The organism is Nocardioides sp. AE5 (assembly GCF_031844485.1).
Taxonomy (GTDB): domain Bacteria; phylum Actinomycetota; class Actinomycetes; order Propionibacteriales; family Nocardioidaceae; genus Nocardioides.
In genome coordinates this window covers 1-225,892 of sequence record NZ_JAUZVI010000004.1, presented here as the reverse complement: position 1 = coordinate 225,892, position 225,892 = coordinate 1, and the positions used below count along the sequence as shown (strand labels likewise).

Genomic DNA, 225,892 nt, shown 5'->3' with positions numbered 1-225,892 from the left:
GCAGGGTGTCGAAGATCGGCTTGAAGGCGTTGAACATCGCGGTCAGGTCGAGCGCGTTCCGGGTGCGGGCCACCGGGATGATGTCGCCGTCGGCCAGTGGCGTCGCGTCCGGCGCACCGGCGCCGGCTTCCAGGGCGATGTAGCGCTGGCCCATCAGGTTGAGGAAGTCGACGCTGGCCAGGGTGGAGGTGGTCACCCGTTGCGTGGTCTCCACGTCGAAGGTGACCACGGCCAGGTTGTCCACCAGTTCGGTGCCGACCACCCGGCCGACCTTCACCCCGGCCATGCGTACGTCGTCCCCGACGGCGACCCCGGTGGCGTCGCTGAATTCGGCGCTGAGCCGGATTGTGTCGCCGCGGGTTGCGTTGGACAGGGTGCCGGCCACCATGCCGGTCAGGACCAGGGCGACCAGGACGAAGGCGGTCACGCCGATCACGGCGCCGGGGTGCCTGCGCAGTGTCTTCATCGGCAGTTCCTCCCCTCGAGCGAGCCATAGCGGGGGCAGTCCGCGGGCGTGTAGGGCTGGGCGAACTGGAGCCCGATCACTGCCTCCATCTGGATCGAGCCGCCCTTGATCGCGGCGGCACCGTTCTCCAGTACGCCGGGCAGCAGGGAGAGCGAGGCCTGGAACCGCCCGGAGGCGTCGGCCATCACCTCGAGGACGGCGGCCACGTTGCGCAGCAGGCCCGGCAGGGACATCTGCTGGCCGGCGACGAACCCGTCCAGGGAGCCGGCCAGCCGGGTGCCGGCGACGAGTGCCTGCTGGATCTGCTGCTCCTGCTCGGCGACCACGCGTGCCGCCGGGAGCGAGTCGATCACTGCGTCGACCAGTTGCGGTTCGATCTCCTGCAGCAGGCCGAGGTTGTCGTGGAGCAGTTCCAGGTCGCGATAGAAAAGGTCCTCGTGTGCGCTCCAGGAGGCCAGCAACTGGTTGGCGTCGTCGAAGAAGGTGGCCAGGTCGGCGCCGCGCCCATCGAGGGCATCGGCGAGTTGGGAGATGGCGGTGTCCAGCTTGGCCGGGTCGATGGCGACCAGCAGGCGTTGGGCCGCGGAGAGGGTGTCCATCAGGCGCAGCGTCTCGGTCGAGGTGTCGGCGGGGACGACGGCGTTCTCGGCGATCGGGTCGCTGGTGGTGCCAGGGCTGACCAGGTCGATGTATTCGTTGCCGAACAGGGTGCCGGGCAGCACCCGGGCGACCACGTCGGCGGGGACCATGTCGGCGTGTTCGGACATCAGCAGGATCCGGGCGCTGGGCTCGGTCCCGGTGCGCACCTCGATCACCCGGCCCACGCGCATCCCGCGGAACTTGACGTCCGAGTTGACCCCGAGCGAGTCACCGGTTGTGCGCAACTGGGCCTCGAGCCGGACGTCGGAGGTGAAGATGCCCAGATAGCTGCCGCCGAGGTAGCCCAGGACGACACCCAGGGCGAGCAGGGCAGCCACGCCGATCGCGGCGACACGCAAGCGGAGGCGGCGCAGGTCGCGCGCATGCGGGAAGAGGACGGAGGACACGTCACATCACCCGCTGATCTGGACCTGCTGGTCCGGACCCCACAGGGTCAGGGTCAGCGCGATGTCGAGGAGGGTGATGGAGATGATGCTGGTGCGGATCGCCATCCCGGTGGCCTTGCCGACGCCCTCGGGGCCGCCGGTGGCGGTGTAGCCGTAGTAGCAGTGGATCAGGGTGACGACGAGCGTCAGCACGATCACCTTGATGCCGGCGTACACCACGTCGATCGGGGCCACGAAGGTGGAGAAGTAGTGGTCATAGGTGCCCGATGACTGGCCGAAGAAGGTGGTCACCATGAAGTCGGTGGCCAGGTAGGTGCCGACCAGGCCGATCAGGAAGAGCGGCAGCATCACGATCAGGGAGGCGACCACCCGGGTGCTGACCAGGTAGGGGATCGGCCGGATCGCCATCGACTCGAGGGCGTCGACCTCCTCGGCGATCCGCATCGCACCGATCCGGGAGGTGAAGCCGCAACCGATCCGGGCGGCGAAGCCGAGCGAGGCGATGATCGGGGCCAGTTCGCGGGTGTTGGCATAGCCGGAGATGAAGCCGGTCAGCGGGGCGAGGCCGATCACGTCGAGGCCGTTGTAGCCCTCCAGGCCGACCTCGGTGCCGGTCAGGGTGGAGAGCAGCAGGACGACGCCGACCACGCCACCGCCGACGACGAAGATGCCCGAGCCCAGGGTGACCTCGGCCAGCACCCGGCCGACCTCGCCGCGATAGCGGGTGACGGCAAGCGGGATGCCGCGCAGGGCGCGCCAGGAGAGGACGACCAGTTCGCCCATCTGGACGGCGGGCTCCACGAGAGCCTTGTCGACGGCGCTTCCGACGTTGCGGGTCGTGGTGTTCATCCCAGTGGCCCCCCGGAGATCTGGGTGTGGACCTGCGAGATCACGAAGTTGGCGGCGAAGAGCAGGATGAAGTTGAGCACGACGGCGCTGGTCACGGCGTCACCGACGCCGGTCGGTCCGCTGGAGGTGTTGATCCCCTTCCAGGCCGCGACCACGGTGCACATCACCGCGAAGATGGCGGCCTTGGCCAGGGACAGCCACAGGTCTCCCATCGTGGCCAGGGTGGTGACCGAGGCGAGGTAGGCGCCCGGTGGCAGGTCCTGGAGCACCACGCTGACGCCCAGCGTGGTCATGATCGTGAAGAACATGACCACGCCATTGAGCAGCACCGAGACCACCACGGTGGCGAGCATCCGGGGGACCAGGAGCCGGTCGACGACGGAGATGCCCATGACCTCCAGGGCGTCGAGTTCCTCGCGGATCTTGCGGGCGCCGAGGTCGGCGCAGATCGCCGATCCGGCGACGCCGGCGAGCATCAGTGCGGTGATCATCGGGGAGGCCTGGCGGACCACGGCCAGGGTGTTGCCGGCCCCGGTGAAGGCGACGGCGCCGACCTCCTGGGCGAGGACGCCGACCTGGAGGGCGAGGATCACGCCGAATGGCATCGAGACGGCGAGGGCGGGCAGGGTGCAGACCCGGATCGTGTACCAGGTCTGCACCACGAACTCCTCGAAAGCGAAGTTCTTCGTGGCGATGGTGCGGACGGTGGCGGTGATCATCTGCACGCCGAGGCGGAGCAGGGAGACGAAGGCGGCCAGGGGGCGCCACTGGCTGCGGATCCGTGCGATGCCGGTGCCGAGGCCGTCGCGCAGGCCCTCGAGCAGGGTCTCGTCGGGGGAGTGGCGCGGCGCGCGGGGCGGTGCCACGGGACCCGACATTGCGCTCCGATCAACGATCACTCAAACGATGACAGTGAAACTGTTACAGAGATAGCGTCACATTAGTGCCGGCTGGCGTCAAGGCTCTGGCGCACGCCTTGTCAACGATCATTCGCGGATGGCGTCACGGATCCGTCGGCTGCGGCGGCGTCTTGTGCGAGGTCAGGTGACAGCAATACTGTTACAGTCATGAGTGCCGCTGAGGGATCTGACAACGAGGGCCTGCTGACCATCGACGAACTGGCCTCGGCGGTCGGGATGACGGTGCGCACCACGCGCTATTACGCGACGCTCGGGCTGATCCCGCAGCCGATCCGGCGCGGCCGGATCGCCTATTACGACGAGGGCCACAAGGCGCGCCTGGAGATGGTCCGTGCCCTGCAGGACCACGGGTTCACGCTGCAGGCGATCGAGGGCTACATGGGTGGCTTGCCCGCCGAGATCACCGTCGACGAACTGGTGCTGCGCCGCGCCATGTTGATCCCGTGGGCGCCGCAGGCCCGCGAGGAATTGAGCAAGGCAAAACTGGAGGCGCTGGCAGGGCGCAAGCTCACCGCATCCGATCTGGAGACGCTGGTGGCGATGCGGGCTATCGAGGCCTCCGGCCGTTCCTGGGTGCCGCAACCGGCCTTCCGGATCGGGATCGACCTGCTCGGCCTGGACATCCCGCTGGACAGCATCGTCTCCGCCGGCGAGGCGATCCACGAGCACATCAGCGTCCTGGCCAGGGAGTTGACCGCGATCATGAAGACCCAGGTCCTCGAGCCCTTCCGCAGCGGTCAGCACACGCCCGAGGAGGCCCGGGCCTTCGAGGAGACGGTGGCCCGGTTGCGCCAACTCACCGTGGAGGCCGTGGTCGTCGAGTTCCAGCGCACCGCCAACGACCTGATCACCGGCTCCCTGGTCCGACCAGCCGCCGGCGACGCCTGATCAGATCAGGTGCTTGTTGCCGTGGATGCGGCGCCGGGCATCGCGCAGCACCAGCCGCCCGTGCAGGGTGCGCAACCACCGCGGCGTACGTCGATAGACGGGGACCAGGACGGCGAAGAAGAGGTCATAGATCCGCTGGTCGCGTCGTGACCAGGGCAGCGCCAGCACTGCCCGGGCACGGGGATCGAGGTTGCCGCGGGTGAGCAGGTTCTGCAGCATCACCAGCGGCTTGACCAGCAGTGGCATGCCCTCGGCGCTGAGCAGCCGCTTCGCATAGGCCTGGACCAGCGGGTCCTGCTCGAGCCGGTTGTCGAGCACGTCCTCCCAGTACGCCTGGTAATCGGCGTACGTCCGGGGCCACATCTCCGGCCTCACTTGCAGTGCGGTGCCGAAGATCCAGCCGTCGCGGTAGACCTGCTCGCGGGTGGCGGGGTCGAACTCGCCGAACATCTTCTCGTGCAGCCACGTGTTCTGGGCCAGGGTGACCGCCACCCACAACTGCAGGTCGGGATCAAAGGCGTTGTAACGGCCCGTGGAGCGGATCGGGACATGTGCCTTGTTGACCAGCCGGGTGACCACCGCGCGCTCCTCGTCGGTGCCCAGGATCATCACGTAGACATAGGTGAGCGTGGTGCGCAGCCGGTCCATCGGACGGACCAATGCCGTGCTGTGCTCGGCCACGCCGAGACCGACACCCTTCATCGCCAACTGGTACATCACCGCAGAGCCGGCGCCCAGCATCAGCGAGGCCTCGGTGATGAAGTCGGCCAGGCGCTGTTGCGGCTCGCCGTCGATCGGCGCCAGGTCCGCGTCGTACGCTGTGGTGGTCTCGTCGATGCCGGGGGCCAGGCTCATCCGATGAGCTCCTTGACCTGGCGGATCAGGGCGGGTGCGTCGTCGGCGGCCGGGGTGATCTGCAGGTTGGTCACGCCGGACTCGCGGAACGCCTCGATCCGCTCCTTCACGTACGACGCCGGGCCGACCAGGTTGGCCATCTCCAGCAGTTCGAGCGGGATCGCGGCCTCGGCCTCCTTCTTCTTGCCGTCCAGGTAGAGGTCCTGGATCTCCCTGGCCTCGGCCTCATAGCCGTACTGCACGGCGAGGTCGTTGTAGAAGTTCTTTCCACGGGCGCCCATGCCACCGATGTAGAGGGCGAAGAGCGGCCGGGCGAAGTCGAGGAGGCCCTTGACGTCCTCGCCGATCGCGCACATGCCGCCGGCGACCACCTCGAGTGGAGCCAGGTCGGCCGAGCGCTTGGCGGCGCCAGCAGCCAGGGCGTCACCCCAGATGGAGGCGGCCTTCTCCGGGGCGTAGAGGAACGGCAGCCAGCCGTCGGCGATCTCGGCGGCCTGCTCCACGCTCTTCTGGCCAAGGCCAGCGATGTAGATCGGGACCGCGGGACGCTCGGGGTGGGTGAGGATCTTCAGCGCCTTGCCCAGGCCGGTGACCGCGCCGTCCTCCTTGGTCAGCGGCAGCTTGAAGATGCCGTCGGCCTCCAGTTTCTCGCGGCGGATCCCGGCGCGCATCAGTTCGATCACCTCACGGGTGCGCGCCAGCGGCTTGGCGTAGGGCAGGCCGTGCCACCCCTCGATCACCTGTGGGCCCGAGGCGCCGAGGCCGATGATCGCGCGGCCCCCGGAGACGTTGTCGAGGCCGGCCGCGGTCTGGATCAAGGTGCCGGGGGTGCGCGAATAGATGTTCAGGATCGCCGCACCGATCTCGATCCGTTCCGTCTTCGCGGCCAGGTAGCCCATCAGGGTGGGGGAGTCGAAGCCGTAGGCCTCCGCGATCCACACCGAGTCCAGTCCGGCTGCCTCCAGGGCGGTGACCTGGTCGGCCGCCTCGCGCGGGTTGCCGGCATACATCAGGGGCATGGAGAGCTTCATCGATCGTCCTCACGGTTGACGCGGATCAGGGCTGCGCCAACTGTGACACCATTACTGTCACGATCGCAAGGGGATGTCCGCCACATCCGAGGCGATGTCGTCGTATCACCGGGCGTCAGCCGCGAGGGTGGCGAGGACGTCACTGGCCGCCGGACTCGGATGCCAGTACATGTCGACGTCCAGGAAGAACTCACCGCAATGACCCGACAACAACTGTCGATCTCCCCACGGGGTCACCCCATAGATCGCATAGGAATCGAAGTCCGAGCAGCCGGCGAGGTCACGTCGGGGGGTGGTGGAGGTGTTGGCCTCGATGTCGGCGAGCAGGATGCTCAGTTCGTCGGCGCCGATCTCGATCTCCTCGGTGGTGCCGGTGGCATCGTCGGGCAGGCACAGCACTGCGGAGTCGAACTCGACCGGCGCCCGCAGTGGCATCGCCGAGACGGCACGGCTCTCGGACATGTAGGGGTCCCGACAACTGGTCTCGACGACGGGTGCCGGGGTCGGCGGCTCCAGTCCGGCGCGCTGGTCGTGCAGTGCTCCGGTGAACGCATCCACCAGGGTGGCGGTCGTGCCGCTGTCTCCCCGCACACCGTCGCCGACGAAGATCCCGCCGCAGCCGTGCCGCTCGGCACGGATGGTGCGGGTGCTGCCGTCCGCATAGCCGAAGACGAACTCCCAGGTCGGCCCCAGGTCCATGGTGCAGGCCATGTTCGGGTCATCGGCTCGCAGCGGTGCCGCATTGATCAGGTCCACCAGGGCATCGGGGTCCTGGGTGAGCGCATCGGGTGGCGCCTGGAAGCTGACCCCGCCCCCGGGGGAGCACATCAGGACGGCGACGGGCCCTTCCGGCAAGGTGTTCGCGCCGGTCAGTGGCGGCAGTGTTCCGTCCTCGACGAGTGAGGCACAGGTGACTGCGGCAGCGGCGCTCAGCGACTGGGACCCTGGGCCGTTCTCGTCATCGGCGACGATGCTCGGGGAGTCGTTGGAGGACGCTCCGAGCCCGCCCAATGCCAGCGGCACCGCGATCACGGCGAGTACGGCCACGACGGCTCCGGCGGTGAGGATCCGGGCCCGTCGGCTGCGGTGTCGCTGACGGGCCGCGCCCGCCCGATCGGGGACCTCTGGGGGCTCGGGGACCAGCGAGGACAGGGCCTCGCGCAGGCTGTCGTGTCGGTCGGGGCGTTGGTCGTTCATCGTTCCTCCTCCGGGAGACTCAGGTGTGAGGAGGAGCGGAGCGCAGCCAGTGCGCGGGCAGTCTGGCTCTTCACGGTGCCGACGCTGCAGCCGAGCACCTCGGCGGCCTGGCGCTCGGTGAGGTCCTCGAAATAGCGCAGCACGATCACCGCTCGCTGTCCCCGCGGCAGCGCGGCAAGCGCGGCAGCCAGGTCGCCTCGGGTGGTCGGGTCCACGTCGTACGTCGGATGCTCGGGCAGGTCCGCAAAGGGGAGCTCGCCGTTCCAGCGGCGCCGCCACCACGAGGCATAGGTGGTGAACAGGATCCGGCGCACGTATGCCTCGAAGACGTCGACCCGGCCCCACTTGGGCCAGGCCTTGGCCAGCGCGGTCTGGACCAGGTCCTCGGCCAGCTGGCTGTCACCGGTGAGCAGCCAGGCGCTGCGCCACAGCGCGTCACCGCGGCTGGCGACGAAGTCGGCGAAACCCGACCCCGCATCACCTGCGGTGTCCGCCACTGGTCTGGCCATCACTGCTTCACCCATCTGTCCTCCTCGACCGTTATGAGCGGTCGGGATGACAGAAAGGTTGTCACGCCCCGGCGAGTGAGGTGCTCGCCCGGCTGGGTTCAGTTGGCCAGGTCCTCGATCACCTCGGCGCCCGGGAGTTCGCCGAGCAGGCGCCCGGGCAGGAACAGCTTGGAACGACGTACGCCGCTGCCGATGACCGCCTCGTCGATCTCCAGCACCCGCGGATCGACCAGCAGGCGCCACCCGTCGGGGAGGCCGACGGGGGTGATCCCGCCGTACTCCATCCCGGTCTCCTCCACGGCCCGCTCCATCGGGTGGAAGGAGCACTTGCGTACGTCGAGGAGCCGCTTGACCACGTTGTTCACGTCTGCGCGGGTGTCGGCACGGACCAGGCAGGCCGCGAGCCGCTCCTCGCCGGCGCGCTTGCCGCTGACCACGACACAGTTCGCACTCTGCTCCATCGCGAACCCATAGGCCTCACTCATCGCGGCGGTGTCGGCCAGTTCCGGGTCGATCCCGGCCACGCGTACGTCGCCCGCGTGCGGCCAGGACTCCAGCGCCTTCGCCACTGGATCGGCAAGCAGGTCGGGGGCGTCCAGGGCGGAAACGTAACTGAGTGACATGCCGCCATGCTGCCAAACGGGGACAGGTGTGGCCGTGGGAGGTCGTGGCTGCTCGGCTGGGTCAGTGTTCGAGGAGTGGCCGGACTTGGTCGGCGAATCTCGGCGCCCCCGCAGCAGCAACCTTTCCGGCCAGTTCCAAGGGCGTCACGGGTGGGTTCTTCTTGTTCTTGCTCGCGCGGGTGAACGACGCAACGACGTCAGTTTGCCGGTCAGACAGCAGCGCGCAAAGGAACTCGTCCGCAGTGATGACCTCAACTCCAGCGGACAGCACCGCATCCGTGCGCAGGTGCTTCAGGTTCCGGGTGAGCAAGACGTCGACGTCACCGTGGATTGCGGCTGCGGCGTGGACGCGGTCAGCGGGGTCGGAGGAGAGGTCGTCGGTGATCTTGTCGCGGTAAAGGGCCGGGTCGATGCGGTAGCGACCGAAATGAGTCCGCACCGCCGTTGTCACCGAGGCGGCCGAGGCCGAGGTGCGACGGCCATCGCGGACGATCACCCTCTCCCACTCCTCGAGAATCTCGTCTGTCCACACCCACGTGAAGAGGAAGTCCTCCGACAGCGTGAGCATCACGTCCATGACCGTGAACGGAAACAGTTCGCTGGTGTCGATGAAAACCCGCTCGAGTCGAGGCACAGGGCTATTCCCCGAGCGCCGCGCGCAATGCCTCGCTGCCGGCCCGGCGATCCTCGCGTTCGGCCGCGAGGTCGACGACGTCCTGGACGCGGATGCGTCGATGGCGACTGCCGGGCAGGCGGCGGAAGGCCAGCACGCCGTCCTCGCAGAGGCGATCGACGAACTGGCGGGTCACGCCGAGGATCTCGGCCGCTTCGGCGGGAGTCACCTCGTCCTCGGCTCGCAGCACCACCACCCGTGATCCCTGGGCGATGTCCTTGAGCATGGCGCGCACGGCTGCCTCGACCGGGGTGTCATCGCTGAGCCGGTCGATCAGGTTCTTGGCGTCGGACCGGACCGTGGGGTCTTCCGGGTCGAGCGAGGTTGTGAATGCGTGGGCCACCATGCCTCCATGCTAACCCCAACTGCAATAACGGCAACCGAGTCCCGCATCCCAGGCTCCGGCGACCGTTGGCCATCCAGCATTCACCGCGCCTCCACCGATTGGACGCCCGGGTGTGCCTCACTGGAGTCGTGACCCAACTTGGCGTGTCGCGCACGAGCCACCGCGCTCCGGTCCGGAGCCTGGTGGTGACCCCGGCCGTGGTGGCCCACCGCGGCGCCAGCGGCTTGCGTCCCGAGCACACGCTCGAGGGATATCGCCTTGCGGTGCAGATGGGTGCCGACGCGATCGAACTCGACCTGGTCATCACCGCCGATGGAGTCCTGGTCGCACGCCATGAGGGCGAACTCTCCGAGACCACGGATGTCGCCTCGCGTCCGGAGTTCGCCGATCGCCGCACCACCAAGGTGCTGGACGGAGTCGAGCGGCACGGTTGGTTCGTCGAGGACTTCACCTTGGCCGAACTCAAGCGGCTGACGGCGCGGGAGCGGTGGCCCTCCATGCGGCCGGAGTCCGCGGCGTACGACGGCACCTGCGGCATCCCCTCGCTGAACGAGGTGCTCGCCATGCTGCGGGCGGAGTCGGTCCGGGCCAACCGGAGCGTTGGTCTGTTGCTGGAGTTGAAGCACGCGGCGTACTTCGCCTCGATCGGGCTGCCGCTGGACGACCCGCTGCTGTCCGACCTGGCTCGTCACGAGATGGCCCACCCCAGGTCGGGGGTCACCGTGATGTCCTTCGAGCCCACCGTGCTGCGGCAACTGGCCACCCGGACCGGGATCGAACTGGTGCAGTTGCTGGAGACCGCGGACCTGCGTCCGCCGGACCTGGCGGCGGTCGGTGACCCGCGGACTTATGGCGACCTGTGTACGCCGGCCGGGTTGGCCTGGATCGACGAGTACGCCGACGGCATCGGCGTGCACAAGTCCCTGGTCCTGCCCCGGGACGCGAGCGGTGCGATCTCGACGCCCTCCGCCCTGGTCCGTGACGCGCACCGGCACTGGCTCACCGTGCACGTATGGACGCTGCGGGCCGAGAACCGCTTCCTGCCAAGCAACCTGCACGGTGACGGCGGACCTGGGGCGTCGGGAGACCTGGTCGGTGAGGCGCGTGCCTTCCTCGATGCGGGTGTCGACGGCCTGATCACGGACCAGCCGGACCTGGTGCTGGCAGCATGCGAGGGATTTCGGGCCATGACCGCCCACATGCTCAGTGGTTCGGCATCAACACCCAGGCCGCCAGATAGGCGACCAGGGCCGTGCCGAAGCTGAACAGCGCGGCGATCACGGTCAGCACCCGCACCAGGTTGGTGTCGAGATGGAAGTAGTTCGCCAGACCGGCGCAGACGCCGCCGATCATCTGGTTGTCGCGGCTGCGGAGCAGTCGGCGCGGAGCTGAACTGTTCATCGTGCGTCCTCCTCGGTGGGGATGACCATGGTGGACTCGGTGGTGTCGTCGGCGACGGGTGCTGCAGGTGCGACTGGCGCGTGCTTCTTGCCCCGTACGCCGCTCCACGCGGCGACCGCCAGGCCGACCGCGCCGGCGACGACCCACGGCACCGGCATCAGCCAGCGGATGTCGCGCTCGGCGACCAGGTCGCTCGAGATCACGGCCCACACGGCGACCAGGCCGGCGAAGGCCAGCCCCATCACCAGGTGGCCGGTGTTGACCGGGTGGCGCCCGGAGTCCTCGTTCTCCATCAGTGCCTCCTGGGCATGGTTGCGGGTCGGGTTCTCTGCATCGAATGCCGGGTGGTTCATCGCGCACGCACCTGGATCTCGCCGAAGTCAACCTCAGCGCGGATGGTGAGCTCGGGTGCCCCGTCCGGGCCGGAGCGGGACCGGGACAACGAGTAGTCCCAGCCACTGTTGGCGCGCTCGCCGAAGAGGCGGGCCTCACCGCCGGCGTTGACCCGGGCATGGGCGTGGACGGTGATGTCGTCGGGGACGATCACCTCGATGCGGCCCAGATCCACGTCGATGTCGATCGTGGTGCCGTCGAGTTCCTCGACGTCCGCCACCTCGGTCAGGTCCAGGACCACCTCGCCGGCCCCGAAGTCATAGTGCGTGGTGACCGCCGCTGCGGTGACCGGGCGGTCCAGGTAGCGCTGGCCCTCCCAGCGGTCCACCACCGTGCCGATGGTCAAGCCCATCGCCGTGACCAGGCCGAGGGCGATCAGGCCACCAGCGCGGCCATAGAAGGCGCCGACGACGAGCATCACCGCGATGATGCCCAGGGCCAGGGCCGGGTACGCCGATCCGATGACGTTGGCGCCGGCCGCGTCCACGATGCCCAGCGTGCCCAGGCCGAGGGCGACCAGGCCGAGGGTGAACCAGAAGAGGATCGGTCCCCGCTTGCGCGGGTTGCGGGGCCGCGGCTGGCGGGGCGGCTGGCCGGCCCACCCTGCGGGTGCGGCGTACGGCTGGGTCGGATAGGACTGCGTCGGGTAGGGCTGGGTGGCGTACGGCTGCCCGGCCGGGGCGTACGTCGCCGTGCCCGGCGTCCCGGGAGGCGCCTGGCGGTCGCGCCGGGAGAGCAGCACCCACGCGATCACGCCGAGGATCAGCAGCGGCCACGGGAACCAGCCACCCCAACCGGGACCGAACGCGTCGCCCAGCAGCGAGAGGCCGGCCAGGACGCCGGCTCCGATCAGGGCCACGTTGCGCGAGCGCTGGTCGATGTTGACCACCGCAGCGCCGTGGTCGTCGGGAACGATCAGCCACATCGCGGCATAGACGATCAGGCCGGCGCCGCCGAAGAAGGTGAGCACCACGAACGCCACCCGGATGATCACCGGGTCGATGTCGAAGTGGCGCCCCAGCCCGCCGGCAACACCGGCGACGTGCTTGTCCCAGCTGCTGCGGCGCAGCCGGGACAGGTCGCGCATCTCCTCCCCGCTGACGCGGGGGCCCTGCGACTCGTGGGTGGGTGGGGCCTGGGTCTGGGTGTCGGCCCGGCCGGGGTCGTCCCCCGCGCCGGACGGGTTCTGTTCGCTCATGCCTCAACTCTCGCGCCCGGCCGGGGCCGGGACCATCGGGAACAACCCTGATTCAACCCCGCTCGGCGGCCGCCTGTCTCGGGGTCACCCCGGGGTCGGAATCAGGGTGCTGCCCCGTGGTCGCCACCGGGGCACTGTGTGACGATTGAACCGACATGACCACCACAGCAGGCGGGACCGGCGCAGCACCCGGGCCCCACGACGTACGACGGGCGACCCGCGACACCGCCGACTCCTGGCTCGGTGGCGTCGCCTCGGGACTGGCCCGCCACCTCGGCCTGCCCGTGATCTGGATCCGGCTCGCCTTCGTGGTCGGCACCGTCCTGGGCGGCATGGGGATCGCGATGTACGCCGGGCTGTGGATGGTGCTGCCCACCGACGAGAAGTTCAGCGACGACGCCCCCGGCCTCGCCGCCGCCACCCGGACCGGCAAGCGCCCGGGCACCAGTCGCACCCTGGGCGATGTCGGCCCGATGATCGCGCTGGGCGCCCTCGGCATCGGGATCGTGCTGATGGCCGAGGTCGCCTTCGGCCGCGGGGCGCTCTTCTGGCCGGTCGTCATCGGGCTGGTCGGGATCGCCCTGATCTGGCGCCAGGCCGACCAGGCACAGCGCGAGCGCTGGCTCGACACCACCGAACGGATCAACCCGATCCGGGCACTCTTCGGATCCGGCGGCTGGGCATCGTGGCTCCGCGTCCTCGCCGGCTGCTCCCTGATCCTCACCGCCCTCGGAGTCTTCGCCCTGACCAGCGGTGGCGTCGGGGTGGCCCGCGAGATCGTCATCGCCGGGCTGCTCGGGGTGGTCGGCATCGCGCTCACCCTGGGGCCGTGGATCTTCCGTCTCGCCTCCGACCTGGCCGACGAGCGGGCCGAGCGGGTCCGGTCCCAGGAGCGCGAGGACGTCGCCGCGCACCTGCACGACTCGGTGCTGCAGACCCTGGCACTGATCCAGAAGAACGCCGCCGACCCGGCGACGGTCGCCCGGCTCGCCCGGGCCCAGGAGCGCGACCTGCGGACCTGGCTCTTCACCGACCCGGCCGAGGCCGGGGAATCGATCGCGGCCGCCCTGCGCGAACTGGCAGCCGAGGTCGAGGATGCCTGGCACGCCGTCGTGGAGACCGTGACGGTGGGGGACACCCCGGTCACCGAGGACCTGGTGCCGATCGTGCACGCGACCCGCGAGGCGCTCACCAACGCCGCGAAGCACGCCGGCCCCGGCAAGATCGACGTCTATGCCGAGGTCTCGTCGTCGGCAGTGGAGATCTACGTCAAGGACCGTGGGGTCGGCTTCGACCCCACGGCCATCGCGCCGGACCGGCAAGGGGTCCGGGGCAGCATCGAGGCGCGGATGGAGCGCCACGGTGGGACCGCGAGAATCAGGAGTGCACCCGGCGAGGGCACCGAAGTGGTGCTGCGGATGCCGCTGCAGGAGGAGAAGTCGTGACCCGAGTCGTCATCGTCGATGACCATGCCATGTTCCGTGCCGGAGTGCGCGCCGAGCTCCAGGGGGCCGCCGCGCCCGGGACGCTGGACATCGTTGCCGATGCCGAGGACGTGCCCACTGCGGTGACCGCGATCCGCGAGCACCAACCCGATGTCGTACTCCTCGACGTACACCTGCCCGGGGGAGGCGGCGTCGAGGTGATGCGCCAGCTCGGCACCACCGAGACCCGGTTCCTCGCGCTCAGTGTCTCCGACGCCGCCGAGGACGTGATCGGCACCATCCGCGGCGGTGCCCGCGGCTATGTCACCAAGACCATCACCGGACCCGAGCTGGTCGATGCGATCAAGCGGGTCGCCGAGGGTGACGCGGTCTTCTCCCCGCGCCTGGCCGGCTTCGTCCTGGACGCGTTCGCCGGCTCCATCGAGGTGGCTGCCGTCGACGAGGACCTGGACCGGCTCACCGAGCGCGAGCGGGAGGTGATGCGGCTGATCGCCCGCGGCTATGCCTACAAGGAGGTCGCGAAGGAGCTCTTCATCTCGGTGAAGACGGTGGAGACCCACATGAGCTCGGTGCTGCGCAAGCTGCAACTCTCCTCGCGCCACGAACTCACCCGTTGGGCGAGTGATCGACGCCTGCTCTGATGCTCGCGCTGGGGGCCCGGCTGGTCTACCGTGGAGCGAAGGCCCGGCTTGAGGCGCATCTTGGGAGGCAAGCATGCACGTAGTCATCGCAACGGACGGTTCGCGGCAGTCCCTGACCGCGGCAAGGAAGTTCAAGGCCTTCGCCGACCCGAAGAAGGTCACCGAGATCTCGATCGTGGCGGTGATCCGCCCCCTGGCCGCGGTCGCCTTCGCCAACGACCTCTCGCCCTCCACGAAGCCGCAGAAGCGTGAGGACAATTCCTCGCGCAAGGCCGCAGCCGATGCGGTCGACGCCCTCGCCGCCGTCTTCGACGACTGGGAGGGGCCGGTGCACAAACGGATCCGGAGCGGGTCCGCGGCCAACGAGATCATCAAGGCCGCCAAGCAGTACGACGCCGGACTGGTCGTGATCGCCGCGGGTGGACGCGGACTGAGCGACACCGTGTTGATGGGGAGCACCGCCCAGAGGGTCCAGCACTATGCGCCGTGCCCGGTCCTGGTGGTGCGGCCCACCAAGACGAAGAAGGCGCCGGCGAAGAAGGCAGCCGCGAAGAAGGCTGCAACGAAGAAGACCGCCCAGAAGCCGGCTGCCAAGAAGGCCACGGCGAAGAAGCCGGTCGCCAAGAAGACTGCGACCAAGAAGGCAGCGGCCAGGAAGTAGGGCACGAGCGGCACACAGCCGCCGGGTTAGGGTCTCCTTGCTGTCGCTACTACGACAGCGCGTCGTAGCATCGGCGTCATGGATACCCTGCGCCTGGTTCTGCTCTTCCTCCACCTCCTCGGCTTCGCTGCCCTGATCGGTGGCCTGCTGGTCCAGATGGGCACGGCCGACAAGGTGGTCAACGCGGCGATGCGTGACGGCGCCGGCACTGCCTTCCTGGCCGGCCTCTTCCTGGTCGGGGTCCTCGAGGCCGGCGACGGCGACGTCAACCACGCCAAGATCGGCGTCAAGCTCCTGATCGGCCTGGTCGTGCTGGGCCTGGTGATGGCCAACCTGCGCAAGGAGAAGGTCGCCGACGGCCTCTACTACGCGCTGCTGGCACTCTCGGTAGCCAACGTCGCAGTGGCCGTCTTCTGGTCCTCCGCGCACGTCTGAGCCCACTGCCTCCGCTGCCTCTCCGTGCTGTAACGCGGTGTCCTGGTCGCTTGAGCAGTGCTGTGACGTGCATTTTCGTCAGCAACGCCGCACAAGTGCTGATGTGTGCCGTGACCCGGCGACCGGGTGTCGGTGGGTCCACGTAGGTTGGGGCACAGCATGAGCACCTCGTTCCCGATCCCTGGCCTGGAGTCCGTCGAACCTCGACGTACTCCCTCCTCCGATGCCCTCCTCGACGGGCTCAACGAGCCACAACGTGCCGCCGTCGTCCATGCCGGGAGACCGCTCCTGGTCGTCGCAGGCGCCGGGTCGGGCAAGACCCGGGTGCTGACCCGGCGGATCGCCTGGCTGATCACCGAGCGCAAGGCACACCCCGGCTCGATCCTGGCGATCACCTTCACCAACAAGGCCGCTGCCGAGATGAAGGAGCGGGTCGAGGAACTGGTCGGCAAGCGGGCCCGGATCATGTGGGTCTCCACGTTCCACTCCGCATGCGTGCGGATCCTGCGCAAGGAGATCACTGCCCTCGACTTCAACGGCACGGCGTTCAAGTCCTCGTTCTCCATCTATGACGCGGCCGACTCCAAGCGACTGATGACCCTGGTCTGCCAGGATCTCGACCTGGATCCGAAGAAGTTCCAGCCACGCGCCGTGCTCAACTGGGTCTCCAACAAGAAGAACGAGTTGCAGGATCCCGAGGACGCCGCCCGGGACGCGGGCAACGGCTTCGAGCGGCAGTACGCCGCGGCGTACGCGCTCTACCAGCGTCGCCTGCGCGAGGCGAACGCCGTCGACTTCGACGACATCATCATGCTCACCGTCCACCTCTTCCAGACGTTCCCCGACATCCGGGAGACCTATCGCCGCCGATTCCGTCACGTCCTGGTCGATGAATACCAGGACACCAACCACGCGCAATATGCGTTGATCCACCAGCTCTGCGCCGACTCGATGGAAGAGACCCCCTCAGGTGGCGAGCGGGTGGAGCCGGCCGAACTGATGGTGGTCGGTGACGCGGATCAGTCGATCTATGCCTTCCGGGGCGCCAACATCCGCAACATCCTCGACTTCGAGCAGGACTTCCCCGACGCGACCTCGATCCTGCTGGAGCAGAACTATCGCTCCACCCAGACCATCCTGAACGCCGCCAACGCGGTGATCACGAACAACTCCGGCCGCAAGCCGAAACGGCTCTGGAGCCAGGCTGGTGACGGGGCGAAGATCGTCGGCTACGTCGCCGACGACGAGCGCGACGAGGCTCGCTTCGTCTCCGACGAGATCGACAAGTTGACCGACTCCGACGGCGTACGACCCGGCGACGTCGCCGTCTTCTACCGGACCAACGCCCAGTCCCGGGTCTTCGAGGAAGTCTTCATTCGCACCGGTCAGCCCTACAAGGTGGTCGGGGGAGTCCGCTTCTACGAGCGCCGCGAGGTGCGCGACGCGCTGGCCTATCTGCGGATGCTGGCCAACCCCGCCGACGAGATCTCCCTGCGCCGGGTGCTGAACACCCCCAAGCGTGGCATCGGGGATCGCGCCGAGGCCATGGTCTCCGCGTTCGCCGAGCGCGAGGGGATCATCTTCTTCGAGGCGTTGCGCCGGGCCGCGGAGGCCGATGGGCTCGCCACCCGCTCCTTGAACGCGATCCGTGGGTTCGTCGACATGGTCGAGGAGCTCCAGTCCATGGTCGATGCGGGTGAACGACCCGACGTGGTCCTCGAGTCGGTGCTCGCCCGCTCGGGTTACCTCGAGTCGCTCGAGGCCTCCGACGACCCGCAGGACGAGACCCGGGTGGAGAACCTCGCCGAACTCGTTGCCGTGGCTCGCGAGTTCTCCGATGACCCGGTCGCGGGACCCTCGGTGGATCCCGCCGACCCCGACGCGACGGTGGCCGGTACCGAACGCCCGGGCCTGTCGGACTTCCTGGAGCGGGTGGCGCTGGTCTCCGACGCCGACCAGATCCCGCCGGCTCCGCCGGAGGAGGGCGGCGACGCCGGCGCCGATGATGGGGGAGTGGTCACCCTGATGACCCTGCACACCGCCAAGGGACTCGAGTTCCCGGTGGTCTTCCTCACCGGACTCGAGGACGGCGTCTTCCCGCACATGCGCTCGTTGGGCGACCGCCCGGAGCTCGAGGAGGAGCGACGCCTGGCTTACGTCGGCGTCACCCGGGCCCGTGAGCGACTCTTCCTTTCCCGTGCGGTGATGCGGTCCGCCTGGGGAGCCCCCGCCCACAACCCGGCATCGAGGTTCCTCGACGAGATCCCCACCGACCTGGTCGAGTGGCGGCGTACGGCGGCGATGCAGACCTCGTGGAACCGGCCCGCTGCCACCAGCCGCGTCGGGGTCGACTTCGGCGCCCCCACGGCGGCCGGTCGCCGCAACTTCGGCTCGGCTGCCGCCCGCCTGGACGCAGCGAAGAAGGCCAAGCCCGCCCGCGAGATCCCCTCGCTCTCGCCGGGGGACCGGGTCACCCACGGCACCTTCGGGGCCGGGACCGTGGTCAGCGTCGAGGGCGCCGCAGAGAAGTCCGTTGCCGCCGTCGACTTCGGTGACCAGGGCGTGAAGCGGCTGCTGCTGCGCTACGCGCCCGTCGAGAAGGTGTGAGTCCCGCCGGGTTCAGGGACGCAGGCCGTGCGCGATCAGGGCCTGGCGCGGGTCCACCGGGTCGCCGGCGCCGGGACGGACCTCGAGGTGCAGGTGCGGGCCGGTGCTGTTGCCGGTCGAGCCGACATAGCCGACGACCTCGCCGGGGCGCACCTGGTCGCCGACACTCACGGCGTACGCCGAGAGGTGGGCGTACCACAACTCCTCGCCCTTGTCGGTGGTGATGATGATGCGCTGGCCATAGGCGCCGGCCGAAGCGACCGAGGTGACAGTTCCGCTGGTGACCGACATCACCGGGGTGCCCTTGGGGGCGGCGAAGTCGAGCCCGGTGTGGGTGTTGGCCCACAGGCCACTGGACTGGCCGAAGCTGGCGGTGATGCGATAGCTCGTCAGCGGCAGGGTCCACCCGTTGAGGGCGAGCTCGGCGGAGTGCTTCTCTGCGCTCTCGGCGAGTTTCTTCAGCTCGGCGCTGCGCTCCTGCGCGATCGCGTCAGCGGCCTCCTTGAGCTGCTCCGACGAGGCGTCCTGCAGGGCGTCACGGCGGGAGTCCCGTGAGACGGCCTGTTCGCGCTGGCTCAGCGCGGAGGTGGAGGCGACCTGGCTGGTGCCGGTCATCGCGCCCGCGGCCTGGGTCAGGCGCAGCGGCTGGGCTGCGGCAGGCTCCACCGACGACTGGCCCAGGGTCACCGCGCCGGTGGCCGAGAGGGTCAACGCGACGACGCCGAGGGCGACCGGGGTGGAGGGCAGGGCGCGGAGGAACGAGCCACGGGCGGCGGTGGGCTTGACGGCCTTGCGCTTGCCGCCGGCGCGGGCGGCGACCGGGGCTCCCGGGGTCGCGGACTTCGCTCCACGACGGGGAGCTCGGTGGTTGCCCATGCAGAATTCCTCAAACCTCGGGTGCGAAGCGCTAAGAGACTGTAGCCGATTGCCCCGGAGCGTTGGCAATCACCACTTCGGGCCATTGTGGATGACCGGGTGGGCCATCCGCAGGGGAATCAACGAACTCGGCCAAGGTTTTGTTACCGGTCCGTTGGGCGACCCGACTTGGAGGCAGGTGCCGGGTCGGGTCTAGGGTGCCCTGAGGAATCCCCGGACTGTCGAACAGAAAAAGGACTGGGTGGATGTCAGACCTGATGGAATATCAGGCGAAGGAACTCTTCGCCAAGCACGGTGTCGCCACGACGCTCGGCAAGGTCGTCGAGACCGCTGAGGACGCCAGGAGCGCCGCAGAGGAACTGGGCGGCGTGACCGTCATCAAGGCCCAGGTCAAGGCCGGCGGCCGCGGCAAGGCCGGCGGTGTCAAGCTCGCCAAGACCGCTGACGAGGCCTTCGAGCACGCCTCGAACATCCTCGGCATGGAGATCAAGGGCCTCACGGTGAACCGTGTCCTGGTCACCCCGGCGACCCCGCCGGTGGAGGAGTACTACTTCTCCTTCCTGCTCGACCGCGCCAACCGCTCGCACCTGTGCATCGCCTCGGTCGAGGGCGGCGTGGAGATCGAGGAGGTCGCCAAGACCAATCCCGACGCCGTCAAGAAGATCCCGGTGAGCGCCCTGGAGGGGGTCACCGCGGAGAAGGCTGCCGCCATCGTCGACGAGGCGAAGTTCCCCGCCGAGCTGCGCGACCAGGCCATCGAGATGGTCCAGAAGCTGTGGCAGGTGTACGTCGAGGAGGACGCCACCCTGGTCGAGGTCAACCCGCTGGCCCGCCTCGAGGGCGACAAGCTGGAGGCCCTGGACGGCAAGGTGTCGCTCGACGACAACGCCTCCGAGGTGCGCCACCCCGAGCACGAGCAGTTCGAGATCCGCGAGGAGGCCGACCCGCTCGAGGCGAAGGCCAAGGACCTCGGCCTCAACTACGTCAAGCTCGACGGCCAGGTCGGCATCATCGGCAACGGCGCGGGCCTCGTGATGAGCACCCTCGACGTGGTCGCCTATGCCGGGGAGAACCACGGCGGCGTCAAGCCCGCCAACTTCCTCGACATCGGTGGCGGCGCCAACGCCGAGGTGATGGCCAACGGTCTCGACGTGATCCTCAACGACGACCAGGTCAAGAGCGTCTTCGTGAACGTGTTCGGTGGCATCACCGCCTGTGACGAGGTCGCCAACGGCATCAAGGGCGCCCTGGAACTGCTCGGCGACAAGGCCACCAAGCCGCTGGTCGTCCGCCTCGACGGCAACAACGTCGACGCGGGCCGCGCGATCCTGAACGAGCTGAACCACCCGCTCGTCACCCAGGTCGACACCATGGACGGCGCAGCCGACAAGGCTGCCGAGCTGGCGAACGCCTGAGACTAGGAGAACTTGAAATGACGATCTACCTGAACAAGGACTCCAAGATCATCGTCCAGGGCATCACCGGTGGCATGGGCTCCAAGCACACCGACCTGATGCTCCAGGCCGACGCCAACATCGTTGGTGGAGTCAACGCGCGCAAGGCCGGCACCACGGTCGAGCTCAACGGCAAGGAACTGCCCGTCTACGGCACGGTCGCCGAGGCGATGAAGGAGACCGGCGCCAACGTGTCCGTCGCCTTCGTCCCGCCGGCCTTCACCAAGGACGCCTGCATCGAGGCCATCGACGCCGAGATCCCCCTCCTGGTGGTCATCACCGAGGGTGTCCCGGTCCAGGACAGCGCCGAGGTGTTCGCCTACCTCGACGGCAAGAAGACCCGGATGATCGGCCCCAACTGCCCCGGCATCATCTCGCCGGAGGAGTCGCTGGCCGGCATCACCCCGCATACCATTGCGGGCAAGGGCCCCATCGGCCTGGTCTCCAAGTCGGGCACGCTGACCTACCAGATGATGTACGAGTTGCGTGACTACGGCTTCACCACCGCCATCGGGATCGGTGGTGACCCGATCATCGGCACCACCCACATCGACGCGCTCGAGGCGTTCGAGAACGACCCCGAGACCAAGGCGATCGTGATGATCGGCGAGATCGGTGGTGACGCCGAGGAGCGCGCCGCTGCCTACATCAAGGAGAACGTGACCAAGCCGGTCGTCGGCTACGTCGCGGGCTTCACCGCTCCCGAGGGCAAGACCATGGGCCACGCCGGCGCCATCGTCTCCGGCTCCTCGGGCACCGCGCAGGCGAAGAAGGAGGCCCTCGAGGCCGCCGGTGTCAAGGTCGGCAAGACGCCGTCCGAGACCGCCGAGCTGATGCGGGAGATCCTCAAGGGCCTCTGAGGCCCCTGCTCCACCCACCTGCCCCCGTACGCCGACGGCGTACGGGGGCAGGTGCATTTCCGGCATGACCGCGCCCGGCGCCGAGCCGGTCAGGAGTCGAGGTTCGAGAGCCGGGCCGCGGCACGGACGGTCAGCTCGACCAGTGCCGCATCCGAGATCCGGTGGTCGCCGTCGCGGACGAAGCCGAGCTGGACGACGTACGGCCCGCGCTGGACCAGGGCCATCTCCACGGCGAGGTCCTGGTCCTCGGAGACCTCGATGACGACCCGCCACACGCGTTGTTCACGGGAATTGGTCGTGGTCGAGTCGATCTCCTCCACCGTGGCGGCGGGGTCCTCGTCCTCGCACTCGGCCATCCGCTGCTCGATGGTCTCGAGGAAGCGCCTGGCCTGGGCCTCGGAGGTGAACTCGCCCATCGTCTCGGTGAGCCCGAACGAGCTGGACAGGTCGGCCTGGGGGATGACGAAGCTCCGGGTCACCGCTTCCTTGACCGCGTCGCCGGTGAACGAGGCGTTGTCGCACCGGGTGGCAGCGAGGTTGGTGGTCGCCTCGATCGCATCCGTGGCCACCCAGGGCTGGGCCACGCCGCTGACCGGGGGCAGGTCGATGACCTGGAGCAGGCCCGGCGAGTCGGGCGCCGGCAGCGGCGGGATCCGGGTCGCCTGCGCTCCGGGTCCGGGACAGGCGCCGCCGGCATCGGTGGCGCACAGGGCCTTGGTGGCCTCGACGGTCAACGCCATCCAGGGGGCGACCTCGGGCCGGTCCCGGGTGGTGTCGCTGCGGACCACGGTGGTGACCAGGGAACCGGTGCGCACCACGCTGACCAGCCAGGTGCGCACGGGGGGATCCCACGTGTGCAGCATGATCATCATGCCCTCGTCGCCGACGTCGTCCAGCCGGTGCGCCTGGATCAACTGGGCGCGCTCGTCCTGGCACTGGGCATACCACGACAAGGTGGTCTGGTACGCCGCCTTCGCGGCTGCCTCGTCCGCGGAGAGCTCCACGGTCTGCAGGGCACTGCTCTCCGGTTCGCCGCTGACCGGGAAGGTGCGCACCAGGGAGGCGAGTCCATCCTTGTCGGCGAACCGGGTCCGCTGGCATGCGGTGTTGATGCCCTCGCCGGAGGTGTTGTCCGAGGTCTGGGCGGCGCCGACGCTCCGCCCGGAGAACCCCTCGGAGACCTGGGGGCTGGTCAGCAGCGAGGCGACGTCGATGTGTGCTTCCGGTGCCTGGTCGTCGGCGCCGGGGGCCGCGCCCTGTCGGGCGGAGCCGTTCAGCAGCGGCGCAGTTCCACTGCCGTGGTGCACCACGGCACCACTGGTCAGCAGGGCGCCCACGCAGGCCGCGACCCCGAAGGTGGTGTGCATCCGGCGGCGGGCCTTGCCCCCGCGCCGGATCACCGATGCCCTCGGGAAGCGGGTGCCGGCCACGCGCTCGGCCAGCGCAGCCAACCGGCCGCCGATCTCGGCCTCGTCGACCCCGGTCGAGGCGCGGAAGGAAGTGGTGGCCAGGTCGAGTTCCCGCTCGGCCGCCTCGTCGGTCAGTCCGAGTTCCCGGGCGAACGTCTGCGGGGAGGCCTCGCTGAGGTGGGTCAGCACCAGCGCGCGCCGCTGGGTGCGGGGGAGCCCGGAGAGTGCGTCGAGGGTCGCCTTCGACTCCTCGCTCAGGGTCCGGTCGCGGTGCCACGGCCGACCGGTGTGGCGCCGCTGGGCCAGGTTCCAGGCATGCGGCCTGATCCAGGAGCCCATGTCGTCGATCCGGGAGACCTTGCGCCAGTGGTGCCACGCCGCCACATAGGCGTCCTTCACGGCGCTGCGCGACGCCGGCAGGTCGCCGGTCAGCGCGAACGCCTGCAGGAGCAGTCGTTCGCGGGTCGACGCATAGAAGGCGTCGAAGTCGGCTTGGCTGTGCATGGCGGGTCAACCGTACGGCTTCGCGGGCAACGGCGAAACCGCGGCCTGCGGCGTGTGCGGCCCGCGGAGGACCGCACTGCGGGTGAAGATGGCGGGGACATGACTGCGACTCTCGATGCATCCGGCACCGGCACTGCTGCGGCCCAGGGGCGCCCGGTGCCCCTGCTCGCGCTGGCCGCTGGTGCCTGCGCCGCCGGGGCCACCCTGGTCGCCTGCCTGGTCGTCGCCACGGTGGGCTGGTTCCTGGCCGATGGCGGTGCCCACGGCGCCCCCCGTGATGCGCTGCGCACCGGCGGGGCGGTGTGGTTGATGGCACATGGGTCCGGCGTCGAGGTCCGTGGCGTTGCCATCACCGCGATGCCGCTCGGCCTGAGCCTGCTCTGTGCCTTCAGCGCCTGGCGGTTCGGCCTGCGCCTCGGGGAGCAGGTCGCCGGGCACGGCCCGGACGCCCTGGACCTGGCCGACGGGGAACGCGACTGGACGGTGCCGCTGGCGCTGGGTCCGTTCGCTGCGGCGTACGTGCTCATCGGTGTGGTCACCTCGGTCCTGGTCGGGGTCGACGTGGCACTGCCGCGCGCCGGCGCGGTGCTGCTCTGGTGCGTCGCGCTCTCCGGGGGCCTCGGTGCCGTGGCCATCGCCGTCGGTTCGGGCCGGGCGGCGATCTGGTTGCCGACGGTGCCGCGGACCGTGCGCGAGGGCGCCGTGGCCGCCGTCCACGTGCTGAGGACCTTCCTGCTGCTCTCCCTGGCCACCTTCGCGGTCGCCCTGGTGCTGGACTTCGGCACGGCGATGAGCCTGATGTCCCAACTGCACCTGGGCACCGGCGACGCCATCATCGTGGTGCTGGTGATGGTGCTCCTGCTGCCCAACGCGGTCCTCTTCGCGGGCTCCTACCTGGCCGGCCCGGGATTCACCGTCGGCACCGGCACCCTGGTCTCGCCGTCCCTGGTCGCCATCGGCCCGCTGCCGATGTTCCCGATGCTGGCCGCGCTGCCGGACAACGGCCCTACCCCGGCCTGGGCACCGGCCCTGATGCTCCTGCCCGTCCTGGTCGCCGGGTACGCCGTGGCGCGCTCGCAGGCGCGCAACCCCGTGGTGCGCTGGGACGAGGGCGCGTTGCAGGGACTCGTCGCCGGCGTGCTCGCCGGCCTGGTCATCGGCGGACTCGCCGCCCTGGCCGGCGGGGCAGTCGGCCCGGGACGGATGGCCGAGGTCGGGCCACTGGCCGGCACGGTGGCCCTGCGCGCGATGATCGCGCTCGGGCTCGGCGCGATGCTCGGTGGGCTCTACGCCACCTGGCGCAACCGCCGGATGCTCCCGGTGGAGGACTCCGGGCCCGGCGACCCGGACACAGCACCGTCCACCTGACGCGCAGCACCCCGCGCAGGCAGAAAATGGGAGGCACGTCCCAGGCGGACAGGCGTAGCCTCGACAGGCCATGACCTTGACCCACGATCCCGCCGCAACGACCCAAGCCGCACCCCTGCCGGCGCCGCGGAACGACGACCCGTCACGGCGGGTCGACTGGCACCGGCTACGCAGCCCGATCGCGTTTCTTGCACTGGTCTGCTCGGCGATCGCGGCCCTGGGCACCACGCTCGGCACGGTGGTGGCCGGACAACTGGCCGAGGACCCGACCAGCGGCCTGCTGCTGCTCCTCGCCGGCTGCGTGATCGGTGCTGCCATCATCGACAGCGCCGGCAAGATCGTCTGGGTCGGCCACTCCGACCGGGCCGAGGGTCGGCTGCGCGAGGACCTGCTGGACGCTGCCATGGCCCAACCGCTGGCCACCCTGTGCGAGCAGGCCGTCGGCGAGATCCTCGACCGGGTCGACGACGACACCCACGAGGTGGGCAACCTGGTCCGCTGGCAACTGTGGATGTTCTCCCGGGTGCTGTTCGGCGTGCTCCCGATGTGGGTGGTGGCGGGCCTGACCTGGTGGCCGGCCTGGGCCCTTTTCCCGATCCTGGCGCTCGCCACAGGCATCGTGGTGCGGCCGCTGCTCGGCGAGATCTCGCGGCGCAAGGTGATCGAGGAGATGGCCTGGACCGACCACGCCGCCGCGCTCGAGGAAGGCATCGCCGGACGCGACGACATGCGGACCAGCCTCGGCCAGGCGCACGTGATCGCCCGGGTAGCCGGCCTCTCGGGGCGCGTGCACGACCGGTTCGCCGACGTGGTCCGCATCGAGAGCCGACTGGCGCGCCGCGCCGGCGTCCTCCTCTACGGGTTGCTGGCCGCGATCGCGGTCAGTGGCGTCGCGCTCACCGTGGACGGGAACCTCGGCGTGGCCAGGTTGGTCACCCTCTTCCTGGTCACCTCCACCTTCGTCGGCCAGATCTCGATGGTCGCCAACCACCTTCCCGACCTGCAGGCAGGCCTCGGCGCGGTGATGCGCCTGCGCCAGATGCTGGCCGTCGTCCCGGAACCGACCGGGGGAGCGTCGCTTGCCGTCGACGGGCCGGTGGACCTCGACATTCGCGGCCTGGACTTCAGCTACGCCGAGGGCAGCTTCGCCCTGCGCGGGGTCGATCTCCACGTCCCGGCCGGGGCGACACTCGCCCTGGTCGGCCGCACGGGGTCAGGCAAGTCCACCCTGGCCTCGTTGCTCTCCCGCGCCGTCGATCCCCCTGCCGACACCGTCTTCCTGGCCGGGGTCGACGTCCTCGACCTCGACCTCGACCAGTTGCGCTCGGCCGTCGGCGTGGTCACCCAGCGCACCGAGATCCTGGCCGGGACGGTGCTGGAGAACATCACGCTCTTCGGCGACACGCCCCGGGAGGCAGTCGAGGCAGCCGTCGCCGAACTGGGGCTCACCGACTGGGTGGCTGGCCTCGGCGACGGGCTGGACACCCTGCTCGGCCCCGGCGGCACCACCCTCTCGGCCGGCGAGCAGCAACTCGTCGCCTTCGCCCGCCTGCTGGTGCGCGACGTACGCGTCGTGGTCCTCGACGAGGCGACCGCCCGGATGGACCCACTCACCGAGATGCGGGTGGTGGCTGCCGCCGACCGGTTGCTGGCCGGCCGCACCGGCGTCCTGATCGCGCACCGGCTGACCACGATCGAGCGCGCGCCGCTGGTGGCAGTGCTCGACCACGGCCGGGTCGTCGAGCACGGCCCGCGGGCCGAACTCGCCACCGGCGAGGGGCCGTTCCGTGCGTTGCTGCGGGCCAGCGGCACCTCGGGCGGACCGGACGAGGCATCGACCGGGACCGAGCGGTCCATCGGCGGGCGGCGGCGTACCGGGCCCCCGCCGCCGCGCCCCGAGGTCGGCACCGGCCCGTCCCTGGCCCGCGGCACGTGGCGGGTGCTCCTGGTCCGCCCGGCGTGGGGCCTGCTCGGCGCCTTCGGGTTCCTGCTGGCCTCGCTGGTCAGCGCCCAGGGTGCGGTCACCGGCCTGCTGTGGGGACGGGTCGTGGAGGACATCGGCACCGGTGGCACCCCGACCTGGCTGACTGCAGCACTGGTGGCGGTGCTCCTGGCCGCGCCGCTGCTGCTCGCCGACGCCTTCTGGCGCTATCCGCGCTGGTGGATCGAGATCATGCTGCGCACCCGGATGAGCGTGCTGGCCGGGCAGGTGCGCCAGCACCGGCTGCCCCGTACGCCGCCGGGGGAGGTGGTGGCCAGGTCGATGGACGCCGACCGCTACGCCCGCTACGCCGACCGGTGGGTCGACTTCGTCAACGGCATCCTGATCGCCGCGCTCACCGCGTTGCTGGCCGGCACCTGGCTGGCCGGGCTGATCCTGGTCGTGGTGCTGGTCGCCTCGGCAGGTGCCTCCGCGCTGGGGCGGCCGATCGCCGGGCGCTCCGCGGCAGCCGCCTCCACCGCCCGCGCCGGGTTCGGCCGCGCCCTGGTCTCCGCGCTGGAGTCGGTGCGGACGGTCAAGCTCGCCGCCGCCACCCACGACGTACGCCGTCACCTGGGCGAGGTCGACTCGGGCCGGGTCGCGGCCGCGGTGCGCGAACACCGGGTGCAGGCATTCCTCGACGGGGTGCCGATGGTGATGGTCCAGTGCGGCGTGGTGGCCGCCTGGGCGGTCTACTTCGCCGACGGGTGGGGGCTGGGCGTGGCCCTGCTGGTCGCCAACGCGGTCAGCGGGTTCGACTGGTTCGGTCGCGTGGCCGGCATGGTGGTCACCGAGGCGCCCGGCACCCGGGCCTGGCAGGCCGAGACCAGCCGGTTCGCGGGAGGCGCGGACCTGATGGACCTGCCGCCCGGGGTCGACCTGGTCACCGGGACGGCCCCGTCGCCCCAGGTGCCCACCAGGGTCGGTTTGCGCCGGCTCGAGTTGCGCGGGGTGAGCGCGATCCACGACGACGGCACCATCGGCGCCCGCGACGTCGACCTGGTCGTCGAGCCGGGAGAACTGGTGCTCCTGGTCGGCCAGGTCGGCTCCGGCAAGTCCAGCCTGCTCGGCGCACTGGCCGGCCTGATCGAGCACCGCGGCACGATCCTGTGGAACGGCGAGCCGGTCACCGACCCCGAGGCGTTCCTGCGCCCCGGCCAGGTGGCCCACGTGGCACAGGTGCCGCGGGTGCTCTCGGGGACCTTCGCCGAGAACGTGCTGCTCGGCCACGACCGCGCGTTCGACGGCCCCGTCGCCGCAGCCCGCCTGGACTCCGACGTCGCCGAGGCCGGTGGCCCCGACGCGTTGGTCGGGCACCGCGGCGTACGGCTCTCCGGCGGGCAGGTGCAGCGCCTGGCGCTGGCCCGGGCACTGGCCACCGATGCCGAACTGCTGCTCGCCGACGACGTCTCCAGCGCCCTGGACGCCACCACCGAGGTGGAGTTGTGGCGGGCCCTGCGCGAGCGCGGGGCGAGCGTCATCGGCGCCACCTCGAAGCGGTCGGCGTTGGCCCAGGCCGACCAGGTCGTGGTGCTCCTCGACGGTGCCGTCGCAGCCACCGGCACCTGGGCAGAACTCGCGCCGCGATGGGGGCACCTGGCCGGCTGAGCCCCGGGCCAGAGGCGGTGCCGCGGCGGGCAGGTGGGGCCGATAAACTCACCGCCGTGGCCACCGCGAACCGACCTGCGCGCATCGTGGTGCTGGTCTCCGGGGCCGGCACCAACCTGCAGGCCCTGATCGATGCCTGCGCCGACCCGGCGTACGGCGCCGAGGTGGTCGCGGTCGGCGCCGACCGTGAGGCGATCGAGGGCCTGGCCCGCGCCGAACGCGCCGGGATCGAGACCTTCACCCGCCGGCTGCCCGAGTTCGCCACGCGCGAGGAGTGGGACCGGTCCCTGGCCGAGGTGGTCGCCTCCCACGAGCCCGACCTGGTCGTGCTGGCCGGCTTCATGAAGCTGGTCGGTGAGGGCTTCCTGGCCGCCCTGGCGCCGCGGGTGGTCAACACCCACCCGGCGCTGTGCCCCTCGTTCCCCGGGACGACCGGACCCGCGGACGCCCTCGCCCACGGCGTCAAGGTCACCGGCGCCACCCTCTTCGTGGTCGACGGCGGCGTCGACACCGGCCCGATCGTGGCCCAGGTCGCGGTCCCGGTCGAGGACGACGACGATGTCGAGGCCCTGCACGAACGGATCAAGGTCGCCGAGCGCGGAATGCTCGTCGACGCCGTGGGCCGCATCGCCCGCGAAGGAATCACCATCACCAACAGGAAGGTCCGGTTCGGATCATGAGCCCCGCCACCAGCGACAAGATCGAGATCAAGCGGGCACTGGTGTCCGTCTACGACAAGTCCGGACTCGAGGACCTGGTCCGCGGGCTGCACGCCGCCGGCGTCACCCTGGTCTCCACCGGTGGGTCCGCGGCGCTGATCGCCGACCTCGGCATCCCCGTGGTCAAGGTCGAGGACCTGACCGGCTTCCCCGAGTGCCTCGACGGCCGGGTCAAGACGCTGCACCCCAAGGTGCACGCCGGCATCCTGGCCGACCGCCGCCTGGACTCCCACGTCGACCAGCTCGCCGAGCTCGAGGTGGAGCCGTTCGACCTGGTCATCTCCAACCTCTACCCGTTCACCCAGACCGTCGCCTCCGGCGCCACCCCCGACGAGTGCGTCGAGCAGATCGACATCGGTGGCCCGTCGATGGTCCGCGCCGCCGCCAAGAACCACCCGTCGGTGGCGATCGTGACCTCGCCGGACGCCTATGGCGCGGTCCTGGAAGCGGTTGCCGCAGGCGGCTTCACCCTGGAGCAGCGCAAGCGCCTGGCCGCGGCCGCCTTCGTGCACACCGCGGCGTACGACGTGGCGGTGGCCAGCTGGATGGGCTCGGTGCTGACCGACACCACCGACGGCACCGGCTTCCCCGGCTGGATGGCCGCCACCTTCACCCAGTCCGACGTGTTGCGCTATGGCGAGAACCCGCACCAGAAGGCCGCCCTCTACGTCAGCGGCCGCCAGCCCGAGGGCGGGGTCGCCCAGGGCGTGCAGCTGCACGGCAAGGAGATGTCCTACAACAACTACGTCGACGCGGATGCGGCCTACCGGGCCGCCTACGACCACGGCGACGTGCCGACCGTGGCGATCATCAAGCACGCCAACCCGTGCGGCATCGCCGTGGGCGAGACGATCGCCGAGGCGCACCGCAAGGCGCACGAGTGCGACCCGGTCTCGGCGTACGGCGGGATCATCGCCACCAACCGCCCGGTGACCGCCGAGATGGCCGAGACTGTCAAGGACATCTTCACCGAGGTCGTCGTCGCCCCCGGCTTCGACGGCGCCGCGCTGGACATCCTCACCGCGAAGAAGAACCTCCGCCTGCTCGTGGCCAACCCGCCCCAGCCAGGCGGTGTCGAGTTCCGTCCCATCTCCGGTGGACTGCTGATGCAGGAGAAGGACGCCATCGACGCCGCGGGCGAGGACAAGGACGGCAACCCGATCGGCGACGACGCCTCGCGCTGGCGCCTGGTGGCCGGACAGGCCGCGGACGAGGCGACCCTGGCCGACCTGCAGTTCGCCTGGCGCTCGGTGCGGGCAGTGAAGTCGAACGCGATCCTGCTCGCCGCCGACCGCGCTTCGGTGGGTGTCGGCATGGGCCAGGTGAACCGGGTCGACTCCTGCAACCTGGCCGTCTCCCGGGCCGGGGAGCGGGCGAAGGGTGCGGTGGCGGCCTCGGATGCGTTCTTCCCGTTCGCCGACGGACTCCAGGTGCTCATCGACGGTGGCGTGAAGGCCGTGGTCGCTCCCGGCGGATCGATCCGCGACGAAGAGGTCATCGCCGCCGCCGAGGCAGCCGGGGTCAGCCTCTACTTCACCGGCACCCGGCACTTCGCCCACTGAGCGGGCGAGTCTCTAGGATGACGGGCGTGACTGCACAGAAGCTCGACGGATCCGCCACCGCCGCCGCGATCAAGGACGAACTCCGCGTCCGGGTCGCGGCCCTCAAGGAGCAGGGGATCACGCCGGGCCTCGGCACCATCCTGGTCGGTGACGACCCCGGCAGCCGCTGGTATGTCAACGGCAAGCACAAGGACTGCGCCGAGGTCGGCATCGAGTCGATCAGGATCGACCTCCCCGAGACGGCCTCCCAGGCCGAGATCGAGGACGCGGTCCGCACCCTCAACGAGGATCCGGCGTGCACCGGATACATCGTCCAGTTGCCGCTGCCGCGTGGCCGCGACGAGAACCGGGTGCTCGGCCTGATCGATCCGGCCAAGGACGCTGACGGGCTGCACCCGACGAACCTGGGCTGGCTGGTCCTGGGCAACGAGGCACCCCTGCCCTGTACGCCGTACGGCATCGTGGAGTTGCTCCGGCGCCACGACGTGCCGATCCAGGGGGCCGAGGTCGTGGTGGTCGGGCGCGGCGTGACCGTGGGCCGGCCGCTGGGGCTGCTGCTCACCCGCCGCTCGGAGAACGCGACCGTGACCCTGTGCCACACCGGGACCGTCGACCTGGCCGCCCACGTGGCCAGCGCCGACATCGTGGTCGCCGCGGCAGGTGTGCCCGGCATCATCACCGGCGACATGGTCAAGCCCGGTGCCGCCGTGCTCGACGTGGGGGTCTCCCGCGTCGACGGCAAGATCGCCGGGGACGTGGCCGAAGACGTGTGGGACGTGGCCGGCTGGGTCTCGCCCAACCCCGGCGGTGTCGGCCCGATGACCCGGGCGATGCTGCTGGCCAACGTGGTCGCGATCGCCGAGAGCCGCGCAGGCTGATGGCCAGGCCCACCGAGGTCACCCGGCCCCGCACCCTCGGGGGGATGGTCTATCTCGGTGTGCTCACCGGTGCCCTGGCCGGCGTCGTGGTGGCGGCGCTGGGGCCGTGGCGCTTCGGCGTGGTCGTGCTGGCCCTGTCGATGCTGCTCGGTGCCGCGGCGCGGTTGATGATCACCGACGCCTCGGCCGGGATGCTCAAGGTGCGCAATCGCTATCTGGACGCGGCAGTCCTGGCGATCCTTGCCGTGGTGATGATCTTCCTCGCGGCCACCATCCCAGACCAGCCGCGCTGAGCCGCGAACGACGACGCCCGCCCCTCCCGGAGGAGGAGCGGGCGCCGGAGGCTTGGCCAGCGTGGCTCAGATCAGGCCGAGCTCGGTGACAGCCGCGCGCTCCTCGGCCAGTTCGGCGTTGGTGGCGTCGATCTTGGCGCGGGAGAAGTCGTCGATCTCCAGGCCCTGGACGATCTCCCAGTCGCCGTCCTTGGTGGTGACGGGGAACGAGGTGATCAGGCCCTCGGGGGTGCCGTAGGAACCGTCGGAGACGACGGCCATCGAGACCCAGTCGCCCTCGGGGGTGCCGTTAAGCCAGTCGCGGGCGGCGTCGCAGGTCGCCGAGGCGGCCGAGGCTGCCGAGGAGGCCCCGCGGGCATCGATGATGGCGGCACCGCGCTTGGCGACGGTCGGGATGAAGTCGTTCTCGACCCAGGCCTGGTCGTTGATGACCTCGGCCGCGTTCTTCCCGGCGATCTCGGCGTGGAAGACGTCCGGGTACTGGGTGGCGGAGTGGTTGCCCCAGATCGTCATCTTCTTGATGTCGGTCACCTTGGCGCCGGTCTTGGCAGCGACCTGGGAGATGGCCCGGTTGTGGTCCAGGCGGGTCAGCGCGGAGAAGCGCTCCTTGGGGATGTCCGGGGCGTTGGTCATCGCGATCAGGGCGTTGGTGTTGGCCGGGTTGCCGGTGACACCGATGCGTACGTCGTCAGCGGCGACCTTGTTCAGGGCCTTGCCCTGGCCGGTGAAGATCGCGCCGTTGGCCTCGAGCAGGTCACTGCGCTCCATGCCGGGGCCACGGGGGCGGGCACCGACCAGCAGGGCCAGGTTGACGCCGTCGAAGATCTTCTCGGGGTCATCGCCGATCTCGATGCCGGCGAGGCCGGGGAAGGCGCAGTCGTCGAGCTCCATGACGACGCCCTCGAGCGCCTTCAGCGCCGGCGTGATCTCGAGCAGGCGCAACTCGATCGGGCGGTCGCCCAGGGCGCCGCTGGCGAGACGGAAGAGCAGGCTGTAGCCGATCTGGCCGGCTGCGCCGGTCACGGCCACCTTGAGCGGGGTGCTCACAAGGGGTCTCCTTCGAAGAATCGGGTGATCGCTCCTGACGCTAGCAGCGGATCCGGTCCGCGGTCAGCCCGGGTTGCGCAGATGGGATGCTGGCCCCATGCCGGTGACCTCCCCGCCCCGACCACGACTCCGCTCGGCCCGCCCCCGCGCCGGTGGCGTCCGGGTGGTGCTCGCGGCGGCGGCCCTGGCGCTCAGCGGCTGCGGATCGGCGCCGGTGACCATCGACACCGGGGGTGTCGACGGACTCGTGGTGCCGACACCGGGCATCGCACCCGGCGACTTCGAGGGCGACGTCGTGAACCCATGGTTCCCGCTCACGCCCGGCACGGCCCACTATCGCGTCGACGGACCGGGGAATGCCACCGCCGTCGAGGTCCGGACCACTGCCGAGTCCACTCCGACGGCAGGTGTCGATGCGGTCAAGGTCCACCGGGTGGTCCGGTCGGGCGAGGACGTCGTGGCCGAGGACACGGCATGGTTCGCGACCGACCGTGCTGGCAACGTCTGGCTGGTGGGCGAGACCGGTGCCTCGACCTGGGTTGCCGGGGCGGACGGCGCCGAAGCGGGCCTGGTGATGCCAGCGCGGCCCCGGCGCGGCGACGGATTCGCGACCGCTCGCGTCGACGGCGAGTTCCCGGTCCGCCTCGAGGTGATCGCGACCGACATGGCGACGACCGTCGCAACAGGCGAGGCCGATCACCTCGTGGTGGTGCAGGCCAGGACCGCCGCGCGGCCCGGCGTGGAGGAGAAGTGGTACTTCGCCCCGGACACCGGACTGGTGCTGGTCGAGCGGGGGAGCGGTGCCGACCGGGTCCGCATCGAACTGGTCGACTTCGCCGCGACGCCATGACCGGGCGGGAATGACAAGGGGCCGGGCACCCCGTGGAAGCCCACGGTGTGCCCGGCCCCGATCTCCCGTGCGGGAGGTGTCAGCGATGTGCTGCGTCACTCGCTGGGACGGATCTGCGTCCGCGACGAGTCGCCCTGGCCCTCCGGGCCGCCCCACTGCTGCTGGGCGTTGGGGTCCGGCTGGGCGCCCCACTGCTGCTGGGCGTTCGGGTCGGGCTGGCCCCACTGCTGCTGCGCGTTCGGGTCCGGCTGGGCGCCCCACTGCTGCTGCGCGTTCGGGTCGGGCTGGCCCCACTGCTGCTGCGCGTTGGGGTCTGGCTGGGCGCCCCACTGCTGCTGCGCGTTGGGATCGGGCTGGCCCCACTGCTGCTGGGCGTTCGGGTCCCAGCCCTGCTGCGGCTGCCCGCCCCACTGCTGCTGGGGCTGGCCACCCCACTGCTGCTGCGCGTTCGGGTCCCAACCGCCGGCGAAGGCCGATGCCGGGGCGTTGCCGCCGCCGAAGTTGAGCCCGGAACCGGGGACCGGTTCGCCGTCGGAGCCGAAGATCAGTGCATAGGTGATGCCCGCGATGGCGGCACCGATCAGCGGAGCCACGATGAAGAGCCACACCTGGATGATTGCGTCGCTGCCCGCGAAGAGCGCCGGACCGATGGAACGTGCCGGGTTGACCGACGTACCGGTCAGCGGGATCAGGACCAGGTGGATGCCGGTCAGCGCCAGGCCGATCGCGGCGGGCGCCGCAGCGGCGCTCGGGTTCCGCTTGTCGGTGGCGGCGAGGATCACGTACAGGAAGATCGCGGTGGCCACGATCTCGACGATCAGCGCGGCCCAGAGGGCGAACTCGTGGTTGGTGTTCTCGTCACCGAAGAAGTTCTGGCCCATGGCGCCCTTGGCTTCCCAGCCGTCGAAGCCCTTGAAGACCAGGAAGAGGACGGCCGCGGCGACGATCGCCGAGACGACCTGGACGGCGGCGTAGATGCCGGCCTGGATCCAGGAGAGGCGGCCCGCGATCGCGGCGCCGACCGAGACGGCCGGGTTGAAGTGTCCGCCGGAGATGTGGCCGACGGCGTAGGACATCACCATCACCGAGATGCCGAAGGCGAGCGCGATCGCGACGATGTTGCCGCTGCCCATCGCGGCGCCGACGCCGAAGAAGACCAGCACGAATGTGCCCAGGGCCTCCGCCCCGATCTTCTGCGCCAAGGTCGGCGGTGCAGTTTCTGTGTCGGTCATCCGAGAACCCCTTGAAGAACAAGTTGGAAGGAACCCCTGAGGTCCAGGGGACACCGAGCACTCTAGACCGCAGGGGGGTCTGGTGCGAGGGTGGGACCTGACGTCGAGTCAGGTATCTTGATGTCAAGAAAGATGACAGCGTCCGACCGCGCCGTCCGACCGCACTGTCCGACGGGCACAGACCGATCAGGAGTCGCCGCAAACATGGCCAAGATCCTCTACACCTATACCGACGAGGCGCCGATGCTGGCGACTCACTCCTTCCTCCCGATCATCTCGGCGTACGCCTCCACCGCTGGCGTCGACGTCGAGACCCGCGACATCTCCCTCGCGGCCCGGATCCTGGCCCAGTTCAGCGACCGGCTCCCGGCCGACCAGCAGGTCCCCGACTCCCTGGCCGAGCTCGGCGACCTGGCCCGGACCCCCGAGGCGAACATCATCAAGCTGCCCAACATCAGCGCCTCGATCCCGCAGCTCAAGGCCGCGATCAAGGAGCTCCAGGGCCGTGGCTACGACCTGCCGAACTACCCCGACGAGGTTGCCACGGAGGAGGACAAGGACGTCCGCGCCCGCTACGACAAGGTGAAGGGGTCCGCGGTCAACCCGGTGCTGCGCGAGGGCAACTCGGACCGGCGCGCCCCTGCCTCGGTCAAGGCCTACGCCCGCAAGAACCCGCACTCGATGGGTGCCTGGTCCAGTGACTCCAGCACCAACGTCGCGACCATGGACGGCGGCGACTTCCGGGCCAACGAGCAGTCGGTGATCCTCGAGGCCGACGACGACCTCACCATCCAGCACGTCGCCGCTGACGGCACCGTCACCGCACTCCGCGACTCGATCCCGGTCCTGGCCGGCGAGGTGGTCGACGGCACCGTCATGCATGTCGCCCAGCTGCGGGAGTTCCTCGCCGCGCAGGTCGCCCGCGCCAAGGCCGACGACGTGCTCTTCTCGGTGCACCTCAAGGCCACGATGATGAAGGTCTCCGACCCGATCATCTTCGGCCACGTGGTGAAGGTCTTCTTCGCCGACGTCTTCGCCGAGTACGGCGACCAGCTCGCCGCGGCCGGGCTCAGCGCCAACGATGGACTCGGCGCCATCCTGGCCGGCCTGGACGCCCTGGAGAACGGCGCGGAGATCAAGGCTGCCTTCGAGAAGGGCATCGCCGAGGGTCCCCGCCTGGCCATGGTCGACTCCGACAAGGGGATCACCAACCTGCACGTGCCCAGCGACGTCATCGTCGATGCCTCGATGCCGGCGATGATCCGCACCTCGGGCCACATGTGGGGCCCCGACGGCAACGAGGCGGACACCCTGGCCGTCCTCCCGGACAGCAGCTATGCCGGCGTCTACCAGGCCGTCATCGACGACTGCCGCGCGAACGGTGCCTATGACCCGACCACGATGGGCACGGTCCCCAACGTCGGCCTGATGGCGCAGAAGGCCGAGGAATACGGATCCCACGACAAGACCTTCGAGGTCGAGTCCGCGGGCAAGGTCCAGGTGGTGAACCGGGCCGGCGACGTGCTCATCGAGCACGACGTCGAGGCCGGCGATATCTGGCGCGCCTGCCAGACCAAGGACATCCCGATCCGCGACTGGGTCAAGCTTGCCGTCACCCGGGCCCGGGCCTCGCAGACCCCGGCGGTCTTCTGGCTCGACGAGTCTCGCGCGCACGACCGGAACCTGATCTCGCTGGTGGAGAAGTACCTCCCCGAGCACGACACCGACGGCCTGGACATCCGGATCCTCTCCCCGATCGAGGCGACCAAGCTCTCCGTCGAGCGGATCCGCAAGGGCGAGGACACCATCTCGGTGACCGGCAACGTGCTCCGTGACTACAACACCGACCTGTTCCCGATCCTCGAGCTCGGCACCAGCGCCAAGATGCTCTCGGTGGTCCCGCTGATCAACGGCGGTGGCCTCTTCGAGACCGGTGCCGGTGGTTCCGCCCCCAAGCACGTGCAGCAGCTCGTCAAGGAGAACTACCTGCGCTGGGACAGCCTCGGTGAGTTCCTCGCCCTGGCGGTCAGCTTCGAGCACTTCGCACAGTCCAACGACAACGCCCGGGCCCAGATCCTGGCCGACACGCTGGACCGTGCCACGGGCACCTTCCTGCTGGAGAACAAGTCCCCGGCACGCAAGGTCGGCTCGATCGACAACCGCGGATCGCACTTCTACCTCGCGCTCTTCTGGGCCGAGGAGCTGGCCAGGCAGACCGACGACGCGGAGCTGGCTGCCGCCTTCGCCGAGCTGGCTGGTGCGCTGCGCAGCAACGAGGAGCAGATCAATTCGGAGCTGATCGGGGTCCAGGGCGACCCTGCCGACATCGGCGGCTACTACAAGGTCGACCAGGCCAAGGCGGACGACGTGATGCGTCCGTCGGCCACCCTCAACGGCCTCATCGACGGCCTCAGCGTCTGACGCCTGGGCTGACCACACCCGTGCCCTCCCGGCCTGACCGGGAGGGCACGGGTCGTTTCGTTGTGGGCGACGCCACGGAATAGGTACCGCGGGGGCGATGGTTGGAGACTGCGACCACAATGACGACTTCCGCTCCCGCCACCACGCCTGACGCAGCGCCCCGCGCCGCGCACTTCGGCCTTGCCGTCCTGGCGCTGGCCATGGGCGGGTTCGCCATCGGCACCACCGAGTTCGTCACGATGGGCCTGCTGCCGCAGATCGCCGACGGGGTCTCCGTCTCCATTCCGACCAGCGGCCACGTGATCTCGGCGTACGCCGTGGGCGTGGTCGTGGGCGCGCCGGTCCTCGCCTTCCTCGGGGCGCGGTTGCCGCGCCGCGGGCTCCTGGTCGCCCTGATGGTGGCGTTCGCCCTCGGGAATGCGCTGACCGCCCTGGCGCCCGGCTATGGCGTACTGGTGCTGGCCCGCTTCCTCTCCGGGTTGCCGCACGGCGCGTACTTCGGGGTTGCCTCCCTGGTCGCGGCGCAGATGGCGGCGCCCGGTCGCAAGGGACGTGCCGTCGCCCTGGTCATGCTGGGCCTCTCGGTGGCCAACGTGATCGGGGTCCCCGCCGCCACCTGGCTGGGCCAGCACCTCGGCTGGCGATCGGCGTACGTCGCCGTGGCCGCACTCGGGTTGCTCACCGTCGCCCTGGTGCTCACCCACGTGCCCCGGTTCGAGGCTGATGCAGGGGCGACGGGGCGCCGCGAACTGTCGGCCTTCGCCCGGCCCCAGGTATGGCTGACCCTGCTGGCCGGCGCGGTCGGCTTCGGGGGGATGTTCGCGGTCTACTCCTACATCGCGCCGACCCTGACCGACGTCGGCGGATTGCGCGAGGCAGCGATCCCGTTCTTCCTTCTCGCCTTCGGGTTGGGGATGACGTTCGGCACCTGGCTGGCCGGCGAACTGGCGGACTGGTCGGTCTTCGGATCCCTGTTCGGCTCCGCGCTGGGGATGGGGCTGGTGCTTGGCCTCTTCGCGTTCGTGGTCCCGCACGGGTGGTGGGCGATCCCGGTCGTCTTCGCGATCTCCACGCTCGGGTCCGTGCTCGTGGTGAACCTGCAGTTGCGGCTGATGGAGGTTGCCGGTGACGCGCAGACCCTCGGCGCGGCGATGAACCACGCCTCGCTCAACGCGGCCAATGCACTCGGTGCCTGGCTCGGCGGGCTGGTCATCGCTGCTGGGTGGGGCTATCGGGCACCGGCGGTGGTCGGGGTGGGCCTGTCGACGGCAGGACTGGCCGTGCTGCTGGTCTCGTTCTGGCTCCACCTGCGCGTCCGGGAGGGCGAGGTCCAGCGCCAGAGCCGGTGAACTGGACGGGCCTGCGGTTTGCGAGAATCGATGTCATGTCACAACCCGCTGCCCGTCCCCGCGTGCTCTCCGGCATCCAGCCGACTGCCGACTCGTTCCACTTCGGAAACTACCTGGGGGCCACGCGCCAGTGGGTGGCGCTGCAGGAGGAGTACGAGCCGTTCTTCTTCATCGCCGACCAGCACGCGATCACCGTCGAGCAGGACCCGAAGGTGTTGCGCGAGCGGACCTACCGGGCGGCCGCGCAGTTGATCGCGATGGGCATCGACCCGGAGCGGGCAGCGATCTTCGTCCAGAGCCAGGTGCCCGAGCACGCCCAGCTCTCCTGGGTGTTGCAGTGCCTGACCGGATTCGGCGAGGCGCGCCGGATGACCCAGTTCAAGGACAAGTCTGCCAAGGGCGGCGAGGGGGCGGCCAGCGTCGGGCTGTTCACCTACCCGATCCTGCAGGCCGCGGACATCCTGCTCTACCGCCCCGTCTACGTCCCCGTCGGCGAGGACCAGCGCCAGCACCTGGAACTGACCCGGGACCTCGCCCAGCGGTTCAACTCCCGGTTCAAGAAGACCTTCCGGTTGCCCGAGCCGTACATCCTCAAGGAGACCGCGAAGATCTACGACCTGCAGGACCCGACCGCGAAGATGTCCAAGTCAGCCTCGTCGCCCGGGGGCATCATCGACCTGCTCGATGAGCCGGCGGTGAGTGCGAAGAAGATCCGCTCCGCGGTCACCGACTCCGGGGCCGAGGTGCGCTTCGACGTCGAGGAGAAGCCGGGCGTCTCCAACCTGCTCACCATCTACACCGCGATCACCGGGACCCCGATCGCCACGCTCGAGGAGCGCTATGCGGGGAAGGGATACGGGGACTTCAAGAAGGACCTGGCCGAGGTGGTGGTCGACTTCGTGACCCCGTTCCGTGACCGGACCATCGAATTGCTCGACGACCGCACCACCCTTGACGGTGTCCTCGCAGCGGGTGCGGAGAAGGCCGCCGCGGTGGCTGCCAGGACGCTGGCAGACGTCTACGAAAGGGTGGGGTTCGTTCCGCGGGCCACCCGCTAGGCGTTAGGGTCTTCGGCGTGCCCACCATTGGCGTAGCGATCGCGATCCCGGAGCCGTGGGCAACCCGGCTGCAGGACTATCGGGCCTCGATCGGTGACGAGTCGGCCGCCCGGATCCCGGCGCACATCACGCTCGTCCCGCCGACCGAGAGCGACGACCTCGCCACGGTGGAGACGCATCTGGAGGGTGTTGCCGCAGCCGGAGTGCCCTTCGGGATTCACCTGCGTGGCACGGGTACCTTCCGGCCGGTCTCCCCGGTCGTCTTCGTCGGTGTCGTGCAGGGAATCTCCGAGTGCGAGCAGCTCGCCGGTGAGGTGCGCCAGGGGCCGCTCGAGAGTGACCTCGAGTTCCCCTACCACCCGCATGTCACAGTGGCCCACCACCTCGCTGACGACGCACTTGACCGCGCCTTCGACGAGCTGGCGGGGTTCGAGTGCCACTTCGACGTGGCAGAGTTCCACCTCTACGTCCATGACGAGGGCGTGGGCTGGCAGATCCACCGATCATTCGGGCTCGGGCAGGTTCCGGGACCCGGTCAGGAGCAATGAGCTGATTCCGTGGCTTCCCTCAAGGAACGACTGACCGGGAAGGTGAGCGAGCTGCGCGCTCGTCGTCCCTTCTTCGACCACCTGGTGCGGATGCAGGAGCACTTCGGGCAGGTCAAGGGCAACCTGCAGGCCGGTGCGGTCACCTACTTCGCCTTCCTCTCCTTCTTCCCGATCCTGGCGCTGGGGTTCTTCTCCGTCGGCTACGTCTCGCGCGTCTGGCCGGAGGCGGAGGAGAACCTGACCGAGGCGCTCGACTCGGTGCTGCCCGGCATGATCGGGGAGGCCGAGGGTCAGATCTCGCTGGAATCGATCCAGAGCGCTGCCGGCGCCATCGGGTTGATCGGTCTCCTCGGTGTCATCTATGCGGGCCTCGGCTGGTTGTCCGGGATGCGTGAGGCCCTGCTGGTGGTCTTCGAGACACCTGCCCGGGCCCAGCCGAACTTCGTCGTCGGCAAGCTCCGCGACCTGGTCTCGCTGGGGCTGATCGGCGTGGTGATGGTGCTCAGTGTCGCCGTCTCCGGGGTGATCTCGCGGTTCTCGCGCGAACTGCTGGAACTGGTCGGCCTCGGAGTCGGACTGTCGCCGCTGCTGACCGGGCTGTCTGTAGTGGTCGGGCTCGGTGCGAGTGCGGTGCTCTTTTATGCGCTGTTCCGGCTGCTGGCCAACCCGGACCTGCCGCGGAAGCCGCTGTGGTCCGGCGCGTTGCTGGGGGCGATCGGGTTCGAGGTGCTCAAGCAGCTCTCCACGCTGCTGATGGCGTCGACGAAGAACCAGCCGGCGTTCCAGGCGTTCGGGATCGCACTGATCCTGGTGGTCTGGATCAACTACTTCTCCCGGGTGGTCATGTACGCCGCATCGTGGGCCCACACCGCACCCGCGGCACGGCTCCACCGCGACGAACTGGAGCGCCGCAGGCGCCACCGTGCGTGGTCGGAGGAGCGCAATGAGCGGGCGCGCCGGCGCAAGGCAGGGGAGGCCCCGGCCGTGGCCCCACAGAATGCCTCGGAGACCGCAGTGGCGTTCGTCGCTGGTGGCGGTGCCATGCTCGGGTTCGTGGCCCTGGTACGGCGCCTTACCCGGCGCTGACGTCCGGGCGCACCGCTCGTCAGGCAGCTCGGGACGCCTTGCGCGCCCATAGGATGGTCCAGGGACGTCCTGGTGGGGTACGCAGGACGCGGTGGTGCAGGTCGGCGTACCACGGGCCGGGCGGTCCCAGGGTCAGGGCCGCGGAACCATGCCCCGACTCGGCGTGGGCCCCCAGGATGGTTGCGCCGGCGACGATGAAGCCGCCGCAGGTGGCCAGCATCGGCATGGGTTTCTCCTTGCGTGCCAACAGTTCGAGGGTGACACACGTCAGCCAGCCCATCTGCCAGCCCGGCGAGACGCTGCTGCGGCGGTCGTCCTCGGGGAGCCCGTCGGGGAACCGCACGTCGTCGGCGAGGCCGAAGCGGAGGCGGGCCACGAAGGTGCCGTAGTTGGCCGGTTCGGGCAGGTCGTCGAGAGTGAGCGGTGGCTGTGCCAGCGCCACGACGTCCTGGCGGGCGTAGAGCAGCGCGCCTCGGGTCCGCACGGGATGCCCGGCGACGCCGGCCGTCAGCGCGCGCCGGATCGACGTACGGGGAAGGTCGGTGATCGCCAGCAACTCAGCCGCTTCCCGAGCGCTGACGACAGGGGAGTGGGACGGATCCATGCCATGGCCTCCTGCATCGTTGGGTCTGGAGGGGCACAACGCTAAGCACAGGTTGGCGGCCGTGTGGGCACAGTCGGCGCCACCTGTGGACAGGAGCGTGGAAAGCACGTTCGTTGTTGCATGGAGCCCCCATGGACTGGCTCCGCCCCGATGCCGCCAGGACTGATTCGATGAGCACTACACGGTGGGGCGCGATCGGGCCGAGACACGGGGAGGCTCGGTCCCATCGGACCGAGAAGATCGGGGGCTCGGCCCGATCGGACCGAGTAGACGGCGAGTTGGCCCACCTGGGCCACGCGCGTAGTGGTGGCCCGGGAGCCACGGTGGGGGAGCGGTAGCGCCGGCTGGATGCAAAATGCCTGAGGGCGCCCGGCCTGGCCGGGCGCCCCTCAGGGAAGGTGGTTCTCAGTGACCGTGCAGCATCGCGGTGCGCAGGTCCTTGTTCAGCTGGGAGATCACGTCGAGCGGGATCTCCTTGGGGCATGCCGCGGTGCACTCGCCGATGTTGGTGCAGCCACCGAAGCCCTCGTGGTCGTGCTGGGCGACCATGTCCACCACGCGGGTGTAACGCTCCGGCTGGCCCTGGGGGAGTTCGCCGAGGTGGGTGATCTTCGCGCCCAGGAAGAGCGAGGCCGAGCCATTCGGGCAGGCGGCGACGCAGGCGCCGCAACCGATGCAGGTGGCGACGTCGAACGCGCGGTCCGCCTTGGCCTTCTCGACCGGCAGGTTGTTGGCCTCGGGGGCCGAGCCGGTGTTGACCGAGATGTAGCCACCCGACTGGATGATCCGGTCGAACGCCGACCGGTCGACGATCAGGTCCTTCAGGACCGGGAACGGCTCTGCCCGCCACGGCTCGACGGTGATCGTGTCGCCGTCCTTGAACGAGCGCATGTGGAGCTGGCAGGTCGTGGTGACCTCGGGGCCGTGCGCCTGACCGTTGATCATCAGGGAGCACATGCCGCAGATGCCCTCGCGACAGTCGGAGTCGAACGCGACCGGGTCCTCGCCCTGCTCGTTCAGGTTCTCGTTGAGCAGGTCGAGCATCTCCAGGAACGACATGTCCTCGGAGACGTCGTCCAACTCGTACTTCTGCATCGAGCCCTGGGCAGTCGGGTTGGCCTGGCGCCAGATGTTCAGGGTGATCTTCACTTGTAGCTCCGTGCCTTCATCTCGATGGCTTCGTAGGAGAGGGATTCCTTGTGCAGGACGGGCATGTGGCCGTCCTCGCCGCCCCACTCCCAGGCGGCGACGTAGGCGAACTCCTCGTCGATGCGCTCGGCCTCGCCGTCCGGGGTCTGCGACTCCGCGCGGAAGTGGCCACCGCACGACTCGCGCCGGTTCAGCGCGTCGATGCACATCAGTTCGCCGAGCTCGAGGAAGTCGGCCACGCGGCCGGCCCGCTCCAGGCTCTGGTTCAGGCTGTCCGCGGTGCCGAGGACCTTGACGTTCGCCCAGAAGTCCGCCTTCAGTTCGCGGATCATCCCGATCGCCTTGGTCAGGCCCTCCTTGGTGCGCTCCATCCCGCAGTACTCCCACATGATGTGGCCGAGTTCCTTGTGATAGCTGTCCACCGAGCGGGTGCCGTTGGTGGTGAGGAAGTGGTTGATCCGCTCCTCGACATCCTTGCGGGCCTCGACCACGGCCGGGTGCGACTCGTCGATCCGCTCGCCCGGGTCGGCCAGGTAGTTGGCGATCGTGTACGGCAGCACGAAGTATCCATCGGCCAGGCCCTGCATCAGCGCCGAGGCACCGAGGCGGTTCGCGCCCTGGTCGGAGAAGTTCGCCTCGCCGGCCACGAAGAGGCCCTTGACGTTGCTCTCCAGGTCGTAGTCGACCCACAGGCCACCCATCACGTAGTGGACGGCCGGGTAGACACGCATCGGGACCTCGTACGGGTTCTCCGCCGTGATCTGCTGGTACATGTCGAACAGGTTGCCGTACTTGGCCTCGACGGCGTCACGCCCGAGGCGCTTGATCGCGTCGGCGAAGTCCAGGTAGACACCACGACGTACGCCGTCCACCTCGGGGCCCACGCCGCGGCCGTCGTCACACATGTACTTGGCCTGGCGGGACGCGATGTCACGGGGGACCAGGTTCCCGAACGCCGGGTAGATCCGCTCCAAGTAGTAGTCGCGGTCCTCCTCGGGGATCTCGCGCGGGTCCTTGCCGCAGTCTTCCTTCTTCTTCGGCACCCAGATCCGGCCGTCGTTGCGCAGCGACTCCGACATCAGGGTCAGCTTCGACTGGTTCTCACCGGAGACCGGGATGCAGGTCGGGTGGATCTGCGTGTAGCAGGGGTTGCCCATGTAGGCACCCTTGCGGTGGGCGCGCCACGCGGCGGTGACGTTGGAGCCCATCGCGTTGGTGGAGAGGAAGTAGACGTTGCCGTAACCACCGGTGGCCAGGACCACGGCGTCGCCGAGGTGGGTCTCGATCTCACCGGTCACCATGTCGCGCACCACAATGCCCTTGGCGACGTTGTCCACCACGATCAGTTCGAGCATCTCGTGGCGGGTGTGGGTGGTGACCGTGCCGGCAGCTACCTGGCGCTCCAGCGCCTGGTAGGCACCGATCAGCAACTGCTGCCCCGTCTGGCCACGCGCATAGAAGGTGCGGGAGACCTGGACGCCACCGAAGGAACGGTTGTCGAGCAGGCCGCCGTACTCGCGGGCGAACGGAACACCTTGGGCGACGCACTGGTCGATGATGTTCGCCGAGACCTCGGCCAGGCGCCACGAGTTCGACTCGCGCGAGCGGAAGTCGCCACCCTTGACCGTGTCGTAGAAGAGCCGGTAGACGGAGTCACCGTCGTTGCGGTAGTTCTTCGCCGCGTTGATGCCGCCCTGGGCAGCGATCGAGTGGGCCCGGCGGGGAGAGTCCTGGTAGCAGAAGCTCTCCACCTGGTAGCCGGCCTCGCCGAGGGTGGCAGCAGCAGCGCCACCGGCCAAGCCGGTGCCGACGATGATCACCTTGATCTTGCGGCGGTTGGCGGGGTTCACCAGCTTGGCGTGGGACTTCCGCTCCTCCCACCGCTGGGGCACCGGGACCTCGGCCGGGGCCTTGGTGTCGGCGATGTCGTCACCGACGGTGAAGAAGCCGGCGGCGTCGCTCGTGTTGGTCAGCGTTTCAGTCATGTTCGGATATCAGCCTTCAGTCGACGATGCCGGTGAGGATCGAGAGCGGGACCAGGGCGAAGCCGCCGGCAATCACCACGGCCAGGAAGACGCCGGCGAAGTTGGCCCGGGCGCGACTCTTGGCGGAGTTGGTCAGGCCCATCGTCTGGCAGGCGCTCCACACGCCGTGGCGCAGGTGCATCGCCAGGGCGCACATGGCGAGCAGGTAGATCACCGCGACCCACCACTGCTCGGGCTGGAACGAGCTCACCACGCGCTCGTACGGCGACTCCGGGTCACCGTTGACGTTGATCGTGTGGGTGGTCAGGTGCAGCAGGTGGAAGACCACGAAGAGGAGCAGCGCCACGCCGCCCCAGCGCATCATCCGCGAGCTCAGCGTCGCGGCGACCGCCTTCTTGACGGCGTACTTCTGGGTCCGCGCCTTGCTGGCACGTGCCCAGAGCGTGAACGCGGCGTACGCGTGGCCGATGATCGAGAGGAGCAGGACGACCCGGACGATCCACAGCAGCCCCTCGTGCGGGAGCATCGGCTCACCGAAGGTGCGCAGGTGGTGCGCGTAGGTGTCGAAGGCTTCCTGGCCGGCGAAGACCTTCAGGTTGCCGTACATATGGAGCAGCACGTAGCCGATGAAGACCAGGCCGGTGACGGCCATCAGGAGCTTCAGCGCGATCGTGGATCGCGTCGACCGGCTGCCTTTCACAAGAGTCGGAGTTGCCACGAAGGGCAACTTACCCCTCCTTGAGCGCTCTGGTCAGCGAAGGTGAGCCTTAGGTGGTGTGAGATTCGTCCGGTTACTCATCGGTCACAACATCGGGGTCCGTCGCTCCGGGCACGGTGAGTGCCGCGATCGCCGTGGTCGCCGGCACGGCCAGCACCAGCCCGATCGCCGAGGCGAGGGTGCGCATCACCTCGGCCGCGATCGACTCGTCAGTGAGGGTGTCGAGGAGGGGGCGTTCATAGAGGGCGAGGAGCAACAGGACGGCGAGTGCGGTCCCGGCATAGGCGAAGACGATGGTGTAGATCGTCGAGGCGATGTGGTCGCGTCCGATCCGCATCCCGCTGGTGAACAGCTTCAGGCGCGACATCGCCGGGGCGGCCGCGCGCAGTTCCCAGATCGCGGAGGACTGGGTGATCGTCACGTCGTTGAGCACGCCGAGCCCGGCGATGATGACCGCTGAGGTGAGCAGCCCCTGGTAATTGAGGTCCGGCGCGTGCAGCATCAGGAACTCGCTGTCGTCGCTGACCCCGCTCAACCTGGCCGCGTGGACGCCCCACATGCCGATCGCCGTGATCAGGGCGATCCCGATCAGGGTGCCGGCCAGCGCCGTACTGGTCCGGATCGACAGTCCGTGGGTCAGGTACAGCACCACGAACATGATCGCGCTGGAGCCAACCAGGGCGACCCCGATGCCGGAACTTCCTGCCAGGAGCGCGGGCAGCATGAACTTCGCGACGACGAATCCGGCGAAGACCAGGCCGAGCAGCGCCATGAACCCACGCAGGCGGGCGACCACCAGGGTCACCACCACGAAGACCACCAGGAGTGCCCCGAGCGGGAAGTCGCGCTGTGCCCCGACCCAGCCATAGATCACTGATCCCTCGGGAGTCGGGGTCCGGGCCAGCTTCACGGTGTCACCCGGCCGGAGGCCGGACTTGGCCACCGACGGTGGCACCTGGAGGAGGACCTCCTCACCGTCGACCGAGGCGGTCAGTTCGTTGCAGTGCTCGGGCCACTCCTCGCCGCTGCCGGCGGGAGCGGTCGGGTCGGCAATGATGACCGGGCAGGGCTCGGAGACGGAGACCACTTCTGCTTCGGGGAACGTGGTGCCTTCCGCGGCGTACTGGGCAGCTGCCGGGCGGTCGTCCCCACTGGGCCAGAGCACGAAGAGCCCGACCAGGGTGGCCAGGGCAAGGACCCCGAGCCCGCCGACCAGTGCGAGGCGGGGGAAGGTGCCGACCTCGACGTGGGGAACCGATGAGTGAGAGTGTGCGCCGCCCATGCGGACATCCTGTCCTACATGCTCCAGGTGCTGCGGATGACGTTCTTGACCGGGATCTCACCGCGGCCCAACGCGTCACCGATCGCTGCGATGGGCTGGCGGCTCTCGCGGAACCTGCCGGCCGGCATCTCGAACCAGGGTTGGAACCCCTTGCGGACCTCGACGATCCAGGGACGGCCGAAGAAGACTCGACCCAGCAACCAGAACGGCATCACGATCGTGCGCGCCACCCACTCCACCACGCACGCGGTGAGTAAGAGCAGGAACGGGATCAGGAAGAGGACGACCATGATCAGGGCAAGCGCGAAAACGATGGGGTTCTCGTCGACGAGATGGAGCCGGGCGGGCCACAGGTCCCAGAACCCCCTGAAGTGTCGACGCCAGGGCACCCAGCGCCGGCTGACTCGCCATGCCTGTCCCTGCGGGTCCCTGACCTTCACGGCGCGCCATCCTGCCCCGGTGCCCGGCAGTTGCAAACTTGCCGGGCAGGTGTCCACCAGATGGGAGATCTCACATCGAGTGGCCGAGACGGCCCGGTTTCCCTATTGTGCGAACCATGACTTCTGGCCCAGACACGGACCACACCCAGGACTCGTTGAGCCTGGCCGGATCCGAGGACCAGCACTCCGCCGCGGATTGGGAGAAGGCCACCGCGGCCGTGCTGCGCAAGACTCGACAGCTGGCTGACGACGCCCCCGACTCGGCGGTCTGGGAGAAGTTGACCCGCACCACCCTGGACGGGATCGAGGTGGCGCCGATCGGCACCCTCGACGCCGTTGCCGACCTGCCGGCGACCGGGGCACCCGGCGAGGCCCCCTTCACCCGTGGTCGCCTGGCCACCAAGCCCGAGATCGGTTGGGACATCCGGCCGCGGATCTACGGCCTGGCCGGCAAGGACCTCAACGAGGCGCTCCTGACCGACCTGGAGAACGGCGCCACCTCGCTGTGGCTCGAGGTCGGCACCGACCTGCCCGCTGATGGCATCGCCGGCGCGCTCGAGGGGGTCCTGCTCGACCTCGCCCCGGTCATCATGGACGCGCCGGAGGACCCGGTCGCCGCCGCCGAGGCGCTCGCTGCGGTGATTTCCGCGAGCGGCGTACGACCCCACGAGGCCACCAACCTGGGAGCCGACCCGATCGGTGCCCGGGTGCGCGGTGAGGGCGCGGTCTCCCTGGACCTGCTCGACGTGCTCGTGGAGAAGGCCCGCGCACTGGGCGTGCTCGGTGTCGTGGTCGACGGGACCGCGCTGCACGACCTTGGTGCATCGGACGCCCAGGAGCTCGGCTACACGCTGGCCGTCGGTGCGGCGTACCTGCGCCACCTGGTGGCCGGTGGCCTCTCCGTGGACGACGCCCTGGCCCAGTTCGAGTTCCGGATCGCGGCCACCGACGAACAGTTCCCGACCATCGCCAAGTTCCGCGCCGCCCGCCGCCTGTGGGCCCGTGTCGCCGAGCTCTCCGGCGCCGCGCCCGAGGCCGGTGGCCAGCGGCAGCACGCGGTCACCTCGCGGCCGATGATGGGCAAGTACGACCCCTGGGTGAACATGCTGCGCACCACCGTGGCTGCCTTCGCCGCCGGTGTCGGTGGTGCGGACGCGGTCACCGTGCTGCCCTTCGACGCGGCCCTGGGCGTCCCGGACGCGTTCGCGCGACGCATCGCCCGCAACACCAGTTCGCTGCTGATCTCCGAATCGCACGTGGCCAAGGTGGTCGACCCGGCCGGCGGTTCGTATGCCACCGAGAAGCTGACCAATGACCTGGCCCGGGCAGCCTGGGCCGAGTTCGGCCGGATCGAAGAGGCCGGTGGCATCGAGGCCGCCCTCGAGGACGGTTCGCTGCTGGCGCGGGTCGAGGCCGTGGTCGCCGAGCGCGATGCGCAGGTCGCCACCCGCAAGCGGCCGCTGACCGGGATCAGCGAGTTCCCCAACCTGGCCGAGCAGTTGCCCGAGCGGGCGCCGCACCCGAGCACGGACGTACGCCGCTACGGCGCCGCCTTCGAGGCGCTGCGCGATGAGCCCGCCACCACGCCGGTCTTCCTGGCCACCCTGGGGCCGATCGCCGCGCACACCGCGCGGGCCACCTTCGCCAGCAACCTCTTCGCCGCCGGCGGGGTCGCGGTGGAGCAGGCCGGCGCCACGGCCGACGCCGACGAACTGGTCGCGGCGTACGGCGGTCAACCGGTGGTCTGCCTGGCCGGTGCGGACAAGACGTACGCCGCATGGGGTGCCGAGGCGGTCGAGAAGCTCCGCGCCGCTGGCGCACGCCACGTCATCCTGGCCGGCAAGCCGGGGGAGAAGACCATCGCCGCCGACCTGGTCGACGACTCCGCTGCTGTCGGCGTCGACGCCCTCACCTTCCTCAACACCACCCGGGAGCACCTCGCATGAGCATCCCTGACTCCTTCGCCGGCCTGCCGCTCGACGGCGGCGCCCCGTCCGGCTCCCTGCCGACCGGCGGTGCACCCTGGGCCAGCCCCGAGGGCATCGACGTACTCCCGGTCTACGGCCCCGAGCACCTGGCCGGCCTCGACGCGCTCGACACCTGGCCGGGCTTGAGCCCGTTCCTGCGCGGCCCCTACCCGACGATGTACACCACGCAGCCGTGGACGATCCGCCAGTACGCCGGATTCTCCACCGCCGAGGAATCCAACGCCTTCTACCGCCGCAACCTGGCTGCTGGCCAGAAGGGCCTCTCGGTCGCCTTCGACCTGGCCACCCACCGTGGCTACGACTCCGACCACCCGCGGGTGCGCGGCGACGTCGGGATGGCGGGCGTGGCGATCGACTCGATCTATGACACCCGGGTCCTCTTCGACGGCATCCCGCTCGACGAGATGTCGGTCTCGATGACCATGAACGGCGCCGTGTTGCCGGTGCTCGCGCTCTACATCGCCGCTGCCGAGGAGCAGGGGGTGAAGCCGGAGCAGCTCGCGGGGACCATCCAGAACGACATCCTCAAGGAGTTCATGGTCCGCAACACCTACATCTACCCGCCGGCGCCGTCGATGCGGATCATCTCCGACATCTTCAGCTACACGGCAGCGAAGATGCCGCGGTTCAACTCGATCTCCATCTCCGGCTACCACATCCAGGAGGCCGGGGCGACCAACGACCTCGAACTGGCCTACACGCTGGCCGACGGGGTGGAGTACATCCGCGCCGGGCTGGACGCCGGGCTCGACATCGACGCCTTCGCGCCGCGGCTCAGCTTCTTCTGGGCGATCGGGATGAACTTCTTCATGGAGGTCGCCAAGATGCGCGCCGCCCGTGCCCTGTGGGCACGCCTGGTGCGCGAGTTCGAACCGAAGAACCCCAAGTCGCTCTCGCTGCGGACCCACTCGCAGACCTCCGGCTGGTCGCTGACCGCGCAGGACGTCTTCAACAACGTCGGCCGGACCGCGATCGAGGCGATGGCCGCCACCCAGGGGCACACCCAGTCGCTGCACACGAACGCCCTCGACGAGGCGATCGCGCTGCCGACCGACTTCTCCGCCCGGATCGCACGCAACACCCAGTTGCTGCTGCAGCAGGAGAGCCGCACCACTGAGGTGATCGACCCGTGGGCCGGCTCCTACTACGTGGAGAGGTTGACCCACGACCTCGCCGCCCGCGCCTGGCAGCACATCCAGGAGGCGGAGAAGGCCGGCGGGATGGCCGCCGCGATCGAGCAGGGCATCCCCAAGATGCGCATCGAGGAGGCCGCCGCCCGCACCCAGGCACGGATCGACTCCGGTGCCCAGCAGGTGATCGGGGTCAACACCTACCGCCTGGCCGCCGAGGACCCGCTGGACGTGCTCAAGGTCGACAACGACAACGTCTATCGCCAGCAGATCGCCAAACTGGAACGGCTGCGCGCCGAGCGCAACCAGGCGGATGTCGACGCCGCCCTGGAGGCCCTGACCAACTCCGCCGAGCGCGGCGCGGCCAAGGGATCCCTGGACGGCAACCTGCTCGCCCTGGCCGTGGACGCGGCCCGGGCCAAGGCCACCGTCGGTGAGATCTCCGAGGCACTGGAGAAGGTCTACGGCCGCCACCAGGCCGTGATCCGTACCATCAGCGGTGTGTACCGATCCGAAGCAGCCGAGGGCGGCAACGCCGCCGTCGATGCCGTCATCGCCGCCACCGAGGAGTTCGAGGAGGCGGAGGGACGCCGTCCCCGCATCCTGGTCGCCAAGATGGGCCAGGACGGGCATGACCGCGGCCAGAAGGTGGTCGTCACCGCCTTCGCCGACATGGGATTCGACGTCGACGTCGGCCCGCTCTTCTCCACGCCCGAGGAGGTCGCGCAGCAGGCGGTCGACGCCGACGTACACATCGTCGGGGTCTCCTCGCTCGCCGCGGGCCACCTCACCCTGCTGCCCGCGCTGAAGCAGGCGCTGGCAGACCTGGGCCGTGACGACATCATGATCGTCATCGGGGGCGTGATCCCGCCGGACGACGTACCCACCCTGCGGGAGATGGGGGCGGCCGCGGTCTTCCTGCCCGGCACCGTCATCGCCGAATCGGCGCTGGACCTGCTGGAGAAGCTGTCGTCCTGATGTCGGCAGCAAGGACGCGTCGCCAGGTGGACGTCGACGCCCTCGTCGAGGGTGTCCTCGCTGGCCGGCGCGCGGCCGTCTCCCGGTCGATCACCCTGGTGGAGTCATCGCGTCCGGACCACCGCACTGCGGCGCGCGACCTCCTGGCCCGACTGACCCCGCACGCCGGCGGATCGGTCCGGGTCGGCATCTCCGGCGTCCCGGGGGTCGGCAAGTCCACCTTCATCGAGTCGCTCGGGATGATGCTGGTCGAGCAGGGCAAGCAGGTCGGGGTGCTGGCCGTCGACCCGTCCTCGGTGCGCACCGGCGGTTCGGTGCTCGGGGACAAGACCCGGATGCCGCGCCTGTCGGCGAGCCCGGGCGCCTACATCCGTCCCTCGCCCTCGGCCGGGACCCTGGGCGGCGTCGCCCGGGCCACCACCCAGGCGATGCTGATCCTGGAGGCGGCCGGCTATGACGTGGTGCTGGTCGAGACCGTCGGCGTCGGCCAGTCCGAGGTCACCGTCTCGGGCATGGTCGACTCGTTCCTCTTCCTCACCCTGGCCCGCACCGGCGACCAGTTGCAGGGCATCAAGAAGGGCATCCTGGAGATCGTCGACGTGGTCGCGGTCAACAAGGCCGACGACCAGGGCGGCCACGCCACCGGTGAGGCCGATGCCCGGGTCGCGGCCCGCGAACTGGCCGGTGCGATGCGGATGGTCCAGGGCCATGGTGAGTGGGCACCGCCGGTGGTCACCGCCTCCGGCCTGACCAATGTCGGTGTCGACGACGTCTGGCAACGGATCATCGACCACCGCGACCACCTCGGCGAGGCAGGCCTGGCCCGCAAGCGTGCCGACCAGCAACTCGACTTCACCTGGGCCCTGGTCCGCGACGAACTCGCCGAGCGGTTGCGCCGTTCACCGGGCGTGGCTGCGATCCGCGACCAGGTGCGCAACGACGTACTGGCCGGCGAGATCGCCGCGCCCGAGGCCGCGGACCGGATCCTCGCGGCGTACGACGAGCGCCGAGACGGCACGGCTTGACGTGATTTCGCGTCGAGGCGGCGTCAATTGACGCCGCCTCGACGTCGTACGGCGTCAACACGTGCCGCCTCGGCGATAAGGTGGAGGAACCATGTCGGATGCGCGTGAGCTGGTCGCCAGCCTGATCGAGAAGTACACCCCGGAACTCATCGAGACCCGCCGGGACCTGCACGCGCACCCCGAGCTCTCCTGGTCCGAGGCACGCACCACCGAGCTGATCGCGAACCGGCTGGAACAGGCCGGGCTGCGGGTACGCCGGCTGCCGCGCAGTGGCCTGCTCGCCGAGGTCGGCGAGTCCGGCACCTGCATCGCGCTGCGTGGCGACCTGGACGCGCTCCCGGTCGAGGACCGCACCGACGACCCGTGGCGCTCCACCGTCGCCGGCGTCGCCCACGCCTGCGGCCACGACGTCCATGCCACCGCGCTGCTCGGCGCCGGGCTGGTGCTCGGCGAACTCCACGCCCACGGCCTGCTCCCCGGACGGGTCCGGCTGCTCTTCCAGCCGGCCGAGGAAGTGATGCCCGGGGGAGCACTGGAACTGGTGGCACGCGACGCACTGGTCGGCGTGGAGAAGATCTTCGGACTGCACTGCGACCCCACCCTGGACGTCGGCCAGGTCGGGTTGCGCGAGGGGGCGCTGACCGGCGCCGCGGACTCGCTCGACGTCCACCTGGTCGGCAAGGGCGGCCACACCTCGCGCCCGCACCTGACCGAGGACCTCACCTTCGCGCTCGGCAAGTTGATCACCGAACTGCCCGCGATCCTCTCGCGCCGACTCGATCCCCGCGCCGGGGTCAGCGTGGTCTGGGGCATGATCCGCTCCGGAGCCACCCACAACGTCATCCCGGCCACCGGCCATGTCGCCGGCACGGTGCGGATGCTCGACGCGGTGGCGTGGGCAGGGGCCGAGGACCTGGTCCGCGAGTGCGTCCACCAGATCGTCGCGCCGTACGGCGTCGAGGCCGAGGTGGTCTACGTGCGCGGGGTACCCCCCGTGGTCAACGACCACCAGGCGACGATGCTCTTCACCCGGGCCACCCAGCGGGTCCTGGGCGAACAGGGCGTTGCGCCCACCCTGCAGAGCCTGGGCGGCGAGGACTTCGGGTGGTACCTCGAGCACGTGCCCGGGGCGATGGCCCGGCTCGGCACCCGGAGCCCGGGCGGACCGACGTACGACCTGCACCAGGGCGACCTGCGCGTGGACGAGGGAGCCCTCCCGATCGCCGCAGCCCTGCTCGCCGAGGTCGCCCTGGCTGCCCTGGATGACGGCCGGGAGACCCCGCTCAGGTAACCGCCCGGTAACGGTTGCGCGCGGTTGGTGGCCGCGGTCCGCGACGCGGTCTAGTGTGCTGCTGAAGATCGTGCGCCAGGCCCGGCGCCCAGACATGAGGAGGCGCCTTGCGTCAACTGGCGAAGATTGCAGCCCTCGCGCTCGTCGCGACACTCTCGCTGACCAGCTGCGGCAGCGATGACAACAAGTCCGATTCCGAGGCGTGCGCAGGAGGGAACGGTCCCAAGGTCGGCCTGGCGTACGACGTCGGCGGTCGCGGCGACCAGTCCTTCAACGACTCCGCCTGGGCGGGCATGCAGAAGGCGCTCGACGAGCTGGACGCGTCCTGCATCGAGGCCAAGGCCGGTGAGAACGAGAACGACACGGTCCGTGCAGAGCGCCTGCGCACCCTGGCCGAGCAGGGCTACAACCCGGTCATCGCGGTCGGCTTCATCTACAGCCCTGCCGCTCGTGAGGTGGCCAAGGAGTTCCCCGACACCGACTTCGCGGTGATCGACGGCTACAGCCTCTTCTGCTGCGCCGACGACGAGATCGGCCAGGAACTGCCGAACCTGGTCGACCTGACCTTCGCCGAGCACGAGGGCTCCTACCTCGTCGGCGTGGTGGCGGCGCTGAAGACCGAAGCGGACCACATCGGCTTCGTCGGTGGCACGCACAGTGACCTGATCAAGAAGTTCGAGGCCGGCTACGTCCAGGGTGCCCGCTCGGTCAACCCGGACATCAAGATCGAGATCCAGTACCTCACCGAGGACCCCAACGACGGCGCCACCGGCTTCGAGAACCCCAGCGGTGGCAAGACCGCCGCCGAGGGCCAGCTCGACAAGGGTGCCGACGTGATCTACCACGCGGCCGGCAAGTCCGGACTGGGTGTCTTCCAGGCCGTCGAGGCCAAGGGCGAGGGCAACTGGGCGATCGGGGTCGACTCCGACCAGTACCTCTCGGCCAGCGAGGGCCAGAAGAAGATCATCCTGACCTCGATGCTCAAGCGCATCGACACGGCCGTCTTCGACTACATCAAGGCCTTCGCCGACGGCGAGGCGCCGGCCGGTGCGATCACCCTGACCCTGGCCGACGACGGTGTCGGATACTCCACCTCCGGTGGCTACATCGATGACATCACCGCCCAGGTCGACGAGGCCGCAGCCGGGATCAAGGACGGATCGATCACCGTCTCCCCGACGCCGTAGGGGCCTCACCACACGGTGAGCAACGACCAATGATGGACGGGTCCGGGACCGCATGATGGAATGTGGTCCCGGACCCTTCCCCCTGTTCCGAGCCTGAGGGAGGACTCATGGACGCGGTGCGAGTGGAGGGGATCGGCAAGCGATTCCCGGGCGTGATCGCCAACCACGACATTTCGTTCACGATCGAATCCGGCACCATCCACGCCATCGTGGGCGAGAACGGTGCCGGCAAGTCGACACTGATGAAGATCCTCTACGGCGTGCAGAAGCCGGACGAGGGCAGCATCTGGATCGACGAGGCACCGGTCGTGCTGAACACGCCCTCCGACGCGATCGCACGCGGCGTCGGCATGGTCTTCCAGCACTTCCAATTGGCCGACAACCTGACGGTCCTCGAGAACGTCGTCCTCGGCGCCGAGAACGTGGCCGGGATCGGCGCCGCCGCCCGACGCCGGGTGCAGGAGATCTCCGACCAGTACGGCTTCGGCCTGGACCCCGATGCCCTGGTGGCCAGCCTCGGCGTGGGACAGCGCCAGCGGATCGAGATCCTCAAGGTCCTCTACCGCGGCGCGAAGATCATCATCCTCGACGAACCGACCGCGGTGCTGGTGCCCCAGGAAGTCGAATCCCTGTTCCGCAACCTGGCCACCCTCAAGGAGCAGGGCCACACCCTGATCTTCATCTCCCACAAGCTCGACGAGGTGCTCGCGGTGGCCGACCGGATCACGGTGGTCCGCCGCGGCACATGCGTGGACACGGTCTCGCCGGAGGGGGTCACCTCGCGCCAGTTGGCCGAGCTGATGGTGGGCAGCGAACTCCCCTCGCCCGAGGCGGGCGAATCCACGGTCCGCGACGAGGTGGTCCTCGACGTACGCGACGTCGGCCTGGACGACGCCCAGGGCCGGGCGGTGCTGGCCGACATCGACCTGCACATCCGGGCCGGGGAGGTGCTGGGCATCGCCGGGGTCGAGGGCAACGGCCAGACCGAACTGGTCGAGGTGATCGTCGGGATGCTGGAGGCCAGCCGCGGCTCGATGGTGCTGGCCGGTGAGGACATCAGCAAGTGGTCGACGCGCAAGCGCCGTGCCTCCGGGATCGGCTTCGTCCCTGAGGACCGCCACCGGCACGGCCTGCTGCTGCCCGCGCCACTGTGGGAGAACCGCATCCTCGGCCACCAGACCCGTCCGCCGAGTGCCCGGCGTGGCCTGATCAACCGCCGGGGCGCGAAGCGTGATGCGCAGCGGATCATCGAGGAGTACGACGTCCGCACTCCCGGCATCGACACGGCGGCCGGCGCCCTGTCTGGGGGCAACCAGCAGAAGTTCATCGTGGGTCGTGAGATGAGCGGCCAACCCCGCCTGTTGATCGCCTCGCACCCGACCCGCGGGGTCGACGTCGGGGCCCAGGCGCAGATCTGGGGCCACATCCGCCAGGCCCGCCGCGAGGGCCTGGCGGTGCTGCTGGTCTCGGCCGACCTGGACGAGTTGATCGGCCTCTCCGACACCATCCAGGTGATGCTGCGTGGCCGCCTGGTCGGCACCTTCGACCCCCGCGACGTCACCCCGCAGGACCTTGGCTCGGCGATGACCGGAGCGGAGGGAGCCGCATGAACGCGGTCAGGACAATGCTCGCCAGGTTGGGGTGGTCCCTGGTCGCCCCGGTGCTCGCGCTGGTGATCGCGGGCATCATCACGTCCCTGATCCTGGCCGTGACGGGCAACAACGTGTCCGGCTTCTGGGACACCATCCTCACCGTGCCCAGCGAGCGGCAACTGGCCAACATCCTCAACTATGCGGGGATCCTCTACCTGGCCGGCATCGCCTGTGCGATCGGCTTCCGGATGAACCTGTTCAACATCGGCGTGGAGGGGCAATACCGGGTCGGGTCCTTCGCCGCGGCCGTGGTGGCCGGGGAAGCGTGGCTGCCCGGCCGCTGGAACATCGCCTTCGCCATCCTGGTCGCGATGCTCGCCGGGGCCGTCTGGGCCGGCATCGCCGGCATCCTGCGGGTGACCCGTGGCGTCTCGGAGGTGATCTCCACGATCATGCTCAACGCCATTGCCGGCCTGCTGGTGGGCTTCCTGATCGCCAAGGTGGGCGTCTCGACGGGCAACTCGACGAACACCAAGCGGATCCCCGGCGAGTCCACCTCCGAGGGCACCTCACTGTTCGGCCTCTTCTCGGGACCGTCGATCTACACCCTGCTCTTCCTCTCGGTGCTCAGCGGACTGGTCTTCTGGTGGGTGCTCAACCGCACCACCTTCGGCTTCAACCTCCGCGCCACCGGTACGTCGGAGACCGCTGCGGTCGCCTCCGGTGTGAGCGTGAAGAAGATGGTCGTGGTCTCGATGCTGATGTCCGGCGCCGTGGCCGGACTGGTCGGTATGCCGGTGCTCTTCGGACAGGCTCACAACTACGGCTCCTCGTTCGAGGCCGGCCTCGGGTTTGCCGGCATCGCGGTGGCCCTGCTGGGCCGCAACCACCCGATCGGGGTCGCCTTCGGTGCCCTGATCTTCGCCTTCCTGCAGGAACGGGCCGCCGTGCTCAACATCCTGGCCGGGGTCTCCCCGGACATCGTCGCGGTCAGCCAGGGCATCATCGTGCTGGCCGTGGTGATCGCCTATGAGGTGGTCCGCCGCTACCGGATCAAGCGGGAGCAGGCGGCGGTGGGCCGTGCCCTGGCCCGCACCGACACCGTGGAGGTAGCCCCATGAGTGCCGTCGTACCCGCCGTCGAGGTCCCCGAGGTGGCCCCGCGCAAGCAGGGCGGCAACGCGCTGCGCTGGCTGCTGTGGTTCGCCATCGGCTTCGTCGCCCTGGCCCTGCTCCGGGTGAGCACCGGCGCCAACGACATCAACTCCACCGGGGCGCTCCGCGCTGCACTGGTGGCCAGCATCCCGATCGCCCTGGCCGGTCTCGGCGGGCTGTGGTCCGAGCGCGCCGGTGTGGTCAACATCGGCCTCGAGGGGATGATGATCGTCGGCACCCTCGGCGCCGGCTACATGGGCTACCAGCACGGCGTCATTGCCGGCGTGCTGGGCGCCCTGGTCTTCGGTGCCATCGGCGGCGTGCTGCACGCCGTGGCCACCGTGATCTTCGGGGTCGACCACATCGTCTCCGGTGTCGCCATCAACATCATGGCCGTCGGCATCGCCGGCTTCCTGGCCGAGCAGTTCTTCGCTGACCTGCCCGGCGGTGGGCCGACCCAGTCCCCGCCGCTGCCGCACGCATGGTCGCTGAACATCGGCCCACTCGACGACCTGTGCCGCGAGATGGCCGGCAAGGGCATCTTCCTGGTCTCGGACGCCTTCTCCCTGCTCGGGGTCCTGGTCGGCGGATTCAACGCATTGACCATGCTCGCGCTGCTGCTGGCCGTGGCCACCTGGTGGATCCTGTGGCACACCGCGTTCGGGTTGCGGATCCGCTCGGTCGGCGAGTCCCCGTCGGCGGCGGAGAGCCTCGGTGTCAACGTCTACTTCTACAAGTTCGTCGCGGTCACCGTCTCCGGCGCACTGGCCGGCCTCGGCGGTGCCTACCTGGCGATGGTCTCCTTCTCCGGTTACCAGAACGGCCAGACCGGTGGGCTGGGCTACATCGGCCTGGCCGCACTGATCTTCGGCAACTGGCGCCCGGGCGGGCTGATGATCGGCGCCGGCATCTTCGGCTACACCCAGGCGATCCAGTTGCGTGGCGGCACCGAGTCGCTGCACGCCCTGCTGCTCGGCATCGCCGTGGCACTCGTCTGCGTGGCGGTGTGGCAGGCGCGACGCAGGCTCTGGTCCAAGGTGATCGGTGCCGGTCTCGGCGCCCTGGTCTTCTTCGTCTGGTTCTTCGCCACCGACGAGGTGCCCCGGCACTTCACCGGGATGGCGCCGTACGTGACGACGCTGCTGGTGCTCGCCCTGTTCGCCCAGCAACTGCGGATGCCGGCCGCGGACGGCCAGACCTACCGCAAGGGATCGGCAGGCTGACGTGGCCGGGACGGAGATCGACTGGGCAGCGTTGACCAAGCAGGCGGTGGCCGCGATGCGCCGCGCCTACGCGCCGTACTCGGACTACCAGGTCGGGGCGGCGGCGCTGGTCGACGACGGCCGCGTCGTGGCCGGTTGCAACGTGGAGAACGCGGCGTACGGCGTGGCGCTGTGCGCCGAGTGCGGCCTGGTCTCGCAACTGCACATGAGCGGGGGCGGCCGGCTCACCCACCTGGTCTGTGTCAACAAGGCAGGCGAGGTGATCATGCCGTGTGGCCGGTGCCGGCAACTGCTGATGGAGAGCGGTGGCCCGGACATGCAACTGATGACCAGTGCCGGCGTACGCACCATGGAGGAGATCCTCCCCGACTCGTTTGGACCCCATGCGCTCGACAACGTTTGACTTCACCTCCCCGGCCGTGATCGCCGACCCCTACCCCCACTTCGCCGCCGAGCGGGAACTGGGGGAGGTGGCCTGGCACGAGCCGTCCCGGATGTTCCTCACCTTCAGCCACGCCGCCGCCAGCGCGGTGCTGCGCAACCGCAACCTGGGCCGGCTGTGGACCGACCGGGAGCCGGTCGCCGAGCTCGAACCGTTCAACATGCTGCACCGCAACCAGATGATGGAGAACGAGCCGCCGGTCCACACCCGGCTGCGACGACTGGTCACCAAGGCCTTCGCCCGCGGCCACGTGGAGCGGCTCCGCCCCCGGGTCCGTGAGCTTGCCGCGGGCCTGTTGGCCGAGGTCGACCGTGACGACTTCGACGTGATCGGCCAGTACGCCGAACCCCTCCCGGTGCTGGTGATCGCCGAACTGCTCGGCGTACCGACCTCGCTGGTGCCCGAATTGCGCGACTGGTCGCAGGCGATCGTGCGGATGTATGAGGTGGACCCCGACCAAGCGGTCGTCGACGCCGCAGTCTCGGCCGCCGTCGACTTCACGGCCGCGGTCCGGGAGATCGCCAAGGCCCGCGAGACCGACCCGCAGCCCGACCTGATCACCGACCTGGTGGCCGCCCGCGACGGCGCAGCCCGGCTGAGCGAGGACGAAGTGGTCGCCTCGGCAGTGCTGTTGCTCAACGCCGGCCACGAGGCCACCGTGAACGTCTTCGGCAATGGCCTAGTCGCGATGCTGGAGCGCGACATCCGCCCCACCGCCGACCAGGTCGAGACCTGCGTGGAGGAGATGGTCCGCTTCGACGCCTCGGCACAGCTCTTCGTCCGCACAGCGATCACCGACGTCGAGGTGGCGGGACAACCGATCGCTGCGGGCCAGCGGATCGCGGCGTTGCTCGGCGCCGCCAACCGGGACCCGGCCGTCTTCGAACGACCCGACGAGTTCCTGGTCGACCGGGACGACAACCCACACATCGGATTCGGTGCCGGGCTGCACTTCTGCCTGGGCGCGCCGCTGGCCCGGATGGAACTCGTCGAGTCGGTGGGCTTCCTCTTCGACCAGATGCCGGGGCTGGCGTTCACCGCCGACCCAGTCTCACGGGGGACCTTCGTGCTGCGTGGGTATGAGTCCGTGCGGGTGGGCCAGGGGGCCGGGGAAGGGATGAGGCTGTGAGCGAGCACGATGCGGTCGAGGTGATCGCCGCCAAGCGTGACGGTGCGGCGTTGAGCGACAGCCAGATCGACTGGGTGATCGCCAACTACACCAACGGCGAGGTGGCCGACGAGCAGATGTCGGCGCTGGCGATGGCGATCCTGCTCAACGGCATGGACCGCCGCGAGATCGCCCGCTGGACACAGGCGATGATCGCCTCCGGCGAACGGATGGACTTCTCCTCACTGTCACGCCCGACCGCCGACAAGCACTCCACCGGTGGCGTGGGGGACAAGATCACCCTGCCACTGGCGCCGCTGGTGGCCGCCTGCGGTGTCGCGGTGCCGCAGCTCTCCGGGCGCGGGCTGGGCCACACCGGTGGCACCCTGGACAAACTGGAGGCGATCCCTGGTTGGCGGGCGGCATTGTCGAACGCCGACATGCTCGCCCAACTGCAGGAGATCGGGGCGGTGATCTGCGCTGCTGGTTCCGGCCTGGCCCCGGCGGACAAGAAGCTCTACGCGCTGCGCGATGTGACCGGCACCGTCGAGGCGATCCCGCTGATCGCCTCCTCGATCATGAGCAAGAAGATCGCCGAGGGCACCGGTTCACTGGTCCTCGACGTCAAGGTCGGCACCGGCGCCTTCATGAAGGACTTGCCCCGGGCCCGCGAGCTCGCCGAGACCATGGTCGCGCTCGGCACCGGTGCCGGCGTGCACACGGTTGCGCTGCTCACCGACATGTCCACCCCGCTCGGCCTCACCGCCGGCAACGCGATCGAGGTCGCCGAGTCGGTCGAGGTGCTCGCCGGGGGCGGACCTGCCGACGTGGTCGAGCTGACCGTGGCGCTGGCCCGCGAGATGCTCGCCGGGGCCGGCATCAGCGACGTTGACCCGGCGGAGAAGTTGGCGGACGGGTCCGCGATGGACGTCTGGAAGGCGATGATCCGTGCCCAGGACGGTGACCCCGACGCACCCCTGCCGACGGCGCGGGAGGAGCACGTTGTGACGGCACCGACCACCGGCAGGCTGGTCCGCCTGGATGCGATGGCGGTCGGGATGGCCGCGTGGCGACTCGGTGCCGGGCGGGCCCGACAGGGCGCCGAGGTCCAGGCCGGTGCCGGGGTCGTGTGGCATGCGCGCCCGGGCGACGAGGTGCGCCAGGGCACGCCGCTCTTCACCTTGCTCACCGATGAGCCTGAGCGGTTCGACCGCGCGCTGGCCTCGCTCGAGGGCGGCTTCGACATCGCTCCTGCAGGCAGCGCTGAGGTGACGGCGTACGCCGCGGAGCCGTTGGTGATCGACCGGGTGGTCGCCGACTGACGGAGCTCAGGGCAACAGCAGGACCACGGTCTCCGCGACGCAGGCCGGCTTCTCCTCGCCCTCGATCTCGATGGTGTGGCCCACCACGAGCTGCTTGCCGGCGGGGATGTCGGTGACCTCCTTGAAGGAGACGTGCGAGCGGATCCGCTTGCCGACCAGCAGGGGAGTGGGGAAGCGGACCTTGTTCACGCCGTAGTTGAGCTTGGCGCCGGGCGTCTGCAGCTTGAAGATCTGGCTGCCCAGCCACGGGATCAGCGACAGGGTGAGATAGCCGTGGGCGATGGTGCCGCCGAAGGGACCATCCTTTGCCCGCTCCAGGTCGACGTGGATCCACTGGTGGTCGCCGGTGGCGTCGGCAAAGGCGTTGACCCGGCGCTGGTCGATGGTGACCCAGTCGCTGGTGCCCAGCTCGGTCCCGGCCGCCTCGGACAGTTCGTCAAAAGTGCTGAAGACTCGCATGGCCTGACGATAGCCGGAATCGGGTGGTCTGGGGATGGGGTGCGGCACGGATTCCGCGGACAGTTCTTGCTGCCATGATGGACACATGGTGCTCACCACCGACGACGTACGCCGACTGCCCAAGGTGCTCCTGCACGACCACCTCGACGGTGGGTTGCGCCCCGGCACGGTGGCCGAACTGGCAGCCGAGGTCGGGCACCCCTTGCCGGTCGAGGATCCGGCGCAGCTCGGTGCCTGGTTCGCCGAGGCGGCGAACTCGGGGTCGTTGGTGCGGTACCTGGAGACGTTCGACCACACGGTCGCGGTGATGCAGACGGCGTCGGCGTTGCGGCGGGTGGCGCGTGAGTGCGTGGAGGACCTGGTCGACGACGGAGTCGTCTATGCCGAGATCCGCTATGCCCCCGAGCAGCATCTTGAGGGTGGACTCACCCTGGACGAGGTGGTCGCTGCGGTGCAGGCCGGGTTCGACGAGGCGGTCGCCGCCAGCAGCGGGGCGATCCTGGTGCGCCAGTTGCTCACCGCGATGCGCCACCAGGCCCGCTCGATGGAGATCGCCGAGCTGTCGGTTGCGTGGCGCGATCGTGGCGTGGCCGGCTTCGACATCGCCGGCGCCGAGGACGGGTTCCCGCCGACCCGGCACCTGGATGCGTTCGAGTTCCTGCAGCGTGAGAACGCGCACTTCACCATCCATGCCGGGGAGGCGTTCGGGCTTCCGTCGATCTGGCAGGCGATCCAGTGGTGCGGCGCGGACCGGCTCGGTCACGGCGTACGGATCGTCGACGACATCACCGTGGCCGAGGACGGCACCGCTGAGCTGGGTCGGTTGGCGGCGTACGTGCGCGACATGCGGATCCCGCTGGAGATGTGCCCGGCGTCCAACGTGCAGACCGGCGCCGCGGCTTCGATCGCCGAGCACCCGATCGGACTGCTCACCAGGCTCCGGTTCCGGGTCACCGTCAACACCGACAACCGGCTGATGAGCGGCACCTCGATGACGGCCGAGATGACCTCGCTGGTCGAGGCGTTCGGGTTCGACCTGGCCGACCTGCAGTGGTTCACGATCAACGCGATGAAGTCGGCGTTCCTGCCCTTCGACGAGCGGTTGGCGATCATCAACGAGGTGATCAAGCCGGGGTACGCCGCGGCAGCACGCTGAACCACGGCACCTGCCACCCCGCCAGACCGACCGCACCGGCGACGAACCGCTCCGCCTCAAGACGTAGGTACCGCCCACTGGCCGGCTCATAAGTGGTCAACTCCGCGTCCAGGACGAGCACCACGTGCCGGGGCAACCACCGGTTGCCGACGTAGAGCGGCACCGGGAGGCCGGGGCGCACTGCGGCGCGAATCTCCGCCAGAGCCTGCGCGCGGCGATGCGGCCAGATGGCGCCCAACCGGTACGGCGTACCGGTGGTGCCCTGCAGTTGTCGCGCGATCGCCCACGGGGGAGTGCCCAACGTCCGCGGCCACGGCGCCTGCAACCGACCGGCCACATCCGCGCTCGAGGTGACCCGACGGTGCATGGCGAGCACCTCTGCCCGCCACAGGTCAGGCCCGGCCAGGCGTGCGGCGTATGCCGGGTTGCGCAGCATCTGGGCCATCACCAGCACGGACGCCCCGCAACTGCGGGCATCAGGCTGCGCGAAGCGCCGCGACGACGGATCCATCAGCGGCCCACCACCAGCCGGGTGATCTCGGCATACGCCTGCTCGGGACGCGCCACCCGACACCCCTTGGCGACGGCATCGGCGACCACGCGTCGCTGCGCCCGGGCCAACACGAAACCACGGCGAAGCAACACCAGCGGCGGCTTGCGATGCTCGCGCAGGTCCCGGGTCAGGCGGCGCCAGAAGGTGAGGACCGGATGCTGGGTGATGCAGTACGCCGCAGCGATCCGGCCCTGCTGTCGCAAGGGGGCAACCACGTCCTGGGCGAAGATGCCCTCGGCCACGAAGAACGGGGCGTCTCCGAGGTCGAGCACCCGTGACCCGCAACGACCGTTGCGAGCGATCTCATAGACCGGCACCTCGGTCCGCCCGGTCCGGCAGAGTTCGGTCATGGCAGCGACCGCATCGTCCGGCAGCCAGGAGTCCGGATGGTCCCAATCCACAAGTCCGGTGTTTGCGCCACCGGTGATCACGGGCAGAGTGGGATCGTCGCCGTCCTTGTAGAAGTCGTCCAGGCGCAGCACCGGCAGTCCCAGGCGCTGGGCCAGCCGGGACTTCCCGGCCCCGGAGGGACCAGCAAGGACGATGGCGAGGGAGGGCACCGCGACATTGTGCCCGATCAAGCGCGGCTGTCGACCAGGCGAGGCAGGGACGACCGACGAGACGAGCAGGAAGGAGGCGACGAGGATGACCGTGAGGGACCAGGACCAGGTGCGTGCCAGGATCGTGACCTGGCTGCGCAGCGTGTTGGTGCTCTGCGGAGTCTTCGCGCTGATCCGCTGGATCTCGGACGAGGAACCCACCTGGGCCCTCCTCGGGGCACTGCTGGCGACCACCGTCGGTCTCGTGGTGTGGCAGGTGGCCGCGCGCACCGTCACGCTCAAGGTCGGCCGTGACGGCATCCGGGTCACCGGACGCCGACTCACCTGGTCCGAGGTGCGCTCCATTACCGTGCTGCCGGGGCAGGTCCGCCTCCACGTCGAGGGCGAGCGGTCCCTCCCCGCCGGGAGCAAGGGACGCATCATCGATCCCGACGCCGACAACTCCGAGCAGATCGTGATCGCCGTTCCGGACGAGCGCGGGGACGACGTCGCGCGGGCGATCCGCGAGCACGCGCCGGACTCGGTGCGCCTGAGCGGCATCGGAGCCTGAGGCGTGTTCACCCTCGTCTGCCTGGTGGCCGCAGCTGGCTGCTTCGGATGCGGTGGCTGGTTTGTTTTCCGCGGGCGCCGGGGCCGCGCAGCAGCTGACGACTTCCTGCGCCACGGGATCGTCATCCCGGCCAGGGTGGTCGAGATGCGCAGTCGCTTCGTCGAGCCGAGCTTCCACCGCGAGACCTCCACCCGGCTCTCGTACTTCCCGGTCGTCGAGTTCGCCCTCGGCGACGGACGCATCGTCCAGGCCGAGTCGATGAGCGGCGCGACGCCGGCCCCGGCGAAGGTGGGGGAGACCGTGGACGTGGTCTTCCACCGGGACGACCCGACCCGGGTCTCACTGCTCACGTCGATGGCCCGCCCCGGCGCTGTCAGCTGGGCGCACCAGGTGCTCGGGGTGGTGATCTGTTGCTTCGGTGGCGTGGTGATCGCCTTCTGGGCGCTGCTCAAGCTGGTGCTCGGGGTGCCGATCTGATCCAGTCCGGTTTCTCCCTTTCGCGTCCGGTGCACTAACCTGCCTTGCGTTTCCAGTCCCAGGCGTAGGGAGGCGTCATGAGTACTGGACATCACGCTCGGGAGCGCGACACGACCCTGCGGGGCCGCATCGTCATCGGCTTGATCGTCCTGGCCCTGCTGCTCGCTGCCCTCTTCGTGTGGCGTGCCCGGACCTCACCAGCAGCAGATGGATGTGCCTCGCCGCCCACCGCGACCGTGGTCAGCGCGCCGGACCTCGCGCCCGCGCTCACCGCCACCGTCGCCGCGATGCGCGCAGAAGGCTGGTGCGCCGCGATCACCGTGGAGGCGCGGCAGAGCAGCGAGGTCTTCGCCGACCTCGCCACCGGTGCCGGGCAGGGGAGTGGTGACCTGTGGGTCCCTGACTCCGACGTGTGGCTGGACCAGCTCGCCGCTGACGGCGTACGGCCCCAGGTGTTGATCCCGTCCCTGGCCAGCACTCCGGTGGTGCTCGCGGGTGGTCCGTCGGCCAAGGCGCCGGAGTCGTGGTCTGCTGCGCTGGCCGCGGCCAGCCTGGTCCTGCGCGACCCGCAGCAGGAAGCGGCCTCGGCGCTGGCCCTGGCCGCACCCCGCGCAGAACAGGAGACCTCCGGCGTCTCGAGCGAGGAGATCAGCGCCCGACTGGTGCCCGTCGCCCAGCGGTACGGCGCCCGCAGCGACTCCGAACCGACCCCGATCGAGGAACTGCTCGCCTCGGTCACTACGACCACCAAGGTGCTGGTCCCGGTCACCGAGCAGGCCTACCTCGCTGCCCGCCCGGGCAACCGGCGCCTGGTCGCGGTCGTGCCCGACACCGGGACCCTCACCCTGACCTATCCGCTGGTCGCCCTGGACCCGGCTGCGCAGGAGAACCGCGCCGTCCAGGCGTTGCTGGACTACCTGGGTCGACCGCAGGGCTCCGCCGCCCTCGCCGACCACGGCTTCCGCGCGGCAGGCGGCGCGCCACTGGACGGCATCGGGGTGGGCGAGGTGGAGGTCCTCACCAGGCCCGAGCCGGCCGAGATGGCCGCCGACCTGCGGATGTGGGACGTGCTGACCGTCCCCTCCAGCATCCTGGCCGTGATCGACGCGTCCGGCTCGATGGACTTCCGGGTCCCGGGCGCCGGCACCCGGATGGAGCTAGCCACCAGCGCCGCGGCGACCGCACTGGAAACCTTCCCCGACCAGGCACGGGTGGGCCTGTGGCTCTTCTCCATCGACCAGGGTGGCCCCGGCATCGACCACCGCGAACTGGTGCCGCTGCGCCGCCTCGACGACGAGGTCGAGGGCAGCACCCAGCGCGAGGTGCTGGCACCGTGGCTGGTCGAGGCGCTCGACCTGACCAACGGCGGCACCGGCCTCTATGACACCGCGCTCGCGGCGTACCGCAGTGCCCAGGAGTCGTACGACCCGGCGTACTTCAACGCCGTCGTGCTGCTCACCGACGGTGCCAACGAGGACCCCGGCTCCATCGAGCTCGACAAGCTGCTCGCCACCCTGCGGGCCGAGCGGGACCCGGAGCGGCCGGTGCGGATCATCGCGATCGGGATCTCCGAGGACGCCGACATGGACGCGCTGACCCAGATCGCCGAGGCCACCGGCGGCAGTGCCTACGCCGCCCTCGACCCGCGCGACATCCTCGACGTGATCAGCAAGGCGCTGCTGGCCCGTTGACACCCGGCGCCGGGCCGTCAGGTGCCGGGCGTCAGGTGCCGATCGGGTGCCAGACGGTCTTCGTCTCCAGCACGCCGGTCATCCGGTCGATGCCCGGGTCCTCGGACCAGTCCGGCTCGGTGGCCGGGGCGCGGCGTACCCGCTTCAGGTTCTCCGCAGCCGCCACCTCCAGCTCGCGCGCCAGGTCCGCCTCGCCCGCGACCCCGGTGAGGTCGATCGCGTTGACGTCCATGTGCGCAGCCAGCCACGGACCGATCGTCGCCGCGGACCCGGTCAGGATGTTGACCACGCCGCCGGGCACGTCCGAGGTGGCCAGCACCTCGGCGAAGGTGACCGCTGGCAGCGGCCGCTCGTGCGAGGAGACCACCACCACCGTGTTGCCGACCGTGATCGCCGGGGCGATCACCGAGACCAGGCCGAGCAGGCTGGATCCCTGCGGGGCCAGCACCGCCACCACGCCGGTCGGCTCGGGGGTGGACAGGTTGAAGAACGGCCCGGCCACCGGGTTGGCGCCGCCGGTGACCTGGGTGATCTTGTCGGCCCACCCGGCGTACCAGACCAGCCGGTCGATCGCCTCGTCGACGACCTTGTTCGCCCGCGCCGCGGTCAACCCCTCCGACTTCTGCACCGCATCGACGAACTGCGGGCGGCGATCCTCCATCACCTCGGCGATCCGGTAGACGATCTGCGCCCGGTTGTACGCCGTCCGGCCGGACCAGCCGCCGAACGCCTTCCGGGCCGCCACGGCGGCGTCCCGGGCGTCCTTGCGGGAGGCGAGCGAGGCGTTGGCCATGAACTTCCCCTTCGCGTCGTTGACCACGTAGGAGTGGCCCGACTCCGAGCGCGGGAACGCGCCACCGATGTAGAGCTTGTAGGTCTTGCGGACGTCGATGCGGCTCATCGTGCCCCCTCCTCGGACTGCAGATAGCCCTCGAGCCCGTGCCGGCCGCCCTCGCGGCCATAGCCAGACTCCTTGTAGCCACCGAACGGGCTGGTCGGGTCGAACTTGTTGAACGTGTTGGCCCACACCACGCCGGCGCGGAGCTGGTCGGCCATCCACAGGATCCGCGACCCCTTGTCGGTCCAGATCCCCGCGGAGAGCCCGTACGGCGTGTTGTTGGCCTTCTCGACCGCCTCGGCGGGCGTGCGGAACGTCAGCACCGAGAGCACCGGGCCGAAGATCTCCTCACGGGCGATCCGGTGCGCCTGGGTGACCCCGGTGAAGAGGGTGGGGGCGAACCAGAAGCCCCGCTCCGGCAGGTCGCAGGCCGGCGACCAGCGGCCGGCCCCCTCGTCCTCGCCGACCCTGGTGAGCTCGGTGATCCGGGCCAGTTGTTCGGCGGAGTTGATCGCGCCGACGTCGGTGTTCTTGTCCAGCGGGTCGCCGACCCGCAGCGTGGACATCCGCCGCTTGAGCCGCTCCAGCACCTCGTCGGCGACGCTCTCCTGGACCAGCAACCGGCTGCCGGCACAGCAGACGTGGCCCTGGTTGAAGAAGATCCCGTTGACGATGCCCTCCACGGCCTGGTCGATCGGGGCGTCGTCGAAGACGATGTTGGCGGCCTTGCCGCCGAGTTCGAGGGTGACCCGCTTGTCGGTGCCGGCCACCGCCTTGGCGATCGCCCGGCCGACGTCGGTGGAGCCGGTGAAGGCGACCTTGTCGACGTCCTTGTGGGAGACCAGGTGGCGCCCGGTCTCCCCGGCGCCGGTGACGATGTTGACCACGCCGGGCGGGAGGTCGGCCTGCTGGCAGATCTCGGCGAAGAGCAGCGCGGTCAGGGGAGTGGTCTCGGCTGGCTTGAGGACCACGGTGTTGCCGGCCGCCAGGGCCGGTGCGATCTTCCAGGCCAGCATCAGCAACGGGAAGTTCCACGGGATCACCTGCGCGGCGACCCCGAGGCTGCGGGTGCCATAGCCGCTGTACTCCAGTTTGTCGGCCCAGCCGGCGTAGTAGAAGAAGTGCGCTGACGCGATGGGTACGTCGACGTCGCGGGACTCCTTGATCGGCTTGCCGTTGTCGATCGACTCGAGCACGGCGAGTTCACGGCCGCGTTCGGCGATGATCCGGGCGATCCGGTAGAGGTACTTGGCGCGCTCCTTGCCGGGCATCTTGCCCCAGGCCCGGGAATGCGCCCGACGGGCCGCCTTGACCGCAGCGTCGACGTCGGCCTCGCTGGCCTCGGCGACCTCGGCCAGGACCTCCTCGGTGGCGGGGTTGACCGTCTTGAAGCTGGTGCCGGTGCCGTCGACGAACTCGCCGTTGACGAAGAGGCCGTAGGACGCCTTGATGTCGACGATGCTGCGTGACTCGGGGGCCGGTGCGTAGTCGAAGTCAGCCATCTCTGCCTCAGTCCAGGGTGAAGTAGTCGGGGCCGGAGTAGCGGCCGGTGGTCATCTTCGTGCGCTGCATCAGCAACTCGTTGAGCAGCGAGGAGGCTCCGAAGCGGAACCAGTCCGGATCCAGCCAGTCGGGTCCGGCGACCTCGTTGACCATGACCAGGTATTTGATCGCGTCCTTGGCGGTCCGGATCCCGCCGGCGGGCTTCACGCCGACCATCTGCCCGGTCGCCTCACGGAAGTCGCGCACGGCCTCCAGCATCACCAGGGTGACTGGCAGCGTGGCGGCTGGCTGCACCTTGCCGGTGGAGGTCTTGATGAAGTGGCCGCCGGCCATCATCGCCAGCCAGGAGGCACGGCGTACGTTGTCGTAGGTCTGCAGTTCGCCGGTCTCGAAGATCACCTTCAGGTGGGCGCCCGGGTTGGTCGCGTCGCAGGCCTCCCGGATCGCGACGATCTCGTCGTACACGTCGAGGTAGCGGCCGGCCAGGAAGGCGCCGCGGTCGATCACCATGTCGATCTCGTCGGCGCCCGCCTCGATCGCGTCGCGGGTGTCGGCCAGCTTGATGTCCAGCGCCGCGCGGCCGCTGGGGAAGGCCGTGGCCACCGCGGCGACGTGTACGCCGCTGTCGCCCAGGGTCTCCTTTGCCACCCCGACCATGTCGGGATAGACGCAGACGGCGGCGGTCTGCGGGCAGGACGGATCGGCCGGGTCGGGGCGCATCGCCTTGTTGGCCAGGGCGCGCACCTTGCCGGGGGTGTCGGCGCCCTCCAGGGTGGTCAGGTCGACCATCCGGATGGCCAGGTCGAGGGCGTAGGCCTTGGCCGTGGTCTTGATCGACCGGGTGCCCAGTGATGCGGCGCGGGCCTCGGCGCCGACCTGGTCGACGCCGGGCAGGCCATGGAGGAATCGGCGCAGTGATTCGTTCGACGAGGTGACGTCGGCGAAACTGTGCGCGGCGGGAGCGGCGGAGGTGTTCGTCACCGGTCCAGCATAGGGTTGATCGTGGCCCCGGCAAGGGAGCCGGGATCACAACCGGGCAACAGTGCCGGTGGGCACGCGATGGCAGAGTGGCGGACCAGCCAAGGAGGGGCCGTGGGGCACCAGCACGACTTCGGGTCGGACAACGGCCGTTTCATCGGCGCCTTCGGGCTCGCGCTGGTCGCTGCCGTGGTGGTCGCCCTGCTCGCCGACGGCCTGGCCGGTCGTGGGCCAGCAGTGCTCGCTGCCTGTGGTGCCGCTGCGGTCGGGTTGTGGTGCCTCTTCCTGCGTCCGAAGGTGACCATCGACGGTCCGGCGCTGCGCTTGCGCAACAGTTTCTCGGACACGGTGATCCCGTTGGCGGAGGTCACCGACGTCACGGTCGAGCTCTACCTGAAGGTGACCGCGGCGGGCCGGTTGCACCGCTCGAATGCCTTCTCGCGCACCCGCCGCGAGATCAACTCTGCGGCCCGCGTGCCGGACCCGATGAAGAACATGGCCGACCTGGTGGAGGTGCGGGTGGCGCACCTGGCCGACGAGGCCCGGACCGCTCGTGAACCCGGCGGTGCTGCCGTGACCACCCCGGCCTGGCCCGAGATCGGCGTGCTGGTGGCCTGCCTGGTGGCCAGCGCAGTGCTCTTTCTGGTCTGACTACCGCGTCGGCCCTGGGAGGGCAGCGCGTCAGCGGGTGATCCCGCGGTGGGGAACCTGCCAGTTGTCAGTCGCGAAGGGACTGCTACGTAGCGGCGATGGCATGCCTGTGTCCCCGGGGTGCGGTTCGCTGTGGGCGGTTGGCGCCGTTCCCGGGGGTCAGGGGCGGGGTAGTCAGGGGTCGGTGAGGCTGGTGGTGCCGTCGCGGGTGACGAGCCATGCGTGGGTGTGGTTGGTCCAGGTGTAGGTGCCGTCGCGGTTGCGGACGTAGCGCCACGTCCCGTGAGTCTTCGCCAGATGATGTCGCCGACAGAGCGGCGCGAGGTTCTCGGGCCTGGTCTGGTCGGGTGGGCCGTGTTCGTCGTAGGGCTCGATGTGGTCGAGGTCGCAGTTGCGGGCATCGACTGTGCACCACGGGAAGACGCAGTGCTGATCGCGGAGAATCACTTGTTCGCGCATGGTTTCGGGTGGATCGTGGTGGTCGACCGCCCAGTCACGGTTGGTGTCGATGACGGGCGTGACGCGAGCGTTGGTGCCGAGGTCGCGTAGCCAGGTCGTGAGGGTGTCGAGGTGGACGGTCCCGAAGAGGTTCGTCGCGGCGACGTGACCACCCGCGGCCGCGGCGTCGGTGGTCGCGCCGGCCATCGTGGCGAGGTCCGCCAGCGTCATGTGTACGTACAGGCGGGTCTTGAGGTAGGAGCGGCGCCGGGTGACGGGCTTGCCGGTGACCGGGTGGACCAGACCACCAGCCTGGTTGTCCCCGTCCGTGCTGCTCCCACCGTTGTCGGTGTCGTCATTGAGCAGGCCGAGCAGGTCCGCAGTCGCCTGCCGGTCCGCGAGCGCGCCGAGGGCTTTGGCCTTCCGCTGCCCCAACGTGTCGGTGTCGCCGAGGCGGCCCATCGTGGCGGCCTCGTCGGCGAGGAGGGAGTGGAACTTCTCCAGGTCCACGCTGTCGCCGATCGCGTCCAGGCGGCTGGTCCCATCCACACCAGCCGTGTGGTCGATAGTGACGTCCCAGTCATCACGCCCCGGTAGGCCGTTGTTCTTGACCAGGTCGGGGTGGAACATCGCGATCGCGGTCTTGATGGTCTTCTCGATCGTCGGCAACCCCCACGTCCCCCGCCGTGCCAGTTCCTCATCCACCCAGGTCGCGGCCTCAAGCGAGAGGCGGTTGGTGTCCTCGGCGACCCGGCAAGCCTTCCAACCAGGGATACGGAGGTCTTCCACCGCGGCCCAGGTGTGCGGGAGGCGGTGGTGCAGGTCCAGTGCCGCAGCGAGAGTTCGTTTCGCTGACCATGTGGAGACACCGGCTGCGGTGGCCCACAACTCGACAGTGAACGCCGCCACCTCCGGCGTCCCCTCCCCGCCGAGGGTGTCGGTGTAACCAGCCAGGTCGAGGATCCCGTCCGCCCACGACGCCGGATCCGCCTCCACAGCCGGGTGCGTCACGCACAGCTGATACGCCAACCGCAGCCGGCGACGCTCAGCGCGCCATTCCTGGTCGGTGTTGTCGGAGATCAGATCGAGCAGCACGTCACCGTCGAGGTCATCCACCTCGAACGGGGCCAGAGCTGCATCGGTATCGATCATGCGAACAGTCCATCAGAGGGGCCCGACACAACCCCTGCGGACTCAGGATCAGATCCCGGCGGCTTCCTTGATCCCGTGGCGCAGTGCGTCGAGGCGCCCGGCCGCCACGATCCGCGCGGCCGCCACCCGCTCGCCGGCGGTGCCGTCGGGGCCGTCCTCCACGGGGACGACGAGCTCGAGGTAGCACTTGATCTTCGGCTCGGTGCCGCTGGGGCGCACGATCACCCGCGCGCCCTCGGCGAGGCGATAGCGGAGCCCGTCGGTTGGCGGCAGCAGGTCCGAGCCCAGGGAGAGGTCATCGCACGACTCGACCGCCAGGTCACCGAGCACGGTCGGCGGGTTCGATCGGAGCCGCGCCATCGCCGCATCGATCGCGGCCAGGTCACTGACCCGGGCCGAGAGCTGGTCGGTGGCATGGAGCCCATGGCGCACCGCGATGTCGTCGAGCAGGTCGACCAAGGTCCGCCCGGCTGCCTTCGCCTCAGCAGCGACCTCGCAGAGCAGCAGCAGGGCCGAGACCCCGTCCTTGTCCTTGACGTGGTCGGGGTCGACGCAATAGCCGAGCGCCTCCTCATAACCGAATGCCAGCCCGTCCAGGCGCCCGATCCACTTGAACCCGGTCAGCGTCTCGACGTACGGCTGGCCGGCCGCAGCAGCCAGGCGCCCCACGAGGGAGGAGGAGACGATCGAGGCGGCGTACGTGCCCTGCTTGCCACGGCGCAGCAGGTGGTCGGCGAGCAACGCGCCCACCTCGTCGCCGCGCAGCATCCGCCACCCCTGCGGGCCGGGGACCGCGGCGGCGCACCGGTCCGCGTCCGGGTCGTTCGCGACGACCAGGTCTGCGTCGACCTCCTCGGCCAACGCCATGGCCAGGTCCATCGCCCCGGGCTCCTCCGGGTTCGGGAAGGCGACGGTGGAGAACTCCGGATCGGGCTGCTGCTGCTCGGCGACCACGGCTGGCGCCGGGAACCCTGCCTCGGCCAGGACCCGCAGCACGGTGTCGTTCCCGACCCCGTGCAGGGGGGTGTAGACCAGGCGCAGGTCGCGCGGGCCATCGCCGACCACGGCGCCGACATCCGCCACGTAGTCGTCCACGACCGCCGCGTCGAGCTGCTCGCCCGGGGCACCGCGGCGTACGTCGGACAACGCACCGACAGCCGCGATCTGCGCCGCGATCTCCGTGTCGGCCGGGGGGACGATCTGGCTGCCGTCGCCGAGATAGACCTTGTAGCCGTTGTCCTGCGGCGGATTGTGGCTCGCGGTCACCATCACGCCGGCCACGCAGCCGAGGTTGCGGATCGCATGGGCGAGCACCGGCGTCGGCAACTGCCCGGGCAGCAGCAGTGCCCGCAGGCCGGCGCCGGTGACCACCTCGGCGGTGTCGCGGGCGAAGACGTCGGAGTTGTGCCGCGCGTCGTACCCGATCACCACGGCGTCCTCATCGGTGGCGCCGTTCGCCCGCAGGTACGCCGCCAGGCCAGCCGCGGCGCGGATTACCACCACCCGGTTCATCCGGTTGGGCCCGGCGCCCAGCGCCCCGCGGAGACCTGCAGTGCCGAACTCGAGGGTGCCGGCGAAGCGGTTGGCCAGGTCCACGGCAGCGTCGCCGTCGCCCGCCTCGACGGCAGCGATCAACTGTTCCAGTTCCGCACGCGTGGTGTCGTCGGGGTCATCGAGCGCCCAGGCGCGGGCAGTGGCCAGCAGGGAAGCATCCATGGGAGGACCCTACTCATCGTGGCATCCCGGGTCAGCGGGGTTCGGCGAGGTCCTCAGGCGCCCAGTGTGGCTTCCCCGTGCTCCGGCGGCGTCGTGACTGGCCGCCGACCTCGACCAGGAACCAGGCGATCGCCACGATCCCGATGGTGCGGAAACAGGTGCGCATCACCATCCAGGTCAGCGCATCCCAGTCGCGGGCGGTCTGCGGGCCGCTGAGCAGGTGGCTGACGGTGACGGTGGCCGCAGTCAGCGCCACCGCGACTGCGAGGACGATGCCGAAGGTCCTCGGGCGGACCACCAGGTGGCGCCCGCCGGAGCGGGGAAGGCGCTCGGCGGGATCACCGTGTGCGACGAGCGCGGCGTACTCGGCCTGGTCCGCGTCCAGCGTGGCATCCGCAGCGCGCAGCGCGTGGGTCTTCGCGGCGATCGAGCGGTGCAGCCCCTCGGCGACACCGGCCCGGCGCCCGGGTGGCAGGGCACGGGTCGCTGCGGCGACGTACGTGTCGGTCAACTGGCCCATGCACCCCTCCACATGCTCGGCGATGAGTGGAGGTTACGCCATCGCCGGGTCGGGCCGGCGCGTCTTGCGGACGGAGTCGACGATGCCCCACAGGGCGACCGCGGCGACGACCATGATGATGACCAGGTTGTGGTGCGTCTCGTCGGCCCAGCCCGGATCCAGCTCGGCAAGGAAGGCGGGGTTCACCAACCGATCGGTGGCGGCCAGCCAGATCACGGGAGCCGCGAACGCCACCTCGAGTACGCCATTGCCCAGAGTCAGCGCAGGAGTCCAGCGCCCGGTGCGGAACTTGACCACCTCAAGCGCGGCCATGGCGACCAGGACGGCGATCAGGGCGGGCAGCCAGCCGGACCACAGGCCCGGGTCCAGCATCGGTATGGCGTCGCCCGCCGGGTCATCGAACCAGGAGAGGAAGTGTTGCCCGATCAGGAAGGCGATGGTGGCGCCGAGGAAGGCGATGCCGAGAACGGTCTCCGAGGTCATGAAGTCGGTCTCGCGTGGCGGGTCGGGCAGGTCGTCGGGCGACCAGGAGATGGCAAGGTTGTCGGCGGCCTCGGCGGGTGCGGACTTGCGCTCGACGAGCACCCAGATCAGGGTCACCCAGAAGAACATGTGCACGGCCACGTTGAACGTGGCCCACGTGGCAGCACCGATGATCCCGCCCACCGAGCGGTCGGCGAAGATGCCGACCACGACGGTGACGGCGGCGATCACCGGGAGTACGGCGAAGCCCAGGGTCCGGAGCAGGCGCACGTACGCCGGGAAGACGGCTGGCCCGATCAGGTGCAGCGGCTTGCCGGTGTAGCCAGCAGCCATCCGGACCGGATCGTCGAGCTCGACGATGGCGGCGTACTCCGCGGCCTCGCGGTCCTCGGCCAGACCTGATTCCAAGAGGGAGTCGATGCGGTCGGCGACCGTGGCGCGGAGCTCGTGGGCCAGGTCGGTGCGCTGGTCCTCGGGCAGGGACCGGGTCACGGCGTGCACGTACTTGTCGGTCAGGGTGGCCATGGGTCTACCTCAGCTTCTCGATGGAGATGTGCAGCGTGCGCCATTCGTCCAGCAACGCCTTGAGCAGCGCCTCGCCCTCGGGGCTGACCCGATAGAACTTGCGCGGTCGTGACTCCTCGGTGTTCCACTCGCTGACCAACAGCCCCTGCTTCTCCAGGCGGCGCAGCAGGGGATAGAGGGTGTTGCCGTCGACGCTGAAGCCGGCCTGCTCCAGGGACTCCAGGAGGGCATAGCCGTAGGTCGGTCGGCTCAGGGTGGCCAGTGCGGCCATCACCACGGTGCCGCGTCGCAGCTCCTGGAGGTGGCCGGCAAGAACATCGGAATCAGTCACGAGAAACACGATAGTGTGTGTCGCACACTATCGTCAACTGCACAGTGCTGTGCCCGGTCAGTGCCTGGCGCGGGGACCGAAGGCCGGAGCCGCCTTCTTGAACGCCGCGGTCCGTGCGGCACGGGTGTTGGCGCTGATCAGCAGGAAGAGCTGCTCGGCCCGCTCCCGGGCGAAGGTACGCCGCGTGCTGTCGGTGTAGGAGGCGTTGAAGAGTCGCTTTGCCGCGGCCAGCGCATCGGGGGAGCGAGCGGCCAGCTCGCGGGCCAGGTCGTCCGCGGCGGCGACCGGGTCTGAGGCCACCTCCGTGGCCAGGCCGAGGTCGAGGGCCTCCTTGCCCGAGAGTGTGCGCGCGGTCATGGTGAGCAGCTTCGCGGTGTCGATGCCGACCACTTCGGAGAGCGAACGGACTCCGGACATGTCCGGGATCAGGCCCCAACGTCCCTCGAGCACGGACCACTGGGAGTCCGGGGTGGTGATCCGGAAGTCGGCCGCCAGGGCAATCTGCAGGCCGCCCCCGTAGCAGTGGCCGTGCACCGCGGCGATCACCGGCACGGGCAGCCGTCGCCACGCCCAGCAGGCCTCCTGGAACGTATTTGTGCCCCGCAGCGGGTTTGGCGCGAAGGCGCCGATGATGCCGGTGGGCCTCTTGAGCACCGAGGCGAAGTCGAGGCCGGCGCAGAAGGAATCGCCCTCGCCGGAGATCACCACGGCGCGCAGGGTCCGGTCGCGACGCAGTTCGCGTGCGGTCTCGACCAGTTCGTCGAGGGTCTGCAGGGTCAGCGCGTTGAGCTTTTCCGGGCGGTCCAGGCGGACGTGGGCGATGCCCTCGGAGACGGAGCTGGTGACCAGTGCGGTCGAGGAGTCAGGCATGGGCCCAGCCTAGGACCGTGATTGCCCGGGACGGGCATGATGGTCGACGTGATCCGTGCCCCATCGACGCTGTATCGCTTCGCGGGCCGCTGGCGCATCGACGTTCCGGTGGACCGGCTCCACGAGCGCTTGGTCGACCTGGAGCACTATCCCCAGTGGTGGCCCGAGGTGCGTGCCGTGGCCAAGGTCGGACCGGATGACGCCAGGGTCCTGGTGCGCTCGAGGTTGCCCTACACGCTCGACCTGTACCTGCATGCGGTGCATCGTCTCCCGGACCTGCTGCAGACCAGCATCTCCGGGGACCTGGTCGGATGGGTGCGCTGGCGCCTGGTGCCGGACGGGGCAGGCGCCCTGCTCTCCTTCGAGCAGGAAGTGGAGGTGGGCTCACGCTGGCTGGGCCTCGCGTCGTACGTGGCGCGCCCCCTGCTGGTGTGGAACCACGAACAGATGCTGCGCTCCGCGATCTGCCAGTTGTCTGCCTGACGCCCGGCGCTCATTCCCCGGTGCGGTCGAGCGCGGAGCGGTGGAACGCGGGCAGGGCGAAGGGCCCACCGACGTACGCCGCCTCGTCGGCATCGGCGGGGGCGGGGGCGACCCGGCCAGCGAACTCCTCCGCATCGTCCCTCGGGTGATAGCCGAGTTCCCGCCCGGGCGTCAGGTCCCACCAGGCCCGGGTGTTCGCCGAGATGCCGTAGATCATGGCGAAGCCTGGCGCCGGCGCGGTGAGGGCGGCGTCGACCATGCGCACGCAGTCGTCGTGGGAGAGCCACGTCGACAGGTGGCGGACGCTGGCTGGCTCGGGGAGGAAGGAACCGATACGGCAGGCGATCGCGTCGATGCCGTGCCGGTCGGCGTACAGGCTGAGCAGTGCCTCGGCAGCGACCTTGCCTACGCCATAGAAGGTGTCCGGGCGCGGGCGGGCGTCGATGCCGAGCAGGTGGGTGCGCGGCGTACGTCCCACGGCATGATTGGAGGAGGCATACACGATGCGGTCCACCTGGTGCTCCACCATGGCGTCGAGCAGGGCTGCCGTGGTGATGACGTGGGAGGCCAGGGTGGCGGGCAGGCTGGCCTCGTCCGGGTGCGAGGCCAGGTGTACGACGGCATCGAGGGGTTGGGCGCCGACCGCATCGGCGACCGCGTCGGGATCGACGCAGTCGACCGTGTGCCAGGTCCCGTCGAAGCCGTCAGGGGTGCGGGCCAGGTCAAGCCCCACCACCTCGTGTCCGCGGTCGACGAGCCCCAGGGAGACGACCTGGCCGATGCTGCCGGCCGCGCCGGTGAGGAGGACCTTCATGGCGCCAGCCTGTCAGGTCGGGCAACCGCTCGCGGGGCAGAAAACACCACGACACGCCGTACACACGGCGTGTCGTGGTCCCCGGCCTCGGCCGAGGGGCTGTCTGGGGGGCAGCTGCTCAGCGGCGATAAGTGTCCAGGTTCGCGCCGAGCTCGGCGAAGAGCGCCTGGTTGAGGTTGAAGGCGACCTTCACCTCGTCGACGATGCGGGCCTTCTGGTCCTCGTCGAGGTCGGCGCCGAGGGTGTCCAGCGCGGCGCGGTAGTTGTCCTTGTAGGGCTTCACCTTCTCGATCGCGGTGAAGGCGTAGAAGGCGATGCCCTTGCCGTCGAGCTCGAAGGTGCGGTCCAGGATCCGGCCGATGGCCTGGCCGCCGGAGAGGTCGCCGAGGTAGCGGGTGTAATGGTGGGCGACGAAGAGCGGCGCCCAGTTGGCGGTGGCCTTGATGCGGGCCACGTAGGCGTCCACGGCGGGGGAGTCGACGGTGCGGTCCGCGTCGCCGACCCAGTGGTCGAGGTCGGCGTCGATGGTGGCCAGGCGGACCAGGGCCTCGTCGAGTACGGCGTCCACGGCAGGGTCGCCGGCCAGCTTGCTGCCGACCTCCTCCAGGGCGGCATAGATCGGCCGCAGGCGCAGCAGGTAGTCGGCGTAGCCGAGTTCGTTGAGGCGGCCGTTGAGCAGGTCGTCCATGTAGCCGGACGTCTCTGCGGCGGTGTGCTCGGCCTGGGATCCCTCGCGCATCGCGACGGAGAGTGGCTGGGTGGTGACGGCCTCGTCGAGGATGGTCATGCGTGGCTCCTGGTGTGCCTTGGCGGTGGCTGACAAACTGTCAGGATCATTCTGACAAACTGTCAGGCGAAACGCAAGGCCGCTAGTTAGGTTTACCTAACTCTAAGTCCGGGTGGAGAGGCCGCGCAAGAGGAAATCCTCGACCTGGGTCGGGTCCACCTGCCGGGCGGACAGGCCGGCATGGACCATCGCCATGGCGGCCGCCTCGTCGTCGTACGCGAAGACCCCCGCGGCGAGTCCCTGCTGCAGGATGGAGCGCAGCACGTCCTCGATGGCCACCACGTGCTCACGGATCGCCTGCCGCGACTCGGGCGCGAGCAACCCATAGAGCTTGGGGCCGAGGCCCACGTGGAACTGCTCGCCGGAGTCCAGGTTGTGCCGGATGTAGACGCGCAACGCCTCCGCCGGTCCTGCGGTGTCGGCGAGGACCGCCTCCAGGCGCTCGATGTAGCGCGCGGTCTCGTCCGAGGCGAACGCGACCACGACCGCGTCCTTGTCGGGGAAGTGGTGATAGATCGCGGTGCGTCCGATGCCTGCACCGGCGGCGATCTGGGCCATCGTGATCGCGTCGAAGCTGCGCTCGTTCATCAACGAGGCAAGGGACTGGAAGATGGCGTGATGGACCTGGTTGCGGTGCTCGTCGACGCTGTTCGCGGTGATCTTGGGCATGTCAGATCAGCGGCACGATCCGGCCCAGGAGGTCGCCCATCCGGGTGGCGGCCGCGCGGCCAGCCTCGAGGACCTCTTCATGGTTGAGGGGAGCCGGGCTGATCCCGGCAGCGAGGTTGGTGACCAGGCTGATCCCGAGCACCTCCAGTCCCGCTTCCCGGGCGGCGATCGCCTCCAGGGTGGTGCTCATCCCGACCAGGTCGCCGCCGATGGCGCGGACCATCCGGACCTCGGCCGGTGTCTCGTAGTGGGGGCCGGGGAACTGCACGTAGACGCCCTCGTCCAGTTCCGGCTCCACCTCGCTGCACAGTGCACGCAGGCGCGGGCTGTAGAGATCGGTCAGGTCGACGAAGTTGGCGCCCTCGATCGGGCTGGTCGCAGTCAGGTTGATGTGGTCACTGATCAGGACGGGCGTGCCCGGCTGCCAGGTCTCGCGCAGGCCGCCGCAGCCGTTGGTGAGCACGATCGCCCGGCACCCGGCAGCAGCCGCGGTCCGTACGCCGTGCACCACCGCAGCCACGCCACGTCCCTCGTAGAAGTGGGTCCGGCCGAGGAAGACGAGCAGGTTGCGATTGCCTGCGCGGACCGACCTGACCTTGCCCGAGTGGCCGGCCACGCCGGGCGGAGCGAAGCCGGGCAGGTCGGCAGCGTCGACCTCGCTGGTCACCTCGCCCAGCGCGTCGACGGCAGGTAGCCAGCCCGAACCCAGCACCAGGGCGACGTCATGGTGCTCGACGCCGGTGCGGCGGGCGAGTTCGGTTGCCGCCTCATGGGCGAGTCCGGTGCTGGAGGGTTCAGTGCTCACGACAGCACTCTATCCAGAGCCCGGACGTCTGGCGGAAGCCTCAACGCCGCGGGGTGACGTGCACCCGGCCGTCGCGCTCGAAGACCTCGATCGGCGTCTCGTAGACGTCGGACAGGGTCTCGGCGCGGCACACGTCGCCGACCGTGCCCGCGACGTGGACCTGGCCGTGGTGCATCAGCACCACCTGGTCCGCGAAGGCGGCTGCCGAGTCGATGTCGTGCAGCACGATTCCGATCGCCGCACCACGACGGGCCAAGTCCCGGGCCAGCGAGAGGGTCGCCTCGGCATGCCCGATGTCCATCGCCGAGGTCGGCTCGTCGAGCAGGATCACCGACTCCGTGTCCACCGGGGTGGCCTGGGTGATCACCCGGGCAAGGGCAGCCCGTTGCCGCTCGCCGCCGGACAGTGTGGTGATCTCCCGGTCAGCCATGGCAGTCATCTGGGTCAGTTCAAGCGCCTCGTCGCAGATGTCGCGGTCCGCGGGACTGCTGCCGGACCACGGCGTACGGCCCATCTCGACGACCTCGCGGACCGTGAAGGGGAAGGCGACATGGCTGTCTTGCGGCATCACGGCCCGACGCCGTGCCGCCTGGCGGGCGGGCAGGTGGCGCAGGTCGTCGTCGCCGAGCCGGGCAACGCCGGCGTGGGGCTTGATGCTGCCGGCAGCGACAGCCAGCATGGTCGACTTGCCCGCGCCGTTCGGCCCGATCACGACGGTGACCTTGCCGGCGGGGAACTCCACCGTGACGTCGTCGAGGATCTTGCGTTGCCCGATCCGCACCTCGATGCCGGACAGGGTCATCCCGCCCATCAGCGCAACCCTCCCTGGCCGTGCAGGGTGCGCCTGAGCAGGAGCAGGAAGAGGGGACCACCGACGATGGCGGTGAAGATGCCGATCGGCAGGTCGGAGAAGGCGATCAGGTTGCGTGTCGCGATGTCGGCCGCTGCCAGCAGGACCGCGCCGCCCAGCGCGGAGAGCGGCACCAGGTAGCGGTGCGAGGGGCCGACCATCAACCTGATCGTGTGCGGCACGATCAGGCCGACGAAGGCAATGATGCCGCCGAACGCGACGGCGACGCCGGTGAGCAGGCAGGCGAGCAGGATGGCGACCAGGCGCAAGCGCTCGACGTGGATGCCTGACGCAGATGCCGATGCATCGCCCAGGGAGAGGACATCGATCGGGCGGCGGATCACCATGCAACCGATGAACCCGGCAGTGAAGATCACCAGGGTGATCCCGACCGCTTCCCAGGTGGCATTGGAGAGTGTCCCCAGTTGCCAGAAGATGACCTGTTCGCGCGCCGTGGTGTCGCCCAGGAAGATCAGGAAGCTGGTGCCGGCGGAGGCGATCGCGTTGATCGCGATGCCGGTGAGCACCAGGGTCAGCACGGCGGCCTTGCCCCCGGTGCGGGCGAAGGCCCACACCACGACGGTGACCACGATCGCGCCGAGGAACGCCGCGCCCGGCAGCAACCACGGCGAGGTGACGGCGGCACCCAGCACCAGCACCAGTGTTGCCCCGACCGAGGCGCCGGCGTTGACCCCGATGATGCTCGGCTCGGCGAGGGGGTTGGCGAAGACGCCCTGCATCACGGCGCCTGCCACCGCCAGGGCGGCGCCAGCGAGCAGGCCCAGCGCGATGCGCGGGAAGCGGATGTTCCACAGGACCGCGTCCACCTGGTTGTCGAGCGGGTCGGCCCCGTTGAAGACCACGCGCCGGATCGAGGCGAACACGTCGCCCGGCGCGGTGGCGAACTGGCCCAAGCCGATGGAGAGCATGACCACCCCGAGGACGGCAGCGACCAGGATCAGGGTCACCACGGCGACGCGCACCCGCTTGGGCCCACCCGGTGCCGGTGTGCGTCCCCTGCCCTGGCCGGTCGTGGGCGGAGCAGTGGTGGAGGGGGCTGAGGTCGTCGAGCTCACTTGTCGTCCGTGTAGATGGCCTTGGCCAGGGCGAGGAGACTCGCGGGGGTCCGCGGTCCATAGGCGAGCAACTGGTTGTCTGCGGCACTGATCACGCGACGATTCTGCCCTGCCGTGGTTGCTGACATGCCAGGACGCTTGAGGAAGCCGTCCACGCCGCCGGCCGATTCGATGCCGTGTGACATGGCGAGCACGATCTCCGGGTTCAGACTGACCAATGCCTCGGCGTTCGCAGGCTTGAGGTCCGTGATGCCATTGGCGGCAGCAACATCGGCCAGGCCGAGCGCTTCGAGGACGTCGCTCGCGCCGTAGTCACGACCGAGGATGAAGAAGATCCCGGCCGTGCCGCGCACATAGAGCACCACGGCCTTGGGGGTGCGGGGAGTGGCGGCCCGCATTGCCTCGATCTCGGTGCGGGCTGCGATCATCTCGGCGTCAACGGCGGTGATGAGTTCCGCGGCATGTTCGGAGGCGCCCATGCTCTGGGCGACGAGGTCGATGGTGCCGTCGATGGCCTCGAAGCTGGGCACGAGCTCGAAGCGGACGACAGTGACGCCGGCCGACTCGAGTTGCCGATAGTTGGCCTCGCTGCCGATCGTGGTGTTGGTGAGCACCAGGTCCGGGCGCAGCGAGAGGATCGCCTCGATGCTCAGGTCGTGCCCGCCCGAGGTGATCACGGGCAGGTCGGCCATCAGGGGGTTGAGGTCGGAGTTCGCCCGCCCGACGAGCCGGTCCACCAGGCCGAGCCCGATGATCGTGTCGGTGAGGGTCCCGTAGAGGTCGAGGGCCAGCACCCGGTCGGCGCTGGTGATGGTGACCGCCTTGCCGGTGGCGTCGGTGACCGTCGCGGGGAAGGACGTCTGCGGATCCGTGACCACGGGGGCCATGTCGGGGATCGTGGCCGCCTTTGCGGGCCCGGTCAGTTCCAGTGCGTTCGAGGCATCCGGTGCCGGCGCTGCGGTGGAGGTGTTCTCCTCGGTGCCTTCGAGTCCCGTGCCACGGTCGGTCGTCGCGCAGCCGCCGAGGAGGATCAGGACGGCGGTGATGCCCGCTGCGAGGCGGTGGTGGTTCTTCATCTCAGGTCTCCTGCGGTGGGTGCCGCGCTGGAACGGGTGCCGGGGTGGGGCGCCAACTCATGAGTCGGCACCCCACCCCGAGGGATCAATCAGGTGGTGCGGTGATCAGAGAGTGCTGAACCGACGGCGCACCATCAGCAGCACCGCCATCAGGAGCCCCGCACCGATCAGCTCGAGGCCACCGGCCGACGTACCCTGGCCCAGGGCATGGCCGCCGAGGTTGGCGTTGAGTGCGCCCTCCCCGGTGAACTCCGAACCGTCGGGGTTGACCCGGTTGCCGTCCGCGTCATAGCAGACCTCCTGCGTCGAGGCGGCCTTCGCGCCCGAGAAGGACACGGTCAGGGCGTCCAACGGGTCACCGGCGTTGTAGAAGTTGGAGAACGCGCGGGCACCGGCTGCAGTGAGTGTGGCCGAGGCCTTCGCGCCGCTGCTGGAGGCGTTGGAGAACTTCAGGTCCGCGATGGTGATGTTGTTGCCACCGGTGTTGTTGCCGTCCATGTCCTGCGACACGACGTCGGCGACCATGGTGCCGTTGCCGCCGCCGCTGCTGACCACACGCAGGTTCGACAGCCGGGTTTTCAGTGCTCCCGCGTGGCCGGTGAAGTGGACGGTGCCCGGGAAGCTGACGGTGCCCCGGCCGGACGAGCTCAGCGAACCCGAGCCGGCGCCCCAGGTGAAGGCGTTGCCGCTGCGAGCCGCGCCGTTGGAGACGCTGATGGAACCCTTGGCGACGCCACCTTCCATGTAGGTGACGAACGAGGACTTCACGCCCCAGGTGAGGTGTGGCGTACCGGCGGTGGCAGGGACCGTCTCCATCCGGCAGGTCACGGTCGGGGCCGCGGCGGCGACGGTGAAGTTGAGCGTCGCGGTGCCACTGGCGGCGACGAGTTCGACACGGTGCCTGCCCACCTCGAAGTCGGTCGGCACCTTCCAGGTGAAGACCACGTTGCCGGCCGAGTTGGCCGCCTTCGTGCCGAGGGAGACCGGCTCGGAATGGACGGTGGCGGCCACCTTCTCGCCGGGCTTGAAGCCCGAACCCCGGATGGTCAGGGTGGCGCCGGCCGTGATCTGCGAGGAGCTCACGGTGACCTTGGGTCCCGAGGTGCCAGGTGTGTCTCCGTCCTCGTCCCCATCGCCGTCCTCGGTCCCGAAGAGGGCGTCCTTCTGGGCATCGGTGAGGGTGATCGCGACGGTGGCCAGGTGGGTGTCGGCGGTGAGGTTGCCGTGGGCTGCCCAGACGACGATCTCGTAATCGGCATCCTTGTCGAGCTTGTCGACGGTGGCGATGACGTCCGTGGAGAAGGTGCCGTTGGTGATTGCCATCCGGCCGAAGAGGAAGTTCACCTTGGCGGCCAGCTCGGTGTCGGCGTTGAGCTCTTCGTCGCTGATCGAGGTGTCGCGCAGGGCGACGTAGATGCCCACGGCATCCTTGCCGGAGGAGGCCTTGGGCAGGTCCGAGTAGCCGGTGCCGTCGACCTTGACGGTGAGGCCGTCGGTGGCGTCGGCCCCGGTGACGGTTGCGGTCGTGTCGAGTTCGTCGGTCTCCTCCGCGGAGCCCGGGAAGAGCACGGCGCGTTGTGCGTCGGTGAGGGTGATCGCGACGGTGGCCAGGTGGGTTGCGTCGGTGAGGTTGCCGTGGGCGACCCAGGTGATGACCTCGTAGGACGTGTTCGGGTCGAGCTGGTCGGGGGTCGCGTTGAGGGTTGCGGTGAAGCCGCCGTCGGGGAGGCTACGGATGGCTGCGACGTCGAGGATGGCGCTGCGGTTGCTGATGTCGGCCTGGCTGGCTCCGGCAGGGACCAGTGCGGCGTAGATTCCACCGGCCATGCCCGAGGTGGAGGGGGGCAGGTCGGTGTAGCCGGTGCCGTCGACCTTGACGGTGAGGCCGTCGGCCTCGGAGGCACCGGTCACGGTGGCCGTGGTGGTGAGCTCCTTGGCAGGCGCCGGGAAGAGGGCCTCGACCTGATCGTCGGTTAGCGTGACCGGGACCTCGTCGATGAAGGTGTCCTCGGTGATGTTGCCGTGTGCCGACCAGGTGACGATCTTGTAGGCGACGTCGTCGGAGGAGAGCTTGGCCGCGGCCGCGTTGACGGTGGCCGTGAAGACTCCGTCGGTGATCGTGGAGACGGCGGCGACGGCGAGGTAGGCCCGGTCGTTGAGGTCCTGGAAGGTCCCGTCGGCGGGGATCAGCGCGGCGTAGATGCCACCGGCGCGGTCTGAGGTCGGCGTCGGCAGGTCGAGGTAGCCGGTGCCCTTCACCTCGATGCTCAGCCCGTCTGCCTGGCTCGCGCCGGTCACCCGAGCGGTGGTCTCGAGGTCGGGAGCGGTCGAGCCCGGGAAGAGTGCTTCCTTCTGCTCGTCGGTGAGGTTGACTGGTGCCTCGTCGATGAAGGTGCCCTCGGTGAGGTCGCCGTGGGCGCGCCAGACGACGACCTTGTAGTCCTTGTCCGCGGAGAGCGAGCTGGTGGGGGCGGTGAGGCTCTTGGTGAAGGCGTCGCCGGGCAGGGACATCACCCAGTCGCTGGCCGGGGGAGTGGCCGGCGGATTGATGTCGGCGTACGTCGCGGTGGTGGGCACCAGGGCGACGTAGACGCCCATGGACGGGCCTGCGCTCGTGGATTCGGGCAGGTTGGTGTAGTTGGTGCCGTTGATCTCCACGGTGAGGCCGTCGGCCTCGGAGGCACCGGTCACGGTGGCCGTGGTCTCCCAGCCGCCAGCGGCGTGGGCAGGGGCCATGAGGGCCAGGCCAGCAAGGGTGAGTGCCACGGCCGAGAGGGCGGCAGCAAACCTCCTCCACCAGGCGGGGGATGCGTGCGAATCCACGAGCGTGCTCCTTGATGAATGACGAGACGGGATCCCGAGATGAGTACAACCTAACTTAGGGTATCTTTACCTATGTCGTCGGGGGAAGTTTCCGCACAGTGAGATCGTGAGCACATGAGTCGCAGCCGGATGGAACGGATCGCCACCATCGCCGTCGCGGCGGTAGCGGCGCTGCTGGTCGTGATCGGTGCCTGGCGTCTCCTCGCCCCCGACGACGACGTGACCACGCGGGACCTGAACGGCGATCCGGTGGCGCTCGAGCCGGGGACCGTGCCCACCGATGACCAGCTTGAGCGGATGCGCGCCGTCGATGACGAGGGGGAGCGGTTCCGCGTCCCCGAGGCCGACCTCGACGTCCCGCTCGGTGGGCTCGACGTGGTCGACAACACGATCAACCCGCCCGGCTTCACCTCCGCATACCTGGTCCGCAACCTCGGTGTGCCCCTTGACGAAGCTGCCGAGGGGACGGTCTATGTGGTGATGCACTCCCTGCGTGGGGGGGTGGGCCCGGGCAATCACCTGATCGACGTCGAGTCCCAGTCCTCGCGCCTCGAGCAGGGGGCAGAGATCGTCATCGGCGATCACACCTGGCTGGTGACCGGGGACCTGACGGTGGCGAAGTTCGACCTCGGCGCCCAGGGGCACCTCTTCGATGAGAGTTCGGGGCGTCTCGTGGTGATCACCTGTCAGCAGCGCCCCGATGGCTCCGCGGCCGTGGACAACCTGGTGATCACGGCTCAGTTGGTCGCCTGAGCAGTCGCCGCTCAGACGATCTTGCCGATCCGGGTCCGACTGACCAGCAACCAGCCCAGCGCGAAGGAAGCGACCAGGCCGGTGACCAGCAGGGTCGCCGCTTTGACCTCGGCGATCAGGGGCAGGGGACGGAAGGCCACGGCCAGCCCGATCAGCACCGGTCCCTGGAGGATGAAGGCGGCGAACGAGCTGCGTTGCAGGCGCCGCCAGATCGGGCCCGTGCCGTCCAGATGGCGTTGCGCGAAGCGGAGCAGGAACAAGGACCCGAAGACGACGAGCATGCCCTCATAGAGGGCCAGCAGCGCGGACTCCAGGTGCCAGCCGCCGAGGAAGGGGCCGGCATCGGCATCGAGGTCGTCGACGCCCAGGAGCAAGGCGACCGCGGGACCGGTCACCAGGCAGGCCAAGGTGATCCAGCCGCTGGCACGGCCCAACGGCTCCGGGACGTGTTCGGCAAGGCCTTGGCGCGCTCCTGCCACCCCGATCGCGAACATGCCGGCCAGTTGCGGCCACTGCCATACGTGCAGGTCGAGGACCTGGTGGCCGCGTGCGGAGAAGACCAGGCGGACCACGAAGGTGGTCACGGCGATGGTCAGTGCCCACCGGGTTGTCGCGGCCAGGCTCAGGGGGCGGGGCAGGGAGGTCGGTGCCGGACCCCACCTGTGCCAGGCCAGGTAGCCAAGCGTGAAGATGAGCAGCACCTCGACGAACCAGAGGCCGCCCGAGTCCACGAACCTGTCCCGCCCGGTGAGCAGGAACGCATAGCCGACCCTCTCGCCGGCCGAGCGATAGGCCACCCACATGCAGATCGGCCAGACGGCCAGGGCGAAGACGATGAAGGGGAGCCCGAGGCGCAGCAGCCGATCGGTCGCGAACCGCCGGGATCCCTTCCGCGCTGCCGAGGCCGGGGTGAAGAGGCCCGCGATCAGGAAGAAGGTGCCCATCAGGAAGAGAGCGCTGGGACCGATCACTGCGGCCAGGGCCAGTTCGACCTTCGGGTGCAGGGTGGTCTCCTGCACCTCGTCCCAGGCCCAGCCGCCGACGGCCGAATACCCCAGGACGGCATGGCCGCCGATGATCCACGCAACCAGGAGGGTGCGCACCGCATCGAGCCCCGAGGAGCGGCGCGGGCCGTCGGTGCGGGTCTCGGTGGGCAGGACGGGAGCATTCATGCCGACCGCCCCTCGGGGGCGAGGAAGACGAAGGCACGGAAGGCCCACCACCTGGCCAGATTGCCCAGGCCGAGCCCGATCACGTTGGCGGAGAGATTGTCCGAGAGCGGGTCGTCCAGGCGCAGGAGGTAGCGGCTGATGGCCAAGCAGATCACCGGGATCACCATCGTCGCCGCGCCGATCGAGAAGAACGCCACTGGTCCGCTGACCGCACCACGCACCTGGCGCTCACGGAATGCCCAGGCCCGCAGGCCGGCGTACGCCACCAGGCCACCCAGCAGGTTGGCCAGGATGTAGGCCTCGATCGGTCGCTCGTGCAGGCGTCCCGAGCCGGGCCCCAGCCCGTGCACCAGGTGGTTGAACCCGACCAGGGCGACGATGGTCGCCCCGGCGCCGACGGTGAGGAACTTCAGTACCTCGACCAATGCCGGGCGCCGTGGGAAGAATCGTGTGGACATCTGCAGCTCGTCAGGTCCCCGTGGTCCGACATGGCCGCGCACGCAGGCCCGCGACGTAGTCGTCGGGGGCGCCCGCGGCCTCCGCGGCGTCCGCCAGCACTCCGATGTTGTACGCCGAGGGAAGGCCGCCCTCGAAGGCGTCCAGGACGTAGGCCCAGGCCACCGATTCGCCGAGCAGCGTCGAGACCCGCACCCGGGTCTTGCGGTAGAGACCGGAATCGGCCATCTCCCAGCCGTCCAGGACCGATTCGTCACGTGGGGTCACGTCGTACACGGCGACGAAGACCTGCTCGAACGGGTCCTGCACGATCGTGGTCAGGGCGCCATCCCAGCCGTGCTCCTCCCCGCCGAAGGTGAGGCGCCAGCCGGTCAGCCAGCCGGTGGTCTGCAGGGGGGAGTGGGGACAGCGCTCGCCCATCCGGAGGGGATCGAGGTTGGTCCCGTAGGCGGCGTACAAGGTCACCCGACGAGGTTAGGCCATCGCCACCGGCCGGGCGGAACGCCTCGCCCTCCCGCCGTCGTGTGCGGATGGTTAGTCTGGTCCCGTGACCCACTTCAATGTCCTCGTCCTTGGTGCCGGTCCCGGTGGTTATGTCGCGGGGATCCGCGCGGCCCAACTCGGCCTGTCCGTCGCAGTCGTCGAAGAGAAGTACTGGGGCGGTGTCTGCCTCAACGTCGGCTGCATCCCGTCCAAGGCGCTGCTCAAGAACGCCGAACTCGCGCACACGCTCACCCACGACAAGGCGAAGTTCGGCATCGAGGGTGACGCCACCATGTCCTATGGCCCCACGCACAAGCGGTCCCGCCAGGTCAGCGCCGGCATCGTCAAGGGCGTCCACTTCCTGATGAAGAAGAACAAGATCACCGAGATCAACGGCCGGGGCACCCTGACCGGCGCCAAGAGCATCGACGTGGTCGACGACGAAGGCAGCACCACGTCGTACACGTTCGACAACCTGATCATCGCCACCGGAGCGCACTCCCGGCTGCTGCCCGGCATCGAGACCAGCAAGAACGTGGTCACCTATGAGGAGCAGATCCTCGACGAGGAGCTGCCCGGCTCGATCGTGATTGGTGGCTCCGGCGCGATCGGCGTCGAGTTCGCCTATGTGCTGGCCAACTTCGGCGTGGACGTCACCATCGTCGAGTTCGCCGACCGGATGGTGCCCACCGAGGACGCGGACATCTCCAAGGAGCTGCTCAAGCACTACAAGAAGCTCGGCATCAAGGTGCTGCTCTCCACCAAGGTGGAGGGCGTCGAGGACACCGGCTCGGGCGTGAAGGTCACCGTCAGCCCAGCCGCCGGTGGTGACGCCGAGGTGATCGAGGCCGACCGGATGCTGTCCGCCTTCGGGTTCGCGCCGAACGTCGAGGGATACGGTCTGGACGCCGCTGGCGTCGAGCTCACCGACCGGGGCGCGATCGCCGTCGACGGTCGCGGGCGCACCAACGTCGAGGGCATCTATGCGATCGGCGACGTGACCGCGAAGTTCATGCTCGCCCACGCCGCAGAGGCGATGGGCATCGTCGCTGCCGAGACGATCGCCGGGGCCGAGACCCAGGAGATCGACTTCGACATGATCCCGCGGGCCACCTACTGCCAGCCGCAGATCGGCTCCTTCGGCTATTCCGAGGCCCAGGCGAAGGAGAAGGGGTACGACGTCAAGACGGCGACCTTCCCCTTCTCGGCCAACGGCAAGGCCCAGGGCCTCGGCGAGGCGGTCGGCTTCGTCAAGGTGGTCGCCGACGCCGAGCACAACGAGTTCCTTGGTGCGCACATGATCGGCCCCGACGTCACCGAGCAACTGCCGGTGCTGACCCTGGCCCAGCAGTGGGACCTCACCGCCGACGAGGTCGCCCGCAACGTCTTCGCCCACCCGACCCTCTCGGAGGCGGTCAAGGAAGCAGTGCACGGCATCACCGGCCACATGATCAACTTCTGAGGTCGCGGCGGTGACCACGGACCACGTCGTCGTCATCGGAGGCGGCCCGGGCGGCTATGAGGCAGCCCTGGTCGCCGCCCAGCTCGGTGCCGCGGTCACCGTGGTCGACAGTGACGGCCTCGGTGGCTCCGCCGTGCTCACCGACTGTGTCCCCAGCAAGACCCTGATCGCCACGGCCGAGGTGATGACCGAGGTCGCCGGCGCGAGCGAGCTCGGCGTCGCCCTCACCAGCAGTGGCGGTGACCCGGCGACCAGCCTGCGGGTCGACCTGGCCCGGGTCAACGACCGGGTACGCCGCCTCGCGGCCGAGCAGTCCGCCGACATCGCCCGGCGCCTGGAGCGGGACGGGGTCCGGGTGATCCGGGGACGCGGCCGGTTGGTCGCGCCGGACCGGATCGAGGTCACCGATGCCGACGGGGCACGCCAGGTCCTCGAGGCGGACGCCGTACTACTCGCCACCGGTGCGTCACCCCGGACCCTGCCCACGGCGCAACCGGACGGGGAACGGATCCTCACCTGGGAGCAGGTCTATGACTTGTCCGAGGCCCCCGAGCACCTGATCGTGGTCGGCTCCGGCGTCACCGGCGCCGAATTCGCCTCCGCCTACCTGGCGCTCGGCATCGAGGTCACCTTGGTCTCCTCGCGCGACCGGGTGTTGCCCGGGGAGGACGCCGACGCCTCCGCCGTCCTGGAGGACGTCGCGGTGCGCAAGGGGATGAACGTGCTGTCGCGGTCCCGGATGGAGTCCGTGGTCCGCGATGGCGACACGGTCACGGTCACCCTGACCGATGGCCGCACCGTGACCGGGTCGCACTGCATCCTGGCCCTCGGCTCCGTGCCGAACACCTCGGACCTGGGGCTGGAGGAGGCCGGTGTCGAGGTGGACGAGGGCGGCTTCATCGCCGTGGACAAGGTCTCGCGGACCTCTGCCCGTGGGGTGTACGCCGCGGGTGACTGCACCGGCGTACTCATGCTTGCCTCGGTGGCCGGGATGCAGGGCCGGATCGCGATGTGGCACTTCCTCGGCGATGCGGTCACCCCGCTGGACCTGAAGAAGGTCTCCTCCAACGTCTTCACCGCGCCCGAGATCGCCACGGTCGGCTGGTCGCAGCAGGCGGTCGACGCCGGGGAGATCGAGGCCGAGAGCGTGCTCCTGCCGCTGGCTGGCAATCCCCGGGCGAAGATGCAGGGCGTCAGTGATGGCTTCGTGAAGCTCTTCTGCCGCCCGAGCACCGGGATCGTCGTTGGCGGAGTCGTGGTCGGCCCTCGCGCCTCGGAGCTGATCCATCCCGTGGCGATCGCCGTCGGCGAGTCGCTCTCGGTCGACCAGCTCGCCCAGGTCTTCACCGTCTATCCCTCCGTCTCCGGCTCGGTCGCCGAAGCGGCGCGGAGATTGCACCGCGTCTGATCCTGCTACGCTCCGCAACCTTTGCGGCGCCGCTGCACTGATCTCGATGCACTTGTGCGGTGGTGTTGACGAAGGAGCGTGTCGCACCACTACTCAAGCGACGATGACCCCGCGTTACAAGGGGAGTTGGTGGGGTCGGGGGAGGGGGACCGGGGCCCGCGGATCGCGCGCCAGGTAGCGTCCAGCACCCCGGCCATGTCCAGGTCCGGATCGAGCAACCACTGCACCTGGAGCCCGTCGGCCAGCGCGAGCAGCGCAGCGGCGGTGGCCGCGGGATCGACGTACGCCGGGAGTTCGCCCTGCTCACGCAGGTCCTCGAGGAGGCCCCCCAACAGACCCCGCGCCTCGGCGTACCGCTCGGTGAAGAAGCCGTGTGCGGCGTGGTCCGGGTCAGTGGCCTCGGCAGAGAGGCGCGTGTAGAGCTCGACCAGTCCCGGGACCCGGGCGTTGTCGGCGACCGTGCGCAGGAAGAACCCGACCAGGTCCTCACCCGGTCGCAGCCCGGTCGCGGTCACCTCGTCCCGGCGGCGCACCAGCTCGGTGAACAGTTCCTCCTTGCAGCCGAAGTGGTGGAGTAGACCGGGTTGGCTCAAGCCGCTGGCCTCGGCCAGGTCGGCCACCGAGGTCCGACCGAAACCGCGCTCGGCGATCACGGAGAGCGCTGCGTCGAGGATCTGCTCGCGCCGGGCTATGCCTTTGGCGTACGGGCCGCGGCGAGCCATCGGGACCCCCTCGGAGACGAACCTTGTCAGGAGTGCGTGACCTGTGTCACCCTCAATCCCGAACGATACTCGGTTTTCAAGGCGGGAGTCCATGGCCACACCACAGCTGGTCGACGGCTCGACCGAGGGCCCGGTGGAGATCACCGGACCCCTGCGCCGGCTGATGTTCTGGACCACCCCGGCCAACATCGCCATGTTCGCGGTCTGGGGCGCGGTGCTGGCCGTGCTGTTGCCGATCCAGGTGGAGGCGTTCGACCCGGACCGCAAGGAGATCAACCTCGCGATCGTCACCTCCATCGGTGCCGTCTTCGCGATGCTCGCGCAACCGGTCGCCGGCGCCATCTCGGACCGGACCCGCTCGCGCTTCGGCCTCCGTACGCCGTGGATCGGCGGCGCCGCCGTGCTGGGGTTCTTCGCCTTCGTCGGCCTGGCCCTGGCCGACACCCTGGTCTGGGCCACGGTTGCCTGGTGCGCGGTCCAGACGGTCTACAACTTCGCCCAGGGGCCACTCAGCGCGATCCTGCCGGACCGGGTGCCGCGCGCCGTCCGCGGCCGCTTCGCCGCGCTGATCGGACTGGGCATGATGGTCGGCACGGTGCTCGGCCAGGGCTCGGCCACCCTCTTCGCGGACTCCGTGGGCCTGGGCTATGTCGTGCTGGCCGCACTGGTGGCCGTGGTCCTGGTCGCCTTCGTGGTGGCCAACCCGGAGCCGTCGACCGCTGCCGCGCCGGGGGCGCCGTTCGTGGTGGTCGACTTCCTGCGCACCTTCTGGGTCAACCCGCGGCGCCACCCGGACTTCGGCTGGGCGTTCCTCAGCCGGCTCTGCCTCTACACCGGGTTCAACATCGTGATGACCTACCAGCTCTACCTGCTCCAGGACTACATCGGCCTGACCCGCTCCGAGGCGGTCGGCCTGGTCCCCGTGGTCGGGCTGGTCAGCGTCGCCGGGATCCTGATCGGCACGCTGACCACCGGACCCGCCTCGGACCGGATCGGGCGGCGCAAGGCCTTCGTCGTTGCCGGTGCGTTCGTGGTGGCCGTCGCGATGGTGATCCCCTGGTTGTGGGCCACCGTCGGCGGCATCATCGGCTTCGGCTTCGTGGTCGGCCTCGGCTACGGCGTCTTCCAGGCCGTGGACACCGCCCTGATGAGTGAGGTGTTGCCCTCCTCGGACTCGTTCGCCAAGGACCTGGGCGTGGTCAACATCGCCCAGGTGCTGCCCCAGACGATCGCCCCGGCCGTGGCCGGCGCCGTGGTCGTCGGCTTCAGCTATGCCGCGCTCTTCCCGGTCGCGATCGCCTTCGCGCTGGCCGGCGGGATCACGGTGCTGCCCATCCGTTCCGTCCGCTGATCCCCGTCCAGATGAACCCGACCCAGGAGTGCCGTCGTGTCCCGTCCCACCCCGTCCGCCGCCGAAGTGGTGGCCTCGCTCAGCCTTGCCGAGAAGGCTTCCCTGCTCTCCGGGGCCGATTTCTGGAACACCCAGGGCATCGAGCGCGACGGGGAGCCGCAGGTGTCCTCGATCCTGCTCACCGACGGCCCGCACGGGCTGCGCAAGCAGACCGGTGGCGTCGACCACCTCGGGCTCGGTGACTCGGTCCCGGCCACCTGCTTCCCGCCTGCGGTGGCGATGGGCTCCTCCTTCGACGCGGACCTGGTCGCCCGGGTGGCCACCGCCATTGCCGCGGAGGCCCACCAGGAGGGCGTGGCCGTCGTCCTCGGCCCGGGGATCAACCTGAAGCGCTCACCCCTGTGCGGGCGCAACTTCGAGTACTTCTCCGAGGATCCGCTGCTCTCTGGCCTGCTCGGCACGGCGTACGTCGAGGCGCTGCAGGCAGCCGGGGTCGGCGCCTCGCTGAAGCACTTCGCGGTCAACAACCAGGAGCACGAACGGCTCCGGGTCTCGGCCGAGGTCGACGAGCGGACGCTGCGCGAGCTCTACCTGCGCTCCTTCGAACGCGTCGTACGGCGGGCGAAGCCGTGGACGGTGATGTGCTCCTACAACCGGATCAACGGAGTGCACGCCTCCCAGGACCCGTGGTTGCTGACCGAGGTGCTGCGCGGGGAGTGGGGCTTCGACGGACTGGTCGTCTCGGACTGGGGTGCCGTGGTGGATCGGGTTGCCGGTGTCGCGGCCGGACTCGATCTGGAGATGCCGGCCTGTGGCGGCATCACCGATGCCGAGGTGGTGGCCGCGGTGGAGCAAGGGCGCCTGGACGAGCAGTTCGTGGACCGGGCCGCCGAGCGGGTGGTGGCCCTGGTACAGCGCGCCGCTGCCGCGCGCGATGCCTCCCCGGCAACGTCTGAGGACTGGGTCGAGCGCCACCACGCGCTGGCCCGCGAGGCCGCGGCACGCTGCGTCGTACTGCTCCGCAACGAGCCCGCCGACGGTGCACCGCTGCTGCCGCTGCAGCCCGGTGCACGGGTCGCGGTGATCGGCGACATGGCGGTCGATCCGCGCTACCAGGGAGCCGGGAGTTCGCGGATCAATCCCACTCGGATCGACAACGCCCGCGACGCCCTGGTCGCCGCGCTGGGATCGGAGCAGGTCACCTCCGCTGGCAACGACCGGGTCGGGGCAGCCCGGGTGGCGGCTGCGGCAGACGTGGCCGTGGTCTTCCTCGGACTGCCACCCGAGGCAGAGTCCGAGGGGTTCGACCGCAGCCACATCGACCTGCCGCCCGAGCACCTGGCGCTGCTCGATGCCGTGCTCGACGTCCAGCCGCGCACCGTGGTGGTGCTCTCCAACGGTGGGGTGGTGGCACTGCCGTTCGCCGAGCGGGTCCCGGCCATCGTCGAGGGATGGGTGCTCGGCCAGGCCGGTGGCTCCGCGCTGGCCGACGTGCTCACCGGCGCGGTGAACCCCTCGGGCAGGCTGGCCGAGACGATCCCGCTCCGGCTGGCCGACACCCCCGCCTTCCTGGACTTCGGCGGCGAGCGCCTGAGGGTGCGCCACGGCGAGGGCGTCTTCGTCGGCTACCGCTGGTACGACGCCCGCGACATGCCGGTCCGCTACCCGTTCGGCCACGGCCTCTCCTACACCACCTTCGACTACGCCGGCCTGCGGATCGACGTCGAGGGCGACGAGGTAGTGGTCCGCGCCGAGGTGACCAACACCGGGCCCGTCGATGGTCGCGAGGTGGTCCAGGCCTATGTCGGCCTCGCCGACTCACACCTGGCCCGGCCACCACGCGAGTTCGCCGGCGTCGCCGTGGTCGAGGTGCCGGCGGGAGGCACGGTGCCGGTCGAGATCCGGATCGCCCGCGACGACCTGGCCCGGTGGTTCGCCGGGCTGGGCTGGCGCATCGAGGCGGGGGAGTACGACGTCCACCTGGGCGCCTCGAGCCGTGACCTGCGCCTGCACGGCTCCATGGCGATCCAGGCCGAGCCGATCGCCGAGCCACTCCACCTGGAGTCCACCGTGGCCGAGGTGCTCGCCAATCCGGTGGCCGGTCCGCTGGTCGCGGCAGGTCTGGCGGAGTTCGAGGGTGCCAGTGGCGAGGTCGAGGACGTGGAGGGGATGGCGCAGATGATGCTCCAGTTCCCGATCGGGCGGGTGGTGAAGATGTCCGGCGGCATGGTCGCTGCCGAGGACGTGATGGCCCTGCTGGAGGCAGCGAACGCCGAGACCGGTCCCTGAGCCGGGTCGGGTCAGGAATCCCCGGGCCGGGCCGCTGGCTGGTGTCGGGACGGCCGCGACGGTGCGGCCAGCACGGCGGCTTCCCACAGGCCGTCCATCATCGAGGCGAGCAGGAAGCCGGGGAAGGCCCGGTTCGCGGCGTACGTGCCGTAATAGCCGTCGACGTAGTTGCGGTACGTCGGGCCGCCGGCATACCAGGGCACCATCCGGTTGCCTCGGCGGACCTGGAGGGTGTCCGGTTCGGCGCCGGCGGTGAGCCGTTCGGCATCGGCGGGGCAGGCCGGAACCGGCACCCGCCGGCCTTCCCGGTTTGCCCAGGTGACCGTCGTCGACGACGGTCCGTGCATCGGGTTGAAGAAGCAGGGGGACCGACGCTCAGGTGGCTCCTGGTCGCCCATCCGGCAGACCACGCTGGTCATGGCGAAGCGGCCGTCCTCGAGCGCCCGGGCGACTTCGGCGAAATCCTCCGAGGCGGTGGTGTTCCCGAGCAGGTCGCTGGCGCGGCGGGAAGCGTCCAGGGCCTGCTGGTAGTCCTGCTGCGTCGGGGTGTCCAGCTCGGTGGAAAGGGTCTCGATGTGGAGCCGGTCCAGTTCCTCGGTGAACCGGGTGACGTCCGCCTCCACCACCCGGCGTTCTTGGGCGAATTCGGCGGCGCGCCGGTTGCGCTGGACCACGCGGCTGTTGACCAGGTGGACCGCGAGGGAGACGAGGACCACCAGGGCGATCAGGTTGAGGAAACCGAGCATGGGGCAGACGCTAGCAAGTCCGGTTCGCAATTACATCGTTGTAGTTTCAACCGATCCATTTACCCCGGTGCCGTGGCGTGATGGAATCAATTCACACCAGTCACATCCGCCACAGAAACACCTGGGATTCACATGCGTCGCACTTCCCTTGCCCTCGGCACGGCCTTCAGCGCCCTCCTCCTCGGCATCACCGGCGCCCTCACCGCTGCTTCCGGGGCCCCGGTGGCAGGGGTCGTCGGACTGGCAGCGAGCGCGGTCGCGGCGGACGTCACGGTGAACAAGACCTACAACATGCCCGCCACCGGCGCCGTGACCCTGAACGGTCACGGCTTCGGGCACGGCCACGGCATGTCCCAGTACGGCGCCGAGGGAGCAGCACGGCAGGGGAGGACCTGGCAGCAGATCCTCGCCTTCTACTACCCCGGGACCACCCTCTCCACGGCCACCGGATCGATCCGGGTCTGGCTGACTGCCGACACCGACCGCTTCGTCGAGGTGGCACCGCGCAGCGGATTGAAGGTCAACAACATCGACACCGGGGTGACCCTGACCCTCCCGACCAACATCGGGGCGAAGCGCTGGCGGCTCTCATCGGCCAGCAACGGCGTGAGCCGGATCGAGTTCCTGAACAGCAGCAACCACTGGCAGGTGTGGCGCAACAGCCCCGGGACCAATGAGTTCACCGCGGCCAACTCGATGGAGCTCTACATCGGGGGCAAGCCGGTCCGCTATCGCGGGGCGCTGCGCTCCGCGATCACCAACCCGGGAACCACGGCACGGCGTACGGTCAATGTCCTGCCCCTTGACCACTACCTGCAGGGCGTGGTGGCCAGCGAGATGCCAGCGACCTGGCACGCAAACGCGGTCCGCTCGCAGGCAGTCGCGGCACGTACCTACGCAGCCCGTCAGCGCCAATCCCCGCTCACGGCGCACTACGACATCTGCGACACCACCTCGTGCCAGGTGTACGGGGGCGTCGCGAAAGAACACGCCAACACCACTGCAGCGATCCGGGCCACCGCCGGTCAGGTCCTGACCCACGACGGCAAGCCCGCCTTCACCCAGTACAGCTCCAGCAACGGTGGCTGGACCTCAGCGAGCCCGAATGTCCCCTACATGCCCGCCAAGTCGGATCCCTATGACGGGTGGAGCGGCAACCCGAACCACGACTGGAGCATCCAGCTGGACGTGTCGCGCATCGAGAAGGCCTGGCCGGCGCTGGGCGATCTCAAGGCGATCCAGATCAAGACCCGCGACGGCAACGGCGAATGGGACGGGCGCGTCATGACGATGACGTTGCAGGGCTCCAAGGGCAACGTGAACGTCACCGGCAACACCTTCCGGATGACCCTGGGCCTGAAGTCGACCTGGTTCACCTTCGAACTCGCCAGCACGGGCTGCTGAACGGACCAGGCAGCGTCAGATCTCGAGCAGCAAGTCCCCGCCCTGGACTGAGCTCCCCGCGACCACTGCCACTCGGCGGACCGTGCCAGCGCACGGCGCGGTGACGGCGGCCTCCATCTTCATCGCCTCGATGCTGGCCAGCACGTCCCCGGCCAGCACGCGGTCACCGACCGTGACCAGCGGGGTCACCACGCCCAGGAACGGGGCGGTGACTGGTGTGGAGTGGCCCATCAGCGTCCACCTTGCAGTCGGCGGACCAGATCGGTCTCCAGCGCGCCATAGCCGGTCGAGGCCCACGGTTCGGCCGAGCTCTCGAAGTAGTGGACCGGCTTGCCGTCCTCCAGTACGTCGAGGACCTCGGGGGTGCTTCCCCGCTCGAGCGCCTTCTGGCAGGCGCGGCACAGCGGTGCGGTGATCGTGGCTGATCCCGAGGTGACCGCGTGGTTGCCGCTCGCGGCGCCGTGCAGCGGGTTGAGGAAGCAGGGCTTGGAGGGGACGTGCGGCTTGCCCGACCGAGCTGCGGCGAGTGCGTCGTGGCCCCGCCCGGCGAGCACGATCACCCCGACCACGTCGAGGATGCCGGGGTCTGCGGAGAGGATCTTGTCGGCCGCCTCGTAGTGGTCCAGTGCGGACTGCCAGGCGCTCCGGTCGTCGCCCTCGGCGATCTCCTCCGCATCGATCGCCTCGCCCAGGGCGAGCAGGTCCGCGCGGGCGCGCTGCTGCAGGGAGCGATCGCGCGCATCGCGGATCCGGTCCACGGCCGAGGCCGGCAGCACGAAGGCCCCCTGCTGCACCGTGCGTCGGGCGAATGCCTTGCGGACCAGCACCCAGAGCACGACCAGGAGCAGCAGTCCGCCCCCGACCGTGACCACCGGACTGAGGCCGGAATCCTCCGCCTCCCGCTCCGCTCGCATCTCCGCAGACCGGGCACTGACCTGGGCTGACCACTCCTCGTAGCGCTCCGCCAGGGTCCCCTCGGCCAGGATCCCGGTCAGGTCCACGAGCGTGGCCCCCACGTCCGACGTGTCGTTGTCCACGATCCAAGCGAGCCGCTCGGTCCGGTCACCAGTCGGGACGTCGTACTCACGATGGGTGAGCCGGAAGTGTTCATCGAAGACGTGCGAGGCGACGAAGTAGTGTCCCTCATCGCCGTACGCATCGTGGAGTCGGGTGACCAGTTCCTCGGGAGAGCCAGCCCAGACGTCCTTGGGCTCCAGGGTCACCGCGATCACGTGGACCGGTGCATCCACCTCGGCCAGGTTCGCCTCGATCTGCGCGATCTCCTCGTCGGAGACATGCTTGCGCATTCCCTCGTCGACGTAGAGACCGGTCTCGGTCAACGCCTGGTGGATGGCCTCGAGTTCATCCTCCATCGCGGATCCTCCTGACCTGGCGAGCAGCAACACTGGTGCCCCAGGCGGCCACCCCGGCCGCGGGCAGGCCGATCACGATGCCGAGGAAGACTCCCCAGCCCAGCCCGCCGTCGGGCTTCCGGTCCCACGGCTCGGATCCGTTTTCCTCCAGCTCTGCCAGCATGGCGAGCACGTGGGTGGTCACGTCCCCGGTGAACGACGGCGTGTCCAGGTCCTCGCGCAGTCCGTGGCCCCAGACCAGCCCGGAGTCCGGGCCCTGCCAAATGATGTAGATCGCCCGCTCCTCGCGCTCCCAGCCCAGGGTGCTCGCGGTGAGGTGCAGGGAGGGCAGCCCGGCGTCATAGCTGAACTGGCCGACGATGACGTACGTCGGCCAGGTGGCCTTGGCGGCTGCCTCCTCCAGTTGTGCCTGTTGCTCCTCGGAGACCATCGATCGTCCGTCGTCGAGCACGTGCACGTGACGGGTCTCGAAGGCGTCGATCACCTCGTGCATCCGGTCGCTGTCGGGAAGCGCCGGGGGATGGGGAGGACCGACCGGGCTGGCCAGGGCGTGGCCGACCCAGACCGCCAGTGCCGTCGGAAGCGCAGCGAGCAGCAGCGTGACGCCGAAGACCTGCCAGGCCCTCATCGTCGACCACCGTTCCGGCGTTGGGCCGCCACCTGGTCGGCGAAGTCATCGGCGAGTGCGCCGTATCCGGTGCGCGACCAGACCGAGGCCTGCTTCCAGTACGACGTGCCGGCACCGCGCTGGCCGCGGGGCACCAGGAGTCCTTCCGGCTCCTTGCCCTCCGAGACCTGGCCGGCGCACCGGGAACAGGCCGGCACGGTGAGGTTGGCAATCATTGCCTTCGTGTTCGCCCGGCCATGCCGGGGGTCGAAGAAGCACGGCCGCCAGTCGGTGCGACCGGCGAGGTGCCTGGTGGCAGTCGTGGCCAGCATGTCTGCCCCGATCACTTCGAGCAGGTCATCGCTGTCGCCCAGCTCCTCGGCCAGGTCGCGAGAGAGCGTGGCCCGGGCGAGCAGTTCGGTCTCGGCATCCGCCGCAGTGCGCAGGGCCTTGGAGAGGCGGCGCGTGGCGGTCCGGGCCTCGGACTGTGCCTCCTGGAGCGCCGTTGCCTCTGCTTGCCGTGCGTCGGTGCGGGCCGCGTCGCGGCGACGGGCGGGGCCAAGGCCGGGGACGATCCGGTCGGCCACGGGACGCAGCAGCACCATGGCGACGGCCCAGACGACCAGGCCAGCGATGATCGGGGTCGCGCTCAGCGGCCACGGGTCCGGGGGCTGCCAGAGGAAGTCGACGTCCCGGTCCTGGCGGACCAGGGCCATCCCGGGTTCCTGGCGGAGTGCGGCGTGGTCGCCCGGGCCGATCGTGTCCGGTGCGGCGGCCCGGACCAGCAGTGCTGCCTCGCCGGTCGGGGCCAGGCCGGAGTGCCGGTCGGCCTCCATCGCCTCGTTCTTGGCCCGGGAGGCCTCCATCTTGACGTCGAGGGCCTCCAGTTCGACGTCATAGGTGACCACGGTGGGCAGGCCGCCGGCGGAGACGACGTACACGCCGGGTTCATCCAGCCGGGCGTGCAGCAGGCGCGCCAGTTCGTCGCTGGCGCCCGACTCGGGCAGGTCCTTGAGGTCACCCGTGAGCGCGACGTACACCGTGAAGTCGAGGTCCTCGGTGTGCTCGCGGAGCCACGCGATGACCTCGTCGGTGTGGCCGTTGCCGGCGATCTGCTGGACCAGGATCGGGTCCTGCTCCAGCGCAGCGACGACTTCATCGACGGTGTCGATGTACCCGTCGTCGGGCATGGCTCAGTCCTTGAGTTCGCAGATCACGGCACCCTGGTTGACCGTGCCGCCGACCTCGGCGTCGAGACCGGTGACCGTGCCCGCCTTGTGTGCCTTGATCGGCTGCTCCATCTTCATCGCCTCGAGCACGACGATCACGTCGCCCTCGGCAACGCTCGCGCCCTCCTCGACGGCGACCTTGACGATGGTGCCCTGCATCGGGGAGGTGACAGCGTCACCGGAAGCAGCGGCACCGGACTTCTTGGCAGCCCGCTTCGGCTTCTTCGCGCCCGCGCCGCCGCCGGCGACGGCCAGGCCGCCCAGGCCACCGGGAAGCACGACCTCGAGTCGCCGGCCGCCGACCTCGACGGTGACCTTCTGCCGCTCGCCCTGCTCCTCGGCCTCGCCGGCCTCGCCAGCGAACGGCTCGATGTCGTTGACGAACTCGTTCTCGATCCAGGTGGTGTAGACGTCGAACGATCCCTCGCCCGATGCGTTGGAGGCACCGACGTACGCCGGCTCGTCGAGGACCTTGGTGAAGAACGGGATGATCGTCGGCATGCCGTCGACCCGGAACTCGGCCAGTGCGCGCTTGGAGCGGGCGATCGCCTGGGTCCGGTCGACGCCCTTGACGATCAGCTTCGCGACCAGGGAGTCGAAGGCGCCGGGGACGGTCTCGCCCTTCTCGTAGCCGGAGTCGAGGCGGATGCCCGGGCCGCTCGGGGGTGCCCACTCGGTCAGGGTGCCCGGTGCCGGCATGAAGTTGCGGCCTGCGTCCTCGGCGTTGATCCGGAACTCGATGGCGTGGCCGATGATCTCCGGGTCGTCGTAGCCGAGCTCCTCGCCCGCGGCGATCCGGAACATCTCCTGGACCAGGTCGATGCCGGTGACCTCCTCGGAGACGCAGTGCTCGACCTGGAGCCGGGTGTTGACCTCGAGGAAGGAGATGGTGCCGTCGGCGGCGACCAGGAACTCGCACGTGCCGGCGCCGACGTAGCCAGCCTCGCGCAGGATCGCCTTGGACGACTCGTAGAGGCGCTCGACCTGCTCGTCGGTCAGGAACGGCGCGGGGGCCTCCTCGACCACCTTCTGGTGGCGGCGCTGCAGCGAGCAGTCGCGGGTGGAGACCACGACCACGTTGCCGTGCTGGTCGGCCAGGCACTGGGTCTCGACGTGGCGGGGGCGGTCCAAGAACTTCTCCACCAGGCACTCACCGCGACCGAACGCACCGACCGCCTCACGGGTCGCCGACTCGAAGAGCTCGGGGATCTCCTCCATGGTGCGGGCCACCTTGAGGCCGCGGCCACCGCCGCCGTAGACGGCCTTGATCGCGACCGGCAGGCCGAACTCCTCGGCCAGGGCGACGACCTCGTCGGCGTCCTTGACCGGGTCCTTGGTGCCGGGGGCCAGTGGTGCGTTGGCGCGCTCGGCGATGTGCTTCGCCTTGGCCTTGTCGCCCAGGGCGTCGATCGCCTCGGGGGAGGGGCCGATCCAGATCAGCCCGGCGTCGAGCACGGCCTGGGCGAACTCGGCGTTCTCGGCCAGGAAGCCATAGCCGGGGTGGACAGAGTCGGCACCGGAGGCCTTCGCGACGTCGATGATCTTGGTGATGTCGAGGTAGGTGTCGGCGGGGGTGGCGCCGCCCAGTGAGTGCGCCTCGTCGGCGAGGCGGACGAAGAGGGCGTCCCGGTCGGCGTCGGCGTACACGGCGACCGACCCGATGCCGGCGTCCTTGCATGCGCGGATCACGCGGACCGCGATCTCGCCGCGGTTGGCGATGAGGACCTTCTGCAAGGGCTTGATCTCGGGCACGAACACTCCTCGGCTGCTGCGATGGGGACGGCGCGCGCGGCGCGCGCCACCCACGGAGTCTAGGGGCAGCCCCGGACCCGGCGTTGACCGGTTCCGGTCCATGGATCCTTACTGGACGGTAATCGAAGGTGCCTCACGCATCGGGTCGCCCGATGGCGGCTCAGAGCACCCAGTGCCAGAACCGCGACCCGCCCCCGGGGCGCCCGGGCGGCCCGAGCACGGTGGCGACCAGGACCAGGGCGAGTTCGTCGCGGTGGTCGTGTGCGTTGCCGGCGAAGCGGATCCGGTAGGTGGGACCGGCGTCGGCGGCGAAGGAGCGCATCGCGACGCCCGTACGCCGCAGGGTGGCCAGGGCGGTGTCCTCGCGCCGGACCGTGGTCCGCCGACGACTCTCGTGGCGGACCTCGTAGGACCGGTCGGTGAAGTGGATGCTCCCGGTGCGGAAGCGACGCCGCATGCCCTTCTCCCGGCCGTTGTCGATGACCGCAGTGGTGCCGTCGGCCAGGATGGCCAGGATCGGCTCGCCGCCCTGGCGCAACACGCCCCGCCCGGAGCGCCAGGCGGCGGTGTCGACTCCCTCGTCGACGGCGGAGACCAGGTCCCCGAGGAGGCCGGGGGCCGGTCTCCGGGTGGCGGCATCGGGATGGGGCTGCAGGCGCGCCTGCTCGAATCCGCTGGGATCGTGCAGGACGAGGGTGAGGGTGTCCGACTCGAAGGTGGCCCGCCAGGGCAGGGGCTCGGTCCAGGACATGGCCCCCACACTAGGGGTCGCTCAGGCCGGGATCGGGCCGACTCCGTGTCGGGAGGCTCCCTCCTCGCCGAAGATCCGCCGGCACTCGCGGGCAATGGAGGTGTTGCCGCGACGCACGGTCAGCCCGTCCGTACCCGGGATCCGGCCCAGCACCTGGCTCAGCGGCAGGTTGACCGCGCAGCGCCACAGGGTGAACCAGGGTGGCCGGGCGGGCAGCCCGAGGTCGCGCATCGCGCCGGGGCCCAGGAGTCCGGTGGCGATGCTCAGGGTCCGTTCCCGCTCGAACCACTTGGCGGCCGGGCTGCCCGGTCCGGTGTCGACGGCGTCGATCAGGGACCGGGCCAGGAGCCGGGTGTTCTGGTCCGGCCCCGGGTCGCCGGCCAGGAACTGGTAGAGCAGGCGGCGCCCGATCCGCTCGGTGCGCGGCAGCCACTGCTCGTCCACGCCCATCAGCCAGCCGACGTAGGACCACAGGTGCATGATCGCCTCGCTGTCGCGGCGGCTGACCCGCAGGCCGAAGAGCCGGGCATGCAACAGGAAGCTGGTGCTGAAGACACCCAGGGTGCTGGCCTGGTCGTACTGGTTGATCGGGACGCCGCGCAGGTCCCAGTCCCAGGTGGGGTCCTGCTCGAGTTGGTCGTTGACGAAGGCGTGCATGATCCGCACGTGGACCGACAGGCGCCATCCTTCCGCGCCTGGCGCCAGGCCGCCCGGGGCAGTCACGGCGATCCACCAGGCGGTGGTCTCGTTGAGCCGGCGCTGTCCCTCTTCGCCGGTCAACCTGCCGGTGCGCACCAGCGGTTCGAGCGCAGCGGCCGTGCGATAGCCGCCGAGCAGCGAGCCGAGGCCGAGCACGCGCAGCCCGTCGACGCCGAGGCGCCGGCAGGCGCGGGCGCCGCGCTCGAGCAGGTCGTCGCGGACCCAGGCGGGGCGCGGTGCCAGGTGGTCGAAGAAGTCGCGCAGGGCGGCCGGGGAGTCGTCGGTGACGCCGGCGTCGAGGGCGGCGCGGATCTGCTTCATGGTGACGGTGCGGTCTTCACGTACGGCGCGGACCAGCGCGGCTGCCGGCTCGTCACGGCGGAGCAGGCCAGCCTTGAGTTGCTCGACCTCCTCCGGGCTCGGCCGGGCTCCCGGCCCTGCCACGAGCCGGAGCGGGGCTGCGGCCCGCTCGGACCACGCCGGGTCGGCGCGGTAGCGGCTCGGCACGGGACGGTCGATCGGTGGGTGGAGTTCTGCGGCCTGGGTCATGGAGACAGAGTAAAGTGAGTAATTGCTCGTTTTCTACTCGCATCCAGGAGGCGACCAGATGGCGCAACGCACCCGCAATGCTCCGGTCCAGAGCAGGTCGAAGGAGACCGTGGAGCGGATCCTCGATGCGACTGCTCGGATTCTCGAGCAGCGGGGGTACGGCGGCCTGACCACCAATCATGTCGCTGCCGAGGCGGGGGTGAGCGTGGGTTCGCTCTATCGCTGGTTCGCCGACAAGCAGTCCCTGGTGGAGGCGTTGCGGCAACGCACCAACGACCGGATCCTGGCCGAGCTCTCGGCCGCGATGGTGGCCACCGCCCCGCTCCCCAGCCGGGAGGCGGTCGGGGCCGTGGTCAATGCGCTGGTCGAGCAGTTGCGCGAGCATGCGGCGGTCGTCGGCGCCCTGCTTCGCGAGTCGCCGATGGGCACGCACCAGAACGTGCTGCCCGACGTCGAGCAGCGCCTTGCCGGCTATGTGCGGGTCTTCGTCCTCCAGCACGCACCGGAGCTGGGTGATTCCGAGCGGGAGACCAGGATCCACCTCGCCATGGGGATCACCCTGGCTGCCTGCATGCGCGCGGTCTTCGACTGCCCCGACGGGGTGGATCCGGAGCGACTCGTCACGATGACCGCAGACCTGCTCGCGCTCGGCCTCACCGTTCCCGGCCCGTCCTGATCGCCCGCAACTCCTCGCGGCAGCGCGCGGCGATCTGGTCCAGGTCGGCCAGGGTGGTGTCGATGTCGCGCCGTTGTTGCTCGAGTGCTTCCCGGCGGAGCCGGCTCTGCTCGATGAGGAACTCCAGTTGCCCGGCCTCGCCCGGCGGCTCGTCGTACATGTTGACGATGGTCGCGATCTCGTCGAGCGAGAAGCCGACCCGCTTGCCCCGCAGGATCAACTCCAGCCGGATCCGGTCGCGCTGGTGGTACTCGCGCACCTGTCCGCGCCGGACGGGGCGCAACAGGCCCAGTTCCTCGTAATGGCGCAACGTGCGCAGGGTGACGGCGTACTCGTCGGCGAGCTCGCGGATCGACCAGGTGGCCATGCTGCGCTCCTTGCCTTACGTTGACGTAAGCGTAGGACCATGGCCTGCGTACGCCGAACCCGAGCCCGACCCGAAGGGGTGTCATGTCTTTCGAGCTGTCCCGTGAGCACGAGGAATTCCGCGCATCGGTCCGCGACTTCGCCGAGGCCGAGGTCGCGCCGCACGTGGCCCAGTGGGACCGCGACCACCACTTCCCGGTCGACGTGGTGCACCGGATGGGCGCGCTCGGGTTCTTCGGGCTGACCTCGCCCGAGGAGTACGGCGGCGCCGGCCTGGCCCCCGAGGACGGCCCGTTCACCTCGCTCTGCCTGGCCATCGAGGAGCTCGGCCGGGTCGACCAGTCGATCGGGATCACCCTCGAGGCCGGGGTCGGCCTGGGCATCAACCCGATCCTCACCTACGGCACCACGGAGCAGAAGGAGCAGTGGCTGCCCGATCTGGTCGCCGGCCAGCGGCTGGCGGGCTTCGGGCTGACCGAGCCCGGTGCCGGATCGGACGCCGGCGCGACCAGGACCAAGGCCGAACTGGTCGGTGGTGAATGGGTGGTCAACGGCGCCAAGCAGTTCATCACCAACTCCGGCTCCGCGATCACCTCACTGGTCACCGTGACCGCCCGCACCGGCACCCGCGAGAACGGAAGTCCGGAGATCAGCACGATCATCGTGCCGGCCGGCACGCCCGGCTTCACCGCCGAGAAGGGCTACGACAAGCTCGGCTGGCACATCTCCGACACCCACCCGCTCACCTTCGTCGATGCCAAGGTCCCCGAGGCCAACCTGCTCGGCGAGCGGGGCCGTGGATATGCCCAGTTCCTGGCCACGCTCGACGACGGCCGGGTCGCCATCGCGGCACTGGCCGTGGGCCTGGTCCAGGCATGCCGCGACCTGTGCGTCGAGTACGCACTGGACCGCCAGACGATGGGCGGGCCGATCGGGCGCAAGCAGGGCGTCGCCTTCCAGATCGCCGACCTCGACGTGATGCTCCAGGCGGGCCGGCTGCTCACCTACAAGGCAGCCGCGATGCGCGATGCGATGGTCGACGGCGCCGGGCCGTCGGCGAAGGAGTTCAAGCAGGCCGCCTCCATCGCCAAGCTCTACACCTCCGAGTCGGCCGTCACCGCCACCCGGATCGCCACCCAGGTCTTCGGCGGCTACGGCTTCATGGAGGAGTACCCGGTGGCCCGCTTCTATCGCGACGCCAAGATCCTGGAGATCGGGGAGGGCACTTCCGAGGTCCAGCGGATGCTGATCGCCCGCGGCCTCGGCCTGCCGGTCGAATGATGGCGCGGACCATTGGTTGGGTTGCCCCACCGTCGTGGCCGAGGCAGTGAAGTAGCCTTGTCGACCATGGGTCCGCGCGCCAGACGTCTCATCGACGAGACACTGCGCTTCCTCGCCGTCGGCGGGGTGGCGACGCTGGTGGCATTTGTCATCTTCAACGTGCTCTCCCACGGCTTCTACGTCTTCGACGACCCGCCCCTGCACGGGCACCCGACGCTCTCCTACGTGATCGCCAACTCGATCGGCATGGTGATCAGTTATCGCGGCACCAAGATGTGGGCGTTCAAGCACCGCGAGACCGCACTGGCCGATGGTGGCCTGACGGCGTACGTCGCGATCAACCTGGCCACCATGACGCTGCCCATCGGGTGCCTGTGGATCAGCCGGAACATCCTCGACCTGGACTCGGCCTACTCGGACAACATCGCGGCCAACGTGGTCGGCCTGGGGCTGGGCACGATCGCCCGCTTCTACCTCTTCCGCCAGGTCATCTTCAGCCAGAAGAACTACGCTCCAGCCGCGCTCGTCGGCACCAGCACGCTGCCGCTGCCCGGCAACCAGGTGATCACCCACCGGGTCCGCGGTGAGGGGGACGAAGCGCCTGCGGGCGAACCCCGTGGCGAGGAGTCAGCCTCCCCAGAGCCCGACCCACGACAACCCTAGGTCCAGCACCAGTTGGCGTAGCAGCGGCAGGCTCACCCCGATCACGTTGTGGTGGTCGCCCTCGATGGCACGGACGAAGGCACCGCCGAACCCGTCGATGGTGAAGGCGCCGGCAACCTGCAGCGGTTCACCGGTGGCGACGTACGCCGTGATCTCGTCGTCGGAGACGTCGGCAAAATGGATCGTCGTCGACCCGGTCGCCGCCACCACTCGGCCACTCGGCACGTGGTGCAGCGCATGGCCGGAGTGGAGCACGCCGCTGCGACCGCGCATCGCCCGCCAGCGGGCCGCAGCCACCTCGGGGGTGCCGGGCTTGCCCAGCGCCTCGCCGTCCAGTTCCAGCACCGAGTCGCACCCGAGCACGAGCACGTCGCGCCCGGCGACCCGCTCGGCCACCGCGGCGGCCTTCAGGCCGGCGAGTTCCTGGGCCAGTGAGGCTGGGGCCAGGTCGCCCACGCCGTCCTCGTCGACGCCGGAGACGATCACCTCCGGCTCGATCCCGGCCCGCCGCAGGGTGGTCAGCCGGGCCGGGGAGGCACTGGCCAGGATCAGCGTCGTCATGGCGCCTCAGATCCGGGCCAGCGCGGCGCGCAGCGGGTCGAGGCCCAGGGAGCCCAGGTCGAGGGCCTGGCGGTGGAAGGCGATCAAGTCGAAGTCGGTGCCCTTGCGGGCCCGGGCCTCCTCGCGTGCCTGGAGCCAGATCCGTTCCCCGACCTTGTAGGACGGCGCCTGGCCCGGCCAGCCGAGGTAGCGGTTCACCTCGAAGACGATCGTCGGGTCGTCCATCCGGCAGTGCAGGCGCATGAACTCCAGGCCCAGCGCGGGGGTCCACCGTTCACCCGGGTGGAAGGCGGCGCCGCCGGCGCCGAGGCGGTTGTCGCGCGGGATCTCCAGTTCGAGGTGCATGCCGATGTCCACGATCACCCGGGCCGCGCGCATGCACTGCCCGTCGAGCATGCCGAGCCGGTCGGCCGGGTCCTCGAGGTAGCCGAGGTCGGCCATCAGGCGTTCGGCGTACAGCGCCCACCCCTCGCCGTGGCCGCTGACCCAGCACATCAGCCGCTGCCAGCGGTTGAGCAGGTCGCTGCGGAAGGCGGTCTGGCCGATCTGCAGGTGGTGGCCGGGCACGCCCTCGTGGAAGACGGTGGTCACCTCGCGCCACGGCGAGAACGTCTCGATGCCGTCCGGCACCGACCACCACATCCGGCCCGGTCGGCTGAAGTCCTCCGAGGGGCCGGTGTAGTAGATCCCGCCGTCGTTGGTCGGGGCGAGCATGCACTCGATGCGGCGTACTGGTTCGGGGATGTCGAAGTGGACGCCGGTCATCTCGGAGATGGTCCGGTCGGCGAGTTCTTGCATCCAGGTGCGGAACTCCTCACGTCCATGGATCTGCCGGGCCGGATCCGCATCCAGGGTCGCCACGGCCTCGTCGATGCCGGCGCCGGGGAGGATGTGGTCAGCGACGGTGCGCATCTCGTCCACGATCCGTTGCAGTTCGTCCCATCCCCAGGCATAGGTCTGGTCGAGATCGACCGTGGCGCCGAGGAAGCGCCGTGACGCCAGGGCGTAGTGGTCGCGACCGACCGCCTCGTTGCTCCGTCCGCGTGGCTCCATCTCGTCGGTGAGGAACATCGCGAAGTCGGCCATCGCCCGGGTCGCTGCGCGGGCGTTCGCCTGGAGTTCGCCCACCAGTGCACCGTCGACGTCGCAGCCGGCCACCAGTCGGGCGAAGACGTCACCGCCGGTGCCGCTCGCGCCGGTCCATGCCTCGACCTGGGTGGCGACCTCGGCGTACTGCCGGGCCGCGGCGACGCGCCCCTTGTTCGCCTCCTCGGCCAGGGTGATCCGGTAGTCCTGCAGTGCCCGGGGTACGCCGGCCAGGCGGGCGTTGATGTTGCTCCATGCTTCCTCGCCCTCCGTCGGCATCAGGTCGAAGACCTGGCGCAATTCGTGCAGGCCACTGCTGATCACTGAGAAGTCGCTGCGCACCAGGCCCGCCTCGGCGCATTCCACGTCCAGGCCCAGGCGCTCGAGGAAGGCATCGCGGGCGACGGCTTCCCGCTCGTCGACCGGCGTCGCGTCCTTGGCCGCAGCCAGCGCGGTGCGGGTCAACTCCTCCCGTGCGGCGTAGCCGTCGGGGGAGAGGTCGGTGAGTTGGTGGTCATGCCCCGCGATGCCCAGATAGGTGGCAGTGAGCGGATCGAGCGCCGCATGATCGGCGACGTACTGATCGGAAATGGCATCGACGGGGCGCTGGGTCACCGCGCCAGTCTAGGGCCCGGACCGCGGGAGACCGGGGCATGCAACCTTCTCCGTCTCCTACCGGCGCCTGGACGCCGTTCAGTCCAGCGATCGCAAGTGCCGCAGCACCGCACGACCCCGTGGGGAGAGGCGATATCCGGGGCGCAGGCTCTCGGTGAGCCCGAGCTCCTTGAGCCGTCGGATGTCGGCCTTGAACGGGAGCTTGGTGCGGCCGACGTCCGCGGCGATGGTCTCGGCCAGCTCGCCCGGGCGGGCATCGATGAGCTCCAGATGGGATCGGGTCCACGGGCCGTGCTTGCTCCGGGAGTCCATCGCTGCCAACGTCTCCACGATCTCGGCACGTTGCCTGGGACCGAGTCGGGAGCGCTCCCGCAACGCCACGCGTTCGTCGACGCCGGCCCAGACGAGCCGGCCCCGATAGACGTCGCCTTCCTTGTGTTCCAGGCGGGCAAGGAGTTCATCGAGGGGGAGACCGGAGCGGAGGGCGTCCTCGTGGGTGATCGTGGCCGGGTCGACCACGTCCACTTCGTCGAACCTGACCACACCGACGGCGGTCCGTTGCGATCCGCCGACGCGGTGCATGGGTCGGGTCCAGCGCCGGAAGGCCAGGTCCAGCTTCCCGGCGACGACGCCGTCGAGGACGGAACGAGGGATCATCATGGCGCAAGCGCGGAGCCGAACGCGTCCCGGAAGCTGCGCATGCCCCCGGCGCTCTCGGCCGCGAGGACGGCGCGCCCCACGGCGCGGGTCACGCAGTCCGCGGCGGCGCCGAGCAGGTCCTGGAAGCCGAGCAGGTCCATTGGGTCGCGGGCGCAGGTGGCCAGGGTGAAGAGGGTGTCGCCGTCCAGCATGGTGTGCACCGGGTTGATCGCCCGGGCCAGTCCGTCGTGGCCGATCCCGGCGACCTTGGCGCACTGGGCCTTGGTCAGGGTGGCGTCGGTGGCGATCACCCCGATCGTGGTGGCCAGCGGAGGCTTGAGCAGCGCCGGGTCGTTGGCAGCCCGTTCCCTGGCCGCGGCGAGCTCATCGGGGTCGGGCAGGTCGAGCAGCGGCAGGTCCCCGGGCAGGCAGTGCCGGGCGGCGTACAGTTCCCCGGTCTCGGGGTCGACCGTGGAGCCCACCGCGTTGACGGCAACCAGGGCGCCCACCGTGGTGCCGTCCGGAAGCACGGCGGAAGCCGACCCGATGCCGCCCTTGAGCCCGCCGGCCCGGGCTCCGGTGCCGGCTCCGTGGTTACCGAGCTCGACCGGTGCCGCACTGGCCGCGTCGTACGCCGCCGTCCCGAGGGTGGCGTCGGGGTGGTTGGCGAACGTTCCACCGCGGCCCAGGTCATAGAGCACAGCAGCCGGCACGATCGGGACGACCTCGCCGGGCCCGCCCATCGGGAAGCCGATCCCGGCGGCGAAGAGGCGTTGCACCACCCCGTCGACGGCGGCCAGGCCGAGCGCCGAGCCACCCGTCAGCACGACTGCGTGGACGCGCTCGACGAGGTTGCGTGGGTCGAGCAGGTCCGTCTCCCGCGTGCCGGGACCACCACCGCGCACGTCGACCCCGGCCACCGCTCCCTCGGACGGGGTCAGCACCACCGTGGAGCCGCTGAGCCACCCGTCCTGGACGCGCTCCGCCTGGCCGACCCGGATCCCGGGAACGTCAGTGATGCAGTTCTTCGCCATGGGCCCCAGTATGGCGGTCGACTGGGGCGGGGCGACCCTGGCCGGAGGCGTTATCGGGTGGACTTCCAGTCATGTGGTGACTGCAAGTCCACCCGATGATGCGTTCGAGACCTCAGCGCTGGGGCAGGCCGCTCGAGCGCCAGCCGCCGGGACCGTGCGAGTAGTTGGCCCTCACCCGGCGGTGCTTGGCCGACCACTCGGAGGTGGGCCGGCGCGGGGGCTTGCCGGAGCCCGAGCCGAGGGCCGAGAAGACCGCCACCAGGGCAGCGATCTCCTCCGGCGTGGCGTCCGGGTTGACCACCTTCAGCAGTGGCCGCTGGGCAGCGGGGGTGGTGTCTTCGTTCTCAGTCACAGGGGAATGTTCCCGTGCTTCTTGGCGGGCAGGATCTCCCGCTTGGAGCGGAGCAGGCGCAGCCCACGGACGATCTCGGTGCGGGTCTCGTGCGGCATGATCACGGTGTCGACGTACCCGCGCTCGGCCGCGATGTACGGGTTGGCCAGCGTGGTCTCGTACTCGTCGATCAACTCGGCCCGCTTGGCCTCGACGTCGCCGCCGTCAGCCTCGATGGCGGCCAGCGTCTTGCGGTGCACGATGTTCGCGGCGCCCTGGGCACCCATCACCGCGATCTGTGCGGTCGGCCAGGCGACGTTGAGGTCGGCGCCGAGGTGCTTGGAACCCATCACGTCGTAGGCGCCGCCGTACGCCTTGCGGGTGATCACCGTGATCAGCGGCACGGTTGCCTCGGCGTAGGCATAGATCAGCTTGGCGCCGCGGCGGATGATGCCGTTCCACTCCTGGTCGGTGCCGGGCAGGAAGCCGGGCACGTCGACGAAGGTGAGCACCGGGATGTTGAACGCGTCGCAGAAGCGCACGAACCGGGCCGCCTTCTCGCTGGCGTCGATGTCCAGGGTGCCGGCGAACTGCATCGGCTGGTTGGCCACGATGCCGACCGGGTGCCCCTCGACCCGGCCGTAGCCGACGATGATGTTCGGCGCGAAGAGTTCCTGGACCTCCAGGAACTCCTCGTCGTCGAGCACCGCAGTGACCACGTCGCGGATGTCGTAGGGCTGGTTGGGCGAGTCCGGGATCAGGGTGTCGAGGGAGCGGTCGAGATCGGTGATCTCGAGGACCGCGTCCTCGTCGAAGACCGGCGGCTCGTCGAGGTTGTTCTGCGGGAGGTAGCTGAGCAGCGCCTTGACGTACTCGAGCGCGTCCTCCTCATCGGCGGCCATGTAGTGCGCGTTGCCCGACTTGGTGTTGTGGGCCCGGGCGCCGCCGAGGTCCTCCATTGAGACGTCCTCGCCGGTGACCGTCTTGATCACGTCCGGACCGGTGATGAACATCGCCGAGGTCTGGTCGACCATGATCGTGAAGTCGGTGACGGCGGGGGAGTAGACGTGGCCACCTGCGCAGTTGCCCATGATCAGGCTGATCTGCGGGATGACGCCCGAGGCGTGCACGTTGCGCTTGAAGATCTCGCCGTAGAGGCCGAGGGAGACCACGCCCTCCTGGATCCGGGCGCCGGCGCCCTCGTTGATCCCGATGATCGGGCAGCCGGTCTTGATGGCGAGGTCCATCACCTTGGTGATCTTCTCGCCGTACACCTCGCCGAGCGATCCGCCGAAGACGGTGAAGTCCTGGGAGAAGACGCAGACCTGGCGGCCGTCGATGGTGCCGTAGCCGGTGATCACGCCGTCGCCGTACGGGCGGTTCGCCTCGAGCCCGAAGGCGGTGGAGCGGTGGCGGGCGAGTTCGTCGAGTTCGACGAAGGATCCTTCGTCGAAGAGCATCTCGATCCGCTCGCGGGCGGTCTGGCGTCCCTTGGCGTGCTGCTTCTCCACGGCCTTCGCGGAGCCGGCGTTCACCGCCTCATCGAGGCGTCGCTCCAGGTCCGCCAACTTGCCGGCGGTGGTGTGGATGTCAATCTCGGCGGTTGCTTCTGCCGGGTTCTCGGCTGTGGTCATGGTCTGGCTGGCCTCCTCGGTTTCCGTGGGCCAATGTAGTGCCCATGACCCCAGCACCCGACGCTCGCCCACCCCTTGGCCGGGATCCGCTCGACCCTGCCCGCCTCCCGTCCCGGGTGGAGATCCTGGCCGAGGCCGGATCGACGAATGCCGTACTCGCGAGTAGGGCGAAGGAGGGTGCGGCGACCGGCACCGTGTTGGTCACCGAGCACCAGACCAGCGGTCGCGGCCGGCTCGACCGGGTGTGGACCACGCCGCCCCGATCGGCGCTCACCTTCTCGGTCCTGGCCCGACCCGAACTGGCCCCCGCGCGGTGGCCGTGGATCCCGCTGGCCACCGGGTACGCCGTGCACACGGCGCTGGTCGACCAGGTGCCGGGGATCGGACTGAAGTGGCCCAACGACGTCCTCGTCTCCACCGACGGGGTCACCCGGAAACTGGCCGGCATCCTGGTGGAGCGGATCGAGACCCCGCAGGGACCCGCGGCGGTGATCGGCATCGGCCTCAACGCCAGCCTCACCGAGGACGAACGGCCGGTCGACACCGCCACCTCCCTGCTGATCGAACTCGGCCAGGAACCCGACCGGACAGCGCTCCTCGGCGACCTCCTCGCCCGCCTGGACGAGGCACTGGACCTGCTGGTGGATGACCCCACTGCGTTGTCCCGCGCGTACGCCGATGCCTGCATCACCCTGGGCCGCCAGGTCCGGGTGCAGTTGCCGTCGGGGGAGTCGATGCCCGGCCTGGCCGTCGGGCTGGACGAGTCCGGACGGCTGGGCGTGGAGACCGCGAATGGCACCCAGTGGGTCGGCGCAGGGGACGTCATCCACGTGCGTTGAGGAATCATTTGACATGATCAGGGGGTGGCCATCTCAAAGAAGTACCTCAACGAGGGTGAAGCCGTCATCGTCTCCACCCGGACGCATGCCAAGGCGCTTTTCGTGCCGATCCTCGTCCTGCTGGTGATGCTCGCTGGCGCGGGCTACCTCACCACCGTGGGCGAGGGCACCACGGGCAAGGCCCTGACCATCGGTGGCTGGGCCGTCGCAGCCGTGGTCATCATCTGGTTCGTGCTCCGGCCCTTCCTGGTCTGGTGGTCCACGACGTACACCTTCACCAACCGCCGCTTCATGGAGCGGACCGGCATCATCGCCCAGAGCGGGCGCACGATCCCGCTGAACCGGATCAGCGGCGTCGACTTCGAGATCGACCTGACCGACCGCCTCTTCGGGTGCGGCACCCTGGTGGTGACCGACGCCAGTGAGGCCGGCCGGGTCGAGTTGCACGACATCCCGCGCGTGGAGAAGGTCCAGTTGAAGGTGGCTGACGAACTGCACCGGCTGTACGGCAAGAGCGATGACGGGACCTGAGCAACCGACGGGGAGCCCCCTGGGCCGGGAGGACCTGGTCCGCGGCATCCTCGGTGAGGACGCCACCTTCACCGCCGCCGAGATCGCCGAGAACGCAGCAGTCGACCTCGACACCACCAAGCGACTCTGGCGGGCGCTGGGCTTCCCCGAGTACGGCGATGACGAGGTGGCCTTCACCCGCGCCGACGCGGAAGCCCTGACCCTGCTCCAGGAGACGGTCGACAAGGGCACCATCGACATCGACACGGCGATGAACCTGACCCGGGCCCTGGGCAGCACCATGTCCCGGCTGGCCGACTGGGAGATCAGTGCCCTGGGGCCGATGCTCGGACCGGTCGAGGGCGACCGGGTCGCGGCAGCGAGCGCCATGCTGGAGGAGACCCGGCAGTCGTTCGAGCACCTGATGGTCTATGCCTGGCGGCGCCACCTGGCGGCGGCCGCGGCGAGGTCCGAGGAGTTCGGCCCCGACGACGAGGTGAAGACCAGCGAGGTGACCGTCGGCTTCGCCGACATCGTCGCGTTCAGTGCCCTCTCCAACGATATCGGCGAGGAGCGCGTCGGCGACCTCGTCGAGGTCTTCGAGTCGCGGTGCCACGACGTGGTCGCGGCGCACCGGGGGCGCGTCATCAAGAGCCTGGGGGATTCGGTCCTCTTCGTCTCCGACGACGCCGTCCGGGCGCTGGACATCGCCGACGGGATCATCCAGGTGATCGGGCGCGACGCCCGGATGCCCGACGTACGGGTGGGCCTGGCCAGTGGCGGCGTGGTGATGCGGATGGGCGACGTCTTCGGACCCTCGGTCAACCTCGCGGCCCGCCTGACCGCCGTCGCACGGCGCAACCGAGTGATCATCGACGAGGCCACCGCCCACCTCCTGCCTGAGGACGAGTTCAACACCCGGAAGTTGCCGGCCCGTCCGCTGCGCGGGTTCGGCCTGGTCGAGCCGATCACGGTACGTCGAGCCTGAGCCGCTCGTCCGCTGGTGCGACCCGACTCGATAGGGTTCGCCACGTGCCTGCCGACAGCGTTCCCGCCCTGGCCCCGACCCTTGCCGTGATCGGCGGGGGGCAACTGGCCCGGATGATGGCCCAGCCCGCGATCGCGCTCGGGCTCCCGCTGCGCCTGCTCGCCGAGGCCGAGGGCGTCTCGGCGGCCCAGGTCATCGTCGACCACGCGGTGGGCGACTACCGCGACCTGGCCACCCTGCGCGAGGTGACGGAGGGCTGCGCCGTGGTCACCTTCGACCATGAGCACGTGCCGACCGGGCATCTGCATGCGCTGGCCGACGCCGGCATCGCGGTGCGGCCCGGCCCCGACGCGCTGGTCCACGCCCAGGACAAGGGCGTGATGCGTGAGCGGCTCGCGGCACTGGGCGTCCCGTGTCCCCGCAATGCCCTGGTCCAAGACGTGGCGGACGTGGCGGCGTTCGGCTTCCCGGCCGTCCTCAAGACCACGCGCGGAGGGTACGACGGCAAGGGCGTGTGGGTGGTCCGCCGCGCCGCCGACTGCAGTGAGGCCTTCGAGGCCGCCGCTGCCGCCGGGGTGCAGATCCTGGCCGAGGAACTCGTCGACTTCACCCGTGAACTCTCCGCGCTGGTGGCCCGCTCCCCGAGCGGCCAGGCCGCGGCGTACCCGGTGGTGGCCTCCACGCAGAAGGACGGCATCTGCCACGAGGTGATCGCACCCGCGCCCGACCTGGCGCCGGAGTTGTCCGCGCAGGCCCAGCAGATCGCGTTGCAGGTGGCCGGTGAACTCGATGTCACCGGCATCCTGGCCGTGGAGCTCTTCGAGACCACGGACGGACGGATCCTGGTCAACGAACTGGCGATGCGACCGCACAACACCGGGCACTGGACCCAGGACGGTGCGGTGACCAGCCAGTTCGAGAACCACCTGCGGGCGGTGATGGACCTGCCGCTCGGCTCGCCCGCTCCCCGGGCCCGGTGGACCGTGATGGTCAACATTCTCGGGGGCGACACCGAGCCCGGCCGGCTCTATGACGGATTGCCGCATGCGATGGCCCGTGACCCGCAGTTGCGGGTGCACTTCTATGGCAAGCAGTGGCGCCCGGGCCGCAAGGTCGGCCACGTGAACACCTTCGGTGATGACCTCGAGGACTGCCTCGAGCGCGCCCGCCACGCAGCCGACTGGTTCCGCGGCGACCTTGGTGACGAGAGCGAATAGGGAGACCTGATGACCAACTCCACACCTGCCGGGTCCGGACCGGCGCCCCGTGTCGGGATCGTGATGGGCTCGGACTCGGACTGGCCGGTGATGGCCGCCGCTGCCGAGGCACTGGACGAGTTCTCGATCGGCTATGAAGCAGACGTGGTCTCGGCGCACCGGATGCCCGAGGAGATGCTCGCCTACGGTCGCGACGCGGCCGGCCGCGGACTGTCGGTGATCATTGCCGGCGCCGGTGGCGCGGCCCACCTGCCGGGGATGCTGGCTGCCCTCACCCCGCTGCCGGTGATCGGGGTCCCGGTGCCGCTCAAGCACCTCGACGGGATGGACTCCCTGCTCTCGATCGTCCAGATGCCGGCGGGTGTCCCGGTCGCGACCGTGTCGATCGGCAACGCCCGCAATGCCGGGCTGCTGGCTGCCCGGATCCTGGCCGCGTCCGACCCCGGGTTGCAGCAGCAGATGGTCGAGTTCCAGGAGTCACTGCGCGCCGCGGCACAGGCCAAGGGCAAGGTGGTCCGGGACAGCGTGGCCGGGACGCGACGAGCCGGGTTCTGAGACCCGGCGCAGGATCACTCCTGCTGGCCCCGGGCATCCGGTCGTCGTCGCAACTGCTTGATCCGGCCGCGCTGCACCTTTGCCTCGACCCGTCGGCGTTGCGCCCCGCGACTGGGACGGGTCGGACGTCGTGGTGCCGGTGGGGGAGCCAGCGCGCTGCGGAGCAGGTCTGCCAACCGCTCGCGTGCGGCGTTGCGGTTGCGCAACTGGCTGCGATGCTCGTGGGCGACCACCACCAGGCGCCCGTCGGTGAGGCGCGCCGCCAGTGCGGCCAGTGCCCGGTCGCGTTGGGCCGGGGTAAGGACTGCCGAGGGCACCACGTCGTACTCCAGTTCCACCCGGGTGTCGCTGGTGTTCACCGACTGGCCGCCGGGGCCGGGGGAGCGGGAGAAGCGCTCGACCAGTTCGGCGCCGGGCACCACGAGTCCGGTGGGCAGGCCCGGGCCGGGTGGGACCCGCAGGTCCCGGCCGGTCATTCGCCCCGCTTGCCCCACTCGATGGCCGGGCAGGTGTCCATCACCATGTGGAGGCCGGCGTCGAGGGTGCGGGCGAAGGCCTCCTCGTCGATGACGCGGAGCTGGAACCAGACGCCCTTGGCGCCGATCTTCACCGCTTCGTCGGCGAACTCCCCGGCCGCCTCGGAGCGCCGGAAGACGTCCACCACGTCGATCGGGAACGGGACCTCCGAGAGGCTGGCGTACCCCTGCTCGCCGAGCACGACGGGGGCGTCAGGGTGGATCGGAACGATCTTCTTGCCGTGCGCCTGGAGCACTCCGGCAATCTCGTACGCCGTGCGGCTCGGGTCGCCGGAGAGTCCGACCACCGCCCAGGTCTCGCACTCGTCGAGCATGAAGTTCACGGAGTCGGGCTTCTGCCAGTCGTTCATGCCTCCACCGTAACCGCCACCGGATGTGTCCAGCCCATGGCGTCGGTTAGCGGTCGCTTACTAGGACTTCCTAGAATGTGGTCCATGTCTGACTTCCCTCTCTATGCCCTGTCCGAGGAGCACCTGGCCGTGCGCGAGGCCGTGCGGGCCATCTGCGACGCCAAGGTCGCGCCGTACGCCGCTGAGGTGGACGAGGAGGCCCGCTTCCCGCACGAGGCGGCCGAGGCGCTCCGCGCTGCGGACTTCCATGCCGCGCACGTGCCCGAGGAATACGGCGGTGCCGGCGCGGACGCACTGGCGACGGTGATCATCATCGAGGAGGTCGCCCGTGCCTGCGTCTCCTCCTCCCTGATCCCCGCGGTGAACAAGCTCGGCTCGCTCCCGGTCCAGATCGGTGGCAGCGAGGAGCTCAAGGCGAAGTACCTCGGCAAGCTGGCCGCGGGTGAGGGCGGCTTCTCCTACTGCCTCTCCGAGCCGGATGCCGGATCGGACGCCGCCAACCAGAAGACCCGCGCCGTCAAGGACGGTGACCACTGGGTGCTCAACGGCGTCAAGCGCTGGATCACCAACGCCGGCGAGTCGGAGTACTACACCGTGCTGGCGATGACCGACCCGGAGAAGCGCTCGCGGGGGATCACCGCCTTCGTGGTGGAGAAGTCGGACGAAGGTGTCTCCTTCGGCGCGCCGGAGAAGAAGCTCGGGATCAAGGGTTCGCCGACCCGCGAGGTCTACTTCGACAACGTGCGGATCCCCACCGACCGGATCATCGGCGAGGAGGGTCAGGGATTCGAGATCGCGATGAAGACGCTGGACCACACCCGGATCACCATCGCCGCGCAGGCCGTCGGTGTCGCCCAGGGTGCGCTGGACTACGCGCTGGAGTACGCCAAGGAGCGCCAGCAGTTCGGCAAGTCGATCGCTGAGTTCCAGGGCCTGCAGTTCCTGCTCGCCGAGATGGGGATGAAGGTCGAGGCGGCCCGCCAGATGACGTACGCCGCCGCCGGCCGCTCCGAGCGCAACGACCCCGACCTCACCTTCTTCGGTGCCGCCGCCAAGTGCTTCGCCTCCGACGTGGCGATGGAGGTCACCACGAATGCGGTCCAGGTGCTCGGCGGTTACGGCTACACCCGGGACTACCCGGTCGAGCGGATGATGCGCGACGCGAAGATCACCCAGATCTACGAGGGCACCAACCAGGTGCAGCGGATCGTGATGGCCCGCCAGTTGCTGGCCGGGGTGCAGTCCAGCCTCTGAGCAGCCACCCGAACGCCGCAGGAAATCGCCGCGACACGCCGTACGTACAGCGTGTCGCGGCGATCTGTTTCAGCGCTGCGGTTGGGCGATCCACTGCAGCAGCGTCGCCTTGACGTAGTCGGCGCGATGCATCACCTGGTGCCAGGTGAACCGGAGCACCGTCCAGCCATGGGCGGTGAGCGCGTTGTAGCGCACCACGTCGCGCTCGAAGGCGGTGGGCCTGCCATGGAAGGTGAAGGAGTCTGCCTCGATGACGAGCCCGAGCAGCGGGTTGACCAGGTCGGGGTGGAAGGTGAGTTCGCCACAGGTGATCTCGTACTGCGGGACCACCTCGAGACCGACCTCGATGCACAATGCGCGCAGGGTCGATTCGAACGGGTTGGCGGCGCGTGCATCGGCGTACGTCGCGACCTGGAGGTGCCGGGGCCCGGCAGCCGCGCGGAACTCCGTGCTGGACAGGGTTCCCGAGCGCAGTGCCGAGTCGGCCACCGAGAGCGCGTCGGCCAGTGGAAGGTCGGCACTGCAGTCCAGGACGGTGCGCAGGGGCGAGGTGGCCCACCCGGACTTCTCTCCGGCGCGCAACTCCCGGTGATGAACGTCGGCCAGGAAGCCGACCGTGCCATCGGGAACCCGGGCCCCAGGGGGCATCACGATCTGGGGAACCTCGGGCATCTCCCGCACCTTCCAGCCATGGTGCAGCGCGGCGCTGAGATGGCTCAGGTGACCGCCGGCCAGTTGCACTGAGCGCAGCGAGGACGCCACCAGCCGCAGCGCAAGCCGGCCGCGGCTCACCCTGACCACCTCGCCGCGGGCCAACGCAGAACGGAGCCGGGCACGCGTGGTCAGGGCGAGCAGGTCACCCGTGGTCGCGATGCCGCCGAGACGGCTCAGGGCCTCGACGGCCGTGGTTGGCTCCATGCGACCAGTCTGCTCAGGACGCTCGCCTGGCGCATCCCGTCATCCACAGCCACCCGAACGCCGCAGGAAATCGCCGCGACACGCCGTACGCACGGCGTGTCGCGGCGATCTGCTTCGGTGCTGCGGTCGTTACTCCCGCAAGCCGGTCGCGGTGCAGAGGTCGTCGGGGATGCCGGCGGTGTCGTCATTGATGATGTGGGTGAACATCTGGCCGGACCGCTCGGAGTCCCAGTGCACCTCGAGGTCGGCGATGGGGACGCCGCAGGTCAGGTCGGGGCTGGTGATCGCGCGGGCGAACCGGGCCAGGTCCAGGACGCCGGTGCCCTCGCTCACCCGGACTGCCTGCGCGGCTGCCATGTTCACCTCCCAGTAGCGGAACGGGTTGATCACGGTCATCGGGCTCACCATCTCCTTGCCGATCGCCCCGATCACCGCGCGCTGGTTGCGTGCCCGGGTCAGGTCGTTGGAGGAAGCGCTGCTCTTGCGAGAGCGCGCGAACCCGAGCGCGGTCAGGCCGTCGGCCTCCTGGCAGCCGGCCTTGATGTCCAGGTGGGCGTCCTTGTCCTTCATGTCCTCCTCCGGGCAGATCTCGATCCCGCCGACTGCGTCGACGAGGTCCACGAAGCTGCCGAAGCCGATCTCCACGTAGTGGTCGATCCGGATCCCGGTGTTGAGTTCGATGGTCTCGATGAGCAGCTTGGTCCCACCGCCGTCGTACGCATCGGGGTTGGTGGTGCCGTTGATCTTCGCGCTACGGTCGCGGCCGGGGATCTCCACGATCGAGTCGCGCGGGATGGACATGAGCAGGTCCGGTCCGTCGCCCACGTGCAGCAGCATCATCGTGTCGGTCCGCTCGCCGACCTCGCTGCCGGTGCCCAGGCGACGCTGGTCCTCCTTGCTGAGGCCGGCGCGGGAGTCGCTGCCGACGATCAGGTACGTCGTACCGGGTTGGTCGGCGGGTCGGCTCCCGTCCGGGAAAGCATCCACCCGGCTCATCTTGCCCAGGGCCATGAAGGGAACCGCGAGGAGGAAGGCCAGCCAGAGCACCAGCAGAAGGAAGAGCCACCGGAACGGGTGGAGCCGGCGCCGCGTCCTGCGCCCACCACCGCCCTTGCCGCGGTACTGGCTGGGCGGGCCGTAGCCGGGCGGGGGGCCGGGGGGCGGCTGAGGCGGTCCGGGTGCGGGCGGCACCCCGGTGGGAAGTGCCCGGGTGCGCTCCGGGGTCCCCGGCGGGGGCATCTGCTGGTACGCCGGCTGCCCGAGGACCCGGGTCGCGTCGTCGGAGTCGGAGCCCTTGCCGTAGAGCCATTCATACTCGGGGGTGCCCGGTGCGGGGCCCTGGGGACGGTCAGCCATGGGGGAACGGTACCCGGGGAGCATTAGTCTCTGGGCATGGAAGCCGCATCCCGCCCCGCGCATCCCCCGGTCTACTCGCGTGTCTCGCTCGCCCAGTTGATGCATGCCACGTCGGCGAACCTCCTGGGCAACATCCACGGTGGCGACATCATGAAGCTGGCCGACTCCACGGCCGGCGCCGCGGCCCAACGGCACTCGGGTGGACCGGCGGTCACGGCGGCACTGGACGAGATGGCCTTCCTGGCCCCGGTGCACGTGGGCGACATCGTGCGGACCACCGCACAGGTCAACTGGGCCGGCCGGTCCTCGATGGAGGTCGGCGTACGGATCGAGGCCGAGCCGTGGACGGATGCCACGGCCCAGCCGCTGCACGTGGCATCGGCCTACTTCGTCTTCGTCGCGATCGACGGCGAGGGCAAGGCCCGCCAGGTCCCGCGACTCGTCCCGGAGACGTCGGAGGAACTGCGGCGCTGGCGCGAGGCGGAGATCCGCCGGGCACACCGCCTGGCCGGCAAACAGGAGATCGAGTCGGGCCGCAACGGGGATTGACCGGGAAACGAACCCGGAGTTTTTCGGCGCGTCATGCACGGATGGGGCGCGTGTGGCTGGTGATATGGCTGTGAACAACTTTCCACACTTCCCCATGGAGAGAGGCAACCTCGATGCCGCCCGCAACTTCCCCCGGGTCGCACGAAGCCAGGTACGTCACCCGGCGGCGTACCCCTGACCGTGCTGCACGGATCCGGTTCCGCCGTGCGATCACCCTGATGTTGATGACCCTGGTGGTCCCCGGCTCGGCGCAACTGGTCGCGGGACGGCGTGAGGTGGGTCGCCTCGCGATCCGGATCTGGATGGGCCTGGTCGTGGCCGTGGCGCTGGTAGCGCTGCTGGCTTGGTCCTCGACCTCCTTCGCCCTGTGGGCGGGGACGAACACGTCGGTGCTGAACCTGGTCCGCTTCGTGATCATGCTCGTCGCGATCGGGTGGGCGGCGCTCTTCATCGATGCGTGGCGCCTCGGCGAGCCGCTCACCCTGGTCCGCAACCAGCGGTTGGCCATGGTCGGCATCAACGGCGTCCTCTGCTTCTCCGTAGCCGGAACGCTGCTCTTCGCGGCCCACCTGATCACCGTCCAGCGTGACTTCATCGACACGGTCTTCACCGCGACCGAGGTCAGCGAGGCGACGCATGGGCGCTACAACGTGCTGCTCATCGGCGGGGACTCCGCGGACGGCCGATTCGGCCTGCGCCCGGACTCGCTGAACGTGGCCAGCATCGACCAGGAGACCGGCGAGACCGTGCTGATCGGGCTGCCGCGCAACCTGCAGAACTTCACCTTCGGAGAAGGCTCGGTGATGGCCGAGCAGTTCCCCGACGGCTGGACCTGCGACGACTGCTACCTCAACTCCGTGGCCACCTGGGCCGGCGACAACACCGAACTCTTCGACGACGCCGAGCATGCCGGGACCCAGGCCACGATCGAGGCCGTCGAGGGCATCACCGGTCTGAAGATCAACTACTGGGTGATGGTCAACCTCAAGGGCTTCGAGCAGTTGGTCGACGCCGTCGGAGGCGTGACGATCAACGTGATGGACCCGATCCCGATCGGCGGGTTCTCGACCCCGGTCAAGGGCTACATCGAGCCCGGTCTGCAGGAGCTGGACGGCTACCACGCCTTGTGGTTCGCCCGCTCCCGGCACGGCTCGGACGACTACTCGCGGATGGCCCGGCAGAAGTGCGTGATGAACGCGATCGCCACCCAGGTCAGCCCGCAGACCGTGTTGATGAACTTCAAGGAGATCACCGAGGCGGGTTCGTCGATGATGGAGACCAGCATCCCTGCCTCCGAACTGGACAACTTCATCGACCTGGCGCTGAAGGCCCGCAAGCACGAGATCGGCACGGTCTCGATCGTGCCGCCGCAGATCAACACGGCGCACCCCGACCTGGAACTGATCCGGGAGATGGTTGCGCAGGGGATCAACCCGGACTCCGCGCCGGAGAAGGCTCCCGAGCCTGCCGGTGGGGCCGACCGGCCGGAGCAGGCCAGCCCGGCTTCTCCCGTCACCAACGGTGGCTCGGTGGGCAGCAAGAAGGACGGGTACGCCGCCAACCAGTCCGAGGACCTCGCCTCCGTCTGCTGAAGGCCATTTCTCCCGGGAGAAGCGGACAAATCCATCAATCTGAGCCTTGAGCGGCGTGTCGAGTGGCAATTACACGATTGTAGTTACTCAGTTCCTCTTGCGGTGACCCCTGTTACTGGTGTGAAACTTGGTACTCGTGTGATCCTTCCCCCGCACTGGAGTCCGAGAAATGCGCCCGTTCAAGAGTCGTTACATCACCGCCTGCCAGCAGATGCTGGTGCTCGGTGCCGTCATTGCCGTCCTCGCTCCAGCCGCGAACGTGGTCTCGCTGGACGTGATCACCGGCGCGCCGCCGAGTCAGGTCCCGAGTTCCGCTGAGCCGGAAGGCGACGAGGCGCCGGTCGAGACTGCGCCCGTGGACCCGGTCGTCGACGAGTACGTGATGGACGCCGCTACCACGGCCGATGCCCTGGTCGCGGCTCCGGAACTGGCCACTGACCTGACCGCCGAGGTGGTCGAGGAACTGGCCACCAAGGCGGAGGAGACCACCAAGGCGCTGCAGGGCGCCGTAGCAGCCGACTCCGGCGAGGGCGTGGCCGAGGGCCTTGAGGTGATCAGCAGCGCAGAGGGCGCCGAGGGCTACGCCGCGGTCGGCGTCACCTGGTCCCCGGAGGTCCACATCGCGGAGGAGGACCTCACCGTCCTGGTCCGCACCCGTTCGGGGGAAGAGTGGAGCGAGTGGACTCCGGTCGAATACCACGACGAGCATGCCCCGGACGAGGGGTCCAGTGAGGGAGAGGGGCGTCCCGGCACCGAGCCGCTCCTGGTCGGGGAGGTCGACGAGGTCCAGGCGCGTGCAGTGGTCGCCGAGGGAACCGAACTGCCGACCGACCTCAAGTTGGCAGTGATCGGCTCGGGCGAGTCGAAGGGCACCACGCTCGCAGCGCCGGAGATCGACACGAGCGACGCTGAGTACGCCGGCAACGAGGAGTCCGCAGGGGGCACCCAGCTGGAGTCCAGCGACGGGGCCATCTCCTTGCAGGCCGCGACGATGACCGCGCCGAAGCCGATGATCTATTCCAGGGCCCAGTGGGGGGCGAACGAGAAGCTGCGGGAGCAGTCGAACCCGGACTACGGCGTGATCCAGGCCGGGTTCGTGCACCACACGGTGAACGCGAACAACTACACCGCAGAGCAGGTGCCGGCGATCCTGCGGAGCATCTACGCCTACCACACGCAGAGCCGGGGCTGGCGCGACATCGGCTACAACTTCCTGGTCGACCGCTTCGGACGGATCTGGGAAGGCCGCTGGGGCGGCGTGGACCGCCCTGTCGTCGGTGCGCACACGTCGGGATACAACTACCAGGCGTTTGCGATGTCGGCGATCGGCAACTTCGAACAGGTCGCGCCCACCACCGCCATGCTGAATGCCTACGGGGACCTCTTCGCCTGGAAACTGGCGCTGGGCAACGTCAAGGCCGACGGCATGTCGGTGAAGGTCGGCAGCAAGACGATGCCGGCCATCCAGGGCCACCGTGACGTCGGATCCACCGCCTGCCCGGGCAAGTACCTCTACGCGAAGATCAGCACGATCAGGTCCCGGGCGGCAGCCGCCCAGCGAACCAGCATCAACGAATTCGGGCCGGCGTTCAGCCAGGCCTATGACACGAATGTAGGCTGGTGGCGCTATGACACCGTGCTGATGACGCCCGACGTCACGGGCGACGGGATCGACGACGTCATCATCCGCTCCGCGAGCTCCGGCGTCGTCGCCGTACGACCCGGGGACGGCAAGGGGCGCTTCGGCAACCACGTCGGCAACACGAATGCCTTCGTCGGAATGGATCAGATCGCCGCGGTGGGCAACTTCGACGGCTCCGGCAATGCCGACCTCGTCGCGCGCGACCCCAAGACAGGACGCCTCTACCTCTATCCGGCGGCATCTGCCCCGGGCACTTTCGCTCCCCGGGTCCAGCTGAGCGCGGCGTGGAGTGACTATGACTTGACCGTAGGCATCGGGGACGGCAACGGCGACGGCAGGCCCGACCTGTGGAGCCGGGACCGCAGCGGGGTGCTGTGGTTCCACGCCAATGCGGGCAACAACAAGCTGAAGGCCCCGGTCAAGGCACTGACCAACACCGCGCGCTTCGACGTGATCACTGGTCGCGGCGACCTGGACGGCGACGGCACAGCAGACCTGGTGGTCCGCAACGCGGCCTCCACCCGGGTCTCGGTCTACAAGGGAGCAGGGAACGGGACGTTCGGCTCCTACATCGGTCCGGTCCTCGAAGTGCCCGAGCACGCGCTGCCGTTCACGATGGGCAACATCGATGCGGACAAGGTGCCCGACCTGGTCGTGGTCAACGGCAACCAGATGACAGGCTTCCTCAACTCCAAGGCGATCGGCACGCCCAAGCCCGGCCCCGAGCCGGAGCCTGATCCGCAACCGGAGCCCGATCCCGGCCCGGAGACGCGTCCGGACAACCCCGACTGGTGGTTCGGACCGAGCGCTGACCAGGGCTACTCCACCAGTGCCGGCTGGAGCCGCTACGACACCGTGCTCGGCACGCCCGACATGACGGGCGACGGGATCGATGACGTGGTGATCCGGTCCGGTGTCAGCGGCGCCGTGGCGGTGCGTGCCGGTGACGGGAAGGGCCGGTACGGAAACCACATCGGCACCACCAACGCCTTCGTGGGCATGGACCAGTTGGCCAGCGTCGGCAACTTCGACGGCTCCGGCCGTGCCGACCTGGTGGCGCGGGACCCGAAGACCGGCCGGCTCTACCTCTACCCGGCTGCCTCGACGCCGGGCACCTTCGGCAGCCGGATCCTGTTGAGTTCGAACTGGGGCTCCTATGACCTCACGGTCGGCATCGGTGACGGTGACGGCGACGGACGCCCAGACATCTACTCGCGTGACGCGAGCGGCAACCTGTGGTTCCACGCCAACGCCGGCAACAACAAGCTCAAGGCGCCGGTCAAGGCGCTCGGCAACACCAGCCGATTCGACGTGATCACCGGCCGCGGCGACCTGACCGGGGACGGCAAGACCGATCTGGTCGTCCGCAACGCCGACTCAGGGAAGGTCTCGATCTACCAGGGCCAGGGTGACGGCAGGTTCGGTTCCTACGTCGGCCCGGTCCTGGAGACCTCCGGACTGACCCTTCCGTTCACGATGGCCGACCTCGACATGGACACCCGGATCGACGTGCTGGGGATCCAGGGCAACACCATGGTGAACCTGCCCAACCGGTCGCCGTATTTCACCAAGCCGATGGAGATCAAGTTCGACAAGGCCCTGACCAAGACCTACACGGTCACCGGCGGCTGGCAACGCTACGACACGGTCGTGGCCACGGGAGACGTCAGCGGGGACAAGTTCGACGACGTGGTGATCCGCTCTGGTGTCACGGGCGACATGGCCGTGCGTGCGGGCGACGGGAACGGACGCTTCGGCAACCACATCAAGGTGACCGCCCAACTCAGGGGGATGGACCAGATCACTGCTGTCGGCGACTTCGACCAGGCGGCGGGTGCAGACCTGGTCGCACGTGATCCGAGGACGGGTTATCTCTACATCTTCCAGGGCGGTTGCGTGCCGGGCCAGTACGAGGAGAAGGTGCTGCTCAGCAAGAACTGGAGCGGTTACAACCTGACGGTGGGGATCGGCGACGGAAACGGGGACGGGCTGCCCGACATCTGGAGCCGGGACCGGAACGGTGACCTGTGGTTCCACGCCAACGGCGGGAACTACAACCTGCGTGCGCCGGTGAAGGTGATGACGAACACGGCGCGCTTCAACGTGATCACCGGCGCTGGCGACCTCGATGGCGACGGCCGGGCAGACCTGGTGGTCCGCAACGCGAGTTCGTCCAGGGTCTCGATCTATCCGGGCCGGGGGGACGGTTCGTTCGCGCCCTATGTGACCACCGACCTGGTGCTGACGGGGCACAACCTGCCGTTCACGTTGGGTGACGTCAACAAGGACGGGAAGCCCGACATCATCGCGATCAAGGGGAACAGCATGATCCTGCACCTGAACCGAAGCTCACGCTAGGGAGCATGGTCAGTGGAGTTGGCCCGTCGCCTGCTCGGCGGCGTACTTCCGCTCCAGTGAGTCTGGGTCGGCGTGGGCGACCCAGACCGTGGACCCACCGCTGACCAGTGGGGCCACGAAAGTGGCCAACCCCGTCGGGGAAGCGGGGTTGGCCGTGGTCAGCAGGCGCCCGCCGCCGGCAACGAGGTCCCAGGCCTCGCCGGTGGCGGGCGTCACCAGTTCCGCCTGGGTTGTCGCGGCCGGGCCGTCCGGACCGGCGAGCAGTGCGAGGTCGTCGGCCTGGGGCGGGTCCCAGGGCAGGAACGAATCCGGCTGGCCCCAGACCTCCACGCCGAAGTCGTGCACGCCGGCCGGCAGCGGGTCGGCGAAGCGGACACCGAGGGGGAGCAGGGCGGTGGCGAGCACGGGGGCGGACCCGCCACGATCGGCGTACGTCACCACGGTGGCCGGTCCGCAGATGACGGCGTCCGCCGCCGCGTCGCTGCCGTCGAAGGTGACTGCCAGGCCAGCGTTCCACGCCGCGCCGAGGAAGACCGGGCCCAGCCAGTGCGTGGGCAGGTCGATGAGGACGCGGTCCCCGCGCTCCAGGTCGAACTCCTCCACCAGCAGGCTCGAGGTCTTGGCCACCCAGTTGGCCCAGGTTGCCACGGAGAGCTCGACCCGCTCGCCGGTGGCATCGTCATAGAACGTGACCAGCGGCCGTCCCGGATCGGCAGCGAGGAGGGAGGAGAGCAGGTCGGGGAACGTGGCAGCCATGCCCCCAGCCTAGGATCGGCCCCATGACGCAGACGCCACAGGCAACCGGTCCGGCCCCCCAGGCACTGGCAGCACCCGAGGCGGTGATCGTCGCCGGCGGCTTCGGCAGCCGACTGCTCCCGCTGACCGAACGGCGCCCCAAGCACCTGCTCGACGTCGGGGGAGTGCCGTTCCTCGAGCACCAGATCGCCCGCCTGGCCGCGGCCGGGGTGGAGCACATCGTGCTGGCGACCTCCTACCACGCGGACATGTTCGCCCCGGTCCTCGGCGATGGCAGCCGGTGGGGAGTGCGCCTCGACTACGTGCTGGAGGAGGAACCGCTCGGCACCGGTGGCGCGATCCGCAACGTCGCCACGGCGCTGGGTGACGATCCCGACGGTGCCGTCATCATCCTGAACGGCGACATCCTCTCCGGCCATGACCTGGCCGCCCAGCTCGCTGACTTCCGGGCCGGGCGCCGGGGCCGGCGCGTCGACGTCTCGTTGCACCTGCTGGAGGTCGAGGACGCGCGCGCCTTCGGTTGCGTGCCCACCGACGACGAGGGACGGGTGCTGGACTTCGTCGAGAAGTCGGACAACCCGGTCACGAACCAGATCAATGCGGGTTGCTACATCTTCCGCCGCGACGTGATCGACCGGATCCCGGCCGGCCAGGTGGTCTCGGTGGAGCGGGAGACCTTCCCCGGCCTGGTCGCCGACGGTTCACTGGTGGTCGGCTTCGTCGACTCGGCCTACTGGCGCGACGTCGGTACGCCGCAAGCCCTGGTCGCCGCGTCGCGTGACGTGGTCCTCGGGGTGGCGCCGACGCCGGCGGTCGAGGCGGGTGACGGCAGGGCCCGGATCCACCCGGACGCCTCCGTCGACCCGGCTGCCACCGTGGACGGGGGCAGCCTCGTGATGGCCGCCGCCGCGATCGCACCGGGCGCCCAGGTCAGCGGCAGCATCGTGATGACTGGCGCCAGCGTTGCGGCTGGCGCGCGCGTGGTCGACTCGGTGCTCGGCCCCGGCGCCAGGGTCGGCGAGAACGCGCGCCTGGACGGGGCCACGCTGGGTGACGACGCAACCGTCGGTGATGGCGTCGAGCTTGCCGAGGGCGAGCGGGTCGGCTGCGGGGAGCAACGCTGAGCCTGGCGGGCCAGGCCCGGCGTCACATCCCGTTCGGCTCGGGTGAGTCGAAGTAGTCGTACTCCTGCATGAAGTCGTAGAGAGCCTCGCCGGAGACGGAACTGCAGTGCTGCCAGACGCCGACCTGCTTCTCGACCTCGCTCACGTCGACCTCCTTGCCGCCGCGTGACCAGTGGTTGATCACGATGTGCGTGCCCTCGGGGAAGGCGTCGCCGTCCTCGGAGGTCCACGGCACGGCCTTGAACTTCAGCCGCGGGTTGCTGGTGCCCTTGAGCTTGGTCGCGATGGCACGCAACTGGGTCATCTGCTCGTCATCGTTGGCGATGGTCTCGTCGTACCAGATGAACGTGTATCCGTGCTCCAGGTTGTGCACCAGGCGCTCCAGCGGCGGACGGTCGGTGCTGGTGTAGAGCTTGCGGTCCATCGTGTCCGGGGTGCCCCAGTGCGGACCGTAGGCCGGCGGGACCTCGTCGTACTCGATCGGAGTGCCCTCGGGCCGGTGCTCCTGGTTGCCGGTGGCCGGCTTGGTGAAGACGTCCTCGCAGGCCTCGGCAGCAGGGGCGCCGATGCCCGCCAGGTCGATGTCGTTGAACGCTCGCAGGTCCCACCACTCCTTGACCGGCTTCCACGCGGCGAAGCCGATGATGGCGATGGCGATCACGATGCAGACACCGACGATCACCGCGCCCTGGCGTTGGTCGGCGCGCTTCTGCTGGTTGCGGAGCTGGTCAGCGACGTCGCGCCGGCTGACCTTCTTGTTGGGCTTCTTGGCCACGGAACGGGCTTCTCTCTGCGATGTCGAGGCGTACGGGGGCAGAGTCTACGGAGTCGGGGGAAGGAAACTCACGTCGACGGTCCCTGCCACCGCGGCCGTGGTCACGCGTACGTGCCAGCCGAAGGCGTGGGCCAGGGCCCGTGCGGCGTACGCCGATGGCTCGCTGACGCCCCGGACCACCACCCGCGCCGCCCCGCCCGGACCGTCGATCACCTCGGCCGGGCCGAAGACATCCACGGCGGCGGCATGCAGGTCGGCCGCCACGGCCGGGGCACCGAAGATGGCCCCGTCCGTGCCGGCCAGGGCGCGGACCACGGCCTCGCGGGAGCCGAGGCCGAACATGTCCGCCCCGTCCTCGCGGACCAGGGCGCCGGCGCCGCTGCCGTGCTCCCCGGGCGGGAGGACCAGGTCGGCGCGCCCGCTGATCACGGTGAACGGGCGACCGCCGAGCTTGCCCGAGGCGAGTTCGGAGAGCCCGGCCAGTTCGTCGGCCACGGCAGGTGCGGTGACGGCGAGCGGGTTGCCGTAGTCGTCGATGCGGCCGGCGAACTCCTCGAGGACGACCAGGCCGGCAGCACCGATGGCGATGTCGGTCTGGCCGTTGCGCCACGGGCGCCCGGCGGTGTCGGTGACCAGGACCGCGACGTTGCGCCCCGTCCCGGCGAGCACGTCCTGGCGGACCCGCCGGGCGGTGGCATCAGGATCGAGCGGCAGCAGCAGGAACTGGCCGGCGGCCACGTTCGATGCATCGATCCCGGCGGCGGCCATGGTCAACCCGAGGTGGTTGCGCACGATCGTGGTCGGACCGCGGCGCGCGACCACGCGGACCGACTCCCCGGCGATCGCCGACTCGCGGTCGCCGGTGCGCTGGCGGCCCTCGGCCTTGCTGACCACCTTGCTGGTGATGGTGACCACGTCCCCGTCGGCAAGCTCGACCCCTGCATCCCGGCAGGCGGCCAGCAGCACCTGGCCCAGGTCGTCACCCTCGGAGATCTCGCCGACGCCGTCGGGGGCCACCACACGCAGGCTGGTCACTGCGCCAGCGCCATCGCGGCAGCCGCCATCCGGGCAGTGGCCGGATGGTCCGTCATCATCAGCGGCACGGCCGCGGCGCGCAGGCCGGCCTGCTCGATGCGGGCAACCTGGTCCGCGTCGCGCTCGTCGACGAGCCACCCATCCAGCACGCCACCGCGGGACCGGGCGCCGTAGTGGCCGGCCACCCCTGCGGCGGAGACCTCGACGCCGATCGAGGTCAGCATCTGCTCGGCCATGCCGCGCACGTGGGACTCGCCGACGATCGGGGAGAGGCCGACCACCGGTGCGGTGGTCTCCAGGAGTGCCTCCCTGATCCCGGGGACGCCCAGGATGGTGCCGACCGAGACGACCGGGTTCGACGGCGGCACGATGACCAGGTCGGCGCCCGTGATCGCCTCCACCACACCGGGCGCGGGACTGGAGTCGTCGAGTCCGACGAAGGCCAGCGCCTCGGCGGGGACCTCGGCCCGCAGACGCACCCAGTATTCCTGGAAGTGGATCACCCGCCTGCCCGAGGGAGCCTCGGCGTCGGCGATCGCCACGTGGGTCTCCACCCGGTCGTCGGTCATCGGCAGCAGGCGCAGCGAGTCGCCGTACGCCGGGGTGAGCCACCGCTGGCACAGCGCAGTGGTCACCGCCGAGAGCGGATAGCCGGCCTCCAGCATCTGGGTCCGGACCAGGTGCGTGGCGATGTCACGGTCGCCGAGGCCGAACCAGGTGGGCTCGACGCCGTACGTCGCGAGCTCGTCCTTGACGCTCCAGGTCTCCTCGCGCCGGCCCCAGCCCCGCTCGGGGTCGATGCCGTCGCCCAGGGTGTACATCACGGTGTCCAGGTCGGGGCAGACCTTGAGGCCGTGGATCCACAGGTCGTCCGCGGTGTTGGCGACTACGGTGACCACGGCATCATCGGATGCGGGCACCGTGCCGGTCCGGATCCCGTGGAGCAGGCCCTGGAGGAACTTCGCGCCGCCCATGCCTCCGGAGAGGACGGTGATCGCGCGGGGGAGGGGGTTTGCCATGGTCCAAGCGTGCCTGATCGGCAGAAAAGCGTGCCGAGAGGGTGGTTATATCAGATCCGGGCTTGACTTCCGTGGCACGACAGGCATGTAATTCCCATAGTGTTGTTCACACCGGCCGGGCCGGAAGATCTCGGGGTTTCATCGCCGGGGCAGGTGCTTTGGTCAGTGGACAGCCACCGGAATCAGGGTCGAAAGGGGAGTGCTGTGAGAGAACTGTTCCTCCTCGACGGGGACGACGCGGAAGAGTTCGGTTGGCAGGAGAGGGCGCTGTGCGCCCAGACCGATCCGGAGGCGTTCTTCCCGGAGAAGGGTGGCTCCACCCGGGAGGCCAAGAAGGTCTGCCTGACATGCGATGTTCGTGACGACTGTCTCGAGTATGCATTGATGAATGACGAGCGCTTCGGCATCTGGGGCGGTCTCTCCGAGAGGGAGCGCCGCAAACTGAAGAAGCGTGCTGTCTGAACTGGACCAGCCGCTGACGCGGTTGGCCACCAGGGCAGATGATGGCACTCCACCGGTCTCCGTCTAGGGTTGGCCGGCGTGACAGTCACTGCCCTGCTGGTCAACCACGACGGCGCTCGATGGTTGCCGGCGGTGCTCGCCGGCCTGGCTGAGCAGCAACATCCGCCCGAGCGGATCGTCGCGGTCGACACCGGGAGCACCGACGGCTCGGTCGACCTGCTCGTCGAAGCATTCGGGGCCGATCGCGTGCTCACCCATCCGGGGTCCTTCCCGGAAGCGGTCGCTCATGCCCTGGCCGGCATCGAGACCGAGTGGGTCTGGCTGCTTCACGACGACTCCCGCCCGGCGCCCGGTGCACTCGGGGCGCTGCTGGACGCAGCACGGCGGCACGACGCGGACGTGGCCGGACCCAAGCTGCGTGAATGGCCGTCCCTGCGTCGCCTCCTCGAGGTCGGTGTCACCGTCTCCGGACAGGGATTGCGCGAGACCGGCCTGGAGCGAGGCGAGTACGACCAGGGCCAGCACGACAAGGTCCGTGAGGTGCTGGCGGTCAACACGGCCGGGATGCTGGTCCGCACTGACCTCTTGGTCGAACTGGATGGGTTCGACCCGCAACTCCCGGTCTTCAGCACTGACGTCGACTTCGGGTGGCGGGTCGCTCGTGCCGGCCGACGCACCATCGTCGCGCCCGATGCAATCGTCTTCCATGCCGAGGCCGCGACCCGTGGGCTGCGGCGCACTGCTGCCACGGGCAAGCACCATCACCTCGCCGAGCGGCGCGCTGGCATCTACACCATGCTCGTCAACACCTCCGGGCGCAATCTGCCCTGGCAGTGGCTCCGGCTCGTGGTCGGTTCACTGTTCCGGATGCTGGGCATGCTGCTGGCCCGCTCGCCCCGCGCGGCCTGGCACGAACTCGTCGCGCTGCTCGGCGTCCACGCCCATCCCGGCCGGATCGTGGCGGCTCGACGTGCCCGCCGTGACCTGGGTGACCCGCGGGGAGAGCGCGTCCGCTCCCTGCTTGCGCCATGGTGGCTGCCGATCCGCCATGCCATCGACTTCGTCACCGACGTCGGCACTGCGGTGGTCAACCAGGGCCGCGACGCCGCCGAACGCCGCCGGGCCGCCCGGCTGGCGGAGTCGGGGGTCGTGGTCCATGAGACCAACCCGGACGAGTCGGAGGAACTCGCCCCGGACACCTCCTTCCTGGCCCGACTGGTGACCAACCCACGGGCACTCGCCGGCATCGCCGTCTTCCTGTTCAGCTTGTGGGCGGCCCGCGAGGCACTCGGCCCGCTCATGGGTGGGGCGCTCTCCCCTGCGCCCGACTCCGCCGGGGAACTGTGGCGACTGGCGACCGAGGGCTGGCACGAGGTCGGTCAGGGCACCGACGCCCCGGCCCCGACGTACCTGCTCCCCATCGCCTTCCTGGGCACGCTGCTCCTGAACAGCGCCACGGCAGCGGTCTCGCTGGTCTTCCTGGTCGCCGTCCCGGTGGCCGGATGGGGCGCCTGGCGCTTCACCCGCGTCGTCGCGGAACTCGGCTCGGGACAACCCGCCTCCCCGTGGATCCTGGCCTGGGCAACGGCCGCCTACGCCGCCGTGCCCGCAGCGAGTGGCGCCTGGGGGCAGGGCCGCCTCGGCTTCATCGCCTCTGCGGCGCTCCTGCCCTGGTTGGCGCACGCCGCGCTGGGCCTCTTCGAGCCGTACGCCGACCGGCGCTGGCGGGCCGGATGGCGCACCGGCTTCCTGCTGGCCCTGCTGACTGCCTTCACCCCTGGGGCCTGGCCCTTCATTCTCTGCCTGGTCCTGATCGTGATGGCAGCGCTGTGGTCCATGGCCCGGGACGTGGCGCAGCGGCGCAGCGTCTGGGGTCCGATCGTGGTCACCGTGCTGGTGCCGCCGTTGTTGCTGCTCCCCGGCGCGATCGGGATGCTGGGCCACGACATCGCCGGACTCTTCCTGGAGGCTGGCCGGGTGCTGGCCAAGCCCGGTCCGGTCGACCTGCTCGCCGGTCGGTTCCCCGAGCCCTCGGCGCCGCACTGGACCGGACTGCTCCTGCTGGTCCCCGCGGTGCTGGCACTCGCCCGGGACCGGACCCGGATGGCGGTGGTCGGCTGCTGGCTGGTGGTCGCACTCGCATCCGTGCTGACCCTCGTGCTGAGCCGGATCACGGTCGACCTGCCCGCTGGCAGCACCCGTCCCGGCCTCGGCTTCATGCTCCTGGTGATCAGCGGGGCACTCATCGCTGCGGTTGCCATCGCTGCCCACGGATTGCTGGCCAGCTTCTCCGGTGCCAGCTTCTCGTGGCGCCAGCCGGTCGCCGGCGTGGCTGCCGCGGCGGCCCTGGTCGTGCCGGTCGGGGGGCTCGGCTGGTGGGTCTTCGATGGCGACAACCTCCTCGAGCGACCGACGGATTCTGCGGTGCCGGCCTACATGGCGCAGGGGGCCGACGCCTCACCGGGCCACGGAGTCCTGATGCTCGAGGGCGACGTCGAGACCGGCTTCACCTGGCAGGTCTACCGCGGAGACGGGATCACCCTGGGCGAGGACGAGGTGCTGGCGCTGACCGGGCCTGACCCTGTTCTGAACGCGGATGTGGCAGAACTCCTCTCCGACCCGACACCCGAGTTGATCGCCTCACTGCCGGACCGGGGCATCGACTACGTGGTCCTGGCCGCACCCGCCGATGGCCAGGTCGCGGCCACCCTGGACGCCGCTCCGGGTCTCGTCCAGGCCAGCAGCACCGACCGCGCGACCCGTGCCTGGCAGTTCGACCGGGCAGCACCTGACGACGCCATCTCCGGCTCCGGACCGGCCTGGCACCCGTGGCTGGTCGCCATCCAGATGATCGCCTTCGTCGTGGTCGCCGTGCTCTGCGGCCCGGCGCGCAAGGAGGAGGCAGAGTCATGAGCGGTGTGCAGGGCGGTCGCCGGATGGCGGGACGGGTGCTGGAGTCGCGCCCACGGATCAGCAAGACCCTGGCCGTGGGCATCGCGGCAGTCGTGGTCACCGCCGCCTCGGTCGCCGGGATGCGGGGGTCGGACCAGGGCGCACCCGAGGCGGTGCGGGAGGCGCAGTACAGCCCGGTCACCAGCCAGGCGTTGTCGTGCCCGGCCAGCTTCGGCGCGGATGCCGTGCTCCTGGTGGGCTCCCTGACTGAACCCGGGGAGGGGAGCCTGTCGACCCGGCCCGCGACGGGGGGAGAGGGCACGACGGTGACCATCGAGGCAGGCACCGTCGCCACGGTCGGCGTCGGTGACGTGCCCACCATCCTTGCCGGGCAGGGGAGCGCAGCCCGGGCCCTGCTCGGGGCCCGGGTGCGGACCCAGGGGCCCAAGGCTGCCGCCGAGTGCACCCTCCCCGCCCCGGAGACTTGGTTCACCGGTGCGGGGGCAGGCGGCCTCCACACCTCCCAACTGGTCCTGGTCAACCCTGACGACGGCCCTGCGGTGGCCGATGTGACCGCTTGGTCGAGCACGGGCGAGGTGGAAGCCTCCGACCTGCGCGGAGTCACGGTGAAGGGCAACTCCCGGGTCGTCCTGGACCTGGCCGAGCTGGTGCCGACACGGGAGGAGCTCGCGGTGCGTGTCAGCGTGGGCCGTGGGCGACTGGCCGCCACCGTGCGAGATGCCTACACCCCGCGTGGAGGCAGTGGGCGTGTCGATGCGTTGCAGGCCAGTGCGGCGCCTGCCACCGACCTGCTCATTCCTGCCTTCCCCCGCCAGAGCAGTGAGGCCACCCTCGTGCTGGCCAATCCCGGCGAGAACGCGTCGCGCGTCTCGTTGTCGGTGGTCGGCGTCGAGGCGGAGTTCACTCCCGAGGGGTTCGAGGAGATCCAGGTGCCAGCGGGCCAGGCCGTGGTGACCGAACTGCCCGACGCAGTGACCCGACTGGTCAAGGACGAGGACACCGTGATGCGGCTGGTTGCCAGCGAGCCCGTGGTCGCCGGGGTCCGCGTCGTCGTGGCCGGCGACTTCGCACACCTGGGCGCCATTGCGCCGCTCCAGGGCGAAGCTGGAGCGGTCGTTCCGCACCAGGGCAATCGCCGACTCGTGCTGACCACCACCGGCGAGGCCACCGTTGCCGACCTTGAGTTCGTCGGGGCAAGTGATCCTGCGAAGGCCACCGGCAGGCTGCGCTTGCGTCCAGGCTCGGCCTCTGCCGCGACCCTTCCTGCGGGGACCCGCGCCGTCGTGGTCCGCTCCAGTGAGCCGATCGTCGGGGCCGTGCGCACCGAGGAGGGTGGGATCGCGTGGTCCCCGTTGCGCGCGCTGGTCTCGGAGAAGATCGTTCCGGACGTCCGCCCGGCCTGGTGAGGACGGGCCGGCTCAGGCCCTGCCTGAGGGATCGGCCAACTCTGCCTCGTTCTCCGCGAACGGGTGCTTTTCCACGAAATCGCGGGCTTCGGCGTACATCCGCTCGATGTAGGCCTCGAGCTGGTCGCCCTCGACGCGCCACTGCCCGCGCCCGCCGATCTTGATCGCCGGCAGGTCGCCGCGCCGCACCAGCGCATACACCTGGGCCTGGGAGGTGTTGAGCACGGTGGCCACGTCCGCGAGGGTGAGGAATCGGGGGGTGCCTGCCATGGGGTCCACTCTGCCATCAACGGGTCGACCGTGTGCGCATCGGCGGGGCGCCTGTGGACAACGGATATGCGAAATGCCGTTTTTGCGGTGATGATGGTCCGCGTGAGCACCAATCTCGGGAAGACAGGTGTGCCGGCCGCCCAGCGGGCCCGGGCACACGGATGGCGTGATCCGCGGCTGTGGATCGGACTGGCGCTGGTGGCTGGCTCCGTGCTGGTCGGGGCACGCCTGCTGGGCGCGGCAGATGACACCACCCAGGTGTGGGCGGTCCGCACGGACCTGGCGGCCGGTCAGGCGGTCACCGCGGATGACCTGGTCGCGGCCAGGGTCCGCTTCAGCGACGACGACGAGGACCGTTACCTGAGCACCAGCCAGGCGCTGCCGGACGATGCCGTGCTGGTGCGTGCAGTGGGGGCCGGGGAACTGCTCCCGGCTGGCGCGCTGGCCACGGGTGCCGCTCAGTTCGTCGAGGTTCCGCTCTCGGCGCCGGCCCAGGACATCCCGACCACCCTGGCACGAGGATCACGGATCGATGTCTACGTGGTGCCGGCCCCGGGCGGCGCCCCTGGGGACGACTCCGATGCCTCTGCGCGCAAGGTGCTCGATGACGTGCTGGTGGTCGCGGCGCCGGAAGCCGACGACGTGCTGGGCAACGTGGGGAACCGGCAGGTCCTGGTCGCCGTGCCCGCGGAGGAGGAGAACGCGATCGGGATCGTCCTGGCCGCAGCCCGGGAGGGACGGATCCAGATAGCAAGGCGGGGTTGACCATGCATGGTCCACGACGCAGTTGCGTGCTGGTGCTCGGCGCAGGGGACGCCTGGGAGCCTGCGGCGCTGCCGATCCTGGCGGCTGACCGGAACATCGTCGTCCTCAAGAGGTGTGTCGACGTCACCGACCTGCTCGCGGCCGCCACCACGGGGCAGGCGCACGTGGCCGTCCTCGGTGTGGACGTGCCGGGCCTCGACGCGACGGCAGTCGCCCACCTGCGCAGTCACCAGGTGGAGCCGCTCGCCGTGGTGCCCGACGAGTCGGGCGAACCCGCTTCGATGCATCTGCGTCGCCTCGGGATCAACCACGTGGTCGTCCGCAGTCAGCTCAACGACCTGCCGGCACTGGTGCAACGCGCGGCGCTCGATCCGGGCCTCCACGGAGCTCCCACCCAGGCACCGTCCGGCAGCCCCCACCCGAATGCTGCGAGTGGTGGCGATCCCGGGGAGCGTCAGGGCCCCCATGGCCCAGCAGTCCCGCTGCCCGCGGACGCTCCACCGCAGGGCGAGGCGCCCGGAGGTCGCGCCGTGGTGGTGTGGGGGCCAGCAGGCGCCCCGGGCCGTACGACGCTCGCCCTCGGGCTGGCCGGGGAGCTGGGCCGGCGCGGACGGGACCCGCTGGTCCTTGACGTCGACCCCTGGGGTGGCGCAGTGGGCCAGCACCTGGGCATCCTGGAAGAGGTCTCCGGCCTCCTGGCCAGTGCCCGCGCGTCGGCCAACGGTGACTTGCCCGGCCACTTCCTGAGGCTGCAGCGACGGGCCGCCGGGATCCGCGTGCTGACCGGCCTGCCACGTGCTGACCGCTGGACCGAGATCCGGAGCGGCACGGTGCCCGAGCTCGTCGAGCTCGGCAGGGAGCAGGGCGACGTCATCCTCGACGTCGGCTTCAGCCTCGAGGGCGATCCGGCTGCCGAGCACCTGGGGCGCACCGGGCGCAACGCAATGACCCTGGAGGCCATCGAGGTGGCCGACGAACTCGTCGTGGTGGGCAATGCCGACCCGGTGGGACTGGCCCGGCTGGCCCGCGGGCTGGTCGAGCTCGCCGAGCTGACCCAGGGCCGCCCGGTGCGGGTGGTGGTCAACCGGATGCGGGCCTCGCTCGGCTGGACCGAGCGGGAGGTGGCCGCGATGGTCTCCGGGTTCGGCGCAGTCGCCACCCTCCACTTCCTGCCCGATGACCGCCCGGCCACCGACCGGGCGCTGGTGTCCGGCCGAACCCTCACCGAGACGGGGGACTCGCCCCTGGTCCGCGGCATCAGCCAGGTGGTCGATGCACTCGATCCGGCCTCGGCCAGGGTGTCCCGCGGGCTCAGGAGGAGAAGAGGAGCAACAGCCCGCCGACGGTGAAGCCCACCATCACCACCAGCATCGAGAGTTGTCCGGTCAACTGGTGGCGCCGGGGCAGCAGGGCAATGGCCCGGTCATGGGCGGCGACCACTGCGACCACGTGCCCGATCACCACGCCCAGCACCTTGGTGGTGGCCAGGAAGGTGGGGTGGTAACTGAGCCAGTAGTTGATCTCCCAGTTCGCCGTGCCGAGCAGGTTGGCCCCGGTGCTGAACGGGTCACTGAGCAGGATCAGCGCCTGCTGGCCGCCCTCGACGAAATAGCTCAGGTAATGGGCCACCGTGTAGCCGACCAGGATCGGCACCAGGGAGTGGGCGAAGTCCCCGGGGAGCGCCGTACGGCGATAGCCATCGGCGACCCCGGTCAGCATCGCGGCCACCGCGAAGAGGAGGCCCACCGCGACGATGAAGCCGATCAGGGCGAGCAGGTTGACGGTGTTGATGCCCGAGTCCAGGCCCTGGGTGAACCGCAGCCAGGTGTTGGCCTCCTTGAACGAGTCGAAGGCCGTGCTGCCCAGCAGGACCGCGCAGACCGCCAGCAGGCCCGGGCGGGTGGGCATCCGGTCGAGGTTGACCAGCGGGTTGCGCACCACCAGGTCGCCAGCCGCGTTCCGTCCCCACACGGAGAGCCTCCCGACCAGGGTCGAGAAGACCTCGAACGGGTCGGCATGCTCGTGGAACGTGCTGCCGAAGAGTGCACCGCCGACCAGCATCGCGGCGACGTACACGGCGCACCACAGGCGCAGGGGCCCCAGTTCGGCGTTGAACGGATAGATCAGTTCGAACCAGACGAAGGCAAAGAGGGTCAGCGCCGCGGGCCAGTAGCCGAGCCGGGCCGGATAGGTGAACAGGCCCCGGTCCGGGTCGGTCCCGGCCAGCCTGGCGATGCCCAGGTTGATGGTGCGCACCGGGCTGACGGCCTTGTAGAACGGGCCGAACAGGAGCGAGGCCGGCACGATGCCGACCCAGAGCACCACGTAGAAGACATAGAAGACCGGGTTGATCAGCAGGTCCTTGCCGAAGACCGCTGCGGCTGCGACATAGACGAAGAAGGCGAAGCCCAGGGCCCGGACCACCCCCCGGAACCAGGTGGAGTCGACCAGGGCACCGATCCGGGGGACCGGGGTGCCGTCGTACTCGGGCTTGCGGAAGCGTGGCGTGCGCCAGGCGAGGGCCAGGACGATGAAGGAGATGGCCAGTGCAGCGCTGGCCCCGGCAACGGCGTACTCGGCGGGGAGCGGCAGGTCCTTGGCGCCGCCCACGCCGTGGGCGAGGTAGTCCATCGCTCAGCGGACCTCGAACTGGAGCGCGACCTTGTTGTGCGCGTGCGACTCGGCGGGGAAGATCCCCGGCGCGTCGAAGGTGATCGTGTGCTCGCTCTGCCCGGCCTCGAACGCGACCGTCATCTCCTGCGGCTTGGCATGGATGTGGAGTTCGCCGGCGACGTCGGAATCAATCTTGAGCAGGAACGGTGCTCCCCGCTCGACGGCGATCCGCTTGCCGTTGGGCTCGATGTCGTCCCCGGAGATGGTCACCGTGATCGTGTCGACCACTTCGGAGGTGCCGCCGGGGGAGTCTCCGCCCGAGCCGCAGGCAGCCAGGCAGAGCAGGGCAACCAGGGCAAGGACGAGGCCGACGGACGACCGATGCGAGCGGGACATGATTCTCCTGACACCTCCACACGATGGAACCGGACCGGATGTGCTGGGTTCCTCTGCAAGAATCCCATGTGAGGCAAGTGTCGCGGGGAACAGGGGTGATGATGTGGTGACGCGGTTGAAGCGACGGGACCTGCTCTTCCTGGCGGACCGGTCGCGTACGACGCCGATGCACAACGCAACCTTGGAGATCTTCGACCCGGCCGAATCCGGTTTCGACTACACCCGGCTGGTCGAGTTGATCGACGACCGGATCGCGTTCGTGCCGCGCTACCGCCAGCGGATCCAGGAAGTCCCGGGTCGGCTGGCCAACCCGATCTGGGTCGACGACGACCGCTTCGACCTCGCCTTCCACGTACGCCGCTCCGGCCTGCCCCGTCCCGGCACCATGGAGCAGTTGCGGGAACTGACCGCGCGGATCATGTCCCGTCCGCTGGACACCGCCCGTCCGCTGTGGGAGATCTACTTCATCGAGGGCCTGGCCGAGGGCCGGGTCGCGGTGCTCTCCAAGTCGCACCAGATCCTCGTCGACGGGGTGCGCACGGTGGACATCGGCCAGGTGCTGCTGGACACCAAGCCGGAGCCGAAGCAGCTCGAGCACGACGACTGGCAACCGCGGCGGGCCCCGTCCCCGTTGCGGATGACGGCCGGTGCGGTGCGCGACAACCTGCTCTCGCCGACGACGCTCTTCGCGACCGGACAGAGTGCCTTCGACGGTGCCGTACGCCGTGCAGCCGGGGCGCAGCGTCGCGCCGGTGCGGTCGCCAATGCGCTGGCCAACCGGCGTCCGACTCCCGAGTCGCCGATCTCCGCCGAGCTCTCCGAGCAGCGGCGCCTGGTCACGGTGCGCACCGACCTGGAGGACTACCGCAGGATCCGTGACGAGCACGGCACCTCGGTCAATGACGTCATCCTGGCCACGCTCACCGGGGCACTGCGCAACTGGCTGATGGCCCGCGGCACCTCCTCGACCGCGATGCGCAGCCTGCGGGCGATGGTGCCGATGTCGGTGATCGACGAAGGACTCGAGGCCACCTCGCTGGGCACCCAGATCGCCGGCCACCTGGTCACCCTCCCGGTCGGCGAGCCGAGCCCGGTGATCCGGTTGCACCAGGTGGCCTATGCGTTCAAGTCGCACAAGGAGACCGGCACCGCGGTGGCCGCGAACCGGCTCGCCGGCATCGCCGGGTTTGCCCCGACCACCTTCCACGCGCTCGGCTCCCGGGTGGCTGCCGAGCACCAGCGCAAGGGATTCCACCTCACCATCACCAACGTGCCCGGACCGCAGTTCCCGCTCTATGCAGCGGGCGCGCCGATGGTGGAGACCTACCCGGTCCAGCCGCTGCTGCCCGGGCAGGCGCTGGCGATCGGGGTCACCTCCTATGACGGCAAGGTCTTCTACGGGATCACCGCGGACCGCGATGCACTGCCGGACGTGACCGTCCTGGGGCAGTGCGTCACCGAGTCCCTCGATGAGTTGCTGGACACCGCGAGCGGTGCCCGGCCGAAGGCTCCGCGGGGTCGGCGCGGCACCGGGAGGAAGAAGTGAGCGCGGTCCCCGTGCGGATCTACCTCCCGCTGACGTCGGCCGGACTGCAGGAACTCGTCGCCGAGGCCCGGGTCGCGGCGCCGCTGGCGGCGCACGCCGTCACCGATGCACTCCGCCAGGCGTGGCCCGAGGGCGATGACGAGGAACTCGAGTACGCCGCCCTGGCCGCAGCCGCTGACGCCTCCTGGCACCTGCGCGGTGTCGGCGACGCCCCACGCCGCCACGTGCTCGCTGCCGACGTGGCCGCGGACGCCGTACGGCCCGATGGCCCGGGGGAGGACCCGACCCTGGTCCGGGTGGAGCACGACGTGGTTTGGAAGAACCTCGCTGCGCTCCACGTCGACACGAGTGACCACGCACCCGATGACGACCAGGAACTCGCCTGGTTCGCCGTCCAGGAGATCCGCGACCTCCTCTGAAGCCAGCGTTGGACCGGACCTGCCCCGGGACACGCGGGGCGTTGAGACCGGCGTCACCGTCTGACACCATCGCGGAATGGACGCAATCACCTTTCCCCCGGCTCCCACGAACGAGCCGAACCTGTCCTATGCACCCGGCAGCCCCGAACGGGCCGAGCTGGTCACCGAGCTGGACAGGATCAAGCGCAAGCAACACTCCCTGCGTGCCGTGATCGACGGCCGCCGTCGCCAGGGCGGGGGTGAGGAGATCAAGGTGGTCCAGCCGCACGACCACCAGCATGTGCTCGGCGTACTGAAGAACTCGACCGCGAAGGACGCCGAGGCGGCCATCAAGGCAGCGGCGAAGGCCGCCCCGGCATGGCGCGCGATGTCCCTCGACGACCGGGCAGCGATCCTGCTGAAGGCCGCCGACCTGCTCGCCGGCCCCTGGCGGCAGCGGATCAACGCCGCCACCATGCTCGGCCAGTCCAAGACGGCTTGGCAGGCCGAGATCGACGCCGCCTGCGAACTGCTCGACTTCTGGCGCTTCAACGTCCACTACGCCCGGCAGATTGCTGCCGAGCAGCCGATCGCGAACAGCCCCGGTGTCTGGAACCGCTCGGACCACCGGCCCCTGGAGGGGTTCGTCTACGCGATCACCCCGTTCAACTTCACCGCGATCGCCGGCAACCTGCCCACCGCCCCGGCACTGATGGGCAACACGGTGCTGTGGAAGCCGTCGACGACCCAGCAACTGGCCGCGTCACTGACGATGGAACTCCTCGAGGAAGCCGGCATGCCGCCCGGGGTGATCAACATGCTTCCCGGCCACGGCGCCGACGTCTCCTCGGTGGCGCTGGCCCACCCTGACCTCGCCGGGATCCACTTCACCGGCTCCACGCCCGTCTTCCAGCACCTGTGGAGCACGGTCGGCGCCAACATCGCGACCTACCGCTCCTATCCCCGGGTGGTGGGGGAGACCGGTGGCAAGGACTTCATCATCGCCCACCCCTCGGCCGATCCCGACGTGACGCGGGTGGCGATGCTGCGCGGCGCCTTCGAATTCCAGGGCCAGAAGTGCTCGGCCGCGTCCCGCGCCTACATCGCCCGATCGGTGTGGGAGAAGCTCAAGGACCAGTTCCTGGCAGACGTCGACGCACTGCCGATGGGCGACGTCAGCGACCTGTCCAACTTCATGGGCGCGGTGATCGACGACCGCGCGTTCGCCAAGCACAAGGCGGCGATCACCCGGGCGAAGCGGACCAAGGGCCTCGACGTCGTCGCCGGCGGCACGTACGACGACTCCGTGGGCTGGTTCGTCCGGCCCACCGTGGTGCTCGGCAGCGACCCGGGCGATGCCATCTTCTCCACCGAATACTTCGGCCCGATCCTGGCCGTCCACGTCTATCCGGACGGTGACTTCGAGAAGGTCGTCCGCAAGGCGGAGTCGGTCTCCCCCTATGCCCTGACCGGCGCCATCATCGCCCAGGACCGGGCCGCGATCGCCTGGGCGAGTGAGGAACTCCGCTTCGCCGCGGGCAACTTCTACATCAACGACAAGCCGACCGGGGCCGTGGTCGGCCAGCAGCCGTTCGGCGGCGGGCGGGCCTCGGGGACCAACGACAAGGCGGGCGCCGCCTCCAACCTGCTCCGCTGGACCTCGCCCCGCTCGATCAAGGAGACGTTCGTGCCGCCGGTGGACCACCGTTACCCGCACATGGCACCCGAGGCCGAGTGACAGCGATGGCGCCCCCAGTGGGAGACTGGGGGCGCCATGAACCTCGACCTGGACGTCCTCGCGATCGCCGGTGTGCTGGCCCAGCACATGGGCCAGCTCCACGCCTATGAGCACCTGATCGTCTACGCGCTCGCCTTCGGCCCGTTCATCGTGCTCGGCATCGTGGTCTGGTTCGTCCGCCGGCGCGACCTGGCCGAGGAAGCGGCCGAGGCTGCCGCCGCGGAACCCGACGACTCCGTCAGTTCCACTCACCCGCGAGCCACTTGAGGCCCACCTTGTTCTCGGCCTTGAAGGCCTTGACCAGCAGCCCGGCGATCAGGTCCTCGATCTTGCCGCCGACCAGGGGGATCTTCACCCGGACCTCCAGTTCCATGGTCTCCACGACGTCGTCGCCGGAGGTGGTGAGGGTTGCCGAGCCGACCATCTCGCCGGGCTTGCCAGGGATGGTCACCTCGACGTCGGCCGCGGTGTCGCTGGTCCAGGTCTCCACCTGGACGATCGGGATCTCGTCACCGACGAACTTCTTCGCAAACGAGGGCACCCGCTCCGTGCCGTGGACCAGTTCCACCTCGATCCGCTTCGCCGGCACTTCGCCGGTCACCGACACCGATCGGCGTACTACGCCCTGGTAGTCGGCAACGGCCTCACGGAACGCGGGGTCGGAGACCATCGCGACGACCTGGTCGAGGCTTGCCCCCGGATAGACCAGCGTGTGGTTGATCTTCTTCACCGCTCGCCCCCCAACCACGCAGCGCCCAGGCCGTGCTCGATGTCCCAGCCATCCTTCAGTTTCTGTGCGATCAGCGATTCGATCTTGCCGCCGATCAGCGGCACCTTGGCCTTGGCCTCGCCCTCGAACTGGTCCAGGGTGCCCGACCCGTCCGCCACCAGTCGGCGGGTGCCGGTGATGCCGGCCGGCTTGCCCGGGGTGGTCACCGAGAACTCCGCCTGGCGCCCGGCGGCATCCCATGCCTCGGCCTGGATGGCGTGGGTGGAGGCGCCGGCGAAGGTGCGCAGCGCCTTGGGAATGTCGGTGTTGGGCTGGACCATGTCGATGCGGACCGAGGCGCCCTCGACGCTGACCTCGACCGATTCCACGGACTGCGCCCAGGACGCCTTCTCCCGGAAGGAAGGGTCGGTGAGCATCGCGTAGACCTCGTCGGGGGAGGCGTCATATCTGACCGAGTGGGTGATCTTCATGGTGGTCATCATGGCCGATGTCCGTCCGCGCATGCCATTGTTTCGCCCAGAAGCACGCACTTTCCGCCCGAGACGCCAGTGAGGTTCCCATGTTCCGCCCGGTCCTGATCGCCGCCCTCCTGGTCGGCGCGGTCCTGGTCTCCGGGTGTGCGGACCGGGCCCCGACCTTGCCGGACAAGAAGCAGATGGCTGCGCCGACCCCGACCGAGACGGTCGGGCCGGGACCGTGGCAGGACGACTTCGCCGAGGCCGAACTCGACGAGTACGCCGCCGCGCTGGCCCGGTGGGAGGACTACCAGGAGAAGGCGGCCCCGATCTATCGCGAGGGCAAGGCCACGGCCGACTCGCTGGCCCTCTTCGAGGAGTTCTTCATGACTCCCGACGCGATGCAGACGGCGCTGGAGGGATACGAGGAGCGTGGCGTCAAGGTGGTCGGTGAGGTCCAGATCCTCTGGTCGCGGGCGGGCAGCGTCACCAGCGACGAGCGCGGCACTGCCGTGGTGGTGGAACAGTGCATCAACGTCGCCCGGACCAGCATCGTCGAGGGTGGTCGGACCATCGCCAGCCCGCATCGCCTGCCGATCCTGCGCTCGATCAGCCTGGCCAGCATCGAGGGGGCGCCGTACCAGGTCTTCTCCTATGCGGGCCCGGAGAACGGGAAGGTCACCGACTGCGAGCAGTGACGCCGTGCGTCCTAACGTTTCGGTGACGTTCGCGCCGCGTTGCGCGCGCTTGTTGTCCTGATCACACGCCACCCCTATCGTCGAAGGCGTGTCGAACACCCTCGATGACGAGAAGACAGCCCTGCTCGCGAAGGCCACGGACCTGGCCGCCGCCGGCCGGGGGAACAGCGGAGTCCCCTCCGGACAGGCCGGCGCGCTGCTGACCACCTATTACCGCCACATGGCACCCGAGGACGTCCTCGAGCGTAGTGACGTCGACCTGCACGGCGCCTTGGCCAGCCACTGGCAACTGGCCCAGTCCCGGCCGCAGGGCACCGAGCGGGTCCGGGTCTTCACGCCCACCGTCGCCGAGCACGGCTGGTCGGCCCACGCGCACACCGTGGTGGAGGTGGTCACCGACGACATGCCCTTCCTGGTCGACTCGGTGGCGATGGCGCTTGCCGAGGAGCAGCGCAACCTGCACGTGATCGTGCACCCGCACTTCGACGTACGCCGTGACATCACGGGCACGCTGCTGGGTGTCGCCGTCGCGGACGAGGCAGGTGAGCCGGACCGGGACGATGCGGTCCGGGAGTCGTGGATGCACGTCGAACTGGACCGGATCACCGACGCCGGGGAACTGGCAGCGATCGAGCAACGCCTCACCACGGTGCTGCGCGACGTGCGTGAGGCCGTCGAGGACTGGCCCCGGATGCATGCCAAGGTGACCGAGGTGGTCTCGGGACTGGAAGCAGACCCGCCACCGGTCGATGCCCGCGAACTCGAGCAGGGCAGGGACCTGCTGCGCTGGCTGGCCGAGGACCACTTCACCTTCCTCGGCTATCGCGAATACCGACTGGACGAGGTGGATGGCGACGACGTGCTCCGTGCCGTGCCCGGGACCGGGCTCGGCATCCTGCGCGCCGACCCGGACCTCTCCCGCTCCTTCGACCGGCTGCCCGACCTGGTCAAGGCAAAGGCACGGGAGAAGGTGCTCCTGGTGCTGGCCAAGGCGAACTCGCGCGCCACCGTTCACCGGCCGTCCTACCTGGACTATGTCGGGGTGAAGGTCTTCTCCGGCGGCGAGGTGGTGGGGGAGCGGCGCTTCCTCGGGCTCTTCTCCTCCACGGCATACACCGAGTCGCTGACCCGGATCCCGCTGCTGCGCGACAAGGCCGCCGAGGTGCTGGCCCGGGTCGGGCTCGACCCGCGCAGCCATGCCGGGAAGGCGCTGCTCGACACTCTCGAGAACTATCCGCGCGATGAGCTCTTCCAGACCCCGGTCGACCAGCTCAGCGAGATCGCCGAGGCGGTGATGTACACCCGCGAACGGCGCCAGCTGCGGCTCTTCATGCGCCGCGACGCCTACGGGCGCTACCTCTCCTGCCTGGTCTACCTCCCGCGGGATCGCTACAACACCACGATCCGCAAGCGGATCGCCGCGATCCTGGAGGAGTGGCTGGCCGGCGAATCGGTCGAGTTCACCGTGCGGATCAGCGAGTCCAGCATGGCCCGGGCCCACTTCGTGGTGCGCCCGGCGAAGGGGGCGAGCATCCCGGAGGTGGACCAGGCCGCCCTGGAGCGGCGGTTGGTCGAGGCGACACGTTCGTGGGAGGACGACCTCACCTCGGCGGTGCTGGCCGAGTACGGCGAGTCCGACGGCGCACACCTGCTACGTCGCTATGCCGACGCGTTCCCGGAGGGCTACAAGGAGGACTTCACCCCTGCCGTCGCGGCCGTCGACCTGGGCCGCCTGGACGCGATCCAGGGGGATGCCGGGATGGACCTCAGCCTGCACACCCTCCCCGACGCAGCCGGTGACGAGTCGCGGTTGAAGGTCTATCGAATCGGCGAGCCGCTGTCGTTGAGCAAGGTGTTGCCGATGCTCAGTTCGATGGGGGTCGAGGTCGTCGACGAGCGACCCTACGAACTGGAGGGCCTGGGCCGGCGTACGTTCATCTACGAGTTCAGCCTGCGCCACGGTGCCATGCCGGACGCCGCCCGCGAGCCGGTCCAGGAGGCGATCCGCGCGATCTGGGACGGGCGCAACGAGGTCGACGGCTTCAACTCCCTGGTCCTGGCCGCAGGGTTGTCCTGGCGCCAGGCCACCTTACTGCGGGCGCTGGCCCGCTACCTGCGCCAGGGCGGCTCGCCGTTCGCGCAGGACTACATCGAGGAAGCCCTGCGCGCCAACGTCGAGATCACCCGCGGGCTGGTCGACCTCTTCGAGACCCGCTTCGACCCGGCCCGCTTCGCCGGGCTCGCGGGCGACGACCGGACCGCGGCCACCGATGCCATCGGTGCCCGGATCTCGTCAGCCCTGGACCAGGTGGCGAGCCTGGACCAGGACCGCATCCTGCGCGCCTACCGCACGATCATCAACGCGACACTGCGCACCAACTACTTCCAGGAGGGCGGCACCCGCGACTACATCGCCTTCAAGATCGAACCGTCGGCGATCCCGGACCTGCCCGAGCCGCGTCCCAGTTATGAGATCTTCGTCTGCTCGCCGCGCCTGGAGGGCGTCCACCTGCGCTTCGGTGCGGTGGCCCGCGGCGGCCTGCGCTGGTCGGACCGGCGCGACGACTTCCGCACCGAGGTGCTGGGCCTGGTCAAGGCGCAGATGGTGAAGAACACGGTGATCGTGCCGGTCGGGGCCAAGGGCGGCTTCGTCTGCAAGCAGTTGCCGGACCCGGGCGACCGCGAGGCGTGGATGGCCGAGGGCATCTCCTGCTATCGCACCTTCATCTCCGGGCTCCTGGACGTGACGGACAACCTCGTCGACGCAGACGGGGGCCGGGTGGTGCGCCCGCCGGACGACGTGGTCCGCCACGACGGGGACGACTCCTACCTGGTGGTCGCCGCAGACAAGGGCACGGCCAGTTTCTCCGACATCGCCAACCAGGTCGCCGCCGACTACGACTTCTGGCTCGGCGACGCCTTCGCCTCCGGCGGCTCGGTCGGCTATGACCACAAGGGGATGGGGATCACCGCTCGTGGGGCGTGGGTCTCGGTGCAGCGCCACTTCCGGGAGATGGGCATCGACACCCAGACGGAGGACTTCACCTGCGTCGGCATCGGGGACATGTCGGGCGACGTCTTCGGCAACGGGATGCTCCGCTCCGAGCACACCAGGCTGGTGGCCGCCTTCGACCACCGCGACATCTTCCTGGACCCGGATCCCGATGCCGCCACGTCGTACGCCGAACGCAAACGACTCTTCGACCTGCCCCGTTCCACCTGGCGCGACTATGACCCGGCACTGATCTCCGCTGGTGGCGGGGTCCACTCACGGGCGGCGAAGTCGATCCCGATCACGCCCCAGGTCGCCGAGGTGCTCGGCATCGACGCCTCCGTCGAGTCGATGGCACCCGCGGAACTGATGCAGGCGATCCTGCGGGCCCCGGTGGACCTGCTCTGGAACGGCGGCATCGGCACCTATGTGAAGGCCTCCTCGGAGTCGCATGCGGACGCCGGTGACAAGGGCAACGACGCGATCCGGGTCGACGGTGCCGACCTGCGGGTGCGGTGCGTCGGCGAGGGCGGCAACCTGGGCTTCACCCAGCGCGGACGGATCGAGTACGTCGCGACCGGAGGTCGGATGAACACTGACTTCATCGACAACTCCGCCGGCGTGGACACCTCCGACCACGAGGTCAACATCAAGGTGCTGCTGGACCGGGTGGTGACCGACGGTGACCTGACCACCAAGCAGCGCAACACCTTGCTGGCCTCGATGACCGACGAGGTGGCCGACCTGGTGCTGCGCGACAACTACGAGCAGAACCTCGCCCTGGCCAATGCCGTGGCCCATGCGGCGCCGCTGCTGCACGTGCACGAGGACTGGATGAAGGCGCTCGAGGAGCGCGGCGTGCTCAACCGTGACCTGGAGGCACTCCCGTCCAGCCAGGAGGTACGCCGTCGACTCGCGGCAGGTGAGGCGCTGCACTTGCCGGAACTCTCGGTGCTGATGGCCTGGACCAAGATCGTGCTGGCCGACGAACTGCTCGACTCCGACCTGCCCGACGACCCCTACCTGCGCAGTGACCTGTTCAGCTATTTCCCGCGGGCGATGCGCCAGGACTACCGGGCACAGATGGAGCAGCACCCGTTGCGCCGGGAGATCATCGTGACCCAGGTCGTCAACGACCTGGTCAACGGTGCCGGGATGACCTACTGGCCACGGCTGGCACGCGAGACCGGGGCATCGGCCGCCGAGCTGACCCGGGCCAATTTCGTGGCCCGGGAGATCTTCGGCTCCCTGGCCCTGCGCGACGAGGTGGCGGCGTGGGACAACCGGTTGCCTGCCGAGGTGCAGACCCGGATGCGGGTCGAGATGCGCACGCTCGTCGAGCGGGCGTCGCGGTGGCTGGTCACCGAGCGCCGCACCTCGGAGGATTCCGAGGCGACGGTGGACTTCTTCTCGGTGCCGGTGCAGAAGGTGATGGCGGAACTGCCGGGCCTGATGACCGGACGCGATCTCGACGCGTTCACCGAGCGCCGTGACGCGCTCCTCGAGGCGGGTGTCAGCGAGGACCTGGCGACCAGGGTTGCGGTGTTGCCGCCGGCGTACGGGCTGCTCTCGGTGGTCGACACCGCCGACCGGCTGGGACTGGACCCGGTCGAGGTGGCGCGTCTCCACTTTGCCCTGGGTGAGCGGCTCGGGGTGCCGTTGCTGGTGGCCCGGATCGTCCAGTTGCCTCGCGAGGACCGGTGGCAGACCATGGCGCGGGCGGCGCTGCGCGACGACCTGCATGCCGTCCATGCCCAGCTCACCGCCCAGGTGCTGGCCAGCACCCCGGATGATGTGCCGGCGCCGGTGCGGGTGGCCACCTGGGAGGACAGCGACCAGGAGGCGATCGCCCGGGCAGCGGCCACCCTGGAGCAGATCTGCTCCGACGACGAAGCGGACCTGGCCCGGGTCTCGGTCGGCGTCCGCGTCGTCCGTGGCCTGTTGGGCGGTGCCTGATGGGAGCCATCGATGTCGTCGACATTGCCCTCGCCTACGGCGACCTGCGTGCCGTCGACGGGGTCTCGTTCACGGTCGGGGAAGGTGAGTTCTTCGGCATCCTGGGGCCCAACGGGGCCGGCAAGACGACAACCCTGGAGATGATCGAGGGGTTGCGCAAGCCGGACTCGGGGTCGATCACGGTGCTCGGCCAGGCGCCGTACCCACGCAATGCGGGCCTGCTGCCCCGGATCGGTGTCCAACTCCAGGCATCGGCCTTCTTCGAGGCGCTGACCGCCCGGGAGCAGATCCACACGTTCGCCGCGATGTACGGCGTACCGCGGGCGCGTGGCGACGAGTGGCTGGAACGGGTCGGCCTGGTCGAGAAGGCCGGGATCCGCGCCGACAAGCTCTCCGGCGGCCAGGCCCAGCGGCTGGCGATCGCCTGCGCCCTGGTCCACGACCCGGAGATCGTCTTCCTCGACGAACCGACGGCGGCACTGGATCCCCAGGCGCGGCGCAACCTGTGGGACCTGCTCTCCGGGCTCAACGACTCGGGCCGCACCGTGGTGCTGACCACGCACTACATGGACGAGGCCGAGGTCCTCTGCGACCGGGTGGCGATCATGGACCACGGCAAGGTCCTCGAACTGGGCTCCCCGGCATCGCTGATCCGCGGCCTGGACGCACCGGTGCGGATCTCCATCGCCGCCGGTGGGCTGGACACCGAGGCCGCCGCCGCACTGGACGGGGTGGACGAGGTGGAGGAGGGCCCGGACGGACTGGTGCTGACCACCAGGGCCCCGGCCGAGGTGTTGACCCGCCTGGCCGCCGACGACCTGCTGGACGGGCTGCAGGTCCGGGCGGCGACGCTCGAGGACGTCTTCCTCGAGGTGACCGGACGGGAGTACCGCGCATGAGGGCGAGGAGCAGAAACGGAGGTACGCCGAGGAACGAGGTGTGCCGCAGTGAGGCACCGCAGGCATCGCGCAGGGAGAGCACGGCATGAGGGCGTTCCAGGCGGTGGCGCTCGCCATCCTGAAGGGCTTCATGCGGGACAAGGCCTCGGTCTTCTTCTCGATCCTGTTCCCGCTCATGTTCCTGGTCCTCTTCGGCGGGATCCTCACCAACACCGACGCCTCCGAGATCGAGACCCGGGTGATCGGTGAGGTGGCCCTGATCGACTCGATGCCCGAGGACGCCCGGGGTGCCTTCGACCAGGCCTTCGACGTGACCGAGGTGGAGGACCGCCAGGCAGCGATCGAGGCGGTCCGCAAGGGCGACATCGACCTGGCGCTGGAGCAGCAGGGCGACACGGTGATCGCGCACTACACCCAGACCGACCAGGTGAAGGCCGCCATGGTCAACGGGATGCTGCGCGCCTTCGTGGACAACGCGAACCTGGCCGCGTCGGGGCAGCCGCCGGCGTTCCAGCTCGAGGCGCAACAGGTCGAGGACGATTCGATGCAGATGATCGACTTCGTCACCCCTGGCCTGCTCGGGTGGGCGATCGCGATGAGCGCGGCCTTCGGGGCGGCGGCGACGCTGAACGGGTGGCGCCAGAGCCGGCTGCTGCGCCGGATCCAGCTCTCCCCGGTGCCGAATGCCACCGTGGTCAGCGCCCGGGTCGCCACCACGATGCTCATCGCGCTGGTGCAGACGGCGATCTTCCTGGGGCTGGGCACGCTGGCCTTCGGGTTGTCGCTGACCGGGTCGTGGTGGATGGCGATCCCGCTGGTGCTCTGCGGCACGCTGGCCTTCATGGCGATCGGGCTGCTCTCCGGGGCGGTGGCCAAGACGACGGAGGGGGCAGTCAACATGGCCAACTTCATCGTGTTGCCGATGGCCTTCCTCAGCGGCTCGTTCTTCCCGCTCGACGGCACGCCGAAGTGGTTGCAGGCGATCTCGCAGGCGCTGCCGTTGCGCCACCTCAACGACGCGATGCTCGACGTGATGGTGCGGGGCGAGGGTCCGGCCACGGCAGTGGTGCCGATGCTGATCCTGCTCGCGTTCGCGGCGGTGCTGACCGCGATCGCCGCGAAGCTCTTCCGCTGGGATGCCTAGGCTGTCCGGGTGACCTCCCTGCTGCTCACCCCGATCGCCCTGGTCCGCCGCCACCTGCTGGGACCCCTGCGCTCCGACCGCAGCCCGCTCGAGGGACGACGGGTGGTGATCACCGGGGCATCGTCGGGGATCGGCGAGGCCAGCGCGTACGCCGTGGCCCGCCGCGGCGCCCGGGTCGAGCTGGTTGCCCGGCGGGACGAGGAACTCCAGCGCGTCGTGGCAGCGATCCGGGCCGACGGCGGACAGGCGAGCGCGCACGCCGTCGACCTGACCGATGCCGGCGCAGTGGAGGGGCTCGTCGAGGAACTGCTCGCCGAGGGGCCGGTGGACTACCTGGTCAACAACGCCGGCCGCTCGATCCGCCGGTCCCTGGAACTCTCTGCCGACCGGATGCACGACTTCGAGCGGACCATGGCGATCAACTACTTCGCACCGGTCCGGCTCACCATGGGCCTGCTCCCGGCGATGCGCGAGCAGCGGTTCGGCCACGTGGTCAACGTGGTCACCTGGGGTGTGCAGATGAAGGCACCGAAGTTCGCGGCGTACATCGCCTCCAAGGCTGCCCTGGATACCTTCGCCCGGATCGCGGGCCGTGAGGCGTGGGAGGACAACGTCACCTTCACCAACATCCGCTTCGGGCTGGTCCGGACGCCGATGGTGGCGCCGACCGAGGCCTATGCGAAGGCGCCGGCGGAGACCCCGGAGCAGGCGGCGGCCAAGGTGGTCCGTGCGCTGGAGGACAGGCCGCTGACGATCAACACCGTTGCCGGATCGCTCGGCGAGGTGTTCAACCTGGTCGCGCCGCGGCTCAGTGACCGGCTGTTCGCGGCCTTCGACAAGCGCTTCCCGGACTCGGCCGCCGCGCGGCGCTGACCCGGACTCACAGGTCGTTCACAGCAAGCGCACAGGCCATCGCCGGGAGGATGGGTCAGACTGCTCGGGTGAGCAGCCGACCAGAGCACCCTGACCCGCCCCGACGGCTCCCCGTTGCGGGTGCTGGTGGTCGACGACGAACCCAACCTTGCCGAACTGGTGGCGATGGCGGTCCGCTATGAGGGGTGGACGGCCGAGGTCGCCCATACCGGCAACCGGGCGATCAGCCAGGCCCGGTCCTTCGCCCCGGACGTCATCGTCCTCGACGTGATGCTTCCTGACCTCGACGGGCTCGAGGTGTTGCGCCGGCTGCGCCGCTCCGGTGACGACGTACCGGTGCTCTTCCTCACCGCCCGTGACGCGGTCGAGGACCGGATCGCGGGCCTCACTGCCGGCGGTGACGACTACGTCACCAAGCCGTTCAGCCTGGAGGAGGTGATCGCCCGGCTCCGGGCGCTGGTCCGCCGGGCCGGCGCCGCGGCGGCGCGGACCGACTCGCTGGTGGTGGTCGGTGACCTGGAACTGGACGAGGACAGCCACGAGGTACGCCGGGGTGGCGAGGAGATCGCGCTGACGGCGACCGAGTTCGAACTGCTCCGCTACCTGATGCGCAACCCCCGGCGGGTGCTCTCCAAGGCACAGATCCTGGACCGGGTGTGGAACTACGACTTCGGGGGCCAGGCCAACGTGGTTGAGCTCTACATCTCCTACCTGCGCAAGAAGATCGACCACGGCCGTGACCCGATGATCCACACCATGCGCGGTGCCGGCTACGTCCTGAAGCCGGCCTGATGCCCACCACGCGCGGGTCCCGGTTCCGTTGGCGCAGCCTGACCTGGCGGCTGGTCGCGATCACCGTCGCGCTGGTCGCGGTGACCGGCATCCTGATCGCCGCCGCGACCTCGGTGGTGATGCGCTCCACGCTGACCGCCGAGCTCGCCCGCGAGGTGCAGGCCACCCTGATGCGGGCCCAGGGGCCGGGGCCGCACACCGACGACCGGGCGCCACGACCGCCGGAGGGCATGGACGGCGTGCTCGGCCAGGGCGTCGGCACGGTGATGGCCCGGGGGAGCGGGTCGGCGCAGGCCCTGGCCGAGGGGACGGTGCTCTCCGAGAGCGACGACGGCTGGGCCGCGGCCACCCCGCTGACCCGGGCGCAGCTGGACGTCCTGGCCCGAGCGGGCGATCAGCCGATCACGCTCGACCTGCCCGGGCTGGGCAGTTATCGGGTGCTTGCGGCGACCACCGCAGACGGTGAGCGCGTCGCGGTCGGCGTACCGACGGAGGAGATGGACCGAACCCTGGCCGGGCTGGTGCGCCTGGAGGTCCTGGCCACGCTGCTCGGTGTCGCGCTCAGCGGTGTTGCCGGCGCCTGGGTGGTACGCCGCCAGATGGCGCCGCTGCGCGAGGTCGCCGACACGGCACACCGGGTCAGCAGCCTGTCGCTGGCCGAGGGGGAGATCGGCGACCTGCCGCGGGTGCCTGCCCACCTCACCCGCGCCGACACCGAGGTCGGCCAGGTTGGCGACTCGCTGAACAGGCTGCTCGACCACGTCGAGTCCTCCCTGGACGCGCGGCATCGCAGTGAAGTGCAGGTGCGCCAGTTCGTTGCCGACGCCTCGCACGAACTGCGCACCCCGCTGGCCACGATCAAGGGATATGCGGAGCTGGCGCGGCGGCGTCCCGAGGATGCCGCCTCGATGCTGCATGCGCTGGGCAAGGTGGAGTCCGAGGCGGCCCGGATGGGCACCCTTGTCGATGACCTGCTGCTGCTGGCCCGCCTGGATGCCGGTCGGCCGTTGGCCTCCGACCCGGTGGACCTGACCCGGATGCTCCTGGAGGCGGTGGCCGATGCACGCGTGCTCGGCCCTGGGCACCACTGGCAACTGGACCTGCCCGACGAGGTGGTCGAGGTGCGCGGTGACGAGCGCCGCCTGCATCAGGTGGTGACCAACCTGCTCGGCAACGCGCGCCGCCACACGGCCCCCGGTACGACGGTCCGGACCGCGGTGCGCGAGCGCGGCCAGGAGGTGGTGGTCACTGTCGCCGACGACGGCGCCGGGTTCGACGCCGACCTGGTCGGGCGCGCCTTCGAGCGGTTCGCCCGCGGCGACACCGCCCGCACCCGCGACGCGCACCCCGGGGGAGCGGGACTGGGACTCTCCCTGGTCCAGGGGATCGTGGCCGCGCACGGCGGCACCGTGGACCTGGCCAGCCGACCGGGAGAGACCGTCTTCACCGTCTCCCTGCCTAAGGGTTGAGGTCAGCTGGCCTTCTTGGTCGCCTTCTTCGCTGCTGACTTCTTTGCCGCGGTCTTCTTGGCGGTCGTCTTCTTTGCAGGGGCCTTCTTGGCAGCATTCTTCTTCGCCGGTGACTTTCGGTCCTGCTTCGGCTCCGCCTTGGGCGCCGGGTCCTCCCCGCGGGCCTCCTTGGCGGCGGCGACCGACTTCTGCAGGGCAGCGAGCAGGTCGACCACCTCGCCCGAGGACTTGGTCGTGGTCGGGGTCAGCTTCACCTCGCCGCCCTCGACCTTGGACTTCACCAGGGCCTCGACCGCGCCGGCGTAGTCGTCCTCGAACTCGGTCGGGTCGAAGTCGCCGGCCAGGGTCTCCACCAGCATGTGGGCCATCGTGACCTCGGAGTCCTTGACCTCGCCGGCCTCGACGGAGAAGTCGGGGGTGCGGATCTCGTCGGGCCACATCATCGTCTGCAGCACGATCACGTCGCCGGCCTCGGTGGACCTGACCCGGAGCACCGCCACCGTGGTCCGCTGGCGCAGCGCGACCGTGACCACGGCCATCCGATCGGCGTCCTGCAGGGCCTGGCGGAGCAGGGCGTAGGGCTTCGCCCCGGACTTCTCCGGCTCGAGGTAGTAGGACTTCTCGAAGAGCATCGGGTCGATCTGGTCACTGGGCACGAACTTCTCCACGGCGATCTCGCGCGAGGAGGCCGAGGGCAGTTCGGCCATGTCGTCGTCGGTGAGGATGACCATCTCGCCGTCCTCGGTCTCATATCCCTTGGCGATGTCGGCGTAGGCGACCTCCTCGCCGTCCAGGGAACAGATCCGCTGGTACTTGATCCGGCCCCCGTCCTTGGCGTGGACCTGCCGGAACGACACGTCGTGGCTCTCCGTGGCGGCATAGAGTTTCACCGGGACGCTCACCAGGCCGAAGGAGACGGCACCCTTCCAGATCGCACGCATGCGACCAGTATTGCCGTCCCCGGCCAAGGACGCACGCGTCCGGGGTCAGCCGTGGCTGGCGCCCAGTTCGAGGCAGGCGATGCCAGCGATGACCAGGACCAGCCCGAAGAGCTGCACCGGGGTCATCTGCTCGCCGAAGACCACGATGCCGAGCAGTGCGATCAGTGAGATGCCCAGCCCCGACCAGACGGCGTACGCCTGGCCCAGTTGCATGCCTCGGACCAGGGCCTGGGAGAGGGCGTAGAAGGCGAACGCATAGCCGACCACCACCACGACCGATGGCAGCAACCGGGTGAATCCTTCGGAGGCGCGCAGGGACAAGGTGGCGGCGACCTCGCAGGCGATGGCGACCACCAACCAGATCCACATGCGGGAATCTCACCACAGATTCCGACAAGATGTGTCCATGCGACCGATGCTGGCCACCCGCGGCGACCACGTCCCCGACGGTGCTGGCTGGACGCACGAGGTCAAGTGGGACGGGATGCGGATCCTGGCCGATGCCGGTCCGGGCCGGTTGCGGTTGACCAGCCGCAACGAGAACGATGTCACGGCCAGCTTTCCCGAGTTGCAGTCCCTGGCCGGGCGTGACCTGCTGCTGGACGGGGAGGTGGTCGCCCTGGACGAGGGGGCGCCGAGCTTCTCCGCACTGGGCCGGCGGATGCACGTGCGCGACGCCCGCAAGGCCGCGCGACTGGTGGAGGTGCAGCCGGTGACGTTCCTGGTCTTCGACCTGCTCCGCCTCGACGGGCGCGACCTGGCCGAGGCTCCGCTGGAGGCCAGACGTGCCGCGCTGGCGGACCTGGGCCTGGCGGACGTGCGCGTCCAGGTCCCTCCGGCGTACGACGACGGGGCGATGCTGTTGCGCGCCACCGGGGAGCAGGGACTGGAGGGGATCGTCAGCAAGCGGCTCTCCTCGCGCTATGCGTTTGGCACCCGCAGCCCGCACTGGCGCAAGTTCGTCCATCGACGGCGTACGTCGTGGGTGGTGGGAGGCTGGCGCCCCGAAGTCGATGCAGAACACCGGCTGGGAGCGCTGCTGATCGGTGAGCCGACCCCGGACGGCCTGGTCTTCCGGGGCCGGGTCGGCAGTGGCGTCGCCGGCAAGGCGACCCCGGTGCTGGCCGGATTGCTGGGGCCGCTGGCGCGGGCGGAGAGCCCGTTCGACGCCGTACCCCCGGTGGACGCGGCGGGTGCCCGGTGGGTGGAGCCGTTGCTGGTGATCGACGTGGAGTCACTCGGCCTCAGCCCACAGGGGCGCCTGCGCCAGCCGTCGTACCGCGGCCTCCGCACCGACCTGGACCCCGACGACCTGGTCGGAAGGGACCAGCGATGAGCGAGATCTGGACCGAGGTGGAGGGCCGCCGGCTCAAGCTGTCCAACCTGGACAAGGTGCTCTATCCGCAGACCGGCACGACGAAGGGGGAGGTGCTCGACTACTACGTGCGGATCGCGCCGGTGCTGCTGGAGCACCTGGCCGACCGGGCGGTGACCCGGATCCGCTGGCCGCACGGCGTCGCAGACGCGTCGTTCTTCGAGAAGAACGTGCCGGCCGGTGCCCCGTCGTGGCTGCGCACCGTGCGGGTGCCGACCACCGGCTCGCGCGGCGCGTCGCGCCACGGCGACGAACTGGTCTTCCCGGTCATCGACGGCCTCGCGGCGTTGACCTACCTGGTCAACCTGGCCAGCCTGGAGGTGCACGTGCACCAGTGGCAGGTGGACGCGTCCGGGCGGCCCCGCAACCCGGACCGGTTGGTGATCGACCTGGACCCGGGGGAGCCTGCCGGCCTGCCGGAGTGTGCCCAGGTGGCGCTGATGGTGCGCGACAAGCTTGCCGAACGGGACCTGGCCGCGCTCCCGGTGACCAGCGGCAGCAAGGGCCTCCACCTCTATGCGCCGCTGGACGCCTCGCTGGACAGCACCGAGGTGACCGCGATCGCCCGGGAGGTAGGCGAGGAACTCCAGGCCGCGCACCCCCGGCTGGTCACCGCGGTGATGACCAAGGCGAGGCGCGCCGGGAAGGTCTTCCTGGACTGGTCGCAGAACGCCGGATCGAAGACCACGGTCTCGCCGTACTCACTGCGCGGCAGGTCCCGTCCGTACGTCGCCACGCCACGGACCTGGGCCGAGGTCGAGGCCGGCGCCGACGACCCGTTGGCGCTGGAGCAGTGCCGCTTCGAGGAGGTGCTGGAGCGGGTCGAGGAGCAGGGGGACCTCTTCGTGTCCTGAGCCGGGCTCAGCTGGACAGCGGTTGCCAGCCGGCCGCGCCGACCACGATCATCCGGCCCTGGTTGCGCAGTGTCTCGATGACCTCGCGTCGGCGACCGGGTTGTTCGGCGCGAGGGCCGACGAGTTCACCGGAGGCGGAGACCATCAGGTCGACGAAGAGCGAGGCGAGCACGTGCAGGTCGGCGGCGCCCCAGTGGGCGATCTCCGGCATCCGGGCCAGGTCGGTGACCAGTTCACGCTCGAAGAGGCCCAGTTCGTGGCGGATCGCGTCGCGAATCACGGCCGAGCCGCCGTAGCGCTCGCGGGCGATGAAGCGGTAGTGCGCGGTGTGGGCGTCGAGTTGTTCTGCCAGGACCTCCACGGAGCGGTCGATGAGCAGGTCCGGCACCAGGTCGCTGCGGCGCACCTCGCGGATCAGTTCGCGCAGCGTGCCGAACGATTCCTCGACCAGGGCCAGTCCGAGTTCCTCCAGGGTGGCGAAGTGGCGGTAGAAGCCGGTCGGGACGATCCCCACGGCCTTGGCCAGCTGGCGCAGGGAGAGCGAGTCGAAGCTGGTCTCGGCGAGTTGGTCCAGTGCGGCGTCGAGGATCGCGCGACGGGTGCGCTCCTTGCGCTCGGCACGGCTCTCCCCGGCGACTCCCTCGATGCTCACCCCTGCAGTCTAGGGGAGTTTCGACGACAATTCAGTGAACAGGTGGTTTCCATGACAGTGCACGAGTGTTGCCGGGGTGGGCACCGTCACAGGCGGAGACGTTGACGCGATACGGGGAAACGGCGTTACAGTTTCGGTGTACGGATGTTCACTGAAAGGAACCCAGTCATGAGCATCGTCCAGACCCTTCTCGGCTCCCGGGCGCTCGAGGCCCTGACCTCGCCCCACGGAGTCGACCGCTACCTGGAACTGGTCAACCCGATGTGGGCGGCCAGGGAGGTCCGCGCCCGGATCATCGAGATCGACCGCGAGGTCGACGTGCCCGGCCACCCGCCGGTGACCACGCTGACCCTGCAGCCCACCAGCACCTGGGCGGGCCACCGGGCCGGCCAGCACGTCCAGCTCGGCGTCGAGATCAACGGGGCGCGGCGCACCACCCGCGTCTTCTCGGTCTCCTCCCACGAGGCCGGCCCGGGGGAGCCGTTCACGATCACCCTGCGCGCCAACCCCGACGGCGTGGTCTCCCGCTTCCTGGCCACCGAGGCCACCCGCGGGCAGATGGTCCACCTCTCCCAGGCCGAAGGTGACTTCGTCCTCCCCGAGCACGTGCCCGAGCACATCATCTTCATCTCCGGCGGCTCCGGGATCACCCCGGTGATGTCGATGCTGCGCACGCTGCAGCGCCGCACCCACCGTGGCCGGATCACCTTCCTGCACTACGCACAGTCTCCGGAGCACCAGATCTTCGCCGACGAGCTGGCCGAGGTGGCCCGTTCCGGCTACGGCGTCGACGTACACCTGCTCCACCCCGAGCTCGGTGACCCCGCCCTCAGCCCCGCCTGGCTGGAGCGGCTGGTGCCCGGCTATCGCGACATCCCCACCTGGGCGTGCGGCCCCGCCGGCCTGATCAACGCCGTCAAGGGCGCGTACGGCGACTCCGAGGCGCTCCAGGTGGAGTTCTTCCAGCCGCCGGCCCGCAGCACCGGTGACGCCGAGGGCGAGATCAGCTTCTCCCGCTCCGGCGCGGTCGGGGAGAACACCGGCGCCACGCTCCTGGAGCAGGCCGAGGCGCTCGGCCTCAAGCCGGAGTTCGGCTGCCGGATGGGAATCTGCTTCTCCTGCACCGCGACCAAGAAGGAGGGCACGGTCACCAATGTGCTGACCGGCGAGACCTCCTCCCTGCCCGACGAAGACATCCGCATCTGCGTGTCAGCCGCCGAGGGCGACTGCACCATCGACCTCTGAGAGGACCTGCACCATGAGCGACAAGATCACCCTCACCCCTGAGCAGCTGAAGGCGTTCGGCGAGGAGATGGACGCCATCCGCCAGCGCATCATCGCCGACCTCGGCGAGGACGACGCCAACTACATCCGCAAGGTCGTCAAGGCCCAGCGCGGCTTCGAGGTCGCCGGCCGGGCGCTCTTCTACCTGCCGCCGGCCTGGCCGCTGGCCGTGGCCAGCCTGAGCATCTCCAAGATCCTCGACAACATGGAGATCGGCCACAACGTGATGCACGGGCAGTACGACTGGATGGGCGACCCCGGCCTCAACTCGCGGATGTACGAGTGGGACAACGTCTGCCCCTCGGACCAGTGGAAGTACTCCCATAACTACATCCACCACACGTTCACCAACGTGCTCGGCAAGGACCGCGACATCGGCTACGGCATCCTGCGGATGGACGAGGACCAGGAGTGGCACCCCTACTACCTGGGCAACCCGATCTACGCGTTCCTGCTGATGGTGGCCTTCGAGTGGGGCGTTGCGCTGCACGACCTCGAGGTGGAGAACATCGTCAACGGCACCCGCAAGATGGAGGAGAACAAGGCGCTCCATGCCGGGATCATGCGCAAGGTGAAGCGGCAGGCGCTCAAGGACTACCTGCTCTTCCCGGCGCTGACCGGCCCGCTGTTCCCGCTCACCTTCGCCGGCAACGCGACCGCTAACCTGGTCCGCAACATCTGGGCCTTCAACATCATCTTCTGCGGCCACTTCCCGGCCGGGGTGGCCACCTTCACCCAGGACGAGATCGCTGACGAGGACGGCCAGGAGTCCCGCGGCATGTGGTACTACCGCCAGCTGCTGGGCTCGGCCAACCTGACCGGCGGCCCGCTCTTCCACCTGATGAGCGGCAACCTGTCCCACCAGATCGAGCACCACCTCTTCCCGGACATCCCGGCCCGGCGCTACCCGGAGATCGCGGTCGAGGTCCGCGAGATCTGCGAGCGCTACGGCCTGCCCTACAACACCGGTCCGCTGCACAAGCAGCTCGGCAGCGTCTTCGCCAAGATCTGCCGGATGGCGCTGCCCCCGAAGAAGGAGAAGCCGACCCGTCCCCAGGCCGCCAAGGCCCCGGCTGGTGAGTACGCCGCCTCCGCGGCGTGACACGCCCCGAACGAAGGAACCGAGCCAGATGAGCCACATCGCTGATCGACTCACCCGCGCCGAGCTCGAGCAGGTCCACGCCCAGGGGACACGGGTCACCGTGCCCCAGGGCTGGTCCCTGATCTGGGAGCGGACCCCTGCCGACAAGGCCTACCTGATCGTCTCCGGCGAGGTCTCCATCCAGCGCAACCACGTCGAGGTGGCCCGCCTGGGCCCCGGCGACGTGGTCGGCGAGATGGCGATCGTCAACAACAGGTTGCGGACCGCCACGGTCGTGGCGGCCACCCCGCTGGAGGTCGTCCACTTCACCTCCGAGGCGGTGACCGAGCTGTGCGCCCGGATCCCGGCGCTGCGCGACGTACTGGCGGAGACCTCCGGGGACAGGCTCGCCGACGCGTGAGGATGCGTGACAGACTGGGACCATCATGAGCCAGGACAGCAGGGAGCCCGTTGCCCGCGACCAGGTCGCCGGTCGGGACCAGATCAGCCACGCCGAGATCCGCAAGGACGCCCTCCAGGACTCGGTCGAGGCCGGGGTGAACGCGGTCGGCCAGGTCGGCGGCATCATCACCGGTGCCGTCCGCGACGTGGCCCGCACCCTGGGTGGCCTGGCCACCGAGCTCTTCGAGATCCGTGACGCGGCCCGCCGGGCGCAGGACGAGAACCGGGACTGATCCGCAACATGTCGCTGTGGGTGGTGGTCCCAGCCCTGGACGAGGCAGAGAACCTGGCCGTCCTGGTGCCCAGGATCCTCGAGCAAGTGATCGCGCTGGAGCCCGAGGGCCGCGTCCTGGTCGTCGATGACGGCTCCACCGACGACACCGCTGGCGTGATGGCCGCGTTGATGGCGGTGCACCCGCAGGTGCGCCTGGAGACGATGCGCCGCAACGTCGGCAAGGCGGCAGCCCTCAAGCACGGCTTCGCCCGGGCCCTGGACGAGGGCGCAGAGACCATCGTGATGATGGACGCGGACGGCCAGGACGACCCCACCGAACTGCCCCGGCTGCTGGAGCGGCTGCAGGCAGGGGCGGACCTGGTCACCGGTGCCCGGCTGCAGCGCAACGACCGCTTCATCAAGCGGAACACCTCCAAGGTCTACAACAAGGTCACCGCGACCATGTCGGGCACGCCCGGCAAGGACTTCAACTCCGGATTCAAGATGATGACCGCCGAGGTCGCCGCCGACATCTCGCCGATGCTCTATGGGGAGATGCACCGCTACCTGACCGTGATCGCCCACGGGATGGGGCATGCGACGGCCGAGGTCCCGGTCCAGCACCACGCCCGGATGGCCGGTCGCAGCAAGTACGGCATCGCCCGCTTCTGGCGCGGGTTCGCCGACCTGGTCACCGTGCGCTTCCTGCTCTCCTACGAGAACCGTCCCTCGCACCTCTTCGGCGGCGTCGGGATCGTCACGTTCCTGCTCGGCCTGGCGATGCTGGTCTACCTGACCATCGACAAGCTGGCCCTGGGCAACGACATCGGCAACCGGCCGCTGCTCCTTGCCGGGGTCCTCTTCGTCCTGGTGGGGCTCCAGTTGACCCTCTTCGGCCTGCTCGCCGAACTCGTCGTCCACGCCCGCAACACCAACGGCGACCGGCAATCGACCCGGTCCGGGCACCAGCACGCACCGAGCGCGAACGGCGCCTGATGAAGCGGGTGTACGTCGCGGGGTTGCGCGCACTCCGCTCGGTGCTGGCCACCCTCGGCCTGCTCGGCCTGCTCGACCGGTGGGCGGCCCGCTCGCGCACCGGAATGTGGGTGCGCTCCTGGTTCTCCATCTATGACCTGGCCGACCTGTTGCCCCACGACACCCCGTGGTGGACCTTTGCCTCCGCCGACCAGGTCGAGTGGTTCCTCGCCACCCGCCCCGGTGCCAGGGTCTTCGAGTGGGGTTCGGGCGCGTCCACGGTCTGGCTCGGCAAGCGTGCCGGCCAGGTCCACTCGGTCGAGCACGATGCGGCCTGGGCCGCGACCATGCGCGAGGTGCTGCCCGACAACGCCACCCTGACCGTGGTCGAGCCCGTCCGCCGCCCCGGCGGACTGCGTGCCGGCGACCAGGCCTCGGCGAAGCCGGGCTTCGAGGGGCTGGACTTCACCGACTACGTCGCCGCGATCGACGACGTCCCAGGTGACTTCGACCTGGTCGTGATCGACGGGCGGGCCCGCGAGGCGTGCCTGGCCAGGGCCGTGGAGCGGCTGGCCCCCGGCGGCCTGATCGTCTTCGACAACGTGGACCGCGAGCGCTACCGCGACGCGATCGCCGCGTTGGGGGACCGGGTGGCGACCACCTGGACCCGCGGCCGGACCCCGTCGCTGCCCTACCCCACGCGCACCGCACTGCTCTCCGTGCCCGAGCCGGCCGAGCGATGACCAGGGCCACCTGGCTGAACCTGGGGCGCGTCGCCTTCGTGGCCGTGACCGGCTTCTTCGCCTGGTGGAGCCTGCGGGGAAGGTGGGGAGAGGTCGGCGACGCGCTGGCCGCGACCTCGGTCGGCGGCGTACTGGCGGGGTTGGCGCTCGTCCTGGCCGGCTTGGTGGCGACAGGTTTCGTCTGGCTGCGCCTGCTCGCCGCGCACGGGCACCGGGTGCCGGTGCGCGGCGGCCTCTCGGTCTTCTTCACCGGCCAGTTGGGCAAGTACGTGCCCGGCTCGGTCTGGTCGATCGGTGTCCAGGCGAAGCTGGCCCGCCGGTACGACGTACCGCTGCGGGCGACGGTCGGCACCGGGTTGGTCTTCCTCGGCTTCCATGTCGCCACCGCGATCGTGCTCGGTGGCGCGATCGCTGTGGGCGGGGGAGTCGACACCCGGTTGGCCACCTGGCTGCTGGTGGCCGGGATCGCGGTCGCGCTGGTCGGGATGGCGCCGCCGGTGGTGAACCGGATCGCGGCTCCGATCACGCCCGGCGTGCGCCTCACCTGGGCCGATCTGGGCGTGGTGCTCGTGCTGATGGCGCTGGCCTGGGCGGCGTACTCGCTGGCGCTGCTGGCACTGGCTCCGGACCCGTCGCCGGCCGACCTGGCCGCGATGACGGCCGCCTTCGCGCTGGCGTACGCCGCGGGGGTGGTGATCGTGCTGGCTCCGGCCGGGTTGGGTGCTCGCGAGGCCACCTTCGTTCTCCTGCTCGCCCCGACGACCGGCCTGGTGGCCGCGAGCAGCCTGGCCGTGCTGGCCCGGCTGCTGCACAGCGTTGCCGACTTCGCGCTGGCCGTTGTGGCGTGGGACACCGCGCGACAGGAGGCTCGGGGCTCCGCCTGACACCGTGGCAGGATTGGGCGTATATCCGTGCTTTCGATTGAGCCGCCGACATTGCGTGGGCACACACCGGCCAAACGGAGGGAAACCATGCAGTAGGTTGGCTGCGTTCTCGTCTATGTCCGGCCGCCCGACCGAGAGCCCTGGCGTCGGTTCCATCGGCACGAAGAGAACGGCCAGTTGCGAGGCTTGAGCACACTTCTCACAGGGTGGGTTACCGCCAGCCAGGCACCGGATAGAGTGCCTATAAGGGCCATTCTCCGGATTGGTCAAGGCAACCCGATTCGAAAGCCGTTCCAACACGCACGACGACCTTCCGCATGACGTTTCCGCTTGATGGAGTCGACTGACCAGATGTGCAACGTGAACAAAAGGTGTCGGATCTGCGGCATCTCTCGAATGTCTGCGCGAAGGGGGAAGAAAGGCTGAACCCTACGGTGCGACCCGCGGCGAGGAGAAGGCTGGCCAGCCCAAGTCAGTGGTCCTTGCCGACCTCGACGGCGACCACCTGTGCGCCGGTGCTGCTGATCCAGTCAAAAAGTTCGGCTCTCCTGACATACCTGTGGGTCAGTTTCGGCCGGGGGAGGGCTGGGCGGTAGCCGCCGAGGTTGAGCATGGCGAGGGCGATGAGGGCGTCGGCGGAGTGGAATCTGTAGGCGATGCGGGTGATGAGACGGATCTTGGTGTTGGTCGACTCGATGAGCCCGTTGGACAGGCCGTGCTCGATCGCTGCGAGGATCCGGGCTCGGTGCTTGACGATGCTCTTCTGCAGTTTCACGAACGCGGGGATCCGGCAGCGTCGTGCCCAACTGATCCACCGGTCGAGTGCTGTGATGGCGGCCTTGTAGGGCATCCGAAACACCATCCGGAGCCCTTCCTTGAGCAGGTAGGCCCGATACAGCCTCGGGTTGGTCGCTGCGATCCAGGCGAGCATGACCTGCTGGTTCTCGGTGAGGTCTTCGGGTTCTTCCACAACGAGTACCGGGCACCCTTCAGCGACTTGGCCCGCTCGCTGCCGGGCCGTGGTGGCGCGTCAGCCGGTGGCCGTCCACGGCCACGCTTGGGTTCGTTCCTGGCTTTGCGGCGGGCGTCATTCCACGCCTCGCGACGGACCTCGTCGAGGGCGTCGGTGGCCCACTTCACGATGTGGAACGGGTCAGCGGCCCGGACCGCGCCGGGACACATCTCGGCGACGATCGAATCGATGAAGTCAGCTCCATCCGCACTGACGTGGGTGAGTTGGGCGCAGCGTTCGGCGCCGAGGAGGTCGAAGAACTCCCTGACGGTCGCACTGTTGCGGCCCGGTGCGGCCCAGACCAGCCGTCGGGTGTCGTGGTCGACCACGACCATCAGGTACTTGTGGCCCTTCTTGTAGGAGATCTCGTCGATCCCGATCCGCCGCAGCCCGGCCAGACGGTCGTGTTGAGCGTCGATGTCGGCCCAGACGCGGGTGATGATCGCCCCGACGGTGCGCCACGCGATCCGCATCAGCTCTGTCGCGGTGGTCTTCGATGCCCGCGTCGCGAGCCAGGCGACCTGGTCGTCGAAGGCCAGGGTGTGCCCGGCGTCGTGTCGAGCCCACGGCACATGCGCGACTACGACCCCGTGGTCACGGCACTTCACCCGAGGTGTGTCGGCCTCGAGCATCGCGATCGTCGTACCGAGGTCGAGCGACCGCCAGCGACGCCGTCCCGGCCCAGCGTCATAGCCGGGGCACCGACGCCGACAGATCCCGCACCGGCCCCGCTGCCTGCTGGTGGGCCGGACGTGAGCGACCAACACCCGCGCTTCCTCGTCGTACTCGACTCTCTCGATCACCGTCTTCTCGACCCCGAGCAGACCCCGCCATAGGCTGACATCACGCACGCCGCTCTCCTTGTGCACCTGGTTCCTGTTCCTTGACAGCTCAGAAACCTAGACAGGAGGCGGCGTGCGGCCCGTTCAGGCGCGCTCAGACACCCACAGATGTGTCAGGAGAGCCAAAAGTTCGGCCAGTTGACGGGCGCTGCACCGGCTTCGTACTTGGCGACGCATCGTATGTGTTGGTCGCCTGCTGCCACGACGTGGATGCGGCTGTGGAGATCGAACTCGATCACGTAGGGAGCCATGGTGAACCTTCCGGCCTAGGGTCGAGATCGGGTGGCTTTGGTCACTCCTGTCGATCACACCGATAGTCGGTCACGCAGCCACCCACGAGGTGCCGAGAAGACTGGCCCTAACGGGGTTCAGACCCATGCAGCGGATCGAAGGAATGACTCCGGGTCACCCATGGCACCTCGACGAGCCTCACAGCGGGTCCACAAGGCGCTAGGGAAGTGGGCTTCGGCCTCGAGGTGCGCGACCGAAGTGATTGCCCATCGCCCTTGACAACCTGCCAAGCACCAGTGACTATATTCATCAATAGATGAACGTTGACGTCCGATAAATGGATCAACTGCGTCAAGGTTCTCCGTATGACCCAGTTCTCGGTGGGCTGGCCTGGTTCCTGACGGCGAAACACGAGGCGAGGTATTTATGCTGAGGGTCGACAACTTGAGCAAGGCGTATGCCGAGAGTCAAGCGCCTGTGTTTCAAGGACTATCGCTCACGCTGAAGAATCAGGAGTTCCTCTGCATCGTTGGACCATCCGGATGTGGCAAAACGACGTTGCTCAGGTGTATCTCTGGGCTGATACCGGCGACAAGTGGATCTATCGCACTCAATGAGAAAGTGCTGAATGGCCCCATCCCCAGCTTGGCGATCGTGTTTCAAGAATACGGACGGTCCTTACTGCCTTGGTTCAACGTCTGGGACAATGTCGCACTTCCCCTCCGCGCCAAAGGGCTCAGCAGAGGTGAGGTCGAATTTCGCGTTCGATCCAGTTTGGAAGAGGTTCAACTGGCAGGCGCAGCTGAAAAGTTCCCTCGTCAGTTGTCTGGTGGGATGCAGCAAAGAGTTTCGATCGCGCGTGCCTTGGCTTTTCAGCCAAGTATTCTTCTCATGGACGAACCATTCGCTTCCGTCGACGCACAAACACGAGAGGATCTCGAGGATTTGATCCTCAGGGTGCGAGCGCACCACAGTATGACAATTCTCTTCATAACACATGACATTGACGAGGCGATTTATCTCGGCGACCGCGTGATGGTGTTAAGTCAGAATCCGACTACCATTCGTGCTGAATACGAAGTGCAACTTCCGGATCAACGCGATCAGATTGCGACCAAGTCGATGCAACGATTCTCAGAACTCAGATCACGAATTCGTGCGGATCTCGCATAAACGAACGAGATCCTCGTCTGTCAGCCGCAAAGATATGGAGTACGATGAGTCACTTTGAGGTCGCCCTCGGCCCAACTGTTCAGTTTGAGCCAGGTCTCTACGCAATTGACGCCCCCTTTGAGGATGCGCCACTGACCGCCTACGTGATCACAGGCCGGAGATTGACGGTCATTGATGCAGGCGTTGTAGATACACCGAAGGCACACATAGCTCCCGCGCTCGCCAAACTCGGTCGCTCGTTGTCGGACATTGAGCTTGCCGTGGTGACGCATGCGCACCACGATCACATCGGAGGGCTCACAGAACTGCGTTCCGCGAACCCTCGCCTAGAGATCGCAGCGGCGCAAGCGGAGGCTCGATGGATCGAAAACACTTCCGTATTCCTTGAAGAAAACTATTGTGGATACCGGCCACTCTACAACCCAGATGAAGCGTTCTTGGAACGTGCGCGACGACTCAAGGGGGGGGACCAGAGTGTAGATCGGCATCTTCTTGACGGAGATGTAATCGATATCGGAGACGGGCATACTCTAAGGATTTATTCAGTGCCGTCGCACAGTGCGGGACACATTGCAGTCCTTCATGTCGAAGCCGACGTTCTCTTCACAGGCGACTCGCTCATCGCGCGTGGCCACCCATTCTCTCGGCGACAGGACTCCTTTCCTCTGTACGCTGACGTGGCGCGATATTCTGCACTTCTTGATCTCTACGAGGAGTTGAATCCAAAATGGACCGCAACTGCGCACCACGGATTATGTAACAGAGATCAGTTGCGTTTCCTCATCCGTGAATCTCGAAACTTGATTGGGGAGATTGATGACTTTCTTCTTTCTCTGGCCCGAGAAAAGAAGGACGGCCTGTCACTCGAGTTCGTTGTCGGTGCCATGGCGAAACACTGGCCTCGATATGCGCGTCGCGTCAGTTCCTACACCACTGCCCACGCGCATATGACGGAACTGGTCCGTCGTGGACACTTGAGAGTGACCGAGTCCAACCCATGGGAATGGAGGCAAGTCAACTGAGTCGTGGTTCTGTTTTTGCCTACCCCTGGAGTTTCGTTAGAATTAGTGATTGGAATCTTCAAGAATGCGTAAAATGAATTGGAAACTGGCTCTCGCGCTGGCCTTCGCGTTGTCACTGATGACCACGGCGTGTGGGGGGAGTGGTTCCCAGAAACTCGAAGAAGTCGACGGGGTGACCAAGATCAGGGTCGGGACAACCGGACTGACTGTTCACGCACCCTTGTATATCGCAGAGCAAAAGGGTTGGTTTGAGGAGGCCGGTCTCGATGTGACACTTGAGGTGCTCTCCGGGGGAGCTGCCATTATTCCCGCTATGCTAAATGGGGAGTTGCATTTTGGTGCAAGTAATATTCCATCCGCTCTACTTGCCGCCCAGAATGGAATCGACTTGCGTGCGGTGGCGGCCAACAATGTCAGTGCTGATTCAGTCGATGACGTTGAGTTTCTCACATCGGCTGTTGTCGCTCCTCAAGACGGCCCCATCGACACCCCGGCAGATCTACAAGGTGCAACGATCGCCGTAAACGGGTTGCACAGCGTCGGTGACTTGACAATAAGCCTTGCAATGAGGGAGCTGGGACTCGACCCGAATGACGTCAAGTTTATTGAACTGGGTCTTCCGGAGATGATCGGCGCGCTTGAGGCCGGTCGAGTGGATGCTGCGTGGGTGGTCGAACCCTTCCTTGGAGCTGCAAAAGCTGCGGGGATGAGTCCGGTGCTCTACAACTGGGTGGAAGCCAGGCCGGGCCTGCCAATCGGCGCCTACTATGCAACAGCAGATTTTGCGACTGAGAACGCTGCCGTTGTCGACAAGTTCCGTGAAGTTGTCGACCGCGCGACGGTCTACGCGGCTGAGCATCCTGAAGAGGTCCGGTCGATAGTGGGCATGTACACGAAGGTGCCTGAAGCCGCTGCCAATGCGATGGCGCTTCCAGTGTTGGTCACATCCATTTCGCGGAGTGGCGTGGTGGCGATTGCAGACGAAATGCTTGAACGAGGAAGTTTGAACTCTGCTCCGGATTATGACTCGATCTTTGCTTTGATATATGACGAATAGGTCAGGCCTGTCACGGACCATCGAGATTGATACCGCTGGTCTTCTGAGAATCCCTGGATGTGCAGCATTGAGCGATTGGAGTTGGTATGCAGGGCACTGGCGGCGAGATTCTGGGTGCACAGTTGGTTCGCGAGGGGGTCACGGACGTTTTCGGTGTTCCCGGACTCCAACTGGATCATGCATTGGATGGTTTGGCCAAGCAAGATCGTGGATTGCGGTTCCTTACAACGCGACACGAGCAAGGCGCTGCGTATATGGCAGACGGTTACGCGAGGACGTCAGGTCGCGCGGGCACATTCATGGTCGTTCCTGGCCCGGGTGCCCTCAACGTGGGGGCTGCCTTGGCGACGGCCTATGCATGCTCGTCTCCTGTGGTGGGCATAGTTGGACAGTTGCCTCGTCACGCGTTGGGTCGCGGCCTTGGCTTGCTCCATGAGATCCCGGATCAAACAGGATTCCTAAGGGGCCTTACCAAGTGGCACGCCTTGGCTCGGACCGTCGAAGAGATTCCGACCCTGGTGAACGAGGCCTATTCGGTAGCACTGTCGGGGCGCCCGAGGCCGGTGGCCATCGAGGTTCCGATGGATGTGTTGGCAGCGTCTGGCGAGGCTGATCTTTGTGAGCCCAAGCGCACCAAAGCCGGATTGCGCCCCGCGCCAGAAGAAGTGGTGGGGGTCGCAGCACGAATTCGGGCCTCGCGAAAGCCCTTGATCTACGTCGGACGGGGTGTCCAAGCGAGTGAGGCAACCGGTGATCTTCAGCGAGTTGCCGAAACACTCAACGCACCTGTTGTGATGAGCAGGAATGGCCGAGGAAGTCTATCGGATCGACACCGCTTGGCATTCCCCGCGTTTGCAGCAGACGCGCTCTTGGAGGAGGCAGATCTTGTTCTTTGCGTTGGTACAAGATTTCTAACCGCTTCTGGCGCTCCGAGAGCGGCTGCGCCAGGCCACTCAGTGATCCTGGTCAATATCGACTCCGCAGACCTTGGGCCGCCGCGAAAGGCAGATATGACAGTGTGCGCCGACGCGAAGGAGTTCTTGAAGGCGTTGGCAGGCGAGCTGAGTGGCGCGGGGACTAGGTACTGGGAGTCCTCAACTCTTGACTCAGTGCGTGACTGGTGTCGGCGCCAGATCGAAGCAGTAACGCCGCAAGCCGAATGGGTGAAGGCCCTGAGAGCTGGTATTCCCGACAACGGAGTGCTAATCAACGACCTCACCCAAGTCGGCTATCTAGCGGCGGCCGGGTATCCGGTGTATGAGCCTGACACCTTCGTGACGGCGGGATACCAGGGCACGCTGGGGTACGCGTTCCCAACTGGCTTGGGTGCGCGGCTTAGCCGTCCGGAAAGGATGCACGTCGCGGTTCTTGGCGACGGCGGGTTCGGATGGGCGCTGCAAGAACTTGCGACGGCTAAACGGTATGGTATCGGACTTACGACAGTTGTTTTCAACGATGACTGCTTCGGGAATGTAAAACGTATTCAGGAAACAGAGTTCGGCAACATAATCGGTGCAGACCTAACGAATCCGGATTTTGTTGCCTTGGGTGAAGCGTTTGGAATCTCCTCTTTGAGAATAGGAGATCCCGGATCCCTAGCCGGTGCGTTGAATGAGCTAAGCGGGGAAACCGCCCCAACGCTGATAGAAGTTCCGGTTGGCGCTATGCCGAGTCCATGGCACCTTCTTGTCGACCAGCTTCGCCCGACAAGGGGTGTTGAAGGATGTTGATGAGATCATACTGGCGCGACTCAGACCGCGTTGGCTGTCGCTTCGTCGAGGTGGATTTGTGAGGCCTGTTCACGAGTACCGTCAACTCTATATAGGTGGACGATGGCGTGATGCTGACGGGGGTGAGTCCATCCTGGTGCGGAGTCCGATTGACGAATCGGTGATCGGCAGCGTCCCTTCCGCGACCACCCAAGACGTTGACGACGCCGCGATCGCGGCTCAGGCGAGCCAAGAATCATGGTCGAGGTCCCGTGCTCTTGAGCGGGCAGAGTACCTTCGCCTCGTCGCCCGTTCCATACGCGCGGATGAGGAGTTGTTGGCAGATCAACTAGTTTCTGAAATTGGGGTTCCCTCGCGTGCGGTAAACCCAATGCAAGTGGCGATGGCTGCCTCTGCGTTTGAGGACTCAGCCGAGTTCATCGCTCATGAATCAGCCAATTACACCGTAGGAAATTCGCAAGTCGAGGAGCGCCCAATCGGGCCTGTGGCGTGCATCGTTCCGTGGAATGCGCCGCTCTATCAGGCGTCATTGAAGGTTGCCGCCGCGCTCGCCGCCGGTTGCACAGTTGTTCTCAAACCAAGCGAACTCTCCAGTTTCACTGCGTTTGCGTTGGCTAGGTACATCGATGAAGCCGGTTTTCCCCCTGGGACGTTCAATCTCGTAACTGGGCGCGGCACCCCAGTCGGAGAGGCGCTGGTCCGACATCCATCCATGCGGATGGTGTCATTCACTGGTTCCAAGGCGACGGGTGAGACGATCGCGAGACTGGCTTCTGTGGGTGTGAAGAAGTGTGCTCTTGAACTCGGGGGGAAGGGCGCTGCCCTACTTGCCGACGGATGTGATCTGGCCCGAGCCGTGCAGGACACGTTCTGGAGATGCATGGCATTCTCCGGTCAAACCTGCGCTGCGACGACGCGGATGATTATCCCGAGAGCGAGTGCCGGGGATGTTCAACGGATGCTGAAGCGTCTCCTAGAGGAGGCCATTGTCGGTGACCCGCGGCACCCGGGAACGCATCTTGGCCCGTTGATTTCGTCTGAACAAAAGGCAAGCGTCGAGGAGTTCTTGGGCCTTGCCGCTTGTCAAGGGGCGCGGCCGTTGACGTACGCGGCACGGAGCGCTTTGCCGGCCCATGGCTACTTCGTGCTTCCAACTGTCTTTTGGGATGTTGAGCCAACGATGCGAATCGCGCAGGAGGAGATCTTCGGACCCGTGCTCAGCGTGATGATCGCTGATACACAGGAACAAGCTATTGAAATCGCAAACTCGACGCCATACGGGCTCTCGAATTCAGTCTGGGCAGCTACATCTGAGAAGGCAATGTCGATTGGCCGCCAAGTCATCTCGGGAAGCGTGTACATCAATGGTGGCGATTTTAATCCGCGAGCACCATTCGGCGGGTTTGGACTTTCTGGTTATGGACGGGAGCGGGGAGGCGCTGGGGTTCGAGAGTTTCGGCAGTCCGTCGCGTACCATTTGTAGCCTGAGGTTAAGCGGTCTAAAGGAGGATGTATGAAAGAGTCCGATCAGGTATTGTTTGAGCTCCGATTTTATGAGATTTCGGCGGGGCAAGGTGATCGCATGATCAAACGATTCAAGACGGTGTCAGCGCCGCTCTTCGAGAGATATGGAGGTGAGGTTGTCGGTGCGTGGACATCTGCCGAATCAGACAGGATTTTCGCCTTCATGCTCCGATTTGATGACTCGTCTTCTCGCGACGAAATATGGGAAAAGTACCACAATGACCCTTTGTTCATTGAAGCCCGTGCAGAACAAAAGCAAATCATTGAGAGCGGCACTTCAACGCTGTTGAGAGCCGTTGAACTTTAAGGATCAACACCGACTCTCCCGCCATTTATGATTGGTCAGGTCATGCAAACCCTTAACTTCAAACTCCTGTGGTCTGCGACAGGTCTTTACTTGACCGTTTTCGTAGCTTGGGAAATGGGCCCCCGGGTTGGGGTAGTGAACAGTTCATATATTCCACCACTCTCGTCTGTTGTCGGGGCTTGCGTGAAGCTTTCCGGCTCTGGAATGTTTTGGAGAGATGTTCTGGACACGCTTGGTATCTGGTTTGTGGCACTCTCAATCGGGACGCTCCTTGGTGTCATTGTCGGTCTGGCGATGGGAGCCAGCCAATGGGTAAGTGCCGGCCTAGGCGGCCTCGTGGAATTCTTGCGGCCCATCCCTACAGTCGCGCTAATTCCCGTCGTGGTGGTTCTGTATGGAACGGGATTCACCAGCGCGTACATCCTTTCCGCGCTCGGCGCGGTCTGGCCGGTATTGATCCATAGCGTCTATGGAGCTCACGCGGTTGATCCGGTTACGAGGGACATGGCCAAGGTGTTCGGGCTATCTCGATCGCGGCAGTTTGCAGTGATTACGCTGCCGTCAGCTGCGCCGTTCATTGCCATGGGAATTAGGCTATCGATGGCTATCGCTCTAATTTTGACCATTACGGCGGGAATCGTGATCGGCTCTCCCGGACTGGGGAACAGTATCACTCACTCGGCGAATGCGGGGGCGTTCCCGGAGATGTATGGCTTGATAATATCGACGGGCGTGATCGGAGTGCTATTGAACCTTGCCTCTCTGTGGCTATTTGACCGATGGCTACCGTGGTCCGACGAGTTTGGGGGGGCGACGAAATGATTACGCAACCTTCACGGCGCATGCACGTTATTATAGGTGGTGTGGCGGTAGTCGCAGCCTTGGCAGCGTGGGAGTTGATGGCGCAAACTAGACCAAGTCCATTTTTCCCAGACCTGTCGGCCGTTGGAACAAGTTTCCGCGGAAATTGGCTGTCTGCTGGCTGGGAGAACCATATCGTTCCCAGCCTGGCTCGGATGTTTTCGGGATACTTCATCGCACTCGCTATCGGCATCGTAGCTGGAGTGGCACTTGGGTCATTCAGTCTCCTCCGGCGCCCGTCCGCGCCGCTCATTGAGTTCCTCCGGTCAATCCCGCCAACCGCGCTGATCCCGATCACCGTAGTCGCGTTGGGAATCGGCGCAAGTGCAAAGATCGCGTTGATCGCATTCACCTGCGTCTGGCCGGTTCTGTTGAATACCATTGGCGCGATCAGAGGGATAGATCCCGTTCTTCTTGATTCCATGAGGATATTCGGTATCCGCGGACGGGCCAAGGTGATTTGGGTCTTGTTGCCCGGAGCAATGCCGAGGATCTTCGCTGGGGCTCGAACGAGCTTGAGCCTCAGCCTAATTATGGTCGTGGTCAGCGAACTGGTGGCGAGCACGGAGGGGATCGGATATTTTATCATCCAAGCTCAGCGCACGTTTTCCTTCGCTGACATGTGGTCCGGCGTGGTCCTTATCGGCATGCTGGGGTATGTTCTAAACGCTGCATTTATGGCATTGGAGCGGTTGATCCTTACACGACGAGGATTTGACCTCTCAGGACCGGGACACTTCTAGCCCGGATCGTTCACGAGTTCGCGGCGTGATCGGCGCGTAGAAGCACAGAAGTGCCTGGCCAGCAGGGGAAACTTGGGTTTGCGACGACTCAAGATCTCCAACCGGAAGGCACTCTGCAGGTGAAGCGTACTTCGTGGTCTACGGGCTTGTCCGTTTCCGCTGATGGTGTCGGCGTGGTTGCCCACGCGGGCAGCGTCGGACTCCGCCTCCTGGCCGACCGGACCGGCCTCACGGCTGAACTGTGGAAGGCAATGACGCGGCGTTCGTTCTCCCCGGTCCATGACCGGGGCCGGGTGTTGGTCGATGTCGCGGTGATGCTCGCCGATGGTGGTGAGGCGATCGCCGACATCGACGTGCTGCGCCATCAGTCCGGGGTGCTGGGTCCGGTCGCATCGCCGCCAACGGTGTGGCGCACCTTGGACGAAGTCACGCCCGGTCGGTTGAAGAAGATCGCCATCGCGCGGGCACGGACTCGGCGACACGTGTGGGCACAGCTGCCGGGCGGGCTGCCGGCCAGCAAGGTCGCCGGGACCGATCTCGGCTCGACGGTGGTGCTCGATGTCGATGCCACGATCGTGATCGCACACAGCGAGAAGGAACAGGCTGCGCCGACGTTCAAGCGGACCTTCGGGTTCCACCCGCTCGGCGTGTGGTGCGACAACACCGAGGAGTTCCTCGCAGCGATGCTGCGCACCGGTCGAGCGGGGTCGAACACGGCGAACGATCACATCGAGGTCCTCACCGAGGCGATCGCGCAGATCCCCGGCACTCGCCGCAAGGATCTGCTGATCCGTTCCGATGGCGCTGGCGCATCGCACGACTTGCTGGACTGGCTCACCGAGCAGGGCAGGGTCCGTGGCCGGAAGGTCGAGTACTCGGTGGGATTCGCGATCACCGAGAAGATCCGCGACGCGATCAAGCTCGTCCCGGGCAAGGTCTGGACCCCGGCGTCCGACCTGACTTGCACAGGTGGGGCCTGGTTTTGGGTTCATTCTCGGCATCGTCGCAGGTCAGCGGCTTGTGGTGTGTCGTTGTGGGTCACTAACCGGCTAGATTTCGCTGGTGGTGTTCGTGCGGAAGGTGAAGACGGCTTCGGGGGCAACGGCTGTCCAGATCGCCCGTAAGGTGGACCGCCGCAACGTCGTCATGGAACATCTCGGCTCCGCTCACAGCGATGCTGAGGTTGCTGCGCTGGTCGCCGCCGCACGCGCCAAGATCGAGGCAGGCCAAAGCGAGCTCGATCTTGGCTTGGGGTCGGCACCAAGGCCGAGCCGGGCGATCGTGGAGGACCAGGTTTCCCGGCTGCTGATCGACGTCGTCAGCGAAGCGTGGAAGCGACTCGGGTTCGACGTCATCGCCGACGAGGCGTTCTCTCAACTCGTTCTGGCGCGGATCGTGGAGCCGACCTCGATGAGCGACGCGACCCGGGTGCTGGGCGAGCTCGGCCTCACGCCGGCGCACCGCAACACCTTCTCCGCGACGCTGCGCCGTGCCGGAGCACGGGACTACCGCGACCAGATTGCAGCCGCGTGCTTCGCCCATGCCGCCACCAACGGCGACGTCAGTCTGGTGCTCTACGACGTCACGACGCTGTACTTCGAGACCGAGAAGGAGGACGCCCTCAGGAAGGTCGGCTACTCCAAGGAACGCCGCGTCGACCCGCAGATCGTGGTCGGGTTGTTGGTCGACCGCAACGGGTTCCCCCTTGAGATCGGCTGCTTCGAGGGAACAAGGCCGAGACGACCACGATCGTCCCGATCGTGAAGCAGTTCCAGGCCCGGCACGGCATCGCGGACATGGTCGTGGTCGCCGACGCGGGGATGCTCAGCTCGTCGAACCTGCGCGAGCTCGACGACGCGGGCCTGCGGTTCATCGTCGGATCGCGGGTGACCAAAGCGCCGAAGGATCTGGAGTCCCACTTCCGCTGGCACGGCACCGCCTTCACCGACGGCCAGGTCATCGACACCATCACCCCACGCGATCAGCGGGGCACCGCGGTCAAGGCCTCGGATCCGATGGTGCGGGCTGAGCCGGTGTGGGACCCGAGCGTGCATGCGAAGTCGTGGCGTGCGGTGTGGGCCTACTCGACCAAGCGGGCGGTGCGTGACAACAAGACCCTGACGCTGCAGGAGAACAAGGCCCGTGCGGTCGTGGCCGGTGAGAAGGCCGCCCGGACACCACGGTTCGTGAAGGCGCGCAACGGCGCGAGCGTGCTCGACGAAGCGTCCCTGGCCAGAGCCCGCGGGCTGGTCGGGCTGAAGGGCTACGTCACCAACATCGAGGCCGATCTCATGGACGCACGCGAGGTCATCGCGAGCTACCACGCCCTGTGGCAGGTCGAGGCGTCGTTCCGGATGTCCAAGACCGACCGTGCGCCGTGAGGCGCTTGTTGTTTGAGTGGAGGTGAGAGACCTACACCGCCGTTGTGTCGCAGCACGACGGTTGAAGCGGCGGGGCAGCCTGACCCGGGAGATGCCGGGCTGGGCGGCAAGCGGCCCCGAGGAAGCCCAGACGTGTCAGTACTGCCAGATGGCGCGGGCTGAGGTGAGCGAGACGAAGAGGTATACGCGAGCAACCGGCGTGATTACGTCCCTCTAATGGACACCGGCTCGAACCTGGTGGATATGGGCCGGGAGCGGTGCGTTCTTGTCCTTGACCGTGAGGATGAGGAACTTCCCGGAGGTCTGATCGGTCTGAGGGGAAGGCTGTGGCGAAGTGCTGCGGGATAGCCACAGCGAAGCCGCAGGGACAAAGTCGGGTGCCTCCTTCGTCGAGCGAACAGCAAGTGAACACGGGAACCATCCCGGCCCTGCCGGGCACGTCGCGCGGCCAGCGTGACTTGTCGGCTGGGCTCATCGTCGGCTGATCGGGTCGGGATGGGGCGGAGCCGTCGTAGTACTCCGAGTCCGGGAGAGCCGGACACATGGGGAAGGGCGGCAGCGGAATCGAGAAGGATTGGAGGCTGCAATGCCGAAAGACGCGACGCTGAACAGCGACGCTCCATCGGGTCGGGCGCTGACCCGGACCGAGTGGGTATCGGAGATGCAGGTCAAACTTCACCGTTGGGCGGTGGCCGATCCTGGCCGCCGGTTCGACGATGTGTTCAATCTCGTCCATCACCGTTACACGCTGATCACGGCGTGGGAGCGCGTGAAGGGCAACAAGGGGGCCCGTACCGCGGGGTCGGACGGGCTGACCGTGGCCCGGATCGAAACCGAGATCGGAGTGGCCCCTTTCCTGGACGACCTACGTTCCCAGTTGAAGGAGGGAACGTATCGACCCGAGCCGGTGCGGGAGCGCAAGATCCCCAAACCGGGTGGATCGGGCAAGGTCCGCCGACTTGGGATACCCACAGTTGCGGACCGAGTCGTTCAGGCGGCGCTGAAAGTGGTGCTGGAACCGATCTTCGAGGCCGACTTCTTGTCGGTCTCCTATGGGTTCCGGCCCAACCGGAGAGCACACGACGCGATCGCCGAGATTCACCGGTTCGGCACCCACGGCTACCGCTGGGTGCTGGACGCGGACATCGAGGCATGTTTCGACTCGATCGACCACACAGCCCTGATGGAACGTGTGCGTGGTCGGGTCAAGAACAAGCGCGTGCTGCGGCTGGTCAAGGCGTTCCTCAAGGCCGGGATCCTCACCGAGCTCGGCGAAGAGATGAACACCCCGACCGGCACACCGCAAGGCGGCATCTTGTCGCCGTTGCTGGCCAACATCGCGTTGTCGGCGCTCGATGAGCACCTGCACGCAGGGTGGCAACCTGGCGGCGAGATGTCGACCCATGCTCAGCGTCAACAGCGACGACGGTCACGCCGCGATCCCCGGCCGAACTGGCGAGTCATCCGCTACGCGGATGACTTCGTCGTGCTGGTCGATGGCGAGCGAGGCCACGTCGAGGCACTGCAGGACGAGATAGCCGATGTGCTCGCACCCTTGGGGTTGCGCTTGTCGCAGACCAAGACCAAGGTCGTGCACATGGAAGACGGGTTCGACTTCCTCGGGTTCCACATCCAGTGGCGCCGCAAGCGAGGAACGAACAAGTGGTACGTCTACACCTTCGTCGCAGACCGGGCGATCCGGCAGGCGAAGGCAAAGATCCGTGCCTGGACCCGCCGCACATCACAGCGACCCCTCAAGGACGTGCTGGTGCAGATCAATCTGTTCTGGCGCGGCTGGGCGACCTACTTCCGGCACGCCGTGGCGTCCCACACGTTCGACCGACTCCACCACTTCATCTGGTGGCGGCTCGTGCGGATGATGCGTCAACGGCATCGCTGGAACTGGCATGCTGTCCGCCGCTGGCTCGCCGGCCCCAACGGGGGCTGGAGACCCATTCACGCGGACGGGATCGAGCTGGTGTCCCCGAACAGCGTGCCGATCACTCGGTACCGCTACCGGGGCTATTCGATCCCCAACCCCTGGGTCGCTGCATGAACACCCTGATGGCAGATGCCGTGGAGAGCCCGGTGCGTTGAGAGGCGCACGCCGGGTTCGGCGAGCGGCCTGGGGAGACGGACCGAGGGAAACCTCGGCACCGCGCCCCAGGCCGACTCACCTGCGCGCCCGGCCGATGTTCCACCACAAGCGCGAGGCGATCGAGGCCCACCTGACCATCGTCTTCGCGGCCCTCGCGATCGCACGTCATCTTCAACAACTCGCCGGCGTCAGCATCAAGAAGCTCGTCACGACACTGCGGCCCCTACGGGAAATCACCATCAGCGTCGCCGGGCAGACCATCACGGCCGAACCGAAGATCCCCAGCGAGGTCCGCGATCTACTTGAGCGACTGGGTCACTAAATCGGTGCAAGACAGGCCTCAATGCCGGCGGCCCGCATCAGCCGGGCCACCTGATCGCGGCCGATGTCGTGGCCACCACTTCTCGCGGCCTTCCAGATCTTCCGGGCGCCGTAGACGCGGTAGTTGTCTTCCCACAACTGCCTCACCACCGGCGCCATCACCTCGTCGCGCTGAGCTCTGGCCGATGGTTGTCGGTTCTTGAACGCGTAGTAGCTGCTCGGGGCCACCTGCAGCACGGTGCAGATGAGCTCGACCCCCAGACGCCGGCCCGCGACGACGTCGTCGCGGTTGGCGTCGATGAACGCGGCTACTTCTTGTGCTGGCGGTCGAGTCACCGCCGGCGAAGAAACTCGCTGCGCGCTTGAGAATTTCGTTGGCTCTCTTCAGCTCCCGGTCCCGTGACCGGTCGAGCCGTTGCCCTTCTGCTTACCGGCCGATTCCTTGACCCCGGGAGCGAACCGCGCCCACGAGCACAGGTGCCCGGCGGTGGGGAACCGAGACATGTCGACCCCGATCTCAGCGATGATCACCGCGGCGGCGGCATGGCCCACGCCGGGGATCTCCTCCAACCGTGCCACGGCGCCAGCGAAAGGGAGCAGTTCAGTGTCGATCCTGTTCTCAATGTCGGCGATGTCGCGGTTGATGGTGTCGATCCGGCCGAGCATCTTGTCCAGCAAGAACGCGTGGTGGTCGCTGAACCGTCCAGTGAACGCTTCTTCGAGCACGGTCAGCTTCACCCGCATCCGGCCCCGCGCGAACTGGGCCAGCACCTTGGCGTCACGCTCACCGTCGATCAAAGCCTGGAGCATGTCACGACCAGAGACACCGAAGATGTCGGAGACAACCGAGGACAACTTGATCTGCGCGTCTTCCAACAACTTCTCGACCCGCTGCTGCTCCGAGGTACGGGCCGCGACTTGGTCCCACCTGTACCGGGTCAGGTCACGCAACACGCGGATCGGCGGCGGAACGAAACTGGGTCGCAGCATCTGCCGTTCAGCGACCTTGCACAACCACGCCGCGTCCAACCTGTCTGTCTTCGGACGCCCGGGCAGGTGCTTGACGTCCTTCGCGTTCACCAGCCACGTCTCGAACCCAGCGGCCTCAAGGACGTAGAACACCGGCTTCCAATATTCGCTGGTCGCTTCCATCACAACCCGGGTCACCTCCAAGTCCGAGAGATACTCGGCCAGCCCGATCAACGACCGGGTCATCGTGGACCAGTTCCGCACCTCCTGAACTCGGCGCGTCCTGCCCTCAGCGCCAGGGACCCGCACACAACAGACGACTTCTTCCTTACCGATATCGAGCGCCGCAACCCGGTCGATGATCACCTCACGATCTTCGGTGTCCTCCAACACCGTCACCACCTCCGATACTCGCTGGGCATGTTCAGCCCGGCCGCCCGTAGGAGCTGCAAATCGAAGAATCGAAGCTAATCCTCGTGCTCACGGCGACATGGAAGGGCTCACACCGCAACTCCCAGCGCCCGACTTTTCCACGGCCTCATCAGGGCCAAGGCACAACGACGTCGACGGGCGACCGGAGCACCCATTTTCAGCCCGGAACGGGCCTGCCCGCCAGGGCAGCCAAAGACTTTTCCCATGATCTCCAAAGCGGTCTCGGTGGTGGCCAACTTCCGCTCCGACTCGGCCAACCGCCGACGTAGCCGGGCGATCTCGGCCTGCTCCGCACTCGGACGCCCGATCCGTTCCCCCGCCTTCCTACCCTCCAACATCCCGGCGTCGCGCAGCCGGCGCCACTCGGTGATCAGCGAGGAGTACAGGCCCTCGCGACGCAGATACGCACCACCCTGGCCGGTCTCGCACGCGGCCTCGTAGGCGGCCAGATACTTCAACTTCTGCGCCGGGGTGAACGACCGGCGACGCGCCGCGCCGCCAGCACGCGGACCGGCATCTTCACTGCTCATCGACCCATCATCCGCGATGCTCGACGCGTTCGGAACAACTGAACTCAACATAGGTGATCTGATCCTGAATCTCGCCCTGCGTCAGGCGGACTTGCTGTGAACCACTGGACTCAACTCACCCTGACACGCAGGGCCCTTGAGACTTTCAGTACCCAGACCCCAGGCACCTATAATTGCGTTCCAACGACGCTTTGCGGCACAATGGAGATCGCAACGATCATGCCCGTCTCGATTAACCGGAAGAATGAAGGTCCAGTTGGCAGAAAAATCAAAAACGGTTGATAACGCTTTGAGGCTACTTCTTATTCTCGGCGAAGTTTCTTCTGCCACTGCGCTCGAGTTATCTCGAATGACCGGTCTCAGTCGACCAATCGTGCATCGCCTGCTGACGACTCTACACGAACGCGGCTTTGTTCGTCGCGAAGGAAGCTCTTACAGCATTGGATTTGCGCTTCTTCAGTTGGCAGACGGTGTTGAGGGTGACATTCGAAATGCAGCAGAGCCCGGCCTCAACAAGTTGTCGAGCGAATTCGGCCAAACGAGCATTCTGGCGGCGATTGACGGATTGCAGTCGGTCATCATGGGTCAGCAAGTCAGTCAAGTCAGCCTCAACCAAGTCCGATATCCGATTGGATTTCGAAGTTCTCTCGCGACGGGAGGGCATAGTATCGCCATCCTGGCAAGATCAAAGGAGGCAGTTGTAGACGAAATTATCCGTTTATGTAATTCGGATTCAGATCGGGCCCGCCTCGAAAAGCATCTGGGGCAAGCTAGGCGCCTGGGGTATGCGTTCACGGAAGACGAAGTCCGATCTGGAACATCAGGCCTCGCGGTGCCGATCTGTGGGCGACATGGATTTGCAGTCGGCAGTATCGGTCTGGTTTCTCCAGCTGGGAGATTTCCCGATCGTGACAGCGTAGCTGCGGCGGCCAGGGGAGTCGCTGATGATATCGAAAAGGCTCTGGTTCGCTGATTTCATTTGTCTTTCAATTAAGCCCGAGGGGTGGGTCACTTAGCGCGACTGACAGGCCGCAGAACATCGGCAACCAAGACGCAGGAGGAATCGGCCAACCTCCTTGAGGGAGAGTGGGGGCCTCTTGAGAGTGGTGTCTCGACTTGGGCGACGAAGCTTCGAACCCGCCCGGGCGGTGTGCCCGCGATGCTGCGCACGATCTGAATTCGCCAATTAGAATAGATCAATGTGAAGGAAAGACGAACGATCCATTCCTTGCCACATCATACGGCTTGAGGTCAACAAATCGAATTCGGACTCGTTCTGGGGCGACCCCCAAGGCGCTCACGAGCGTGCGAGTAACTCCATCAACGATGGCCTGACGTTCTTCTATGTCGGTGCCTTCAAAAAGTTCAATCGATACGTTGGGCATTATGGCGCCTCTCTTCACGAATGTGTCGACAGTGCCGCCGTAACTACGATCTCCACCAGTTTCCGTGGATGGCCCAGCTCAGCTACTCCAATGACTGCTCGCGCGGGAAGGTGTTCTTGATCGAGCCACTTTAGCCATGCATCTGTCATTTGATCCTTTTGCTGCATCTCGACGACGTAAATGGTCGCGGTCAAGAGGTCCTCCTTGCTCGACCCGGCTTCCTCGAGAAGGCCCTCGATGGTTTGACAGACCTCCGTCGTTTGCCCAGACATATCGGCGGATGTGTCTGACGCCGTGACGCCACCGACGTAAACGGTGTCGCCGTGCGTAACAACGCGGTGCATAATCCGAACTCGATTGGTACGATTAATCATGTGAAGCTCCTTCTATGAACCATCGCGGACGAACTGGTCGCGACAGGTGGTTGACTATCTGACGTTTGATGACTCTCGCAGCTGGCGGAAGGCAACAAGAGGAAGGCCGTATCGTTCGGTGCTCTCCAACATCGACGCCTCTCGCATCCAGGCAAAGGAACGTTGCGGATCCGCTGCAATCCGCCGCATTTCGTCGGCGAACGCTGTGCGTTGGACTTCGTCCGATTCCCCCATCCATCTGGTTGTCGTATCAGTAATCCGTTGGACGCCTTCAATCGCGGCGGAGTGTCGCCGTTGTGCCCAGTCGTCGAGTTCATCCAACTGAGCAGATCCGTCGACTACGCGTTTAAGTTGAACGGAAACGTCGAAAGCATCATGAATGCCACTATTCAGCCCCATGCCACCCATCGGACTGTTTATGTGTGCGGCATCTCCAACCAGGAGCACTCGCCCCACCCTCATGGCTTCCGCAACCCGTTGGTGGACCGCGTATACGCGTAGAGCTTCGGGGCGGAATTTGAAGCGCGACGACATGAGGGCCTGAAGCCTCGCCTGTGCGCTCGCGCGCGCCTCGTCATCCGCCACAGCAGTTGGGATGGCAAAGACGGCGCGCCACGCATCAGGAATCCTGAGCAACAACGCATGGGCATTGGGATCGGCAATGTAATTCACATCACACAGGCCTTCTACGAACTTTCTTAGATCAGCTTGCACGCTCATAACGAGATATCGGTGTTCGTAGGTGACCCCCGAAAAGGCGATCTTAAGAGTTTTCCGCACAATGCTGTGTGCGCCATCCGCGCCGATGAGCCAATCGGCCCGGGCGAGCTCGCCCGAATCAAATGTGATCGATACCCCGTCATCGTCTTGAGTCAACGACACGGCGCGCTTGCCCCAGTTAACGAAAACTTTGTATTCTTCGAGCTTGGCGAGCAGTATGTCGACATACTTATATTGTTCGAGTTGTAGCCGATATGGGTGCCGCGTTGCAGATCGCAGGGTGGCGAGATCGAACTCAGCAATCATGCGCATCGTGGCGCCGTCCCATATCTGGTAGATGGGACATACAATGCCGCGTCTTCTCATTTCGGGGAATACGCCCAATTCATCCGCGATCGATAATGAAGGGGCGTGGAATGTAGAGGCGCGCCATTCAGTCGCTGGCTCGTCATTGGCATCCCAAATCTCCACCCTCACACCGAGTTGGGTGAGGGCGAGTGCAGCTGTTAGCCCCACAGGGCCGGCGCCGACGATGCCGACTACCGGGGGTGTCATTCGACAATCCAATCTACGATGGCCGTAGCCATGGCTTGTAGGAGGTCGGGTCGCCCAGTGAAATAGTGGTCCGCCCCTTCGAACTCAACAAAGGTTCCCAGCCCATCGGGAATCGCCTCAAACATCTTCTTCGCATGACTCGGGAAAGCCGCGTTATCGGCCGTGCCGTGCGCCACCATGACTGGGCAGGTGACTAGTGGCAGTTGACGATAGGCGTTAGCCCTGCTGTCGTCCAGGCTCCATTGACTCAACCAAGACCGCAAACTCGTGTGATGGCCCAAGGAGGCGGGGATGAAGTTTGCCACGGATGGCGGGCCCCAGATGGTCCCAATGTTGCGGTCTGATGGATCGATGCTTCGGTCGAGAAACCGAAGGTCCGCAGCGGTTCCATGTACCACGAAGGGTAAGTCGTCGGGTGCCGTGGAATCCTCCGTGCGTCGTTTTGCAAGCTCGTCCAACTGGTCTCTGCACCATTGGGAGATCCGACGATTCCGGTCCACCTGTCCTGCTCGGTATTCACGGATGAATTCCGCCGTATATGGTGGTTGTCTGCTAATGTTGAAGATGTCGATATCTGGGTTTCTGTCAAAGGGATCGTTTTCATTGTTGATCGCGGGGTCCATTGACTCTGTATAGACCACCGACCGCCCCGGATGGGCCATTGCCATTACGATCGAGGTCGCTTTGGGCAAACCGTGCGCGGCGATATCAATTGGATCACCAGCCGGCGTAGTCTGAATTGTAGGGTTGGTAGCCTGCGCCTGATACAGAGCTACCAGGCCCCCGCCGCCGCTATTCCCGACTAGGACGATGTTGTGATAGCCGATGGATTTCAAATAGCCAACGGTGGAACCAATGTCGAGAAGGCAATTCTCCATGATCAGCGCGGAATCATTTCCGAGGTATCGGGTAGTCATTCCAACCGCATCCACTCCCAACGTCGACATATATTCGAGCGCATAATGGCCCATGAAGTTGGAAGACGGGTGTGCGAAGACAACCACGGTCCGCTTGCGGGCGCTTCCAGAACGCCACAAGGTCGCCCATATCTTACCGCTAAGGCGGGAAACGCCTGAGTTTACCTCCAGTCGGGAGGAGGGTGTCATCGGAATCGCGAGGAGTTCGGCCCTCGGCGAGGTTTCACTTCGTGCAATCATCGAGTGCACTCTTCCGGCTCTGCATTCCAGTCCCGCATGACAGTTAGGCCAGCTAGTCGATCGTCATTGTTCAGGGGCCGAGTTTGATGTGTTAATTCTAAGCGAATTCCGTTCGGATCGAAAATGTATATTGAACGCCAGATGCTGTCGTGGTCGACGATGTCTGTGCTCCCGATTCCATGGTCCTTAAAATGCTGCCTCCAGGCGGCCAGTTCATCCAAGGAAGTGACATTCAGTGCGAGGTGGCGAACCCATTTCGGAATGCCGTCGTCTTGGGGCGGTTTCATCCCGCGTACTTCGAAGAAGGCAATCGCTTCGCCGCTGCTGAATCCATAAAATGTGTGGAGAAAGGACGTCTCCTCGCGAATTGACGGTACCGCGTCAAGGCTGATTGCGGTCAGGAACTCGCATCTCAGTACCTCCGTGTAGAAATCATATGTCGCGCGTGAGTCCCAAGTGGGGTAGGCCACATGGTTCAAAGAAACGGGTTGTTTGGGGCTGCTGGCGCCACCGAGCGGTTCCATTGCACTCCTCAATTATCGGACATGGATGTATGAATAACGGTACGCTCGGGAGGGTTGCTTGGTCAAGGGCGAGGTGCCGTGTTGGTCGGTTTGTTGCTCGCGCGACGAGTCTTTGGTGTCGATTGGATTGATAGCGCGTCTGGTGCGGGTGGCCCCGGCCCGTGTGCGCCTGGCCCAGACGAGATGATCTGCTGGCTCATGAATCCGCGCTGGATGTTCGATCCGATAGAAGTGGGGCAGTCTTCCTGGGCCGGTGGGGTGGGCCCGTGAATCGGGGGGCGTCGCGCCTGTTCGGCTTCGCGGGGCGCACAGTGGTCATGCGGGGCGCACAGTGGTCATAAGGCACGGTGGTGTCCGGCTCACCCCGATTTGTCTACGCCGATGACGATCTTTGCCGGGGCCGATGCCCGTAGCTCCTCAGCTGGTCGTCGTCCTTGGTCGTGTTGGGCCGAAGGGCGACGGGGTCGTCCGCATCTCTGGACTCATCTGGACTCGCCGTTGTCGATCCTGCCGCCGTTGGCGGTAACCTGCACCGTGTGGCTGGCACAGACTTCGACGCAGAGATCAAGCACCTCCGGGCAACGATGCACACCATCGAGCAGGTGCTCGGCCTGGAGAACATGCGCAGCGAAATCGCAGATCTCGGTGAGCAGGTCGCTGCGCCCGACCTGTGGGACAACCAGGAGAACGCCCAGCGCGTGACCGGCCGCCTCTCCCTGCTGAACGGGGAACTGGAGCGCTTCACCGGACTCGCCGACCGGATCGACGACCTCGAGGTGCTCGTGGAGATGGGCACCGAGGAGTCCGACCAGGAGACCCTGGCCGAGGCCGAGCGGGAGCTGGGCAAGGTCCGCACCGCCGTCGACGCGCTCGAGGTGCGCACCCTGCTCTCCGGCGAGTACGACGCCCGTGAAGCGTTGCTGACGATCCGAGCCGGTGCCGGTGGCGTGGATGCGGCCGACTTCGCCGAGATGCTGATGCGGATGTACACCCGCTGGGCCGAGCAGCACAAGTATCCGGTCGAGGTCTACGACACCTCGTACGCCGAGGAGGCCGGACTCAAGTCGGCCACGTTCGCGGTCAAGGCTCCCTATGCCTATGGCACCCTCTCCGTCGAGGCGGGCACCCACCGGCTGGTCCGGATCAGTCCGTTCGACAACCAGGGCCGGCGCCAGACCAGCTTCGCCGCGGTCGAGGTGGTCCCGGTGCTGGAGCAGACCGATGAGGTCGAACTGGACGAGAACGACATCAAGGTCGACGTCTACCGTTCCTCCGGCCCCGGTGGCCAGTCGGTCAACACCACCGACTCCGCGGTCCGGCTCACCCACCTGCCCACCGGGATCGTGGTCTCCTGCCAGAACGAGAAGTCGCAACTGCAGAACAAGGCGGCGGCGATGATCGTCCTCAAGGCCAAGTTGCTGGCGCGCAAGAAGGCCGAGGAGAAGGCGCAGCTCGACGAGCTCAAGGGCGACGTCCAGGCCAGCTGGGGCGACCAGATGCGCAACTACGTGCTCAACCCCTACCAGGTGGTCAAGGACCTGCGCACCGGCTTCGAGTCCGGGAACCCGTCGTCCGTCTTCGACGGTGAACTGGACGAGTTCCTCGAGGCCGGCATCCGCTGGCGCCGCGGCGCGGAGACCGACGCCTGATCCGCCTGGTCAGTCGGCGGTGGCGGCCCTGGCCACCTCGACACACCATGCGCCGGCTGCTGCGATGACCTCGTCGGTAGCCGCCTCCGGGTCGGGCACGCTCAGCGAGCAGGCCAGCCAGGAGTCGACGAAGAGGCCCTGGTAGGTCACGACTGTGGCGTCTGCGGTGCGGCACACGGTGCCGGTGGACGGCGTACCGAATCCCTGGCCTGTGACATTCCCGCACCCGTCATCCTCGCCCCGGGCGTCGGCGATGAGGGCCTCGGCCCGCTCGGGCGGCACCGGCGGCGCATAGATCCAGCCACTGGCCACGACGCCCTCGGCCCCGGTCCAGGTGCAGTTGAACTCGTGGCTGACGTCCTTGATGCCGTCGGCCAGGGTGACCTGGTCGCCGTTGCCGTGGTGCTCGGTGGAGGCCACCTCGCCGACGGTCGCCTCGATCGCAGCGTCGGAGACGCGTGGGCAGAACTCCGCCCGTTGCAGCAGCACGCCTTCCGCGTCGTACGACGCCAGCGGTGTCGGCACGTGTTGGGGATTCGCCTCCTCGTCAGCCGTGCATCCGGTGAGGAAGCCGGCCGCGAGTGCCAACCCGGAGAGGATCGCGGGCAGGGAGCGGGAGCAGGCGGGCATGGGATGCACGCTAGACGACACCTCAGCACCGAGACCAACTGCGCCGACACCGGGCCCGCAACCTCCCTCGATCGGCTTGGTCCGTCACCTAGACTCCATCCAGTGATTCGCTTCGAAAAGGTCACCAAGACCTACCCGGGCCAGGCCCGCGCAGCCCTTGACCAGGTGTCGGTGGACATCGAGAAGGGCGAATTCGTCTTCCTCGTCGGCCAGTCCGGATCCGGGAAGTCGACCTTCCTCCGCCTGGCACTGCGCGAATACCGCCCCACCAGTGGGCGGCTCTATGTCGCGGGCAAGGAGATCAACCGGCTGGCGAGCTGGAAGGTCCCGCGGTTGCGCCGGCAGATCGGCACGGTCTTCCAGGACTTCCGCCTGCTGCAGAACAAGACCGTCTCGGAGAACGTGGCCTTTGCCCTGCAGGTGATCGGCAAGTCCAAGGCCCAGATCAACAAGGTGGTTCCCGAGACCCTGGAGCTAGTGGGCTTGGAGGGCAAGGGCGACCGAATGCCCGACGAGCTCTCCGGCGGTGAGCAGCAGCGGGTCGCGATCGCGCGCGCCTTCGTGAACCGGCCGATGATCCTGATCGCCGACGAGCCGACCGGCAACCTCGACCCGAACACCTCGGTGGGCATCATGAAGCTGCTGGACCGGATCAACCGGACCGGCACCACCGTCCTTATGGCAACCCACGATGCCGGCATCGTCGACCAGATGCGCAAGCGGGTCATCGAACTCGAGGGTGGTCGCGTGGTGCGCGACCAGTCCCGCGGCATCTACGGCTACCAGAACTGAGGAACACCGACCCATGCAGCTTCGCCATGTCTTCTCCGAGCTCTGGCAAGGGCTCCGGCGCAACCTGACCATGCACATCGCCGTGGTCCTGACCCTCTTCGTCTCGCTGACCCTGGTCGGGATGGGTGCCTTGCTCAATGCGGAGGCCGAGCGGGCCGAGCAGCAGTTCGGCAACCTCAACCAGATCACCATCTTCTTGTGCAACAAGCAGATGACCGGCCAGAACTGTGCTGGGCCGGTGACCGACGCCCAGCGCGACGCGGTGATCGAGGCGATCGAGAAGAGTCCCGGCGCCACCGGCTATCGCTTCGAGTCGCAGGAGGAGGCCTACGAGAAGACCAAGGAGATCTTCTCGGCCGACTATCGCACCGCACTGCCGGAGGGCTTCGGACCCGAAAGCCTGCGGGAGTCGCTGTGGGTCGACCTCGATGGACGGGACGACGCCGAAGTCGTCACCAGTGCCGTGGCCGGCCTGGACGGCGTCTACTACGTGCGCGACCTGCGTGACGAAGTGGCCCCCATCTTCAAGGCGCTCGACGTCCTGCAGAAGGGGGCGATCGGGGTGGCCGCGTTCCTGATCTTCGCGGCCTTGCTGCTGGTGGCGAACACGATCCGGTTGGCCGCCTTCGCCCGGCGCCGGGAGATCGGCATCATGCGCCTGGTCGGTGCCTCGAGCATCTACATCTCGCTGCCCTTCATCCTCGAGGCACTGGTCACCGCGCTGGCCGGCGTACTCCTGGCGGGCGGCGCGCTGGCGGCCTTCATGCAGTTCGGGATCAAGGAGGGGGTCGAGCCCCAGATCACCTTCCTGCCCTGGATCGGTTGGCCGGACTATCTTGGCGCGCTGGCTTGGATCGCGGTGGTCGGCCCATTGCTGACCTTGATCCCGACTCTCCTGGTGACGCGGAAATACCTCAAAGTGTGACCCGCGTCGTCTAACGTCGAACCGTTCACTTCCCCGAACAAAGGTCTTCCCCGTGTTCCGCTACTTCCCCAGCGGTGACAGGCAACGTCTTGTCGCATTGCTCTCTGCCGGTTTCGTGATGCTTGGACTGGTGCTGGCCCCCCTGGCGATGGCCGATGACGACGACCTGAAGCAGAAGCAGAAGGACGTCCAGAAGCAGCTCACCCAGGCCCATTCGGATCTCGACGAGTCGAGCGCGGCACTGCGGACTGCGACGATCAAGCTGCGCGAGGTGCAGGCCAAGCTCACCGCTGCCGAGGCCAAGCTGGTCGAGACCCGCGGTCAAGTCTCGGTCGCCCAGGCCAAGGACGTCGCGGCACAGGAAGCCCTGGTCCAGGCAGAGAAGGACCTGGCCACCGCCCAGGAGGAGTTGCGCCAGGGGGAGGCAGCCGTGGCGATCAAGAGCGAGCAGGTCAGCGACCAGTTCGCTGCGGTCTACGAGAAGGGCGACCCACGCCTGACCACCATGTCGGCGCTGCTCAATGCCACCGACCCGGAGGACATGACCCGCAGCATCGCGGCCAGCGAGGCGATCCTGGACAGCGAGAGCATCGCCCTGGCCGAACTGGAAGCTGCCCGGATCCTGCTCGGCGTCAAGGAGGAGAAGGTCGCTGCGGAGAAGGAGCGCGTCCAGGTGGTGCGCGAGGAGGCGGCGGCCAACCTTGCCCGGATGGAGCAGTTGGAGGCGCAAGCCGTCAAGGAGGAGGCCGCAGTCGCGTCGCTGGTCTCCGAGGCCTCGGCCGCCCAGTCGGCCGCACAGAAGATCCGGGACCAGGACGCCGCCCAGCTCAAGCAGCTCGAGGCCGAGGAGGCCAAGATCAAGGCGATGCTCAAGAAGCGCGCCGAGGAGGCCCGCCGCAAGGCCGAGGCCGCGAAGAAGAAGCAGGGCAGCACCCCTCCGCGCTCCGGCGGCTTCCTCAGCTACCCGGTCAGCGGGCGGGTGACGTCCTCCTACGGCTACCGGGTGCACCCGATCTACGGCTACTACTCGCTGCACGACGGCACCGACTTCGGCGCCGGATGTGGGCAGCCGCTCTATGCCGCGGCGGACGGCACGGTGGCGCAGAAGTACTACTCGAGCGTCTGGGGCAACCGGCTGATCATCGACCACGGCTACCAGCGCGGCACCGGTCTGGCCACCATCTACAACCACGCCACCCGCTACACGGTCTCACCCGGAGCACGGGTCAAGCGGGGACAGGTGATCGGGTACGTCGGCACCACCGGGTGGTCGACCGGGTGCCACCTGCACTTCACCGTGATGGCCAACGGTTCGCCGGTGAACCCGATGGGCTGGCTCTGAGGCGGACCACCGGAAACTGATTGCGCCGGTCTGGGAGACTGGGACCCATGGCACGTGAGCAGGGCACCAAGATCGTCGCGCAGAACAAGAAGGCGCGGCACGACTACCACATCGAGGCGACCTATGAGGCTGGCATGGTCCTGGTCGGCACCGAGGTGAAGTCGTTGCGTGCCGGTCGCGCCTCCTTGGTCGATGGCTTCGCCGAGGTCGACAACGGTGAGGTGTGGCTCCTCAACGTGCACATTCCCGAATACTCCCAGGGCACCTGGACCAACCACGCCTCGCGCCGCAAGCGCAAGCTCCTGCTCAATCGGGTGGAGATCGACAAGATCGAGCGGAAGGTCAACGAGAAGGGCCTGACCCTGGTGCCGCTGCGGCTCTACTTCAAGGACGGGCGGGCCAAGGTCGAGATCGCCTTGGCCCGGGGCAAGAAGAGCTGGGACAAGCGCCACACCCTCGCCGAACGACAGGCCAATCGGGAGAAGGAAGTGGAGATCGGCCGCCGGCTCAAGGGGATGCGATGACCTCCCCGGCGATCCAGGCCACCCTGCAGCGACTCGGCATTCCCGGGCTCTTCGACGTACACACGCACTTCTATCCCGAGCCGATGGGCACCAAGGTGCGCGCTGTCTTCGAGACCGCCGGGCCGCTGATCGGGCGGCCCTGGCCGATCACCTATCGCGGCAGTGACGAGGAGCTGGTCGCCACCCTGACCGGTTTCGGCGTACGTCGTTTCTCCCAGCTCACCTATGCGCACAAGCCCGGCATGGCAGAGTTCCTCAACGACTGGTCGGCCGGGTTCGCGGGCCGCTTCCCGGCTGCCTTGCGGTGTGGCACCTTCTTCCCCGAGCCGGGTGCCGCCGACTACGTCGTACGTCGTCTGGCCGGTGGCGTGGAACTGTGGAAGGTGCACGTCCAGGTGGGCAACTTCCTGGTCACCGACCCGCTCCTGGACCCGGTCTGGGGAGTGCTGGCCGAGGCAGGCACCCCGATTATCCTGCATGCCGGTTCGGGGCCGGTGGCGACGGACTGCACCGGCCCGGGTCCGGTGGCGGAACTGCTGCGCCGCCACCCGCGCCTGCCCTTGGTGATCGCCCACCTGGGGGCGCCCGAGTACGCCGACTTCCTGGCGATGGCCGAGCAGTACGAGCACGTCCGGCTGGACACGACGATGGCGTTCACGGACTTCTTCGCCGAGATGGGTGGTGCCTTCCCCGCAGAGATGCTGCCGCGCCTGACCGACCTGGGGGAGAAGGTGCTGCTCGGTTCCGACTTCCCGAACATCCCTTATGACTACCCCCACCAGATCGAGGCGATCGAGGCGCTGGGCCTTGGCGATGACTGGCTGCGCAGGGTGCTCTGGCAGAACGCCGCCGATCTGTTCGGTGCCGGGCCGGACGTGACGGCCGCCTGAGCCAGTTGATAACCGGTGGGGAATGAATCTCGCACCCGGTATGGTTGACCCCGTACAACTCAAGAGGGGCTGATCGGTTTCGACTTGGGACGTTAGTTCCAGGGGAAGCGGGTCGAGAAGCCAACGTCATCTCGTAAACGATCGTTGGAAACCTATAAGTGCCGACTCCAAGCGCACTGACTTCGCTCTCGCTGCCTGAGCAGTGACCGAAGGGTCAGACCGGGCATCCGCCTTCGTCCCGGACCCTGGCCTCATCCAGAGGGCTTGCTGATCAATTCCTGTCAGGAGGGTTGATCGGGACTTTTTCCTGACTGGGCCTGTCGGCGACGTGTCTGTGCGAGCGCCGGGGCCGAGTAGGACGAACAGCACAGACTGCACCCGGAGAAGACCTGGTTCGACGCTCGAGGACGCGGGTTCGATTCCCGCCAGCTCCACTCGATCACCTCTTGATGCCGAGGCGTCGGGGCCCGTGCAATTCGGGCCCCGACGCGCCGGTCAGTCATGCGCCGCCGCTCACGGTCCCCGGGCAGAATTGCCCCATGCACTCGGGAAAAGCATGGATTCTTGTCCGTTGGCTGGTCGCGGTCGTGGCGAGTCTGGTCGTGGTGATGGTGACGGTTCCCGCCACCGCCGATGAACCGGCGGATCCCTCGCCTCCCGTCTCCGACCAGTCGGAGCCGGAGCCCGGCGAACCTGGGCCCGGCGAACCTGAGCCCGGCGAACCGGAACCATCCGGACCCGAGCCCCAGCCGAGCGAGCCGGAACCCACCGTGCCGGAACCGACCGAGGTGCCGGTCGAGCCCGCCCCGTCGGCGGATCAGGTGGCGACCTCGCTCACGTTGACGGCGAGCCGTGGCCGCTCGGGGCGGCTGACGGCGTTGACCGCAACCCTCACCGATGCTGCCTCTGCCCCTGTCGCGGGCGCCGCGGTGACCATCCAGCGCCGTCAGGCCGGCGCGTGGACCGATGTTGACTCCGCGACGACCGATGGTGACGGAACTGTGACGGTGAAGGACGCCCTGGGCCGCAGCGACGAGGAGAATGCCTTCCGGGCCCGGTTCGCGGGCAATGCGGAGCGGCTCGGGTCCACTTCTGGCGAGGTCGTCCCCGAGTTGGTTGCCTGGCGGAGCTTCATCAGTCTGATCATGCCGCGGACGGTGCGCGACGAGAGTTACATCGACCTGACCGTCTATTGGCGCGACTCGATGGCGCAACCCATCGACGGACCGTTGGTGCAGATCCAGCGGAAGTCCGGCAACGCGTGGGTCACCGTGCGGACCATGGCCTCCGGATCCGACGGCCGCTCGACCTGGTCGGTCATGATCCGCAGCGACAGTCAGTGGCGAGCGATCGCGGTGGGTGCTGACTGGGTCGAGGGCGCCACCAGCACGGTGCGGACGCTGGACAACCAGCCTCCGCGTGCGCCGGTCTCGTTGTCCTCGTCCGCTCCGAAGCCGACGGTCAGGGTCCCCGCACAGCCACGCTCCACCGTCTCGGGGCCGAACGTGGTGATCACGACGATCCCGGACAGTGTGTGGGCGGAGATGAACGGTGTCACGTGGACCAGCGGCTGCCCGGTCGGTCGCAGTGACCTGCGGCTCGTGCGGATGAACTACTGGGCCTTTGACGGCTATCGCCGACGTGGGGAGATCGTCGTACACAAGGACATCGCGACCAAGACAGGCAAGGCGTTCACGTCGCTCTACAAGCGCCGGATCCCGATCCGGAGCATGTATCGCGTGGACCGCTTCGGCTACAACGCGTCGCTGCGTGGGGGCGACGACCACAAGTCGATGGCAGCCGACAACACCTCTGCCTTCAACTGCCGTCGTGTGGTCGGCAATCCGAATGCCATCTCGCCCCACGCCTACGGAAAGGCGATCGACATCAACCCGTGGGAGAACCCCTACCGCTCGTCGCAGGGATACACCCCGAACACCTGGTGGCCCTCGCGCTCGCACGCGGAGGTGGCGTGGCGAAACTCGCGCCACATCGTGGTCCACATGATGAAGTACTACGGGTTCCGGTGGACGTACGGCGCCGGGGACCTGCACCACTTCGACGGTTAGAGTGGCGATGCCGGGCGATTCGTCCGGCCCCAGCCACGAGGACAGCCAAGGAGAAGAACATGGGTCGTTTCGACGGACGCGTAGCGGTGATCACCGGGGCAGCCCGGGGGATCGGGTTCGGGATCGCGGAGCGGTTCGCCGCGGAGGGTGCCTCGATCGCGATCCTCGACCTGGACGAGTCCGCTGCCGCTGAGGCAGCGGGTCGGCTCGACGCTGCCAAGGCCGTCGGGATCGGCGCGGACGTCAGCGACGCGGCCTCGGTCGACGCCGCGATCGAGCGCGTCGTCGGCGACCTGGGTGGGATCCACATCCTGGCCAACAATGCCGGCATCACCCGCGACAACCTGCTCTTCAAGATGACCGAGGACGACTGGGACCTGGTCATGGGGGTGCACCTCAAGGGCGCCTTCCTGATGACGAAGGCGGCCCAGAAGCACTTCGTCGAGCAGAAGTACGGCAAGATCCTCAACATCTCCAGCGTCTCCGCGCTCGGCAACCGCGGCCAGGCGAACTACTCGGCAGCCAAGATGGGCATCCAGGGCTTCACCCGCACCCTGGGCATCGAACTGGGCCCGTTCGGCATCAACGCGAATGCCATTGCGCCGGGATTCATCGCCACCGAGATGACCGACGCCACCGCAGCCCGGCTGAAGATGGACGTCGACGAGTTCCGCAAGCTCAACGCCGAGGCGAACCCGGTCCGCCGGGTCGGCTTCCCCGAGGACATCGCCGCCGCTGCCGCCTTCCTGTGCAGCGACGAGGCCTCCTACATCACCGGGCAGACCCTGTACGTCGACGGCGGCGCCAAGCTCGGCTGAGCCGAAGAGGCGCGCCTCCCGGGATTCGGGGGGCGCGCCTTGGACAATGACCCTGTCCCGCTAGCAATCCCTTGGAGTTTCACGTGCGCCGTCTTCGCCTCACTGTTGCTGCGCTGGCCACCGCCAGCATGGTCCTCGCCGGTTGCGGTGGGGGAGATGACGAAGCCGCACCCCCGAACCAGGATTCCTCCCAAGCGCCGGAGACCACACCCGAGGAGCCCGCCGAGCCGGCAACCTGGCCGCTCACCGGCCTCCCGGTCGAGGGAGACGGCGACGGATCGGCCGACCACCCGGTGTACGTCGTCAAGGTCGACAACACGGGCCCGTCACGGCCGCAGGTCGGCCTGGGCAGTGCCGACCTGGTGGTCGAGGAACTCGTCGAGGGTGGCAGCACACGGTTGGCGGTCTTCTTCTACTCACAACTGCCCGAGCAGGTCGGTCCGGTCCGCTCGATGCGGGCCTCGGACATCGGCATCGTCAAGCCGGTCGCGGGGGAGATGGTGACCAGCGGTGCCGCTTCCAAGACCTACCGCAGGATCCAGCAGGCGGGCATCACCTGGCACGAGGAGGGGACCAAGGGGATCTCGCGCGACCGGAGCCGTCGGGCGCCGTACAACGTGATGGCGAACCTGGCCACGCTGGCCTCTGCCGCCAGCGGTGGTGAGCGCCCGGCCGACTACCTGGTGTGGGGGGATGGCTCCGACCTGCCCGACGGCGAGGCAGCGACCACGATCGCGGCCAAGTTCTCCGGCGGACAGACCTCGCGGTGGACCTGGACCGACGAGGGCTACGCCTTGGACAACGACAAGGCGGGTGCGGGGGACAACTTCGTCGCCACCAACGTCCTGGTGGTCCGTGCCGTGCTCGGTGACGCCGGCTACAAGGATCCTGCCGGCAATCCGGTGCCCGAGACGAAGTTCGAGGGCAGCGGCGAGGGTGTCCTCTTCCACGGGGGCAAGGCCGTCGAGGTGACCTGGTCCAAGGACGGCGTCGGCGGCCAGTTGAAGCTGGAGACCGCGGACGGTGCCGCGGTGTCGGTGCCGGCCGGGAAGACCTGGATCGAACTGGTGCCGACCAGCGGGAACGCCGGGCTCAGCTACCAGTAACGGGGTCCACGAGCTCGACGCCCTGGTCGACGAGTGCGCGCATGCCCTGGAGCATGAATCCGATGGCAGCCTCGACTCGGGCGCTGGTCTCCTCGGGAGCCTCGGAGGTGGCGACGCTGTCGCCGGCGCTGCTGAGCGCACCGAAGAAGATCCGGGTGAAGACCTCGATCATCGGCTGCTCGAGTTCCCAGGGGCCGGCGGAGAGCACGTTGTCGACGATGTCCAGCACGATCGCGAACGAGGACCGTTCCTCACGCTCGCGGAACCGTTCATAGCCGAGGACGGCCGGGCCTTCCTGGATGACGACCCGACGGTACGTCGGGTCCTGCACCACCTCGAGGAAGGCACGCAGCCCGTCGAGTGACTTCTGCCAGGGGTCCTTGCTGCCCTTGACGGCCTTGGAGATGGCCTCGGCGGCCATCGTCTCGACCTGGGCGAAGACAGCCTCGAAGAGCGCCTGCTTGCCGCTGTAGTGGTGGTAGAGCGCACCCTTGGTGACCTGGGCATCGGAGACGATCGCGTCCAGCGAGGTGGATGCATAGCCGTGCTCGGTGAAGAGCTTCGCCGCGGCCTCGACCAGGGCCCGCTTGGTGGATGCCGAGTATTGGGCGCGGCGCGAGGCGCCGGGCAGGTCCGGAAGGGTCGGCAGGTTGTTCATCAGACGCTTCGCCGCGGACTTGCTCATGGGGGGAGTCTAGGGGGAGTCCACCGCTGGCTGTGTCGGAGGTCACGCAGTGGAAAGTTTGAGTACCCGCGGTCGGGTACATACTCTGAGTACGTACCGCCGGTACGCAACTCATTCCGAAGGAGCTGCACCATGACCTGGGAAGCCTTTCACTCCCGTGGAGACGTCCTCCGCCGGGTGTTCGCCGAGGTGGCGATCCGCCGCGACGGACGACTCCCGATGGACCTTCCGGGCGTCGCCGAGACGTTCCGCGACGAGCTCGACTTGCTCGGCGCCCTACAACTCCGCTGGCACACCCGTCTGCACGGCCAGCTCGAGCGCCAGCTGCACCTGGAGCCGATGGACCTCGATGCTGCGGTGATCGCCGCTTGGCGGGCCACCGCCGACGAGATCCCCGGGATCCGGGAGATCCAGGACCACTACCTGGCCAACCCGACCAGTGTCGAGATGGCCCGGGCGACCACGATGGCGTCCGCCCGTGAGCGCCAGATGCTGGCGCTGATCGCCGGCCGTGTCTCCACCCTGGAGGCCGACGAGCACGGCGACCGGATCGGTGCCGAACTGGAGGCCGAAGCGCGCCGTGGCTACCGACTCCCCGAGCCGGTCCGTCCGCCGGCCAACGTGACCTTTCTCGACCGGATCCGGGCGGCCATGAACGCCGCTTGATCCCGCCAGGCCAGACGGCCCCGGCCCCGACGCACGCGGACTCTCCCTCCGCGCTCCCTCCCTCCCTGCGTCGGGCCCCGGGGCCGTCGTCCTTCCCGGGCTGACATGCTGGGTCCCATGCAGCCCCGCCCCGGAACCCTGTTGGTCGCCAGCGCCGTCCTGGCCGACCCGAACTTCGCGGAAACGGTGGTGCTGCTGATCGACGCCGACGCGGACGGGGCCCTCGGAGTGGTGCTCAACCGCCCCACACCGATCCTCGTCGCCGACGTCCTTGAGCCGTGGCGCGACGCGGTGGAGCCGCCGGAGGTCCTCTTCCGCGGCGGACCGGTTGCCGTGGACGGTGCCCTGGCGCTGGGACGGCTGCTGGTCCCCGACGACGAACCGGTCGGCTTCAAGCGTGCCTTCGGCATCGTCGGACTGGTCGACCTCGATGCCCCCGTCGAGATGGTGGAGGGCGGCCTGGACGCGATGCGGGTCTTCGCCGGGTACGCCGGCTGGGGGCCGGGCCAACTCGAGGCGGAGATCGCCGAGGGCAGTTGGTACGTCGTCCCGTCCGAGCCGGGTGATCTCTTCCGCGAGGACACCGACACGCTGCGCCGCGACGTACTGCGCCGCCAGCCCGGCGACCTGGCGTGGGCTGCGACACGTCCCGCTGACCCGTTGATGAATTAGCCGCTCCCGCGGCCTATGGTGGATCCGTGAGCAACCCCATCGGATTCGGCCAGACAGACGTCCTCGAGGACCTTCGCACGGTCCCGACCGACGAGGGTGGCCACGAGCGCTTCTCGCACTACGCCCCCAAGGACAAGGTGATGGAGGCGATGGTGATGGGCACCCCGGTGACGGCCCTGTGCGGCAAGACCTGGGTGCCGAGCCGCGCACCGGAGAAGTTCCCGGTCTGCCCCGAGTGCAAGGAGATCTGGGAGAGCCTGCCCCATGGCGGAGGGGCCGAGTGACGGGAGGGCCCTCGAGCCAGCCAGTCACCCAAGCATCCGTGCCACTGACTCCGGCTTGGCCGGAGCGCGCGGCGTGGGGGACGGCGCAGTCGTTGCGGGCCTGGCAGTCGGCTGCCCTCGAGAAGTACTTCACCAACAACCCGCGCGACTTCCTCGCAGTCGCCACGCCCGGTGCCGGGAAGACGACCTTCGCGCTGACCGTGGCGGCCGAGCTGCTGGGCCGCCGGATCGTGGAGCGGGTCACCATCGTCGCCCCCACCGAGCACCTGAAGACTCAATGGGCCCTGGCTGCCGAGCGTGCCGGCATCCCGATCGACCCCAACTATTCGGCGGGCCAGGGCAAGACCTCGAAGGACTTCGTCGGCGTCGCCCTGACCTATGCCGGGGTTGCGGTCAACCCGCTGGCGCACCGGATCCGAACCGAGCGGTTCAAGACCTTGGTGATCCTCGACGAGGTGCATCACGCGGGCGACGCGCTCTCGTGGGGCGACGGCCTGCGCGAGGCATTCGAGCCGGCCCATCGCCGGCTCGCCCTGACCGGTACGCCGTTCCGCTCCGACGCCAACCCGATCCCGTTCGTCACCTACGTTCCGGACCCGGCCCAGGGGCCGGGTGTCAGGGTCTCGGTGCCGGACTACACCTATGGCTACGGGCAAGCCCTGGCCGACCACGTCGTCCGCCCGGTCCTCTTCATGGCCTACTCCGGGCAGATGCAGTGGCGCACCCGTGCCGGCGACGAGATCTCCGCACGCCTCGGGGAACCGCTCACCAAAGACCAGGCCGCCCAGGCGCTGCGCACCGCACTCGACCCGAAGGGGTCTTGGATGCCGTCGGTGCTGCAGGCGGCCGACCGCCGCCTCTCCGAGGTACGCCGCCACGTCCCCGACGCCGGTGGACTGGTGATCGCCACCGACCAGGACTCCGCCCGCGCCTATGCCCGCCTCCTCAAGGGCATCACCGGCCAGGCCCCGACCGTGGTCCTCTCCGACGAGAAGGCAGCCTCGAAGAAGATCGCCGCCTTCACTGACTCCGACGACCGGTGGATGGTTGCGGTCCGGATGGTCTCCGAGGGCGTCGACGTACCGCGACTGGCCGTCGGTGTCTATGCGACCACCACCTCCACGCCACTCTTCTTCGCCCAGGCGATCGGCCGCTTCGTGCGCGCCCGCAAGCGCGGCGAGACCGCCTCGGTCTTCTTGCCGTCGGTGCCGAACCTGCTGCTCCACGCCTCGGGGATGGAGGTCGAGCGCGACCACGTGCTGGGCCGCAAGGTCACCGACGAGGACGACATCTTCGCGGCCGAGCAGGACCTCCTCGACCAGGCCAACGCCGACCAGGGCGCCTCGGCGGAGGAAGCGGCCGGACCGTGGGAGGCACTGGACTCCCGGGCCACCTTCGACCGGGTCCTCTTCGACGGGGGCGAGTTCGGCCATGCCGGTGAGGTCCACGTCGGCTCCGAGGAGGAGATGGACTTCCTGGGCATCCCCGGCCTCCTGGAGCCCGACCAGGTGCGGGCTCTGCTCCGCACCCGGCAGAGCGAGCGGGCGGCGAAGCAGAAGACAGCCGGTCGGGCGGAGTCCAAGGGCGACACCGTCGCCGAGGTGAGCACCCACGAACAACTGGCGATCCTGCGCCGGGAACTGAACGGACTCGTCGCCGCCTGGCACCACCGCACCGGCCAGCCCCACGGGGTCACCCATGCCGCGCTGCGCAAGGCAACCGGGGGACCGGCCGCGGCCGTCGCCTCGGCCGTGGTGTTGCGCAAGCGGATCGACCTGGTCCGCGACTGGGCTCTCCAGCAGAGTTCCTGACCACCACGGCGCGGCGGAGCCGATAGGCTCTGGCGTCATGGCAACGGAGACCTCCCAGACACTTGACCGCGGCCTGCAGGTGCTGCGGGTGCTCTCCGAGACCCAGGCCGGAATGACCATCACCGAGCTCGCCCAGCGGCTCGAGGTGAACCGGACCGTGGTCTATCGCCTGGTCGCCACCCTTGAGCAGCATGCCCTGGTCCGCCGCGACACTCACGCCCGCCTCCACGTCGGGCTGGGGGTCCTGCACCTGGCCGCAGCCGTGCAGCCGGTGCTGCGGCACAGCGCCGTACCGGTGCTGCGCAAGCTCGCCGACGCCTCTGGTTGCACTGCGCACCTGACCGTTGCCGATGGGGACGAGGCCCTGGCCCTGGCCGTGGTCGAACCGACCTGGACCGACTTCCACGTCTCCTATCGCGTGGGTGCCCGGCACCCGCTCGACCAGGGAGCTGCCGGCAAGGCGATCCTGATGCTGCGTGACGACCCCGACTCCCGCTTCGCGGTCACCGCCGGCGAACTCCAGGCCGGGGCCAAGGGGCTGGCCGCCCCGGTGCGTGGAGTGGAGGGGCTCAACGCCTCGGTCGGCATCGTCACGCTCGGCAAGCTGGACGTGGAGAAGGTGGGCCCGATGGTTGCCGCCGCCTCCGTCGAGGTCGCCAAGCGCCTGGCCTGACCCACGAACGCTCACTCGTTGTGTCGCGAACGCTCAATCATTGATGCGCGAAAGCTCATTCGTTGTCGTCCGGCTGAGGGGCGGCGCGTGCCAGCGGCAACACGCGGTAGCCAACCTGGCGGGCCAGGCCGATCACTGTCGTGGAGCGGACGATCGCCGGGTCGACCAGCACCCGGTCGATCACCCGCTGCAGGTCCGCATTGGAGCGCGCCACCACCCGCACCCACATGTCCCCGGCTCCGGTGATCGTGTAGGCCTCGAGGACTTCCGGCACCTGCTCCAGCCGGGCCGCGACCTTGTCATGACCGGCGTCGGTGGCGTCCTGGCGGATCTCCAGGGTCAGGAAGGCGGTCACCGGATAGCCGAGTGCCTGCGGATCCAGGTCGGGTCCCCATCCGGTGACGATGCCGCGTGCCTCCAGCTTGTCGAGGCGTGCCTGGACGGTCCCGCGGGCCACGCCCAGGCGTCGCGACGCCTCGAGGACGCCGATCCGCGGCTCTCGGGCGAAGAGATCGAGCAATGTGGCATCAAGCGCGTCCATCTGGCACCCTTCTCTGAACAAATTGCGCAGTGTTCCGTCGTACTGTTGCACACCTTGCCTGATGAACGACACCCTGAAGCCATGACGACCCAGACGCATGCGAGCCACGCGCACTCGACCCTGACCGCGCTCACCCACGAGGAGGAGCAGGCCGGTCTCTCCCTGGACCAGCTCAAGCAACTCGTCGGCCTGGTGGAGTACGACGCCTCGGCCGACCCGTTCCCGGTCACCGCGATGGACGCCGTCTGCTTCGTGGTGGGCAACGCCACGCAGGCGGCGACGTTCTATCAACTGGCGATGGGCATGGAACTGGAGGCCTACCGCGGCCCGGAGAACGGCTGTCGCGACGCCAAGTCCTACGTGCTGCGCTCGGGCTCGGCCCGATTCGTCTTCACTGGCGGGGTCACGCCGGAGTCCCCGCTGCTCGACCACCACCGCCGCCACGGCGACGGTGTCGTCGACCTGGCCCTGGAGGTGCCCGACGTGGACACCTGCATCGAGCACGCCCGCGCGGTCGGCGCCACCATCCTCGAGGAACCCCACGACGAGTCCGACGAGCACGGCACCATCCGCCGCGCTGCCATCGCGACGTACGGCGAGACCCGGCACACCTTGATCGACCGGAGCCGGTACGACGGGCCCTACCTGCCCGGGTACGTCGCCCGCACCAGCGCCCTGACGAAGGGGAAGCGCCTTTTCCAGGCCGTCGACCACTGCGTGGGCAACGTAGAGCTCGGCCGGATGGACGAGTGGGTGGAGTTCTACAACAAGGTGATGGGCTTCACGAACATGGCCGAGTTCATCGGCGACGACATCGCGACCGACTATTCGGCGTTGATGTCCAAGGTCGTCGCCAGCGGCAACCGCCGGGTGAAGTTCCCGCTCAACGAGCCGGCGATCGCGCAGAAGAAGTCGCAGATCGACGAATACCTCGAGTTCTACGACGGCGCCGGCTGCCAGCACATCGCCCTGGCCACCGGGGACATCCTGCGCAGCGTCGACATCCTGCGCGAGAACGGCATCGAGTTCCTCGACACCCCCGACTCCTACTACGACGACCCGGAGTTGCGGGCCCGGATCGGCGAGGTGCGGGTGCCGATCGAGGAACTGAAGAAGCGCAAGATCCTGGTCGACCGCGACGAGGACGGCTACCTGCTGCAGATCTTCACCAAGCCGATGGGGGACCGGCCGACGGTCTTCTACGAGTTCATCGAGCGGCACGGTTCGCTCGGCTTCGGCAAGGGGAACTTCAAGGCCCTCTTCGAGGCGATCGAGCGCGAGCAGGAGTTGCGCGGCAACCTCTGACGCAGGGTCAGCCCGGGATCGGTGGGGTCCCGGTGCCGGTGATCCGGAACCGGCCCCACGGGTCGACGTCGCTGAGCTTGCCCTGCGCGCTGGCCGTGCCGACGGAGAGCGTCACCGTGCCGCCGCCGCGGACCGCTTCGTCGAGTTCCTTGCTGGCACTGATGCGCCCGATCCAGTGCAGGTGGCCGTCGATCGGTTCGAAGTGGCTGTGCAGGTGCACCTCGACCGCGATCTCGGCATCGCCTGCGGTGATGGTGGCGGGGCCGTCGTATTCATCCGGGGTGACGGCGAGGTCGTCGGTGCTCATGGCTGCTCCTTGCGGATCGGCGTGACGGTGGCGGGCAGTTCGTCCAGCACGCTCAGTGGTACGCCGTACTCGTCGCTGATCCCTGCGAAGGCGTGCCAGACGAAGTCGGTGAGATAGCGGGCCGCGGCGGCCTGAGACATGGTCCGCCGGACTAGCCACCACTCGCCGACCGAGAGCCCGAGCCCTACCAGGCCGTGTGCCCACGGCTCGGCCCCGGCGGAGTCGACGCCGAGACGGCGCAGGCCGTCACCGATCACCCGGGCGAAAGTGGCGGCGATCTGCTCCTTGCCGTCGGTGAGCGCATCGCCGGCGGTGCGGTGCTGGACGACCAGCAGGAAGACCTGCGGGTGGGTGGCGATCGCGTCGAAGTAGCCGTCCACGGCTGCGGCCACCTTGTCCCGGATCGCCGCATCGGTGAGCAGGGGAGGGACCACGTGGTCCAGCACGTGCTGGGCTGCCCAGGCGCCGACCGCCGCATGGAGTTCGGACTTGTCGCTGAAGTAGCGGTAGAGAACCGGCTTGCTGACCCCGGCCTCGGCAACGATGTCCGCCACGCTGGCGGCCGGTCCGAGCCGGTCGATCGCCGCGACCGCATGCGCGACCAGTTCGGTACGCCGTTGCTGGCGGTGGTCGTTCCAGCGCGAGGTGCGCCCGTCGGGCGGCGGGTCGGGATGCTTGACGTTGCGGGCCATGTGGTCCACCCTAGCGTTATCCGTTACTCGAAGTAACAGTTATTGAAGGGCGAGTTTCCGATGACGATCACCGACCCGCGCACCTCACCGATACCCGGGCACGCCGTCGCCGAGCGCCTGCTCAACTCCTCGGCCCGGCACTCCTATGACCCCGAGATCGACATCGACTGGGACGCGCCCCCCGTGCCGGACATGTTCTGGATGCAACCGGAACGGATGTCCCTCTACGGCACGCCCCTGTGGGACTCGCTCAGCCGCGAGCAGCAGATCACCCTCTCCATGCACGAGGTCGCCTCGATCGCCAGCGTCGGGCTCTGGTTCGAGATCATCCTGATGCAGCTCCTGCTGCGTGACGTCTACCAGCAGGACCCGCGCGCACCCCGCACCCACTACGCCCTGACCGAGATCGCCGACGAGTGCCGCCACTCGCTGATGTTCGGCAAGGCGATCGGGAAGATGGGCATCCCTGCCTATGGGCCACGACCGGCCTTCCACAAGCTGGGGCGGATCTATCCCAGCATCGCCCGGGGAGCGGCGGCGTACGCCTCGATCCTGATCGGGGAGGAGCCGGTCGACCGCTGGCAGCGCGACATGATGAAGCGCGATGACATCCAGCCGCTGACCCGGATGGTGGCCCGGATCCACGTGATCGAGGAGGCCCGCCACGTCACCTTCGCCCGCGCCGAGCTCGAGCGGGAAGTGGCCCGCCTCTCGCGCGCCGAGCGACTCATTGCGCAGACCGTGACGGCCCAGGGTGCCTACGTGATGATGCGCTCGCTGGTGCACCCCGATGTCTATGCGTCGGTCGGCATCGACCCCCGGGAGGGACGGCGTACGGCGCTGGGCAATCCCCACTACCGCGCCACCATCGCCTGGATGGGGGAGAAGGTGATGCCCTACCTCGAAGAGCAGGGGATGGTCGGGGACGGTCACAACCGCAAGGCGTGGCGGGCCTCGTTCCTGCTGCCCTGAACCGGTGGCAGGATGGCCCCATGCCGTCGTACGTCGCCTTCCTCCGCGCCATCAACCTCGGCGCGAAGCGGAAGTTCCCCAAGGACGACATCCGGGCCGCCGTGGAGCGGTGCGGGTTCACCGACGTGGAGACCCACATCAACACCGGCAACGTCCGGCTGACCACGACGATGCGCTCCCGGGAGCGGATCGAGGCGAAGCTCGAGGAAGCGTTCCTGGCCGACCGCGACTTCGAGGTGCCGACCGTCGTCTTCCCGACCGCCGAGTTCGCTGCGATCGCCCGGGACGCGGAGGAGTTGACCAGCCCGGCGCTGGCCCGGCACTACATCTGGTTGCTCAAGGAGGAGCCGGCGCCGGAGACGGTTGCCGCCGTGCACGACCTGGCCCGCGACGACCACCGCGCCGTGGTCCGGGGCCGGGCCTGCCACCTGCTCCTGGCCGAGGGTTACCAGGACGGCACCGTCGATCCGCTCCGGGTGGAGAAGCACCTGGGCATAGCCACCAACCGCAACGTCAACGTGGTCACCACGCTGGCCACCAAGTGGTGCTGAGCCCGCAACCACTACGGTGCTGCCATGACCACACCCGGCCTCGTCGTCACCGAGAACGCCTCCGTCCTGACCATCCGCTTCGACCGACCCGAGGCGTTCAACGCCTTCACAGGTGAGATGGTGCTCGAGACCAGCCGCCTGCTGGAGACGGCGAGCGCCCGCGACGACGTACGCGTGGTGGTGCTCACCGGCACCGGGGCCGCCTTCAGCACCGGCGCCGACATCGGCGGGGAGAACGCGCACGAGAACTTCGACGTGCGCGCCCTGGACGCGGCCAACCGCCTGGTCCGTGCGATCGTCAACTGCGACAAGCTCGTGGTGGCCGGGGTGAACGGCATCGCTGCTGGCGTCGGGCTCTCCGCTGCGCTGGCCTGCGACCTCCACGTGTGCGCGGAATCGGCGGCGTTCCTGCTCGCCTTCGCCCGGGTCGGCCTGATGCCCGACGGAGGCGCGAGCGTCACCGTCGCCTCGGCGATCGGCCGTGCCCGCACCATGCGCCTGGCCATGCTCGCCGAACCCCTGCCGGCGAAGGAGGCGTACGACGCCGGCCTGGTCTCGCACCTGGTCCCGGACGCGGAGTTCGACGCCGCGCTGGGCAGCCTGGCCAAGCGGCTGAGCCATGGTGCCCCGCTCGCCCAGGCGGCCACCAAGCGCTCGGTCAACGCGGCCGCGCTCGGGGCGCTGGAGCCCGCGCTGGAATATGAACGGACCACGCAGACGATGCTGCTCGGCACCCGCGACGTGGCCGAGGGGATGCGGGCGTTCTCCGAGAAGCGGAAGCCCACCTTCACCGGCGAGTGAGCACGCGCCTCAGTCCGCGACGGTGACGCCCGCGGAGCGCATCTCGGCGACGGCGGCCTCGGTGCTCTCGGGGGCAACCCCGGCGCACAGATCCAGGAGCAGGCGCACGTCGAACCCGGCCGCGACGGCGTCCAGGGCGGTGGCGCGCACGCAGTAGTCGGTGGCGATGCCGCAGACGTCGACCTCGGTGACGCCCTTGGCCTTGAGCCAGTCGGCCAGTCCCTGGTCCTCGGTGTTCTTGCCCTCGAACCCGGAGTACGCCGCCTCGTATTCACCCTTGCGGAAGATCGAGTCGAACGGTTGCGGGTCCAGGTTGGGGTGGAACGCCTCGCCCTCGGTGCCGACCTTGCAGTGCACAGGCCACGACTCGCGGAAGTCGGGTTCTGTGCCGTGCGGGGCCCAGTGGCTGCCCGGATCGATGTGGTGGTCCTTGGTGGCCACCACGTGCGACCACGCCCGGTCGTCGGGTGCCTGTGCGGACCACGCCCGGAGCTCCTGCCCCACGCCGTGGGCGACCTGGGCGCCGCCAGCCACGGCGAGCGATCCGCCCTCACAGAAGTCGTTCTGCACGTCTACCACGATCAATGCCCTGGTCATGGGGCCACCCTAGCCCGCTCCCGTTCGGAGGTGCCGCCGGGATCGAGTGGTCACTGGGAGAGGTGAAACGGGGTGATTCGTCTCTCCCAGTGACCACTCGTCGGGCGGGTTCTCCACAGGCGCCGGTTTCGGGGTGTCGCCGTCCGTGGGCAGCGGGCAGCCTGTGGGCATGGAGTCCGAGGTGCTGGTGACCGCGCGGGGCCAGTACGTCGCGGACGACTGGCTCCCGGTGACCCGCGGCGTACGTCGACACGCGCAGGCCCCAGATGCCTTCGCCGCGACCCTGGCAGCCTGGCTCGCAGTGCTGCCGTCGGGCGCCTGCTTCACCCACCTCACCGCCGCCCGGTTGCACGGATGGTGGCTGCCACCGCTTCCCGACGACCTCCCTGTTTTCGTCGCCCTGCCGCCCGGTTCCCATCGGGTACGCCGTCCAGGACTGGTGACCCTGAGGCGGAAGGAGCCCACAACGCCGGAGTGGATGGGTGGCCTCCCGGTCGAGCCGGCGATGACGATCCTGGCGACGTGTGCGCGGGACCTCGGTGTGCTCGACCTGGTCTGCCTGGTGGATGCTGCGCTGGCGACGGGCCAGATGGATCCGGCGGTGCTGGGTGGCGCCGGGGTGCGCGGTGCCAGGGGAGTGTCTCGCCTGCGCCGCGCCATCGAGCTGAGCGATCCGCGGGCGGAGTCGATCTATGAGGTGCTGCTCCGGGTCTTGCACGTGGTCTGCGAGGTGCCGGTCGAGCCACAGTTCGAGGTGCGGGACGAGGCGGGGGGAGTCGTGGCCCGCGGCGACCTGCACCTGATCGGGACACGGACGCTGCACGAGTACGACGGGGGCGAGCACCTGACCCGGCCCGGGCAGCGCAAGGACCTCAAGCGGGACCGGCGACTGGGGCACGTGGGCTGGAGCCGTCGTGGTTACACCCGCGAGGACGTCCTCTTCCAGGCTCCCACCATCCTCAGGGATGCGGATGCGAGCATCGGACGTGACCATGAGCCGAGCCGGATTCGCGCCTGGCATGCGCTGATGCGGGAGTCACTGTTCACCCCGGCAGGAACGGCTCGGCTGGCGGAGACGTTGGGGCTGGGCGGCCGGCTCACACGTGCAGCGTCTCGATGACCGGTTCACCCCGGGAGAGCATCTGCGCGGCGAGGGGGAGTTCGGCGCGCGCAGCCTGGTGCCGCTCCCGCGCCGCGGCCAGGGGTTCGCGCCCGACGACCTCGCCGCCGCGGACCAGGGGCACCAGCAGGGAGCGGTCGTTGCCGTCATTGACCGGTGCTTCGCCGACGCCGACCACCTCGGCCTCGGCCACGCCCCGGGCGTCGAGGCGGCGCAGCGCATACTTGCGCCCACCGATGGACGCCTTGTCCTTGCTCTTCTTGGCCACCGAGACCATGGTGCCGTCCTCGCCCTCGCGGGCCACCAGCTTGTAGACGAAGCCGCAGGTGGGGTGTCCGCTGCCGGTGACCAGCTGGGTGCCCACGCCGTACCCGTCGACCGGCGCCGCCTTCAAGGAGGCGATCGCGTGTTCGTCCAGGTCGCTGGTCACGATGATCCGGGTCCCGGTGGCGCCCAGCGAGTCGAGCTCGGCACGGACCTGGTGGGCCAGCACGCCGAGGTCGCCGGAGTCGATCCGCACCGCACCCAGGTCGGTCCCGGCCACCTCCACGCCGAGCCGCACCGCCTCGGCGATGTCATAGGTGTCGACGAGCAACGACGTACCGGCGCCCAATGAGGTGACCTGGGCGCGGAAGGCCTCCTCCTCGGTGTCGTGGAGCAGCGTGAAGCTGTGGGCCGACGTGCCGGCCGTGGGTACGCCGTACCGCTCGCGGGCGGCCAGGTTGGAGGTGGTGTCGAAGCCAGCGATCCACGCCGCCCGGGCGGCCGCCACCGCAGCGAGTTCGTGGGTGCGCCGGGAGCCCATCTCGATGCAGGGCCGGTCGCCGGCGGCCATCGTCATCCGCGAAGCAGCCGAGGCGATCGCCGAGTCGTGGTTGTAGATCGAGAGCAGGAGCGTCTCCAGCATTACGGCCTCGGCGAAGGTCCCCTCGACCACCACCAGGGGGGAGTAGGGGAAGTAGACCTCGCCCTCCGGATAGCCCCAGATGTCGCCGGTGAAGCGGAAGTCCGCGAGCCAGGCCAGGGTCGCCTCGTCCACCACCCCGCCGGTGCGCAGGGTCTCGAGTTCGACGTCGGTAAACCGGAACCGCTCGAAGGAGTCGAGGGCGCGCCCCACCCCGGCGACCACGCCATAACGGCGCCCGGTGGGCAGCCGGCGGGGGAAGAGTTCGAAGACCGAGCGACGATGCGCCGCTCCCGAGGCCAGGGTCGCCTGCACCATGGTCAGTTCGTAGTGGTCGGTGAAGAGGGCAGTGGAGGGCGCATGCGCGGACACGTTCACGCAGACACTGTTGCAGATCCGCCATGTGTCACGATGGAGACGTGTCCACAGCAAGCCCGGTGCACGCCGATCCCTCCGTTGACGAGTCGGTGATGCCAGACGAGATCACCTTCCTCGCCAAGCCGTGGGTGACCATCGTGTGGAACGACCCGGTGAACCTGATGTCCTATGTCACCTATGTCTTCGGCAAGCACTTCGGCTATGACCGCAAGAAGTGCGAGAAGCTGATGCTCGAGGTGCACAACGACGGCCGCTCGGCGGTCTCCACTGGCACCCGCGAGGAGATGGAGCGCGACGTGCAGGCGATGCATGAGTACGGACTGTGGGCGACCATGGAGAGGGCGACGTGACCGGTTTTGCCCGCCACACCCGCAGCCGGCGCGTGATCGCCAGTTTCACCGGGTTCGAGGCCGACCTGCTCCGCTCGCTGGCCTCGCAACTGGTCGAACTGCTGCGCAACGAGGCCGCGGTGCCGGCCGAGGACAAGGATCCGTTTGAGGCATTGATGGACTTCTCGGGGCCGACCACGGCGCCGGAGGATCCGGTGCTGGCACGCCTCTTCCCCACGGCGTACGCCGATGACGAGGAGGCGGCGGCCGAGTTTCGCCGCTTCACCGAGGGGTCATTGCGCGACGGCAAGGCGCGGGCCGCGATCGCGATCATCGATGGGCTGGAGGAGGCCGGGCTTCCGCCGGAACTGACCGAGGGTGGCCTCCACTTCGACATCGAACTCGACGAGTCGACGGCCGAGACGTGGATGCGCTCGTTCACCGACCTGCGCCTGGCCCTGGCCACCCGCCTCGGCGTGGAGGAGGGTGACGAGGAGTTCTGGCACCGGTTGCCCGACGAAGACCCGCGCGCCCAGGCGCACGACATCTATGAGTGGGTCGGCTATCTGCAGGAGACCCTGGTCCACGCCCTGATGGAGTGACACGAACGCTCACTCGTTGATGCGCGAAAGCTCAATCGTTGACGCCAGATGGCGATGGACGCCCATGAGGAGATCGACCAGTTCGTCGAGACCAATGCCCGCGGCTGGCGGAGTACGACGCACCTGGGGCGGGAGGGTCACAAGGTCGTGACAGTGACCCACCCGTCCCGTGCGGACTGGCGCAACCCGGCAGCGGATGTCTCGCCGCTCGTCGCCCGCGCCCTCGAGCCGGACATCAACGATTGAGCTTTCGCGCATCAACCATTGAGCGTTCGTGGGATCAGATGACGCCCAGGGCCAGCATTGCGTCGGAGACCTGGATGAAGCTGGTGATGTTGGCGCCGGCGACGTAGTTTCCGGGCTGGCCGTACTTGTCGGCGGCCTCGGCGCAGCGGGCGTGCACGTCGCACATGATCTGGTCCAGGCGCTGCTCGGTGTGGTCGAAGTGCCACGAGTCGCGCGAGGCGTTCTGCTGCATCTCCAGGGCGCTGGTGGCGACACCACCGGCGTTGGCGGCCTTGCCGGGCGCGAAGAGCACGTTGTTGTCGCTCAAGATCGAGACGGCCTCGGGGGTGCACGGCATGTTGGCGCCCTCGGCCACGGCGATCACGCCGTTGGCGACCAGGGTCTTGGCGTGGGTCCCGTCCAGTTCGTTCTGGGTGGCGCAGGGGAGTGCGATCTCGGCCGGGACGTCCCACACCGAGCCCTCGGTGTGGTGCACGGCGCCGGGGCGCTGGTCGGCGTAGTCGGTCAGGCGGCCGCGCTCGACCTCCTTGATCTGCTTGAGCAGGTCGAGGTCCAGGCCGGCCTCGTCGACGACGTACCCGCCGGAGTCCGAGCAGGCCACGACGGTCGCGCCGAGCTGCTGCGCCTTCTCGGCGGCATAGATCGCCACGTTGCCGGAGCCGGAGACGATCACCCGGCGACCGGACATGGAGAGCCCGCGGGTGGCGAGCATCTCGCGGGTGAAGAAGACGGTGCCGTAGCCGGTCGCCTCGGTGCGGACCAGCGAGCCGCCCCAGCCGATGCCCTTGCCGGTGAGTACGCCGGACTCATAGCGGTTGGTGATCCGCTTGTACTGCCCGAAGAGGTAGCCGATCTCGCGGCCACCGACACCGATGTCACCGGCCGGCACGTCGGTGTATTCACCAATGTGGCGGTAGAGCTCGGTCATGAACGACTGGCAGAAGCGCATCACCTCGGCGTCGCTGCGGCCCTTCGGGTCGAAGTCCGAGCCGCCCTTGCCGCCGCCGATCGGCATGCCGGTCAGCGCGTTCTTGAAGATCTGCTCGAAGCCGAGGAACTTCACGATGCCCAGGTTCACCGTCGGGTGGAAGCGCAGGCCGCCTTTGTACGGGCCGAGTGCGGAGTTGAACTCGACGCGGAAGCCACGGTTGATGCGGACGTTGCCCTCGTCATCGGTCCACGGCACGCGGAACATGACCTGGCGCTCGGGCTCGCACAGGCGCTCGATGATGGAGCTCTCGACGTACTGCGGGTGGCGGGCCACGACCGGGTTCAGGGTGTCGAGGACCTCGCGCACTGCCTGGTGGAATTCGGCCTCGCCGGGGTTGCGGTCGAGGACGCTCGAGAAGACGCGCGCAAGGGCGGGATCAAGTTCAGCCATGGGTGCAGAGTACGTCCATTCGTGCGGTTGTGAGGATTTGGCGGCCCTCCATGAGACGAGACGGGGCCGTCCGAAGAGTGGATTCTGCTCGCTCGCAGGGTGGTCCGTCCAGTGGGCGAATGTCCGGGATCCGGACGCCCTCACCTAGGCTGGGGGCGTGCTGAACATCGACCGAGCGACGTACGACGGCATCGTCGCGCACGCCAAGCGGGACCACCCGGACGAGGCGTGCGGCATCGTTGCCGGCCCCGAGGGGAGCGACCGTCCCGAGCGCCTGGTGGAGATGGTCAACGCGGCCGGCAGCCCCACCTTCTACGAGTTCGACAGCACCGAGTTGCTCGAGCTCTACAAGGAGATGTGGGACCGCGACGAGGAGCCGGTTGTGATCTATCACTCACACACCGCCACCGAGGCCTACCCGAGCCGCACCGACATCGGGCTGGCCAGTGAGCCGAATGCCCACTACGTGCTGGTCTCCACCCGCGACTGCTTCGACGAGGCGGGAGGGAATAACGACGGCCCGGTGGAGTTCAGGTCCTACAGGATCGTCGACGGCGAGGTGACCGAGGAAGAGGTCACCATCGTCGACTGAGACGCCCCGCCCACGACGCGAACAACCCCAACGACGTACACACTGAGGAGAGCCCCATGGCCATCGAGGTCCGGATCCCGACCATCCTGCGCACCTACACCAACGGCGAGAAGGCCGTCACCGCCCAGGGCGAGACCCTGTCCGCGCTGATCGACGACCTCGACGCCAACCACCCCGGCATCGCCGAGCGCCTCCTGGACGCGAAGGAGGACGGCAGCAACGACCTGCGCCGCTTCGTCAACGTCTACATCAACGACGAGGACGTCCGCTTCATCGGCGGCCTCGACGCGTCGCTCTCCGACGGTGACCAGGTCGTCGTGCTCCCCGCCGTGGCCGGCGGTTCGGCCGCAGCCCTGACGGTGCGCTGAGGGCATGGCCCGGTTCGACGACCTCCTCTCCTCGGTCGGCGGTACGCCGCTGGTCGGGCTGCCGCGCCTCTCCCCGGGGCGCCAGGCCGACGGCACCGAGGTCCGGATCTGGGCCAAGCTGGAGGACCGCAACCCGACCGGGTCGATCAAGGACCGCCCGGCGCTGCGGATGATCGAGCAGGCCGAGCGCGACGGACTGCTGCGCCCCGGGTGCACCATCCTGGAGCCGACCTCGGGCAACACCGGGATCTCGCTGGCGATGGCGGCCAAGCTGAAGGGCTACCGCCTGGTCTGCGTGATGCCGGAGAACACCTCGGAGGAGCGGCGGCTGCTGCTGCGGATGTGGGGCGCCGAGATCTACTCCTCGCCCGCGGCCGGCGGGTCCAACGAGGCGGTCCGCGTCGCCAAGCAGATGGCCGCCGAGCACCCCGACTGGGTGATGCTCTACCAGTACGGCAACGCCGCCAACGCCCTGGCCCACGAGGAGGGGACCGGCCCGGAGATCCTGGCCGACCTGCCCACCATCACCCACTTCGTGGCGGGCCTGGGCACCACCGGCACCCTGATGGGGGTCAGCCGCTTCTTCCGCCGCGCGAAGCCCGAGGTCCGGATCGTCGCCGCCGAGCCGCGCTACGGCGAGCTGGTCTATGGCCTGCGCAACCTCGACGAGGGTTTCGTCCCGGAGTTGTACGACGCCGAGCTGATCGACTCCCGCTTCTCGGTCGGCCCGCGTGACGCCGTACGCCGGGTCCGTGAACTGCTCGAACTGGAAGGCATCTTCGCCGGCATCTCCACCGGCGCGATCCTGCACGCCGCGATCGGCCAGGCCGCCAAGGCGGTCAAGGCTGGCGAATCCGCTGACATCGCCTTCGTGGTCGCCGACGCCGGCTGGAAATACCTCTCCACCGGCGCCTACGAGGGCACCATCGACGAGGCCGAGGACCGCCTCGAGGGCCAACTCTGGGCGTGACGTGAGTCTCGGGTGGCGGAAACCCCCCGGTCCTTGTGGCTAGATTGTCTCCCTATGGCGGGACGACCCATTGGCATCTTCGATTCGGGCTTCGGTGGACTCACCGTGGCCCGTTCGGTGATCGACCAGTTGCCCCACGAGTCGATCATCTACCTGGGCGACACGGCACGCGCGCCGTACGGCTCCAAGCGGATCGGTGAGGTCCGCGAATATGCGCTCGAATGCCTCGACCACCTCGTCGACCAGGGCGTCAAGGCGCTCGTCATCGCCTGCAACTCCGCCAGCGCGGCGATGCTGCGCGATGCCCGCGAGCGGTACGACGTACCCGTGGTCGAGGTGATCTATCCGGCCACCCGCCGCGCCGTGGCAGCGAGCCGCAGCGGCCGGATCGGCGTCATCTGCACCGCGGCCACGGCCGAGTCGATGGCCTATGACGACGCCTTCGCCGCGGCGCCGCAGGTCGACCTGCGCACCCGGGCCTGCCCGAAGTTCGTCGACTTCGTCGAGCAGGGGGTGACCAGCGGGCCGGAGTTGCTCGCCGCGGCCCATGACTACCTGGACCCGCTGATCGACGCCGACGTCGACACGCTCATCCTGGGATGCACCCACTATCCGCTCCTGACTGGTGTCATTTCCTATGTGATGGGAGACCGGGTGACCTTGGTGAGCAGCGCGGAGGAGTGCGCCAAGGACGTCTACAAGTTGCTGGTGCGCAGTGACCTGCTGCGCGAGGGCGGCGAGCCGACCTACACGTTCCTCACCACCGGGCAGCCGGGCGAGTTCGAGGCGATCGGACGCCGATTCCTCGGACCGGAACTGATGATGGCCGAGCAGTTCATGGCGGTGCACGGATGAAGCTCACCGTGATCGGTTGCTCGGGCTCCTACCCGGGCCCGGATTCGCCGGCCAGTTGCTACCTGGTCGAGGAGGAGTGGACCGACGAGGCGGGGGAGACCCGGACCTGGCGGATCCTGCTCGACCTCGGCAACGGCGCACTGGGCGAGCTGCACAACCACGCTGACCCGCTGGCCATCGACGGCGTCTTCCTGACCCACCTGCACGCCGACCACTTCATGGACCTGTGCGGCTATTACGTGCTGCGCAAATACCACCCCACCGGCGCCCAGCCGCAGATCCCGGTCTGGGGCCCGCCCGGCACAGCCGACCGGCTCGCGCTCTCCTATGACCTGCCGCTCGACCCGGGCATGCACGAGGAGTTCGACTTCCGCGACCACGGCCCCGAGCCGGTCACCTTCGGCCCGTTCACCATCGAGGCCGTCGAGGTGGTCCACCCGGTGCCGGCGTTCTCACTGCGGGTGCGCGCCGGCGGTCGCCTCTTGGTCTACACCGGCGACGCGGGTCCGTGCGCGGGCCTGGACCGCGCCGCAGCGGGCGCCGATCTGCTGCTGGCCGAGGCGGCGTTCTGCGACGGGGACGACAACCCCGAGGACCTGCACCTGACCGGTGTCGAGGTGGCCGAACTGGCGCTGCGCGCCGGCGCCGGCTCCCTGGTGCTCACCCACATCCCGCCGTGGCACGACAAGCAGGTCGCGTACGACGAGGCGAAGGGCCTGTGGTCCGGCCCGCTCGACCTGGCCCGCACCGGGGCGACGTACGACGTGTGAGGCGTCCGTTTCAGTCCAGTCCCGCGTCGTGCACGCAGATCGCGATCTGCACCCGGTTGGTCACCTCGAGCTTGTCGAAGAGGCGCGACACGTGCGCCTTGACGGTCGGTACCGAGAGGTAGAGCTCGGCGGCGATGTCGGAGTTGCTCAGGCCCTTGCCGACCGCTGAGGCGACCTCGCGTTCCCGCTCGGTCAACCGGGACAGGCGGGCCTTCGCCTGCGCCGCCCGGTCGTCGGGGGAGTCGTTGCGGACCTGGCGGATCAGGGTCGCGGTCACTGACGGCGAGAGCATCGGTTCACCATCGGCCACCTTGCGGATCGCGTCGACGATCTCGGCCGGTGCGGTGTCCTTGAGCAGGAACCCGTCGGCTCCGGCGGCCAGCGCCTCCAGCACGTAGTCGTCCGCGTCGAACGTGGTCAGCACGATCACCCGGGGCGGCTCGGCCATCGCATGGAGCTGGCGGGTCGCCTCGAGCCCGTTGAGCACCGGCATCCGGATGTCCATCAGCACCACGTCGGGGCGGTCCTTGCGTACGGCGGTGACCGCCTCGGCGCCGTCGGTGGCCTCACCGATCACGTCGATGTCCGGCTGGCCCCCGATCATCAGGCTCAGCGCGGAGCGGACCAAGGGGTCGTCGTCGACGATCAGGACGCGGATCACGGCGACCACGGTATCCACCCGTGCAAGACGAACATCGACCCGTCCTGGCGGTGCTCGAGCCGGCCCCCGACGAGTTCGGTCCGCTCGGCCAGGCCGATCAGGCCCAGGCCCGCACCGGGTGGCGAGACATGGGGACCGAAACCGAATGGGTTGCGGACCAGGACGTCGATGCCGTCATCGACGGTGCCGCTGATCTGGACGAAGACGGTGGTGCCAGCGGCGTGCTTGCGGGCGTTGGTGAGGCCCTCCTGGACGATCCGGAACAGGGTGCGCCCGGCCTGCTCGGGAACGGGCTCGTCCTCGGGCAGCGAGGTGCCGAAGTCGATGTTCATCCCGTTGGCGCGGGCCTCGGCGACCAGGGCGGCGATGTCGTCGTGGGTCGGCTGCGGCTTGTCCAGGAACTCCCCGGTGGTGGGGTCGCGGAGCACGCCGAGCACGGCGCGCAGGTCGGTCAGCGCCAGGTTCGCCTGCTCCTGGATCACCCCGGCGGACGTCCGCATCTGTGCGGCGGTGAGATCCTCTCGGAAGGCCAGGGCTCCGGCATGCATGGAGACCTGCGAGATCCGGTGGGCGAGCACGTCGTGCATCTCCCGCGCGATCCGTGCCCGCTCGTCCCCGCGAGCCTTGTCGGCGCGCAGGTCACGCTCGGCCTCGGCGCGCTCGGCGCGGTCGCGCAGCGTCCACAGGAGCTCGCGTCGCGATCCGATGAACATGCCCCAGCCCATGCAGGCGGAGATGACCACCACATTGATGGCGGTGTTGAGCCACAGCGGCACGTCCTCGTCGGTGGGCTGGTAGTAGAGGAGGACGAACGCCCCGGCCAGCTGGACCAGGCCGACGATGATCACGGTCCGCCACTTGCGCGTGGTGGCGGCCGAGACCGCTGCCAGGGTGGCCGGCCCGGCAGCCAGCACCGAGACGCCGGCCAGCAGCCCGGTGGCGCTGCCGATGGCGATCGGGTGGCGTCGCCGCAGGGGGAGGAGGGCGAAGGCAACCACGCCGAGGGCGATGTCGAGGACGAAGAGCAGGTCCTGGTTGCTCTCGCGCACGGTGAGGTACGCCGGCCACACGGCCAGCGAGATCAGCAGGCACACGACGTACCGCCAACTGCTGCCCCATCGGGTCAGCGGTGGTTGCGCAGGAACGTCAGGCGATGGCACCCGCCCAGCGTAGGTGTTCATCGGTCCCGGCCGGGCCCTTCCGGGGAATGCGGTGCCCCCTACTTTGGTCGCCCCGGTTCCATCCCGGCGACGGATGTACGCCGTGCCCCCGGGGCGGCAGGATGGTGGTCATGATCAAGGTCGAGAGCCTCACCAAGACGTACGGCGGATTCACCGCCGTCGACAATGTCAGCTTCGTGGCCCAGCCGGGCCGCGTCACCGGATTCCTCGGTCCGAACGGCGCTGGGAAGAGCACCAGCATGCGGATCATGGTCGGCCTCACCAAGGCAGACCGTGGCACCGTCACCGTGGGCGGCCACGACTACCTGGACATCCCCAACCCCGGGCGCCATGTCGGCGTCCTGCTGGACGCCTCGGCCCAGCACGCCGGGCGCACCGGGCGCGAAGTGCTGGCACTCAGCGCCTCCACCATGGGCCTGCCCTCGTCCCGCGTCGACGAGATGCTGGACCTGGTCTCCCTCACCGAGTCCGAGTCCAAGCGCCGGGTGAAGAACTACAGCCTCGGCATGCGCCAGCGCCTGGGCATCGCCAACGCACTGATGGGCGACCCACAGGTGCTGATCCTCGACGAGCCGGCCAACGGGCTTGACCCCGCGGGCATCCGGTGGATGCGCGGCCTGCTCAAGGGGTACGCCGAGCGCGGTGGGACCGTCCTGCTCTCCAGCCACCTGCTCCACGAGGTGCAGATGATCGCCGACGAACTGGTGATGATCGGCCGCGGCCAGATCGTCGCCCAGGGGACGCCAGCGGACCTGCTGCGCGAGAGCGGCACCTTCTTCCGCGCCGTGGAGTCCACCCAGCTGGTCGAGGCGCTCGCCGCCGCGGGCATCGAGGCATCGCCGGTGGCCGATGGCTATCGCACCGATGCCGAGGCCATCGAGGTCGGCAAGGTTGCCGCCGCGCACCAGATCACCCTGATCGAACTGAAGCTGGCCGATGGCGGCCTCGAGGACCTCTTCCTCGAGCTGACCGCGGAGACCCAGCGGGAGAGCTACCAGACCGGAGGCGCAGCCTGATGAGCACGCAGACCAACACCCTCGAACCGGGGATGATCGACATCTCGCAGAGCCGCCGGCCGTCGCTGCCGAAGCTGATCGGCGTGGAGGTCCGCAAGATGACCGACACACGTGCTGGCCTGTGGCTGCTGATCACCATCGGTGTGATCACAGTCCTGGCGAACACGCTCTTCCTGATCTTCGGCGACTCCGATGACCTCAAGTTCATGGCATTCCTCCAGTTTGCCGCGATGCCGCAAGGGATCCTGCTGCCGGTGCTGGCCGTGCTCCTGGTCACCCAGGAATGGGGTCAGCGCACCGGATTGGTGACCTTCTCGCTGGTGCCACACCGGAGCAAGGTCCTGGCGGCCAAGCTGATCGCTGCGGTCCTCTTCGTGCTGGCTGCCTTCGTTGTTGCGGTCGTGGTTGCGCTGGTGCTGACCCCCATTGCCGGTGCACCAGACCCGTGGGAGTACGTGACGGCGCCCTACATGGCACGGATCGTCCTCGCCATGGTGCTCGGTGCGCTGTGGGGCTACGCCTTCGGTGTGGCGCTGCTGAACAGCGCCTTTGCCATCGTTGCCTACTTCGCGGTGCCGACCGTGGTCAGCATCGTCACCGAGATCTGGAAGTCGATGCAGGAGAACCTGCTCTGGTTCGACCTGAGCACCTCCTCGTCCTGGCTCTTTGACCCGACCAGGAGCTTGAGCGGGGAGCAGTGGGCGCAGATCGGCACCGGCGTCCTGATCTGGATCGTGTTGCCGATGGTGATCGGTTGGTTCCGGGTCAACCGGATGGAGATCAAGTAGCCCTCGGCAGCGATGGCCGGCTACCCGGAATTCCGGGTGGCCGGCCATCTGCATCTGCTCGTAGTGGCGGCAGCGGGAGTGTTCACGCAACGTTGCCGGACACGACACCACGGCGAGGGCGCGGCGTACCGGCCCCCGGGAGTCTGAGGCCATGCGGTCCTATGTGCGGTTCGCGGCACTCGGCGATTCGGCCACGCACGGCATCGGGGACCGGGTCCCCGGCGGGTGGCGTGGCTGGGCCCGGCTGCTGGCCGATGCCATGGCGTCAGGGCATGACGTCTCCTTCTGCAACCTGGCCGTCCCCGGCGCCACCGCCACCGATGTGCACCAGCACCAGCTGGCCGACGCGGTGGCGCACCAGCCTGACATCGTCTCGCTGGTGGTGGGACTCAACGACACCATGCGCTCGACCTGGGACCCGCCCCGGATGCGCGCAGAGCTGCTCGAATCCGCCGAGGTGCTGCATCGCCAGGGGCCCTGCTAATGACGGCCCGCTTCCACGACCACGGTGAGATCCTGGGCCTGCCCGGGAAGCTGCGGCGGCCGTTGCGCCGACGGCTCGAGGTCGTCAACGCGATCCAGGACGAGATCCATGCGACGTACGGCGGGGTCTGCGTCGACCTGGCCAGCCGACCAGAGATCCACCAGCGCGCGTTCTGGTCGGTCGACCGGCTGCATCCCTCCGAGCTGGGCCACCGCGCCCTGGCCCGGGCCTTCGGTGCAGAACTCCTGGCTCGCGGCTTCACGTTCGACCTGCCCGCGCCGGAGAGTGACGGACACTTCTCGCCTAATTGGCGCACCGACCTGGTCTGGATGGTCACCGAGGGTGCCCCCTGGGTGGGCCGCCGGGCACGCGACCTGGGGCCGTGGGCGATCCGGGTGGCCCTCACCGAGACCCGGGCCGTTCGCGCCCCCCGAAGCGCGGCGACAGGTGAGCGGGGCCGGGCGGTAGTGTCCGCGTCATGACTACACGAGCCGACGGCCGCGCTGACGACGAACTCCGCCCGATCACGATCACCCGCAACTGGCTGGACCACCCCGCCGGCTCGGTGCTGGTGGAGTTCGGCCGGACCCGCGTGCTCTGTGCGGCGTCCGCCTCCGAAGGCGTGCCGCGCTGGCGCAAGGGCTCGGGCCTGGGCTGGGTGACCGCCGAATATGCGATGCTGCCGGCCGCCACCAACACCCGCTCCGACCGCGAGTCGGTCAAGGGGCGGATCGGTGGCCGCACGCACGAGATCTCCCGGCTGATCGGGCGCTCGCTTCGCGCGGTGATCGACTACCAGGCCCTCGGCGAGAACACGATCCAGCTCGACTGCGACGTACTCCAGGCCGACGGCGGCACCCGCACCGCCGCCATCACCGGGGCGTACGTCGCCCTGGCCGACGCCTGTGCGCACCTGGGCGTGCAGTCCGCCCTGACCGGCTCGGTGGCGGCGGTCAGCGTCGGCATCATCGACGGCTCCCCGCGCCTGGACCTCCCGTATGAGGAGGACGTGCGCGCCGAGACCGACATGAACATCGTGATGACCGGGACCGGCTCCTTCATCGAGGTGCAGGGCACCGCAGAGGGGGCGCCCTTCGACCGCGCCGAGCTCGACGCCCTGCTCGGCCTGGGAGAGAAGGGCTGCGCTGATCTGACCCGGATCCAGCAGGAGGCCCTGGCCCGTGCCTGAGCTCTTCCTCGCCTCGCGCAACGCGAAGAAGCTCGCGGAGATGGAGCGGATCCTGGCTCCGTTGGTGCCGCAGGTGCGGGTGTTGGGGCTCGATGACGTTGCGGCGTACGACGAACCGGTCGAGGACCAGCCCGACTTCGCCGGCAATGCATTGCTCAAGGCCCGCGCCGGTGTCGCGGCCACCGGGTTGCCGTCGGTGGCCGACGACTCGGGGCTCTGCGTGGATGCCCTCAACGGCATGCCCGGGGTGCTCTCGGCGCGGTGGTCGGGTCCGCCCAAGGACGACGCGCGCAACAACCGCCTCCTCCTGGACCAGATGGCCGATGTGCCGGACGAGCGGCGCGGCGCCCACTTCCGGTGTGCGGTGGCGTTCTGCCACCCGGGGCCCGACGGGACGGTCGTCGAGCAGGTGGTGGCCGGTCGGATGGACGGGCGGATCCTGCACGAGGTGCGTGGCAGTGGTGGCTTCGGCTATGACGTCCTCTTCGCGGCCGAGGGGTACGACGTGACCACTGCAGAGCTCTCGCGCAAGGAGAAGGACGCGATCTCGCACCGGGGCAAGGCGCTGCGCGAACTGGCTCCGCTGGTTGCCGGCTTCTTCGCCGCTGGTTGAGGGGTGCCTAG

224 protein-coding genes, 1 other RNA gene and 3 pseudogenes (1 of these 228 cut by a window edge) are annotated in these 225,892 nt (G+C 68.6%); 130 read left to right on the top strand and 98 right to left on the bottom strand.

Annotated features, from left to right (window positions below):
* From Q9R27_RS08655 to Q9R27_RS08640, 4 genes are all read right to left on the bottom strand, one after another.
* Positions 1-466: the start of an MlaD family protein gene (locus Q9R27_RS08655; RefSeq protein WP_311251961.1), read on the bottom strand. 560 nt of this gene lie to the left of the window's left edge; the window shows 466 of its 1,026 coding nt (coding positions 1-466); it begins with the start codon at positions 464-466; the stop codon falls past the left edge of the window.
* Positions 463-1,512, bottom strand: a complete 1,050-nt coding sequence (locus tag Q9R27_RS08650) for an MCE family protein (protein WP_311251960.1) — start codon at positions 1,510-1,512, stop codon at positions 463-465. The genes Q9R27_RS08655 and Q9R27_RS08650 overlap by 4 nt, the downstream gene beginning before the upstream one ends.
* 6 nt (positions 1,513-1,518) lie before the next feature.
* Positions 1,519-2,295, bottom strand: coding sequence for an MlaE family ABC transporter permease (locus tag Q9R27_RS08645; RefSeq protein ID WP_397219663.1), 777 nt, complete (start codon positions 2,293-2,295; stop codon positions 1,519-1,521).
* Positions 2,296-2,357: 62 nt separating this feature from the next.
* Positions 2,358-3,227: an ABC transporter permease gene (locus tag Q9R27_RS08640; RefSeq protein ID WP_311251958.1), complete on the bottom strand. Its 870-nt coding sequence runs from the start codon at positions 3,225-3,227 to the stop codon at positions 2,358-2,360.
* Between the two features lie 201 nt (positions 3,228-3,428).
* On the opposite strand from Q9R27_RS08640, the gene Q9R27_RS08635 reads away from it, so the two are divergent.
* Positions 3,429-4,169 (top strand): MerR family transcriptional regulator, encoded by a 741-nt coding sequence (locus Q9R27_RS08635; RefSeq protein ID WP_311251957.1) that lies wholly within the window; start codon positions 3,429-3,431, stop codon positions 4,167-4,169.
* Here the strand turns inward: Q9R27_RS08635 and Q9R27_RS08630 are convergent, their stop codons facing one another.
* From Q9R27_RS08630 to Q9R27_RS08600, 7 genes are all read right to left on the bottom strand, one after another.
* Positions 4,170-5,024: an oxygenase MpaB family protein gene (locus Q9R27_RS08630; RefSeq protein ID WP_311251956.1), complete on the bottom strand. Its 855-nt coding sequence runs from the start codon at positions 5,022-5,024 to the stop codon at positions 4,170-4,172.
* Positions 5,021-6,055, bottom strand: coding sequence for an LLM class F420-dependent oxidoreductase (locus tag Q9R27_RS08625; protein ID WP_311251955.1), 1,035 nt, complete (start codon positions 6,053-6,055; stop codon positions 5,021-5,023). Before Q9R27_RS08625 ends, Q9R27_RS08630 begins: the two co-directional genes overlap by 4 nt.
* A 105-nt stretch (positions 6,056-6,160) precedes the next feature.
* Positions 6,161-7,252 (bottom strand): hypothetical protein, encoded by a 1,092-nt coding sequence (locus Q9R27_RS08620; protein ID WP_311251954.1) that lies wholly within the window; start codon positions 7,250-7,252, stop codon positions 6,161-6,163.
* A complete protein-coding gene (locus tag Q9R27_RS08615) occupies positions 7,249-7,776 on the bottom strand; it encodes a SigE family RNA polymerase sigma factor (protein WP_311251953.1) in 528 nt (175 codons plus the stop codon). The genes Q9R27_RS08620 and Q9R27_RS08615 overlap by 4 nt, the downstream gene beginning before the upstream one ends.
* Before the next feature lie 83 nt (positions 7,777-7,859).
* Positions 7,860-8,384 (bottom strand): YbaK/EbsC family protein, encoded by a 525-nt coding sequence (locus tag Q9R27_RS08610; protein ID WP_311251952.1) that lies wholly within the window; start codon positions 8,382-8,384, stop codon positions 7,860-7,862.
* Positions 8,385-8,445: 61 nt separating this feature from the next.
* Positions 8,446-9,018 (bottom strand): PIN domain-containing protein, encoded by a 573-nt coding sequence (locus Q9R27_RS08605; RefSeq protein ID WP_311251951.1) that lies wholly within the window; start codon positions 9,016-9,018, stop codon positions 8,446-8,448.
* Between the two features lie 4 nt (positions 9,019-9,022).
* Positions 9,023-9,403: a helix-turn-helix domain-containing protein gene (locus Q9R27_RS08600; RefSeq protein WP_311251950.1), complete on the bottom strand. Its 381-nt coding sequence runs from the start codon at positions 9,401-9,403 to the stop codon at positions 9,023-9,025.
* A gap of 143 nt (positions 9,404-9,546) precedes the next feature.
* Between Q9R27_RS08600 and Q9R27_RS08595 the strand changes: the two genes are divergently transcribed.
* Positions 9,547-10,668 (top strand): glycerophosphodiester phosphodiesterase family protein, encoded by a 1,122-nt coding sequence (locus Q9R27_RS08595; protein ID WP_311251949.1) that lies wholly within the window; start codon positions 9,547-9,549, stop codon positions 10,666-10,668.
* Here Q9R27_RS08595 and Q9R27_RS08590 read toward each other — a convergent pair.
* Genes Q9R27_RS08590 through Q9R27_RS08580 form a run of 3 tightly spaced genes read right to left on the bottom strand, consistent with a single transcriptional unit; the run spans position 10,607 to position 12,395 of the window.
* Positions 10,607-10,804 (bottom strand): PspC domain-containing protein, encoded by a 198-nt coding sequence (locus Q9R27_RS08590; RefSeq protein WP_311251948.1) that lies wholly within the window; start codon positions 10,802-10,804, stop codon positions 10,607-10,609. The two genes, Q9R27_RS08595 and Q9R27_RS08590, sit on opposite strands and share 62 nt — an antisense overlap.
* Positions 10,801-11,157, bottom strand: a complete 357-nt coding sequence (locus Q9R27_RS08585) for a hypothetical protein (RefSeq protein WP_311251947.1) — start codon at positions 11,155-11,157, stop codon at positions 10,801-10,803. The genes Q9R27_RS08590 and Q9R27_RS08585 overlap by 4 nt, the downstream gene beginning before the upstream one ends.
* Positions 11,154-12,395 (bottom strand): PspC domain-containing protein, encoded by a 1,242-nt coding sequence (locus Q9R27_RS08580; protein WP_311251946.1) that lies wholly within the window; start codon positions 12,393-12,395, stop codon positions 11,154-11,156. The genes Q9R27_RS08585 and Q9R27_RS08580 overlap by 4 nt, the downstream gene beginning before the upstream one ends.
* A 155-nt stretch (positions 12,396-12,550) precedes the next feature.
* Here Q9R27_RS08580 and Q9R27_RS08575 point away from each other — a divergent pair, with 155 nt between their 5' ends.
* The 5 genes from Q9R27_RS08575 to pcrA all read left to right on the top strand — a co-directional run bounded on the left by Q9R27_RS08575 (position 12,551) and on the right by pcrA (position 18,184).
* Positions 12,551-13,840 (top strand): PspC domain-containing protein, encoded by a 1,290-nt coding sequence (locus tag Q9R27_RS08575; RefSeq protein WP_311251945.1) that lies wholly within the window; start codon positions 12,551-12,553, stop codon positions 13,838-13,840.
* A complete protein-coding gene (locus tag Q9R27_RS08570) occupies positions 13,837-14,481 on the top strand; it encodes a response regulator transcription factor (RefSeq protein WP_311251944.1) in 645 nt (214 codons plus the stop codon). Before Q9R27_RS08575 ends, Q9R27_RS08570 begins: the two co-directional genes overlap by 4 nt.
* Positions 14,482-14,554: 73 nt before the next feature.
* Positions 14,555-15,142 (top strand): universal stress protein, encoded by a 588-nt coding sequence (locus Q9R27_RS08565; RefSeq protein WP_311251943.1) that lies wholly within the window; start codon positions 14,555-14,557, stop codon positions 15,140-15,142.
* A 78-nt stretch (positions 15,143-15,220) separates the two neighbouring features.
* Entirely contained in the window at positions 15,221-15,577 is a 357-nt protein-coding gene (locus tag Q9R27_RS08560; protein ID WP_311251942.1) for a hypothetical protein, read from the top strand.
* Between the two features lie 159 nt (positions 15,578-15,736).
* Positions 15,737-18,184, top strand: coding sequence for a DNA helicase PcrA (pcrA, locus tag Q9R27_RS08555; protein WP_311251941.1), 2,448 nt, complete (start codon positions 15,737-15,739; stop codon positions 18,182-18,184).
* A 12-nt stretch (positions 18,185-18,196) separates the two neighbouring features.
* Here pcrA and Q9R27_RS08550 read toward each other — a convergent pair whose 3' ends face one another.
* Entirely contained in the window at positions 18,197-19,060 is an 864-nt protein-coding gene (locus tag Q9R27_RS08550; protein WP_311251940.1) for a M23 family metallopeptidase, read from the bottom strand.
* 245 nt (positions 19,061-19,305) lie between these two features.
* Between Q9R27_RS08550 and sucC the strand changes: the two genes are divergently transcribed.
* A complete protein-coding gene (sucC, locus tag Q9R27_RS08545; protein ID WP_311251939.1) occupies positions 19,306-20,475 on the top strand; it encodes an ADP-forming succinate--CoA ligase subunit beta in 1,170 nt (389 codons plus the stop codon).
* Between the two features lie 17 nt (positions 20,476-20,492).
* Positions 20,493-21,374 (top strand): succinate--CoA ligase subunit alpha, encoded by an 882-nt coding sequence (gene sucD / locus Q9R27_RS08540; RefSeq protein ID WP_311251938.1) that lies wholly within the window; start codon positions 20,493-20,495, stop codon positions 21,372-21,374.
* Positions 21,375-21,463: 89 nt separating this feature from the next.
* Here the strand turns inward: sucD and Q9R27_RS08535 are convergent, their stop codons facing one another.
* Complete coding sequence (locus Q9R27_RS08535) at positions 21,464-23,287, bottom strand: hypothetical protein (RefSeq protein WP_311251937.1); 1,824 nt, start codon at positions 23,285-23,287, stop codon at positions 21,464-21,466.
* Positions 23,288-23,386: 99 nt separating this feature from the next.
* Between Q9R27_RS08535 and Q9R27_RS08530 the strand changes: the two genes are divergently transcribed.
* From Q9R27_RS08530 to Q9R27_RS08505, 6 genes are all read left to right on the top strand, one after another.
* Positions 23,387-24,655: a DUF6350 family protein gene (locus Q9R27_RS08530; RefSeq protein WP_311251936.1), complete on the top strand. Its 1,269-nt coding sequence runs from the start codon at positions 23,387-23,389 to the stop codon at positions 24,653-24,655.
* A gap of 70 nt (positions 24,656-24,725) precedes the next feature.
* Positions 24,726-28,244 carry an ABC transporter ATP-binding protein gene (locus tag Q9R27_RS08525; protein ID WP_311251935.1) on the top strand — a complete coding sequence of 1,173 codons (3,519 nt, stop codon included), beginning with the start codon at positions 24,726-24,728 and terminating at the stop codon, positions 28,242-28,244.
* Positions 28,245-28,300: 56 nt separating this feature from the next.
* Positions 28,301-28,924 (top strand): phosphoribosylglycinamide formyltransferase, encoded by a 624-nt coding sequence (purN, locus tag Q9R27_RS08520; RefSeq protein WP_311251934.1) that lies wholly within the window; start codon positions 28,301-28,303, stop codon positions 28,922-28,924.
* A complete protein-coding gene (purH, locus tag Q9R27_RS08515) occupies positions 28,921-30,525 on the top strand; it encodes a bifunctional phosphoribosylaminoimidazolecarboxamide formyltransferase/IMP cyclohydrolase (protein WP_311251933.1) in 1,605 nt (534 codons plus the stop codon). The genes purN and purH overlap by 4 nt, the downstream gene beginning before the upstream one ends.
* A 26-nt stretch (positions 30,526-30,551) precedes the next feature.
* Entirely contained in the window at positions 30,552-31,403 is an 852-nt protein-coding gene (locus Q9R27_RS08510; RefSeq protein WP_311251932.1) for a bifunctional methylenetetrahydrofolate dehydrogenase/methenyltetrahydrofolate cyclohydrolase, read from the top strand.
* Complete coding sequence (locus Q9R27_RS08505; RefSeq protein ID WP_311251931.1) at positions 31,403-31,696, top strand: DUF3017 domain-containing protein; 294 nt, start codon at positions 31,403-31,405, stop codon at positions 31,694-31,696. Before Q9R27_RS08510 ends, Q9R27_RS08505 begins: the two co-directional genes overlap by 1 nt.
* Before the next feature lie 66 nt (positions 31,697-31,762).
* Here the strand turns inward: Q9R27_RS08505 and Q9R27_RS08500 are convergent, their stop codons facing one another.
* Positions 31,763-32,764, bottom strand: coding sequence for a malate dehydrogenase (locus Q9R27_RS08500; protein ID WP_311252018.1), 1,002 nt, complete (start codon positions 32,762-32,764; stop codon positions 31,763-31,765).
* Positions 32,765-32,840: 76 nt separating this feature from the next.
* Between Q9R27_RS08500 and Q9R27_RS08495 the strand changes: the two genes are divergently transcribed.
* Positions 32,841-33,593 carry a hypothetical protein gene (locus Q9R27_RS08495; RefSeq protein ID WP_311251930.1) on the top strand — a complete coding sequence of 251 codons (753 nt, stop codon included), beginning with the start codon at positions 32,841-32,843 and terminating at the stop codon, positions 33,591-33,593.
* A 95-nt stretch (positions 33,594-33,688) separates the two neighbouring features.
* Here Q9R27_RS08495 and Q9R27_RS08490 read toward each other — a convergent pair whose 3' ends face one another.
* Entirely contained in the window at positions 33,689-34,825 is a 1,137-nt protein-coding gene (locus Q9R27_RS08490; RefSeq protein ID WP_311251929.1) for an aquaporin, read from the bottom strand.
* Positions 34,826-35,029: 204 nt separating this feature from the next.
* On the opposite strand from Q9R27_RS08490, the gene Q9R27_RS08485 reads away from it, so the two are divergent.
* The 5 genes from Q9R27_RS08485 to Q9R27_RS08465 all read left to right on the top strand — a co-directional run bounded on the left by Q9R27_RS08485 (position 35,030) and on the right by Q9R27_RS08465 (position 41,287).
* Positions 35,030-37,246, top strand: coding sequence for an NADP-dependent isocitrate dehydrogenase (locus Q9R27_RS08485; protein WP_311251928.1), 2,217 nt, complete (start codon positions 35,030-35,032; stop codon positions 37,244-37,246).
* Between the two features lie 119 nt (positions 37,247-37,365).
* Complete coding sequence (locus Q9R27_RS08480; protein WP_311251927.1) at positions 37,366-38,595, top strand: MFS transporter; 1,230 nt, start codon at positions 37,366-37,368, stop codon at positions 38,593-38,595.
* Positions 38,596-38,630: 35 nt separating this feature from the next.
* Positions 38,631-39,653, top strand: coding sequence for a tryptophan--tRNA ligase (gene trpS, locus Q9R27_RS08475; RefSeq protein WP_311251926.1), 1,023 nt, complete (start codon positions 38,631-38,633; stop codon positions 39,651-39,653).
* 17 nt (positions 39,654-39,670) lie between these two features.
* On the top strand, positions 39,671-40,201 hold the full coding sequence (locus Q9R27_RS08470) for a 2'-5' RNA ligase family protein (protein ID WP_311251925.1): 531 nt from the start codon (positions 39,671-39,673) through the stop codon (positions 40,199-40,201).
* A gap of 9 nt (positions 40,202-40,210) precedes the next feature.
* Positions 40,211-41,287 (top strand): YhjD/YihY/BrkB family envelope integrity protein, encoded by a 1,077-nt coding sequence (locus Q9R27_RS08465; protein WP_311251924.1) that lies wholly within the window; start codon positions 40,211-40,213, stop codon positions 41,285-41,287.
* Positions 41,288-41,306: 19 nt separating this feature from the next.
* On the opposite strand, the gene Q9R27_RS08460 is transcribed toward Q9R27_RS08465, so the two are convergent.
* The 6 genes from Q9R27_RS08460 to Q9R27_RS08435 form a co-directional block, all read right to left on the bottom strand.
* The gene (locus tag Q9R27_RS08460) at positions 41,307-41,891 is read right to left on the bottom strand and encodes a hypothetical protein (protein WP_311251923.1); all 585 of its coding nucleotides are present in this window, start codon (positions 41,889-41,891) and stop codon (positions 41,307-41,309) included.
* A gap of 405 nt (positions 41,892-42,296) precedes the next feature.
* Positions 42,297-43,040 carry a succinate dehydrogenase/fumarate reductase iron-sulfur subunit gene (locus Q9R27_RS08455; protein WP_311251922.1) on the bottom strand — a complete coding sequence of 248 codons (744 nt, stop codon included), beginning with the start codon at positions 43,038-43,040 and terminating at the stop codon, positions 42,297-42,299.
* On the bottom strand, positions 43,037-45,025 hold the full coding sequence (locus Q9R27_RS08450; RefSeq protein ID WP_311251921.1) for a fumarate reductase/succinate dehydrogenase flavoprotein subunit: 1,989 nt from the start codon (positions 45,023-45,025) through the stop codon (positions 43,037-43,039). Before Q9R27_RS08450 ends, Q9R27_RS08455 begins: the two co-directional genes overlap by 4 nt.
* Positions 45,026-45,041: 16 nt before the next feature.
* Complete coding sequence (locus Q9R27_RS08445) at positions 45,042-45,743, bottom strand: succinate dehydrogenase cytochrome b subunit (protein ID WP_311251920.1); 702 nt, start codon at positions 45,741-45,743, stop codon at positions 45,042-45,044.
* 73 nt (positions 45,744-45,816) lie between these two features.
* A complete protein-coding gene (locus Q9R27_RS08440; RefSeq protein WP_311251919.1) occupies positions 45,817-47,025 on the bottom strand; it encodes a YibE/F family protein in 1,209 nt (402 codons plus the stop codon).
* A 14-nt stretch (positions 47,026-47,039) separates the two neighbouring features.
* Positions 47,040-47,465, bottom strand: a complete 426-nt coding sequence (locus Q9R27_RS08435; protein ID WP_311251918.1) for a hypothetical protein — start codon at positions 47,463-47,465, stop codon at positions 47,040-47,042.
* Positions 47,466-47,581: 116 nt separating this feature from the next.
* Between Q9R27_RS08435 and Q9R27_RS08430 the strand changes: the two genes are divergently transcribed.
* The 11 genes from Q9R27_RS08430 (at position 47,582) to Q9R27_RS08380 (ending at position 61,905) form a co-directional block, all read left to right on the top strand.
* Complete coding sequence (locus tag Q9R27_RS08430) at positions 47,582-49,411, top strand: methylmalonyl-CoA mutase family protein (protein ID WP_311251917.1); 1,830 nt, start codon at positions 47,582-47,584, stop codon at positions 49,409-49,411.
* A complete protein-coding gene (scpA, locus tag Q9R27_RS08425; RefSeq protein ID WP_311251916.1) occupies positions 49,408-51,561 on the top strand; it encodes a methylmalonyl-CoA mutase in 2,154 nt (717 codons plus the stop codon). Before Q9R27_RS08430 ends, scpA begins: the two co-directional genes overlap by 4 nt.
* Positions 51,561-52,586 carry a methylmalonyl Co-A mutase-associated GTPase MeaB gene (gene meaB / locus Q9R27_RS08420; RefSeq protein WP_311251915.1) on the top strand — a complete coding sequence of 342 codons (1,026 nt, stop codon included), beginning with the start codon at positions 51,561-51,563 and terminating at the stop codon, positions 52,584-52,586. The genes scpA and meaB overlap by 1 nt, the downstream gene beginning before the upstream one ends.
* Before the next feature lie 91 nt (positions 52,587-52,677).
* The gene (locus Q9R27_RS08415) at positions 52,678-53,877 is read left to right on the top strand and encodes an amidohydrolase (protein ID WP_311251914.1); all 1,200 of its coding nucleotides are present in this window, start codon (positions 52,678-52,680) and stop codon (positions 53,875-53,877) included.
* Between the two features lie 107 nt (positions 53,878-53,984).
* Entirely contained in the window at positions 53,985-55,064 is a 1,080-nt protein-coding gene (locus Q9R27_RS08410; RefSeq protein WP_311251913.1) for a BMP family ABC transporter substrate-binding protein, read from the top strand.
* Positions 55,065-55,171: 107 nt separating this feature from the next.
* Positions 55,172-56,674, top strand: a complete 1,503-nt coding sequence (locus Q9R27_RS08405; protein ID WP_311251912.1) for an ABC transporter ATP-binding protein — start codon at positions 55,172-55,174, stop codon at positions 56,672-56,674.
* A complete protein-coding gene (locus Q9R27_RS08400; RefSeq protein ID WP_311251911.1) occupies positions 56,671-57,777 on the top strand; it encodes an ABC transporter permease in 1,107 nt (368 codons plus the stop codon). Before Q9R27_RS08405 ends, Q9R27_RS08400 begins: the two co-directional genes overlap by 4 nt.
* Complete coding sequence (locus Q9R27_RS08395) at positions 57,774-59,033, top strand: ABC transporter permease (protein ID WP_311251910.1); 1,260 nt, start codon at positions 57,774-57,776, stop codon at positions 59,031-59,033. Before Q9R27_RS08400 ends, Q9R27_RS08395 begins: the two co-directional genes overlap by 4 nt.
* Position 59,034: 1 nt before the next feature.
* A complete protein-coding gene (locus tag Q9R27_RS08390; protein WP_311251909.1) occupies positions 59,035-59,436 on the top strand; it encodes a cytidine deaminase in 402 nt (133 codons plus the stop codon).
* Positions 59,417-60,604, top strand: a complete 1,188-nt coding sequence (locus tag Q9R27_RS08385) for a cytochrome P450 (RefSeq protein ID WP_311251908.1) — start codon at positions 59,417-59,419, stop codon at positions 60,602-60,604. The genes Q9R27_RS08390 and Q9R27_RS08385 overlap by 20 nt, the downstream gene beginning before the upstream one ends.
* Entirely contained in the window at positions 60,601-61,905 is a 1,305-nt protein-coding gene (locus tag Q9R27_RS08380; protein ID WP_311251907.1) for a thymidine phosphorylase, read from the top strand. Before Q9R27_RS08385 ends, Q9R27_RS08380 begins: the two co-directional genes overlap by 4 nt.
* A 6-nt stretch (positions 61,906-61,911) precedes the next feature.
* Here Q9R27_RS08380 and Q9R27_RS08375 read toward each other — a convergent pair whose 3' ends face one another.
* Entirely contained in the window at positions 61,912-62,364 is a 453-nt protein-coding gene (locus Q9R27_RS08375) for a MaoC family dehydratase (RefSeq protein ID WP_311251906.1), read from the bottom strand.
* 85 nt (positions 62,365-62,449) lie between these two features.
* On the opposite strand from Q9R27_RS08375, the gene Q9R27_RS08370 reads away from it, so the two are divergent.
* Positions 62,450-63,520 carry an adenosine deaminase gene (locus Q9R27_RS08370; protein WP_311251905.1) on the top strand — a complete coding sequence of 357 codons (1,071 nt, stop codon included), beginning with the start codon at positions 62,450-62,452 and terminating at the stop codon, positions 63,518-63,520.
* Here the strand turns inward: Q9R27_RS08370 and Q9R27_RS08365 are convergent.
* Positions 63,489-64,031 (bottom strand): hypothetical protein, encoded by a 543-nt coding sequence (locus Q9R27_RS08365; RefSeq protein WP_311251904.1) that lies wholly within the window; start codon positions 64,029-64,031, stop codon positions 63,489-63,491. The two genes, Q9R27_RS08370 and Q9R27_RS08365, sit on opposite strands and share 32 nt — an antisense overlap.
* Complete coding sequence (locus Q9R27_RS08360) at positions 64,031-64,633, bottom strand: ATP-binding protein (RefSeq protein WP_311251903.1); 603 nt, start codon at positions 64,631-64,633, stop codon at positions 64,031-64,033. Before Q9R27_RS08360 ends, Q9R27_RS08365 begins: the two co-directional genes overlap by 1 nt.
* Before the next feature lie 85 nt (positions 64,634-64,718).
* On the opposite strand from Q9R27_RS08360, the gene Q9R27_RS08355 reads away from it, so the two are divergent.
* From Q9R27_RS08355 to Q9R27_RS08345, 3 genes are all read left to right on the top strand, one after another.
* Positions 64,719-65,183, top strand: coding sequence for a hypothetical protein (locus Q9R27_RS08355; protein ID WP_311251902.1), 465 nt, complete (start codon positions 64,719-64,721; stop codon positions 65,181-65,183).
* Between the two features lie 3 nt (positions 65,184-65,186).
* Positions 65,187-65,660, top strand: a complete 474-nt coding sequence (locus Q9R27_RS08350) for a DUF3592 domain-containing protein (RefSeq protein WP_311251901.1) — start codon at positions 65,187-65,189, stop codon at positions 65,658-65,660.
* A 77-nt stretch (positions 65,661-65,737) separates the two neighbouring features.
* A complete protein-coding gene (locus tag Q9R27_RS08345; RefSeq protein WP_311251900.1) occupies positions 65,738-67,351 on the top strand; it encodes a substrate-binding and VWA domain-containing protein in 1,614 nt (537 codons plus the stop codon).
* Positions 67,352-67,382: 31 nt separating this feature from the next.
* Here the strand turns inward: Q9R27_RS08345 and Q9R27_RS08340 are convergent, their stop codons facing one another.
* From Q9R27_RS08340 to deoC, 3 genes are read right to left on the bottom strand one after another with little or no spacing between them, the layout of a single operon-like run.
* Positions 67,383-68,252, bottom strand: coding sequence for an aldehyde dehydrogenase family protein (locus tag Q9R27_RS08340; RefSeq protein WP_311251899.1), 870 nt, complete (start codon positions 68,250-68,252; stop codon positions 67,383-67,385).
* Positions 68,249-69,691 (bottom strand): aldehyde dehydrogenase family protein, encoded by a 1,443-nt coding sequence (locus Q9R27_RS08335; RefSeq protein WP_311251898.1) that lies wholly within the window; start codon positions 69,689-69,691, stop codon positions 68,249-68,251. Before Q9R27_RS08335 ends, Q9R27_RS08340 begins: the two co-directional genes overlap by 4 nt.
* Before the next feature lie 7 nt (positions 69,692-69,698).
* Positions 69,699-70,673 (bottom strand): deoxyribose-phosphate aldolase, encoded by a 975-nt coding sequence (gene deoC, locus Q9R27_RS08330; protein ID WP_397219659.1) that lies wholly within the window; start codon positions 70,671-70,673, stop codon positions 69,699-69,701.
* A gap of 111 nt (positions 70,674-70,784) precedes the next feature.
* Here deoC and Q9R27_RS08325 point away from each other — a divergent pair, with 111 nt between their 5' ends.
* On the top strand, positions 70,785-71,321 hold the full coding sequence (locus Q9R27_RS08325; RefSeq protein WP_311251897.1) for a hypothetical protein: 537 nt from the start codon (positions 70,785-70,787) through the stop codon (positions 71,319-71,321).
* 174 nt (positions 71,322-71,495) lie between these two features.
* On the opposite strand, the gene Q9R27_RS08320 is transcribed toward Q9R27_RS08325, so the two are convergent.
* Genes Q9R27_RS08320 through Q9R27_RS08295 form a run of 6 tightly spaced genes read right to left on the bottom strand, consistent with a single transcriptional unit; the run spans position 71,496 to position 77,356 of the window.
* The gene (locus Q9R27_RS08320) at positions 71,496-72,911 is read right to left on the bottom strand and encodes a hypothetical protein (protein ID WP_311251896.1); all 1,416 of its coding nucleotides are present in this window, start codon (positions 72,909-72,911) and stop codon (positions 71,496-71,498) included.
* A 48-nt stretch (positions 72,912-72,959) separates the two neighbouring features.
* Positions 72,960-74,627, bottom strand: a complete 1,668-nt coding sequence (locus Q9R27_RS08315; protein WP_311251895.1) for a phospho-sugar mutase — start codon at positions 74,625-74,627, stop codon at positions 72,960-72,962.
* A gap of 31 nt (positions 74,628-74,658) precedes the next feature.
* On the bottom strand, positions 74,659-75,147 hold the full coding sequence (locus Q9R27_RS08310; protein ID WP_311251894.1) for a hypothetical protein: 489 nt from the start codon (positions 75,145-75,147) through the stop codon (positions 74,659-74,661).
* Between the two features lie 33 nt (positions 75,148-75,180).
* On the bottom strand, positions 75,181-76,155 hold the full coding sequence (locus Q9R27_RS08305) for a hypothetical protein (RefSeq protein ID WP_311251893.1): 975 nt from the start codon (positions 76,153-76,155) through the stop codon (positions 75,181-75,183).
* Positions 76,156-76,159: 4 nt separating this feature from the next.
* On the bottom strand, positions 76,160-76,486 hold the full coding sequence (locus Q9R27_RS08300) for a PadR family transcriptional regulator (RefSeq protein ID WP_311251892.1): 327 nt from the start codon (positions 76,484-76,486) through the stop codon (positions 76,160-76,162).
* 57 nt (positions 76,487-76,543) lie between these two features.
* A complete protein-coding gene (locus Q9R27_RS08295; RefSeq protein ID WP_311251891.1) occupies positions 76,544-77,356 on the bottom strand; it encodes a crotonase/enoyl-CoA hydratase family protein in 813 nt (270 codons plus the stop codon).
* Positions 77,357-77,404: 48 nt separating this feature from the next.
* Here Q9R27_RS08295 and Q9R27_RS08290 point away from each other — a divergent pair, with 48 nt between their 5' ends.
* The gene (locus tag Q9R27_RS08290) at positions 77,405-77,839 is read left to right on the top strand and encodes an SRPBCC family protein (RefSeq protein ID WP_311251890.1); all 435 of its coding nucleotides are present in this window, start codon (positions 77,405-77,407) and stop codon (positions 77,837-77,839) included.
* A gap of 10 nt (positions 77,840-77,849) precedes the next feature.
* On the opposite strand, the gene Q9R27_RS08285 is transcribed toward Q9R27_RS08290, so the two are convergent.
* From Q9R27_RS08285 to Q9R27_RS08250, 8 genes are all read right to left on the bottom strand, one after another.
* Positions 77,850-78,653 (bottom strand): NAD(P)-dependent oxidoreductase, encoded by an 804-nt coding sequence (locus tag Q9R27_RS08285; RefSeq protein ID WP_311251889.1) that lies wholly within the window; start codon positions 78,651-78,653, stop codon positions 77,850-77,852.
* A 118-nt stretch (positions 78,654-78,771) separates the two neighbouring features.
* Positions 78,772-79,440 (bottom strand): biliverdin-producing heme oxygenase, encoded by a 669-nt coding sequence (locus Q9R27_RS08280; RefSeq protein WP_311251888.1) that lies wholly within the window; start codon positions 79,438-79,440, stop codon positions 78,772-78,774.
* 102 nt (positions 79,441-79,542) lie between these two features.
* Complete coding sequence (locus Q9R27_RS08275) at positions 79,543-80,109, bottom strand: TetR/AcrR family transcriptional regulator (protein ID WP_311251887.1); 567 nt, start codon at positions 80,107-80,109, stop codon at positions 79,543-79,545.
* A 1-nt stretch (position 80,110) separates the two neighbouring features.
* Positions 80,111-80,914 (bottom strand): purine-nucleoside phosphorylase, encoded by an 804-nt coding sequence (locus Q9R27_RS08270; RefSeq protein WP_311251886.1) that lies wholly within the window; start codon positions 80,912-80,914, stop codon positions 80,111-80,113.
* A 40-nt stretch (positions 80,915-80,954) separates the two neighbouring features.
* A complete protein-coding gene (locus Q9R27_RS08265) occupies positions 80,955-81,725 on the bottom strand; it encodes a heme ABC transporter ATP-binding protein (RefSeq protein WP_311251885.1) in 771 nt (256 codons plus the stop codon).
* Positions 81,725-82,840, bottom strand: a complete 1,116-nt coding sequence (locus Q9R27_RS08260) for an iron ABC transporter permease (RefSeq protein ID WP_311251884.1) — start codon at positions 82,838-82,840, stop codon at positions 81,725-81,727. The genes Q9R27_RS08265 and Q9R27_RS08260 overlap by 1 nt, the downstream gene beginning before the upstream one ends.
* On the bottom strand, positions 82,837-83,916 hold the full coding sequence (locus Q9R27_RS08255; protein WP_311251883.1) for an ABC transporter substrate-binding protein: 1,080 nt from the start codon (positions 83,914-83,916) through the stop codon (positions 82,837-82,839). The genes Q9R27_RS08260 and Q9R27_RS08255 overlap by 4 nt, the downstream gene beginning before the upstream one ends.
* 105 nt (positions 83,917-84,021) lie before the next feature.
* Positions 84,022-86,739, bottom strand: a complete 2,718-nt coding sequence (locus Q9R27_RS08250) for an HtaA domain-containing protein (protein ID WP_311251882.1) — start codon at positions 86,737-86,739, stop codon at positions 84,022-84,024.
* A gap of 114 nt (positions 86,740-86,853) precedes the next feature.
* Here Q9R27_RS08250 and Q9R27_RS08245 point away from each other — a divergent pair, with 114 nt between their 5' ends.
* Positions 86,854-87,492, top strand: coding sequence for a class F sortase (locus Q9R27_RS08245; protein WP_311251881.1), 639 nt, complete (start codon positions 86,854-86,856; stop codon positions 87,490-87,492).
* 11 nt (positions 87,493-87,503) lie between these two features.
* On the opposite strand, the gene Q9R27_RS08240 is transcribed toward Q9R27_RS08245, so the two are convergent.
* Genes Q9R27_RS08240 through Q9R27_RS08230 form a run of 3 tightly spaced genes read right to left on the bottom strand, consistent with a single transcriptional unit; the run spans position 87,504 to position 89,585 of the window.
* A complete protein-coding gene (locus tag Q9R27_RS08240; RefSeq protein WP_311251880.1) occupies positions 87,504-88,664 on the bottom strand; it encodes an acyltransferase in 1,161 nt (386 codons plus the stop codon).
* Complete coding sequence (locus tag Q9R27_RS08235) at positions 88,661-89,122, bottom strand: GtrA family protein (RefSeq protein ID WP_311251879.1); 462 nt, start codon at positions 89,120-89,122, stop codon at positions 88,661-88,663. Before Q9R27_RS08235 ends, Q9R27_RS08240 begins: the two co-directional genes overlap by 4 nt.
* Positions 89,123-89,132: 10 nt before the next feature.
* Positions 89,133-89,585 carry a gamma-glutamylcyclotransferase family protein gene (locus Q9R27_RS08230; protein WP_311251878.1) on the bottom strand — a complete coding sequence of 151 codons (453 nt, stop codon included), beginning with the start codon at positions 89,583-89,585 and terminating at the stop codon, positions 89,133-89,135.
* A gap of 82 nt (positions 89,586-89,667) precedes the next feature.
* Here Q9R27_RS08230 and lpdA point away from each other — a divergent pair, with 82 nt between their 5' ends.
* A complete protein-coding gene (lpdA, locus tag Q9R27_RS08225) occupies positions 89,668-91,065 on the top strand; it encodes a dihydrolipoyl dehydrogenase (protein ID WP_311251877.1) in 1,398 nt (465 codons plus the stop codon).
* Positions 91,066-91,075: 10 nt separating this feature from the next.
* Positions 91,076-92,473, top strand: a complete 1,398-nt coding sequence (locus Q9R27_RS08220) for an NAD(P)H-quinone dehydrogenase (protein WP_311251876.1) — start codon at positions 91,076-91,078, stop codon at positions 92,471-92,473.
* Positions 92,474-92,562: 89 nt separating this feature from the next.
* Here the strand turns inward: Q9R27_RS08220 and Q9R27_RS08215 are convergent, their stop codons facing one another.
* A complete protein-coding gene (locus Q9R27_RS08215) occupies positions 92,563-93,195 on the bottom strand; it encodes a helix-turn-helix domain-containing protein (protein ID WP_311251875.1) in 633 nt (210 codons plus the stop codon).
* Between the two features lie 91 nt (positions 93,196-93,286).
* Here Q9R27_RS08215 and Q9R27_RS08210 point away from each other — a divergent pair, with 91 nt between their 5' ends.
* Positions 93,287-94,546 carry an MFS transporter gene (locus Q9R27_RS08210; RefSeq protein ID WP_311251874.1) on the top strand — a complete coding sequence of 420 codons (1,260 nt, stop codon included), beginning with the start codon at positions 93,287-93,289 and terminating at the stop codon, positions 94,544-94,546.
* Between the two features lie 36 nt (positions 94,547-94,582).
* On the top strand, positions 94,583-96,835 hold the full coding sequence (locus tag Q9R27_RS08205; protein WP_311251873.1) for a glycoside hydrolase family 3 C-terminal domain-containing protein: 2,253 nt from the start codon (positions 94,583-94,585) through the stop codon (positions 96,833-96,835).
* An 11-nt stretch (positions 96,836-96,846) separates the two neighbouring features.
* On the opposite strand, the gene Q9R27_RS08200 is transcribed toward Q9R27_RS08205, so the two are convergent.
* A complete protein-coding gene (locus Q9R27_RS08200) occupies positions 96,847-97,581 on the bottom strand; it encodes a hypothetical protein (protein ID WP_311251872.1) in 735 nt (244 codons plus the stop codon).
* A 132-nt stretch (positions 97,582-97,713) separates the two neighbouring features.
* Here Q9R27_RS08200 and Q9R27_RS08195 point away from each other — a divergent pair, with 132 nt between their 5' ends.
* Positions 97,714-98,985 (top strand): SpoIID/LytB domain-containing protein, encoded by a 1,272-nt coding sequence (locus tag Q9R27_RS08195; RefSeq protein ID WP_311251871.1) that lies wholly within the window; start codon positions 97,714-97,716, stop codon positions 98,983-98,985.
* Between the two features lie 15 nt (positions 98,986-99,000).
* On the opposite strand, the gene Q9R27_RS08190 is transcribed toward Q9R27_RS08195, so the two are convergent.
* From Q9R27_RS08190 to Q9R27_RS08160, 7 genes are all read right to left on the bottom strand, one after another.
* Positions 99,001-99,216, bottom strand: a complete 216-nt coding sequence (locus tag Q9R27_RS08190; protein WP_311251870.1) for a biotin/lipoyl-containing protein — start codon at positions 99,214-99,216, stop codon at positions 99,001-99,003.
* Positions 99,216-100,358 (bottom strand): hypothetical protein, encoded by a 1,143-nt coding sequence (locus Q9R27_RS08185; RefSeq protein WP_311251869.1) that lies wholly within the window; start codon positions 100,356-100,358, stop codon positions 99,216-99,218. The genes Q9R27_RS08190 and Q9R27_RS08185 overlap by 1 nt, the downstream gene beginning before the upstream one ends.
* Positions 100,348-100,986: a hypothetical protein gene (locus tag Q9R27_RS08180; RefSeq protein WP_311251868.1), complete on the bottom strand. Its 639-nt coding sequence runs from the start codon at positions 100,984-100,986 to the stop codon at positions 100,348-100,350. The genes Q9R27_RS08185 and Q9R27_RS08180 overlap by 11 nt, the downstream gene beginning before the upstream one ends.
* Positions 100,983-102,155: a hypothetical protein gene (locus tag Q9R27_RS08175; RefSeq protein ID WP_311251867.1), complete on the bottom strand. Its 1,173-nt coding sequence runs from the start codon at positions 102,153-102,155 to the stop codon at positions 100,983-100,985. The genes Q9R27_RS08180 and Q9R27_RS08175 overlap by 4 nt, the downstream gene beginning before the upstream one ends.
* A 3-nt stretch (positions 102,156-102,158) precedes the next feature.
* Positions 102,159-103,928: an acetyl/propionyl/methylcrotonyl-CoA carboxylase subunit alpha gene (locus tag Q9R27_RS08170; RefSeq protein ID WP_397219662.1), complete on the bottom strand. Its 1,770-nt coding sequence runs from the start codon at positions 103,926-103,928 to the stop codon at positions 102,159-102,161.
* 178 nt (positions 103,929-104,106) lie between these two features.
* The gene (locus Q9R27_RS08165; RefSeq protein WP_311251865.1) at positions 104,107-104,697 is read right to left on the bottom strand and encodes a hypothetical protein; all 591 of its coding nucleotides are present in this window, start codon (positions 104,695-104,697) and stop codon (positions 104,107-104,109) included.
* A gap of 21 nt (positions 104,698-104,718) precedes the next feature.
* Positions 104,719-105,945 carry an oxygenase MpaB family protein gene (locus tag Q9R27_RS08160; RefSeq protein WP_311251864.1) on the bottom strand — a complete coding sequence of 409 codons (1,227 nt, stop codon included), beginning with the start codon at positions 105,943-105,945 and terminating at the stop codon, positions 104,719-104,721.
* Positions 105,946-106,003: 58 nt separating this feature from the next.
* Here Q9R27_RS08160 and Q9R27_RS08155 point away from each other — a divergent pair, with 58 nt between their 5' ends.
* The gene (locus Q9R27_RS08155; RefSeq protein WP_311251863.1) at positions 106,004-106,621 is read left to right on the top strand and encodes a TetR/AcrR family transcriptional regulator; all 618 of its coding nucleotides are present in this window, start codon (positions 106,004-106,006) and stop codon (positions 106,619-106,621) included.
* Here the strand turns inward: Q9R27_RS08155 and Q9R27_RS08150 are convergent.
* Positions 106,599-106,988: a MerR family DNA-binding transcriptional regulator gene (locus tag Q9R27_RS08150; protein WP_311251862.1), complete on the bottom strand. Its 390-nt coding sequence runs from the start codon at positions 106,986-106,988 to the stop codon at positions 106,599-106,601. The two genes, Q9R27_RS08155 and Q9R27_RS08150, sit on opposite strands and share 23 nt — an antisense overlap.
* A gap of 83 nt (positions 106,989-107,071) precedes the next feature.
* Between Q9R27_RS08150 and Q9R27_RS08145 the strand changes: the two genes are divergently transcribed.
* Both Q9R27_RS08145 and Q9R27_RS08140 read left to right on the top strand, forming a co-directional pair.
* Positions 107,072-108,268, top strand: coding sequence for an acyl-CoA dehydrogenase family protein (locus Q9R27_RS08145; protein WP_311251861.1), 1,197 nt, complete (start codon positions 107,072-107,074; stop codon positions 108,266-108,268).
* Between the two features lie 66 nt (positions 108,269-108,334).
* The gene (locus Q9R27_RS08140) at positions 108,335-108,931 is read left to right on the top strand and encodes a GtrA family protein (RefSeq protein ID WP_311251860.1); all 597 of its coding nucleotides are present in this window, start codon (positions 108,335-108,337) and stop codon (positions 108,929-108,931) included.
* Here the strand turns inward: Q9R27_RS08140 and Q9R27_RS08135 are convergent.
* The 6 genes from Q9R27_RS08135 to Q9R27_RS08110 form a co-directional block, all read right to left on the bottom strand.
* Positions 108,896-109,492 (bottom strand): nucleoside triphosphate pyrophosphatase, encoded by a 597-nt coding sequence (locus tag Q9R27_RS08135; RefSeq protein ID WP_311251859.1) that lies wholly within the window; start codon positions 109,490-109,492, stop codon positions 108,896-108,898. The two genes, Q9R27_RS08140 and Q9R27_RS08135, sit on opposite strands and share 36 nt — an antisense overlap.
* 6 nt (positions 109,493-109,498) lie before the next feature.
* Positions 109,499-111,193, bottom strand: a complete 1,695-nt coding sequence (locus Q9R27_RS08130) for a DUF885 domain-containing protein (RefSeq protein WP_311251858.1) — start codon at positions 111,191-111,193, stop codon at positions 109,499-109,501.
* A gap of 78 nt (positions 111,194-111,271) precedes the next feature.
* Entirely contained in the window at positions 111,272-111,853 is a 582-nt protein-coding gene (locus tag Q9R27_RS08125) for a hypothetical protein (RefSeq protein ID WP_311251857.1), read from the bottom strand.
* Positions 111,850-112,866: a P1 family peptidase gene (locus Q9R27_RS08120; RefSeq protein ID WP_311251856.1), complete on the bottom strand. Its 1,017-nt coding sequence runs from the start codon at positions 112,864-112,866 to the stop codon at positions 111,850-111,852. Before Q9R27_RS08120 ends, Q9R27_RS08125 begins: the two co-directional genes overlap by 4 nt.
* Before the next feature lie 112 nt (positions 112,867-112,978).
* Positions 112,979-113,218, bottom strand: coding sequence for an acyl-CoA carboxylase subunit epsilon (locus Q9R27_RS08115; RefSeq protein ID WP_311251855.1), 240 nt, complete (start codon positions 113,216-113,218; stop codon positions 112,979-112,981).
* Positions 113,215-114,831 (bottom strand): acyl-CoA carboxylase subunit beta, encoded by a 1,617-nt coding sequence (locus Q9R27_RS08110; RefSeq protein WP_311251854.1) that lies wholly within the window; start codon positions 114,829-114,831, stop codon positions 113,215-113,217. Before Q9R27_RS08110 ends, Q9R27_RS08115 begins: the two co-directional genes overlap by 4 nt.
* A 44-nt stretch (positions 114,832-114,875) precedes the next feature.
* On the opposite strand from Q9R27_RS08110, the gene Q9R27_RS08105 reads away from it, so the two are divergent.
* From Q9R27_RS08105 to purE, 5 genes are read left to right on the top strand one after another with little or no spacing between them, the layout of a single operon-like run.
* A complete protein-coding gene (locus Q9R27_RS08105) occupies positions 114,876-115,670 on the top strand; it encodes a biotin--[acetyl-CoA-carboxylase] ligase (protein WP_311251853.1) in 795 nt (264 codons plus the stop codon).
* 24 nt (positions 115,671-115,694) lie between these two features.
* Entirely contained in the window at positions 115,695-116,201 is a 507-nt protein-coding gene (locus Q9R27_RS08100; RefSeq protein ID WP_311251852.1) for a PH domain-containing protein, read from the top strand.
* Positions 116,188-117,168: an adenylate/guanylate cyclase domain-containing protein gene (locus Q9R27_RS08095; protein WP_311251851.1), complete on the top strand. Its 981-nt coding sequence runs from the start codon at positions 116,188-116,190 to the stop codon at positions 117,166-117,168. The genes Q9R27_RS08100 and Q9R27_RS08095 overlap by 14 nt, the downstream gene beginning before the upstream one ends.
* Positions 117,169-117,212: 44 nt before the next feature.
* Positions 117,213-118,385, top strand: a complete 1,173-nt coding sequence (locus Q9R27_RS08090; RefSeq protein WP_311251850.1) for a 5-(carboxyamino)imidazole ribonucleotide synthase — start codon at positions 117,213-117,215, stop codon at positions 118,383-118,385.
* A 9-nt stretch (positions 118,386-118,394) separates the two neighbouring features.
* A complete protein-coding gene (gene purE / locus Q9R27_RS08085; protein ID WP_311251849.1) occupies positions 118,395-118,940 on the top strand; it encodes a 5-(carboxyamino)imidazole ribonucleotide mutase in 546 nt (181 codons plus the stop codon).
* Positions 118,941-118,954: 14 nt separating this feature from the next.
* Here purE and arfB read toward each other — a convergent pair whose 3' ends face one another.
* Positions 118,955-119,416, bottom strand: a complete 462-nt coding sequence (gene arfB / locus Q9R27_RS08080; protein WP_311251848.1) for an alternative ribosome rescue aminoacyl-tRNA hydrolase ArfB — start codon at positions 119,414-119,416, stop codon at positions 118,955-118,957.
* Positions 119,413-119,826, bottom strand: coding sequence for a CoA-binding protein (locus Q9R27_RS08075; RefSeq protein ID WP_311251847.1), 414 nt, complete (start codon positions 119,824-119,826; stop codon positions 119,413-119,415). The genes arfB and Q9R27_RS08075 overlap by 4 nt, the downstream gene beginning before the upstream one ends.
* Positions 119,827-119,910: 84 nt before the next feature.
* Here Q9R27_RS08075 and Q9R27_RS08070 point away from each other — a divergent pair, with 84 nt between their 5' ends.
* Positions 119,911-121,080 (top strand): acyl-CoA dehydrogenase family protein, encoded by a 1,170-nt coding sequence (locus Q9R27_RS08070; protein WP_311251846.1) that lies wholly within the window; start codon positions 119,911-119,913, stop codon positions 121,078-121,080.
* A 69-nt stretch (positions 121,081-121,149) separates the two neighbouring features.
* Here the strand turns inward: Q9R27_RS08070 and Q9R27_RS08065 are convergent, their stop codons facing one another.
* Both Q9R27_RS08065 and Q9R27_RS08060 read right to left on the bottom strand, forming a co-directional pair.
* Complete coding sequence (locus Q9R27_RS08065) at positions 121,150-121,998, bottom strand: DUF559 domain-containing protein (protein ID WP_311251845.1); 849 nt, start codon at positions 121,996-121,998, stop codon at positions 121,150-121,152.
* Positions 121,999-122,127: 129 nt separating this feature from the next.
* Positions 122,128-123,354, bottom strand: coding sequence for an LCP family protein (locus Q9R27_RS08060; RefSeq protein WP_311251844.1), 1,227 nt, complete (start codon positions 123,352-123,354; stop codon positions 122,128-122,130).
* A gap of 36 nt (positions 123,355-123,390) precedes the next feature.
* Between Q9R27_RS08060 and Q9R27_RS08055 the strand changes: the two genes are divergently transcribed.
* From Q9R27_RS08055 to Q9R27_RS08045, 3 genes are all read left to right on the top strand, one after another.
* Positions 123,391-123,903 carry an acyl-CoA thioesterase gene (locus tag Q9R27_RS08055; protein ID WP_311251843.1) on the top strand — a complete coding sequence of 171 codons (513 nt, stop codon included), beginning with the start codon at positions 123,391-123,393 and terminating at the stop codon, positions 123,901-123,903.
* Positions 123,904-124,016: 113 nt separating this feature from the next.
* Positions 124,017-125,495, top strand: a complete 1,479-nt coding sequence (locus tag Q9R27_RS08050) for an LCP family protein (RefSeq protein WP_311251842.1) — start codon at positions 124,017-124,019, stop codon at positions 125,493-125,495.
* Positions 125,496-125,664: 169 nt separating this feature from the next.
* Positions 125,665-129,495, top strand: a complete 3,831-nt coding sequence (locus Q9R27_RS08045) for an FG-GAP-like repeat-containing protein (RefSeq protein WP_311251841.1) — start codon at positions 125,665-125,667, stop codon at positions 129,493-129,495.
* Positions 129,496-129,504: 9 nt separating this feature from the next.
* On the opposite strand, the gene Q9R27_RS08040 is transcribed toward Q9R27_RS08045, so the two are convergent.
* On the bottom strand, positions 129,505-130,251 hold the full coding sequence (locus tag Q9R27_RS08040) for a TIGR03089 family protein (protein WP_311251840.1): 747 nt from the start codon (positions 130,249-130,251) through the stop codon (positions 129,505-129,507).
* A gap of 23 nt (positions 130,252-130,274) precedes the next feature.
* Between Q9R27_RS08040 and Q9R27_RS08035 the strand changes: the two genes are divergently transcribed.
* Positions 130,275-131,375 (top strand): NDP-sugar synthase, encoded by a 1,101-nt coding sequence (locus tag Q9R27_RS08035; protein WP_311251839.1) that lies wholly within the window; start codon positions 130,275-130,277, stop codon positions 131,373-131,375.
* 22 nt (positions 131,376-131,397) lie between these two features.
* Here Q9R27_RS08035 and Q9R27_RS08030 read toward each other — a convergent pair whose 3' ends face one another.
* The 3 genes from Q9R27_RS08030 to cofD are packed head-to-tail and all read right to left on the bottom strand — an operon-like array spanning position 131,398 to position 134,204.
* Positions 131,398-132,150: a DUF3105 domain-containing protein gene (locus Q9R27_RS08030; protein ID WP_311251838.1), complete on the bottom strand. Its 753-nt coding sequence runs from the start codon at positions 132,148-132,150 to the stop codon at positions 131,398-131,400.
* A gap of 45 nt (positions 132,151-132,195) precedes the next feature.
* Positions 132,196-133,185 (bottom strand): coenzyme F420-0:L-glutamate ligase, encoded by a 990-nt coding sequence (cofE, locus tag Q9R27_RS08025; protein WP_311251837.1) that lies wholly within the window; start codon positions 133,183-133,185, stop codon positions 132,196-132,198.
* The gene (gene cofD / locus Q9R27_RS08020) at positions 133,182-134,204 is read right to left on the bottom strand and encodes a 2-phospho-L-lactate transferase (RefSeq protein ID WP_311251836.1); all 1,023 of its coding nucleotides are present in this window, start codon (positions 134,202-134,204) and stop codon (positions 133,182-133,184) included. Before cofD ends, cofE begins: the two co-directional genes overlap by 4 nt.
* Positions 134,205-134,408: 204 nt before the next feature.
* Here cofD and Q9R27_RS08015 point away from each other — a divergent pair, with 204 nt between their 5' ends.
* The 3 genes from Q9R27_RS08015 (at position 134,409) to Q9R27_RS08005 (ending at position 138,985) form a co-directional block, all read left to right on the top strand.
* On the top strand, positions 134,409-134,666 hold the full coding sequence (locus Q9R27_RS08015) for a WhiB family transcriptional regulator (protein WP_311251835.1): 258 nt from the start codon (positions 134,409-134,411) through the stop codon (positions 134,664-134,666).
* A gap of 78 nt (positions 134,667-134,744) precedes the next feature.
* Positions 134,745-137,579, top strand: coding sequence for a glycosyltransferase family 2 protein (locus tag Q9R27_RS08010; protein ID WP_311251834.1), 2,835 nt, complete (start codon positions 134,745-134,747; stop codon positions 137,577-137,579).
* Complete coding sequence (locus Q9R27_RS08005) at positions 137,576-138,985, top strand: DUF5719 family protein (protein ID WP_311251833.1); 1,410 nt, start codon at positions 137,576-137,578, stop codon at positions 138,983-138,985. Before Q9R27_RS08010 ends, Q9R27_RS08005 begins: the two co-directional genes overlap by 4 nt.
* 12 nt (positions 138,986-138,997) lie before the next feature.
* On the opposite strand, the gene Q9R27_RS08000 is transcribed toward Q9R27_RS08005, so the two are convergent.
* Positions 138,998-139,255 carry a helix-turn-helix domain-containing protein gene (locus Q9R27_RS08000; RefSeq protein ID WP_311251832.1) on the bottom strand — a complete coding sequence of 86 codons (258 nt, stop codon included), beginning with the start codon at positions 139,253-139,255 and terminating at the stop codon, positions 138,998-139,000.
* Positions 139,256-139,357: 102 nt separating this feature from the next.
* Here Q9R27_RS08000 and Q9R27_RS07995 point away from each other — a divergent pair, with 102 nt between their 5' ends.
* Positions 139,358-140,020 (top strand): SAF domain-containing protein, encoded by a 663-nt coding sequence (locus tag Q9R27_RS07995; RefSeq protein ID WP_311251831.1) that lies wholly within the window; start codon positions 139,358-139,360, stop codon positions 140,018-140,020.
* A 2-nt stretch (positions 140,021-140,022) separates the two neighbouring features.
* Entirely contained in the window at positions 140,023-141,369 is a 1,347-nt protein-coding gene (locus Q9R27_RS07990; RefSeq protein ID WP_311251830.1) for a hypothetical protein, read from the top strand.
* Here the strand turns inward: Q9R27_RS07990 and Q9R27_RS07985 are convergent.
* Both Q9R27_RS07985 and Q9R27_RS07980 read right to left on the bottom strand, forming a co-directional pair.
* On the bottom strand, positions 141,332-142,651 hold the full coding sequence (locus Q9R27_RS07985) for a hypothetical protein (RefSeq protein ID WP_311251829.1): 1,320 nt from the start codon (positions 142,649-142,651) through the stop codon (positions 141,332-141,334). The two genes, Q9R27_RS07990 and Q9R27_RS07985, sit on opposite strands and share 38 nt — an antisense overlap.
* 3 nt (positions 142,652-142,654) lie before the next feature.
* On the bottom strand, positions 142,655-143,029 hold the full coding sequence (locus Q9R27_RS07980; RefSeq protein ID WP_311251828.1) for a hypothetical protein: 375 nt from the start codon (positions 143,027-143,029) through the stop codon (positions 142,655-142,657).
* A gap of 106 nt (positions 143,030-143,135) precedes the next feature.
* Between Q9R27_RS07980 and Q9R27_RS07975 the strand changes: the two genes are divergently transcribed.
* The 4 genes from Q9R27_RS07975 to Q9R27_RS07960 all read left to right on the top strand — a co-directional run bounded on the left by Q9R27_RS07975 (position 143,136) and on the right by Q9R27_RS07960 (position 146,978).
* Entirely contained in the window at positions 143,136-144,575 is a 1,440-nt protein-coding gene (locus Q9R27_RS07975) for a wax ester/triacylglycerol synthase family O-acyltransferase (protein ID WP_311251827.1), read from the top strand.
* Positions 144,572-144,994, top strand: coding sequence for a DUF6912 family protein (locus Q9R27_RS07970; protein WP_311251826.1), 423 nt, complete (start codon positions 144,572-144,574; stop codon positions 144,992-144,994). The genes Q9R27_RS07975 and Q9R27_RS07970 overlap by 4 nt, the downstream gene beginning before the upstream one ends.
* A 76-nt stretch (positions 144,995-145,070) precedes the next feature.
* Positions 145,071-146,711 carry an L-glutamate gamma-semialdehyde dehydrogenase gene (pruA, locus tag Q9R27_RS07965; protein WP_311251825.1) on the top strand — a complete coding sequence of 547 codons (1,641 nt, stop codon included), beginning with the start codon at positions 145,071-145,073 and terminating at the stop codon, positions 146,709-146,711.
* A gap of 36 nt (positions 146,712-146,747) precedes the next feature.
* Positions 146,748-146,978, top strand: coding sequence for a hypothetical protein (locus Q9R27_RS07960; RefSeq protein WP_311251824.1), 231 nt, complete (start codon positions 146,748-146,750; stop codon positions 146,976-146,978).
* Here the strand turns inward: Q9R27_RS07960 and Q9R27_RS07955 are convergent.
* On the bottom strand, positions 146,950-147,441 hold the full coding sequence (locus Q9R27_RS07955) for a DUF2505 domain-containing protein (protein WP_311251823.1): 492 nt from the start codon (positions 147,439-147,441) through the stop codon (positions 146,950-146,952). The two genes, Q9R27_RS07960 and Q9R27_RS07955, sit on opposite strands and share 29 nt — an antisense overlap.
* Positions 147,438-147,911: a DUF2505 domain-containing protein gene (locus Q9R27_RS07950; RefSeq protein WP_311251822.1), complete on the bottom strand. Its 474-nt coding sequence runs from the start codon at positions 147,909-147,911 to the stop codon at positions 147,438-147,440. The genes Q9R27_RS07955 and Q9R27_RS07950 overlap by 4 nt, the downstream gene beginning before the upstream one ends.
* 89 nt (positions 147,912-148,000) lie before the next feature.
* On the opposite strand from Q9R27_RS07950, the gene Q9R27_RS07945 reads away from it, so the two are divergent.
* The 7 genes from Q9R27_RS07945 (at position 148,001) to Q9R27_RS07915 (ending at position 158,719) form a co-directional block, all read left to right on the top strand.
* Positions 148,001-148,594: a hypothetical protein gene (locus Q9R27_RS07945; protein ID WP_311251821.1), complete on the top strand. Its 594-nt coding sequence runs from the start codon at positions 148,001-148,003 to the stop codon at positions 148,592-148,594.
* Positions 148,595-148,682: 88 nt separating this feature from the next.
* Complete coding sequence (locus Q9R27_RS07940) at positions 148,683-153,542, top strand: NAD-glutamate dehydrogenase (protein ID WP_311251820.1); 4,860 nt, start codon at positions 148,683-148,685, stop codon at positions 153,540-153,542.
* Positions 153,542-154,441, top strand: a complete 900-nt coding sequence (locus Q9R27_RS07935) for an ABC transporter ATP-binding protein (RefSeq protein ID WP_311251819.1) — start codon at positions 153,542-153,544, stop codon at positions 154,439-154,441. Before Q9R27_RS07940 ends, Q9R27_RS07935 begins: the two co-directional genes overlap by 1 nt.
* A gap of 85 nt (positions 154,442-154,526) precedes the next feature.
* On the top strand, positions 154,527-155,585 hold the full coding sequence (locus Q9R27_RS07930) for an ABC transporter permease (RefSeq protein WP_311251818.1): 1,059 nt from the start codon (positions 154,527-154,529) through the stop codon (positions 155,583-155,585).
* Between the two features lie 9 nt (positions 155,586-155,594).
* On the top strand, positions 155,595-156,458 hold the full coding sequence (locus Q9R27_RS07925) for an SDR family NAD(P)-dependent oxidoreductase (RefSeq protein ID WP_311251817.1): 864 nt from the start codon (positions 155,595-155,597) through the stop codon (positions 156,456-156,458).
* 126 nt (positions 156,459-156,584) lie between these two features.
* Positions 156,585-157,250, top strand: a complete 666-nt coding sequence (locus Q9R27_RS07920) for a response regulator transcription factor (RefSeq protein ID WP_311251816.1) — start codon at positions 156,585-156,587, stop codon at positions 157,248-157,250.
* Positions 157,250-158,719, top strand: coding sequence for a HAMP domain-containing sensor histidine kinase (locus Q9R27_RS07915; protein ID WP_311251815.1), 1,470 nt, complete (start codon positions 157,250-157,252; stop codon positions 158,717-158,719). Before Q9R27_RS07920 ends, Q9R27_RS07915 begins: the two co-directional genes overlap by 1 nt.
* 2 nt (positions 158,720-158,721) lie before the next feature.
* Here the strand turns inward: Q9R27_RS07915 and Q9R27_RS07910 are convergent, their stop codons facing one another.
* Together Q9R27_RS07910 and Q9R27_RS07905 are read right to left on the bottom strand one after the other, a co-directional pair.
* Positions 158,722-159,660, bottom strand: a complete 939-nt coding sequence (locus Q9R27_RS07910) for a Ku protein (protein WP_311251814.1) — start codon at positions 159,658-159,660, stop codon at positions 158,722-158,724.
* Positions 159,661-159,705: 45 nt separating this feature from the next.
* On the bottom strand, positions 159,706-160,029 hold the full coding sequence (locus Q9R27_RS07905) for a multidrug efflux SMR transporter (protein WP_311251813.1): 324 nt from the start codon (positions 160,027-160,029) through the stop codon (positions 159,706-159,708).
* Between the two features lie 37 nt (positions 160,030-160,066).
* Between Q9R27_RS07905 and ligD (Q9R27_RS07900) the strand changes: the two genes are divergently transcribed.
* Entirely contained in the window at positions 160,067-160,996 is a 930-nt protein-coding gene (ligD, locus tag Q9R27_RS07900) for a non-homologous end-joining DNA ligase (RefSeq protein WP_311251812.1), read from the top strand.
* Positions 160,993-161,889: a non-homologous end-joining DNA ligase gene (gene ligD / locus Q9R27_RS07895; RefSeq protein WP_311251811.1), complete on the top strand. Its 897-nt coding sequence runs from the start codon at positions 160,993-160,995 to the stop codon at positions 161,887-161,889. Before ligD (Q9R27_RS07900) ends, ligD (Q9R27_RS07895) begins: the two co-directional genes overlap by 4 nt.
* Positions 161,890-161,896: 7 nt before the next feature.
* On the opposite strand, the gene Q9R27_RS07890 is transcribed toward ligD (Q9R27_RS07895), so the two are convergent.
* On the bottom strand, positions 161,897-162,541 hold the full coding sequence (locus Q9R27_RS07890; protein ID WP_311251810.1) for a TetR family transcriptional regulator: 645 nt from the start codon (positions 162,539-162,541) through the stop codon (positions 161,897-161,899).
* Positions 162,542-162,709: 168 nt separating this feature from the next.
* Between Q9R27_RS07890 and Q9R27_RS07885 the strand changes: the two genes are divergently transcribed.
* From Q9R27_RS07885 to Q9R27_RS07855, 7 genes are read left to right on the top strand one after another with little or no spacing between them, the layout of a single operon-like run.
* On the top strand, positions 162,710-163,786 hold the full coding sequence (locus Q9R27_RS07885) for a ferredoxin reductase (protein WP_311251809.1): 1,077 nt from the start codon (positions 162,710-162,712) through the stop codon (positions 163,784-163,786).
* Between the two features lie 13 nt (positions 163,787-163,799).
* Entirely contained in the window at positions 163,800-164,927 is a 1,128-nt protein-coding gene (locus tag Q9R27_RS07880; RefSeq protein ID WP_311251808.1) for an acyl-CoA desaturase, read from the top strand.
* A gap of 28 nt (positions 164,928-164,955) precedes the next feature.
* Complete coding sequence (locus Q9R27_RS07875) at positions 164,956-165,327, top strand: cyclic nucleotide-binding domain-containing protein (protein ID WP_311251807.1); 372 nt, start codon at positions 164,956-164,958, stop codon at positions 165,325-165,327.
* 25 nt (positions 165,328-165,352) lie between these two features.
* Positions 165,353-165,601 carry a hypothetical protein gene (locus Q9R27_RS07870; RefSeq protein WP_311251806.1) on the top strand — a complete coding sequence of 83 codons (249 nt, stop codon included), beginning with the start codon at positions 165,353-165,355 and terminating at the stop codon, positions 165,599-165,601.
* An 8-nt stretch (positions 165,602-165,609) separates the two neighbouring features.
* Positions 165,610-166,578 (top strand): glycosyltransferase family 2 protein, encoded by a 969-nt coding sequence (locus Q9R27_RS07865; RefSeq protein WP_311251805.1) that lies wholly within the window; start codon positions 165,610-165,612, stop codon positions 166,576-166,578.
* A complete protein-coding gene (locus Q9R27_RS07860) occupies positions 166,578-167,300 on the top strand; it encodes a class I SAM-dependent methyltransferase (protein WP_311251804.1) in 723 nt (240 codons plus the stop codon). Before Q9R27_RS07865 ends, Q9R27_RS07860 begins: the two co-directional genes overlap by 1 nt.
* Positions 167,297-168,184, top strand: coding sequence for a lysylphosphatidylglycerol synthase domain-containing protein (locus Q9R27_RS07855; protein WP_311251803.1), 888 nt, complete (start codon positions 167,297-167,299; stop codon positions 168,182-168,184). The genes Q9R27_RS07860 and Q9R27_RS07855 overlap by 4 nt, the downstream gene beginning before the upstream one ends.
* A 472-nt stretch (positions 168,185-168,656) precedes the next feature.
* Here the strand turns inward: Q9R27_RS07855 and Q9R27_RS07850 are convergent.
* Positions 168,657-169,963, bottom strand: a pseudogene (locus tag Q9R27_RS07850) (ISL3 family transposase).
* 750 nt (positions 169,964-170,713) lie between these two features.
* Between Q9R27_RS07850 and Q9R27_RS07845 the strand changes: the two are divergent.
* From Q9R27_RS07845 to Q9R27_RS07785, 13 genes are all read left to right on the top strand, one after another.
* Entirely contained in the window at positions 170,714-171,442 is a 729-nt protein-coding gene (locus Q9R27_RS07845; RefSeq protein ID WP_311251802.1) for an ABC transporter ATP-binding protein, read from the top strand.
* A gap of 44 nt (positions 171,443-171,486) precedes the next feature.
* Entirely contained in the window at positions 171,487-172,464 is a 978-nt protein-coding gene (locus Q9R27_RS07840) for an MBL fold metallo-hydrolase (RefSeq protein WP_311251801.1), read from the top strand.
* Positions 172,465-172,537: 73 nt separating this feature from the next.
* The gene (locus tag Q9R27_RS07835) at positions 172,538-173,521 is read left to right on the top strand and encodes an ABC transporter substrate-binding protein (RefSeq protein ID WP_311251800.1); all 984 of its coding nucleotides are present in this window, start codon (positions 172,538-172,540) and stop codon (positions 173,519-173,521) included.
* 86 nt (positions 173,522-173,607) lie between these two features.
* Positions 173,608-175,251, top strand: a complete 1,644-nt coding sequence (locus Q9R27_RS07830) for a thiamine pyrophosphate-binding protein (protein WP_311251799.1) — start codon at positions 173,608-173,610, stop codon at positions 175,249-175,251.
* A complete protein-coding gene (locus tag Q9R27_RS07825; protein ID WP_311252016.1) occupies positions 175,235-176,734 on the top strand; it encodes an aldehyde dehydrogenase family protein in 1,500 nt (499 codons plus the stop codon). Before Q9R27_RS07830 ends, Q9R27_RS07825 begins: the two co-directional genes overlap by 17 nt.
* Positions 176,735-176,764: 30 nt before the next feature.
* Positions 176,765-177,082, top strand: a complete 318-nt coding sequence (locus Q9R27_RS07820; protein ID WP_311251798.1) for an NIPSNAP family protein — start codon at positions 176,765-176,767, stop codon at positions 177,080-177,082.
* A gap of 183 nt (positions 177,083-177,265) precedes the next feature.
* Positions 177,266-177,904 carry an ABC transporter permease subunit gene (locus tag Q9R27_RS07815; RefSeq protein ID WP_311251797.1) on the top strand — a complete coding sequence of 213 codons (639 nt, stop codon included), beginning with the start codon at positions 177,266-177,268 and terminating at the stop codon, positions 177,902-177,904.
* 194 nt (positions 177,905-178,098) lie between these two features.
* Positions 178,099-178,686 (top strand): ABC transporter permease subunit, encoded by a 588-nt coding sequence (locus tag Q9R27_RS07810; RefSeq protein WP_311251796.1) that lies wholly within the window; start codon positions 178,099-178,101, stop codon positions 178,684-178,686.
* A 50-nt stretch (positions 178,687-178,736) separates the two neighbouring features.
* Positions 178,737-179,810: a transposase gene (locus Q9R27_RS07805; RefSeq protein ID WP_311251795.1), complete on the top strand. Its 1,074-nt coding sequence runs from the start codon at positions 178,737-178,739 to the stop codon at positions 179,808-179,810.
* A complete protein-coding gene (locus tag Q9R27_RS07800) occupies positions 179,749-180,450 on the top strand; it encodes a hypothetical protein (RefSeq protein WP_311251794.1) in 702 nt (233 codons plus the stop codon). The genes Q9R27_RS07805 and Q9R27_RS07800 overlap by 62 nt, the downstream gene beginning before the upstream one ends.
* Positions 180,447-181,067, top strand: a complete 621-nt coding sequence (locus Q9R27_RS07795; RefSeq protein ID WP_311251793.1) for a transposase — start codon at positions 180,447-180,449, stop codon at positions 181,065-181,067. Before Q9R27_RS07800 ends, Q9R27_RS07795 begins: the two co-directional genes overlap by 4 nt.
* Before the next feature lie 586 nt (positions 181,068-181,653).
* Entirely contained in the window at positions 181,654-183,123 is a 1,470-nt protein-coding gene (gene ltrA / locus Q9R27_RS07790; RefSeq protein WP_311251792.1) for a group II intron reverse transcriptase/maturase, read from the top strand.
* Between the two features lie 136 nt (positions 183,124-183,259).
* Positions 183,260-183,487, top strand: coding sequence for a hypothetical protein (locus Q9R27_RS07785; protein WP_311251791.1), 228 nt, complete (start codon positions 183,260-183,262; stop codon positions 183,485-183,487).
* Positions 183,488-183,504: 17 nt separating this feature from the next.
* On the opposite strand, the pseudogene Q9R27_RS07780 reads toward Q9R27_RS07785, so the two are convergent.
* The 3 genes and pseudogenes from Q9R27_RS07780 to Q9R27_RS07770 all read right to left on the bottom strand — a co-directional run.
* Positions 183,505-183,883 (bottom strand): annotated as a pseudogene (locus Q9R27_RS07780) (IS3 family transposase); the annotation flags it as partial.
* Positions 183,871-184,821: an IS110 family transposase gene (locus Q9R27_RS07775; RefSeq protein WP_311251790.1), complete on the bottom strand. Its 951-nt coding sequence runs from the start codon at positions 184,819-184,821 to the stop codon at positions 183,871-183,873. The gene Q9R27_RS07775 and the pseudogene Q9R27_RS07780, both read right to left, overlap by 13 nt.
* 254 nt (positions 184,822-185,075) lie before the next feature.
* Positions 185,076-185,417, bottom strand: a pseudogene (locus Q9R27_RS07770) (IS3 family transposase); the annotation flags it as partial.
* 244 nt (positions 185,418-185,661) lie between these two features.
* Here Q9R27_RS07770 and Q9R27_RS07765 point away from each other — a divergent pair.
* On the top strand, positions 185,662-186,390 hold the full coding sequence (locus Q9R27_RS07765) for a helix-turn-helix domain-containing protein (protein ID WP_311251789.1): 729 nt from the start codon (positions 185,662-185,664) through the stop codon (positions 186,388-186,390).
* A 223-nt stretch (positions 186,391-186,613) separates the two neighbouring features.
* Here the strand turns inward: Q9R27_RS07765 and Q9R27_RS18750 are convergent, their stop codons facing one another.
* Genes Q9R27_RS18750 through Q9R27_RS07745 form a run of 5 tightly spaced genes read right to left on the bottom strand, consistent with a single transcriptional unit; the run spans position 186,614 to position 190,132 of the window.
* A complete protein-coding gene (locus Q9R27_RS18750) occupies positions 186,614-186,802 on the bottom strand; it encodes a tautomerase family protein (protein ID WP_397219658.1) in 189 nt (62 codons plus the stop codon).
* A gap of 14 nt (positions 186,803-186,816) precedes the next feature.
* Positions 186,817-187,176 carry a RidA family protein gene (locus tag Q9R27_RS07760; protein ID WP_311251788.1) on the bottom strand — a complete coding sequence of 120 codons (360 nt, stop codon included), beginning with the start codon at positions 187,174-187,176 and terminating at the stop codon, positions 186,817-186,819.
* Positions 187,177-187,230: 54 nt separating this feature from the next.
* The gene (locus Q9R27_RS07755; protein WP_311251787.1) at positions 187,231-188,451 is read right to left on the bottom strand and encodes an NAD(P)/FAD-dependent oxidoreductase; all 1,221 of its coding nucleotides are present in this window, start codon (positions 188,449-188,451) and stop codon (positions 187,231-187,233) included.
* Positions 188,448-189,608, bottom strand: a complete 1,161-nt coding sequence (locus tag Q9R27_RS07750) for a hypothetical protein (protein WP_311251786.1) — start codon at positions 189,606-189,608, stop codon at positions 188,448-188,450. Before Q9R27_RS07750 ends, Q9R27_RS07755 begins: the two co-directional genes overlap by 4 nt.
* Complete coding sequence (locus Q9R27_RS07745; RefSeq protein WP_311251785.1) at positions 189,605-190,132, bottom strand: VOC family protein; 528 nt, start codon at positions 190,130-190,132, stop codon at positions 189,605-189,607. Before Q9R27_RS07745 ends, Q9R27_RS07750 begins: the two co-directional genes overlap by 4 nt.
* Before the next feature lie 536 nt (positions 190,133-190,668).
* Here Q9R27_RS07745 and prfB point away from each other — a divergent pair.
* Positions 190,669-191,781, top strand: a complete 1,113-nt coding sequence (gene prfB / locus Q9R27_RS07740) for a peptide chain release factor 2 (protein WP_311251784.1) — start codon at positions 190,669-190,671, stop codon at positions 191,779-191,781.
* A gap of 9 nt (positions 191,782-191,790) precedes the next feature.
* Here the strand turns inward: prfB and Q9R27_RS07735 are convergent, their stop codons facing one another.
* Entirely contained in the window at positions 191,791-192,411 is a 621-nt protein-coding gene (locus tag Q9R27_RS07735) for a hypothetical protein (RefSeq protein ID WP_311251783.1), read from the bottom strand.
* A 102-nt stretch (positions 192,412-192,513) separates the two neighbouring features.
* On the opposite strand from Q9R27_RS07735, the gene ftsE reads away from it, so the two are divergent.
* The 9 genes from ftsE to Q9R27_RS07690 all read left to right on the top strand — a co-directional run bounded on the left by ftsE (position 192,514) and on the right by Q9R27_RS07690 (position 200,877).
* Entirely contained in the window at positions 192,514-193,203 is a 690-nt protein-coding gene (gene ftsE / locus Q9R27_RS07730) for a cell division ATP-binding protein FtsE (RefSeq protein ID WP_311251782.1), read from the top strand.
* 13 nt (positions 193,204-193,216) lie between these two features.
* A complete protein-coding gene (gene ftsX / locus Q9R27_RS07725) occupies positions 193,217-194,128 on the top strand; it encodes a permease-like cell division protein FtsX (protein ID WP_311251781.1) in 912 nt (303 codons plus the stop codon).
* Between the two features lie 52 nt (positions 194,129-194,180).
* Entirely contained in the window at positions 194,181-195,470 is a 1,290-nt protein-coding gene (locus Q9R27_RS07720) for a peptidoglycan DD-metalloendopeptidase family protein (protein WP_311251780.1), read from the top strand.
* A gap of 47 nt (positions 195,471-195,517) precedes the next feature.
* Complete coding sequence (gene smpB, locus Q9R27_RS07715; protein WP_311251779.1) at positions 195,518-195,994, top strand: SsrA-binding protein SmpB; 477 nt, start codon at positions 195,518-195,520, stop codon at positions 195,992-195,994.
* Positions 195,991-196,884 carry an amidohydrolase family protein gene (locus Q9R27_RS07710; protein ID WP_311251778.1) on the top strand — a complete coding sequence of 298 codons (894 nt, stop codon included), beginning with the start codon at positions 195,991-195,993 and terminating at the stop codon, positions 196,882-196,884. Before smpB ends, Q9R27_RS07710 begins: the two co-directional genes overlap by 4 nt.
* 65 nt (positions 196,885-196,949) lie before the next feature.
* Positions 196,950-197,321: a transfer-messenger RNA gene (gene ssrA / locus Q9R27_RS07705) on the top strand.
* 102 nt (positions 197,322-197,423) lie between these two features.
* The gene (locus tag Q9R27_RS07700) at positions 197,424-198,953 is read left to right on the top strand and encodes a M15 family metallopeptidase (RefSeq protein ID WP_311251777.1); all 1,530 of its coding nucleotides are present in this window, start codon (positions 197,424-197,426) and stop codon (positions 198,951-198,953) included.
* Between the two features lie 59 nt (positions 198,954-199,012).
* Positions 199,013-199,771: a 3-oxoacyl-ACP reductase FabG gene (locus tag Q9R27_RS07695; RefSeq protein ID WP_311251776.1), complete on the top strand. Its 759-nt coding sequence runs from the start codon at positions 199,013-199,015 to the stop codon at positions 199,769-199,771.
* Positions 199,772-199,854: 83 nt separating this feature from the next.
* Positions 199,855-200,877 (top strand): DUF3048 domain-containing protein, encoded by a 1,023-nt coding sequence (locus tag Q9R27_RS07690; protein WP_311251775.1) that lies wholly within the window; start codon positions 199,855-199,857, stop codon positions 200,875-200,877.
* Here the strand turns inward: Q9R27_RS07690 and Q9R27_RS07685 are convergent.
* On the bottom strand, positions 200,864-201,562 hold the full coding sequence (locus tag Q9R27_RS07685) for a TetR/AcrR family transcriptional regulator (protein ID WP_311251774.1): 699 nt from the start codon (positions 201,560-201,562) through the stop codon (positions 200,864-200,866). The genes Q9R27_RS07690 and Q9R27_RS07685 overlap by 14 nt on opposite strands.
* Positions 201,563-201,694: 132 nt before the next feature.
* Between Q9R27_RS07685 and Q9R27_RS07680 the strand changes: the two genes are divergently transcribed.
* From Q9R27_RS07680 to Q9R27_RS07660, 5 genes are all read left to right on the top strand, one after another.
* Positions 201,695-202,228, top strand: coding sequence for a hypothetical protein (locus tag Q9R27_RS07680; protein WP_311251773.1), 534 nt, complete (start codon positions 201,695-201,697; stop codon positions 202,226-202,228).
* Positions 202,229-202,345: 117 nt separating this feature from the next.
* A complete protein-coding gene (locus Q9R27_RS07675) occupies positions 202,346-202,900 on the top strand; it encodes a YqgE/AlgH family protein (protein ID WP_311251772.1) in 555 nt (184 codons plus the stop codon).
* A gap of 38 nt (positions 202,901-202,938) precedes the next feature.
* A complete protein-coding gene (locus Q9R27_RS07670) occupies positions 202,939-203,184 on the top strand; it encodes a DUF3039 domain-containing protein (protein ID WP_311252015.1) in 246 nt (81 codons plus the stop codon).
* Positions 203,185-203,222: 38 nt separating this feature from the next.
* Positions 203,223-204,995: a DEAD/DEAH box helicase gene (locus Q9R27_RS07665; RefSeq protein ID WP_311251771.1), complete on the top strand. Its 1,773-nt coding sequence runs from the start codon at positions 203,223-203,225 to the stop codon at positions 204,993-204,995.
* Positions 204,996-205,032: 37 nt separating this feature from the next.
* Positions 205,033-205,668, top strand: a complete 636-nt coding sequence (locus tag Q9R27_RS07660; RefSeq protein ID WP_311251770.1) for a helix-turn-helix domain-containing protein — start codon at positions 205,033-205,035, stop codon at positions 205,666-205,668.
* Positions 205,669-205,723: 55 nt separating this feature from the next.
* Here Q9R27_RS07660 and Q9R27_RS07655 read toward each other — a convergent pair whose 3' ends face one another.
* Positions 205,724-206,209: an Lrp/AsnC family transcriptional regulator gene (locus Q9R27_RS07655; protein ID WP_311251769.1), complete on the bottom strand. Its 486-nt coding sequence runs from the start codon at positions 206,207-206,209 to the stop codon at positions 205,724-205,726.
* An 81-nt stretch (positions 206,210-206,290) separates the two neighbouring features.
* Here Q9R27_RS07655 and hppD point away from each other — a divergent pair, with 81 nt between their 5' ends.
* Positions 206,291-207,514, top strand: coding sequence for a 4-hydroxyphenylpyruvate dioxygenase (hppD, locus tag Q9R27_RS07650; protein ID WP_311251768.1), 1,224 nt, complete (start codon positions 206,291-206,293; stop codon positions 207,512-207,514).
* 7 nt (positions 207,515-207,521) lie between these two features.
* Here hppD and Q9R27_RS07645 read toward each other — a convergent pair whose 3' ends face one another.
* Both Q9R27_RS07645 and Q9R27_RS07640 read right to left on the bottom strand, forming a co-directional pair.
* Positions 207,522-207,821, bottom strand: a complete 300-nt coding sequence (locus tag Q9R27_RS07645) for a DUF4873 domain-containing protein (protein WP_311251767.1) — start codon at positions 207,819-207,821, stop codon at positions 207,522-207,524.
* Complete coding sequence (locus Q9R27_RS07640; protein WP_311251766.1) at positions 207,818-208,513, bottom strand: TetR/AcrR family transcriptional regulator; 696 nt, start codon at positions 208,511-208,513, stop codon at positions 207,818-207,820. Before Q9R27_RS07640 ends, Q9R27_RS07645 begins: the two co-directional genes overlap by 4 nt.
* Positions 208,514-208,573: 60 nt before the next feature.
* On the opposite strand from Q9R27_RS07640, the gene Q9R27_RS07635 reads away from it, so the two are divergent.
* The 3 genes from Q9R27_RS07635 to Q9R27_RS07625 are packed head-to-tail and all read left to right on the top strand — an operon-like array spanning position 208,574 to position 210,837.
* Positions 208,574-209,485 carry a diiron oxygenase gene (locus Q9R27_RS07635; protein ID WP_311251765.1) on the top strand — a complete coding sequence of 304 codons (912 nt, stop codon included), beginning with the start codon at positions 208,574-208,576 and terminating at the stop codon, positions 209,483-209,485.
* 20 nt (positions 209,486-209,505) lie between these two features.
* A complete protein-coding gene (locus Q9R27_RS07630; protein ID WP_311251764.1) occupies positions 209,506-210,036 on the top strand; it encodes a DUF1697 domain-containing protein in 531 nt (176 codons plus the stop codon).
* 24 nt (positions 210,037-210,060) lie between these two features.
* Positions 210,061-210,837: an enoyl-CoA hydratase-related protein gene (locus Q9R27_RS07625; protein WP_311251763.1), complete on the top strand. Its 777-nt coding sequence runs from the start codon at positions 210,061-210,063 to the stop codon at positions 210,835-210,837.
* A 9-nt stretch (positions 210,838-210,846) separates the two neighbouring features.
* On the opposite strand, the gene Q9R27_RS07620 is transcribed toward Q9R27_RS07625, so the two are convergent.
* Positions 210,847-211,434 carry a nicotinamidase gene (locus tag Q9R27_RS07620; protein ID WP_311251762.1) on the bottom strand — a complete coding sequence of 196 codons (588 nt, stop codon included), beginning with the start codon at positions 211,432-211,434 and terminating at the stop codon, positions 210,847-210,849.
* Between the two features lie 169 nt (positions 211,435-211,603).
* Between Q9R27_RS07620 and Q9R27_RS07615 the strand changes: the two genes are divergently transcribed.
* Positions 211,604-212,554: a hypothetical protein gene (locus Q9R27_RS07615; RefSeq protein WP_311251761.1), complete on the top strand. Its 951-nt coding sequence runs from the start codon at positions 211,604-211,606 to the stop codon at positions 212,552-212,554.
* Here Q9R27_RS07615 and Q9R27_RS07610 read toward each other — a convergent pair.
* Positions 212,532-213,830 (bottom strand): nicotinate phosphoribosyltransferase, encoded by a 1,299-nt coding sequence (locus Q9R27_RS07610; protein ID WP_311252014.1) that lies wholly within the window; start codon positions 213,828-213,830, stop codon positions 212,532-212,534. The genes Q9R27_RS07615 and Q9R27_RS07610 overlap by 23 nt on opposite strands.
* Positions 213,831-213,877: 47 nt before the next feature.
* Between Q9R27_RS07610 and clpS the strand changes: the two genes are divergently transcribed.
* The 3 genes from clpS to Q9R27_RS07595 are packed head-to-tail and all read left to right on the top strand — an operon-like array spanning position 213,878 to position 215,013.
* Complete coding sequence (clpS, locus tag Q9R27_RS07605; protein WP_397219657.1) at positions 213,878-214,186, top strand: ATP-dependent Clp protease adapter ClpS; 309 nt, start codon at positions 213,878-213,880, stop codon at positions 214,184-214,186.
* Positions 214,183-214,767 (top strand): DUF2017 domain-containing protein, encoded by a 585-nt coding sequence (locus Q9R27_RS07600; RefSeq protein ID WP_311251760.1) that lies wholly within the window; start codon positions 214,183-214,185, stop codon positions 214,765-214,767. Before clpS ends, Q9R27_RS07600 begins: the two co-directional genes overlap by 4 nt.
* 54 nt (positions 214,768-214,821) lie before the next feature.
* Positions 214,822-215,013: a hypothetical protein gene (locus Q9R27_RS07595; protein WP_311251759.1), complete on the top strand. Its 192-nt coding sequence runs from the start codon at positions 214,822-214,824 to the stop codon at positions 215,011-215,013.
* 34 nt (positions 215,014-215,047) lie between these two features.
* Here Q9R27_RS07595 and gdhA read toward each other — a convergent pair whose 3' ends face one another.
* On the bottom strand, positions 215,048-216,394 hold the full coding sequence (gdhA, locus tag Q9R27_RS07590; RefSeq protein WP_311251758.1) for an NADP-specific glutamate dehydrogenase: 1,347 nt from the start codon (positions 216,392-216,394) through the stop codon (positions 215,048-215,050).
* A gap of 157 nt (positions 216,395-216,551) precedes the next feature.
* On the opposite strand from gdhA, the gene Q9R27_RS07585 reads away from it, so the two are divergent.
* The 5 genes from Q9R27_RS07585 to Q9R27_RS07565 are packed head-to-tail and all read left to right on the top strand — an operon-like array spanning position 216,552 to position 219,949.
* A complete protein-coding gene (locus tag Q9R27_RS07585; protein ID WP_311251757.1) occupies positions 216,552-216,986 on the top strand; it encodes a M67 family metallopeptidase in 435 nt (144 codons plus the stop codon).
* A gap of 56 nt (positions 216,987-217,042) precedes the next feature.
* Positions 217,043-217,354, top strand: coding sequence for a MoaD/ThiS family protein (locus Q9R27_RS07580; protein WP_311251756.1), 312 nt, complete (start codon positions 217,043-217,045; stop codon positions 217,352-217,354).
* Positions 217,355-217,358: 4 nt separating this feature from the next.
* Positions 217,359-218,324 carry a pyridoxal-phosphate dependent enzyme gene (locus Q9R27_RS07575; RefSeq protein ID WP_311251755.1) on the top strand — a complete coding sequence of 322 codons (966 nt, stop codon included), beginning with the start codon at positions 217,359-217,361 and terminating at the stop codon, positions 218,322-218,324.
* 54 nt (positions 218,325-218,378) lie between these two features.
* Positions 218,379-219,179 carry a glutamate racemase gene (gene murI, locus Q9R27_RS07570; protein WP_311251754.1) on the top strand — a complete coding sequence of 267 codons (801 nt, stop codon included), beginning with the start codon at positions 218,379-218,381 and terminating at the stop codon, positions 219,177-219,179.
* Positions 219,176-219,949, top strand: coding sequence for an MBL fold metallo-hydrolase (locus Q9R27_RS07565; protein WP_311251753.1), 774 nt, complete (start codon positions 219,176-219,178; stop codon positions 219,947-219,949). Before murI ends, Q9R27_RS07565 begins: the two co-directional genes overlap by 4 nt.
* A gap of 10 nt (positions 219,950-219,959) precedes the next feature.
* On the opposite strand, the gene Q9R27_RS07560 is transcribed toward Q9R27_RS07565, so the two are convergent.
* Positions 219,960-220,610 (bottom strand): response regulator transcription factor, encoded by a 651-nt coding sequence (locus tag Q9R27_RS07560; RefSeq protein ID WP_311251752.1) that lies wholly within the window; start codon positions 220,608-220,610, stop codon positions 219,960-219,962.
* Positions 220,607-221,770 (bottom strand): histidine kinase, encoded by a 1,164-nt coding sequence (locus Q9R27_RS07555; RefSeq protein WP_311251751.1) that lies wholly within the window; start codon positions 221,768-221,770, stop codon positions 220,607-220,609. The genes Q9R27_RS07560 and Q9R27_RS07555 overlap by 4 nt, the downstream gene beginning before the upstream one ends.
* Positions 221,771-221,901: 131 nt before the next feature.
* Here Q9R27_RS07555 and Q9R27_RS07550 point away from each other — a divergent pair, with 131 nt between their 5' ends.
* From Q9R27_RS07550 to Q9R27_RS07525, 6 genes are all read left to right on the top strand, one after another.
* Positions 221,902-222,807, top strand: a complete 906-nt coding sequence (locus tag Q9R27_RS07550; RefSeq protein ID WP_311251750.1) for an ATP-binding cassette domain-containing protein — start codon at positions 221,902-221,904, stop codon at positions 222,805-222,807.
* A complete protein-coding gene (locus Q9R27_RS07545) occupies positions 222,807-223,595 on the top strand; it encodes an ABC transporter permease (protein WP_311251749.1) in 789 nt (262 codons plus the stop codon). The genes Q9R27_RS07550 and Q9R27_RS07545 overlap by 1 nt, the downstream gene beginning before the upstream one ends.
* Positions 223,596-223,746: 151 nt before the next feature.
* Complete coding sequence (locus tag Q9R27_RS07540; RefSeq protein WP_311251748.1) at positions 223,747-224,079, top strand: GDSL-type esterase/lipase family protein; 333 nt, start codon at positions 223,747-223,749, stop codon at positions 224,077-224,079.
* Positions 224,079-224,561: a hypothetical protein gene (locus Q9R27_RS07535; RefSeq protein ID WP_311251747.1), complete on the top strand. Its 483-nt coding sequence runs from the start codon at positions 224,079-224,081 to the stop codon at positions 224,559-224,561. The genes Q9R27_RS07540 and Q9R27_RS07535 overlap by 1 nt, the downstream gene beginning before the upstream one ends.
* Positions 224,558-225,268, top strand: coding sequence for a ribonuclease PH (gene rph / locus Q9R27_RS07530; RefSeq protein WP_311251746.1), 711 nt, complete (start codon positions 224,558-224,560; stop codon positions 225,266-225,268). Before Q9R27_RS07535 ends, rph begins: the two co-directional genes overlap by 4 nt.
* Positions 225,269-225,308: 40 nt before the next feature.
* On the top strand, positions 225,309-225,881 hold the full coding sequence (locus tag Q9R27_RS07525) for a non-canonical purine NTP pyrophosphatase (RefSeq protein WP_397219661.1): 573 nt from the start codon (positions 225,309-225,311) through the stop codon (positions 225,879-225,881).
* Positions 225,882-225,892 lie beyond the last annotated feature (11 nt).

Coding starts and splice junctions, on each gene's coding strand:
- Q9R27_RS08645 (WP_397219663.1), bottom strand. CDS start 2,295: ATGGGCGAACTGGTCGTCCTCTCCTGGCGCGCCCTGCGCGGCATCCCG.
- Q9R27_RS08635 (WP_311251957.1), top strand. CDS start 3,429: ATGAGTGCCGCTGAGGGATCTGACAACGAGGGCCTGCTGACCATCGAC.
- Q9R27_RS08630 (WP_311251956.1), bottom strand. CDS start 5,024: ATGAGCCTGGCCCCCGGCATCGACGAGACCACCACAGCGTACGACGCG.
- Q9R27_RS08625 (WP_311251955.1), bottom strand. CDS start 6,055: ATGAAGCTCTCCATGCCCCTGATGTATGCCGGCAACCCGCGCGAGGCG.
- Q9R27_RS08620 (WP_311251954.1), bottom strand. CDS start 7,252: ATGAACGACCAACGCCCCGACCGACACGACAGCCTGCGCGAGGCCCTG.
- Q9R27_RS08615 (WP_311251953.1), bottom strand. CDS start 7,776: ATGGGTGAAGCAGTGATGGCCAGACCAGTGGCGGACACCGCAGGTGAT.
- Q9R27_RS08610 (WP_311251952.1), bottom strand. CDS start 8,384: ATGTCACTCAGTTACGTTTCCGCCCTGGACGCCCCCGACCTGCTTGCC.
- Q9R27_RS08600 (WP_311251950.1), bottom strand. CDS start 9,403: ATGGTGGCCCACGCATTCACAACCTCGCTCGACCCGGAAGACCCCACG.
- Q9R27_RS08590 (WP_311251948.1), bottom strand. CDS start 10,804: ATGAACAGTTCAGCTCCGCGCCGACTGCTCCGCAGCCGCGACAACCAG.
- Q9R27_RS08585 (WP_311251947.1), bottom strand. CDS start 11,157: ATGAACCACCCGGCATTCGATGCAGAGAACCCGACCCGCAACCATGCC.
- Q9R27_RS08580 (WP_311251946.1), bottom strand. CDS start 12,395: ATGAGCGAACAGAACCCGTCCGGCGCGGGGGACGACCCCGGCCGGGCC.
- Q9R27_RS08575 (WP_311251945.1), top strand. CDS start 12,551: ATGACCACCACAGCAGGCGGGACCGGCGCAGCACCCGGGCCCCACGAC.
- Q9R27_RS08565 (WP_311251943.1), top strand. CDS start 14,555: ATGCACGTAGTCATCGCAACGGACGGTTCGCGGCAGTCCCTGACCGCG.
- Q9R27_RS08560 (WP_311251942.1), top strand. CDS start 15,221: ATGGATACCCTGCGCCTGGTTCTGCTCTTCCTCCACCTCCTCGGCTTC.
- pcrA (WP_311251941.1), top strand. CDS start 15,737: ATGAGCACCTCGTTCCCGATCCCTGGCCTGGAGTCCGTCGAACCTCGA.
- Q9R27_RS08550 (WP_311251940.1), bottom strand. CDS start 19,060: ATGGGCAACCACCGAGCTCCCCGTCGTGGAGCGAAGTCCGCGACCCCG.
- sucC (WP_311251939.1), top strand. CDS start 19,306: ATGTCAGACCTGATGGAATATCAGGCGAAGGAACTCTTCGCCAAGCAC.
- sucD (WP_311251938.1), top strand. CDS start 20,493: ATGACGATCTACCTGAACAAGGACTCCAAGATCATCGTCCAGGGCATC.
- Q9R27_RS08535 (WP_311251937.1), bottom strand. CDS start 23,287: ATGCACAGCCAAGCCGACTTCGACGCCTTCTATGCGTCGACCCGCGAA.
- Q9R27_RS08530 (WP_311251936.1), top strand. CDS start 23,387: ATGACTGCGACTCTCGATGCATCCGGCACCGGCACTGCTGCGGCCCAG.
- Q9R27_RS08525 (WP_311251935.1), top strand. CDS start 24,726: ATGACCTTGACCCACGATCCCGCCGCAACGACCCAAGCCGCACCCCTG.
- purH (WP_311251933.1), top strand. CDS start 28,921: ATGAGCCCCGCCACCAGCGACAAGATCGAGATCAAGCGGGCACTGGTG.
- Q9R27_RS08505 (WP_311251931.1), top strand. CDS start 31,403: ATGGCCAGGCCCACCGAGGTCACCCGGCCCCGCACCCTCGGGGGGATG.
- Q9R27_RS08495 (WP_311251930.1), top strand. CDS start 32,841: ATGCCGGTGACCTCCCCGCCCCGACCACGACTCCGCTCGGCCCGCCCC.
- Q9R27_RS08490 (WP_311251929.1), bottom strand. CDS start 34,825: ATGACCGACACAGAAACTGCACCGCCGACCTTGGCGCAGAAGATCGGG.
- Q9R27_RS08485 (WP_311251928.1), top strand. CDS start 35,030: ATGGCCAAGATCCTCTACACCTATACCGACGAGGCGCCGATGCTGGCG.
- Q9R27_RS08480 (WP_311251927.1), top strand. CDS start 37,366: ATGACGACTTCCGCTCCCGCCACCACGCCTGACGCAGCGCCCCGCGCC.
- trpS (WP_311251926.1), top strand. CDS start 38,631: ATGTCACAACCCGCTGCCCGTCCCCGCGTGCTCTCCGGCATCCAGCCG.
- Q9R27_RS08460 (WP_311251923.1), bottom strand. CDS start 41,891: ATGGATCCGTCCCACTCCCCTGTCGTCAGCGCTCGGGAAGCGGCTGAG.
- Q9R27_RS08450 (WP_311251921.1), bottom strand. CDS start 45,025: ATGACTGAAACGCTGACCAACACGAGCGACGCCGCCGGCTTCTTCACC.
- Q9R27_RS08440 (WP_311251919.1), bottom strand. CDS start 47,025: ATGGGCGGCGCACACTCTCACTCATCGGTTCCCCACGTCGAGGTCGGC.
- Q9R27_RS08430 (WP_311251917.1), top strand. CDS start 47,582: ATGACTTCTGGCCCAGACACGGACCACACCCAGGACTCGTTGAGCCTG.
- scpA (WP_311251916.1), top strand. CDS start 49,408: ATGAGCATCCCTGACTCCTTCGCCGGCCTGCCGCTCGACGGCGGCGCC.
- meaB (WP_311251915.1), top strand. CDS start 51,561: ATGTCGGCAGCAAGGACGCGTCGCCAGGTGGACGTCGACGCCCTCGTC.
- Q9R27_RS08415 (WP_311251914.1), top strand. CDS start 52,678: ATGTCGGATGCGCGTGAGCTGGTCGCCAGCCTGATCGAGAAGTACACC.
- Q9R27_RS08405 (WP_311251912.1), top strand. CDS start 55,172: ATGGACGCGGTGCGAGTGGAGGGGATCGGCAAGCGATTCCCGGGCGTG.
- Q9R27_RS08400 (WP_311251911.1), top strand. CDS start 56,671: ATGAACGCGGTCAGGACAATGCTCGCCAGGTTGGGGTGGTCCCTGGTC.
- Q9R27_RS08395 (WP_311251910.1), top strand. CDS start 57,774: ATGAGTGCCGTCGTACCCGCCGTCGAGGTCCCCGAGGTGGCCCCGCGC.
- Q9R27_RS08385 (WP_311251908.1), top strand. CDS start 59,417: ATGCGCTCGACAACGTTTGACTTCACCTCCCCGGCCGTGATCGCCGAC.
- Q9R27_RS08375 (WP_311251906.1), bottom strand. CDS start 62,364: ATGCGAGTCTTCAGCACTTTTGACGAACTGTCCGAGGCGGCCGGGACC.
- Q9R27_RS08370 (WP_311251905.1), top strand. CDS start 62,450: ATGGTGCTCACCACCGACGACGTACGCCGACTGCCCAAGGTGCTCCTG.
- Q9R27_RS08365 (WP_311251904.1), bottom strand. CDS start 64,031: ATGGATCCGTCGTCGCGGCGCTTCGCGCAGCCTGATGCCCGCAGTTGC.
- Q9R27_RS08355 (WP_311251902.1), top strand. CDS start 64,719: ATGACCGTGAGGGACCAGGACCAGGTGCGTGCCAGGATCGTGACCTGG.
- Q9R27_RS08345 (WP_311251900.1), top strand. CDS start 65,738: ATGAGTACTGGACATCACGCTCGGGAGCGCGACACGACCCTGCGGGGC.
- Q9R27_RS08340 (WP_311251899.1), bottom strand. CDS start 68,252: ATGAGCCGCATCGACGTCCGCAAGACCTACAAGCTCTACATCGGTGGC.
- Q9R27_RS08335 (WP_311251898.1), bottom strand. CDS start 69,691: ATGGCTGACTTCGACTACGCACCGGCCCCCGAGTCACGCAGCATCGTC.
- Q9R27_RS08320 (WP_311251896.1), bottom strand. CDS start 72,911: ATGATCGATACCGATGCAGCTCTGGCCCCGTTCGAGGTGGATGACCTC.
- Q9R27_RS08315 (WP_311251895.1), bottom strand. CDS start 74,627: ATGGATGCTTCCCTGCTGGCCACTGCCCGCGCCTGGGCGCTCGATGAC.
- Q9R27_RS08310 (WP_311251894.1), bottom strand. CDS start 75,147: ATGGGCCAGTTGACCGACACGTACGTCGCCGCAGCGACCCGTGCCCTG.
- Q9R27_RS08305 (WP_311251893.1), bottom strand. CDS start 76,155: ATGGCCACCCTGACCGACAAGTACGTGCACGCCGTGACCCGGTCCCTG.
- Q9R27_RS08295 (WP_311251891.1), bottom strand. CDS start 77,356: ATGCCTGACTCCTCGACCGCACTGGTCACCAGCTCCGTCTCCGAGGGC.
- Q9R27_RS08285 (WP_311251889.1), bottom strand. CDS start 78,653: ATGAAGGTCCTCCTCACCGGCGCGGCCGGCAGCATCGGCCAGGTCGTC.
- Q9R27_RS08280 (WP_311251888.1), bottom strand. CDS start 79,440: ATGACCATCCTCGACGAGGCCGTCACCACCCAGCCACTCTCCGTCGCG.
- Q9R27_RS08275 (WP_311251887.1), bottom strand. CDS start 80,109: ATGCCCAAGATCACCGCGAACAGCGTCGACGAGCACCGCAACCAGGTC.
- Q9R27_RS08265 (WP_311251885.1), bottom strand. CDS start 81,725: ATGGGCGGGATGACCCTGTCCGGCATCGAGGTGCGGATCGGGCAACGC.
- Q9R27_RS08255 (WP_311251883.1), bottom strand. CDS start 83,916: ATGAAGAACCACCACCGCCTCGCAGCGGGCATCACCGCCGTCCTGATC.
- Q9R27_RS08245 (WP_311251881.1), top strand. CDS start 86,854: ATGAGTCGCAGCCGGATGGAACGGATCGCCACCATCGCCGTCGCGGCG.
- Q9R27_RS08240 (WP_311251880.1), bottom strand. CDS start 88,664: ATGAATGCTCCCGTCCTGCCCACCGAGACCCGCACCGACGGCCCGCGC.
- Q9R27_RS08235 (WP_311251879.1), bottom strand. CDS start 89,122: ATGTCCACACGATTCTTCCCACGGCGCCCGGCATTGGTCGAGGTACTG.
- Q9R27_RS08215 (WP_311251875.1), bottom strand. CDS start 93,195: ATGGCTCGCCGCGGCCCGTACGCCAAAGGCATAGCCCGGCGCGAGCAG.
- Q9R27_RS08210 (WP_311251874.1), top strand. CDS start 93,287: ATGGCCACACCACAGCTGGTCGACGGCTCGACCGAGGGCCCGGTGGAG.
- Q9R27_RS08200 (WP_311251872.1), bottom strand. CDS start 97,581: ATGCTCGGTTTCCTCAACCTGATCGCCCTGGTGGTCCTCGTCTCCCTC.
- Q9R27_RS08195 (WP_311251871.1), top strand. CDS start 97,714: ATGCGTCGCACTTCCCTTGCCCTCGGCACGGCCTTCAGCGCCCTCCTC.
- Q9R27_RS08190 (WP_311251870.1), bottom strand. CDS start 99,216: ATGGGCCACTCCACACCAGTCACCGCCCCGTTCCTGGGCGTGGTGACC.
- Q9R27_RS08185 (WP_311251869.1), bottom strand. CDS start 100,358: ATGGAGGATGAACTCGAGGCCATCCACCAGGCGTTGACCGAGACCGGT.
- Q9R27_RS08180 (WP_311251868.1), bottom strand. CDS start 100,986: ATGAGGGCCTGGCAGGTCTTCGGCGTCACGCTGCTGCTCGCTGCGCTT.
- Q9R27_RS08175 (WP_311251867.1), bottom strand. CDS start 102,155: ATGCCCGACGACGGGTACATCGACACCGTCGATGAAGTCGTCGCTGCG.
- Q9R27_RS08165 (WP_311251865.1), bottom strand. CDS start 104,697: ATGTCCTGGACCGAGCCCCTGCCCTGGCGGGCCACCTTCGAGTCGGAC.
- Q9R27_RS08160 (WP_311251864.1), bottom strand. CDS start 105,945: ATGACCCAGGCCGCAGAACTCCACCCACCGATCGACCGTCCCGTGCCG.
- Q9R27_RS08155 (WP_311251863.1), top strand. CDS start 106,004: ATGGCGCAACGCACCCGCAATGCTCCGGTCCAGAGCAGGTCGAAGGAG.
- Q9R27_RS08150 (WP_311251862.1), bottom strand. CDS start 106,988: ATGGCCACCTGGTCGATCCGCGAGCTCGCCGACGAGTACGCCGTCACC.
- Q9R27_RS08145 (WP_311251861.1), top strand. CDS start 107,072: ATGTCTTTCGAGCTGTCCCGTGAGCACGAGGAATTCCGCGCATCGGTC.
- Q9R27_RS08140 (WP_311251860.1), top strand. CDS start 108,335: ATGGGTCCGCGCGCCAGACGTCTCATCGACGAGACACTGCGCTTCCTC.
- Q9R27_RS08135 (WP_311251859.1), bottom strand. CDS start 109,492: ATGACGACGCTGATCCTGGCCAGTGCCTCCCCGGCCCGGCTGACCACC.
- Q9R27_RS08125 (WP_311251857.1), bottom strand. CDS start 111,853: ATGATGATCCCTCGTTCCGTCCTCGACGGCGTCGTCGCCGGGAAGCTG.
- Q9R27_RS08120 (WP_311251856.1), bottom strand. CDS start 112,866: ATGGCGAAGAACTGCATCACTGACGTTCCCGGGATCCGGGTCGGCCAG.
- Q9R27_RS08110 (WP_311251854.1), bottom strand. CDS start 114,831: ATGACCACAGCCGAGAACCCGGCAGAAGCAACCGCCGAGATTGACATC.
- Q9R27_RS08105 (WP_311251853.1), top strand. CDS start 114,876: ATGACCCCAGCACCCGACGCTCGCCCACCCCTTGGCCGGGATCCGCTC.
- Q9R27_RS08095 (WP_311251851.1), top strand. CDS start 116,188: ATGACGGGACCTGAGCAACCGACGGGGAGCCCCCTGGGCCGGGAGGAC.
- purE (WP_311251849.1), top strand. CDS start 118,395: ATGACCAACTCCACACCTGCCGGGTCCGGACCGGCGCCCCGTGTCGGG.
- arfB (WP_311251848.1), bottom strand. CDS start 119,416: ATGACCGGCCGGGACCTGCGGGTCCCACCCGGCCCGGGCCTGCCCACC.
- Q9R27_RS08075 (WP_311251847.1), bottom strand. CDS start 119,826: ATGAACGACTGGCAGAAGCCCGACTCCGTGAACTTCATGCTCGACGAG.
- Q9R27_RS08070 (WP_311251846.1), top strand. CDS start 119,911: ATGTCTGACTTCCCTCTCTATGCCCTGTCCGAGGAGCACCTGGCCGTG.
- Q9R27_RS08065 (WP_311251845.1), bottom strand. CDS start 121,998: ATGGAGCCAACCACGGCCGTCGAGGCCCTGAGCCGTCTCGGCGGCATC.
- Q9R27_RS08060 (WP_311251844.1), bottom strand. CDS start 123,354: ATGGCTGACCGTCCCCAGGGCCCCGCACCGGGCACCCCCGAGTATGAA.
- Q9R27_RS08055 (WP_311251843.1), top strand. CDS start 123,391: ATGGAAGCCGCATCCCGCCCCGCGCATCCCCCGGTCTACTCGCGTGTC.
- Q9R27_RS08050 (WP_311251842.1), top strand. CDS start 124,017: ATGCCGCCCGCAACTTCCCCCGGGTCGCACGAAGCCAGGTACGTCACC.
- Q9R27_RS08045 (WP_311251841.1), top strand. CDS start 125,665: ATGCGCCCGTTCAAGAGTCGTTACATCACCGCCTGCCAGCAGATGCTG.
- Q9R27_RS08040 (WP_311251840.1), bottom strand. CDS start 130,251: ATGGCTGCCACGTTCCCCGACCTGCTCTCCTCCCTCCTCGCTGCCGAT.
- Q9R27_RS08035 (WP_311251839.1), top strand. CDS start 130,275: ATGACGCAGACGCCACAGGCAACCGGTCCGGCCCCCCAGGCACTGGCA.
- cofD (WP_311251836.1), bottom strand. CDS start 134,204: ATGGCAAACCCCCTCCCCCGCGCGATCACCGTCCTCTCCGGAGGCATG.
- Q9R27_RS08005 (WP_311251833.1), top strand. CDS start 137,576: ATGAGCGGTGTGCAGGGCGGTCGCCGGATGGCGGGACGGGTGCTGGAG.
- Q9R27_RS08000 (WP_311251832.1), bottom strand. CDS start 139,255: ATGGCAGGCACCCCCCGATTCCTCACCCTCGCGGACGTGGCCACCGTG.
- Q9R27_RS07990 (WP_311251830.1), top strand. CDS start 140,023: ATGCATGGTCCACGACGCAGTTGCGTGCTGGTGCTCGGCGCAGGGGAC.
- Q9R27_RS07985 (WP_311251829.1), bottom strand. CDS start 142,651: ATGGACTACCTCGCCCACGGCGTGGGCGGCGCCAAGGACCTGCCGCTC.
- Q9R27_RS07980 (WP_311251828.1), bottom strand. CDS start 143,029: ATGTCCCGCTCGCATCGGTCGTCCGTCGGCCTCGTCCTTGCCCTGGTT.
- pruA (WP_311251825.1), top strand. CDS start 145,071: ATGGACGCAATCACCTTTCCCCCGGCTCCCACGAACGAGCCGAACCTG.
- Q9R27_RS07960 (WP_311251824.1), top strand. CDS start 146,748: ATGAACCTCGACCTGGACGTCCTCGCGATCGCCGGTGTGCTGGCCCAG.
- Q9R27_RS07950 (WP_311251822.1), bottom strand. CDS start 147,911: ATGAAGATCACCCACTCGGTCAGATATGACGCCTCCCCCGACGAGGTC.
- Q9R27_RS07945 (WP_311251821.1), top strand. CDS start 148,001: ATGTTCCGCCCGGTCCTGATCGCCGCCCTCCTGGTCGGCGCGGTCCTG.
- Q9R27_RS07935 (WP_311251819.1), top strand. CDS start 153,542: ATGGGAGCCATCGATGTCGTCGACATTGCCCTCGCCTACGGCGACCTG.
- Q9R27_RS07930 (WP_311251818.1), top strand. CDS start 154,527: ATGAGGGCGTTCCAGGCGGTGGCGCTCGCCATCCTGAAGGGCTTCATG.
- Q9R27_RS07915 (WP_311251815.1), top strand. CDS start 157,250: ATGCCCACCACGCGCGGGTCCCGGTTCCGTTGGCGCAGCCTGACCTGG.
- Q9R27_RS07910 (WP_311251814.1), bottom strand. CDS start 159,660: ATGCGTGCGATCTGGAAGGGTGCCGTCTCCTTCGGCCTGGTGAGCGTC.
- Q9R27_RS07905 (WP_311251813.1), bottom strand. CDS start 160,029: ATGTGGATCTGGTTGGTGGTCGCCATCGCCTGCGAGGTCGCCGCCACC.
- ligD (WP_311251812.1), top strand. CDS start 160,067: ATGCGACCGATGCTGGCCACCCGCGGCGACCACGTCCCCGACGGTGCT.
- ligD (WP_311251811.1), top strand. CDS start 160,993: ATGAGCGAGATCTGGACCGAGGTGGAGGGCCGCCGGCTCAAGCTGTCC.
- Q9R27_RS07885 (WP_311251809.1), top strand. CDS start 162,710: ATGAGCATCGTCCAGACCCTTCTCGGCTCCCGGGCGCTCGAGGCCCTG.
- Q9R27_RS07880 (WP_311251808.1), top strand. CDS start 163,800: ATGAGCGACAAGATCACCCTCACCCCTGAGCAGCTGAAGGCGTTCGGC.
- Q9R27_RS07875 (WP_311251807.1), top strand. CDS start 164,956: ATGAGCCACATCGCTGATCGACTCACCCGCGCCGAGCTCGAGCAGGTC.
- Q9R27_RS07870 (WP_311251806.1), top strand. CDS start 165,353: ATGAGCCAGGACAGCAGGGAGCCCGTTGCCCGCGACCAGGTCGCCGGT.
- Q9R27_RS07865 (WP_311251805.1), top strand. CDS start 165,610: ATGTCGCTGTGGGTGGTGGTCCCAGCCCTGGACGAGGCAGAGAACCTG.
- Q9R27_RS07860 (WP_311251804.1), top strand. CDS start 166,578: ATGAAGCGGGTGTACGTCGCGGGGTTGCGCGCACTCCGCTCGGTGCTG.
- Q9R27_RS07855 (WP_311251803.1), top strand. CDS start 167,297: ATGACCAGGGCCACCTGGCTGAACCTGGGGCGCGTCGCCTTCGTGGCC.
- Q9R27_RS07840 (WP_311251801.1), top strand. CDS start 171,487: ATGAGTCACTTTGAGGTCGCCCTCGGCCCAACTGTTCAGTTTGAGCCA.
- Q9R27_RS07835 (WP_311251800.1), top strand. CDS start 172,538: ATGAATTGGAAACTGGCTCTCGCGCTGGCCTTCGCGTTGTCACTGATG.
- Q9R27_RS07830 (WP_311251799.1), top strand. CDS start 173,608: ATGCAGGGCACTGGCGGCGAGATTCTGGGTGCACAGTTGGTTCGCGAG.
- Q9R27_RS07820 (WP_311251798.1), top strand. CDS start 176,765: ATGAAAGAGTCCGATCAGGTATTGTTTGAGCTCCGATTTTATGAGATT.
- Q9R27_RS07810 (WP_311251796.1), top strand. CDS start 178,099: ATGTTTTCGGGATACTTCATCGCACTCGCTATCGGCATCGTAGCTGGA.
- ltrA (WP_311251792.1), top strand. CDS start 181,654: ATGCCGAAAGACGCGACGCTGAACAGCGACGCTCCATCGGGTCGGGCG.
- Q9R27_RS07785 (WP_311251791.1), top strand. CDS start 183,260: ATGTTCCACCACAAGCGCGAGGCGATCGAGGCCCACCTGACCATCGTC.
- Q9R27_RS07765 (WP_311251789.1), top strand. CDS start 185,662: ATGAAGGTCCAGTTGGCAGAAAAATCAAAAACGGTTGATAACGCTTTG.
- Q9R27_RS18750 (WP_397219658.1), bottom strand. CDS start 186,802: ATGCCCAACGTATCGATTGAACTTTTTGAAGGCACCGACATAGAAGAA.
- Q9R27_RS07760 (WP_311251788.1), bottom strand. CDS start 187,176: ATGATTAATCGTACCAATCGAGTTCGGATTATGCACCGCGTTGTTACG.
- Q9R27_RS07755 (WP_311251787.1), bottom strand. CDS start 188,451: ATGACACCCCCGGTAGTCGGCATCGTCGGCGCCGGCCCTGTGGGGCTA.
- Q9R27_RS07750 (WP_311251786.1), bottom strand. CDS start 189,608: ATGATTGCACGAAGTGAAACCTCGCCGAGGGCCGAACTCCTCGCGATT.
- Q9R27_RS07745 (WP_311251785.1), bottom strand. CDS start 190,132: ATGGAACCGCTCGGTGGCGCCAGCAGCCCCAAACAACCCGTTTCTTTG.
- Q9R27_RS07735 (WP_311251783.1), bottom strand. CDS start 192,411: ATGCCCGCCTGCTCCCGCTCCCTGCCCGCGATCCTCTCCGGGTTGGCA.
- ftsX (WP_311251781.1), top strand. CDS start 193,217: ATGCAGCTTCGCCATGTCTTCTCCGAGCTCTGGCAAGGGCTCCGGCGC.
- smpB (WP_311251779.1), top strand. CDS start 195,518: ATGGCACGTGAGCAGGGCACCAAGATCGTCGCGCAGAACAAGAAGGCG.
- Q9R27_RS07710 (WP_311251778.1), top strand. CDS start 195,991: ATGACCTCCCCGGCGATCCAGGCCACCCTGCAGCGACTCGGCATTCCC.
- Q9R27_RS07700 (WP_311251777.1), top strand. CDS start 197,424: ATGCACTCGGGAAAAGCATGGATTCTTGTCCGTTGGCTGGTCGCGGTC.
- Q9R27_RS07695 (WP_311251776.1), top strand. CDS start 199,013: ATGGGTCGTTTCGACGGACGCGTAGCGGTGATCACCGGGGCAGCCCGG.
- Q9R27_RS07685 (WP_311251774.1), bottom strand. CDS start 201,562: ATGAGCAAGTCCGCGGCGAAGCGTCTGATGAACAACCTGCCGACCCTT.
- Q9R27_RS07680 (WP_311251773.1), top strand. CDS start 201,695: ATGACCTGGGAAGCCTTTCACTCCCGTGGAGACGTCCTCCGCCGGGTG.
- Q9R27_RS07675 (WP_311251772.1), top strand. CDS start 202,346: ATGCAGCCCCGCCCCGGAACCCTGTTGGTCGCCAGCGCCGTCCTGGCC.
- Q9R27_RS07660 (WP_311251770.1), top strand. CDS start 205,033: ATGGCAACGGAGACCTCCCAGACACTTGACCGCGGCCTGCAGGTGCTG.
- Q9R27_RS07655 (WP_311251769.1), bottom strand. CDS start 206,209: ATGGACGCGCTTGATGCCACATTGCTCGATCTCTTCGCCCGAGAGCCG.
- hppD (WP_311251768.1), top strand. CDS start 206,291: ATGACGACCCAGACGCATGCGAGCCACGCGCACTCGACCCTGACCGCG.
- Q9R27_RS07645 (WP_311251767.1), bottom strand. CDS start 207,821: ATGAGCACCGACGACCTCGCCGTCACCCCGGATGAATACGACGGCCCC.
- Q9R27_RS07640 (WP_311251766.1), bottom strand. CDS start 208,513: ATGGCCCGCAACGTCAAGCATCCCGACCCGCCGCCCGACGGGCGCACC.
- Q9R27_RS07635 (WP_311251765.1), top strand. CDS start 208,574: ATGACGATCACCGACCCGCGCACCTCACCGATACCCGGGCACGCCGTC.
- Q9R27_RS07630 (WP_311251764.1), top strand. CDS start 209,506: ATGCCGTCGTACGTCGCCTTCCTCCGCGCCATCAACCTCGGCGCGAAG.
- Q9R27_RS07625 (WP_311251763.1), top strand. CDS start 210,061: ATGACCACACCCGGCCTCGTCGTCACCGAGAACGCCTCCGTCCTGACC.
- Q9R27_RS07620 (WP_311251762.1), bottom strand. CDS start 211,434: ATGACCAGGGCATTGATCGTGGTAGACGTGCAGAACGACTTCTGTGAG.
- Q9R27_RS07615 (WP_311251761.1), top strand. CDS start 211,604: ATGGAGTCCGAGGTGCTGGTGACCGCGCGGGGCCAGTACGTCGCGGAC.
- Q9R27_RS07595 (WP_311251759.1), top strand. CDS start 214,822: ATGGACGCCCATGAGGAGATCGACCAGTTCGTCGAGACCAATGCCCGC.
- gdhA (WP_311251758.1), bottom strand. CDS start 216,394: ATGGCTGAACTTGATCCCGCCCTTGCGCGCGTCTTCTCGAGCGTCCTC.
- Q9R27_RS07580 (WP_311251756.1), top strand. CDS start 217,043: ATGGCCATCGAGGTCCGGATCCCGACCATCCTGCGCACCTACACCAAC.
- Q9R27_RS07575 (WP_311251755.1), top strand. CDS start 217,359: ATGGCCCGGTTCGACGACCTCCTCTCCTCGGTCGGCGGTACGCCGCTG.
- murI (WP_311251754.1), top strand. CDS start 218,379: ATGGCGGGACGACCCATTGGCATCTTCGATTCGGGCTTCGGTGGACTC.
- Q9R27_RS07565 (WP_311251753.1), top strand. CDS start 219,176: ATGAAGCTCACCGTGATCGGTTGCTCGGGCTCCTACCCGGGCCCGGAT.
- Q9R27_RS07550 (WP_311251750.1), top strand. CDS start 221,902: ATGATCAAGGTCGAGAGCCTCACCAAGACGTACGGCGGATTCACCGCC.
- Q9R27_RS07545 (WP_311251749.1), top strand. CDS start 222,807: ATGAGCACGCAGACCAACACCCTCGAACCGGGGATGATCGACATCTCG.
- Q9R27_RS07540 (WP_311251748.1), top strand. CDS start 223,747: ATGCGGTCCTATGTGCGGTTCGCGGCACTCGGCGATTCGGCCACGCAC.
- Q9R27_RS07535 (WP_311251747.1), top strand. CDS start 224,079: ATGACGGCCCGCTTCCACGACCACGGTGAGATCCTGGGCCTGCCCGGG.
- rph (WP_311251746.1), top strand. CDS start 224,558: ATGACTACACGAGCCGACGGCCGCGCTGACGACGAACTCCGCCCGATC.
- Q9R27_RS07525 (WP_397219661.1), top strand. CDS start 225,309: ATGGAGCGGATCCTGGCTCCGTTGGTGCCGCAGGTGCGGGTGTTGGGG.